Below are 230,686 nucleotides of genomic sequence, written 5' to 3'. Positions count from 1 at the left end.
AATTTCCAACTATTACTGGGTTTGCAGGCAAAAATCATGAAGGTAGCCGTATTCAGCACCAAATCCTACGATCGCACATTCCTGGAAGCAGCGAATGTCGGTGGCAAACACGATTTAGTTTTTTTTGAACCGCGTCTGAACCTGGAAACCAGCGTTTTGGCTGCGGGATTTCCGGCAGTCTGCGCGTTCGTGAACGACTCCTTGGACGCGAAAACGCTGCTTAGCATTGCCGAAAAAGGCGTCCGCTTGCTGGCCCTGAGATCCGCCGGATTCAATCACGTCGATTTAGCAGCAGCGAAGGATTTAAATCTAACTCTCCTCCGAGTTCCGGCTTATTCTCCCTACGCCGTCGCCGAACACGCAGTCGCTCTGATTTTGTCCCTCAACCGCAGAATCCATCGGGCCTACAACCGCGTCCGCGAAGGCAATTTCGCCCTAGACGGCCTCTTAGGTTTTGATCTCCACGGCAAAACGGTGGGAATCGTCGGAACAGGCAGAATTGGCGCAATTACTGCCCAAATTCTGCATGGATTCGGGTGTCGCCTGCTGGCATACGATGTTTACCAAAACCCAGATTGCCTCGCCCTAGGCATGGAATACGTCGCACTCCCGGAACTATTCGCCACCTCTGATATTGTCAGCCTCCACTGTCCGCTGATACCGGAAACTTACCATTTAATCGGTGCAGAGGCGATCGATCAAATGAAACGGGGAATGATGCTGATCAATACCAGCCGCGGTCAGTTGATTGACACTAAAGCTGTCACCAAAGCACTGAAGTCTGGTATAATTGGCTACCTCGGCTTAGATGTTTACGAACAAGAGACTGATCTGTTTTTTGAGGATTTGTCAAATCACGTTATTCAAGACGACGTTTTTCAGCGTTTGCTGACTTTTCCAAACGTCCTGATTACCGGACACCAAGCTTTTTTCACCGAGGAAGCTTTGAAAAATATCGCCGAAACCACGATCGGCAACATCACCGACTTTGAACAAGGACGCCCTTGCCCGAATCAAATCGACCTCGATCAAGTGAAAAAATGAGTCAAAAGACCGATTTGGCAGCGAAGGCAATTGTTTAAAATCAAGTCATATCGTTATTTTTGCTTGCAATTTGTGAAACTCTGCCTTAGGCTCATCAATTAGTCCCTGCAGCGCGGATGCTGTGCTAATTGCCGGAGAATTATACTGGCAGCAATTCACAGCCTGCAATTTTACCTGACAACGGAGGAAGTATTCAATGACACAAGCTAACTTTTCGGACGAGACACAAACAATCACTGAAGTCGTGACAGTAGATCTGGTTGAGGACAAACCGGGGGTCATGACTACAGTGACCACCACAGAAACAACGGCCAGCCAGTTCCAAGATATTAAAGACCAAGTTATTACAATTTTGTCGGAACTTCCAGCCTATCTCTCTAATTTTTTTGCTGACTACCAAAAGCCCCTCATAACAGTTGGTTTAATCCTGGCAGGCGGTATTAGTATTAAGGTAATGCTGGGAGTTTTAGGTGCTCTTAATGATGTCCCTTTGGTAGCTCCAATTTTTGAGTTGATTGGCATGGGATATACGGGTTGGTTTGTTTACCGCTATCTGCTCAAGGCTTCTAACCGCCAAGAGTTGTTAACGGAAATTGATGCTTTAAAAGAACAAGTTGTAGGTAAAGATTCTTAAAGAGATGTTGAAGGAAGAGGGAAGAAGGAAGTTCGGCAACAGATTCGCTTTCTTCGGATGTAAAGGATGTCAGGAAGAATGAAGAAAGAGGATTTTTCCCGCTCTCCCTTCTCCAAATCTCGGACTCCTCCCTCTTCCCCTCTCCCTCTCTGCCACTATCCCGCTCTCAATTTGGATGGCAAACTTGTTGCAAAGTGGCGGTAAAGTCGGGGTAGGAAATGGCAGCGGCTTCGGCCCGGTGAATGTTAGTAATACCTGTGGCGTTGAGCGCTGCGATCGCCAAACTCATCGCTATTCTGTGGTCGGTGTAGCTGTCAACATCAGCACCGATCAAAGGAGTTCCCCCGGTAATTTCTAAACCGTCGGGTAGCTCGGAAATTTGGGCTCCCATGCGGTTGAGTTCCGCAGCAGTCACGGCCAGTCGATCGCTCTCTTTGACCCGCAACTCGGCCGCATCTCGAATTATTGTAGTACCCGACGCAAAGATCGCCGCTACTGCCAAAATTGGGATTTCGTCAATCAGTCGGGGTATTAAGTCGCCAGCAATGGTGCATCCCCGCAATTGGCCGGAACTGCGAACCAAAATATCCGCTACCGGTTCCCCAGCCGCCTCTCGCTGATTTTGCAGTTCAATATCGGCGCCCATCATTTCCAAAGCTTCCAAAATGCCTGTACGAGTTGGGTTGACGCCGACATTTTCGACTACGAGCTCGGAACCCGGAACGATCGCCCCAGCAACTAGCCAAAATGCCGCTGAACTAATATCCCCCGGTACAATCACACTCTGCCCTTGCAGTTGTGTCGGCCCAGTAACTGTCACGCTACAAGTTTCTGGATCGACGCTCAATTGGGCTCCAAACGCTCGCAGCATCCGCTCGCTGTGATCCCGCGACAGAGCGGGTTCTGTGACTGTAGTTTCTCCGCTTGCCATCAAACCGGCGAGCAAAATGCAAGATTTAACTTGAGCCGAGGCGATCGGAGAATGGTAGTGAATCGGTTTTAACTGCTGTCCGAGTATCCCTAAAGGAGCTAAAGAATTGCTTTTTCGGCCCCAAATTTGCGCCCCCATTTGTTGCAGCGGTTTAATGACGCGCGACATGGGGCGCGATCGCAAAGAACTGTCACCCGTTACTGCATAAAAACGCCCCGGATGAGAAGCTAAAATTCCCAACATCAGCCGCATCGTCGTGCCGGAATTACCCGCATCCAAGACTTCCACAGGCTCCTCTAACTCGCCAATTCCGACGCCCGTGACTGTCACCCGTTCCGCGTTGAGTTCCGAAACTTTGGCTCCCAGGAGCGAGAAACATTTAGCCGTGCTGCGGGGGTCTTCCCCTAGGAGTAGTCCTTCAATAGTAGTTTCACCTTGGGCGATCGCACCCAACATCAAAGCTCGGTGAGAAATCGACTTATCGCCCGGAACTCGAATCCTCCCCACCAGCGACAAGCCCGAGGCCGGTTTTTGAATGCTTAAAGTTTGGCTTTTGTCAAGAAGCGTAGTAGTTATAATGTCAGCTTGCATTGAGATAAACTAGGATTGGATGGCGTTAGCTATCCTACCTTTTTCCCAGTCCTAAGTTAGTCGTCTTTTGGATGCCTGCGGGTTTTTTCCCAATGTGTCCGGTTAACTTAAAGGCTGATAAAACTCGCCCGGAGACTCCGCTGTCAGTTCTCGATGACACGGGAGTACGGACACAACGGCACGGATTTTACATTAATTTCACCAATATTATCCGTGTATCTGCTTAGATTTAATCTCCAGCTCTGAGTTATCGACCAGATGATTGAATTGTGACTAAACAATTTTAGATTTTCGATTGCGAGTTGTAGATTTTTCATTTTGTTAAGCAAAAGCTCCGGAATTTGGAACCCAGCCAATCTAAAGTCTAAAGTCTAAAATCTCAAATCTCAAACTGCCCGATCCACAACAACTCCTAAACTTTTATTTATGCTGACCCATCACCGCAAGCCTGTAAGTTTATCCCTGGTATCCACAGATTTACCTTTGTGGTCAGTTGTTGAAACCGCTGCTACGCTTTATCAAAAAGACCGGGAGCGTTTTCACTTGTTGTTGCACGAACCAGCAATAATCGATCGCGAATTTTCCGACGGTTCCGACAAATCTGCCGAGCAAGTTACAATCTTACCCCCAACTACAAAACCCCGGTTGCTCTGGCTAGAAGTTTCGCCCTATCGAGTGATTATGACGATGCAAGGAAACGGCAAATACAGTTACCGCCACTGCTGGGAACGAGGAATGTACGGGCTGAGCCGTTATTGGCTTCAGGGCGAATCGCTGGCGACTCCCGAACAGTTGCGACTCCGTAACTTCACTCGCAACTTGACGCTGACAGGAAAGCCGGAACCGGATCACCTGCGGTTAGAATACGAGTTGTGGTCGGAGAAAGTACAACTCGGGCGCTATATTTTGAATCTAGAAATTCATCACTAAATTAGGTAATTGCAAAGGGGTAGATAGTAGGTGAATGCGACGCATTCCTCCAATTCATTCACCCCCCGTGGGTTGTTGGAGTTCGCGTGGCCGTCTCATAACTCAAAATTATTAGCCTTTAGCGATCGCCCTTACAATAATTAATCAGTTTGCTAGTCAAAGCGTCTTGATTTGCGGCTGCTTGATTCGCCTGTTGGCCGGCTCTAATAATATCTGCTTGAGCTGTTTGGATTTGCTCTCGACCTTCTATACTTGTAGAAGCGAGATTGCCAGCCTGAAGACTTTTGCTTATGTCGCCGAGTGCTTGACTAATTTCCTGGAAGGATTTAACCGATGGCTCCTGAATTTCTTTGAGGGTTGGATCTGTGATTCGCAGATCTTCAAGTTCATTCGCTATCAGGTTCAAATTTTTAGCTAAGTTGTCGGTCGTTCCAGCATCGTTGCTGTCTTTATCAACATCAATGAGAGCGTTGCCTTTGTTGACAATTTCAGTAAATTTAGTACACTGGACAGCTCGGCTATCGCTGCAACTAATCGTCAGCGTACAGCAAGCAACAACTATCAGCAGGATGGCAATCTGTTTGCGAAAAAAGTACATGAACCCTCGGTTGCAAAAAAAAGTAGATTCTGGGATTGTGTAGTAGAGTTCGTCAGCGATTAGCCGATATATCGACTGTCGAAAAACTTTCGCGGCATTCGGACACGCTCTACTAAGCTAAACTACGTACCTGTTTAGGAACTATGGTCAAAAACAGCAATAACCTAAAGAAGGGAAGCATTTGGGGATATCTTACCCTGCTTTTGCCTATTTCCTTGACGGCGGTTGCCAGTTTCGAGTCGGGAACGATGTTTTGGGCGATCGCCACCACAGCGGGCATTGCTTGGGCTTGGAGGCTCTACCAGCAGCAACAAAAACACAAACTCGCTCATTTAGACTCGGTTTTCTACAAGTTAATCAAGGAAAATCAAGGGCGAGTTACGGCTTTGGATTTGGCGATGAATGCAAAACTCCCGGGAGAAAAGGTTCAAGAGTATCTCGACGAACGAGCCTCTGAGTTTGCAGCGGATTTTGAAGTGACAGAACAAGGCGGAATTTTGTATTATTTTCAAATAGCTCCACCTGTCACCCCAAGCGAAACAGTTAATGCGGTAATAGCTGTTCAAGAGCCTCCCATACATCTGGAAAAAGCACAAGATAAAAAACCAAATTTATTCCCCATTACTCAAACCAAGACTCCTCAAAAGCCCAAAATCTCTTTTACCCAAACGGAACTCTCCCGCAGATTCAAAGTTCACGCAACTACGATCGGCAAGTGGAAACTTAAGCCGGAGTTTGCTCAGTGGAGCCGCGAAAAAGACCCCGAGGATCTCGCCTGGGAATATTCTACAGAAAACAAGCGATTTTATCCCAAAGATTGAGATCCTCCGGTATTTGCCAAAATATCTCAAGAAACCCGGTTTCTACGACGCTCTGCGCTTAGTAACGAAGAATTTGGCAAGAAACCGGGTTTCTGAGATTTGCTCGCGTCCTGGACTGATTTTACTGCGGTTGACCGATCGACATACGTAGGTTATTTTAAGTAAAATACTCTATTGTTGAGTTTGCCAAATAAAAATCGGTAAATTCGATCGTCCTCTCTGTGACTTTTTTCTCCTATGTCCAAAACAACCTTGCGAGTAGTCGCCCGCCTCGCTGCCTTTCCCGACAAAGTAGCAGAACTTAAATCTCTGCTGCTGAGCATTATGGAGCCCACTCGCAAAGAAAAAGGCTGCATCAAATACGAACTCCTGCAAAATCAAGCCGATCCCACAGATTTTACCTTCGTTGAAGAGTGGGAAAGTGCAGATTTGCTCGAACTACATCTCGGTTCAACTCACATTCAAGACGCCGTGCAGAAATTAGACGGTTTGGCCGTTGGACCTCCCGATATTCGCCGCTATGAATTGCTAGCTTAATCCGGTTTGTAGAGCAATTTTATTAATGTTGATAAAATAGCTTCGCCCCCCCCTAGCCCCCCTTAGTAAGGGGGGGACAAGAGTTCAGTTTAAATTGAAGCACAGCTAAAAAATTTATGACAGTAGCAACAATAAAACAGTTATTTATTTATCCAATTAAAGGGCTGACACCCCAAGCAATGTCGGAGTTTGCTTTAACAGCAGGACACGGAATTAAGGGCGATCGAGCTTTTGCCTTAATGTTTGCAGATAATCTTGAAGCTGCAAAAATGCCGGCAGACAATGTGCCTTGGATGAGCAAAAAAAATTTTGCTGTCCAAAACGATTGGCCTCTGTTAGCAGCTTTGGAATGTCATTATCAACCGGAAACGGCCGTTTTAACAGTCAAGCGTCAAGGAGTTGCAGTGTTATCGGCAGAAACGAACACAGCAGCGGGGCGCGATCGCATCGGCAGTTTTTTCACAGAATATTTGGCAGGAATTGAACCCACAAAAGAAGCGAGACACCCGCAGTTTGCACCTTTGCAATTAGTCGGCGACACCAGCGGCGAAACTCGTTATCCCGATCGAGAACCCGTACACATCTCTTTACTCAGTCAAGCCACATTAGACCAATTAACAGAAATCGCTCTTCAAAACATTGACGTGGGCCGATTTCGCCCGAACATTGTGCTAGAAGGTATGGCCGCTTGGTCAGAATTTGAGTTGATCGGAAAACAGTTTCAATTAGGCACGGCGCGCATAGAAGTTACAGCACGAATCGGTCGCTGTGTCAATATAGAAGTGAATCCCGAAACAGGCGATCGGGATATTTCCCTACTCAGTTTACTGCAACAGGAATTCGGTCACGCACAAACTGGAGTTTTAGCCAAAATTATCAACAGCGGCACAGTTAAAATCGGCGATGTTTTGACTTCTTATTAATAAAAACCAACATTAAGATTGTGAATGCTGCCTAACTTCCTCTACTGATAAACCGAGTGCTTCTGCCACTTGCTCTGCATTCAATCCCATTGCCAACAACCGAGGGATGGCATCCCGCCGTGCTTGGGCTTCTGCACTCAAAGCCTGCTCTGCTAAGGAAGCTCGTTCTGTACCTGTCAGCAGCAAATTACCCTCGCTGTCCCACCATCTCAGCCACAGCATTGTCTGGTTTTGATAACTGCCTTGCCACAGTCCTAATTCTACGCCCATTGGGGCGATCGGATAATGACCGCGATCGTTCGGAAGCAACTGCTGGTAAAACCCATTGTTCAGGTTGTAAACCTCCAGCCTGCCAGTATTGATCTCATAGATGCCATAAAACGGAATCCGCATGATCCGCTCATATACCCAAAACTTCCCAGGTCTTTGCGCCGCTCCAACTTCCGAGTACGATAGTGGGGTTGTGTCCCGCTCTTCTGAACCATCTCCTGATGCGAACTCCAAAGCAATCATCGGAGCCATGAATTCCCGCCACAGCACGTAAGAGCGACGGATCGGATTTCCTAGTGTTGAGGGCACATTCGGCACGTAGAACCAGTCAGGAGCTTCTGCTCCCTTTTCAAGCGGGTCAGTTTCTCGCCAGTAGATGCCAGAGTCTTGCCCTATAGCATATTGCCCATCGGGATGAAGCCGTTGCAATACCGACCCGATAGAATCAGTCAAAATAATGCTCTGGGGATGCTCCTGAAAATTCTTGACGAAAGTGCCATATTCCTCTGGCAGTTGAGTGTGGTCGGGGAAAGGAGAGGGAAGGACAATCTTTTCGGTTGCCTGGGTCATGCTACCTCTCAAGTATTGCAGCTTACCTGAATATCTTAACTCATCCTGCTTCCGGCACCCTCACCTTATTACCAATCAAGTTCAGAAAACTCGTGCCAAAATGTTGAATCTCCAAAAAATTAGCATAAGCAGGAGTTGACTTGTAAACTCTAAAAGTCCGCATAATTCCTAAAGTCGCGGCACTTTCCAGCGGACCGATAAAGCTAGTATCCCTGTCCAAAAAATGAGACTGCTTAGCCCAGTGTGCCATCTGTTCCGCATTCAAAAAATAGCAGCCGGAATGAGGATTCAACGCTCGCTCAAAAGCGACTGTTTGTTCCATGATTTTTCCCATTAACTGCCGCTGCTCCTCTACCTTTTGAAACGGAGAAGTCGCTGAATCGGCTAAATCACCATCAACATATGCTTTAAAAACCGCGCCTTTAGGCGCTATTTCATAGCGATTAGGTTGCAGCAAATTTCCATTTCCCCCGTGATGCGTAAACCACTTTAATTTACTAAAAAACCACGGATCGTGCATAACTAAATCATCTTCCAAATAACAGAAATAATCGTATTTGTTAAGACACGCTCGCAAAACTGCTTGACACTCAAACCCCAAAAGCAGCGGTTCGCATTTGGTAGCGTGGTGCATAAAACATCTGGGCTGCACGGGCAGTTGAGGCAACAGATGATAACCTTGAGTAGTGCAAATAACAATATCAATTTCGTGCTGTTGAGATTGATTTGCTGGGATAGTTGCACATTCGCTAATGTCAATCATGGACTGAGATTTGCCGTACAAAGCTTGCAGCGCTGTCACGCAAGCAGTTAAAGCATTCAGTCGCGGTTGCGGATCATTTCGCTGGGAAGCGTGTTTCCCCTCGCCGCTGGGATTGTAAAAGTGAGCAATAGTGAATAGAATTCGCATTGGTGTGGAGTAACAATTAGAAATTAAACAATAAAACAGAACGATCGCACAATAGCCTATAAATTTTACCGCATTTAGTCACCAAATAACTCCGGCAGGCGATCGCGCAACTCAGCATTTAAACGTGGCAACTCGTTTCGCATCTGTAAGTACCAATCTCGCCGCTGCCGATAGTGCCCGCACAGCAAGCGGTTGTCGCGCACCCATTCGTAAGCATTCGCGGCTATTTCCCGGCGCCGAGAAGTGTCAGATATCAGCGAATTTAGTTTGGTTTCAAACTCTTTTTCATATCTATAAATCAATCCGGTTTCACCTTCGACAATCGAATGTTCGTACACAGTGGGACTTGCTAGCACCGCTACTCCCCGCGCTGCACATTCAATAAATTTTAAATCAGATTTTGTTTCGTTAACCGGGTTGGAAACAAGCGGTAGCAAAGCTATATCGCAACTATACATGATTTCTTGATACCGTTCGTAACTGCAAAACGGTTCAAATTCTTTTTGCTGTATTTTCAAGGATTCAAAAAATTTTCGGTCGTGGATTACTTTAACTCGAATCCGGTGCTTGTGGGCGATTAAAACTCTATTGAGTGCTGCCATAATCGGCTGCCAATCTTTTTCGCGGTTGAGTGCACCAAAAAAAATTGTGACTGTATCTTCTGCCGGATAAATTCGCGGCGGAGGTAAATAAGCTAAGTGATTGGGAAATACAGCCACATTTGGATTGTATTGGCGCAAAATTTTTGCGAGGGGTTCTGTAGAAGTTTGCACGCAGTGACAGCCGCGATAGCTGAGGTAATTATTATCTGCATATTCGCGGCGACGGATGGGATTGTCGTCTAGTTCAGCTACTATTAAATAGCCTTGTTGCAACAGTTCTTTGAGTTGGGGAATGTAGGCGGGATATTGCATAATTGTCCGCTGCCAGATGAAGACTTTTTCTTCTTCGGGCAGGGGGGGAATTAATCCTGCTGTTTTCACCCCGGATACGGTGCGGACACCGGGAATTGTGGCGCTAAATTTGTCCGGTTCCAAAACTCGCACACGATCGCACCCTGTAGGAGCCATAATGATAGTCTGAATCAGCAGTCTGCGCGCAGGTACGGTCGATTTTGTCGATCGCACGATATAATGTTCAGCACCTGTTTCCGTAGCAAAGCTGCTCGATGTGAGCTCTAAAGCCTTTACCATTGGATGCAGTAATTCCTGAAAGTGGACAAAATTTTCGGTTTTGTGTCCCTTCCCTTGAAATTCATAAACCTGCAATCCGGCTTGAGCAAATAGTGATTTAATACTTTCTAGGGTAAACCAGTGCTGCATCTTGCTGTCGGGATTCTCCCACTGTCCCCGCAGCAGATTGACAATTCGCCGCCAGTATTGAACATTGGGGATTCTGGCAAGAATTTGCCCCTCTGGATTCAGCAAAGCACTGTACTGCTTGAGGACTTCCCAGGGATTTTTTAGATAGGGTAGCAAGTCGCCAAAAACCAAACAATCGACGGTTCCTGGAGCGATGTCGAGACTTTCGATGGGAATTTCTTCAATATTGGCTACAGTCACCCAGTTTAGCCGCTCGACTGCAATTTTAGCTTTTTCTCGATCGCATTCAATGCCAATATACTGACAATGGGGATTGATCAGTTTGTACTGTTCGCCCGTCGAACCCGTACCGCAGCCAATTTCAACAATGACTTTAGCATCCGGCGGTAGCAGCTTCAAGAAGTCGTGGTTGGCGCGATCGATCACTTTCTCTAAAATTCCTGATTAGTTTATCGTAAAATAAAACAGAGCAACCCATGCCGACAGACAACCAGCCGAAGGTTAGCATTGCGATGCCAGTATACAATGGCGATCGCTATCTTTGTCAAGCACTAAATTCTCAGTTGCGAACTTTTTTTCTTTTCTCTTCTCTTGGTATACCTTAAGAGCGTTTCCTTTAAATTTTATTCACCAATCCTCCAGGATTGCTGTATGTTAGCAAATATTCGGCAAAATTATAATTTGTTCTCTAGCCTACCCTTTTTTAGCCCAATTGACCTGCTCAATTAATTCGGCTTTTTCTCAAAAAATCCACACTATACTGTGCTAAATACATTAGAAACTATGAACCCTAATCTAGGAATGAACATCGCCGGCTACATCAACGGCGAATTTGGTATAGGAGAAGGTGTCCGAGCAAACATCAGAGCCGCAGAAGCCGCCGGTATTCCGTTCGCCCTAAACAATTTTACCCGCAGCCCCCACCGCAAGAAAGACACCACCTATCAAAAATTTAGCCAAGATAATCCCTATCCTGTAAACTTAATTCAAGTCAACGCCGATGAAGTTGCAACCTTTATCAAACACACAGGTTCCACCTATTTTGAAAACAAATACAATATCGGCTTTTGGGCTTGGGAACTTCCCGCATTTCCCCCAGAATGGCAGCCAGCATTTAATCACTTTCACGAAATATGGACTTACAGCAACTATTGCGCCGAAGCAATTGCCGCAGTAGCGCCAATTCCAGTTATCAAAATCCTGCCTAGTATTGCTCTCCCCGCACCTTCCCTGAACAGAGAAGCACTGAATTTACCGACAAATAAATTTATTTTCTTGTTTGCCTTCGACTTTTCTAGCCGCATCGAGCGCAAAAATACTTTAGCGACAATTCAAGCATTTAAACAAGCTTTTGGGGAAGATAACAGCGTATTATTGGTCATCAAATCTTCTAATTCCAACAAATTTTCAGCGGCGCAAGCATCCTTAAACTCAGCCATAGCAAATAATTCAAATATCAAACATCTAGACGGGTATTTGTCCAAAAATAAACTTAACGGCTTGCTCTACAGTTGCGACTGTTATGTATCCTTGCACCGCTGCGAAGGATTTGGCTTAACAATGGCTGAAGCCATGTTTTACGGGAAACCCGTAATTGCAACCGGCTATTCATCAAATACAGAATTTATGAATGTCGGCAACAGCTATTTAGTCAAGTATAAGTTAATCCAAATTGAGAAAGATTTCGGGCCTTACAAAAAAGGTAATGTTTGGGCCCAAGCGGATGTCGAACACGCTGCTGATTTAATGCGTCACGTCTTCAATCATTACCGGGAAGCTCAGCAAATGGGAGCGATAGCTGCTGCGGAAATTAAGACTTTACTCCACCCGCAAGTTATAGGTAATAAAATTAGAAAACGTCTCGAATATATTGCCGAGATTACCGATAACTTTCAAAGCATACCTCTGTTAGGAACAGCCCAAGCGCCGTCTGCGAAAATTAGGGCAGACTTGCCACCATCACAGCAAAAAAATCAATCCACAGCAGAACTACACAACGGGCAGCCAAAGGTTAGCATTTGCATTCCGACATACAACGGAGAAGCATTTATTGGAGAAGCCATCAAAAGTGCTCTGGCTCAAACTTACCCTAACATAGAACTGATTATATCCGACGACGGTTCCACAGACCGCACAATTGCGATCGCCCAATCATTCCAATCTGAAACCTCAGTCGATTTCCGCATTATCCTCCACCGCAACTACGGCTTATCACAAAACTGGAACTTTTGCATATCCCAAGCAAAAGGTCAATACATTAAGTTTTTGTTTCAAGACGACTTGCTTGCACCAGAATGTATTGAAAAAATGGTCGCCGTCGCCCAACAAAACCCAGAAATAGGTATGGTTTTCTCCCCGCGAGGCATCACCATAGCTGAAAATGAATCTAACCCAATTTTGCGGAAAGCTTCCCAATCAATTAAAGATTTGCATAAAAGTTGGTCGAATTTAAAATCTATTCAGCCCGGAAAAGAATTACTGGCAGATACTAAGTGCTTGAGCAACCCCATAAACAAAATTGGCGAACCGAGTACCGTCTTAATTGCCGCCAGAGTCTTTGAAGAAATAGGATTATTTGATTCGGGATTATCTCAGTATGTAGACTTAGATATGTGGTGGCGAATTATGGGGAACTATCATATCGGATTTGTAGACGAAAAACTGTCGTCACTGCGGATTCATCCCGAACAACAAACTTGGAAAAACTTCGCGGCTGGGGAAAATCATAAAGATGTAGTCAGATTTTACAAAAAACTACTAAATAGTCCTGATTACAGTTTCCTAGCTCAACAAATCAAACAGACAATTCGCCAAAAGTTGGCATTGAGAACCCAGCCGAGTTTATCTGAATTGTCCGCACTGCTTGAGCAATACAATAAATTGCCATCAAAACAGCCTATTCTCGTGCAACTGCGCCAATACCGCCAACAGCTAGCGGAATATTGGTTGAATTTGCCAGCGCAGAAATTAGAAACGGCTTACTCGCAAGACGCGGGAAAAACTCATAAATTGCTACTAGATAGCACGCTCAAAAATGAAAGTTTAACGGAGTCAGAACAAAGTTTGATCCAGCAGTTATCCTCGAAACTTGCTGAAGGAGGGGAAATTGCCGAGAAGATTCAATATCTCCTCGCAGCGATGCTGTACCGCGACGCTTATCAGTTGCCACTTGAGTATAAAAATGCAGCAATTCCCCAGTGGTTTTTTGACGACTTTTTGAAATTTATCTTTCAGTCTCCCGGTTATTTTAAACAAAACTGGGAAATAGAAAGGTACTCTGAATATTTCCAGCAGTTAATCAAGTACGTCGCTGGAAATATTGCCCGTTTTTCCGATTCAGAAGTGTGGCGTTATTTGGCGGCATTTATGGCGAAAAATGTTAGCTTCCAAGCTTTGTATTTGAGCGAGGAAAATCTGCTCAATATATTGAGTCAACGAAATGATATTCTGGAATTTTATTTGAAAAATATCGGCTGTCAAATAGAATGGAATTTTCCTCAAAGAGAACCAGAAATAACTAAAATTCGAGTTGGCTTTTTGCTTGATAAATTTAGTGATGAATCCGAGACTCGTGCTGCAATTTCGAGTTTTGAATATTTAGACAGAACCAAATTTGAAATTATCGTGTACTATTTTCAGGTACAAGACGAACGACTGGGGAAATATTGCGAAAGTTGCGCCGACAAACTGGTGCAACTGTCAGAAGATTTGCCCCAGCAAGTCCGAGAAATGCGATCGCACGATTTAGATATTCTGCTAATCTGCACCAATATTACCAACACTTCTCAGCCAAGCGCCCTCCTGTGCCTGCACCGACTAGCACGGGTGCAAATAGCTAGCGGTGCATCAACCCCCGCCACCACGGGCGCCCGAAATATTGATTATTTCATTGCCGGAGATTTGACATTGCCCGCAGGTGCAGCAGCAGATTATCGCGAAAAATTAATTACTTTAAAAGGATCGGGAGTTTGTTTAAGCTATAGTGTAGGATCGGCACCTGCCATAGTTGAACCGACTCGTAGCAGTTGGGGAGCCACTGAGGAATCTGTAGTGTTCATGTCCGGCGCTCAAGCTTTTACAATTATCCCAGAATTGAGAGAAAATTGGGCAAAAATTATTGCGGCGGTACCAAATTCTATTTTAGTTTTGTATCCCTTTAGTTCCGGCAATGAAAACTATCCGACGGTGCCTTTTTACAACCAAATTCGATCGCTCTTTGCCGAATTTGGGGTTGACAAAAAGCGCTTAGTTGTGATTAAAGCGCTGCCATCTCGCGCAGATTACATAAAATGTCTGGAATTGGCTGATATATATTTAGACTCCTATCCATACAGCAGTGCCTGCTATGTGGCAGAAGCGCTGTTGGTGGGGTTGCCTGTAGTGGTAAGAAAAGGCCAAACAGGGCGATCGCGACAATCAGCCGCAGTGCTCGAAGAACTGCTAATTCCGGAACTGGTAGCAAACAGCGAGAACTCTTATTTAGATCTGAGTACAGCACTGGGAACCAACCCAGAACTGCGGCGGCACTACCGCGATCAAATCCAGCAAAAAATGGCGGCAAACCCGAAATCTCTCGACAGTCGCGCTTGCTCGACTCAACTGGGAACACTCTTTGAAAGACTATTCCGAGGGTGAAGGAAGAAGGAAGTTCAGCAACTAAGCAGTGTACGGGATTTAACGGATGGATGTTGAGGGAAAAAGGAAGATGGCAGAAGTAAAGATTTTCCCACTCTCCCACTCTCGCATCCCGTTACCATTATGAGACCCGCGGGGAACCCCTCGCTAGGCAGAGCGTCAAGAAATAGACAGCAATAGCGCTAGCCCACTGACGGTCTGCTATCATCGGGGAATCGAGGGGTTAGTGGTTGTCGCTCTTTTCCTGCCACAGCTAAATTAAAAGGGGAAGCGCAAGTCAGTTGGAGATAAAAAAATGACAGGACTTTTTCAAATAGGCGATAAATTACTGCAAGCTCAGGATATGCCATCGCTCCTGAAGCGGTATCAGTTAATGCCGCAATTCTTGCGCGGTGTAATAGTAGACCAAGCGATCGCATCCTTTAGTTGCAGCGACGAAGAACGCCAATCCGCCGTCGAGAACTTTCTGGCACAACACCAACTGACAACCCCGGAAGCCAAAGAAGCTTGGCTGCGCGGCCAAAATATGACGGAAGAAGAACTTCAAGAGATGGCCGTTAGGCCCTTGCTGATCGAAAAATTTAAGCAAGCCACTTGGAGACCTAAAGTAGATAATTATTTTTTAACCCGCAAAGCCAGCCTAGACCACGTAGTCTATTCCCTGGTACGCACCAAAAATCCAGCACTGGCAAACGAACTTTACTTTCGCATCCTGGAAGGGGAACAAACCTTTGCTGAAGTGGCCCGCGACTATTCCGAAGGGCCCGAGTCCAAGTCAGGCGGCTTGTTGGGCCCAGTACCCCTCAGCCAGCCCCACCCGGCAATCAGCAAACTTTTGTCGGTCAGCCAGCCAAATCAACTCTGGACGCCGCGTCCTCTGGCAGAATGGATGGTAATTATTCGACTAGAAAAGTTCATGCCGGCCCAGCTCGATGAATCGATGCGGCTGCACTTGATTAACGAACTCTTTGAAAGCTGGCTCGCCGAACAGATATCGCAAATAGGCCCGCTACAGCCCCTCTCCTCCGTGTCTTCAATATCATGACAGTCAAGCATTTTGGTCAGGGGCCCCCGGATTTATCCGTGGAGACTTTAAAAAGCGTAGCATCCTGACAAAAACCCCCTGGATTCATCTGTGGATTCAATCTAAAATCTAAAATCTAAAATCTAAAATTGGATGACTTCTTCCGCTGTTTCCCTCTCCCAAATTCAGGATTTCCTAGCTCAAACACCTCCCTTTGACCGACTGTCAGAGACGGCTCTGACAGCCTTGGTGGCTAAATGCCAACTCCTTGGCTACCGGACGGGGCAACCCCTGTTTGAACGGGAAAAAATGCCGACTCAGGTGGCAATTATCTATCAAGGCCAGGCCCGGCTGCTGGGCTTTGACCAGCGCTCGCAGCGCCACGTAAGTTTACGCTTGGTGCAGTCGAAGGAAATCCTGGGCTGGGCTGGGTTGCTCAGGGGGGTTCCCTGCGAAACAGCGATCGCTTCTACAGATGTGATCGCGATCGTCCTACCTGCCGAAGATTTCCTGAGCGTACTGGAAAAACAGCCGACCTTTGGAGAAGCCTTTCGCGAACACTGTTCCTTGAGCGAAGTATTTGAACTGTTGAGCCTGGAATTGCAGCGCCAAGCCGACGGCACTTCCAATCTCAAGGAACTCACCCTGCAAGCTTGGCAAGATGCGACAGTTGTCAACGTACCAAACGGCAACAAAAAAACTCAAGACATCGCCAAAGAGCTAGATGCCGATCGAGTTTGGCTCGTCAGCAGCGGCGTCTTGGGCGACTTTCCCACCGGCAGCCGCTTCTCTGTGGAAAACGCAGCCAAATCCTTAAAAGTAGAAGGCCGCCTCGGCGCCCGATTGGTCGGCTTCCGGGAACCCCCAGAACCCCAACCAGAAACAGACTCATTAAATGGCACGACAGATATAGTAGGCCCTGGGCCCACGCCGATCGGCGGAAAATTGCTCGAGGTTCTACCCGGTCCAGACCGTCCCCCAGAACCCAAAACCGACCAACCAAAGGATGCGGCGAGATACCCAGTTTTCCGCGCCAAAGGGCAGATTGACAGCCCGCTAGCTTGCTTCCAAATGTTGAGCAAGTATTTCGGTCTGAAATTTCGTAGAGATATTATCCGCAAAGTTCTAGAAAATCAGTTAAAAACTGCTGGTTCTATCAGTATGCAAGCCTGCGGGGCGATCGCCCAAAGCATCGGCCTCACGCCTCAATTGGCGCAAGTGCCAGCAGATGCCATCAACCGCATCAAAGCCCCGGTAATGATTAAATGGCAAGATAGCTTTGCCATTATTTACAGCATCACCGAGCAAGAATTGGTGCTCGCCACGCCCGAACAAGGGCTGATGCGGAAGCGAGTACCTCAGTTTAAAGAAATCTGGGGCGAATCAGGAGAAGTCCTGCTGCTGCAAGCTCCGCAAGTCGAACAAAAAGAGCAGTTCAGCTTCTGGTGGTTTGTGCCGGCACTGATGGAACACAAGACAGTGTTTTTTGAGGTATTGCTCGCTTCGTTTTTTGTACAGTTATTTGGTCTTGCCAACCCATTAATCAGCCAAGTAATTATTGATAAAGTCTTAGGTCAGCGCAGCATCGACACCTTGGATATTTTGGGGGCATTTCTGTTAGGTGTTGCCCTGTTTGAAGGACTGCTCAACGGTTTGCGTACCTTTTTGTTTATAGACACCTCAAACCGCATCGATGTCAAATTGAGTGCAGAAGTCATCGACCATTTACTCCGGCTGCCCCAAAATTACTTTGACAATCGGCGTGTGGGAGATCTGGTTTACAAATTCAGCATGATGGGCCAGATTCGGGAATTCATGACGAGTACAGCTCTGACAGTGGTTCTTGATGCGGTATTTTCGGTGGTCTACGTCGCCGTGATGCTCTCCTACAGCGTGAAGCTAACGTTTGTATCTTTGGCAGTGGTACCGATACTGGGGCTGATGATTGTTCTAATCAATCCGCTGGTGCTGCGCCTGATCAAACAAAGAAACAACCGTTTTGCTGACTCTCAATCTTATTTAGTGGAAGTAGTCAGCGGGATTCAAACTGTTAAGGCTCAAAATATAGAATTGAAATCCCGCTGGGAATGGTCCAGCCGCTACGCAAAATACATTACAGCCAGTTTTAAAACAATTATCACCGGGACTGCGGCCGGTACGATTAGCGGCTTTTTAAACCAGGTGGGTAACTTAGCTCAGTTGTGGGTGGGAGCTTATTTGGTACTGGGAAATGAGATTACTTTGGGTCAGTTGATTGCTTTCCGAATTATTTCCGGGAACGTGACTGGTTCGCTGCTGCGTTTTGTGAGCGTGTGGCAGAGTTTCCAAGAAGTCTCGATGTCGATCGATATGCTTAAGGATGTGGTCGATACGCCGACGGAAACCAGCGACGAAGACCGCAGCAATATCCCGCTGCCGGCAATTCAAGGGCAGGTTACGTATGAGGAGGTTTCCTTCCGATTCCTCGAAAGCGGGCCACTGCAATTGGCTAATGTGAATTTGGAATTTCCCGCTGGCAGTTTTGTGGGAATTGTGGGGGGAAGCGGTTCCGGTAAAAGTACGGCGATGAAGCTGTTGCAGCGTCTTTATCCGCCGCTGTCGGGCCGGATTTTTGTTGACGGCTATGACATTTCTAAGGTGGAACTGTACTCGCTTCGCAGCCAACTTGGGGTGGTATTGCAAGATACTTTGCTGTTTAACTGTACTGTTCAGGAAAATATTGCTCTGAGTAATCCCGATGCCAGTACGGATGAGATTGTGCGAGCTGCAAAATTAGCGGTAGCTCACGATTTTATTATGGGCTTGCCTGCTGGGTACAATACGGTGGTGGGAGAGCGGGGTGCGTCGCTTTCTGGGGGTCAAAGGCAGCGTTTGGCGATCGCCCGCACGATTTTGCAAAACCCGAAACTGCTGATTTTGGACGAAGCTACAAGCGCCCTCGACTACCATTCCGAACGCCAAGTTTGCAATAACTTAGCAGAAGCTTTCGCCGGGCGCACGGTGTTTTTCATTACTCACCGCCTGACTACAATCCAAAACGCTGATGTAATTATTATGATGGATCAAGGTTCTGTAGTCGAGCGGGGAACTCATAAAGAATTAATGGCTCTTAAAGGGCGTTACTACTGCCTCTTCCAACAACAAGAGTCATCGAATACCTGATATCTAACAACTCACAACTGATCACTAACGCTTAACAACTGAGAACTAACAAATGGCAATGAAATCGTTAATACTTTCTGAGCAACCAGTCATTCTCGAAAAACCAGCGATTTGGTCGCACTTGTTTTTGTGGATGATCATGCTGATGACCACTTCTGCTGTAGTTTGGGCTTATTTTGCTAGCGTAGAGCAAGCTGTCCCCGCTGTCGGCCAATTGGAGCTCAAAGATGGTGCTAGAGACATCCAAGCACCTGCTACGGGAGCTGTGGTGAGACTTCACGTTGAAAATGGCGATCGTGTGGAAAAGAACCAGCCTCTGCTCACTTTCAACCCCCTTGCACCCAGTGCCGATTTAACATCGATTCAGAAAACTAAAGAAGCTCTGGAAAAGGAAAATAAATTTTACGAAGATGTTGTCAACGGCAAAATTCAAGGCGCTGTTCCTTCTAACCTTGAATCAACAATCAAGGACAGACAGAGCCTCACGGCACAAAATCAAGTGCTGCAAGCTTTGATTGACGAACTGTACCTCAATCGGGGAGCTAGCGGAAATTTTGATGCAGCCCAGCAAGGACTTTATGTTAATTATCGATCGGAATTTCTGTCTCGCGTCGCTGCTGCTCAAGGCCAAGTTCAGGAGTTAGAAAAACAACTGAAGCAAGCTCAGGATGCTGAGAAAGCCGCCGGTGATCAAATGACAGTGGCACAGCAACAATTGGGTTTTGCCCAGAACCAATTAAATTATGCTCAGCAGCAGTTAAGTTCTTCGCAAGAGCAAGTAAAATCAGCCTTGGCTCAAAGAGATTTGGCCCAAGAACAGTTAGCGAAATCCCAACAAGTATTGAAGTCGAACCAAAACATTCTAGGCAGACTCGCCCCTCTTGTGGAGGAAGGAGCCATCGCTGAACTGCAAAAAGAACGTCAAGAACAAGATGTTTTCAGGGGCCAAAGCGACGTTCTCAAACAGCAAGATCAAATCAAGCAGCGCGAAGGTGAAATCAACTCTCGCAAAGGCGAAATTAACACACGCCTCGGTGAAATCAATACGCGCCGAGGCGAAATTAACGCGCGTCAAGGTGACATCCAAAAAATTAGTGCTGACATACAGCGCCAGCAAGGAGAGCAAGCACGCATTCAGGAGTCTATCGCCCGCGCCCAAGAACAGTTAAAAAACACCAAGGATTCCTGGGCAAAAGAACTTTACAGCAAAATTGCTGAAAACGAGAAACAAATTGCCAGCAGCGATTCTCAGCTAAGTCGCTTCAAAGTGGAAAACCTGAAAAAGCTGTCTGAGGTGAACGCTCAGCTAGAAAAGGCTCAACAAAACCGCGACACTCAAGTCATGAAAGCTCCCGTATCGGGCGTAATCTTTGATTTGAAGCCTTCTACCAAGGAGAAAGCTAAGTTGGATATGGCGAAAGATCCGATATGCCAATCCATTATTAATTCGGTGGTGAAACCGGGCGAACCGCGGCCAGCACGCTGCGAAGAAGCTTATTACGAAGCGCAGCAAACTGAAAAGCTGCTCAAAGTTTTGGATGACGAAAACGGTCTGGAAGCAGTGGTTTACCTCGAAAACAGCAATGTGGCTCTGGTATTGGATGCTTTGAGACAGAAGCGGGCAAAATTGGAGGCGTATCACGGCAAGCAATTAGATGGAGAAAAGATTGACTGCGAAACAGGTAAAAGTTGCGTTTGTCCAGAGAAGGAAGTTAACAGAGAGAAACTGGGTTTGACGAAATACCAATGCGTGCCTGTGGAAGTGAATGTAGAAGCTTTCCCGGCGATGGAGTTTGGTACTGCGGAGGGTGAAGTGATAGAGATTAGCAGCGATGCTGAGCCTCCTACTGAACTGCGGAAATACTACGCTTTCAAAACCAAAATAAAGCTCAAAAATCAAAAGTTTGTTTTGAACAAGGGCAAGGCAAATGAAGTGGAGGTTAACTTGCAGTCGGGAATGTCCGTGAGCTCTAATATCAATATCGGCAAGCGGACTGTTTTGCAGATGTTTATCAACCGATTTACTGGGAAAATGGATACGTTCAAGACTATTAAGTAGCGAACAGTTGACGGTTGACTCTTGACTGTTGACAGCGGGTGACTGTTGAGAGTTGAGAGTTGATTGTCAGTCGAAAAGCTGATGATATCATGTCCGGTCGAGCGGCCGGGATTTTTGTAGTGGCGGGTTCACCAACAGTACCTGCGAATAATTGACCATCTCAAAAACCCGCCCCGACCGGGATATTATGGTTAATCGATCGGACATGATATGACTAGATTTTACAATTCCGATGCTACCGGATTGGATATTAATGAAAAAAATCATATTATTTACTTTATATCTAATTCCTGTCCTCTTATTAATCGGATTTGTAGCGAATTTTAGTGTTAACGTTCCCGTTGATGACGAGTGGAGGTTAGCTAGCCTTTTTCAAAAAATAGCTGCGGGAAATGTAACTTTTAACGATTTTTGGGGTTTGCACAGCAACCACCGCATACTTTTCCCTAAGATAATTATTGCGGTGCTGGCTTTTGCTTCCCGATGGAATATTAATTATCAGTTGTGTGTCAGCATAGGTTTGGCTGCGATAACTTTTATCGCTATGTACAAGTTATCCTCGATGCAAGTTAAGAAGCTCGCGGATGATTTGTGGCATTTAGCTAATATTTTAACTTGTATTTTGCTTTTCTCTCTAGTTCAGCACGAAAACTGGCTTTGGGGATTTCAATTAGCGTGGTTTTTCGTGAATTTGTGTTTGGTCGCTGCGGTTTATGTGCTGGTTTCAAATCACAAATTATTGCCTAATATTAGAATCTCTATTGCTGCTGTATTCTGCTTTATTGCTAGTTTTTCGCTGGCTCAAGGCTTGCTGTCTTGGTTGGCTTCGATTCCGGCTGTGGCGGCTTTGGAGGGAAATGCAGCGCAGAAACGAAAAAGAGCGATCGCATGGATGCTGCTGTTTGTGGCAACTTGTGCTGTTTACTCAATAGATTATCATCCTAGTCGGAAAGCAAGTATTATTTCATTGTTGAATAAGCCGCTTGTGGTTATTGATTACTTTTTAAGCTTGCTGGGTTCGCCAATTGTGCGATCGCCGGGAATTTCGGCATTTGTAGGATTGGTAATTTTGGGAAATTTTATATTTTTTGTAGTTTATTTTGGAAAAAAGATTGTATCAAGTTCGATAGCTTCATCTGTGATCGATCACTCTGAAAAGCTACCTCAAGTCCCGGCGATTGCTTCCTCCCTCGCAATGACAGATAGAAATGATATTGCTGAGAATTATGAGGCTTTACCTTGGCTGTCAATAGGTTTATTTTCGGTTTTATCCGCTCTGTTTATTACGGCTGGTAGGGCGGAATTTGGGGCAATTCAGGCGCTTGGATCGTCGAGATATACGACTAATTCGATTTTGCTATTAATTGCTTTGGTTCAGCTAGGGCAATTGTTTGTCAGAGGTAATTATCAACAAACACACGCCAGGTTAAAAGGTAAGTATAAATTTATTTATCGGGTAGTTGCAGGGCTGTTAATTGTGACAATTATTGTTAACTCTCAACAAGCGCTAGCCCAAACTAGATCGGCACTTCTTTACAAACAAGGCGCTCAAGATTGTTTGCAGTTAATTAACTATCTGGAACCCTCGTATTTTTTCAATAATTCGCCGGAAAGCTGTTTGAGAGTGCTGAGCAAAAAAACTTGGCTGGTGAGAGAAGGCGCTGCAATAATCGACAAAATAGGTTGGATCAAGCTCGCGAAAAATGTAGAGTTTATTTCTAATACCGAGAAAGTTTACGGTTATTTAGACAAACCTAAAACTAACGATAAATCCTTGACTGTTAAGCAAAATGATGCTGTCAAGGCTGCTGGTTGGGCGGTTTGGCCAGAAAAATTGCTACAGCCGAATATTGTACTGCTATCTGTCGGCGATACACAATCTTTTTTTGCTAACGCTTATGTAAATTTGGACAGTCCCGACATTGCTGAGAGTTTAAAATCTGAGTTATACAATAATGCAAGGTGGGCGGTTGATTTGTCTGGTAATGATTTGCCGATCGCCCAAACTGAAATTAAGGCTTGGGTGTATAATCCTGTTGACAACCAGTTTGTCCAGTTGCGCGGAGGATGAGGAGTGAAAATTTCTGTGATAATACCAGCTCACAATGAGGAGGGCTGTTTGTACGGTACTGTGCGGGCGATCGCCCAGACGCTCGATTTAGAAGGCATTCCGCACGAAATTTTGATTGTGAATGACAACAGTTTCGATCGAACTCTTGATATTTGCCAGGAGTTGTCAGAGACTTTTCCCACAGTTAGATACATCAACAATCAACCTCCCAACGGTTTCGGATTTGCGGTGCGCCGTGGTTTGGCAGAATTTGACGGAGATGCTGCGGCAATTGTGATGGCGGATGCTTCCGACGATCCCATAGATTTGGTAGCAGGATACCGCAAGTTGCAAGAAGGATATGATTGCGTTTTTGGTTCCCGCTTTATCAAAGGTGGCTTTATAGTTGATTATCCAATTCACAAGTTAGCAATTAACCGCTTAGCAAACTGGTTTGTCAAAAGTATTTTCGGCTTGCGGTACAGCGATGTCACCAATGCTTTTAAACTTTACCGCAGAGAAGTAATTGAAGGCGTACAACCGATTTTGAGCCATCATTTTAATTTGACAGTCGAACTGCCTTTAAAAGCAATTGTTCGGGGTTTTTCCTATACGGTAATTCCTCTGAGGTGGTACAATCGGACGGCTGGTATTTCTAAGCTGAAAATCAAAGAGATGGGCAGTCGATATTTGTTTATTGTATTATATGTCTGGCTGGAAAAACATCTGTCTCGCGGCGACTACCACCGGACTAGAAAGATAGCAAAGTTGAAAGTGAATGCCTGAGAGAATTTTAATTGTTGGTGGTGCCGGTTTCATCGGCAGTTGTTTGGCAATTGGCCTGAAGAAACTGCACCCAGAATGGCAAATAATTTGTTTAGATAACCTGCGTCGCCGGGGTTCGGAATTGAATCTTCCTCGGCTTAAAACTTGCGGGATTCAGTTTGTTTACGGGGATATTCGCACAGCGGCAGATTTAGATCCAGTTGCACTCAATGCTGACTGCATTATAGATTGTGCTGCGGAGCCTTCTGTGCTGGCTGGTTTTAGTTCGCCACAGTACGTTTTGCAGACGAATTTACTGGGCACTGTAAATGTTTTGGAGTTGGCGAGACAAACGGGTGCGAGTTTGCTGTTTTTGTCTACGAGCCGGGTTTATCCGATCGCCAGTGTCAAATCTGTTAAGCTGTTAGAGTTGCCGAATAGGTTTGCGATCGCCCCCGAGCAAACTTTACCCGGTATATCCGAGTTGGGCATATCAGAAGACTTCCCTTTAAAAGGACATCGTTCGCTTTATGGAGCAACTAAATTAGCTTCAGAATTGCTGATTGAGGAGTACAGGGAAGCATACAATGTGCCGGCAATTATTAACCGCTGCGGGTTGATTACCGGGGCTTGGCAAATGGGTAAAGTCGATCAGGGAGTTTGCGGTTTGTGGGTGGCGGCTCACTATTTTCAAAAGTCGCTGAGTTATATCGGTTTTGGTGGCAGCGGCAAGCAGGTTAGGGATTTACTGCACGTTGAAGATTTGTTGAGGTTAGTTAATTATCAGTTAGAAAACTTTTCCAAATTAGATGGTGAAGTTTTTAATGTTGGCGGCGGTTTGAGCAACAGTCTTTCTTTGGTTGAGACAACTGATTTGTGCCAAAAGATTACGGGTAAATCGATTCCGATTCATCCTGTTTTGGAGGAACGCGCGGGGGATATTCCGATTTTTATTACTGATTCTTCTAGGGTGATGGAGAAAACTGGATGGCAGCCTGTGATTGGGTCGGAAGCGGCTTTGCAGGATATTTATGATTGGATTGCTGCTAATGAGGCGGTTTTAAGTTCGATTTTGTAGGGATTTTTTAACGGCAGATGCAGTCGGATAAACGCAGATGTATCGCTCTGCTTGGATCTGACTGCATCTGCGAGTCATGAGTCTCTACCTCTCGGGTTTTGTTTCGATGCTTTAACAAACATTTGACCTCCCAAAAATCGCCACAAAAAAGGCAATTTTAAGTAAACTTTTAAAAGCCAGGGCGAGGCAGGTCTGCCTTTTGTCGAAAATGGTAAAAATCTGGGTATAATTAGGTCTATTTGAAAGCCGACTGTTTGTAAAAGTTCTTGCAGCGATAAGTGGGTAATGGGTAATTGATGATCGATAAAATCGTAGTATTCTTTAAAAGAATATTTAAAATTTGGTTGGACAACCAAGAGAGAACCCCCAGGCTTAAGCGCCTCAAAGCAAAAGGAAATAATTTGTATGAGTTCTTCCTTATTGCGGAGATGTTCAAAAAAATTAGAGATAAATATCCGGTCAACTTGTTCACTAATAGCTGGTTTCTCGTCAAAAGTTAAAACATCTATGTTCAGCACTTTAACATCAGGATGAGCCAATAACTTGGAATCTGGATTGAGATCAATTAAATATTTTTTTTTAGCTTGAATTTGATTTATAAACTCGCAGTAACCGCCACCAATATCTAAAACAGTTGATTCGGGAGGAACATACTCTTGTAAAAACTCGTCAATTAAAACTTTCCATAGTGCCACCTTGGCTTGCAGTTGTCGGGAATCAAATCGATTGGCGTACAATTTTTTGAGATATGCGTCGGCTTTCATAGTAAAATAGCAGAGACTGAGTATGAGTTTATCACTTTCACAGCTAACTATGAATGTTATATCTACCGAAATACCGGAAGTTCTGATCATTGAGCCGAAAATTTTCGGAGACGATCGCGGTTTCTTTTTTGAGAGTTTCAATCACAAAGCTTTTCTCGATAAAACAGGCGTGACGGTCGAATTTGTTCAAGACAATCATTCCAAATCTTCTAAAAATGTGTTGCGCGGTTTGCACTACCAACTGCAGCAGCCTCAAGGCAAATTGCTGCGGGTAGTTGCTGGCGAAATCTTTGATGTAGCGGTGGATATTAGAAAAAGTTCGCCGACTTTTGGGCAGTGGGTTGGGTGTTTGCTGAGTTCAGAAAATAAACGGCAATTTTGGGTTCCGGCGGGATTTGCTCACGGTTTTTTAGTGGTTTCCCAAACGGCTGAAGTTTTGTACAAAACTACAGATTATTACGCACCGGCACACGAGCGGTGTATCCTGTGGAATGACCCCGATTTGGCGATCGACTGGCCGCTAGATGGTGCCCAACCAATCTTATCAGCTAAAGACCAAGCTGGACAAACGTTGAAAACAGCTCAAGTTTTTTGATTATGAAAATTTTACTCGCAGGTAGCAGCGGACAGCTAGCTCAAGAATTGCAGCCGATTTTATTATCTTCGGGAGAGGTAATTGCGGTCGATCGCACTCGCCTCGACTTATCCCAACCGGAAAGCATCCGTCAGGCAATGGCTGAAATTCAACCGGATTTAGTCGTCAATGGGGGTGCTTACACTGCGGTAGACAAAGCAGAAAGCGAACCGGAATTAGCAAACGCTGTCAACGGTATTGCACCCGGAATTCTCGCAGAAGAATGCGAAAAACTGGGAGCAAGTTTGATTCACTTTTCTACTGATTATGTCTTTGACGGCAGCCACGGTTCTGCTTATCAGGAAACAGATTCTACCAACCCGCTGGGAACTTACGGGAAGTCGAAATTAGCAGGCGAGGAAGCAATTCGGAAAGCGGGAAACCGACATATTATTATTAGAACCGCGTGGGTTTACGGCAACGGTGGCAAAGGTAATTTTGTCAAAACCATGTTGAGGTTGGGAAAGGAAAGGGAAGAAATTAGAGTAGTAGTAGATCAGATAGGAAGTCCTACTTGGACGGGCGATTTAAGTGCGGCGACTTCGCAAATTATTCCTCTCCTTGGTCCAGAAAGTTTTGGGACTTACCACTACACTAACAGCGGTGTCTGTAGTTGGTACGATTTTGCGATCGCCATTTTTGAGGAAGCAGCTAAACTCGGCTTTCCCCTAAAAGTTCAGCGCGTAATTCCCATCACCACCTCCGAATATCCGACACCCGCAAAACGTCCCGCTTTTTCTGTCCTCTCTACGGTAAAAATATCATCACTTCTAGGCACGTATCCTCCCCACTGGCGGCAAGGACTCAGACAAATGCTGGCAAGAGAAGCGAAATAAAAATTTGAGGAAAACTCAAAACGCGAGGGCGGGTTTTGTTCATGAGTTACCTGTTCTATGCAAAGTTTCTCACCTAAACTCGCCCCTACCCATTAAAAATCTCCCCATGTCTGAATCCATGAAAGTCAAGCAACAATATATTTTAATTGCCGCATCAGTTCTCGGCATTCTAATACCAGCTTCATATATTTTGTACTTGATATCCCAAGCGGGAGACTTGTCTAATTTTGATTATTGGTGGATGACCTGGAATTTTTATTCAGTAGACGGTTTCTCTACAAACCCTTTTGATTGGATATTTCGGGCGAACGAGCATTTTGTCTTGATTCCGGCAATTATCTATGGCTTGAATATAGTTGTCACCCAAGGTTCAAATATTGGTTTGTGTTTAGTTGCCTGGTTCTTGGCTTGGATTCAGTGCCACGTATTAATTGCTCTGCTTCCCTTAAAATTGAGGCGTTTTCCGCTGCAATTTATTTCGCTACTGCTTTGCATTTCTATTTTTAATTTTACTCCGGCGGCGGCTCACAATTGGATGCGGGGATTCAGCGGTGTTCACTGGATAATTGCTAATTTATTTGTGATTTGTTCGATATTTTGTTTGCAATCCTATGTGACGCTTTTGTCAAGTAAGAGGGAGGCGGAGCCTCTGGATATTCATTCCCAGGCAGAGCCTGGTAACGAAGGATGGAAACAAAATAAGTGGGTAATTGGCAGCATTGTTTTTGGCATTTTAGGCTGTATTAGTTACAGCACTCCTTTAGCTGTGTGGCCGATATTGTGTGCTGCTGCTGTTGTGCTGCGGTTTCCTCGGCGAATAACTTATTTGTATTTCATTGCTTCGATTGCAGTGATTGGCATTTATTTTTTAACTTATAAAACTCCATCTCATCACCCTTCTTTAACTAAAATTAACCCCCTAAAAACTCTCGAATATATTCCCACTTATCTCGGCGGAATTTTTAGCGAAAATATTATTGTTGCTTCAATTATTGGTATAATTGGTTTGATTGCAGCGACGGGTTTTGTGGCTTATTGGCTATTTATAAAAAAGGTGGATCACCCGGATTGGCTGCCTTGGCTATCAATCCAACTTTACACCCTGCAAACGGCGTTAATGGCCGCTGTCAGTCGATCGGGATTTGGCGTCGAACAGGCCACCGCTTCCCGCTACGCCACACTCCCAGCCTTGTTTTGGATGAGCACAATTGTGCTGACAGTATTGTGGGTGCGCGAGTTGCAGCCAACACCAAGAATTCAAGGGCGTTGGCTGACACCGCTGTTTGCAGTCGTCACAGTCGCCATTATTTTAATGTACGGGGTGGGAGGCGAAACTGCAATGGCGATCGCCCGCAGAGCAACCTATCAACCGTTAGTAGCATTATCACTGCAATTAGGCATCACCGACGTAACCCTAATTAAAGACCGCGTAGGCAACAAACCAGCCGCTTTTGTCGGGTTAATCGACGCCTTAAAAACTAACAACTTAGTGCCATTTAACCGAGATATCAAAAAACACAATTTCTGTGCAGCATTAGACACAAAAATAGACCCAAATTTACTGTCAGCGCCCAAAGACGGAGTACCCGGATTTTTTGATAGAGTAACTAAACTCGCACCCGCCGCCTCCAGAGTAATTGGCTGGGTAGGAGACCCCGAAAACAATGTAAAATGTATTGCCATTCTCAACCAAGAAAATGTCGTCCGAGGTTTCGCCATGTCAGGATTTCCGCGCCCAGATTTAGTTAACTTGTTTGGCCCTTCCTACGAATTCGCAGCTTGGAGAGGATACATTCAAACATCACCAACAGATAAATTATTGACAGCTTATGCCTCATTTAAAAACCGCAAAGGTTGGGTAGCTCTGCGAAATTCCCAAGTTATCGATAAAAACTAAGAAACCTCTCTTTCTCCTGCTCTGCGCTCTCTGCGCCCTCTGCGGTTAATAAAAAAAAATCTCATTTACAACACAAATGAAATAGAATAGCCCTATGCCAAAACATCTCAGCTTCGTAATCCCCGTTCACAATGAAGAAGCCACCCTCAAATTACTGTTTGAAAAAATCCAACTTGTCATGTTCCAAACAGGAATTGACAGTTACGAAGTCATTTTTATAGATGACGGTAGCCGCGATTATTCGTGGCAAGAAATCACAGATTTAGCCACCCAACATCCCAAACTAATTAAAGCGATTAAAATGCGCCGCAACTTTGGCAAATCCGCCGCACTTTCAGCAGGCTTTCGCAATGCAGCAGGGATAATTATCTTTACTCTCGATGCTGATCTTCAGGATGACCCCGCTGAAATTCCCAAGTTTTTACATCATTTAGAATCGGGATTTGATTTAGTTTCTGGTTGGCGAAAACAACGGAACGACCCGCTTTCTAAAACTTTACCTTCCAAGCTGTTTAATGCCGTTGCGTGTTTGCTGACTGGGGTGCAAATGCACGATATGAATTGCGGTTTTAAAGCTTATCGCAGGGAAGTTTTGCAGTCGATTAAATTGTACGGAGAATTACACCGGTACATTCCGGCTTTAGCAAACAATTTAGGGTTTAAAATTGGCGAAGTAGTTGTGGAACATCATCCGCGAAAGCACGGAAAATCAAATTACGGCTGGGAACGTTATGCGCGGGGATTTATTGATTTGTTGACGGTGTTAGCCACGACGCAGTATTTGCACAAACCGGGTCATTTGTTTGGGGGTTTGGGATTGTGTTTTGGCTTAGTTGGAACTGTTTCCCTGAGTTATTTGATAGTTATTTGGTTTCTGAATTTGGCGGGGATGAATTTTGGGCCGATCGGGAATCGACCTTTGTTATTTTTTGGGATTTTGTGTACAATTCTGTCGGTGCAGTTGATTTCTTTGGGGATTTTAGCTGAGTTGATGGCGCGGAATGTGGATGCTGATTATGTGGACAAGCAAATTAGCGAAATTATTGATGATTCCGGTTTTGATATTTAACCGCAGATTAAGGCGGATTAACGCTGATTAACGCAGATAAATCGGATCTAGAAGTTGCTTAGAGACAAGCAAAGTTTGTCTCTGCAGACTAAGATAAAAGTCATATTTGGATTTAACAAGTTTTACCAATTACTTATTATCTAATTTTAAACAGTATCCATTTGCCTTCTTGCTCTACTATTTCTCCGTCAATATTTGGATGCCAATCGCTGCGAGTCAGGATATAATCGGCATGATAGTTTCTGGCTACTTTGACTAAATCTGCACTGCTGCGGCGGATAAAAAAGTCATTTCCTCCCCAAATCATTTGCGGGTTTAAGGGAACCCCTAACACAGCTTCCATGCGAGTTTGCCATTCTTTTATGCCATTTTCGGTAAAGGGAAAGTTCTTGAAGTTGAGGACAATTGCTCTTTGGGAGAAAAACTGAAAGCTGGTAACTGAAGGTGGAATTAATACGAGTGAATCGCGGCTGCTAATTTGCGAAAATCGCACAGCTAATTTGCTTAAGTCGTCCCTGGGGAAGGCATTGATATTAACCCTTGTTTGAAATACATTTAATATAGGTTTGGGCAGAATTCCTGCTATTCCCAAAACTAAGGTGGCAGTAGTTATTAAGGCTAATGTGTGAGTTAAAGTCTGTTTTATAGATGTAGCTAAGGATGTTTCTTTTAAAAGGAATGGGAAGGCGAGGATTGAGAAAAAAACTGGGCTGCTAATTATTCGATCGCCCATTATTTGCCATGAATCAGTCACCGGATATATCAGACTCAAAATTACCGTTCCCGCTGCTAAAATCCACAACAATATATTATATCGTTGGGAAAATATGTATTTTTTTGTTTGCCAAACTGATAATCCTAAGAAAATGATACCCCGAAAAGGCAAAGTTAGAATAGCTAACAGCAACAAGCTAATAGCTATTTTTTTGTCTCTGTAAAGTCTATCGACCATCAAAGCAACAGCAATAAATATAATTAGTTGAGCAAAAGGTACGGTTCTAGCTAACTGTAGTTTTGCGATAAAAGCCAGCGGGTAAATTTCTACAAATATGTAATTTATAAACAGTCCCAAAATGGATGTACCAACAATTATGTAAAAATTAACCTTGTCTTCTTTTGGCAATAAATCGGAATCTTTGATGCACAGCAACCCACCAACTATAAAACATATAAAGTTGAACCAATTCCCGACATCCCAATTTGAGGGGAGGATGTGGTGGGGGTTGCGGACTTTGGCGTGAATGTAGACAAACTCGGCGTTGTCGATAGTGTGAGTGCTGGTAGTACCTGTTAATAACATCGGTACGTAAACGATACTTGCCATTGCTGCCAAAAGTGCGATCGCCAAAATCAGTGTTTTAAACTTCCGCTGTCTTACAGATTCAATAAATAAAACGGGAACCATCATCAATCCAGGCAACAAACCCACTAAAAATTGCAGCAAACAACCCAGTCCAAAAAATAAATATCCTGTCAGCCATTTCTGGCGCAAACTAAAGTAAATTCCCCAGATTGCGAAACCCATTGCGAAGGTACTGGGTACTGATTTGGTGGAAAATATGAGGGTGTTACCAACATCTGTAAATGAAGCGGCTATACATAAAAAAGCCATCGCTGCGGCCGGCAGTTTGGAATTAGTATAGATATTGATAATTGCGTAGCAAGCTAGGATAAATGAACCAAAGGCTAGGAATTGATAAATAAAGTGGGCTAGGGGAATGCTGGTTCCTAATTTTGCGAGTAAATAAATGATATAATAATAGTAGTATCTGGGATTAAATTTCACCATTTCCTGAACGTAATAGTCATTTTTGTAGAGAGCATGATTTAACATAAATTGAATGGGCGGCACTTCGGGAAAGTTGCCTCCAAGGGGAAAAATATAGCCAGTTGCCATCAGGGAACCGATGATGACAAAAGTATAGAGAGATAGATTAAAATACCAGTTGGATTTGTAATTTTTTTGCATTGACGGTTCAATTTACCTACTGACAGCCAAATTGTTAATCTTCAGTTGGCATTGGTTTTTTAAATCCTGTTTGGTGCTACTCAATACCTCAAGCAGCAGATAAATGGGATTTTTGCCCTCAACTAATAGATTTAAGCCGATCGCACTTTTTTTACTATAAGCCATCTCTGCTGAGTCTATTAATTTACCTTGCTTGTCCCACAAAGTCAAGCGCAGGGCAAATCCCGGACATTGTTGGTTAGGTAAATTGAGTTGGCCGGTAACTTTCGCTTTGTCTGAGATGGAACCTAAATACAGGAAAGATGTATCGAGTTTCTGGCTATTTTTAATTGGATGAGTTACAATATTATATAGGTTATCCGATTCTTGACTGACTGAATAATTGGCACTTGTGTAAAGTGATTGATGCAAACTAATCCAATCTAACTGCGTGCCAGGTCGATCGACTATTTGCCGCTGCATCGCATCCAGAGTCCTAACTGCCGTTGCTGTATCAGTCTGCCGCACCCTCCGGTAAACGCTGACAGTCACGCCGTTTTCTAGCTTAAACTGTTCCGGTAGCAATTGGAAATCGCGGGCAATTTCCCAGTTTTGAGTAAAGGCATCGTACACAACTTTAACAACATCTTGTTCGTGCGATCGCAAAACTTGTTCGTCACTCGGTAACACCTGCTGAAAAGGTACAGCAACCACCGCATATTGTGACTGCAACAACTCCGGTAGCGGGTAAGTATCGCGCGAGTCAATTTGCGGCCTCCCGATTGTATTTAATTTCCACCAACCCTCCGGCGGGTTTAATTTTCGGTTGGCTTGTCGCAGGATATTAGCATTAAAACTGTTAGAAGCACCGGCAATATAAATCGGTTCTTCGTTGGGTGCTAATTTTCGCAGAAAGTCTACTAATTTTACAACTTCGTCGTAGTCCGATCGCACTAACGGCGGAAAATTACCCACAAACAGTCTTGACAAATCAATTTTGAGAGGAATTAACCCGACTGCGGCATTCACAACCAGGTACAAACCCGCCGCGCCCAGCATGAAATACCGGACTTTTCCCTTGAGTGTAAGCCAAGTTGTCCAAAAAAATGTGGATATTCCTAAAAGTGCGATCGGTGTAATATGAATTGTATAGTGCAAGTAGCCGTAACGCAAAACTAACAGCCATTCAACCAGCGACAAAACCCCAAACAACGAAACAAAAATAGCCGCCGCCGGAACCAGCATTCGGGTGAGAATTACCGCCGAAAAACCAATCAGTACCAGCAGCCAAGTTCCCAAACCGTAAAAATCCGCATAACGAGTTAAAATATCATTTACAGGCAAACTCCAAGCGACATACAAATTGCGGTAGTCAACCGTCAGAGCACTGCGAGTAAAATCTCCCGCTACAAACATTAAAATAGTCAAGCTAGTTACAGCTATTAAACCCAATTTAACACCGGATTCAAACAAGCATCTGTAGGGAAATTGCACTGCCGCGTCCTTGTCTTTGGGATACGACCGTGCCGATTTCCTACGGTATATTAGTACAATAAACTCGATGAAAGCCTGTAAAGTCGCTGCCCCCAAAAATGCGATCGCACTATAAGCAAAATGGCGCCGCAACAGAATAGCCGCCGCCAGCAAAAACCCAATCAAGGGGATTTTCCACCAAGATTTTAGCTTAACATCCTGCAAATAAACCCAAATTGCCAAGGCTACAAACACACAGCCGCCCGTATCCAGATATCCCCGCAGAGTCGGTATCCAACTCATCGGAATTAATAAACTCAGCAGCACAGTTGACCAAAACACCCGGCGGGAATAAACTGGAATTAGCTGTGCAGAAATCGCCCCCAACAACAGGCGAAACGGCAGCACATAAATCAGGGATACGCTGAGAATGTAACTCAGCCGAGACTCGCCAAATAAGAGAATAAACGGCACTAATGGCAAAGAGATTAATAGGTTTTTTTCCTTAGATAGCGATTCTATAACTCCGCGCCATGCTTTATCTGGCGAGTCTCGAAATAAATTGGCCGTGTTGACTGTAGCGGTATTGTAGCCCGCGTAATCCCACCAATAAAAAGTATGTTCGCTGGATACATAGATTGATGTTACTGCAACTGTTACGAGAACAAGTAAAAACAGGAAAAACCCATCAATTATAAATTTACGAGGCAATTTAAAAGAAACAACATCAAATAATCCCATCCGTCTAGCAACCCTAAGTAACTCCTAAACTTCCTCTTTATATCTTGCTTCGCGCCTTCGCGCTTCGTTAACTTACTTTAAAACACTACCTTGCAAAAAATCATCCAACTTTTCTGCATAGTGCCGATTCGCGAGCGCACTTGGATGAAGGTCATGAGGTAAATTATTATTGGCAGGTATTTTCAAATCCACCGAAATATCCGCCGTAGCAATTCCCTCCTGACTTAACTCCTGCAACATCTTAGCAGAACCGGCATTAATTCCCGCCACAACTAACTTAACACCATTAGCCTCAGCCACACGGTTAAACTCTTCAATAATTGCCTTAGAAACCTCGTGACTTTTGTACAATCCCTCTTCAAATTGATTGTAATTAACCTCCAAAAAATGGCTTAAGGCAGAAACCCGCATTAGGGGGAACTCGTGATATTCAAGTTTGGCCATGCTGTAGGTAAAATTATTTTCTCCATTCAGCCTAGCATCAGGCTGCAACAGAATACCCAGTTTATTCCAAGCAGCCATTTGCTTTCTTCTCGCCCTTAACAAAGTATTGCGGCGGTCGTGAAATCCCGCATAAGCAATCACCGCAACTTTGGGTTTATTTCCTTGTTTGAGTGCTTCTTTGAATTGAATCAACGAGTGCAGAGTGCCGTAGCCGTTAACCCCCAAATTTACTATTTCATACTTGGGTAATTTCTCTTGCAGCAACCAAGAATAAGTTTCGCTATCATTCAATGACCAACCGTAGGTAAAAGAACAGCCAAATATCCAAATCTCAGGTTTTTTTGAGGATAAATTGTAAGTATTGAGAGGGTGAGTTATTCTTAAACTATTATTGAGATGAGTTGCATTAAATGAGTAATTGCCGTTAAGTATCACCTTGAATTTTCCCGGCAAATGTTTGTAGCCGAGTTCCGAGTCTTTGGTAAAAAAGTTACCTTTTGGTTCGACCGCAACATCAACATTTTCTATTTGCCAGGGTTTGTATCCCGCAACTCGCAAGACAATTTCAGCCGTGGTGGTGGATAAAAAAATTGGAAAAATTAGATAGGTTATTAATCTGAAAGCAACATTTTTAGCAATTTTTTTTTCGCTCATTAACATAATATGAAACGTCAGCAAAAGTATAGTAAACTGCCATGCCAGTATTATCTACTTCATGGATATAATTTAATTAGATTGAGCGCCTTCACTGCATCCCCCAACCTACCCCACTAGATTGTTTGCCCGAATTAAATATTATTCGTAAAACCCGTGCCTACAAAATATTAGTTTAAACTCACATCTTGCACCAATATCAGCAACGGGCTAGAAGCCCGTTCCACAAAAAATAAACTTGATTGTGGAACGGGCATCTTGCCCGTTCTTAAGAAGAGTGCAAAATATTGGTTTGAGCTAATGGATTAATTTCTAATAACCAGGCTCTTCCTCGTACTCAGGAGTCTTAGTTTTCTCAGGGATATTCACGCGAGGAGCCTGGTAAGGCTTCGGTGCCTCATCGTCAGCCCAAGCATCAGCCTCCACATCATCCTCGTACTCCACCACCGGCTGCTTCGGGCGAGAAATCTCAGCGCGAGTGTACTGCGGTTTCTCCTCGTACTCCTCCTCGTAATCGTCCTCCTCACCGCCCCAATTATCCTCTTCGTAATCCTCGTAATCGTCGATTATTGGCTCAGGCTGCTGTACCTGCACCGCGCGCATGGGCGGCTGGCGAACCGCAGGCCGATTCCACTCTAAATCCTCATCCCAAGGAACTTCCTCCACCGCAGGCGCAGCTACGCGGCTCCGCATTTCCGGTGCAGGTATCCGCACGCCCGGGCCCAATTGATTTCCCGTAGCCACGGGTTTCGGATAATAACCTGCCTCGTCCTCTTCTCGTTCCCAAGGTGCTTGGCCCAAACCAACGCGCTCCAGCAAACCCACACTAAGCTGCCTGAGCCTTTCCTCGGAACCTTCAAACACAATCAAGCGATTCGGGCCGCTGCTGACAATTTCTTCAATCCCCAACTCGTAAGTGCTGAGAACTTGGTCGGGGATTTGGGGGATTCCCAAGGAAGCGATAATTATAGAAACTAACTTACCGTCTTCCGGGTCGAACCTAAAGCCCCGCACCCTACCCAAAAGTTCGCCGGTTTCGGTAATAACTTCGCTGTTAATCAAAATGCTGTAGACTTCAACATCAACATCATCTTCGATCGCGCTCTCATCTTCCACCAACAGCACGTCGCCGATTTCACTGACATTGCTGAGGAACATAAACTTCGGCATTCCAGCGACCGCGAATATATTATCTCGCAGACCGATCGCCACAACTTCCCGCCGATCGATGTCCACCCACAATTGACTAACCACCCCCAAGCGTTTACCTCTGTCGCGGGTGATGACCTGAGTGCCTAGAATGTCGGAGCGTTGGCAGATTTGTTCGGATGTCATTCTAACTTTAATCCTGATTTATTAAGTACATATATCACTCAACACGAGCGTTAACATAAACTCCGGGACTACAACTTCAGTCCTATGACTTGAGTATAAGCTCCCCGTGCTTGAGTAACACCAATTGTACGCTCAGCCGATTGAATCATAGGTCGCCGCAAACTCACAACAATAAACTGGGCTTGTTCCGACTGTCGTTTTATCATTCTAGCCAATCGCTCCACATTTGCCCCATCCAGAAACATATCCACTTCATCAAAAGCGTAAAACGTAGACGGGCGGTAGCGTTGCAGCGCAAAAATAAAACTCAGCGCCGTCAAGGACTTTTCGCCTCCAGACATGGAAGCCAGCCGCTGTACGGGTTTGCCCTTCGGGTGAGCAACCAAATTCAAGCCGCTGCTGAAGGGGTCTTCCTGGTCATCTAGCTGGAGATAGCCGTCGCCTTCGGAAAGTTCCGCAAAAATAGTCTGGAAGTTCTCGTTAACCGCGTCGAAAGCTTCTTTAAAAGCGCGCCGCCTGAGCGTGGTAAAGTTTTCGATTCTCAACAGCAGTTCAGTGCGTTCTCCTTCCAATGTCGTCAATTTTTGACTCAATTCTTGAAGGCGTTCTTGAGTGCGGTTGTATTCTTCCAAGGCTAGCATATTGACCGGTTCTAAAGCTTGAATACGTTTGGCGATCGCCTTTACTTCCTGCTGCAATTCCGTCAAATTGGCTTTCTCGACATTTTCAGGAATCGACGGCACGGGGTCGGGCATTTCCGCCCGCTGCGCTTCCAATAGAGTGCGGACTGCGCTCAATTGTTCCCGGCGTTCTTGCTGGGTTTCGTGGAGTTTTTGCAACTGCCATTGTAACTGCTGTTTGGCTAAATGCTGTTCTCGCAGTTGAGATTCCGCCCGATCGCGCTCTCCCTTCTGCACGCCCAATTTTTCCTCAATTTCCCCCAAAGCCGCCTTAGCTTCCGCAATTTGCCGATCGAGTTCTAACTGCTGGGAAACAATGCGATCGAGTGCATCCGCCCCCGCGTTTTGCTGCACTTGCCATTCCTGCAATTTCTCGCTGCCTTCCTTAATTTTGTCTTCCAAACGCCCGAATTGATTTTCCAAGTCTCCTTGGCGCTGCTGGACGTTTCTCAGAGCCAATTCTCGCTCTTGGAGCTGCGCTTCTAGAGTACGCAAACTCGATTGCATTTGCTGCCATTCGCTGTGACTGTTCGACTCTTCCAACTGCGCCAAAGTTTGGCGGTATTGCTGCAATTGAGTTTCCTGTGCGGGCAATTCTCGTTCCAGCAACTGCAATCTCGCTCGCGAATTAGTTAATTCCTGTGTATTTTTCGCAATTTGCGATCGCACTTGTTCCTGTTGCGCTTGCAAATTCTTAATTTCTGAATCCAACTGTTCCAAGCGCAACTGATGTTCGCGCAAATTTTGTTTCGCTTCCATCAATTCTTGGCTGCGAGTTTTAACTGCAACAGAAGCGCGATCGATCGCAATTTTGCACCGTTCCAAAATCCGCTCAATTTCCTCCAACCTTTCTTGCAGAGATGCGATCGTCCGCGCTTCACTAGCAGCCTCACTAGCCTCAACCGTGCCAAAATGCAAGGTAGATCTGTTAGTAGAACTTCCCCCAGTCATCGCCCCGCTAGTTTCCAAAATTTCCCCGTCCAAAGTGACAATCCGGTACTGTCCCAAATAGCGGCGGGCGTCGCTGAGGTTGCTAAACACAACCGTACTGCCAAAAACGTAAGCAAAAATTTCCTGATACCGCGAATCGCAATCAATCAAATTAACAGCCGCATCCACAAACCCAGCCGCGCGCCGCAAATTTTCATTCACCGAATACCTGCCACCTCTAATCTTATTCAAAGGCAAAAACGTCATCCTTCCCGCCCGTTTTTGTTTCAACAATTCGATCGCCGCAGCAGCCACGCTGTCATCTTCCACCACCATATTTCCCATGCGTCCGCCCGCCGCAATTTCCAGCGCCAACTGATAGCGCGGTTCCACCCGGCCGAGTTGAGCCACCAAGCCACAAACTCCGCCAATTCCGCTTTGCGCGACAATTTTTGCAGTAAACGTTCCCGTCGCTTCTTGCAGTGCTTGAAACTGCACTTCTAGTTTGTCTAATTTGCGCTGTCTTTCCCGCTGTTCTTCCAACAAACGAGTTTGAGTTTCCTGTTGCAGTTGCAATTCTTGTTCGGCTTCGACTAAAATCTGATTCAGCGATTCTACTTGCAAAGATGCAACGCCTTTGGTTTCCACAAGGCGAGATTGCTGCTCTTTTTTCGCGGCAATTTCCTGTTCCAATACTTGCAGCGATTGGTTTTGTTCTTGAATTTGACTTTGCAGGCGATCGGCTCTTTCGCCAATGGTAGCTTGTTCTGTACGCTGCGGTTCCAAAGTTTGTTGAATTGTTTCGATTTGGCGGTGCAATTCCGTTTGCTGCTGTACCCAAACTTCGGCCGTCGAGGCGATCGCATTTGCAACTTCCCGACTTTCATCTAAACTTTGCTGGGCTGCGTCCCGCTGTTCCTGCAAAATTCCTATTTGAGATTTAACATAAGATATTTCAATCTCAATTTGCTCCAAACTTTGCCGGAATTGCCGAACTTCTTCCTCGGTTTGTGCTATATTAGCAGCCATTTGTCCAGCAGTTTTTTCCAAATCTTGTTTGCGGTTTTGCAGTTGCCGCCGTTCCGCTTCCTGAGTCGCAATCGTCGCTTGCAAAGCCAACAGTTCCGACTCTCCCAAAGCTTTAACGCGGGCATTCAGCGCATCAAGTTCGGCGGTTGCTTCTTGAATTTGGGTACTAATTGCTTGTAGTTGTTCCGTGAGAGATGCAGAAGTGCGATCGCCCGTTTCGATTTGTTCTCGCAGTTTCCATTCTTGCTGCTGCAGTTGGCGGAATTTTAGCACAATTTCCCATTGCGACTTTTCTTGAAATTCCGCCCGCAGCTTTTGATATTTTTCCGCTTTTGTGCGATCGGAAGCCAGTCTATCGCGCTGAGAAATCAGCTCTTTTTCTACAATGCGGCTGCGTTCTTCCACATCCTTAACTTCATCCAACTTCTGCCTAGCTAAGGAGATTTTGCGATCGAACTGAGCCACGCCAGCTAATTCGTCAATAATTTCTCTGCGTTCCTTAGAATTCATCGAAATAATGCTGGTAACGTCTCCTTGCAGCACGACGTTATAGCCTTCGGGATAAATTCGCAAGCGGTTGAGTTGTTCGTGAAGTTGAGTCAGCGTGCAAGGTTGGCCGTTAATGTAATAAGTTGAAGTGTAAGTACCTTGGCGAGTTACCCGAAGTTTGCGGGTCACACTCCACTCATCCGATTTTGGATTTGGGATTTTGGATTTTCGATTGGTAGCGAGTAGTTGCCCGTTGTTGTCTTGAGTTGCTGCGATTTCAATCTCTTCTACGTCTTCAACAGATAACTCTTCGGATTTTGGATTTTGGATTTTGGATTTTCGATTGGCAGATGATTGGCCGTTGTTGTCTTGAGTTTCGACAGTTTCTATCCCTTCGGCTTCTTCAACAGATAGAGGCGATTTTCGATTGGCAGGAGATGATTGGCCGTTGTTGTCTTGAGTTTCGGCAAGTTCTCTCCCTTCGACTTCCTCTGCTTCAACAGATAACTCATCTGCTGCATTTTCATCCTCATCTTCATCCCGGGCGAACCATTCCTCCCCCACATCTTCCAGCGCAAAAGTCGCAGTCACGCTAGCTTCGATCGTACCGCGTTTGTTTTGGGCGCTGTTCACCAAATCCGGCAAACGTTCAGCCCGCATTCCCTTAGAACTCGAAAGTCCGAGACAAAACAGCAAAGCGTCGAGGATGTTGGACTTCCCAGAACCGTTGGGCCCGGAAACCACAGTAAAACCGGGCAGCACGGGAATGGCCGTCGTGCCGCCAAAAGATTTAAAGTTCGTCAGTTCGATCCGTTTAATGTGAACCATATGCTAGGAGTAGCTTTGGCTCTAGGTTGTTGTCACAGGGTAGCACAGGCAATGGGCCGATCGACAATGTGTTAACTTTCTGGCATTGTCGATCGAACCGATATCTTACACCTTTGTCAACAACCGAGCCTGCTTTTACTTAAAAAGTGCGTTGACAAAGGTACAATATCTGTGATCGAAGCGACCGCTACAAATGAACGTAAATTTTGATACAGATAACTTCATTAGACTCGATCGACATTATTTATGCCATTAAACATGAAAGCCTTGTCCCTATTGAATTCCAGCAAATATAATTCCCGGAATTCCTCATGTTACCCCTAGACATATAAAAACTTTCCGGTAAAATCGAACCAAAATTAATAATGTATAAAGTAACGAAGCGAATTATGGAGGGCAAACCCATTACACCAGCTCAGAACTCATCTAACGTGCCAGCTTCACCTGAAAGCGACCAACAAGTATTGCAAATTTGGGGTCGCCAGCCCCTTAAAGGACACGTCAAAATCAGCGGCGCCAAAAACTCGGCCTTAGTCGTCATGGCAGGAGCCCTGCTATGCCCAGAGGATTGCCGTCTCCGCAACGTTCCTGGTCTAGTCGATGTCGCCCGCATGGGACAAATTCTCTCGGCTGTAGGAGTCAAATTACAACAGCACGGCGACGTTTTAGACATCAACGCCAGCAACCTCATAGACGCTCAAGCCCCCTACGAATTAGTCAGCCAACTGCGGGCGAGCTTCTTCATCATCGGCCCACTGCTAGCGCGTTTGGGATTTGCCAAAGTACCCTTGCCCGGTGGGTGCGCCATCGGTGCCCGACCGGTTGAACTTCACGTTCGCGGTCTGCAAGCCCTCGGTGCCGAAGTCCACATCGACCACGGCACGGTTCACGCTTACGTCAAAGGGCCGAACCGCCGCCTGAAAGGAGCCAAAATTTATTTGGACTACCCCAGCGTCGGCGCAACTGAAACTTTGATGATGGCGGCGACTCTGGCGGAAGGAGAAACCGTGATTGAAAATGCGGCTCAAGAGCCGGAAGTCGCTGATTTGGCGAATTTCTGCCGCGCAATGGGAGCAAAAATTCAAGGCGCTGGCACGAATACGATCGTCATTTCGGGAGTTCCCAAGCTGCACGCGGTAGACTATTCAATTATTCCCGATCGCATTGAAGCCGGAACATTTTTAGTAGCAGGAGCCATCACTCACTCCGAAATCAGTTTGTCGCCGGTAATTCCCGACCACCTGACGGCAGTCATTGCCAAATTGAAGACTATTGGGGCGAAAATTATTGCAGAATCCCCCGACATTTTGCGGATAGTTCCCGGCAAAACTCACTCGGCCACAGACATAGAAACTCTGCCTTACCCCGGTTTCCCCACAGATATGCAAGCTCAGTTTATGGCTTTGCTGACGCTGAGCGAAGGCGACAGCTTGATCAAAGAAACCGTGTTTGAGAATCGCTTGCGCCACGTAGCAGAACTCAACCGCATGGGCGCCGACATTCGCCTGAAAGGCAATGTAGCGATTGTGCGCGGAGTGTCGCGGCTGTCGGGTGCGCCGGTAGTGGCAACAGATTTGCGGGCTTCGGCGGCGTTAGTGTTAGCGGGACTTGCAGCCGATGGTGTCACAACCATCAGCAGCTTGCAGCACTTAGACCGCGGCTATGAGCAGTTAGAGGTGAAACTGCAAAAATTGGGAGCTAAGTTGCGGCGCGTCAAAGAGGGTACAGACCCGGCGACTGCTGAGGCTCCTGTCAATCCCGTGCGATCGGGTTTAAACTGTTAATTAGTCATTAGTCAGCAGTCATTAGTCATTAGGAAGAAGGAAGAAGGAAGAAGGAAGAAGGAAGAAGGAAGAAGAAAGAAAAATAATTCAACCTTTTTCAATTGCCAATTCATAATTCCCATTTCCCAATGACCAATGACTAACGACCAGTGACTATTGACTAATGACTCAGGATTAAAATGTCGAACATACCGCTCATCGGTTTGAAAGCAGACCAGTTTCGCCACCCGCTAGACTTGGAAGCTACCAGCACTCTCAAACAACTGCCCGGGCTTGATTTGATCGTGCGGCAGTTGCTGGGACAACTTGGCGAACAGTTTTTTATGCTGGAAAATCTGGCTTCCAGCGTCCAAGTCGGCGAAAATCAATTGCCCCACCTGCATCAATTGCTAGTGGATGCCTGCAAAACTCTGGATTTGGAGGTGCCGCAGCTTTATGTCCGCCAGCATCCGATGCCGAATGCTTACACCTTTGCGATGCGGGGAAAACAGCCTTTTGTGGTGATGCACACTTCTCTGATTGATTTGCTCACAGACGAGGAAGTTAAGGCAGTAATTGCTCACGAGTTGGGGCATTTGAAGTGCGAGCACGGAGTTTACCTGACTCTGGCTAATTTAATTGTGTTGGCTGCAGGGCAAATTTCGCCTGTGGGAGCCGTGCTGGCTCAGGGTTTGCAGGCGCAAATGTTGGAATGGTTGCGGTGTGCGGAATTTACGTGCGATCGCGCCGCCTTGCTCGCGACTCAAGACCCAAGGGTGGTAGCATCACTGTTGATGAAACTGGCCGGAGGTTCGCCGACTTTAGCTCCCAAACTGAATGTCGATGCGTTTTTGGCGCAGGCCCGGGCCTACGACGACCTCAGCACCACTCAACTGGGAGAAATGCTCAAACAAGCTCAGACGGCTCAGTTGTCCCATCCTGTACCAGTCTTGCGCGCCAGAGAGATCGATCGCTGGGCAAGTTCAAAAGATTATGAATCTTTGCTTGCAGGAAATCGATCGGTGTGTTATGATGGTGAAACGAAAAAGGGCGGGTGGCGAAATTGGTAGACGCATCAGACTCAAAATCTGACACCGAAAGGTATGAGAGTTCGATTCTCTCCCCGCCCACTGCTAGAACAGCTTAATAAATCTAGGGTTCCAGATGATAAGTCTGGAACCCTAATTTATATGGCATGGGGAATTAGTAATTGGGAATTGGGAATTGGGCATCGCGCTTGCAGTCAACACTCAACAGTCAACACTCAACAGTCAACAAATTTTATGGGTGAAATCGCCGCTTTAGGCGCTGCCTTGGTCTGGGCTCTATCTTCCACCATCTGGCAGCGAGTGGGACAGCAAATCCCCGCAGTGGTGCTCAACTTGCTCAAAGGCGCGATCGCCCTTTTCATGCTCCTTGCCACTGTACTAATTTTAGGCAAACCTTTACCCGCAATCCACCCTAATATTTTAGCCATGCTGCTCATTAGCGGCGGCCTAGGAATTGGCATCGGAGACACCGCTTTCTTTATAGTATTAAAATATTTAGGCGCGAGGCGAACGCTGCTTTTAGAAACCCTATCTCCCCCTTTAACAGCTTTATTGGGCTTAATATTTTTGCAAGAAAAGTTATCGCCCATTGCTTGTACTGGCATTCTTTTAACAATCTGCGGGGTAGCGTGGGTAATTGCCGAACGAACAGCCGAAACAACCTTATCATCAAAACATATTTGGCAGGGATTAGGTATTAGTTTATTAGGACAAACAAGCCACGCCGCTGGAGCAATTTTATCCCGCGCCGCCTTCACTCAAATAGATATTGATCCCCTGTGGACAGCCGCCTTGCGTTTGAGCGGCGGCATGGCAGTCATGCTGTGCTTTTTTAAGCCAACAAACCTTGACAGTTTAAAACAATTAAAATCCTCAAAAACATTAGGTGCCATAATTGTGGCAGCTTTTTTAGGAACTTATCTCGGGATTTTCCTACAACAGACTTCGCTGAAATATGCACCCGCAGCAATCGCTCAAACACTCAGTTCTACAAGTCCCCTATTTATACTGCCTTTAGCGGTGCTGGCGGGCGAAAAAGTGAGCATTCGGGCTGTTTTGGGGGTAGTTGGTGCGATCGGCGGAATCGCCTTATTATTGGGTTTGAAGTGATTAGATTTGATATCAATTCCGGTGACACCGAAATGATTGTTTACTGTTGACTGTTGACTGTTGACTGTTGACGGGCGGGTCGAAAAACTGAATGGTTGAGTGTTAACTGTTGACTCGATTAGGCACGGCGCCGTGTCCTGGCAGTGGGTAATATTAATTCCGATGCTACCGGATTTGATCTCACAACTCCCACGAGTGGAAACAAAACTCTACGGAGAGATTGAGAAGCAAATTGCAACCGCTCGCCAGAAGGAAGAGGAAGTGATTTATGCTTCTCATACTTGGGTAAAATAATTGGCAGAAGTACATTGCCGAATGTCTAGAAGTCCCCACAGTTGACCAAGGCGAAACCATAGAAGAAGCGATCGCCAATCTTAAACAAGCTACAAAACTCTATCTCGAAGAATGTCCATTATTAGAACCCCAACTTCTTGAAGAAGTCGGGGCTCTAGCTACTCTTACAAATTGCAACTCATATCCCCAGATAATTGACTGAAACGCGCATTTTCCCGATAGTCTACCGGACAATCAATCACGCAAGGGACATCTTGAGCCAGGGCTTCTTTGAGGATGGGAATAAAATCGGTTGCAGATTCCACACGATAGCCTTTTAAACCCATACTTTCCGCAAATTTCACAAAATCTGGATTGCCAAATTTGACGAAATCGGAATGACCAAAATAATCTTGCTGCTTCCATTCAATTAACCCGTAACCGCCATCATTAAAGATCAGCGTCACAAAATTAGTACCGACTCGCAAAGCAGTTTCTAACTCTTGACAGTTCATCATAAAACCGCCGTCGCCGGTTGCTGCTACTACTTTGCGATCGGGATAAACGAGTTTTGCAGCTACCGCACCCGGAATCGCAATTCCCATCGCCGCAAATCCGTTGGAAATCAAACAGGTATTCGGGCGATCGCAATGATAGTGCCGCGCGATCCACATTTTGTGAGCTCCCACATCAGATATAAGAATATCTTCCGGGCCCAGGACTTGCCGCAAATCGTAAATGAGTTTTTGTGGCTTGATCGGGAAACCGTCGTCGGCTGCATATTGTTCGTACCCAGCGCGAATATCCGCCCGCAATTGCTTAGCAAAAGGGTCTACTTTCTCCATGCGATCGGCCCGCTGCAAAATTTCATTGAGGGAATCAGAAATATCTCCCACAACTTCTATAATAGGAATATAACTGCTGTCAATTTCTGCTGGCAAAGATCCAATGTGAATAATCGGAATTTTTCCTTCGGGATTCCACTTCTTCGGCGAATATTCAATTAAATCGTAGCCAACAGCAATCACTAAATCCGTTTCTTCAAAAGCACAGCTAATATAATCCCGTTTTTGCAATCCCGTCGTCCAAAGCGCCAAAGGATGAGTGTAAGGAATTACACCTTTGCCCATGAAAGTATTAGCTACAGGAATATTCAATCGAGTAGCAAATTGTGTCAAAGCATCGCTGGCGTTAGCACGGATCGCGCCGTTTCCTACTAAAAGCAGAGGACTTTTTGCCTTGGAAATTGCCACAGCGGCTTTATTCAAGCTTTGGTAAGCGCCAAAAGTTTTTTCGCGGTTGTCTTTGGTGAGCGGAGTTCCTTCAGCAGGCATTGCTGCGATGTTTTCAGGTAAATCAATATGAACTGCTCCCGGCTTTTCACTTTGAGCTACTTTAAAGGCTTTGCGGACAATTTCTGCCGTCGTACTGGGGCGAACAATTTGAGCATTCCACTTAGTAACTGGCTCAAACATGGCAACCAAATCTAAATATTGGTGCGATTCTATGTGCATCCTGTCTGTGCCCACTTGTCCGGTAATTGCTATTAAAGGAGCGCCGTCTAAGTTAGCGTCAGCAACTCCTGTCATTAAGTTAGTTGCGCCGGGGCCCAAGGTGGACAAGCAAACGCCGGCTTTGCCGGTGAGACGACCGTAAACGTCGGCCATGAAAGCCGCGCCTTGTTCGTGGCGAGTAGTAATAAATTTAATTGAAGAGTTTCTCAGGGCTTCTAGAATTTCTAAATTTTCTTCTCCAGGAAGTCCGAAGACGTATTCGACGCCTTCATTTTCTAAACATTTTACCAATAGTTGAGCTGTGTTCATTTCCGTTTCTCTCCTCGGTTAATGGGGGTTTGTGGTCTTTTTAAACCGATCGCAAAAATACTAAATTGGAATTTTTAACCGCCGGTAAACGCAGATAAACGCAGACTTATGTAGATTTGTGCGATCGGTTGATAGAGTGGGAGCTTATTTCACCCACACTGTTTTTATGTTAACAAATTCGTGCATTCCTTGGATGCTCAATTCGCGTCCGTAACCGGAGCGTTTGATGCCGCCGAAGGGCAATCTAGGGTCAGATTTTACTAAACCGTTAATGAATACCGCGCCGGCATCGAGTTCGGAAATAAATCGATCGCTCTCTGAGTTTACTGTAGTCCAAGCTGACGCACCCAAGCCAAAAGATGTGCTATTTGCGAGTTCGATTGCCTCATCGATGCCTGCAACTCGGAATACTAAAGCTACAGGCCCGAAAAATTCTTCTTGACGGGCAGAGGCATTCGGCGGAATGTCTGCGAGAATAGTTGGCAAGTAGAAATTGCCGGCCTTCTCTGACAATGGGCGCCCACCTGTCAGAAGTTTTGCTCCCGATTGGATGCAAGTTTGCACTTGATTGTCCAAGTCTTTGAGGATTGCGGGAGTAGCTAAAGGGCCGATATCGGTTTCGGGCAACATCGGATCGCCTACTTTTAATTGCTCGAATTTTTCGACAAATCCTGTGATGAATTCGTCGGCAATCTCTTCTGCTAAAATAAAGCGTTTGGCGGCGATGCAAGATTGACCGTTATTGAGCATCCGGGATGTCACCGCAGTTGATAAAGCTGCTGTTAAATCGGCACTGGACATCACAATAAAGGGGTCGCTTCCTCCCAATTCCAGCACTACTTTTTTCAAATTTTTGCCCGCATTTGCTGCCAAACTTTCACCCGCTGGTTCGCTACCGGTGAGAGTTGCTGCTTTTATACGATCGTCCGCAACGATATCGGCTACTTTGTCCGCGCCGACTAACAAAGTTTGAAAAACTCCTTCGGGAAAGCCAGCAAGCGTAAAAATTTCTTCGATTTTCAAAGCGCACTGAGGCACGTTGGAAGCGTGTTTGAGCAAGCCGACATTGCCCGCCATCAGTGCTGGCGCCGCAAACCGAAAAACTTGCCAAAATGGGAAATTCCACGGCATAACGGCTAAAATAGGGCCCAGCGGTTGGTAGCGGACAAAGCTGCTGCTAGCGTCAGTGGTTGCCGGTACGTCTGCCATAAATTGAGCGGCATTTTTGGCGTAATACCGACAAACTAAGGCGCATTTTTCCACTTCGCCGATCGCAGATTTGAGCGTTTTGCCCATTTCCATGGTCATCATTTCAGCGTAAATTTCGCGATCGCGCTCCAAGATGTCTGCTGCTTTCTGCATCCACAGAGATCTCTGCTCAAACGGCAGTTGGCGGTATTTTTTAAAAGCTTGCTGTGCTAATTCCAGCTTAGCTTCTATTACCTCATCCGCCATCGGCTCGAAAGTTTTCAGCGTTTCTCCCGTTGCAGGGTTGATAGTAGCAATAGCCATTGTTTCATCTCCTGTGTGAAAAACACAAAACTCCCTGCTAGTTTTCAGCCTAGGCAGGGAGTTGTATTAAGGTATTACAAAATAGGAATTTACCAGCCACGTTTTCTTTCAGGTCTTGCCAATTTGCAAGTGCCGCGATTTGTTTAAATTTCTCTACTTTTAATTATAGTTCAGAGTCTCGATCGCAAATCTTAAGAAAATTTGTCTTTCTGAAATCAAGCACAAATCTCAAGAACAGGCTTTCCGGCCTGTTCCATAAAAGTTAAATGTTTTTGTAGTGCGGGACGCCCGCCCCTGACAGCTTTATTCACAATTAATGGTGCAAGATGGATGAAATATCGGGTCGGGTGTCCCTCCGCCTTGCATTCTCAAGAACAGGCCCGACGGCCTGTTCCACTACACATTTCTCAATTCCTCTCCCTCAAACAGACTGTTCCTGGACGTAATCCTGCACGTAAGACTGATAGTAATACCTGCTACCTTTATCGTTATTTGCCACCATTCCCAACAGCGGAATTCCCGCCATTTTCAAATCTTCAAAAGCCAACAACAGGGCCTCCCGCTCAGTTTGATGCAGCCCCACTACCAGCATCAATCCGTTAGTGTGAGCCGCCAACAAATTCGCATCCGCCAAACCCAAAAGCGGTGGAGTATCGTAAATAACTAAGTCAAAATGACTTGACAAAGCTGCCATTAAATGTGTCATTTTTCGGGAAGAAAGCACCTTTGTGGGATCGTGAGGAACAGGGCCGGAAGTTAACACAAACAAATTTTCATCACGGGGCGATCGCACAATCACCTGTTGCACATCCACATCATCAGCAATCACATTGTGCAAGCCTTGCCAATTCGGTAAACCCAGCATTTCGTGTACCTGCGGCCGCCGTAAATCGGCATCAACTAACAGCACTTGCTGGCCCATTGCAGCAGCCGCCCGCGCCAGATTGACTGCTACAGTAGACTTGCCGTCAGCTACTTGACAAGAAGTAATTACACAAGAATTGATGGGAGTATCAAGGTTTAGTAAGCGAATATTCGCATTGAGCGAGCGAAAAGCTTCTTGAAAAGCATCCGTCGGCATCGGCGAAATTGCCACATCCACCGGGCTTGTCTCAGCAGGAGGAAGTCTCAAAATTTTATCGCTAGCAGGAATTACCCCCAACAAAGGCAGGCGAATCGACTGTTTGACATCCTCTGGAGTTTGGAACACCGTTTTATTTTTAAACCGTTCCGCCAACTGCGCCGCCAGCATACCGAACAGCAAACCAGCCAATCCCCCCAAAGCCAAATTCAAAGGCATAATCGGAGCAACAGCCCTCAACTCGCCATTTTTGTAACGTGGAATTTCCGGCTTAGCAATAACTTCCCAAGCCACCTCTTTTTTGCCCACAGCTTCAAGCTGCAAAGCTTGCTGTTTTGCCAGCAAACTATTGAGCGTATTGTTAGTCAAATCCAACTCGCGCTGCAAATCGGAATAGCGCCGCAAAATCACCGGGAATTTTTGAGAGTATTGATTCAACTGCTTAGCAGCTTGTTCCAAAACTTGATTCCGCACGCCCAGCACCTGAATTAAATTAGCAGTACCGATAAACTGCTCGATTAACTTAATCCGCACCGGATCTTGAAAAGTCAGCACTTGCGAATTTACCTTAGCCAAATCAGTTCCCAGAACCTGTTGGGCTTCTTTCTTCAACAAAGGAATCAGGTTCTTGCGCTGTTCTCGCAACAATTGCATTTGTGGAGTTTGGTCTGTAAACGTAGCCGAGTTAATCGCAATTTGCCCTTCTAATTGCTGCAATTGAGTCAGCATCGCTTGATAGCGGGGAGCTTGACTCAGAGCCGAGGCCATCAGCGCTTGCTGCTGGTTCAGTCCGAGCTGATTTTGCAGATTGGAATAGAGCAATCTCTGCTGATTGAGCTGCGTTTGCGCGTCCAATCTTTGCGCTTGAAGTTGGGTGATTTGCTGCGAAAGCTGTTGGGTTTGAATTTGCGGGTCGATGAAATTGTACTGCTGCCGCAATTTTTGAATTTCTGTTTGCAGAGCTTGTTGGCGCTTTTGCTGGTTGGGAATTTGCGATTTCACAAAATCCAGAGTCTGACTAATTTGAGTTGTGGTATCTTGCACGCTGTAGTTGCGGTAGCCTAGCGCAACTTTTTCCAAAACAAACTGAATTTTTTTCGGATCATAATCCCGATATCTAACTTCGATAATCTTGGTATTTTTGAATCGATTAATTGACAACCTAGTTTCCTGAGAAAAAGGCAAATTATCTGCTTTTTGGTTCAAGAGGTAGTTGTAATTTATTTCAGGATACTTAGCCTGCAACTGTTTAATAATCGGCGACATTACTTGCGGGCTTTGCAAAACTTGAATTTGGGATTCGTAGTCAAAACCGGCATTTTCCGTCGTCGCGGGGCCCGCTGGTTGCAGTTTCAGCTCACCGGAGTATATTTTTGCTAAAGTATTTTGCGTAACTGCTGGTTCTACTAATAATTGAAAGCGCCCTTCGTACTCGCTTTTTTGATTCAGTGTCCCGGCGAAAACTCCGGTAGTCACTGCCGCTGCTACGCCGATGACTAAGATGGAGCGACTGCGACAAACTTCCCAAAAACTTAACTCTTCTGCCTCGGTTTTGTTTCTGCCTAAAAACTGATTTTCTTCATAAAGCCCAGAAGACATTTTTTGCAGATCAGCGTTTTTTTTATGATTAAACAGTGCTACGTGAGATTGTTTCTCTGGTTTCATTTGAGTTCTACAACTTATTAGTTTAAACGTCTGTATTGGTGGCTGAGTTTCAGGAAATCGGTTGATTCCTAGATATTTCATTGCCAAACCGCAATTTTTTTATAAAGCGGGTTTCTGAGGTCTTAATGCCAGTCTATTCAACTCACCGAAAAATATCGAACAACCGGAATATTCCTAACAGCGGGCTGAGAGGAGCGAGAGTCCCGCCTACATTATCCGAGAACGTCGCGCGACCCGATCGCCTTACCATAATTACATCATTATTTTGCAGTTTGGGATTAGTTTCTTCATTGGCAGTTGCAGAAAAATTAACCTTAACAGTTAGCTGCGAAACGGTGCCGTTAGGATTGAGGCGAATTAAATTCACCGAATCCATTTCTGCCCGCGCTTTATTAAAACCTCCCGCTGCTACCAGCGCTTGATTTAAAGTAGTGTTGGGCAGCACCGCAATCGCTCCGGGTTTCACGACTTCTCCCACAATGTTCACCTTAATCGTATCAGGTGAAAAATTAGAATTAGCAACTTGTTCGTCTTGGGCTGCATCGAGGTTTTCGGCTTTGGGAACGATTACCGTATCTCCCTGTTGCAGCGCTAAATCTTGGGATACATCTCCCCCTTCCAAAAGTTGCCACAAATTCACATTAATAATTTGTTCTGTACCCGCCCGTGTCAGGCGGCGAACTTGTATTTGTCTGATATCAGCTACAGGCGTAATACCGCCCGCCATTTTAATTGCCCTCGTTACAGTTTGCTGCAAAACAGTTTCCCCGCCGTTGGTTTCCCTAGCAGCAAACAAACCAGAATTTTCACCCATTTCATTCTCTTGTACCCTACTTTGAGCCTCTTTTGCCAAAGTATAAGTACCGGGGCGAGTTACTTCGCCCACCACAGCAATATTAATTGGTTGAGTGCTTTGTCCGGTAATGTTAGCTACTGCTAAAGTCGGTGCTTCTTGGCGGTTGAGGCTAGTTACAGTGGGAATAAATATAGTATCGCCGTCGCGCAAAGTCATATCTGCCCGCAAATCGCCGTTTTGCAATAATTCCCACAAATCCACACTAATAATTTGTTCCGGTGCGTTGCGCTGGGGGCGGCGGATTTTGATTTGCCGCACGTCTGCTGACTGCGTAATTCCGCCGGCCATTCGCAGAGCCCGCGATATTGTCGGCATTTGAGTTCCCATTTGCTCTGATGTGCCTCCGGGGCCTGCTGCTGAGGATATTGTATAGGCTCCGGGGCGGTTGATTTCGCCCGCGATCGCAATTTGCAAAGGACGGGGCGCTAGCAGTTTGAGGGTAATCCAAGGACGTTTGAGGTATTTGCCGTATTTGTCTTTAACAGCATTAGAAGCTTGTTCTAAGGTCATCCCGTACACTGAAACGCTGCCAACTAACGGCAAATTCAGGGAACCGTCTGCCTGTACTTGGTGTTGACCGTTAGGGCCGCTGTATTCCGGGACGTTGAAGATGTCCATTTGAATACGATCGCCCGCTCCCAAAGTGTAAACTTCCGATCGTACACTTGAAGGTGCACTTGCCGGAATCGCCGGAAATCCCTGAACAGGAGGCACGGGTACGGGAACAGCAGAACCAGGAGGAGGAGGAGGAGGAGAGAAAGCAGGAGGAGGAGGCAAAAACTGGGCCATCCCCGGAGATGAACCCGCAGCCAGCGCTGACACTGTTAAAAATTTGACCGTGAAACCTTTGACAGTATTGAATTTTGAATAGTTTTTGCTCACCATCGCCTTTTGCCCCTATCCGCTTCCTAGCCCGCCACCATCAAATGTAACCCAACTGTTCTAACTTGCTTAGAACTTTTTTAACACTCTCTTCCACACTTTCTCGCTCTGTGTAACAAATAATCTCAGGATTGAGCGGTTCTTCATAAGGATCGTCAATTCCCGTAAAACCCTTAATTTCTCCTGCTCTGGCCTTAGCATACAGGCCCTTGACATCGCGACCTTCGCACACTTCTAACGGCGCTGTGACATATACTTCAACAAAATTGGGCTCCATTGCTCTAATTTCGTCACGAATTGCTCTGTAGGGGCTAATAGCTGCGGTCATTACCGCTACTCCATTGCGGCTCAGCAGGTGAGCTACAAATCCAATCCGCCGAATATTAGTATCTCGGTCTTCTTGGCTAAATCCCAAACCTTTTGACAAGTTGGTGCGAACGACATCTCCATCCAATATTTCAACTTTGCAACCTCTTGCCTTCAATTCGGGTTCGAGAGCTTTGGTGATAGTTGTCTTGCCGGAACCGCTCAGCCCGGTGAACCACAAAATAAAACCTTTTTCCATTTTCAGCCGTTAATTACTAAGTGGGAAATTATCAAGACGTAAAACTTTATAGATGCTGTTCCCTTTTTTCTATTATCGTTATTCGCGCTGTCAAATTGCCAATATTTGCGCGCCAAAAGTTAGAAATCAAAATTTGCGATCGCTCATGCCGTCATTTAGTAAAAAAAGTGTGCGCTCGTTGTATAATTACCGATTTATTATTTGTCAAGTCTTTACACAGTGAACTACCTACACCAACCAACTTCACGGAGCAGTATGGTGTAGGCTTCTTTCTTCACGGGGGATTGCCTCGACGATGGTAGATTTTTTACGTCCAGATCGTTTTGGGCTTACACCCCCTCCGAAAGCAGAAGCGCTAGTTCCTAACGCCAAAATCCGCAAGCCTTCATTTCTGATATTGATCGCGGCGTTGATATCACGATCGTGTTGTTTTCCGCAGTTTGGGCAGTCTACATAACGTATCTTCAGACTATCCCAACCTTTCTGAAGTTGAGGAATCGGTAGCAGCGTTTCTGAACAAAGCTGTGATGATGGAAAAAATCGATTGATTTCGACATAATTTCGCTCCAACTGTTCAGCTTTGTATTTGAGCATGGTGCAAAACGTTCCCCATCCTCGATCTGAAATAGCTCTGGCTAAGTTGGGATTCTTGACCATGTTCTTGACAGAGAGATTTTCTGTCACAATTACTTGGTTTTCGTTCACTATCTTGCGGGATAGCTTGTGAAGAAAGTCTTCGCGGATTCTGGCAATCTTGCTACACACTTTTGCCACCAGCAATTTCGCTTTTCTACGGTTCGTATAGCCCTTTTTCCTGGCTAATTTACGTTGTTTGCGTTTTTTGTTGCGTTCTAGTTTTTGTAGCTTTTTCTGAGCTTTTTTAGGCTGATTATGCTTCACTCCGTTAGAGGTGATCGCAAAATCTTTCAATCCCAGATCTACACCGATTGCATCGTTGACTGGTTCTAATGTTTGTTTGGACACTTCAAACAGTATTGATGCAAAGTACGTGCCATCTGTGTTTTGTGAGATGGTGACGCAACCTTGCTTACCATCAGGTAAACTCCGATGAAACTTAGTTTTGACATATCCCAATGTACCAGGAAATTTAATCGATTTCTCTGAAACCATCAGCTTGACATTCTGAGGATATGAAACCGATTGTTTCGATCCTTTCTTTTTGAATGTCGGATATTTAGTACGACCTTCAAAGAAATTCACGAAGGCTGCACTGAGATTGAATGTCACCCGTTGCAATGATTGAGAATAAGCAATTCCCAACCAGTCAAATTCCGTTTTCAAGCGGGGTAGCAATTTATCCATTGCAGCTTTACTCATACCTTTCCCAGTTTCCTTGTAAGTCGTTGTGGTTAGGTTCAACATTCGGTTGTATAACCAACGACAATTACCAAAACATTGAGCTAGGTATTGCTCTTGTTCGGGAGTGGGGTAGATTCTGACTTTAACTGCGTGATACACTGTTGCAACTTCTACCGTGTTTATAGATTCATGGTAACACACGTTTGGATGGTGTGTATAAAATTGTCGTGAAGTTATGTAGGAGATTGTTTATTTGGTCAGTCTCTCTTCCCTGGCTTTCAGCATTGGTCAGATATCTGACAAAATAAACCGGGCTTTCATCCCGCCGCCAAATCAAAGATTATAGCGGGGGCATTCCCGCCGTTCGAGGTAAAATTCACTTCGCGATCGCCAACGCCGAACATCTATCCGTAGCGCACCGATCGCCTTAATCTAAAATGGTATTGCCCATGTCTTCGGTCTTAAAAGCAGATATTTTGGTAGTCGGTGGCGGTACCGGCGGCACTGCAGCAGCCGTGCAAGCAGCCCGCCGAGGTGCCAAAACTATTTTAGTAAGCGAATTCCCCTGGCTGGGAGGAATGCTGACAGCAGCAGGCGTTTCTGCCCCCGATGGCAATGAATTAGCAGCTTTTCAAACCGGTTTGTGGGGCGCATTTTTGCGGGAACTCCAGCAGCGACAGCCGGGAGGTTTGGATTGGGGCTGGGTCAGTTTTTTTACTTACGATCCCCGCACCGGTGCTGAAATTTTCGCTGATTGGGTTAAATGTTTGCCGAACTTGCGCTGGATTTCTGGAAAAAAAGCTCACGATGTGCTGTATGAAGGAGATCGCATTTCTGGCGTTCAGTTTGCAGATTTTACGGTTTCCGCCAAAATCACTTTAGATGCCACGGAATTGGGAGATTTGCTGGCTTTAGCGCAAGTTGGACACCGCTGGGGTTGGGAATTCCAAGCCGAGTGGGGAGAACCCAGCGCGCCGACTGCCTCTAATGCTCTCACACAGAGCTATTCGGTGCAAGCTCCGACTTGGGTGGCAATCATGCAGGATTTTGGTAAAGGTGCGGCCGGGCCAGAAATTCCCGCGCCGCCTGTTGAAAATCCCGATCGATTTCTCGGTGCTTGGGACGGTTACACCCCCGAACAATTTATCAATTACGGCAGGCTTCCGGGCGGATTGTTGATGATTAATTGGCCCATTCGAGGTAATGATTATGGTGAAGGGGTCGATCGACTCATTAAATCTGAAGCATCTCGACAAGAATTCCTGCAAGAAAGTCTCTGGCATACTCAAAGTTTCGCCCGCTTCATTCAAACGCAACTCGGCCGCCGCTACGGCCTAGCACAGCATATTTTCCCGATTTCAACGATCAAAAATCAACAAAATTCTTCCCTTCTTGGTGCTTTCGCCATACATCCTTACTACCGAGAAAGTCGCCGCTTGCGAGGAGTACAAACAATCCGAGAACAAGATATTTTGCCTATTGCCGGCGGAAGAGTCGCGAAGTTGCCGATAAATTCTGAGGGTATTTGTGAAACAATTGCGATCGGCAACTATGCCAATGACCACCACTACCCCAGTGGCGACATTCCCTTGCAGCCAAAATCCATCCGCTGGGGCGGCCGCTGGACGGGAACTCCGTTTACCATTCCTTACAGCGCCCTAATTCCTGCGAGTACAGACGGTTTGCTAGTCTGCGAAAAAAATATTTCCGTCTCTCACATCGCCAACGGTGCAACTCGCTTGCAACCGACGGTAATGAACATCGGACAGGCGGCGGGGATGGCGGCGGCTTTGTGCGCGGAATCTGGATGTCAGCCGCGGGATTTGCCGGTGAGAGTTTTGCAGGAAGCTTTGCTGCAAGATTCCGAGGCGAGTGCGGCAGTTATTCCTTTATTTAATTTGACACGGGGGCGATCGGACTGGCTGGAGTGGCAACGCTATTATCTCGATCGACCTGAAGCATATCCCGCCAGCGGCGAATGTCAGCAGTCAGTAGAGAAACCAAGCAGTCAAACAGCAAACACCCACAGGCAATTTTCTGGCATTTTCCGCAGCCTCGGCGAACAAGACTGGACACTAACGCTGACAAGCCCCGCATCCTTAGCCGCTCAAACTTGGCAACTCGTGACTTTGGACTCGGAAACCGACAGATTTTTACAGAATTGCGAAACCGAAAAGCCTCTGACAGTATGGGGTAGGCTGAATTCGGCAGGTGCTTGGCTGCTGGCGGAATCAGTAGAATTGAAGAGGTAAGGTTTTTTGCAGAGATCCGAAAATTTCACAGAAATTTATCCTGATCGATCGGGGAGAGTCCGTATCAGTTAATAGACAATGACACGGATACTAACCCCATGCAAACTTACACACCAATTGCTTTACACAGTCTTTTGGGCGTTACTTTGAGCGCCACTGTCGTTCGAGCCTTTGAATCCCTCGTCGGACTGCTCGAAGTTGCCACCGCTTCATACATTTTATCCACCCAAACCGAACAAAGGGGCGATCGTTCTCCAGAAAGAGGCAGCGGACGCCGAGAGTTCATTGAGCCTAATCTTTACACTCATCAACTACAAGCATTTTAATGACATTGGACGAAAGCGATTTCCGTTATTGAGTTAGTTTCTGCCGCCCGTGTCGAGCGCTCAATCTGATTTCCGGGGATGCTAGTTTTTCAGGTTTCCAAGGCAACTGCATTTCTTGTTTACAGTCATTAGGCTCTTCTTTTATGTGAGTGATGATAGCATATAAACCTTAAACCGCCATCTATCGAGAGATTGAATCTTGTATTTGGCGGTTTTGTATATTATTGCAACCGTCGGGGTAATGCAATTATGAATTTTTTTATTAGTGAAGCCAGAGATTTTATTTATTCCCTTTTACATCGACTTCTGACTGCTCTCATATATCAGATGCTACGCATCCAAAGTGTCTGTTGCTTCGGGATGGGGACAGGGTGAGAAAGGAAGAGGAAAAGATAATTATCCGCTTTTTGTACAAGGATTTTAGGATACAATTTAAATGCGCGATAGCTTAACTAAAGCCTGATTCCTTCTTCCTTTTTCCTTCTGATTCGTGATTCCTGATTGCTGATTCTAGAGTTTGATAATTTCAGGGAAATTCATCCTGATAAGCCTGGGTAATGTCGTATCTCTAAATAGATACTGACACTAATACTACCCATGAAAACCTACACTGCAATTGCTTTACTGAGCCTGTTGGGCATTACCTTGACTGCCAGCGCCGCTCAAGCTTTTGAATATTCACTCCCCATGCTCGAAACTGCCACCGCCCAATATATGTTGTCAGCCCAAACTCAACAAAAGGGCGAGCACCCTCCTAAGAGGGGCGGCGGACGCAGGCATTTTACTGAGCCTAATGTTTACACTCATCCGCTACAAGATTTCTAATCGCACTGGACGCAAGTGATGACCACAACTGAGTTGCTTCGGGCAGTTCATTCGATCGCTCGATCGGATTTTCTGGGATTCTAGTTTTTCAGGTTAAGCGACAACTGCACTTTTTGTGGACAGTTCTGAGGATATTCTTTTTTGGGTTAGTAATGTTAGCATATAAACGGGGAACCGCCATCTACCTAGAGATAGATTCTAGTATATGGCGGTTTTGTATTGAAAACGCTTCAATTAAACATGAATTACCCACAGGCCTCTGCTCATCTGGGTTTTTCAACCAATATCCCTCGCCTTCCACGCCTTATTTTGGCGTTGCACAATTTGACGAGGATTTTTGTGGGGTGTCCTGCCTGCTGTGAAAATACAGCCGACGAGCTACGATATCCCATCCCACAAAACCATCAAAATTTTCCCCCAATTATTATGCAACAGCCTTGTTTTAGTTGATCGAACCGGGTTTCGGCATCCATGACTCGTCAAGAATTAGGGGATCGGAGTCGCCTCAAATTCCTGGGATCGCAACAGTTATTTACCTTCTCCCCCCCACAGGTAGGGTTTAATTTTCAACCACTGCACTATAATTAACTTGCGATAACTAACTTATATATAGGTAAACTGTCAGCGCAGAGGGTGCAGCAATCTACTTAAATTGGCCACCAATAAGAACCACTTATGCGGTGTGGATAGCCTTTAAGCCCATGCCCCTGTTACCTCAGGGAAATTAACTAACCTGAATATTAGGGTAGCTGGCAAGCTTTCCGGCGACAGTCGGCTATGCTTGATTCGGCGCTCTCGCAATAATTTAATGGAGGATGACAAAATGCCTCCTAATTTGGCTATTTCGGGGATAGTGATGAAAAATGACTCTTTGGATCTGGTCAAAAGCCTCAGCCCTAGTGCAATGGATCAGATCATGCTATATCTGGCGTTTAGCGCCATGAGAACCAGTGGGCACAGGCACGGGGCGTTTCTAGACGCGGCCGCAACGGCGGCTAAGTGTGCCATTTATATGACTTATATGGAGCAGGACAACAACCTGCGGATGACCGGGCACTTGCATCACATTGAGCCTAAACGGGTGAAGGTGATTGTTGAGGAAGTCCGGGAAGCTCTGACTCAGGGAAAATTGCTGAAAATGTTGGGTTCCCAAGAACCTAGATATTTGATTCAGTTTCCTTATGTCTGGTTGGAACAGTATGGTTGGATGCCGGGACGCCCTCGCATTCCGGGAAACAATTTGACTGTAGATGAAAAAAAATATCTCGAAGGCAAGATTCCTCCGAATCCGCCAGACGCTCAACTGATCAATTCTTTTCAGTTTATGGAGTTGATCGAGTTTCTGCACAGGCGATCGCAAGAAGATATGTCTCCAGAAAGGCGAATGCCTTTGAGCGAAGCTCTAGCAGAACACATTAAGCGGCGCTTGATCTATTCTGGGACAGTTACTCGCATTGATTCTCCTTGGGGAATGCCGTTTTATGCCCTCACTCGCGCTACTTACTCTCCCGCAGAGCAGGAAGAGCGGACATTTACTATGGTTGAGGATACGGCTAGATATTTCCGGCTGATGAAGGATTGGGCGGAAAAACAACCGAAGGTGATGCGAATTATGGAGACTTTGGATATTCCGCCGGAACGCCTCGACCAAGCCCTTGAGGAATTAGATGAAATTATTCGCAATTGGGCCGATCGCTATCACAAGCGGGGCGAACCGACGATGATTTTACAAATGGTTTTTGGGCCGCAAGACGACGCTTAGTTTGATTAACTATTAATCATTAGTCCTGAGTTGATTGCTTGAGACTAATGACTAATGATTAATAGACCTCTTGCCAAAATAATTAGGACGGGCTCTCCGGCCCATCCCACAATAAAAAATAACTCTTGTGGGATGGGCCGGAGAGCCCGTCCCATGAATTGATGAAAAGGATTTTTGCAAGAGGTCTAATAGCTAATAGATCGCGAGGCCGAAACCGGGTTTCTCTCGTAAAATACTGCGTTAAGGCCTTGAATTGTCGTAATAAACCCGGTTGATTGGGTCGCGAATGCCTCCAGGATTAACTAAGGTAAAAAAGCTCTCCAGGTCGCCGCGAGAATAATCGCTGCGATCGCTCCTATGAATGTATTAAAAAAATTTACCACCTCGTTCGTGAGCCACTCAAACTTTGATTGCACCGTCGCCCCAATGACGCTCTCGATGTTCGTGGCAATAAAAGCTGCAATAATACAAAAAACAATTCCTGTCAAGTCAATTAAACCGACGGCCCAACTCAAAAGCGCGATCAGAATTGAGCCGACAATACCTGCGATCGTTCCTTCCAAACTTACGGCCCCTTCCGTACCCCTAGGTACAGCCTGCAAGCTGGTAATCAAAAAAGTCCGCTTGCCGTAAGCTTTGCCGATTTCGCTGGCGCAGGTATCGGAAAGTTTGGTGCAAAAACTCGCCGCGTAACCCAGCAATAACAGGGAAATAGCATCTTGTGACACAGCCATCTGGCCTGTATCTCCTAAAATAGATAATGCCAAAACTCCTAAAGCGCAAAGAGTCGCGGTTAAAGCCGAACCCCAGACATTTTCTGGGCCTCGGGCGCCTGAACGCTTTTCGGCTATGCCTTCTGCTTCTTTTTGGGCTTTGCCTATGCGGGTAACTCCCGATCCCACAAGAAAGTAAAACATCACCACAGCATAGCCTTGCCATCCCAAACAGCCCCAGATGAGGACACCCAATATCCAGCCGTGAAATTGACCAGCGGGAGTGAGCAATTTTTTTGGGGCAATGGTGGCGATCGCGAGTAAAACTGTATTTAGGGCGATCGCCAGCAACCAAGGATTAGACCAAGATAAAGAATTAAAGAACAATTCTGAATTCTGCATTTAGTACCTCCATGAACCAAGTCTTATTTCATCTTGCCTTCCCCGTGACCGATATTGCCCAAACAAAAGCGTTCTATGTAGACGGGCTCGGCTGCGAACTAGGTCGCGAATCGCCTAATTCTGCGATTATGGGTCTGTGTGGTCATCAAATAGTCGCCCACGTCAGCCGCGAACCTTTGACGCCTCAGCGAGGCATCTATCCCCGGCATTTTGGGTTAATTTTTACTTCCGAAGCTGACTGGGAAGCGTTGCTAGAAAAAGCCCACCAAAACAACTTAAATTTCTATCAAGAACCGAGACGGCGATTTGTCGGTTTGCCTACAGAACACCGTACTTTCTTCTTAGAAGACCCTTTCCACAATATACTTGAGTTCAAGTATTATTGTGAAGCTGAAGCAATTTTTGGTCGCAGCGAATACGCTGAAGTTGGAGATGCTGTTTGATATCTAGTCCCGTAGCGATTTTCGTCCTGTGGGGCGGGTTTACCAGATTGTTGGTTTTAGGCAATTATTGTAGGTCAACCCATCCAAAATTTGACATTATACAAGAATGAATCAAACAGTTACTCATGAATTTTCAATGGTTCTGAAAGTGCTTCAGCCACCGCTTTTAAACTGCTTGAATGCCTCGCCATCATGGCATGGGCGAAAACAGACAATTTTACTTCTTTGGCAGCAGATATTTGGGAACTAGAAGCCGGTACAATGATAAAATCCCAATCTGTCCAAATCGAAGTAAAATTGAGCTTTTCCAACAAGGCAGCATCTCGATTTAAATCTTCCAGAAAAGCACTGCCAGGACGCATTTGAACGCAGCCTTTTCCCCAGAGAGTGTAAGCCATCCAAGTACCACTGTGAGGAGAAGATATGGCAATAAAGCGCTGCACTCGGTTAATGCCACCTAACCTTTGCAGGTAGTAGCGAGTTACTAAACCGCCCATACTCAATCCTACTATATCTAAATGCTGTTCTGGCGCAAAGGTTTTGTCTATATAAGCTGCTATTTGTTGGGCTAATTCGTCTATGCTGGCGTTGCCCCAATGGGGCGAGAGATTGAGGGTATAGACCGACCATCCCAGTTGGGTGAGGTAGGCAGACATTTTGTGAAAAATTCCCGATTTTCTGAAGATTCCGTGAATTAGCAAGACTGGGTTGCGGCTGAAATTGCTATTCATTTTTAAGTGGAATTTTATTTTGATGAGGTGCTTTTAGTTCTTCAACTATTGCGTTAATACTTAGGGGTTCGGTCACCATTTGGCGGTGCAGCAAAACGTTGACTTTAACTTCTTTACCTACTGGCATTTGGGAGCTGTTCGCCGGTACAATCATTATGTCAAATGGCGTCCACATTGATGTAAAGTTTATGCGTTTGAGCATTGTCACATCTTGATTTAAATCGCGCAGCAAGCCACTATCGGGGCGCATATCCAGGTATCCTGGTAGGCGTAGGGAATAAGCGGTGAGGGTGCCGTGATGGGGGGAAGATAGGGTGATGAAACGCTGTACGCGGTTGATTCCTCCGAGTCGCTGGACGTAGTAGCGACTGACGATGCCGCCCATGCTGTAGCCTACTATGTCTAAAGGCTGTTCTGGATCGAAGGTTTCAGAGATGTAGTCTGCGAGTTGCTTGGCCAGTAAGTCAAGGCCGAGGCTGCCGTCGTTGGGGGTGAGGTTGAGGCTGTGGACTGACCATCCGAGTTCGGTGAGGCGGGCGGACATTTTGCTGAAAATCATCTTTGTGTCCCAGATGCCGTGTATGAGGATGACGGGATTGCGATCGAGCGAACTGTTCATTTGAAAAGAAAATTGCTTGGTGATTAAAGCATAAATCACTCCCCTAGGGAGTTTTACCCCTACTAGGACAGCTAGGGAATCGGATCGAGGTACGATCGGCAATTGGTGGGAATCGGTAAAAAATTCTGAGATACTTGTAAATAAGTGCAAAGCATCCTGGTATTTATACCTAAAAGTTGCTTTGATGAGCTAGCTTAGATACAGCAAAATGTAAATTTTGATTAAGAAATGTAGACTAAAGTTGCCTTACCTCGTAATCTAACTTTGTTGACAAGCTTGTACAAATTTCTCTAAAAGAACAAAAGGAGTAAGTGTAATGTTTGGTTTTATCAAAAATTTCTTCGGCGGTATTTTCGGCTTTTTCGGCAGAATGTTGGGCTTGAAAAAGTCTGAATATTTCCTAGATTTGGGCGAATCGGGAGCAAAGGAACCAGCAAAAGTTGCCCCTGCGAAGGCTGAGCCTGTTGCAATCGCACCGGCAAAAGTTGAGTCTGAAAAGTCTGTTAAGTCTGAGAAGTCTGAACCAGCTAAAAAGGCTAAGGTAGAGAAAAAGTCTCAGAAAGAAAAGGAACCAGTTGCTAGCGTTCCTGCTAATACTGCGGAACCCGCAAAAGTACCTGCTGTTGCACCAACTAACGGCAAAGTGCCGAGTCAAGCTGAACCGAATCGGACTTTTGCTCCTAATAATTTAATGCCGACATCAAATGCAACTCGTCGTGGCCCTGGCCCCAGCATGAACAATTTCCGGGAAATGGCTCGTCAGGTGAAAACGAAGTAGGAAATTGGGAATTGATAATAGGGAATTGGGCATTGGATAATTCCCAATGCTGACGTTAACAAATTAAAAATGGGATTCCTCATTTTTAATTTTAACTATTTGTTCTATTCCCTATTTTCTTGGTTTCTGAGGAAAGCTAATCCGCTGTATAGCTGAAAAGCTGAGTCCCAAGGAGTTTCGGATTTGCGCTCGACTTCTATATGAGATTCGATCTTGCTCAACATATTAGTGTAATCGAGCACTGTCTCGGCAAAGGGCGTAAATTCTGACCAAACTGTAACGTCAAGCTGGCGATCGAATATTTCCAGTAAGTGATTCCAGTTAATTCGGGTGGTACTTTGAGGAATTTGTTGAAAGTTTTTGACTCTCGATGTTTTGTTTTTCTGATTCGGTAAAGTGGGGAGCTCGGCTGAAGCTTTGGTGAAGTCAACTCCTTCTTGAAATTCGTAACTTTGGTCGCAAATTCGCAGAATGCAGTTTCTGCGGGGAATGTGTAAGTCACAGATTTGAGCGTAATCTTGCCTGATTTCTCTGTGGCGAAATTGCTCCTTTCTTCGGTTGGGGGAGTAGTCCATGACTTCGATGAACATCGGCAACAAGCCTTCTACTCTTTGGGTAACTTCTGACCAGTTAAATTCGATCGCACCGAGTCGATCGAGTTGATTTTTGCAAACAACGGCTGGGGAAGAGAGAGACTGGAAGTGTTGTACTCGGAAGATTTGGATTTTTTGAATATCGCTTAAGCTTGCCCAAAATACCGGAATGCCGGCGTTGAGGAGTTCTTGACCGTAAATTCGGAGTTCGGCGATGGGGCCAGTTTTGTAGAGTCTCCAGCCGCGGCTTTGGATTTGCATCCGGGTTGTGTAGGCGTCGATTTTAAAGATTCTGCTGATATTTTGAATGGCGGCGGGTTTGTTTTCGGGACTCACGGGTTCGAGGATGAGGAGTCCGGGTTCGAGGTTACTGGGGTCGTTTTTGGCGGTTTCTATGGCTTGTTGGCGGAGGTTTTGTTGTGCGGTTTCAATCCGTTGAATAGCTTGGCGGGTCTGGGAGACGATTTTGGGGTTGGTGATGTCGCGGAGTATTTGTTTATAGGTTGTTTGGGCTTTTTCGAGGTTGTTGGTGAGTTCGTAGTAGCGGGCGATATAGTATTGTACCCACGGATTTTCGGGAGATTCTTTTTGTAGTTGTTTGATGAGTTGGGCAGCTTGTTTGTAGTCTTTACCCTCTAGGGCGGCGGCTATTTGGTTGATGTCTGTCATGGCAGTTGCGGGAATGGCGTTGTTTCTATCTTGGCTGATGTTTGGTTGGTTTCGCCACTGGTTAACAATTTTCGCTGTTATGTTAGTTTGGGATTTTGGACTGTTGGGAAAAATTAAGATTTCGATTTTTAACCACAGATAAACGCGGATGAACGCGGATTTGTAGAGATGGATGTTGAGTGGATTTAAAAAAAATATAAGTTAAAGTTGATTGGAATTGATGCTTAAGCTGTAGGAACCTTTGCTTGTGCGATCGCCTCCTTTAACAACTATTTTATAACTGCCGTTACTAGGCAATTTTGCAGTGATTTGAGACTCTCGGCGATTCTGGGAGTTACCTGTTGTTTGGGCAATATTTTTGCCGCTGGTGTCGAATAGTGTTAGGTTGTGGTCGAATGCTCTGCTTTTTAGGTCGATCGTAATAGATTGACCTGCCCGTCCTTGAAATGTGTGTTCGCTGGGGTCGCCGTCTTTGAGGGTTCCCCGCTGCTGTAGGATGGAAAGAGAGGTGAGTTTTGGGCGATCGACATTGCTCAATTCTAAGCCGTAATTTGTCACGGGTGCTTCGGGGCCATTTCCTTCTCGGACTACGATGATAAAAGTTGTTTTGGTGTTGATATCTCGGACTATTTTGTCAATAAAATTGGCTTGTACTTTTTGTTCTTTTATAGGTTTTGGTTGATTAAAATTGGGTTGCGATATACAGAGAAGTACGCCTCCATCTTGATAGCGGGCGGCGTAGAACAAATAGTTTTGACCGTTAGTTGTAAATTCGTTTCTGCTAAAAATAGTAAATCTTTCAAGTTGCGGTAGTTGCTGATTGCGCTGGCAATTTTTATCGATGTATATTTCGTTGGCTGATGGCTGTCGCTGGGCGAAAACTGCTGGGACGATGGTGGTTACAATTGCTGAGATGATGGTGAGGGTGAGGGTGAAGGGCGATCGGCTTTTCATAAATACTTGTTTCTATTTATTGTTGTCAGGTGTTGTACGGTGTACTTCCTATTTTATCTTTGTTTTAAATACTTTTCTATTTCCGCAGTGCGCTGTTTAGTCATGCGATCCAAACATTCATTGAGGAAACCTCGATAACCGGTACCGCCACGACTTTTATAAACTTCAAATTCACAGGTTTTATCTCTTAACTGAATCCACCCTAATTGTGCTTCGGAAATTAGCGCCCGCTCTTCGACACTCAATTGGGAAATCAGTTGTTTGTAAACCTCGTTCAGTCGTTTATCCGAGGCTTCGTAATTCAACCGAATACAAGTTCTGACTTGTGCATCTCCTTGCGGGCGATCGCAATTAATCTGTTGAGCAATGGGAAAAATCGGAGATTGTGCCGAAACTGATGTTGTACCGAAAATTGCCAAAATGGCGCTCCACCAAAAGAGCGATCGACCTTTCCTCAACTCTATTTTCATTCCCCGTCAACCCACCTATCTGATGAATTCTTGGTTATTTGTGGATATTAGCACTTCTCAAATGCCGCGCCAACTAAAGATAAAGCCACAATCGGAGCTGTTACCGCTCTTAAAATTCTACTCCCCAAAGAAACAGCTTCAAAACCAAATTCGATCGCTCTTTTCACCTCACCCTCAGTCCATCCACCCTCCGGCCCAACAGCAATCACAATCGATTCTCCCCCAGCCGGGGGCGAGTACGGGGGCACCGCCCCTACACAGGAGGGAGCGAAACTACCAATCAAACAATCCCACAAATGCCCAGTTTCCCCGCGAGCCACACAAATAAATCGATATTTTTGACGGCAATCTTTTACAGCAAATTCAAACGAAATAGGAGCTAAAATTGTCGGCACAATTTGACGTTCCGACTGTTCCGCCGCCTCCCCAGCTATTCTTTTCCACCGCTCAACTTTTTGATCACTTGGTTTGAGCAAAGTTCGATCGCTCGTCACTGGCACAATACTTGCCACACCTAACTCCGTCGCTTGTCTCACAACCTCGTCAAAGCCGTTTCCTTTGGGCAATGCCGCCATCAAAGTAACTTCCACGGGTAGCTCCCTGTTCACAGCAATCTCCTCTTTTATGGAGGCAAATAACCCGGTTTCCCGTACTTCTAGGACTGCTAACCACCAATGTCCCCGTCCGTCCATCGCAATAAATCGATCGCCCGCTTGCAAACGTAGCACTCGATTTAAATAATGTTGCTGTTCTCTAGTTAAGTCGATTTGGCGCTCGCAAATTTGAGCTGCAGTAATTGCTAATCTTTGTAATTGAGACATTGAATTTGGGATTGTTCGTTTTCTATTAGAGATTTTTTTATTTAACCGCAGAGAACGCAGAGAACGCAGAGGAAGAGAGAATGAGAGGAGATAGGCAGGCGGGGTTTCAACAGTTCAAAAAACAATAAAGGCAAAGCATCTACAACCGGAATTATTTTACAAATTCAAGTTTTTTTCTGCAAATGCTCTGCCTTTATATTACTTTTGCCAGAAGTCTATTGAATACAATCGAAAATCACCAAGCGAAAATCGAAAATCGGCTTATCCTTCCTCCTTAATCTTCTTTAAATAAGTGGAAATCGCTTCTGTAGCTAGCTGCGTGATTGGCTTGCCCTGACGGGCTGCTTCTTCCTTGAGCTCGTTGTAAATTTCATCGCGGACGCTAATTCGACGGCGGACTTTACCACCGCCAGCAGTGGCAGTCTCATTTGCATCGTCGTTACTAGACGTAACTTCTAATTCATTAATCTCAGTTGTCATCGAGTCAGCAGATTGGTAGTTGGTTACAAATTGACGGATAGATTCTAACCCGACGCGATCGCAAAAATTGCCAAAACTCTCGTTCAGTTGCCGTTTTTGCTTGAAATAAACAAAAATCGGCTCCAGAAAAGCTTCAAAATCCTTGACGTGCAGCTTTTCCTCAATGGGTTTTGCCAGCCGCGTTTGGTCGGGAGAACCGCCCAGCCAAATCTGGTAGGATTCCGGGGAACTCCCGACAAACCCCAATTCTGCCATATAAGGACGGGCGCATCCATTTGGGCAACCCGTCATCCGCACCACCAAATGCTCGTCTGCCAAGCCAACTTTGGTCAAAAGTGCGCGAATCCGCTCTAAAATGCTCGGCATCACGCGCTCAGATTCGGTAATCGCTAACCCGCAAGTCGGCATTGCTGGACACGCCATCCCATAGCGCACCAATGGGTCGATCGCAGTTTCCCGCTGAATGCCGCATCGATCGAGTATTCCCTGAATTTCCTGTTTGATATCCGGCGAAACATCGTAAATCAGCACGTTTTGGTGCGGCGTCGCCAGTATCGGCAAGTTGTACTTCTGCACAATTTCCCGCAAAGCCGTTTTTAGCTGAAACGACCCTTCATCCTTGATCCGGCCATTATCCACAGAAATGCCGACAAACAGCTTGCCGTCTCCTTGTTCGTGCCAGCCCAAGAAATCAAAATACTTCCACTCAGGCAGCGGTTTAAAGGCTTCTAGTGGCTTGCCAAAATATTCGGCTACTTTTTCGCGGAACCACTGTACACCTTTGTCGTTAATCAGGTACTTCAGTCGCGCGTGCCGTCTGTCTGTGCGATCGCCGTAATCTCTTTGGGTTGCTACAATTGCCTTGACCAAATCGTAAACATCATCCTTGGCAACATAGCAAATCTCGTCAGCAACCCGCGCAAAAGTTTCTTCTTTATTGTGAGTACGGCCCAAACCGCCGCCAGCAAACACGTCAAAACCTTGCAACTCGCCAGCTTCATTGGTAATTACCACCAAGCTCAAATCCTGAGAGTACAAGTCAATTGAATTGTCTCCCGGCACGGTGACGGAACACTTGAACTTGCGCGGCATATAATGGCTGCCGTAAATCGGTTCTTCTTTGTCGTCGCTAAAGATTGTGCCGTTGCCGTTTTTCTGTCTCGCGGCCTTGACTGCTGGGTCTTCCTCAGCCGAAACGGCTTTTTCCCCATCCAACCAAATTTCGTAATAAGCACCGGTTTGCGGCGTTAGCAAATCGGCGACATTGCTGGCGTATTGCAGCGCATACTGGTATTCTGGGCGATTTTTGTATGGTGCTGGCGGTGCCATGATGTTGCGGTTCAAGTCGCCGCAAGCTCCCAAGGTTGACCCCATATTTTTAATAATTGAGGAAAACACTGCTTTAAGATTTTTTTTCAACACGCCGTGCAGTTGGAAACCTTGGCGCGTTGTGACGCGGATTGTCTGATTGCCGTATTCTTCAGATAGCTTGTCTAAGGCTAAGTATAATTGCGGCGGAGTGAACCCGCCGGGATTGCGGGTGCGGAGCATGAACTGATAATCTTTTTCTTGTCCTTTAACTCGATTGTCGCGGTTGTCTTGCTGGTACGAGCCGTGAAATTTGAGAATCTGAATCCCCTCTTCGGTGAAGTGGGTAGTTTCTTGTAACAGTTCAGTCGCAACGGGTTCTCGTAAATAGTTGCTGCGTTCTTTGAGACCTTCTGATTTAGAGGGTTTGCGCGCAACAGGCGTTGAAGTGGAAGATGTGATCATGGGAATGTATAGTGCCAGTTATAATTAGATACAGCCGATCGAATATTTCTTGACAATTTGACACTTGACAAATTTGCACTTGACAAATCTCCTCAGAAATGCTGTGTCGGATATGTTGACAACTCGGTTAACAAGTCAGTTAACAAGTAAGTTAATAACGGTAATCCGGTAGGAATTCTGATATTGTTCAATTGTAACACGATCGACCCGGGGCTGAAAAATTGTAATTAAGAGTTTATACTTTCGATCGCTTAAGTGTACGAAACTTTAGAAATAATTAACCTCAACCATTGAAACTATGTCACTGTATGACGAAGACACCTTTGTGGTGTTAGAAACAAACCAGTCAGAGCAGTTTTTGACTGCGGCGGAACTGTTAGAAAAGCTGAAAGCCGTGTTAACCGAGGAACACGAAGATTTGCCGCAGGACGTTGATAAAATATCGGGCGTGGAAGCTCAAGCCAAGTATTTGATTGATACTTATTGTGAATTAGATGTCGGGGCTGGAAAATTTTTACAGTGGTATGCTGTGCGCTTGGAAAAGTAATTTTGGGGATGGGGATTGGTAATACAGTTAGCCGTTAGCAGTTAACATTCAAAAATTTTTCAATCTAAAATCCAAAATCTAAAATCTAAAATCGGTTAATCTTCCAACTGTTGAACCGATGATACTTCAACTGCGGTAACATCGATCGTACCGGGCGGTGTCAAGCGACTAAAATGACCTTCCTCTATTTGCAGAGGTTCGCCGCAGTTGGCACACTGAAACTGAGTTTGATTTAAAGCTGTAAATTCGTATTGACAAACTGGACAATTGTCCTCAATTAAATTGCGTTTCAGCCACCACTGAAGCGCGAAAAATGCGACCACAGGCGTCAACAACAAAAAAGCTACTAAAATCAACACTGATTTAACTATCCACCCCAAACCAATAGACACCAACAAATACGCGATGCCCAGCAGTATCAACCAATTGCTAATACGGGGTAGCTTGAAAGATATTTTGGGGGTGCCTTGGTTCACTGTGGTCTCCTTTGGTGTCTTTGCAGGTAGGCATAACTCTATCCTACTCAGAAATTCAGGCGGTCGATCGAGTTAATTTTTCTATTGTACACCCAGAAACCGCTCTCTACGGCATAAGTTTATCTGAGTCAGAGGGTTGAAAAATTCCTTGTAAGGATTGACAAAGGGATTCAAAACTAAATATCGCGAGGGTTTCTTCTCTCAACCAGTCGCGATCGCACCTTTTATCCTCTCCTCGCAGCATTTCCACACAAGCAAGCGCTACTGCTGCTGAATCTCGGTGGGGAACTCGCCATCCCAGTTTACCATCTTGCAGCGGATCGGCCGACCCGTCCGCGTCTCCCGCGAGTACGGGTACTCCGCAAGCCAGCGCTTCCAAATAAACTATACCGAAGCCTTCCTGGGAGGGCATTACATAAGCATCGGCCAACTGGTAATGTGCTGCTAAATTTTCTGTCGGTACAAAACCCGCAAATATTACTCTTTCGGCAATTCCCAAATCTTCAGCGAGTTTGGCTAATCTAGGTCGATCGTCTCCTCTGCCAATAACTAAGTATTTCACATTCGGAAAAGTTTTGGCTATTTGTGGCAAAGCTTGAATAGTGACATCGACGCCTTTGTAAATATCCGTCGATCGCAATCTGGCTACAGTCATCAATATTTTAGCACCAACCAAATTGTACTGCTCTAATAAATCTTGTGGCTTCGGCCCCGTCGTAAATATATTTTCATCTACAGTACAAGGCACTATGTGGAAATTTTCAGGATTTAATTGGTTAATTTTGCAAGTGCGATCGCGCGTGTACCTGCTAATAGTCCAAATACTGTCAGCTTGTCTCATTGCTGTTTGATATTTGGGCGGAAGCGGTTCCCACACTTCCTTGCCATAAGTTAAAATTGTGTAGGGAATTCCCAGTGGCAGGCATAAAGTTTGAATCAGCGGTGCGAGTTTGATATGACCGCAAAAAACCCGTTTCGGTCGTTTTTGCAGCAATCGAGTTAGTAATATTGTAGCAAACGTAAGACGGTCAAACCCGCGATTCTCGGTTTTGAGGTAATAAAATTTCAGATTTTTTGACTCGTAAGGATTGTTGCAGTCTTCGGAATCTCGCAACAGCAAAACTTCAGCTTGGGGCGGTGAGTTGGTCCCTGCGGTTATTGACTGGTAAGCTTTGAGAATGTCTTGAACGTAGGATTGAATGCCGCCTTCGCTGGCAAATATTTCTAGGAAACAGAACACGTAATTTGTCGATCGCATCTCAGATTTAGGCATTGACAGCGCAGACAATTATTGCAGTATAGTGATTTTGCCAAAAAGGGCGATCGCCATTATCCAGAGCTTTTCCACCATATCAAGATGACTGTACTTGCAGGTTTTACATAAAAATATTTGACTCGCCTACTCTCACCGTTAGTTTTGAGCGAAGCTCTGCTTTTTAACTAGGGCTTTTTAACTAGCTGCATGGGTGAGCGCGAGGCTTTGGTTGCAGTTTACTACGATCTACCGTTATTAACAGTAAACTTAATGATTTTTTACAATATCCTACCTCAAGTAAAATTTAAGATTTATTGAGTTGGTGCGGTGCATCCGACCAGACTGCGGATCAGCAGATCGGTGTCGATATAGGAACTCGCATCTTTAGTTTTTGCTAAAAGTTTTGTCTATCCAAAGATAGATATCGAGCCAGTATTGAACTGTTATCATCAGCAAACATAGAGAGTTAAATTCAATATGACTCTGCCAGGTTTTAAAAACAATTTCTGAAAAATTTTGTCGAAAATATTCTCCTAAAATTTTCTAAAACGCTGCTAAAATTAAGGCTCATAAAGCATTGAAAAAAAATCAAGCCGAGTTGATTTTTTCTGCAGGGAAAACCGAGCCTAGATATTCGTATCTAGTCTGTTCGTAAAAGTAGTCTAACGAGCCGAGCAAGAAAGTTTTAAGAGTAGAAAATAAACAAGGTTTTGTACAATCATGTACGAGGAATAGCCTGTCACCTAAAATATTAGGTATTCGAGCTTAAACCTGACAAAAGCTAATCTTAGGTTGGCAACGCCATATTTATGAGCGACTCTCTCCAAACGAGCCTTCATTGGAGTTTGAGGTGAAACGAGTAACGATCGCACTCAGTCTTTTTAGTCTACTCAGCAGCACTCTGGCAAGTTGCACCGCCGCTTCCCAGAACGCTCAAAACAGCACGCAAAAAAGCAACTCCGAACTTTCATCAGTTGCTGTAGCAGTCCGTGACCTCGGCAATCCATTCTTCGTACAAGTTGGCAAGGGCGCTGAGGCCGCAGCCAAGAAAATCGGCGGTGCAAACGTGAGGACAACTCTCGTTTCCAGCGGCGACGATTTAAATCAGCAATTTAATCAAATCGAAAACTTTATTGCCTCTAATGTCAGCATGATTGTACTCAATGCTGCTGACACCAAAGGCATTGCCCCGGCTGTCGAAAAAGCCAAGCAAGCCGGAATTCCGATAATTGCAGTTGATACCGCCGCCGAGGGAGGCGTTGATGCCACAGTTACTTCAAATAACGTGCAAGCTGGCGAAGTAAGTTGTCAATATATAGCCGATCGCTTGAAAGGAAAAGGCAGCGTTGTGATTATCAACGGGCCTCCCGTCGCTTCAGTGGTCGAGCGAGTTCAGGGTTGCCAGAGTGTGTTCTCCAAATATCCCGATCTCAAAGTTCTTTCCAAAGATCAGAACGCAGAAGGTAGTCGCGATGGCGGGTTAAGAGTGATGAGCGATTTGCTTACTTCCTTCCCGAAAATTGATGCTGTTTTTGCAATTAATGACCCCTGTGCCATTGGTGCAGAATTAGCAGCCAAGCAAGCACAAAGGAGCGAGTTCTTTATTGTGGGAGTCGATGGTGCACCTGAAGCTTTAGATGCGCTCAAGCAGAACAACAGTTTATTTGTGGCTACAGCAGCTCAAGATCCATTTCGCATGGCAGCCAAAGCCGTTGAAGTCGGCAACGACATTCTGAAAGGAAAAAAGCCAGCCAATCCAAACATTCTGATTCCAGTCGCGCTGATTACTCGCGAAAACGTCAATCAACATAAAGGCTGGACAAGTGAATAAACCAGGACTTACTGGCAACCGACTGGTTTGTGAAATTACTTCTTTTTGGTAGTCATTCTGCTATTGACAGGAGTAAAGTGGGCAATGCGTACCCTACAGATATACCTGCAATTAATTCCCCAAATTGATTTAGCAAACGTCGAATTGTAATTCGCCTAAAATTACGGTATTTGCGATGGTAAATAGCACTCAAAATTCAATTAAAACTCAGCCCGTCCTCGAAATGCAAGGTATTACAAAAACCTTTCATGGTTTTACAGCCTTGCACGATGTAAATATCACCGTTTACCCAGGCGAAGTCCACGCCCTCATGGGGGAAAACGGTGCGGGCAAAAGTACGCTGATGAAAATTCTGGCGGGAGCCTACATAGCTGATGCAGGCGAAATCAAAATTGACGGTCAAGCTGTTAAGATGACAGACCCCGGTCAAGCCAGAAATTTAGGGATAGCGATTATTTATCAAGAACTCAATCTCGCCCCCAATCTGACAGTTGCTGAAAACATTTTTATGGGCAGCGAGCTGAAGAAAGGAGGTACATTTTTAGACCAAGATGAAATGCGGCGTAGGGCCGCTGAGGTATTAACAAACCTCGACGCCAGTTTTGATGCTGGAGACCTGGTTTCCACACTTTCAATTGCCGAACAGCAGCAAGTGGAAATAGCTAGGGCACTCAAAGATAAAAGCCGAATTTTAGTGATGGACGAGCCGACAGCGGCACTTTCAGACCGCGAAACAGATAAGCTTTTTGAAGTGGTTCGCCGTTTGCGGAATGAGGGCATTGCTATTATTTATATCAGCCACCGGATGGAAGAGATTTATGCCCTTGCCGATCGCGTGAGCGTGATCCGAGATGGCGGATATATTGGCTCTCTTGAAAAGCACGAAATTTCTGCCAATCGCCTGGTGGAAATGATGGTGGGTCGTTCTTTACAGGATTTGTACGAAAACAAGCATCAAATAACACCAGGTGCTGTTGTTCTTGAGGTAACAAATTTAAGCGACGGCCGCAAAGTAAAGCCGGCCACTTTTCAACTTCATGCGGGCGAAATTCTGGGTTTAGCTGGTTTAGTTGGCGCCGGCCGAACAGAACTTGCCCGCCTGATTTTTGGTGCAGATCGAAAGACAAGCGGTGAAATAAAACTCGAAAATCATCCTCTCAATGTCTCAACACCCAATGAAGCAATGGCCGCCGGAATTGCTTACGTGCCCGAAGATCGCAAGGCTCTCGGACTATTTTTGGAGGCAACTTCGGGTGAAAATATCACCATGAATGTCCTCGAGCGAGAAGCAAAAGCTGGCATTATTAACTCAAATTTTCTGTTAAAAATTGTCAATGATGCTATTAATAATTTGCAGATTCGCCTTGCAAGTCCAAGCATCAGGGCAATGGATCTTTCTGGGGGGAATCAGCAGAAGTTGCTGCTAGCGCGTTGGTTGGCTATCAACCCAAAGGTACTTTTGCTAGATGAACCGACGCGGGGTGTGGACATTGGCGCCAAAAGCGAAATTTATCGAATTATTAGCGATTTGGCAGCCAAGGGTGTAGGTATTTTAATGATTTCCAGCGAGTTGCCGGAAATTGTGGGAATGAGCGATCGCGTCTTAGTGATGCGAGCAGGAAGCCTCGTCGGTGAAGTAGGCGGATCGACTGGGGAAAAAATTACGCAAGAGAACATTATGGCTTATGCCACTGGTGCAAAAGAGGTAGTAAAATCATGAGTCAAACGCAAACAAAAACGAACAGAAATTCTGGGGGCGATCGCCAAAAAGCCAGTAAAGCTCAAGCTTGGAAAAATTTCATCCAAGTTGCCGGTATCCTGCCGATTTTGGTTGGCATCTGTATAATTTTTTCCCTGGTAACGCCCAACTTTCTTTCAGTAGGAAATTTGATCAATGTCATCCGGCAAGCCTCGATCAATATTGTCCTAGCTACCGGCATGACTTTTGTGATTTTGACTGGCGGAATTGATCTTTCTGTCGGGTCTATTTTGGGCGTGACTGCCGTAGTCGGGGTACTGGTATCCTTAGTTCCCGGTCTGGGTTGGTTTGCCGTACCGGCTGCGTTAATAGCCGGAGTATTTTTAGGATTACTTAACGGCTCCCTAATTGCCTATTTAGGTTTGCCTCCGTTCATCGTCACCCTGGGTTCTTACACTGCTTTACGGGGAGTTGCTTATTTAGTAGCTAACGGCACTACAGTTATCAATAGAAATTTGAATTTCGCGTGGGTAGGTAACAGCTATGTTGGCCCTATTCCCTGGTTAGTTATTATCGCTTTTCTCGCAGTTTTAGCGAGTTGGTTTGTCTTGCGGCGGACTGTTCTGGGGAGGCATATTTATGCTGTGGGAGGTAACATTCGGGCAGCACGATTGACAGGTATTAAGGTGAGTCGCGTGCTGTTATTTGTCTATGGCGTGAGTGGGTTGCTTTCTGGTTTAGGTGGAATTATGAGCGCGTCGCGCCTCTACAGTGCGACGGGAATGTTGGGGCAAGGCTACGAATTAGACGCGATCGCTGCTGTAATTTTGGGAGGAACGAGTTTTACAGGTGGAATTGGCACTATTTGGGGTACTTTGCTGGGGGCTTTAATTATTGCCCTGCTAAACAATGGACTAACTCTCATGAACGTGTCTTTCTTCTGGCAGTTAGTTGTCAAAGGTCTGGTGATAATTATCGCAGTAACGATTGACAAAGTTCGCACCGGTTCAAGCGCAGCGTAAAGGTATTGCTAATTCGGTGTATCGGTTCCTTATTCGGAGCTTTATCTTATGCACATCCAGCATTTTTATCACCTGATTACTGCTTTTATCCTGGGTTCACCTGCTGTGTTTCTACTAACATCATTACCAAGTTTTGCAGCACCAATTGAGAGATTAGTTGCTTCTGAACCGTTAAATACCTTGGCAGAAAACCCCTTCGGGCAGGTAAATTCTGTCTCTCAACTCTCGGATGTAAAACCGACTGACTGGGCGTTTCAGGCGCTGCAATCTCTAGTAGAACGCTACGGCTGTATTGCCGGTTATCCCGACGGCACCTACAGAGGAAACCGCGCGCTGACGCGGTACGAATTTGCAGCAGGATTGAATAGCTGTCTCGATCGAGTTAGCGAACTAATTGCCGCAGGAACAACCAACCAGATTACTGGGGAAGATTTAGCTATCGTCCAAAAGCTGCAAGCAGAATTTGCAACTGAATTATCGGTGTTGCGGGGTCGAGTCGATGCTCTCGATGCACGCACAGCCGAACTAGAAGCGAATCAGTTCTCCACCACGACTAAGCTGAATGCGGAAATTATCGTGGTGGTAACAGATACCTCGGGCAACAGTGTTGGGGATTCGCGCGATCGCACCAACACTATGGTTGCCAACCGGGGGCGATTAAATTTGGAAACCAGCTTCACCGGTCGCGATATGCTGAGAACCCGTTTGGAATTCGGCAATTTGGGCAGGAGGATTGCCGATGAGACGGGTACAAATATGACGGCCTTGAACTTTGATGGCAATGTCGATAACACAATCACCGTTCCTCACGTATTGTATGTAACGCCGCTGACCTCTAATCTGGCGCTGACCGTCGGCCCCACAGGTGTTGGGTATCCCGATATTACGGATTTACTGACTCCTCCAACGATCGCCAGCGATAGTGAGGGAATTCCCTCGAAGTTCGGACAATACAATCCCCTCTACCGCCGGGGAGGTGGCGGTGCTGCTGTCAACTGGACGATCGTCAAAAACCTCACCCTGACTGTGGGCTATGTAGGCGGAAATCCCAATCTCTCGCAGCAAAGTAACGGTTTATTCAACGGTTCGTACAACGCTCTGGTTCAGCTTGCCTACCGGGGCGATCGCGGAGCAATTGGCGTAGCCTATTCTCGTACCTTTGCGCCAAGCGGTAAAGCCGACCTCACAGGCGGTACGGGCAGTTTTCTGGCTGCGCGACCGTTTGGGGACAATATTGCTACATCCAGCGATTCTGTAGGCGTACAAGGATTCTACCGCCTTGCTCCCCGGTTGCAAGTTCACGGTTGGGGCGTTTATACTCGCGCCAATGCAGAAAATTCCGGTGTTAGCAGCGTTTCTGATGGTAGAGGTGGCGTGGTTTTGCTAAATGTTGACGGCGACGATCGCGCCGATATTGTGTATGCAGCGATCGGGGTAAGTTTCCCAGATGTGGGAGGTGAAGGCAACCTACCGGGGATTTTAGTGGGTTTACCAGGTCGCGTGACGAGCAGTAATGTGCGCCGCGAGCGAGATACTTCCTATCACATTGAAGCTTTCTATCGCTTTCAGGTCAACGACAACATTTCTATCACCCCTGCTGCTTGGGTCGTTGTTAATCCTGAGAATGACAGCCGCAACGACACTCAATGGGTTTGGTTGCTTCGCACTGGCTTTAACTTTTAAGCGGAAAGATATTTTAGTAACCTAGTCCAGGACGCAAAAACCCAGTTTCTTGACGTAATTGCCTCATTTGAGACGATAATCGCGAGAAACCGGGTTTTTTAGACTGATAGTGCATCCAGGGCTTCAATTCCATGCCACACAACAAAAAACCCCTACCATCGCTGGCTGGGGTAGAAAATTATCAGGGTGCATCTACTAATATTTGCAACTATAACATACATTTGTGGGGTGTCACCCTTCATGGGTGACACCCAACGAGGAATTTCGGTCAGAATAAATTATGATTTAATATGCCAATGATTAACAAAGCTTTTATATCATCTCGTTCTGTCCCAGCCGATCTAAAATTTAAGATTTAGAATAAATCTGTGCTAGACCTCAAATTAATCCGAGAAAACCCGCAAGCCGTGCAAGAAAGCCTCAACCTGCGCGGAGGTAACTATGAAATCGAGCCGATTTTGCAATTAGACAAACAGCAGCGAGAGTTGGAAGGCAAGCGATCGCAACTGCAAGCCCGCAGCAACGAAATTGCCAAACTCATCGGTCAAAAAAGAAAATTGGGTTTACCCCTCGAATCACCCGAAATTCAGGAACTGCAAGCAGAAGGCAACGCAGTCGGCACCGAGTCGAACGAACTGCAAGCACAGGAAAAAGACCTAAAAGCTCAAATAGAAGCTTTATTGCTACCGTTGCCCAACTTGCCGGGTTCCTCAACGCCGATCGGCAAAAATGAAGAGGAAAACGTCGAAATCCGGCGCTGGGGAGACGAATACATACCCCAAAATTCTGGTATTTTACCGCACTGGGAAATCGGCGAAAAATTAGGAATCATCAACTTTGAACGGGCAGTAAAAATCGCTCAGCCCCGCTTTGTCAGCTTAATGGGAGCTGGTGCAGCCCTGGAAAGAGCGATTATTCAATTCATGCTCGATCGCCACACAAAAGCCGGTTATGTAGAAGTAATTCCCCCATTTTTAGTTAACACTGAATCCCTCACGGCTACGGGTCAATTACCTAAATTTGCTGAAGAAAGTTTCAAGTGCGATCAAGACGATTTGTGGCTGATTCCTACTTCCGAAGTTCCGGTTGTCAATTTGTACAGAGGCGAAATACTGACAGCAGAACAGTTGCCTATTTATCACTGTTCTTACACTCCTTGCTTTCGCCGCGAAGCTGGCAGTTACGGCAAAGATACGCGGGGATTAATTCGACTGCACCAATTTAATAAAGTTGAATTGGTAAAACTCGTGCATCCGAGTACCTCCGAGGCAGAGCACGAAAAGTTAGTGCAGGATGCTGAGGGAGTTTTGCAGGCGCTGAAATTGCCTTATCGGGCGATCGCACTGTGTACGGGCGACTTAGGTTTCGCGGCGGCAAAAACCTACGATTTAGAGGTGTGGCTGCCATCTGCGGGCAAATACCGCGAGATTTCCAGTTGTTCCAACGTCGCAGATTTTCAGGCGCGGCGGGCAAATATTCGCTTTAAAGAAGCGGGTAAAAAAGGCACTCAATTCGTTCACGCGCTCAACGGTTCCGGTTTAGCTGTGGGCCGCACAATGGCGGCAATTTTGGAGAATTACCAGCAGCCAGACGGAACTGTAAAAGTGCCGGAAGCCTTACAAACCTATTTGGGACGGGAAGTTTTATAGACAAGTTTGTAGTTATATCAAATCTGTTGGCATCGGAATTATGCCTCTCTCTCTTCTCTTCATCGGCGTGAATCTGCGTGAATCCATTGTCATCTGCGGTTGAGAAATTATATTTTTTTTCACCGCAGATACAGGCAGATTAACACAGATTAACGCAGATGAATTAGAGAAATTCCGGTTGCACGGTTCGTGGTTGAATGTTGACTAGATTTTACGCCCGACGATGCTACCGGATTGGATATGACTCGGCTATTGAAATCCCTCCTAGACAAACTTTCGTCCCCGCAGAAGGGGACTAAAAAATAACGTAAAACGCGAAGGCTGTTAGATCCCCGACAACTTCGGCTAAGTCGGGGTTCTGGGTGTTGTATGTTTTATCGACTTCTTCCTTCTTCCGACTTCCATCGGACTGACATCCATTACATCCGTTACATCCGTTACCGAATCCGTTGCCGAACTTCCTTCTACTTAAAGTTTGAGCAACGCTTCTTTGATATTTAATGCTAAAAATCTATCCAATGCTAGATACATCCAATAAACAGATAATTGACTATCGCTGCTAGTCTTCTGAAATCCCAAAGCCAGGGACTGTTTTTCGTACATGGGGTGAATCATCAGGGTGTACAAGTCGCAAAGATTGGGAAAATCTGTTTGCATTTGGCCTAAAACTTTTTGTGAGTCTTCGAGAAAAGCAATGCGGTATTCTGACAAATACTGCGGATCGATCATCCAACTGCGGACAAATACTGACTGGCAATTTATATCTCCTGGTAGCGCCATTTTGAAAGGATCGATATCGGAAATAGAACTTAAATGAAGCCCTTTACTAGGAGCATTAAAAAAATTTACTTCAGATTCGCTAGCTGTGGGATAAAGTAAGTAAAAGCCGACTGGATTGAGATTATCTGAGCGGCGCAAAACTCGCATTCCCTTTGAGTATTGACTGGCAAAAAGCCGGAGTATTTTAGCAATTTTGTGGGGAACGGTGTTAGTGTTTCGGTTCATCCAGTTGTAATTGGTGGCTAATAAATTGGCAACCGGAATCGCGTCGCACCGGGGGTCAAAATTATCTAATTGGAGTTGTACAGGCTTTTGAGGTTCGGCGGCCTCTAAAATTTCTGAAACTGGTTGAATCTGAATTGCCGTAGCGTTACCATCAAAGTGTTTTGCGATTAATCCGAGTGCTGCTAATTTATCTAACATCATTCCGGCGGCGCGATCGCTCCCGCGATCGGAATCACAGTAAAATAGTTCGGCGGCTTCCCGGTGAGTACACTGCACTTCTGTTGCTGGCACTTCCAGTTTGGCCAGCGGTGGTTTGAGACGGGGCTGGCTTTCCTGAAGCTGTTTCACCGATAAGTAAACCCAAAGCCTGATAAAGCATTCAGCCCTAGTGCGAGTTACGCCTACTCGTTTCATCAGCAGCGAAACAGCCGTGCGGCGTTGAGAAGGAGAATACCAAGTATCTAGTTTTGCAATATCCATTTCAGTCGAGAAGCTGCGAAGGAACTCTAGTTACATATTGGCTCAATTACCATAAACTTCACCCCGCTTCAGGTTACTTGTTGCCCCTGTTGCTAAACTTGCCTGATTTCCGGCGACTCTACAAGATAGCTGCTTGCTCCTTTCAAGTTCACTCCTTCTCAAAGCATTATCAATTTTAGATATTTCCTGGCTTGATTTAACAAACGAACGAACCCGAGTAAATTAGCAACTTTAGAGGTTTACGCCATGTACAGTGCTTATATCAATCGGATCGGAAAATTTTTGCCGGGAGAACCGATTAATAACGATGAGATGGAAGAGTATCTCGGCAAAATTGCCTCGCGCCCTTCGAGAGTCAGGCAGCGAATTCTCAACAGCAACGGCATTCAACAGCGCTACTACGCGATCGACAAACAGCAGCAAACACTATATTCTAACAGCCAAATGGCAGCGTTTGCCGTCCGTGACGCGATTTCTCAGTCAAATCTGGAAGCAGGGGCGATCGACTTATTGGTCTGCGCTACCACTTTACCAGACTTATTAGTACCGGGATTTGCCAGCACAGTACACGGCGAACTTTCCGAATTATACCCCCTAGAAATACTGTCAACTCAAGGAGTTTGCTGTGCCGGAGTTAGTGCTTTAAATTACGCCGCCTCTCAAATCGAACTCGGCAAAAAACAAACCGCCATTGCCGTCGCTTCCGAATTTCCCTCGCGCCTGTTCAAGAACACCAAATTTGAAGCAAAGACTTCAGTGCAAGCGGGAAAACCCCTGCCTTTCGATACAGAATTTCTGCGCTGGATGTTCTCCGACGATGCGGGAGCATTGTTGCTCCAAAACCATCCTAACGCGACAGGAATCAGCTTAAAAATAGAATAGATTGAACTCGTTTCTTACGCCAATGCTTATCCTGTTTGTATGTATTCAGGATTAGCCAACGAAAAATCCCCTAAAAGCTGGTTGGATTATTCCTCCTATCTCGATGCAGCCACAGCGGGAGCTTTTGACTTGCGGCAAAATATTCCCTTGCTGGAAAATGTAATGAAATTAGGCGTTGAAGGTTGGCTGCGGCTGATTAAAGCCGGGAGAGTTTGTCCGCAGGAAATCGACTGGCTGCTGTGCCACTATTCGTCTCACTTTTTACGGGGGCAAATTGTAGAACTTCTGGAACAAGCAGGCTGCATGATTCCTGAAGAAAAATGGTTTACCAACTTATATACACGGGGAAATACAGGCTGCGCCTCGATTTATTTAATGTTAGAGGACTTGTTAAATTCGGGCAAGTTGCAGCCTGGACAGAAAATCTTTTGTTTTGTCCCGGAAAGCGGCCAGTTTACAACGGCATATATGATGTTAACTGCTGTGGAAAATACCCATAAGCCTATGAGTTCTCAAATTTCTAACTTTCATGAGGTTCCCGAAGCTTCGCCTCTCAAAAGCGTTAAACCCGAACACCCCAACTCTCCGCAAGCTTATTTGTTGCGGGAGTTAGCATGGATTTGGCTGAAGTTCGATCGCGAAATTCGTTCTGTTACCATTGTCCGCAAATTGTACCGAGGAGAGTTTACAATAGAAGATTATCAAGCTTTGCTGTGCAATCTCCGGCCGCAAGTTGTAGAGGGAGCTCGCTGGATTGCTCGCGCTGCTTCTAACATGAGTGACTTTCGCCTGCGATCGACTTTTATCGGTCATGCTCAAGACGAACACCGCGACTATCAAATGCTAGAACAAAATTATGTTTCTGTGGGCGGTGAATTGGCAAAAATTGTGGAATATGATAAGAATATTGGCAGCGAAGCACTATCAGCTTTTATCTTCCACCAAGCATCGCGGGAAAATCCGGTTGATTTAATTGGCAGTATGTTTATTATCGAAGGATTGGGCAATCGGTTGGCGGGAAAGTGGGCAAAACAAATTCAAGAAACTCTCGGTTTGCAATCCGAACAAGTATCGTTTTTAGCTTATCACGGATCTAATGACCAGTCGCATTTAGCCAAGCTGGAAAATTTGATTAATGCCGAATGGATGACAGAGGATATTGCCCGCCGCATTGTCAAAACCGCTCGCGTTACTGCTCGTTTATATTTGCTACACTTGGAGGAAATTCGATAATGCAAAAGCTGCAAAAACAAGATACCTAAAATCTCCCAGATGAGCGAAAAATCCCTTACGCTACCAAACCCTATAACCGCCGATATCCGAATGTTTAGGATGTGCTGTTTTGCGATCGAGCTATTCCCGTCGATTTAGTTGCAAAAGCATACATGATGCGGGATTTGAAAAACTGGACTCGCAATTATTTACTCATCCATATCAAAGTAATTGCTAACTTGTTGCTGGCGGTAATTATGACAACAAAGCGCCTGTTGCCATTTCAATTCTGCGCTTACACTTTAATGCACAAATCGGCTGCATTTTTTTTAAATAACTTTGTCTCGCCAGAAGCTTGTTATTTAATTGTCCGACACATCTGCATCGGCTCCAACATTATCAACTTTTTGATTGACAACGGCCCCGACACCCAGATAGAAAAGTCAAAGCTTTATCCGCGCACTGTTAACGATTTAGCTGACAATGCGTTTCTCTAACACGACTTAATTCTCTATAACTTTGTCTGGGATTACAACCAGGCAATGCTGACAAATCCTAACTGGTTGCAACCCGTCAAAAAACTGGGAATCAATTATGATAGCATTCAACCAGTAGAAGTTGCCATAGATTTTGAAAAACGCCGATGGCTAAAGATTCTGGATTTAGAATCGGCGATCGAATTCTTTAAAGTCTTTTATTCTCTGTGTTTGACTAGCGACGAATTTGCGCGAGCAGTGATGTCGCTTCAGTTAGATGAAAATTTTGGAGTGTACGTCAGCGAGATTACCGGAAATTGCGACTGGAATCATGTAATTGCAATCGCGATCCGCTACCGCTCAACAGTCCATTTAATGCGGCACGCAACTTGTTTTTCCACGGGATAGTTTCGGAATATCTCTATCGGTATTTGGAACTGCAAAAAGAGATAAACTTAACTCGGATTAAATAACCCTAAATACCGTAGGAGCGGGTTTTACCAATAATATTTAATAATAGCAAACAATCTCGTAAACCCGCCCCATACCACTAATAATCTACGTAAACCCTTTCTTGGATATAATAAAAAAAATTATCTTCCAATTGACCGTTGAGCGAGGTGGGTTTACGAGATTGTTGGTTTTAGGCATAGATGGTTTGTAAAACCAGCCCCTAGGCAATCTGAAATTATAATTAATTTTTCAGGTATAAAATTAATAGGAAAACTCAAGCTGCTGCTAGCTGTGATTGTTCTGCTGCTTGAGGCAAAGTCTGACTTACAACTATCCACTTGCCTGTAATTGGGTCGCGGTAAGTAATAAAGGGATTAGATTTTAAAGGTTGACTGCAAGGTTTAGCGCCCATCTCTACACACTCCCTATAAATGGCATTGAATAACTACTACAACACCATACCTTTAATAATCGGCTATTTTGCCTAAAATCCGCGTGATTTTTACCTCAACAATAGGTGATATTTTAGGTATATTTTGGTGACATAGAACACTGCCTAATGTGATTTAAAACTGCGTTGGCAGTGAGCAGTATCACCAAAAACCTTGCGAAAAAAAAATCTGCCTTCTGGTTTTTACCTTCTACCTTTAAGCAGACCACTATTTTCAGTATACATCTGATATTATTAAGTAAGGTAAAGACGTTTATCAGAGATCCCCTCACAAACTTATGGTGCTATTTGGATTTGGCAAAAAGTCGAGCCTGCCCTCTCCCCAAGAGGCATTACCGGGACGGGCCGAGTCGATGTCGGTACCGGCAAGTCACTTTGTTAACGGCAATCCGCTCAAACCTCCTTTTCCAAACGGCATGGAGACTGCCTTGTTTGGCCTGGGCTGTTTTTGGGGAGCAGAACGTAAATTTTGGCAACAAAATGGAGTTTTTTCGACCGCTGTTGGCTACGCGGCCGGGATTACTCCGAATCCTACTTACAATGAAGTTTGCAGCGGGATGACGGGACATAATGAAGTAGTTCTGGTTGTGTTCGATCCCAAAGTAATTAGTTACGAAACGCTGCTCAAAGTTTTTTGGGAAAGTCACAATCCTACTCAAGGAATGCGTCAGGGCAATGATTCGGGTACTCAGTATCGATCGGGCATTTACACGTATTCAGCCAGCCAAAAGCAGCTAGCTGAAGCTTCGCGCGATGCTTACCAGCAAGCTTTGACTCCAGCCGGTTACGGCAAGATTACCACTGAAATTATTGATGCTCCTGAGTTTTATTACGCAGAAAGCTATCATCAGCAGTATCTTGCTAAAAACCCGAACGGTTATTGCGGCTTGGGCGGTACTAAGGTTTGTTTGCCTGCTATGTCTCAGGCTTAAAAATTGACCCAGCTTAGGGATAGGGACACATAGTTCAGGACAAAACATTGTTGTGTCCCTAAAACATAGATCAGGAGACAACAATGTTGTCTCCCTACAATATATCTGGTAGGCCGTTACTCCTAGCCCGCCACAAAAAGCGGAATATGTTAGTAGTTGAAAATAGGTAATAAATGCTGAATGCTGTTGTAATTATCAATATACTAATATCTGTAGTCTGTTTTTATATCGCTGCGAGAGTGTGGAAAATCAGGCGGACGATCGCACGTTTGGAACTTCGGATCGCAGCAATCGAACGCTGTAGCCGCAATGTCCTCAGTACGACGCCGGATTTCCTTGGTAAAAGGCAGCAAGGTACCCGCCAACTACGACGGCGTTATCAACAACTAGAATTGCAACTGCAACAGGTTCAGCAACTTTTGGGATTGCTGGGTTTGGGACGGATGCTTTGGTCCAGGCGCGATCGACGTTTGAGGTAAGCTATCCTAAAATTGCCGCCTGTGCTGACTCCCTAGGGTTTTCAACAATATTTCTATCTTTGTAAAGGGCTGCGATCGGGCAAACGCCCCTAAAATTGGTGTATGGAGAGAAGTTATAAAAATGTCAACTAAACGTTCAGGATTATTTATTGGCGGTTTGCTTGTGGGTTCTGCGATCGGGGCGGTGACTGGCTTGCTGATGGCACCGCGACCGGGCAAGGAGACGCGCCAGATATTGAAAAAATCGGCCGATGCTTTGCCGGAGTTGGCGGAAGATTTATCGACTAGCGTGCAGTTGCAGGCCGATCGACTTTCTGAAACTGCAATTCGGAATTGGGACGAAACTTTGATTAGACTCAAAGAGGCGATCGCGGCAGGTTTGGAAGCGACTCAGCGGGAACGCCAAACCCTGTCGGAAGCTGAATCTGAAGTGAGTCCCCCGTCGCGCCCCCCCATCCGCTAAATGCCATGAAATTCTCAACCCCCAATCCCAGATTCAAGTGAGTGATCCCATATTTTGGCTAGGACTTTCAATTTTGCTAGTGGCAGTTAGCCTGACTGCTGTTTTAGTGACTTTAATACCTGCGGTGCAAGCGCTGGCACGGGCGGCCCGCAGCGTGGAAAAGCTCGCTGACACACTTTCTCGCGAATTTCCGCCCACTTTGGAGGCGATTCGGTTGACGGGGCTGGAAATTAGCGAGTTGACGGATGATGTCAGCGAGGGAGTACAAAGTGCGGGCGAGGTTGTCAAACAGGTCGATCGAAGTATTGGTAGCGCCAAAAAGCAGGCGCAAAACGTCCAGGTAACTACTCGCAGCGTGGTGACTGGGATTAAGGCTGCTTGGAAAACTTTAACTCGGAAGCCGCCGATTTCTGGGACAAATCGCCGGTCAACAGAGAGATTGTCGCCGAGTCAAAGAAGTGCGCTTTCGCTAAGGGATTCGGGTTTAGAGGACAGGTATTCTGGGGTTTACGGTGCGGGTGCGAGTAATGGGGAATCGCCCAGGTTGAGGAGTAGCGAGGGTTCGGCTTTACCGGGGGATGCTGAAGAGTTTGAGGAAGTGTCGAAGGATTCTTGATTGCCCCCAATTTCTCATCATCCCTCAACAGCACACCCATCCCACCAGCAAGGATTCTTATCAATAAAATCCATCAAAGCATCATACTTAGGCGAACCCTTTTGTTCCACATACTCCAAAGCCCCCCAACTTCCCCACTTACTAAATGAACTCACATCTACAAAGTGCATGAAAAGACTGCCTCCAGCCTGTTTCCAACTATTCAGTAATTGGGTGTACATATCATACATTTCTGGGCGCCTATTTAATTCCATAAAAAACTTGCTCAGTTTTTCGTTATTCTCAACTCCTTGAATACCTACAATATGTTGACCCCCCTCGTAAACAAATAACTTGAGTCCTTTTTTTTGAGCCACACCTAAGTAATACCTAAAGTCATTATCAACATCGGGCAAACTATCTTTGAAGCCCGGAAGTAACCCACCCTCTCTTAATTGCTTAAAAGCTTTGCCAAACCCGCCATCTGCGTCATTCAACCAAGACTCTACTGTGCTGACACTTTCTTTCCCGCCCAAGTTTCCGCTAAAATATCCACCTATGGCTACGGCATCAATACCGTGTTGATAACAAGGTTTATTGCCCTCAGCTACCCAATAGGGACAATCTAAAGCATAATTGCCTAACTCTTTCCAAGCTCTTTGAGTTCCTAACACGCAGACAACTCGATTCTTTTGATCCCCAAAGACGCCTTTCCAGATATCGCACATTTGAGCACTACGCATTCCGTGCCATTGCATAAAAGCATCGCCTTTATCTCCCCACCTCGCTTTACCTTGTTCCAAGGCATAATTCGATTGTCGAAATGACCAATTCCAAACCTCATTAGAATACTCTACATTAACTTTCAGCTTTGGATCTAAACTATCTTTGACCATTTTAGCAAAGTTAGTCATATATTCATCCGTAGCCTGATGCGGCATATTAAACCAGGGTTCTGCTTGGACTTTGTTAGTTAAATTCACCATAACTTCTATGGGAACATTTCCTCTGTAAGCATAGGATACACTCTCTGTTTTCGGTCGGTTTGACCATTCTTTTTGTTCAGAACCATTTGTATCCATCCAGTCCATAAAACGCAAGGTCCTAAATTTTTTAATTTTTTCTATAAACAGCGGATTAAATATTTCACCCCTTTGAAAAAGGTCTTCATCTTGGGAGCGAACCACTTTAATATTGCGGATATAGTTCCCTGTTTTCTTAGGATCGGTAGCAGTAATTGTAATCATTATGCCTCCCCCTTGTGTGGCATCCACATTAATGATATCCCTGCCTGGTTTCGACGCAGCCTCATCTTTTTTGCCATCAAATTGATATTCGATCGCACCTTCACCCTCATAAGTAACAATATATTGCCCTGAAGGATAGCGATTGGGGATTTCCCTAAGTAATAGCGTACTTACCCTAGTATATTTAGGAGCATCTTCGGGCGATGGGAGAGACTTCACCCACCCATTTTCATCAAGATTTAAAAGATTATACTCCTCTGTATCCCATTCACCTTTACAGTTTGGTTGTCCGCTAACGCATTGAGTTATCCATTGTCTAGAAGATTTGAAAGCATCTAAAAAGGGTAATTGTGTGGAGTAGTCAGCAATACCATTAAGCCCAACTCCTAAAGAAGAGCGAGAATTTGACGTATTTTGTACATTTGCACGCATCGCTACTGTGTTATCTACTTGCTGTACTGGTGTGGGAGCAATATTAGTTGTTAAAGCCCAACATCCGGGAATGAAAATGACAAAAATTAATAAACCCAGCACAAAGCCCAGAGCTTTTTTGTTCGATCGGATACTTAATCGAGACATAAATTTGACTAATTTGATTGTTTTAGGTAAAATCGAAGCGGGTGCGACCAGTTTTAATTTTGATATTTTATCAAAAAGTTCCTTCTCAAACTATCTGCTATAAGATTATTAACATTTTTGTCTCTCAATGGAGGGGCGATCGCCCTTACTGTGCCCAAGTGCGATCGTCCTTATCTAACTTCTATTCTCCTCACATTCCTAAGCAACTGCAAGTTCATATTGCAGAACTAAAATTTCATCAGCTTTCAACATAGCCATAGCATATTCACTCCCTTGACTATCAGCAAACTCCACTAAATACTGACATTCTTTTCCCGTCTCATACAGTTCAACAATAGTTCCCACAAGTCCAACTGGCAAACTAGAAATAGATGCGTATTCTGGTTCCACTAGCGCTAATCGCGTATTTGAAATCGGCTTGAGAATCGCAACAGAATCCAAAACTCTAAAGTGTTTAATCATAGTTTAAGAAAAGCTGAAATTCAAAAACGGTTAGAATTAGTTGAAGTAATTTCCCAGAAGTACCTTTTCAAGATTTTTAGGGGCAGGTTTAGTTAGGATATACGCAATCGCAGCGAGTTTACCCCTTTCACGCACCCGCCCTCCCTACGCTAGGATTTACACCTTACTTAGGCCTTAAGTTCGCGCTGCTAAACTCAGAAGCCACAATCATCGACCCAATCCCCGCATCCGTAAATATTTCTTGCAGCAAAGCATGAGGAATTCGACCGTCAATAATGTGAGCACCCTTCACACCCTGAGCCAAACTCCGCACACAACAATTAACTTTCGGAATCATCCCCCCAGACACAACTCCAGACTCAACCAACTCTCTTGCTTCTTGAATATCTAACTTAGCAATCAAACTATCCGGCTTGTGATAATCCTCTAAAATTCCCGCAGTATCGGTCATCAAAATCAACTTTTCTGCTCCCAAACCAGCCGCAATTTCCCCAGCTACCGTGTCAGCATTAATGTTGTAAGATTGACCGTTTTCATCGGCTGCCACACTCGACACCACCGGAATATAACCGCTGTTGACCAAAGACTCCAAAATCTGGATTTTCACGCCGCTGACTTCACCCACAAACCCAATTCCTTCCCGGCCATCTGGACGAGCTTGAATCAGATTGGCATCCTTGCCACACAATCCCACTGCTTTGCCACCAGCTTGGTTGATTAACGAAACAATTTCCTTATTTACTTTACCCACCAAAACCATTTCTACAACTTCCATTGTCGCCGCATCAGTCACGCGCAAACCATCCTTAAATTGCGGCTCAATTCCTAATTTTTCCAGCCAAATATTAATTTCCGGGCCACCGCCGTGAACCACAACCGGACGCATCCCCACGCAAGCTAGCAGCACAATATCCCGAACCACCTTGTCTTTGAGATTGCTATCTTTCATCGCCGCACCGCCATATTTGACTACAATGGTGCGACCGGCAAAGTGTTGAATGTAAGGCAGTGCTTCGGACAGCACCTCTACTCGATTAGTGTCCGAATTCCTAACAAAATCGCTTTGTTTGAGCATGGGTAAATTACAGAAGACTAAAAACTTAATTCTAAACTTTAATGGCTAAAGCACATATTAACAGCCACAAAAATCACTTTTTCCCTTAAAGTTATGGACGCACAGGCTCGATCGCCTTTCTTGAACCCCATCCTCAACAAATTCATAGGTTTTTTTAATAAAAGCATTAAAATTTATGTATTATAACTTATACATTTTTTGCTACAGTCAAGAAATGTATAACTCCCTAGATTTACTTAACGTTTTATGTTAACTGCTGTCGCCCAAGACTCCGAAAACCTTCAGTACAAGCTACCATCAGAGGCTGAGTCGTCCCCCCGGATGACGGTATTTTGCGATTTAGACGGGCCCATAGTCGATGTGTCCGATCGCTACTACGCCACCTATCAACAAGGATTAGCCGATACTCAAGCAGCTTATCTCGATCGGGGAATCAACCTCAACCTTCAAATACTCAGCAAACAGCAGTTTTGGCAAATGAAACAAAACCGAGTGCCCGATGCTGAAATAGCCAAAAGTTCCGGCTTGTCGGGAGAAGAAATTCACGTTTTTCTCGGATGCGTGAGTCGGATTGTCAATCAGCCAGACTTGTTGCACTTAGATCGCATCCAGCCTGGAGTACAATGGGCGATCGGACTTCTGCACTCCCGCGGCGTGCGGCTGATTTTAGTCACCCTGCGGCCGAGAAATCAAGCCGTTCAACTGTTACAAAATTACGGTTTAGCCAGACTGTTTACCAGCATTCGCGGAACTCAGATGGCCGATGCCGCCTATCACAACTATACAGCCTTAAAAACTGAATTGTTGGCTGAAGTTGCAGAAGAATTTGAGTCATCGCTGGGTTCGGCTTGGATGATCGGAGATACAGAAGCAGACATCCTCGCAGGAAAAGCATTGGGAATACCTACAATTGCCGTTACCTGCGGAATTCGCAGTCGCTATCAACTCCAAAAGCACCAGCCTAATTTCATTCTCAGCAACTTGATTATTGCCGTTCATCACTTATTAGGTTCCGGTCAACAAGTAATAGTAGAATGACTACAGTTAACAGTAATTAGTTAACACTTAACTGTTGACTAATGACGAATGGGTGATGACTAATGGCTGACTAAGGTTTTTCTACATTCCTGGTCATTTCCCACAAGCGATTGAGCGGAAAATAAATCACCGGAGCCCAAAGACTGCTAAGAATAGCAGAACACAAAGCCACTCGCTGGTGATAGCTCCAAATTTCCAGTAAAGCCCGATCGCCCATAGAAAAAAATTGTAGCCCCATCACCGTTTCCGCTACCACCGCCATCCCAAACACAATTAACGCGATCGGAATCGGATCTCTCTCAACAATATCTACCGGAATCGACCAGGTTTTTTGCAAAACAACTGTTAAGACTCCTACAACAACTAGACTTACAGCATGGGTGGGATGAGGAGCCGTCATCGCATCTTGAAGGAAACCCAAAACCAAGCCCATGCTAGCAGCTCCCCAAACTGTACGTTTCCGCTTAATACTCCAAGCTACCAACCAAATTAACAGCCAGTTCGGCCCAATTCCCAGCAATTCCATTCCCGGCATCCGAGTGGGCAATATCAGTATGCACAGCATCACAGATAGAAATGTAACTGCGAAGTTGAGAAATGGGCGCGATCGCGGCGAAGACATCCGAGATAAAGCTTTCATTGCTGCTGTGCTCCCTCAGATGGTGCAGAAGATTGACTCTGCGAATCCTTCGGTTCGGCTTGCTTAGAGTGGGGGTAAACCACTGCCCACTCCAGAGCATTCATTGGTGCAGAAAACTCAACCACAGCTTCTGGAGCCGGAGTTTTATTCATATCCACCGAAACCACTTTTCCCACAGGCAAACCAGCAGGGAACAACTGACTGTAAGAAGAAGTTGAAACCACATCCCCAGGCTTGACATTGGGAACATTCTCAAAAAACTCCATCACCGCCTGATTTCCGCCTTTCCCGCGCATAAAACCCATGTGGCGACTGCGGGTAATGCCCACACCCAATTGACTCGTAGCGTCGCTGATTAACAGCACCAAGCTAGTATTAGGAGTAACGCTGACAACCCTGCCTACTAAACCGCCGGGGCCCATCACAGTAAAATCTGTTTTGATGCCATCCTTACTGCCACGCCCCAAGGTTACTTGCTGCCACCAGTGGTCGGCGCTGCGACCGACAATAGGAGCTACAATTCCTGCTGGTTTCTTAGCCGAAACGTAACCTAAAAGCTCTTTTAGCTTCTGATTTTGATTTTCTAATTCTAATAGCTGCGCTTGCAATTCTTGAGTACGCGCCGAGATAAGTTCCTCTTGTCCAGAGCCGTTGGCGTGAAACGGACGAGTCACCCAATTGTAAACTTCAAATACTGCTGCACCTTGTGTTTGTCGAACTCCCCAAGCGGCAGTTACAGCTAGACCTAGAAGAGCAATTTGCAGCCGCAGATCCCACCACTTTCGGAATGTATTTTTTAGCATAATTTCACTAATCTAAAATTGTTAAGTCAGGATTTTAGATTTGAGATTGCAGCCGTATTTCTAAATCCACAATCCCAAATTTGTTAACTACATATTACGCGATGACTGCCCGCTGAAAACCCGTTCCAACTGTTTGTTTTCCAATACCCTACCTGTTCCCAAAACCACGCAGCACAGCGGATCTGCTGCTACGTGAGTGACAATTCCTGTTTCGTGACTGATCAGAGTATCTAAACCTTTCATCAGCGCGCCACCACCAGCCAGCATAATTCCCCTGTCAATAATATCTGCTGCTAATTCCGGGGGGGTGCGTTCCAAAGTACGCTTGACAGCTTCCACAATTACTGAAAGCGGTTCCGACATACTTTCGCGAATTTCTGGACCTTTGATAGTAACAGTTCGCGGCAAACCAGACAGTAAGTGCAAGCCCCGCACTTCCATCATTACATCGTCATCCTCTGGAGTTGGATATGCAGAACCAAGCTGAATCTTAATTTCTTCAGCAGTTCGTTCGCCGATCACCAAATTGTGAACTTTTTTCATGTATTGGACGATCGCCTCATTGAGTTCGTCGCCGGCTACCCGTACAGACTCACTGATCACCGTACCTTGCAAACTCAAAACCGCAACTTCCGTCGTACCTCCGCCTATATCTATAATCATATTGCCAGTCGCCTCAGCAACAGGCAGTCCAGCCCCGATCGCCGCAGCGATGGGTTCATCAATTAACCGTACTTCTCTAGCACCGGCCTGAGTCGCCGCCTCAATGACAGCACGCCTCTCGACTCCAGTGACACCGCTGGGGATGCCAATAATTATCCGCGGCGAAACTAAGCTTCGGCCTTCGTGAACTCTGCGGATAAAAGTCTTGAGCATCAGTTCCGCCGTATCGAAGTCTGCAATTACCCCGTCGCGAAGCGGGCGCAGTGCTATGACATTCCCTGGCGTGCGGCCGAGCATTTTTTTTGCTTCTTCTCCAACAGCCAGCGGTATTTTTAAATCTTGGTCGATCGCCACTACAGAAGGTTCCTGCAGAACAATACCTTTGCCCGATACATAAACGAGCGTGTTAGCAGTACCGAGGTCGATACCCATATCTCTAGATAACGAAAATCGATTGAGAAGACCCACTGATTCGTACCCCCCCCCAAAAACTAAAATACTATTGTGTGCAATAATGTTGTTACAAAAGTGTAACCGAGGTGGATTCTATTACGTTTTTCATCCTGAGTCTAGTCAGAAATGTACATTGTCGAGCTCAGGTTGAGCGCAGACTTGCCAATCATCCACTATCTATATGTTCTGCTAACTGGGTGTACAATCAGGATGAAGCCTCACAAGCGTTGTTCCAAGTTCAGTTTGGAGGCTAATGCGCGTGTGGACTGTTTAACTACATCACCGATCGACCACATTCCCAAAAAAGTTTATGAGTCTTAATGTTGTGACTTTAGTAGGCCGCGTCGGCGGCGACCCGGACGTTAAGTATTTTGAGTCCGGTACAGTTAAGTGTAGTTTGACGCTGGCAGTGAATCGCAGAACCAAGAACAGCGATCAACCAGACTGGTTCAATCTGGAAATCTGGGGCAAAACAGCGCAGATTGCTGCTGACTACGTTCGCAAAGGCTCTCTAATTGGCGTAACAGGCTCTTTGAAGTTCGATCGCTGGCAAGACCGCAATACGGGTTCAAATCGCTCGAAGCCGGTAATTAAGGTAGACCATTTAGACTTGCTGGGTTCCAAACGCGACAACGAGTCGGGTATGTCGCAACACAACAGCGAATTCTAGCGTTTGGGGAATTGGGGAAGTAATATTTGTGAATTGGGTGGGTGCTTGTGACTTCAGAAAAGTTAGAAATTGTTCAAACTGAGTACCAAGCTGGGCAAGTAGCTTTTGAGAGTGGCCGGTATGCTCAAGCTGTGCAGAGTTTAGAAACAGCTACCGGTTTAGTCGATCGAAATTCCCGGTTGGGCGGTGAGGTGCAGATGTGGCTAGTGACAGCCTACGAAGCCTCGGGCAATACAGAAAGGGCGATCGAGCTTTGCCGTGCGCTCACCCGCCATCCCCGCCAAGAAACCCGCCAGCAAGCAAAGCGCTTGCTGTTCATTCTCGAAGCTCCCAAACTCACTATCCCTCCTGAATGGATGGTGAAAATTCCAGATTTGGCAGCTTTAGATGAAAATCAATCAATCAGTTTTCAAGCTAATCCAAACGCTGATATCAAGTACGCTAAACCCAAGCCAGTCGTATCAGAGCCTGTAGATTTGAGTCAGGTTAATACGAAAGATAATAGGTTTATCTGGGTGGCGTTAATTGCGATCGGGCTAATTTTAGGCGGCTTATTTATTAGTTATTAATCATTTTTTCATTCGCACAAACTCTATCTATAGGGTGCGCCTCCGCCCACCTTACCCCTACTGAAAGAAGTTAAGCAATGCCTTTTAGCAATTACAAAAGCATCAGCGCGGTCGCGAAAGAATTCCAAATTAATTGCGTACGGGATAATTTCATTGTCGAAACAGAATTTGCAGTCAGCGACGTTTTTCGCAATGAATGAGAATTGATTTTCTATGAGGGAGTATTTGACAACTCGGAAATCGCCATTTGTGAAAATATCATTTATCCTGTATTAAAAGAAGTTTGGAAAAATTATCGCAGTAAATTTCTCCTCTGGAGTCACCAAACCTTAGTCTATAATGACAATCTGTCAGGAATTCCTGATTATATATTGGCGAAGCGCTCCCCCCTCGGCACAGTAGTTTTTGACAAGCCCTATTTCATATTAGTTGAAGCCAAGAAAGAGAGCGCATTTGATGAAGGATGGGGGCAGTGTTTGGCAGAAATGATCGCCGTGCAGGGACTTAACAATGAACCCGAACAAACTATCTTTGGTATTGTTTCTAATGGCGCAATGTGGCAGTTTGACAAGCTGAAATTAGAAATGTTTACTGAAAATAAATTTTTCTATACAATTCAGGACTTAGAGCGACTGTTTGCAGCCGTTAACTATGTTTTTAAACAGTGTGAATTACAATTAGAGGAGAAGGAACAAGTAGGGAACGACACTGATTTTGACACGGATACCCGGATTAATTATCGAGCATGAGGCAGCAGTCAGAAGTTGAATAGCGATAATTGCTAAAATAAAAAAAAGACCCAACCAGAAAGGCTATTATTGTGAGCGATTCAACCGTAGACCAGATTTTGAAATTGGCCTCTCAGCGCGCCGATGCGGCTGAAGTCTACTACCTGTCGAGTCAAGACACGCCCATCGAATTTGAAAACAATCGCCTCAAATCCCTCCAAACCAAAGCACTGCAAGGCGTAGCACTCCGGCTGATATACCAAGGCAAAATCGGTTTTGCTAGTTCCACAGATTTAACGCGGATAGACGATTTAGTAGATGCAGCGATTCAAACAGCCGAAATCGGCGACCCCGCAGAATTTGAACTCGCCTCCAACTTCCACCTAAAAAGCCCGGAAACCACCTATACTCCGCCCACAACTCAAGAATTAGTCGAAAACGGCAAAAACCTGATCGAGCAAGTTCACGCCTACAATCCCGATATTATGGTAGATGTCGGCTTTCACGTCCGCAGCGGCCGCGTGAAAATTGCCACGACGCAAGACCTGTATGCCGAAAGAAGCAGCCAAATAGTCAGCGGGACGATCGCTGGAAATTTGGTCAAGGGAGAAGACTTTATGCAAGCATACAGTTACGACGTTGCGCGCGATCGTCCCCTCGACACCAACAGCATCCTCGAATCACTCCTCGAAAAATACCGCCTCGCCGAACATTCAGCCACCATCACCAGCGGTTCCTACCCAGTATTATTTACCCCCAGAGGCGCTGCTAGCACCCTTGGTAGCCTCTTTGATACCATCCTTTCAGGTCAAGCAGTAGTTCAAAAAGCCTCTCCCCTAGCCGACCAAATCGGCGAAACCTTATTTGACGAACGCTTTACCTTTTTTGAAGACCCCACCTTAGGCCCTTCTGCTTGTCCCTTTGACGACGAAGGTACACCCACCACCCGCAAAGTCTTGATAGACAAAGGTACTGTCACCGGATTTTATTGGGATCGCAGGTGGGCCGCTCGCGCCGGTGTACACTCAACCGGCAACGGTTTTCGTGGCGGATTGTCTCGCCCAGGCCCTGATTTGACTAACTTTTGCATTTCCCCAGGAAATACCGCCACTCAAGACTTGATTGCTAGCATGGACGAAGGTCTAATAGTAGAGCAGGTTTTAGGTGCCGGTCAGTCCAATCAGTTAGCTGGCGAATTTTCTGTCAATTTGGACTTAGGCTATAAAGTAGAAAAAGGCAAAATTGTCGGCCGCGTCAAGAATACAATGGTGGCAGGCAGCATTTTTGAAGCCTTTAAAAACTTGGCAGATTTGAGCAGCGAAGCCGAATGGGTAGGCGGTGCAGCCTATTTGCCGAGTATGCTGTTTCACGAGTTGGGTGTAGCTTCGAGGCAATAAGTTCAGTGCGGTTAATTATACGTGACGCTGATACTGTTGCTAGAAAAATCTTAGCACTCACCTCAAAAAGACCCGGTTTCTGCCACAAAGCATCTGTGTAATTGCCCTTCGGTAGCCCATAAACCGGGTTTGTGGTACGCGGTTGGCAAGTCCAGACGTGGAAATAAAAACACAGAAACAGTGCCGGAAATTCAACGCTTTGCTAATTCATGCAAATAGGGAAAAACAGGGAAAAAGGTACAATGAAAGAGCAAAATGTCAAGGATGGAACTCGGGAGAAGAAAAAGCACTTTTTCTTTCTTTTACCTTTGGTTTTTTGCCTTTTAACTCTAGTGACGGGATGCGTTCAGTACGATGTCGGGGTCAACTTTGAGAGTCAAACTCGCGGCGAAATCGTGCAGCACATTAAACTGGGGGAAAGGTTGACGAGCTTCAGCGGCGAAACTGTTGCAGAATGGTTGAAAAGCGTAGAACGCCGGGTGAGGTTGCTCGACGGAAAAACTAAACAGCTTTCCCCCACAGAAGTTCTAGTGAGGATTCCTTTTAATAATGGAGCAGAGTTGCAAGACAAGTTCAACCAATTTTACAATCCGATCGCACCAACGACAAAATATCGGGCAGCAAGTCCACTAGAAACAGATTTGCCGAAGTTTGAATCTCACCTTAGTGTCAAGCAGAATAATTTGTTATTGGTGCTGCGAAATCGGTTGAGTTTGGAATTGGATTTGCGCTCTCTTTCTCTGCTTTCTTCTAACGGCAGTCTGCTGCTAAGTCCGGGGGGACTTTTGGAGCTAGACTTTAGCTTGAACACGCCTTGGGGCGCCGAAAGTATTGAAACGGTCGCCGGTGCGCTGGTTCCCGAAACCTATCAGCAAGGAAAACAGTTAGTTTGGAAGCTCAAACCCGGAGAAGTTAACTATTTGGAGGCGATATTCTGGATTCCCAGTCCCGTAGGAATTGGGGCGCTGATTATTGCCTTATTTGTGGCTGCAGGCGTTGCTTTGAAATATAAAATATTGCCAGCACTGGGAATCGGCAAGAAACCCCAAAACATCGGTCAAACCTAAAAAGGATATGCCCTAGAGGGGCGGGTTAACCAATATTTTCACTCAACTCTCAGAACTCCAATAAACCCGCCCCTCCCCGGATATTATGGTTAATTGACCGGATTTAATATTATCCAAAAAAATGATAACATCTGTCAAAAAAACAGTTGACAAATGGTAAATAATTTGCTTAACCTGAATTGAGAATTAGGAACAGAGAAAATGCGATCGCTAAATTTCTTCTTCATCTTTCTGATCTGCTTGGCTCTAGTATTATTCAGCATCGAAAATACACAGCCAGTCGCGATTCAAGTTATCCAAGGCGTCCAAGTTAAAGCTCCGCTGTGCGTAGAACTAATTGTAGCGACCGGATTAGGGGCCACACTAGCGTGGCTGTTCAGTCTGTGGTCGAGAATGCAGCGAACCCTCGCGTTGCGCCAAGAGATTCGCCAAGTTCGCGAAAAAGAGCAGCGGATTCAGGAATTAGAACAAAATCTTGAACGCTATAAAGCCGAAGTAGAAGGCAAACAACCTTTGTTAGAAAGTGCAGAACCGATAAGTTTAGAAATAGCAGCCATTGAGGGCACAACTGCTGAAATGACCGCCAATTAACTTGATATGCTCTCTCGTTTTCTCAGAGGGAAAATCTAAAATCTAAAATCTAAAATATAAAATCGAATGGCCGTTTCCCGAGACCAAGATGGCTTAGAAACGATTTCCGAGGGTATCGCAATTTTAATTGACCTAGCGGAACGGGGAGAAATTGATCCTTGGGACGTTAAGGTAGTTGAAGTGTTCGATCGATGTCTGAGCAAGCTTACGAACGCCTCCGATGCAGATCAGAGTAAGGATTTCTCCGATTTGTCCCACTCCGGCCAAGCGTTTTTGTACGCTTCAATGCTGGTTTTGCTCAAAGCAGAAAGTATCGTCCTCTCCGAACCCCCCGCGAATCCAGACTCGGCCGACGAGCCGGCACTAGAAGACGCAGAGCACTCAGCCGGGCGACACTTGCCGCAGCATTTAGAGCGGCAATTGCGCCGTCGCGGTGTAGCTCAACTACCGCAAAAACGCCCGGTGACTCTCCCAGAACTGATTGAGCAGTTGCAGCTAATGAAAGCAGCAATGGAGCAGACTGTTACCCCCCGGCGCCGCCCTACCTCAAAAATGCGATCGCAAGCGGCCCAAGCTATCTTTGAGCTAGCTCACCAAGAAAATCTCGTAGAAACTGCTAGTGAACTCGAACGGTTTTTGGCTCAGCGGGGCCCGGAAATTGACGAGGGTTGGCTGGACTTGGACACATTGCTAGAGCTCTGGCACCATAACGATTTGCACTCTCCTGTCAACCCAGAACTCCCGGTATCGACTGCGGAAGTTCACTTGCCAAATCATGACCGCGTGGGTATTTTTTGGGCGTTGTTGCTCCTATCGGCTCAGTCTAAAGTAGAGTTGCTTCAAGAGGAGTTTTACCAAGACCTGAAAATCCGCGCGCTTTGAGCTTGCACGGTATTAGGTTCTCGGGGGAAACTAATAACTATGCCACTGCGTCGGTTAAGATTCTAGGCAGAATCTCGCTCTATGGCATTCTGTTGCTGAGTCTGGGATGCGGAGAGCGGGAGCGTGAAGTTATTGCTGGTTCCCGATACCTGGTTTCTTAAATCCAGGTAAATTCGGAATAAATGATTGATAGCCTGGTACGATGTCGCCTATAAAGAGGTCAGGATTTTGCTGTGCTCGATCGATTCGACGATCGCAACCGCTAGCATCTAATTGTTCAGTTGATATCAGTTAACAGAGGGTTGAGGAAGTTAAGAATGAAAGCGATGATTCTGGCGGCCGGTAAAGGCACTCGCGTCCGTCCTATTACTCAGACAATACCCAAACCGATGATTCCCATCCTGCAAAAGCCAGTGATGGAGTTTTTGGTTGAATTGCTCCGCCAGCATGGATTTGACCAGATTATGGTCAATGTTTCCCACCTGGCAGACGTGATTGAAAACTACTTCCGCGACGGTCAAAAGTTTGGGGTACAAATTGCCTATTCTTTTGAAGGGCGAATTGAGGACGGAGAAATGATTGGAGAGGCTGTCGGTTCGGCTGGTGGCATGAAACGAATTCAGGACTTCTCGCCGTTTTTTGACGATACTTTTGTGGTGCTGTGCGGCGACGCTTTGATTGACTTGGACTTGACTGCTGCTGTGAAGTGGCACCGGGAAAAAGGGGCGATCGCTACTATTGTTATGAAATCGGTTCCCCGCGAGGAAGTTCCTAGTTATGGAGTGGTGGTAACAGACGAGTCTGGCAAAATTAAAGATTTCCAAGAAAAACCTTCTGTAGAGGAAGCTCTGAGTACCGATATCAACACTGGCATTTACATTTTTGAACCAGAAATATTCAATTATATTCCCTCTGATACAGAGTACGACATCGGTTCGCAATTATTTCCCCACCTTGTAAAAATAGGCGCGCCTTTTTACGGGATTAGCATGGACTTTGAGTGGGTGGATATCGGCAAAGTTCCTGACTATTGGCGGGCAATTCAGAGCGTACTCCTCGGACAAGTTAAAAATGTTTCGATTCCGGGAATTGAAGTGCGCCCCGGCATTTACGCTGGTTTGAATGTAGCTGTCAACTGGGATAAGGTTGATATTACTGGGCCTGTTTATATTGGGGGGATGACGATCATTGAGGATGGAGCAAAAATTGTCGGCCCGACAATGATTGGCCCAAATTGTTGGCTTTGCAGTGGCGCTACTGTGGAAAACAGCGTGATTTTTGAGTATTCTCGTTTGGGCCCGGAGGTGCGGTTGGTTGACAAACTGGTGTTTGGGCGCTACTGCGTTGATAAAACCGGGGCTGCGATCGATTTGCAAGCGGCTGCTCTCGATTGGCTGATTACTGACGCTCGCCAAGTTTTACCGACTCAGCACGGAGAAGAGCGGCGGGCGATATCTGAAATTCTCGGTCATGGTGCATAATTGTTAATTGCTCAGTGGCAATTGCTAATTGCTCAAGGTAAGGTGCGCTAGGCGCACCCTACTTTTACGTTTATGATCTCAGCTTTCAATTATGGTAATGTGCTTAAGTTGCACCCTACATTTTAAGACTGAAGATAAGTATATTGGCTGAGACTCCGCTCGTAATTTTGCAGCAAAAGTTGGGCTTCGGAAAGAGTAATTTTATTTTGCTGCAAAGCTGCTTCTGTCTGACGGCGGATGCTTTCAACCAAATTTTCTGAATCGTACTGTACGTAGCTAAGGACTTCTTTCATAGTGTCTCCTTTCACAACGTGTTCGATATGATAGCCAGAAGGTGTTAGCTGAATATGAACTGCATTAGCATCGCCGAATAAGTTGTGAAGGTTGCCCATAATTTCTTGATAAGCACCTCCCAAAAATAGCGCCAAATAGTAAGGTTCTCCAGGTTTGAGAGTATGCAGTTCCAAAACAGACTTCACATCTCGCAAATCGATAAATTGGTCGATTTTGCCGTCGCTGTCGCAGGTAATATCGGCTAAAATACCGCGTTGAGTTGGTTCTTCGTCGAGTCGGTTAATCGGCATAATTGGGAACAATTGGTTAATTGCCCAACTGTCCGGTACTGACTGGAAAACAGATAAGTTGATGTAATAAATGGACGCCATCACCTTTTCTAAGTCTTCCAAATCCTCCGATACATATTGTTTTTGCCGTGCCAGCGCCTGTATTTTATCGCAGCAGGCCCAGTACAACTGTTCGGTTTTCGCCCGTTCCGCAATTCCTAAATAGCCTAAGTTAAATAAACTGACTGCTTCTTCCTTGAATTGGATGGCATCGTGATAAACTTCTTGGTAATTTTCGGGACTGATAGATTGGTAAATTTCGTAGAGATTGCGCGGAATTTGGTGCGCGTTTTCGTCTACTGGTTCTGGTACTTCTCTGGGGACATCGCTAGTACCGAGTACGTCAAAAACTAACACTGATTGGTGAGAAGCGATCGCCCGCCCGCTTTCGCTAATGATAATTGGAACCGGGATTTTGCGCTCGTCGCAGGCATCTTTCACTCCCGCTACTACGTCGTTAGCGTAGTTTTGCATATTGTAGTTTTTGGAAGCGTGGAAGTTTGTTTTAGACCCGTCGTAGTCAACGCCGAGTCCACCGCCTACGTCCAAGTAGTTCATATTAGCTCCCAACTTAGCTAATTCTACATAAATGTGGCTGGCTTCTCGAATGGCGTCTTTGATGACACTAATTGAGGAAATTTGAGAGCCGATGTGGAAGTGCAGTAACTGCAAACAATCGAGCATTCCAGCTTTTTCTAGTTCGCCGACTGCACGCATAATTTCTGGAATTGTTAAGCCAAATTTTGCCCGATCGCCCGTGGAACCTCCCCAGCGGCCAACCCCTTTGGTAGTGAGTTTTGCTCGCACTCCCAAAATCGGTTTAATTCCTAATGCTTTGCTCGCGGCGATTGCGAGTTCTACTTCCTCTATTTGCTCCAGCACAATTACGGACGTTTGCCCTAGCCGCTGCGCCAAAATAGCAGTTTCGATGTATTCGCGGTCTTTGTAACCGTTACAAATTAATAAAGCGCTTGGGTTTTTTAAGGTCGCCAAAGCTATCATTAATTCCGGTTTAGAGCCGGCTTCGAGCCCGAAGTGATGCGGTTGACCGAAACGCACCAAATCTTCAATTAATTGTCGGTGCTGGTTGCATTTTACTGGAAAGACACCGCGATAAACATTTTTGTAATTGTACCGAGCTATCGCTCTGGCAAAACACGAATTTAAGCGCTCGATCCGGTCTTCCAAAATATCAGAAAAACGAATCAGCAGCGGCAAAGCCAAATTTCGCTGTTTCAGGGATTCTACCAGTTCGCATAAGTCCAGGGAACCGCCGCGATCGCCCTTGGGAGAGACTGTAACGTGACCGGCTGCATTGATCGAAAAATACGGTTCGCCCCAACCTTGAATTCGGTAGAGTTTCTCACTATCTTCTATTGTCCAAGATGCTTGTGGCAGTTGAGCTGCCGTTACCAAGGCACTGTCTGGTGTCGCCAAATTCGTGGCTGTTGGCGAGTGAGTCGATAGCGGATCGAGATCGGAGAAAGCAGCGGTGGCTGGGGAACTCATCTTATCGGAAACCTCTTTTAGGAGTGGTCAAATAGATAGTTTATCGCACATATCGGGTTTCCTGATGCAGTTGAAAAATCACTTTGGGTACACGGGCTGGCGATTTTAGATTTTAGATTTTAGATTTTAGATTTTAGATTTTAGATTTTAGAATTGACTCTACAGATGGATGAATGTGGGGGATTTAACTAAAATCTCAACCGTAATTGCTCTCCAGGACTCCTTTCTTCAAACAAATATCCGTATGGAGGTGAACTCGGAAACCCGGTTTCCGAGTTCACCTGCGCCAAGAGAGTTGTCGGACGATTGATCGCCCGACACACACTAACCAAAAATCACCTCCGGCGGCGCCATGTCAGCCCCCATAATCAATCCCCCGTTATTAGACTTCTTCAAGCCCGGTTGAGGTGCTTTTTCTGGGGTCTTCTGAGCCGGTGCAACTGAGGCTGGCGGTGTCACCTGCGTTGGAGGTACTGCCTGTGCTCCTGGCACCACGGGTTGCTGCGACAGCCAACCCAAGCCCCCTACAGCCCCAGCCATCAAAGCGGTGTAGCCGATGTACAAATGCACCGGACGCATTTGAAAGCCTTCACCTGAGTCGGAATCGGAAACAGACACATACATACTGGGAATTGGAGTCGGAGCGGGTTTGGGCAAAGCATTCGCCATAGCGCTGCCGTCTAGTCCCAAGGCGTCGCCGAGTCTGCGGATAAAACCTCTAACGTAAATATCTTGGGGCAGTTTGTCGATTTCCCCATTTTCGATCGATTCGATGTGGTGCAGCGGCACGAGAGTTTGACTGTGGAGTTGTTGGAGGGATAGAGACCGAATTTGCCGTCCCTTACGCAATTCTCTACCCAACTCCCGCAGGCACTCTTCTCGCTGTTGAACGGCTAAAGCTGCTTCTTCTTCCTTGGTGAGTTTTTTCGGCTTTTTGGGAAAACCGAACCCTGGGAAGGATTTTCCGGGGACGGTGACAGTTGCAGGTGGAGCCGACTCGACTTTAATTTCGTCTTGGGGCGCTTGTTTGCTGTCTTCAGAAGTGTCAGTGTCTTGATCGGAATTTTCAGTGTCGGACTCGGTTTGGGGGGGCGCTTCCACACTAGCGCTGCGCCAATAGAAGACAGGAGCAGCTACTGGTGGCTCCAATTCTTGAATTTCTGTCACCGTCTCAAGGGCGGGACTTAGAGCAGTAAAACTCTCTTGGGGTACTTGCGGTTCAATTTTGTTTTGTTTGGGAAATCGATCGAATGCGAGCTTGACGGCTTCTCTGCTAACTGCTCTAATTAAAATTTCGGCAGCGGAGGCTGCTTCGCCCAACATTGTTTGCAGGCTAGCTAGAGCGTGGCTATAGGTGTCGCTACAGAGGAGTTCAGTTTCTATTTGACCTAGGACAGAACGAAAACTTTCTTGAGAAATTTCAATAGTTGGGTGATCTGTCACCCCAAAATAAGCCTCGGGTTTCAGTGCCATGATATTCATGTTGTCTTAGTAGAAGGTATCTGAGTACGTTCTTCGACAGGTTGGCAGTGATTCCGGATGTCGGTTGGGGGAGAGTGGGAGAGTGAGAGAGTGAGAGTGTGGGAGAGTGGGAGAGGCGCAATTCCCACTTACCAATTTTCTATTGCTTGTGGATGCGATCGAGCAAAAAAAGAGCCCCGAAAATCCCGACAAAATGGGCAACAGTGGCGTGAGTATTGGCGAGTACCACAAATATATCTAGCGGCTGAATAAATCTGCCCAAATCAACTGCGGCACCGAACAAGGCTTGCGGCTGAGCTAGAGATTTGGCTAAAAGCGTGCCGCTGATGGCTTCGGCGCCGATCAGCGTCAGCACCATTCCCGATAAGTTGCTCCAAAGTGCCAGCCGCACTTCTTTGATGGTGTCTGCTTTTTTGGGGCGGACAGCGTTAGCGGGCGATCGCAGTTGTCTCGACAAGCGGGTGAAGCGGAAAGAGCGATATACGCTGTAAGCGAGTACGGCCAGCCCGCAAATGGCAAAAAATACGCCGCCGCCGGTGCCGGCACTGGTTGAACCCGCAGCGGCGGTAGTGCGGGGGATGGCGAAGGGGATGGCAAAGAGCAAAATGATCGCCGCTACCACCCCTAGCACTACCTGTACCCAGAAGCAAACCCAGCCTGTTGTACGAAGCGCAAAGGCAACTCGCTGTACGGCGACAGGAAGCTTATCGTTATCTAACTGATTAGTCATATTTTGAGCGGGTATAATTAATTGGCATTAGTTGGCAGCAGTTTTTTCTCTTCGGGGACGGTTGACGGCGGTTAACCCTCTTTATAATAGAAGTAGCAATGTTTAAGATTTGTAACTAACATTGGATTTCACATTTGAATAGCGTCGATCGCCAGGTACCCACAGCAATGACACAACTACAACCCACCGTCACTCCCAAACTGGAACAGCCAAAGTTTGGCTTCAACAGCTACGCGGAACGCCTTAACGGTCGAGCCGCGATGATCGGTTTTTCTCTAACTTTAATTATCGAGTATGTCACAGGCCAGGGCTTGCTGTCCTGGTTAGGTCTCAACTAATTTTAGCAATGGCGCGGTCAGCGTTACACTTTGTCTTGACTCGAACGGCAGCGGGTGTGACTTCTGCTGACCGCGACAAATTCGGGAATTGATTAAAATATTAATTAGAAACAAGCCCAGCGACTTCTCTGTCGAGAGAGATCTGTTCCCGAATGCAATAGCTGGCTTTTGGAGGTGTATATGGGGTGGAATTTTGATTTGACAAGCTTGGCAATTTTGCCTCGCTCCCGTACAATTCCCCACAGGCGAGAAGATTAATTGAGGTGAAGCTAGTCTTTGAGCTAGAAATCCCGATCGTTCCGCCAACTCTAAGTTTTAGAGATTGTAAATAAATATAGAACAGAGTAAAACCAAATGAATGCTTCGTGGACGCGACTTTTGAGGTCAGCTTACCGTAGAGAACCAATTACCAGCTTTGTTGTGACAGTGGGGGTTGTCGATGCAGCCATCGGCAGCATGGGTGCGAGTGGCTCTTTATTGGCTTTTGGGCTGGGCACCGCTGGGGTGGCGATGGCTCTCCGCTGGTGGCAATTTTACCGCTCTGCAGCCGAACAAACCGCACCTGCTCCCGAATACTATCTTCCTCCTCAGTCTTCTAGACCTCAGTTGCCTGTGCTTAACGTATCTAAAAAAAATCCTCCTTATTAAGATTACCGGGCAATGGTGACTGGGCGATGTGCCGATCGACTCCCTGAATCTGAGGCACTAAAAGAGAGGGCAAGAAAGTCTTTCGATCTTGGATGCTTGGTGTATGAATATTTCTGTTGCCGAGAAACTGTACAAAATTGGCTCTGTAGCTGCCTGTAGTGGTTTGTCGGTGAAAACTGTTCGTTACTATGAGGAGATGGGCTTGCTGTCTCCTGCAGTAAAGCGATCGCCCGCTGGTTATCGCTTGTTTGGCGAAACGGTATTTAACAGGTTGGCGTTTATTAAACGATCTCAGACTCTGGGTTTGAGCCTTCAGGAGATTAAGGATATTTTACAAGTTCGCGATCGGGGAGAGTTGCCTTGCTCTGAAGCGAAGCAGCATCTCACGGCTAAGGTAGAGGAAATTTCCGTGCAAATTGCAGCCTTAGAAACTTTGAAGAGGGAGTTGCAAGGCATTCTCAACTGCTGGCAAGAGCAACCTTCGCAGGCGAGCATTACTCGCACGATTTGTCCGAACATTCAGCGGGATTGAGCCGCGGAAAGATACAAAAAAAGGGAAGGAATTATCGGTTTCCTTCCCTTGATGGTTTTGTTGGTGGTTTTGTTGGTGGTTTTGTCGATCGTGTTGAGCTTTTAACTGTTTTCGCAGAGTTTGCTGTTGCTTTTTGAGTTGCCGAGCCCTGGCTGAGCCGCCTTTACCTTTGGAGTTTCTACCCTCGCTGCGAGGAGACTCCCAACTTTTTAGTCTCATGTTTTTTATTGTATGCACTACTTATATACTACACCGCTAGATTTTCACTGTCAAGTATTTTTTAGACTGATATTTCGTAGTGTCAACTTTTGACTGATGGGAATTTGCTACAGACATAGGGATGCTGTGCCCATTGACTGCGGATGGTTACACCTACGGGCTTTTTGACAAATTGGGATGTAAGGGCGATCGCCTTTACGTCATTATTATTCCGCACTGTTTGCTACAATTATTTAAGTCAGCTTTAAGGACTGCCATGACTCAAGCTAACTCAATAACAAATGAATATCAAATAACTGTAAGTTCTCTGGTATGGCAAAGAGTTGAGCAAATTGCCGGAGAATTTAACTTGTCAGTTTATGAACTATTGGAACAGATAGGCGAAGGCAAACTGAAAGTTGTTGCGGTTCCAACTAATCCAGCAAAACTGAGCTATCGAGATATTGCAAATGCTTTCCTTTGGTTAGCCGCGCAAACTAATGTAGCAATCAACGTCTACAAGCTACAAAAACTCATGTATTACGCTCAAGCTTGGTATTTAGGAGTTTACGGCAAGCCACTATTTGATGCAGATTTTCAAGCCGGGATTCACGGGCCAGTGATTCCTGATTTATTAGAGAAGTATCAATGCCAATTTAGTTGGGAACCAATTACAGAGAACATCGAACAACCAAAACTTCCCCAAAAAGTTGGGCAATTTATCGAAGAAGTTGCGGAGGCATATTTTGAGTATGATGATGAAACTTTGGAACGAATGATTTGCAGTGAAAAACCTTGGCTGGAAGCGAGAGGGGATTTGCCGAGAGACGAATCTTGTCATGGGATTATTTCTCAGGAATCGATGAAGAAATATTATTCGGGTCGTTTTTTCTCTAAATAATATAAGAGCGATTTCCTACGGGATAGCTGCGCTTCACGCGCTTTTTGACAAGTTGGGATGTAACGGCGATCGCGCTTTTGCAGAAAGTGCCAGAAGAGGCGCGATCGCTCTTTTTCAGATTCAAGTATTCGGGTTAGCTGCTGCCTTCGTGATGGACTGGATAATCAGGTCAAAATCCTTACGGATTTCTGCCAATTGTTTTACCCAAGTATTAGAAGCAAAAATCACTTCCTCTTCCTTCTGGCGAGCGGCTGCAATTTGCTTCTCAATCTCTCCGTAAACCTGTTGCTCAAATTCAAAAAGCTGTATTTCAATTTGATTTTCCAAGTCTTTTGCTATTGATTGAAACTGACTGCTAATATCACGACGGACATCAGACATTTGCCTTTCTCGCTCATGTTCTTGTCGCATTTGTAAAATATCTACTCCTACCGAAACAAGTGCTACAGCAGGCCCCAGGAATTTAGCAGCATTGCCGATGTTTTTTGCAAGACCAACCGCCTGCCAAGGTTTAAACTTAAAGCCAACCAATTTTCCCACCGCTAAAACACCTTGATGTAGACCGCTTCCTGCTACATCCATAGAACGTAGAAAGCCTTGTCGAGCGGTATTTGCAAAACCCCTAGTTGCCAAAGTCGTTAGGTTCGCTCCGGCTGTCTCACCGATCCTTCCAAGCCAATCAACTTGGCTTTTAATTCGCTCCACATCCATACCAGAACCAGGATTTTCGGCTGATATATTTGGATTTTTCTCTAGGCAAGCAACAAAACTCTTGACTAGATCACCTTCTAGCACTTTTTCAACCTCCTGCTGGATCTCCTCAACTGCTACATTAACAGCTTCTTGCAGTTTTCTTTCTGCTTTTTCAGAGTGTTTCTTCACATTCAATTCAGCTTGTTTATTAAGGCTTTCAAAATTCTGCTCGCTACCTACTGCTGCGGCAAGAGTGTTGCCTTCGCTAGCAACGCCTGAAGACATCTCCAGGGCTATATTTTTAACCTTAATTCGCAGACGATCTCGCTCCTTTCGCACTGTACGAGATAACCGTGTTAGCACTTCAAAAAAAGTAGAATCTTCGCTGGAATTGCGAGTAAAGCTCAACTGAGCATCATCAACACAGCTTAGGGCAATTCGGACTGGTGTATCAAAACGAGCAAGGGAGCCACGACGCTCTACAAACTGATTTAGAGCATCGATAAAAGTTGGAAATCGGCTGATTTCTGTCAGAAAATCATCGTTAGCATCAATGCCTTCACAGTAGTCTTTGGCATCGATAAAGCAGATAAGAAATTCATCAAGACTGTAAGGCTTCAGTGCATCGGCAAGACTTGTGCGGTAGTTGACAATTTTTTGCTCTTCTTCTCCTGCTTCATCAGACATTTTGTTGATGACTAACATCATTTTCCAGCGATAACCTTTTTCATAGGCTAACTTCTTGAAATTCTCTGCTGTCAGTGAGTCAAAGAGCATATAGGTGAGGCAGAAAACCAGCAAGTCTGATTTGTTGATCGCCTCATAAGTAATCTCATCGTGATCTTGGCGGTCTGTAAAAAGTCCAGGCGTATCAATTAGCTTGATGCCCTTCCAGTCATAATTGGTAGTTTTATCAGTAGCAATATCCGCATCAATACGGATATCGCGCCGTCCTGTCATGCCAGAGATAATAGTTGATTTGCCTGCACTGTACTGCCCCACAAAAGCTACACCGAGAATTCCCTGTTCTCGATACTCTTTTAACTCATCCCGCACTTTTTTGCGAATCGCTTTTAGTTCGGCTGTGTTTCCCTGAGCCAGCAAATTGTCAAATTTTACTAGCGTTTTCTTGAAATAAGCACCGACATCGGCAGCTTTAAAGTTAGGGTTGTTCTGAGTCATGGTAGTTTAGTCCTTTTTGGGAGATTTGAGGCTAAAGTAAATATCCTCTTGAAGGATGTGTTTTATATCCTCTAGTGATTTTAGTCGTTGAACTTTAGATTGTGTTACAATCTTCATGCTACGTCCGAAATCTCTTTTGACTTTAGCAATCGTTTTGTTGATACCTTGAACAGTTAAGGGTTCGTATTGTTCAATAGACCAATCAATAATTCGTTTAGCATAAGCACGATTAAGATATTTAGCGTTATGGGATAAATTGATTTTTGCTTTTTCAAGCTCAGTGGCGATCGCTTCTAGCCCTGCAATCAATTCTTCAAAATAAATGTTGATGTTCGTGGTTACGGAATCAGAATACTTACCAAAGTCCCCCTTAGCCTGCTGTAGAGTCTTTTGCCTCTGAGTGTTGAGTTGAGTTTCCAATGAAGTTGAAATATTTAGAACAGCTTCGCGTCGCTTTTCATTTTTGGATTTTAACATTCCGCTAAGCCCGCTAACCACAGCAGTTAAAATCCCGATAGCGATTGCAACAGGAGGGGCGAAAAACGCTATAATAGTTCCTGCTATCCCTAGAATGCCCGCACCGATTCGTACCAAGTCTCGAAAATTGTTTGAATCCTGCTCAGTAAAGCTAAAATCATTGCTGCCAATCTGAGACATTAGCTGTAATTCATTCCCTATTTCCTCAAGAACTTCCTGGACTTCCTTATTGAATTTTTTGCTGGCCTCTTGATAAGCTATGTTTAATCGGTCTTCACATCGAAGTGCTTTTAATTTTTTTTCCCATTCCAGCTTCATAGTAACTTCGTTACAGTTATAATGGTCTTCTGCAAAAGATGGAACGGCTTCTATAGCATCTTGAAAAATCCTATCGATTTGTTGCAGTAAAGAGTCTTGGGAATCCTTAGCTGCTTTTCGGATATCCTTTTGGATTCCCTCGCGCTTATTTTTCAGCGTCTCGGTCAATTTTTCATAGATTAAAGCTTGTTGATTCACCCATTTATTAGGATGATCAATTGCACCTACGGTAGAACCAAGCAGAGTTTGAGAGCGACGAATTGCCCCATGATTAACCAGAGATACACGGATTGACTCCAGAAAATTCTGCATCTGACTTGCCTTAAAAAGCTCCTGTTTCTTCTTGACGTGTTCTGGTTCGCGGGAAAGCTGCGCCGCCAGCAACATCACAGGAATAATATCGAAGTAGTCATTAGCATAATGCTGTTTAGCGTAACGGCGGATACGTTGAATGTGCCCACCAATACCGCTTTGACCATCCCTTTCAAACAGTTTATCAGGGTTCTGTAAGAAATGCTCCAACCGTCGAGGATCGCGCAGGTTGTTCTTGACATTCAGTAAAATAATTAATGGCTTGGCTTTTTCCTTTAATAGCCGCAAGAAACCAAACTCACTCTCTTGGATACTGTCATTTGTCACCACATAACAAATCACATCTGACTCGTCGATAATACTTTTAGCAATTTCTTCATCACTTTTGCCACCCGGAGCGCCAATCCCAGGAGTATCAATGATCCGAATATTCTTCCACTCATACACCCGATTCAACCGAGTTGTGCGCTGCTTGCCTACACCGATCGCATCCCATCCATCATCGGTAACGATGGCGTGAAGAGTGCTTTTTCCTGCCTTAGTTCTGCCCATAAAGGTGATGCTGAAATGATTGAGAGCGCGTTCCTTGGCACGAAGTGATTCCCGTACACTCTCAATTTCTTTGATAATTTCGGCACTTAGATCATTTCTAGTATCCTCAAGTTGCTTGGCGACTTCCTTAGCTGTCTGTGGTAGCTTGACCTTTACCACCTGTTTTATGTTTGATGTCTTCGATAGCAACTTGAATATTTTTGTCCAAATTGTTAAGTGCTGATACAGTGCTTTTAAGTGCCCTTTTTGCAAATTTGTAATCTTCATCCGCGATGACTGCACACTGACGAATCGCCTCATCATATTCTGGCCCAGTTAACAGGATTTCCCGTCGTATTTGCTCAACTTTTTGCTCACTCCCAGTGAGTTTGGCTACATTATCCACTAATGCGCGTGAAAGGAGAGAATCAGCCCCTTTAAGGAAACGCGCACCGATAGAGAGTTTCTCTTGCTGATTGGCTTCGCCTATAAATCGAGTATCACTAAAGGCTCCAACTTCTGCAAGCTGTCGCTGTACTTCTCCCGTTGGCCAGTTCCAAATCCGTGCTACTTGTTCCGCCATCTGGCGTTCTAATGCTGAACAGAAACCGTCAACATAGGCGATCGCCAACATTTGGGACATGGCCTCACTTTGCTCACCGGGCGACACTTTCCGAGCTAAATCTTCGACAGAAAGGTGGTTTTCATCTTGAGCCAGAATTTTTTCCATCTCAGCTAGAGTGCCTTGAGAAGCGCTGATCTGCATTGCTAGTTCGCGTAGTGCTTTCGACTCTTCACTATGAATCTGCTGATCCGCACAGACCATGTGTGTGACTAATAGGAATGGGTAGTCTAGGTGTTCGGTGGTTCTTGAAGTTATGTCAGCCATCTTAACTTATTCAATATAAAGTCATATTTAGTAGGTTTTTACATCCCAGCTCGACCATAAAAATTCACATTTAGCTGGTTGCTATCGAAAAAGTCATAGATTCAAGACTTATTCAGCGGTAGCGTTTCCTAATTCCTCTCGTATGATACCCTATTCTTAGGTGACTTAGAATCTCTGCTGCACCAGCAGTGCGATCGCCTAACCGCATCCGAACAACACGCGATCGCATGGCTAGCCACTACCCCCGAACCAGCCGACATCTCAAAAATACCAGAAAACCTGCAACTATCACCGCCAGAACTCTTGAAAGTCATGCAATCTTTAGGACGACGGTCATTAGTTGAAACAGTCAAACAAAACGGGCGATCGCACTTTACGATCGGGCCAGTAATCAGAGAGTATATAACAAACAAAAAATGAAAATCGCCACCTGGAACGTCAACTCAATCCGCACCCGCTTAGAACACGTTACTAGCTGGTTGCAAACAAACTCCCCAGACGTTCTCTGCCTCCAAGAAACCAAAGTCATAGACAAAGACTTCCCCCTAGAACCCTTCACCAACCTCGGCTACAACTGCTACATTTCCGGCCAAAAATCCTACAACGGCGTTGCCATTTTTAGCCGATCGCCCATGTCGGAAATCAGCAGCGGGTTTGCCCCCCTTCTCGGCGACGAAACCGCAGGTATTTTTGACGAACAAAAACGCCTAATAGCCGGGGTTATAGACGATATTTGCATTATTTGCGTATACGTTCCCAACGGTTCCGAAGTTGGCAGCGAGAAATATGAGTACAAGCTAAAGTGGCTCAAACTGCTGCAAGAATACCTCAAAATAGCACTAGATAAATCCCCCAACTTGTGCATTTGCGGCGACTTCAACATCGTCCCGGACGATCGAGATATCCACAATCCCAAAGCCAATGCTAACTCCGTCGGCCTATCAGTAGCCGAGCGCCTCGCACTCACAGAAATCATAGAATTAGGATTAAACGACCCCTTTCGCAAATTCACCTCAGAAGGCGGCCATTATAGCTGGTGGGACTACCGCGCTGCCGCATTTCCCCGCAACAACGGCTGGAGAATCGACCACCATTATCTCAGCCCTCCCCTGTACGAACAAGCAAAAAACTGTACAATAGATGTTGCTCCCAGAAAATTAATCAAACCCAGCGACCACGCCCCCGTAATTGTCGAAATTTGATTTATCAGTTATAAGGTTAATAACAACCAACAATTAAAAATCATGTTCTTAGTAACCGGAGCAACAGGCGCACTAGGCCGCCGAATTGTACGAGAAATCAGACAGCAAGAAAAGCCTGTCCGCGCATTCGTTCGCCTCGCATCTCGCTACTCAGAACTAGAAAACCGAGGCGCCGAGATTTTTATCGGCGACTTGAAACAAGACAAAGATATTAAAAAAGCCTGCCAAGGAGTGCAGTACATCATCAGCAGCCACGGCACCGGCGGCGACGTTCAAGCAGTACACTACCGCGCTAACATAGAATTGATCGACTGCGCCAAAGAAGCCGGAGTGCTGCACTTTGTCTTTGTTTCGGTACTGGGAGTCGATCGAGGATACGAAGATTCCGCAGTATTCAAAGCCAAGAGAGAAGTTGAAAAATACCTGCAAAACAGCGGATTGAATTATACAATCTTGCGGCCTGCCGGTTTTGCTTCCAGCTTGTTACCGCTAGCAGAAAGATTTCGAGAAACCGGACTTTACCTGCTGATTGGCGACGGCAAAAACCGCACATCTGTTGTCAGTACCGACGACTTAGCAAAGATTGCCGCAGACTCGCCAACAGTAGAAGGCGCCCGCAACCAAATTCTGCGAGTCGGTGGCCCGGATGTGCTGACAAGGGATGACATTCCCCGCATTTTTGCACGCTTATTCAATCGCGAACCGATGGTAATCAACCCGCCACTGCTTGTGTTTGACGGTTTGAGAAATGCGTTGGGGTTATTGAATCCTCAAGCTCAAAAAGACTTAGGAACTTTGCGCGTATTGCTGGGTAACGAGTATTTCTGCACTCCCCAAGAAGTGCAAAACTTGGAATCAATCTACGGCATCAGAATGGAATCCTTAGAAAGCTTTATGCGGCGCAATTTGAGCGTTTAAAATGCTAGTTATTCTCGTTAGCAGGCATAGCCTGGTAATGAATATCCGGAGGCTCTGCCTCCAAACTCTTGTCTCATTTTAAAGGAGGCAGAGCCTTCCTATATGCGTCCTCAGGCTCGGGCTGGGAACGAGCAAATGTAGCGCCAAATCGCAACTGAAAACCATTTAAGCAGAAATAGGTAGTGGTTCAGCACCAATATAGCTGGTAACTGCGATCGGCGGAGAAGTCGGCTTAGCAATCAAATAACCTTGAACCAAAGTTGCTCCCCGTTCCCGCACCCACTCAAACTCCTCCAAAGTTTCCACACCTTCAGCAACAGTTTTAATTTCTAATTGAGCAGCAATTTCTAACATCTTTTCCGTAATGAGTGCCTTATAATAATCTTGATGGACGTTGCGAATCAATTGCATATCCAACTTAATAAAATCTGGACGCAGTTGGTGCATCAAATTTAAATTAGAAGAACCGCTGCCAAAATCGTCCAGGGCAATTAAAAATCCCGCCTCTCGGTAAAACCTCAGAATATTAATCAAGTGATCGATATCAGGAGGGTGCTGAGATTCCGCTACTTCAAAAACAATATTGCTGTGAGGAATTCCCGCTTCATCAATAGCCTGTACTGTTCTTCGCAGGCACGTAGCGGGATCGTAAACTGAAGTGGCAGAAAAATTAATAAAAAGTAGTTCTTTAATATCGTAAATATGGGCTTCGCAGATAGCGCGAGTCCGGGCTAAAACATCTAGTTGAAAAATTAGGCCTGCTGATTCTGCTTGGGAAAAAATCCGACCCGGATAAATTAAGTTTCCTTGCTCGTCAATTCCTCGGAGCAGCGCTTCGTGGGCAAAAATTTTAGAAGTATCTGAGGTATAAACAATGGGCTGAAAATGTGTAGTAATGCGTTCTTCGGACAATAAATCTAACAGCCAATCAGAGTTACTCAAATTAATAAAAGAGTCTAAAGAAGTGCTGCGATAAAAATCGCTAAGTTTCGGCTGTTCAACTTCGCGCATCCACAAAACTTTTGTCTCTTTCAACTCTTGATTTGTCAGCGCCGATGATGCTAGGGCGTTAAACTTTTCTTTGGCTATTCCCTCAAGGATAACGTACAAACACTTGCTCTCTTCTAACAGCCGGAATTCAAGTTCAGCCTTGGTGAGTGCAGAAATAACCTTTGTCAGCGTGTGCGATACTGGGAACCACAGGTAGAGACCTCCGCTGCCCTCTATTTTTGCGGGTACTGTTTCACAGCGAGAGCAGGAGCCGAAGGCTTTGCCACTTCTTTGCATTGGAATATCCTCCGGTTTTTGGGTTAATTTTAGACACGCTAACAATTAAATTTTATTATAAGCTCATTCACCTTTTAATACATCTATCTGAAGATGTAAATTTTGATTAAATTCTATTTAAAAATTATAGCAGTATTTATACTTGCCTCCGGTTTCAAACCTTGGTAAAAGTTCTCAGCTTTGAGCAATTACGTGTGATTAAACACAGTCCCCAATCATCACAGAGGGAGAAGGCAAAGACTTGTTGGCTAATCTTTACTGCTGCTGTAATTCTTTACGCCTTATTGTCTAATTCCCTTTGCCAAAACAGTCGCTACAGTTAATTTTTTAGCAAATGCAAATTAACACCCCCGTGAAGCGCAGCTATCCCGTAGGGAATCGCCCCATCGACTAATTTATGCGTACCACAAATATACACACCCGGACGATCGTCCAAAACAAACTCAGTTGCTGCGGAATATCCAATTTAATTTTATAATCGGGATGACAGGATTTGAACCTGCGACCCCCTCGTCCCGAACGAGGTGCGCTACCAAGCTGCGCTACATCCCGAAATTAGTCACTATATTTTAAGCTTATCACATTAAAGTTAAAATTTAGCAACCTCCTATATAATGATTTGTAAAACACTACTCAGGCGGAGACAGGCGTGACAGTTAAGCCCCAGTGGTTGCGAGTTAAAGCCCCCCAGTGGGAGCGCGTCGGCAACGTCAAAGAAATTTTGCGGGATTTATCCCTGAATACGGTTTGCGAGGAGGCGTCGTGTCCGAACATCGGCGAATGCTTCAACGCAGGTACAGCGACATTTTTGATTATGGGCCCGGCTTGTACCCGCGCCTGTCCTTACTGCGACATCGATTTTGAGAAAAAGCCCCAACCATTAGATCCGACGGAACCCCAAAGATTGGCGCAAGCGGTGCAGCGGCTCAAACTCAACCACGTCGTGATTACCTCTGTCAACCGGGACGATTTGCCGGATGGGGGCGCGTCTCAGTTTGTCGAGTGCATTCAAGCAGTGCGATCGACGATGCCCGATACAACTATAGAAGTTTTGATTCCCGACTTGTGCGGCAACTGGGATGCTTTAGAAATCATTCTCGCAGCCCGGCCAGAGGTACTCAACCACAATACCGAAACTGTAAAGCGACTTTACCGCAAGGTGCGGCCGCAAGGAAAGTACGATCGCACCTTGGAACTATTGCAGCGAAGCCGCGAACTCGCACCTGGGGTTTACACCAAATCCGGCATCATGGTGGGACTGGGAGAAACAGACAGCGAAATTCGGGAGGCGATGCAGGACTTACGGGCTGTCGGCTGCGATATTTTAACAGTTGGACAGTACCTGCAACCGACTCAAAAGCACTTGAACGTAGAAAACTTTGTGCCTCCAGAACAGTTTGATGCTTGGAGAAAGTTTGGCGAATCTTTGGGATTCTTGCAAGTTGTCGCTTCTCCCTTAACTCGCAGTTCCTATCACGCCGAACAGGTGAGGGAACTGATGAAACTTTACCCACGCTAGCAATTTTAATTGGAGTTGACTCGCGCCCGATCGCACCATTCTCACTAAAACCCGATCAACCGGGTAACAGCGACGAAAAACTTGCGCTTGATATCAAAGCCCTGGGCAAAAAACCCGGTTTCAGATGCTGGTGTTCGGGGCGTGATTTTAAGCCGGAAGCAGCAGCCAACAGCAAAACAATTATCGGTCGATCGTCGCCTCCAAGTCGCGACTTACGCAAAAGACATCCAGAAACCGGGTTTCTTCCTCAAACTTCTAGGTTTTAATCCAGAAATTTGAGGAAGAAACCCGGTTTTTGCGTCAGCCAATAACTCGGTACTGGGGACTCTAGCCACTCTGAAACCCATATTCTATAATGGATTAAACTTCTGCGCTCACTGCCGCGTATTTAATCAACAGCGCCGAGTTATATAAAGTTTTATTAAAAAAATGGCTAATTTTCCGAAGTGATCGGGAACCAGGTTATTGGTGATGAAGATTAACTTAACTTCTGACTAACGTCACTTGTTTCTAGCCAGTCACTATCTATACTAGCTACATAAACAAAGAAGTACAACACACTTTTCTGGCCTTCAACCTGTTACATCAGAAAGTTCTTAGCGTTTTCCAGAATCTTGGTAAAACAAGTGGGGCAGCAAAAGTTCGATCGAACAACAGCAGAAAAGTCAGGAAAGTTACTAAAGAAACACAAAGCGGTGATGCTTCGTCTTAACCAAGTGGGCATCTTAATTATAAATAACCGCTAAGCGTAGCATCTTTTCACCGGAGCCACTGAGAAAATCACTATGCCAGCCACCTCTTTTTACGCTGAAGCTGAATTCGACGAACAACTGCGAGTCAATCCCTTGCAAGGTGATGTGTTGGATGAAGATGCTGAAGAAGCTGGAGACGAACTGCTTGACCAAGACCCAGCAGAGACAGAAGATGCAGACCCAGCAGCCAAATTGCAAAAAAATGCCAACCGTCGCACTACAGATTTAGTCCGTCTGTACCTCCAAGAAATAGGTCGGGTGCGTCTCTTGGGTAGAGACGAAGAAGTCTCGGAAGCTCAAAAAGTTCAGCGCTATATCAAATTGCTGGAATTACGCAACACCGTCGCCTCTCAAGAAGAAGGGCTAATTGGGCGCTTCGTGCATTTAATTGAAGTGCGCGATCGGTTAGCCGCACAGTTGGGACATAAACCTTCGCTGGAACGCTGGGCATTAACCGCCGGTGTCAGTGACGTGCCAGAACTCAAGCGAATTATGTCCGAAGGCAAGCGCCAGTGGGCCGAGTTAGCCGAGATGACGGTCGAGACGATCGAAAGAATTCAAGCTGAAGGCGTCGAAGCTAAAGACCACATGATTAAGGCGAACCTGCGCCTGGTGGTTTCGGTGGCGAAAAAATATCAAAATCGCGGTTTAGAATTGCTCGACTTAATACAAGAAGGTACTCTGGGACTGGAGCGAGCTGTAGAAAAGTTTGACCCGACGCGGGGCTATCGGTTTAGCACCTATGCGTACTGGTGGATTCGGCAGGGAATTACGCGGGCTATCGCCACTCAAAGCCGCACCATTCGCCTCCCCGTCCACATCACCGAAAAACTTAACAAAATCAAGAAAGCCCAGCGCAAAATTTCTCAAGAAAAAGGTCGGACAGCTACGATCGAAGACATCGCTGTCGAGTTGGAAATGACGGCGCCCCAAGTCCGAGAAGTTTTACTGCGAGTCCCCCGTTCTGTTTCTTTGGAAACTAAAGTGGGCAACGAAAAAGATACAGAGTTGGGCGACTTGCTTGAAACCGACAGCATCTCCCCAGAAGAAATGCTGATGCGAGAAGCTCTGCACCGCGACTTGCAGCAACTGCTGGCAGATTTGACCAGCCGCGAGCGAGATGTAATTCTGATGCGCTTTGGTTTGGGTGACGGACACCCCTATTCGCTGGCAGAAATCGGTCGTGCCCTCGACTTGTCCCGCGAGCGGGTTCGCCAAATTGAAGCCAAAGCTTTGCAAAAACTCCGCCAACCTAAGCGTCGCAACCGCGTCCGCGACTATCTGGAGTCTCTGACTTAAATTTGGGCCGTCAGTTAGCGCGATTATTAATCAGGGAGCAAGGCATTTGGCACTTGTGCAGAAGGCATGAGGCATTCGGCAGAAGTAACAATATTTACTTCTAAACAACTTCTCTGTCCTCTGCAGCAAGTCATAAAGCTTGTTAAAAGTCAAAAAATATCAAAAACCAAATTTTTTCCTCAATCTTTTTTCAATAAGCTGCGATATTTGCAAAATATCTCGATCGTTGTGTATTATTGTCAATAGGCAGACTTTCTTGAGAGGGTCACTATGGCACTTTACACCGCGTCCTCATTCAAATCCGAACTCAATGACAAAGGCTGGCGGATGACTCCCCAACGGGAAACCATCTTGCACGTGTTTCAGAACCTCCCCAAAGGCAATCACCTGAGTGCGGAGGATTTGTACACTTTGTTAAAAAATCGCGGAGAAAACATTAGCTTGTCCACCATTTACCGAACTTTAAAGTTAATGGCAAGGATGAGCCTCCTCCGCGAACTCGAACTAGCAGAAGGTCACAAACACTATGAAATAAACCAGCCTTACCCGCACCACCACCACCACCTAGTCTGCGTTCAGTGCAACAGAACGATCGAATTTAACAACGATTCGATTTTGAAAATTGGCCTGAAGCAAGCTGAAAAGTCTGGGTTGCACCTGCTAGACTGCCAGCTAACCATTCATACGGTGTGCCACGAAGCTTTGCGGATGGGATGGCCGTCTTTGGTTTCCAGCAATTGGTCTTGTCCGAGGTCGATCGCCCACCACGGCAGCAGCGCCCCGGATTCAATCGAGTGATAGTACACTATTTTCGCATTTTCAAGTACGGCTTGTTACAAGTTTTAACAAAAATTGGTAGCCCAAGTGCGATCGCAGTTACGCAGAAACCGGGTTTCTTAAGAAAAAATACATCATTTCAGGAATGAGTCGGAAACGAGAAACCCGATTTATTTGATGTAGCGTCCGCAAGCCTGGGGCTAAAAAGTTTGGCTCAACAAATCGTCGCTGCTGACCCCGTAACTGCGCTGAGCTCGATCGAGGGCGTCTCTCGTGGAACCATCGAAAACTCCGCTGATCGAGCCTGTGTAAAAGCCGAGGTCTTGCAGCCGCCTTTGTAATTGCTGAATGCTCGAGCGAGAGTTGAAACTGCTGCTAATTGGAACAGCAGGAACAGCTATCCGGCCAGCTAATCCGTTTTGGAGCGCAGCCAAAGTCGCCGGAGTGGCAATACCCGTCGCCGGTGACAAATTGCGTTCTTGCTGAAACGACAGCACCGCAAACTCGGTCTCGGCTCCAAATACTCCGTTCACCGGACCGGGGTTTTTGCCCAGACTTCTGAGCGAAGACTGAAGTTGTCGGACAGCAGGCCCAGTATCGCCCCGTCGCAGACCAGCAGCGATTTGTGGCACAGGCGCTGCTGCTTGCCTGTTACCTTGCCGCAAAGCCGATCGAGTGCTGCGATCGACCCTTCCAGTCCCGAACAGCCCGCTATCTCTCTGAAAGCGGATCAAAGCTGCCTGAGTTGGTCGATCGAACCAACCGTGAATCTGGCTCCTGTAATAACCCAATTCTTGCAGCCGCCGCTGTACAAATTCTACTTGTCGGCCTCTGTCCCCCAACTCTAGAAAATCTCCGCCATTAATCTGTTGGTCATCTTCCTCAGTCCATGAGGTAATTTCCGCTTGCCTCATCTGGGCATCGATAGCTGTCAAAGTAGCAGTGTCAGCACAGCCGTCAGAAACCAGATTGTAATCTTGCTGAAAACGAGTCACAGCGTAGAGAGTGCGTTCCCGAAACTTACCGTCAACGCCACCTTCAAAATAGCCCAAAGCTTTTAATTGTCGCTGGATCAAGTCTACCGTCGCCCCTCTGTCCCCGAACCGCAGCCCCTTGCAACCGCCATTTCCCGAAATATTCCCTGGAAGCGTAACGGGGGGAACCGGGCGGGTGGAACCAAACAGCAAAGCTAAAGTTTGCCTATCGGCAACTCCAGTCACCCGCAGTCGATTAATTCGCTGGAAGTATCTAACCGCATTGAGAGTAACTTCACGAAAACTCCCTGTGGGATGCGCGCTGAAGTAGCCTAGCTGCTTCAACCTGCGCTGGAGAGCAGAAACACCTGCACCCGCGTCTCCAAAACGCAGCTCCCGATAATTTGTATAAATAGTATTAAAAGGTCGATCGTCATCCCCGGCCAAACTGTTGAGTGCTATCACAGTAGCTCGATCCGGCCTACCAGTCAGCGACAGTTGATAGTCTCGCTGAAAGTTAGTCAGAGCTTGTTGAGTAACCGGGCCGAGTTGACCTGTCGAAGATCTGGGAAAATAGCCGAGTTCCCGCAACCTGTCTTGAACAGAGCGCAAATTTGGATATCCCGGATCTATTTGAGCAAAAGCCGAACCGGCTGCACTCAAAACCGACACCATCAAAGCCAGAGACAGCAAACGGACGTAAGTCTGACTCGATAGGTTTTGCCACTTGGGCTGATCAAAAATTTTCGACTCTGCGGGTGCTTCGCAAATAAGAGCAAGTTCGAGGTAAGCAAGAGATTCCATAATTTTTTAGTGTGAAATTGTGGGTGGGTTGTGTTAGCAAACTGCCAAAAATCATTTTTGGCACGCTTGGCTTGGATTCTACCAACGCTAAGTTCTACTTGAAAAGCGCGAAGCACCCGTTTTTCTCAAAAAAATACCGTCAAAAATAATTACAGGTAATAACCAAGATAGCATCGCTGCTTCTAGAGACGCGAGACTCAGCAAAAAAGTTTGCAGGTATAGTCTTAGCCTTTAAGACCAAAAGAGAATAAGTTGTCAGGTAGTGCTGGCTAATATTTTATCTGGCTGCCGCTGAAATTACCACAAGACTTGCGCGCCGGTTGTCATCACCTTAATTTCTTGTCGGGTAAAGAGTCTGAAATCGCAGGTTTTTTGTTAAGAAACGCGGCTTCTTCATGTGGCGAGTGCGTCTAGAAAAGTACCGCTGATTAACCAAAAAACTACCCACTAAAAATCCCCACTTTTGCTAGTTGCAAATAGGGCAGGGATTTTTTGATAAGTTGACTTTTTATTAAAAAATCGACGATCGCTTAAATTAAGTCGAACCGATCGCAAATTACAGCTACTCCCGCTGCAAAAATAGTAATTGCGATGGCTACCAGCGGGTTTTGCCCTCTGCTCACCGCAAAAGAGGTAACGACCCCAGCTCCCAAAGCCGCAGTAACAGCAGCAGTAGCCAAATCTCGATCGGGACGTTTGTTGTACATATTTTTTATTGTTGGTAGCTGTTAAGCTGAAAACTTACATCTTGTAATCCAAGCTACCACTCTTGCCTCTGCGGCGGTGACAACCGCCTGGGTTTTGCAACTAACCTTAAAATTTTGCTAATTTTCTTAACATACTCTCCTGAATAACATAAGTTGGGATTATGTATTTTCGAGTTTTTCTGTTGAGTTTTAACTTTTGAAACCTTTTGTCTGCTTGGCTTTTATGTCAAATTCAGGATTTTGCAGGGGCGATCGCACCCGCACTCTCAGCACATCAAACTGCAATCTCAAATATCGTAAATAAATTTAACTTGACTTTTTGGGATAAATGTGTATCTTGCTCTGGGTAACAATAGACAGGAAAAAACCCGGCGTTGGTGAACAATTTTCACACTGCGATTGCTTCGCTGCCCTGACAATGAGATGAGTATATTTGTTGTCTAATTACTATCTAAGTTTTATTCGCCCTCAATTCTTTCAGTATTGCCACCTTTGACCCAACCTTCGCGATTGCCATCCTCAATCCGAATTCGCTGCCACTCTTTGTCGGGCGACTCTTCCAAAACTACGACTCTTTCCTTGTAACCAACACCGCCAATGCGGTTCGAGTCTCGACTACCTGTATCCCGGAGAATTAAGCCGATCGGCTGAGTCACCATCGCGCGGTAAGCTCCCGGTTCCAGCGGTTTGGGAGAGGGGGCATCGCTAGATGTAGAAACAGGGCTAGCCTGGGCTGTTGACTTCGGCGCAGCGCCTGCAACCTGAACTGCTGTTTTGTCGTTGGGAAAAACAGGTTTTTCGGGCACAGTAGTTAGCTTAGCGGCAAAGTAAAGTGCAGCCGCCACGCTAGCACCTGCCATCAGGACGATCGCGAGCAGAAAACCTACTAAAAATTTGAAAACGCTATATACAGTGTTCATAAAACCGCAAATGAAGGAAGAAGGAAGAAGGAAGAAGGAAGAAGGAAAAGGGAAGAAGGGAGAGGGAAGAAGGTTGACTGTTGAGTGTTGACTGCTGAATGTTGAGTAAAATCTGGTAACTGCCAACTGACAACTGGCTACTAACTACTGACTACTGACTTCAAAAGCTTACCCCTGAATCCGGCGGCTCAAACTGCCGTATCTAGAAGCAAGGCGAGCTTTCCCCGCAGCGGCCCAATCTTGGAGAAACTGGATTTGTTCTTGAGCCGTTCTGGCTAAAGGCACCATCTGACTAGCTGATTCTAAAATATCATCTGTCGTAAAGTCTCGATTTTGGCTAAACCCAATGTGCATTGCTTCAATCAAAGTTTGCTCGATTTCGGCCCCTGAAAAATCGGGAGTTTCGTAAGCCAAGCGCTCTAAATCGTAATTTTTGATGCTGTGCGATCGCAACCGCAACAAATGTACCTCAAAAATCGCCCGCCGTTCCTCCTGGCTGGGCAAACCCACAAAAAATATTTCGTCAAACCTGCCTTTTCTCAGCATTTCTGGCGGCAAAGACTGGATGTTGTTGGCTGTTGCTACCACAAACACCGGGGAAGTTTTTTCGGCCAACCAAGTAATAAAAGTCCCGAACACGCGGCTGGTTGTCCCGGAATCCCCTTTACCGTCTAATCCCGCAAAAGCTTTGTCAATCTCGTCAATCCACAGCACGCAGGGGGCCAAAGCTTCGGCTAGCTGAATCATTTGCCTGGTGCGGGATTCTGATTCCCCGACTAATCCGGCAAACAAGCGCCCGACATCCAAGCGCAGTAAAGGCAAATGCCAGTGGTGGGCGATCGCCTTTGCTGTTAAGGATTTTCCGGTTCCTTGAATTCCAACTAACAACAAACCTCTGGGATGTGGCAAACCGTATTGGCGGGCTCGTTCGGTAAAAGCACCGCCGCGTCGCAGCAGCCATTCCTTGAGATTGTCCAAACCGCCGATATCGGAGATATTTTCGCGGGCTGGGTAAAAATCCAGAATTTGAGTTTGGCGAATTGTTTGGCGCTTTTCTTCTAAAATCAGTTCCGCGTCGTCGGGATGGAGTTCGCCTCTGGTGGCGATCGCCTTTGCCAAAACTCGGCGGATTCGTTCGAGCGAGAGCCCTTGACATGAGCGCACTGTTTCGTCCAGCAAACGCCCTTCAATAGCTTGTCCGGTAGCGCCTAACAGCCTTTCTACCTCAATTTTGATTTCCGCCGCCGCAGGCAGGGGAAACTCCAAAACAGTTATCACTTCGCTGAGGTCTTCCGGGATCGAAATTAGAGGAGATACGATGACAATATTTTTGGGTACTGATTTGAGGAGTCTCGCCAAATTCCGCAGCTTGCGGGAAATCGAGACATCTTCCAAAAACCGCTGAAAGTCGCGCAGAATAAAAATTGCCGGCGCGGTGGCGGGTAATTTTTCGATAAATTCCAAAGCTTGCAGCGGATTGCGCTTGCCAAAACCGGTATCGTTGGGATTGCCTTGGTAGCCATCTACAAAATCCCAGATGTAGACGGCGCGAGAACCTTGTTTTTTGGCGGATTGGGCGATCGCCGCTTCTACGCGCTCTTCCTCCCGTGTGGGAATGTAAATTAGGGGGTAGCGCGATCGCAGCAGTAGTTCAAACTCGTCGCTAAAAATAGTCATTAGTTATTAGTCAACTGACTAAGGCAATTGCCGTTTAAGTGCTTCCAGAGACGCCCACCGACTGTCTGAGACTGTTTCTGAGCTTTCTGTATTTGCATCATCAGTTAAAGAAATTCCCGGACATTCAGTATCGCATATCTGTTTGTGCGGCAGTTCTAAACACATTTGCTCGTACACCCAATCGCGCGGAGAGAAATAGCCACCTGGGGACAAATTTTCCACCAAATCTTCTAAAGCAACTTCTATTTCTGCTGAACTTGAATCTGTTTGATTTGCTGTTTCTTCTAGCCAGATTAGTTCCGATGAGTTTAGTGCCAAACGATGATTGTATTGTTTCAAGCATCTGTGGCAGGTGAGAGTAACTATTGTTTCTGCTTTCGCCTTCACCTCAAGATAATTTCCTTGGTGAGTAACTTGCAGTCGTCCTCGCACCGGAGTAAGAGTTTCTAAATCGGGGATAAATTCTTCAAAATCAATTACCTCTTTTCGCTCACTTTTTGTGAGTAGATGAGGGATATAAATTGTCTCCATAATCTTTTGCCTTCCTACTTCTTGAATTCAAAGGTCAAAAGGAATAGTTAATTTTTAACTTCTTCCTTCTTCCTTCTTCCTTCTTCCTTCTTTCGCGTCAGCGCAGCCGCACTACCAAACGGCGATCGGGTTCTTGCCCTTGACTGTAAGTTTCTATATCCTCACATTCGCTCAAAAAGCTGTGGACTTGACGGCGTTCTGCCGAAGACAGCGATTTTATTTCAACTTCAACTCCCGTCGATCGGGCTTGATCTGCTGCGTACTCTGCCATCGATCGCAATTCCTCTTGGCGGCGGATGCGATAGCCATTTAGTTCAACTGTATAAGGAATTGACTCCTCTACTTCCTGACCTATATTCTGAACCGTGTTGCAGAGGTACTGAATGGCATCTATTACATTACCGTTTGGTCCGACTAAGATTGCAACTTGTTCTGGAGTCAGATTGCTTTCATCTATTGTCATCCAATAGCAATCTTTTTGGTGTTCGCATACCACTTGTGAAGGAATTGCGGACAGTTGTAGCAATTCTTCTAACCATGCCTGTCCGCGCTGCATTTGAGAGTCTTTCATTGTTGTTAAAATCAAGCCTTTTTCTTAGAACGCTTGGGCTCAAAGGGAAGTGCATCTAATCCTTGTTCTTTTTGGGTTTTCGCCTCTGCTTCGTCCACTATTTTTTGGAGGTTTTCCGGCAGCGGTTCTCGCGACAAAATAAACGATTGAACTGTTTGAAAGATGTTAGCAATCAGCATATACATCAACACGCCGGCGGGCAGCGGGAAGAACAAAAACATCCCTGAAAATATGACTGGCGTCAGTTTGTTGACTGTAGCCTGTTGGGGGTTGTCGTTTGGCCCTTGTGCTTGTCCTGAAAGGGTTTGGTTGATGTACAAACTAATGCCGAAGCCCAGGATCATTACCAAAATATCCCAGTGGATTGTACCGTCTGAGTCAATCGCGCCAACGCGGCCTAGAGCCTCAATAAACAGGAATCCTTTGTTACTAGCCAATCCGGGGATTGTGCCTTGAACTGTGGCTTCACCGGGCGCTAATGCCGTGATGTTTCCCTGTTCATCTACCTTGATCAGATCTTCGCCTTTGATGACTTTCCAGCCTGGTTCAAAGTCGATTTCGCTCTTATTTTCTGCAGCTAAAACTTTGAGAGGTTTGCCCTCTGGGGTTTGAAAATTAATCTTGGTTGTGTCGCCGACTGCGAGTTTGTCGCCGCCTGGAATTACCCCCACAACAGGAGCATGAAAAGTACCTGTGACGTAAATATTTTGTGGCGGTGTAGCAAAAGCTTGCGGTTGAACATTTTCGATTTGTTCTTTGGGCAAAACTTGAACGTTAACGCTGTAATTTATGTCAGAAAACGGCGAACCCCGGAGCGTTGCAAACAGTGCAAACAGCACTGGCATTTGCAGCACCAACGGAAAGCATCCTGCTAGAGGATTGCCAAATTCTTTGTATACTTTGCTCATTTCCTCCTGCTGTTTGGCAGGATTGTCTTTATAGAGTTTTTGAATTTGATCTACTCGCTCTTTCATCAACGGCTGCGCTACTTTCATGCGCCGCATATTGCGAAGAGAGCCTGCGTTGAGAGGATAAAGAGCAAAGCGAATCACGAGCGTCAGTGCTACGATCGCTAAACCGTAGCTTGGCACGATCCCGTAGAAAAAATCTAGGATCGGGAGCATGAGGTTGTTGGAGAGAAACGAGATACCGAAATCCATTCGCTTTGAGTTAATTTAGGTGCTCTATGTTTGCTGTTGAGAACTATTTTTACCCGCTGAAGGCGAGCCGCCTCAATTTTTAGGGTTTTGTCTCTATCTTAGGACATTGCCCGTCGATCGACCGCCCGGTCTGCGGGTTTGTTGTAATGAGTTTGCCAATACTCGCACTCACTTTACCCTAATTTGAGGGCGAAGCGGTTCGGTTATTTAGCTTCGGCCGCGTTTGCTTTTTGAGCGGCTATGGGCAGTTTTTCGTTAATGTAGTCATACATTGATCGAAATTTCGGCATAGCTCTGAGTTCCAAGCGGCTGCCATTTTTCATGGTGAGCACCATGTCTCCGTAGGTCCCAAAACCGCGTGGTACTGTGACGATTTTGACTATATCTGAATAGATAACGTCTGTCTGCTCGCCCCCCATCCAACCGCTAGTTACGGAGACTCGGCGGCTCGTGATCCGATACCGCAGCCACAGAGCCCGGACAATTGCTCCTACTGCTAGGGGGATTCCGACGACTGTCAGCCCCAGGAGTAAATTGAGGATCAAGTCTCCCGGCGCGGGGCCGCCTTCATAATATACTTCCTCTCGAATTCCCATCTAGTACCTCGGCTTCTACCAACAACTGCTCTAATTCTTGCAGAATTTCTGCATAATTGCACTCTTGTGCGATCGGACGCACGACAATTACTAAATCCCACCCGAATTTTAATCGGGGCAATAGCTGTCGCAAAGCTGCCCGAATCTGACGCTTAATCCGGTTGCGGACTACAGCGCGTTTGCTGACTTTCAGGCTGATAGAAATGCCTGTGCGAGTCGGCTGCAAGGATTTCTCGGCTGTCGGTTTGCTTAATTCGACGCTTTTTGGTTTACGCAGAGCTCTTAAGCTGAAATGGGCCGAGTTACGGCGCATTCCCTTGCGGTATACGGCGCTGAAGTCTTTTCGGTGCTTAAGTCGGTTTGTATCGGGCAACATGGCGTAGGGCGATCGTTGAGGCCTCTCAACCTTGATGCAGTGCTAGACTGCGAGGCGGTGGCGACCTTTGCTGCGGCGAGCTTTGATTACCAATCGACCAGTTGCGGTACGCATTCTGGCGCGAAAACCGGATGTTCTTTTTCTTTTGCGGCTGGTTCCGTGCAGGGTTTGCTGTGTCATTTTGATTTCTCCCGGCTTGTTACTTTACTTTTGATTAATATTCACAATCTTCTAGTATACCATAGAGTTGTTTTGTTGGCAATATTTTTCCTATTTGAATCGATCGCCACTCATCACAAAGCAACAACCCCTGTTCGAGCTGGTGAACGAGATTTCGGTTTAGTTCTCACTACCATATCCCTAACTTTCTAAGATGATATTGCAAGAGCGATCGCCCTTAACCGAACCCAATCAAATCCCCGACTCCTAAATTCATCCGTGTATCCGTGTCGTGCCTTTCCTCATTTCAATTCAACATTTACTGTAGCCGAAATCCCCGGTGGAATCCGTGATTCATAGCCTTTAATGCTTTCGGCACCCAACACAAATTTTACCGCAACCCGTTGCACAACTTTGGTGAAGTTACCCCTAGCATTATCGGGAGGCAATAAGGAGAATTGATCGCTAGAAGCAGGGGAGAAACTATCGAGACGGTCTTCAAAATTGCGACTACCAAAAGAATCTAATTTGATTTCTAATTTTTAACCTGGTTTCATGTTTGCTAGTTGCGTTTCTTTGAAGTTAGCAACTACCCACAAATCGTTACTGACCATCGCCATTAACGGAGTTGCCGGCTGCACGCGCTGCCCGAATTCAAAGGATTTGCGGGCGATTTGTCCGGCGGGTGCGCTGATATTTGTGTAGTAAAGTTGTATTGCTTTTTTAAGAATGCCTAGTATTTTACGGTTATTTGTTATGTACTGGAGGTAGAGGCTGCTGCGCTTCACTCAAAAGATTGATTTGTCGGTTTAGGAAAGATTGACGATCGCCCAGTCAATCAGTGGGCAAAAGAGTTCTCGATCGCCCTCTGAAATCCCCTCGACAGCTCAATCTCGGATTTCAGCTACCAGCGGGGGCAATACGTCTTGCAGTTTCCTGCCGGAGTCAGCCAAATGCGCCAAATCCGGCCATAGCGCGTGTCTCTCTCCCGGCGGACTAGGCCTCTTTCTTCTATGCGATCGATCGCGCCTTTCAGCGTCCCGCCTACCTGTTGCAGTTTGTCGCCAATGCTGGAAGTCGGCAAACCGTCTTCTTGCTATAAGCAGCACAGTACCAGCCAGTGAAAAGCGGTAAGCCCAAAGGGTGCCAGCAGGTTTTTTGGCGATCGACTGCTACGCTAAAAGCGGGAATCCGCCTTCTGCCGGATATGTTAACAATTCTTATTGTTCTTAAACTAGAAAGAGTAAATCTAGTTCGCGATCAGAATTTATGTTGCTTCCAGCCGACCAACGCACTAAGTTAGACGACACCGACGACAATTTGTTCTATTCCGCTCCCCGGTTTGTGACTCACGTAGACGATGGATTCATTCAGCAACTCACCGATTTATATCGGGAACGGCTGAAACCGAATACTCGGATATTTGATATGATGAGCAGTTGGGTTTCTCACTTGCCCGACGAGATGCAATTTGCCCATGTTGAAGGGCACGGCATGAATGAAGACGAGTTGGCAAAGAATCGCAGACTAAATCATTATTTTGTGCAGAATTTGAACGCAAATCCCAAATTGCCACTGCCGGATGCAGAGTTTGACGCCGTTGTCAACTGCGTTTCGGTACAGTATTTGCAGCACCCAGATGCGATTTTTGCCGAGATTCACCGGATATTGAAGCCGGGTGGCGTAGCAATTATGAGCTTTTCCAACCGGATGTTTTATCAAAAGGCGATCGCGGCTTGGCGGGAAGGTTCCGAGGGCGATCGGGTAGAATTAGTCAAGGGTTACTTTGATTCTGTCAAAGGAGCGAACATACCCGGGTTTAGCAAGCCGGAAGTAATTGTTCGCAAGCCTAACTTGCCGAGTTTTATGCAAATGCTGCGAATACCAAGCGGCGATCCGTTTTATGCGGTAGTTGCTTACCGCCAAAGTTAGGATTTTTTGGCAGTAAGGACTTTAGGACTTTAGGTGGAGATTGAAATCACTAAAGTCCTTACTACAAATCGCTCGAAAGCTATGTTCTTTAGGTTAGGATATATTTAATATTTGTTCCTAAAATAGGGGAAAAAACTTGGGCAGCGCATCACACTTGATCCAAATATCTGTCAGGGAAAACCCTGTATTCGCCGTCTGTGATATCCACTAAAACTGATTTTTGACTTCTCAGTTCTGGTATGAATGCTAAAGAAATTATAGATGACTATGACGATTTAGAACATGAGGATATTCTAGCTGCTTTGCTATTTGCTGCGCGGCTGACTCCAGTGAAAAGCATATACTGAGTATTGTAGTTCATCAGTAATCATAAAGTAGGGTAAAACCTTGATATGAAACCATATCAGCAAATAGCTATCTACGAATGCGGCGAACCTTTAGTCCCTATTCCAGCACAACATTTTGTCTTTGAAAGGCCGCACCCTTATCAAAAGTTGGGTGCTCCCTATCACAATAGTAAAGCAGATTCGCCTTACTATTTGCGACAAGGAGTTGTAGATAGTTTAATCGCCGCTCAAACGGAGCTACAGCACAATTATCAAAATTGGAAAATTCTGATATTTGACGCTTATCGGCCAGTGGAAGTCCAGCAATTTATGGTAGATTATACTTTTAATCAAATTGCCCTAGCTCAAGGCTGCGAATTTCCTGTTGCCGAAGACAAACGCCAAGTGATTATAGAACACGTATATCAATTTTGGGCAGTACCGAGCCTCGATCGCGCAACGCCTCCCCCTCACAGTACAGGTGCAGCTTTAGATATAACTTTAGTAGATGAAAACAATCGGCAAATTGATATGGGTTCTCCGATTGATGAAATATCAGAACGTTCTTATCCCGATTATTTTTGTAATAGCAAGGAGCCGCAAAAACAGGAATATCACCGTCGCAGGCAAATATTAAAAAATGCGATGATAGCTGCGGGTTTTCAGCAACATCCTAACGAATGGTGGCATTTTTGTCTGGGCGATCAGATGTGGGCTTGGTTGACAAATCAAAACAATAGTGGTAGTCGATTGATTGCCCGATACGGCCGCTATTAAAACGGTACGGAATTAAATCGGAACTGGCGCACTTGCAACCTTAAGAAAGGGGTTTTTTGACAAAAAACTCAGCTTTTAACTGCTTCCTGTGGCAATAAACCTGGTTTCTGACACTCTATGCCTCCCGCACTATAAAAGTATGAGCAAAATAAATCATTTGTGTCAGGATACACTGCAACTATTGCCAGCGGGGTAGCGGTGGTTTAAAATCAACGAGAGCGAACAAGTGCAGGCAATATTTGCCAGCACCGCAAACCCTAAAGCATAACTCAGAGTTCACCCAATGAAAGCACTCATCCTCTCTGGCGGTAAAGGAACACGCTTGCGTCCCCTCACCTATACGGGTGCTAAGCAGTTGGTTCCTGTAGCAAATAAGCCGATACTGTGGTACGGAATTGAAGGAATTGTGGCGGCCGGGATTACGGATATTGGAATTATTATTAGTCCCGAAACCGGGGAAGAGGTGAAGACGAAAACAGGAGATGGATCTCGCTTCGGTGCGAAAATTACTTATATCTTACAAGCAGAGCCGGCAGGACTCGCTCACGCGGTAAAAGTTGCCAGACCGTTTTTGGGCGATTCTCCGTTTATTATGTATTTGGGAGATAACTTAATTCAGAATCAGTTAGATCCGTTTTTAGAGATTTTTAACACGCAGAAACTAGACGCTCTGATTATGCTGCGTCCCGTTTCCAATCCCTCGGCTTTCGGTGTGGCAAAAGTTGATGAGAAAGGACGAGTTTTGCAGTTAGTAGAAAAACCCAAAGTTCCGCCGTCAAATTTAGCACTGGTGGGGATTTACTTTTTTGCTCCTACTATCCACGAGGCGATCGATCAAATTCAACCTTCGCCCCGGGGCGAACTCGAAATTACAGACGCTATTCAACAGCTCATCAATCAGGAAAAACACGTAGAAGCCTGCAATTTAGAGGGCTGGTGGCTGGATACGGGGAAAAAAGACGATTTGCTGAGTGCAAACCAAATCATTTTAGATAGCCGTATCGTAGCTTCAACTGAATTAAAAGTAGACGCCAAAAGTCAAATTATCGGGCGAGTGCAAATAGGCGAAGGAACGGAAATCATTAATTCTACAGTTCGCGGGCCGGTGGTAATTGGGGAAAATTGTCGCATTGAAAATTGCTTTATCGGGCCTTACAGCAGTATTGCCGATCGCGTGACGATGATTGATGCTGATATCGAACACAGTGTAATATTGCAAGGGGCGAAAATAGTTGGCATTCACCAGCGAATTGTTGACAGCGTGATCGGGCAGCGAGCTCAACTCACCAATGCGCCGGCTCGTCCAAAAGCTCTGCGGTTTATGATTGGTGATGACAGTCAAATTGAGTTATAGCAATCCTTGCAGGAGTCGTAAACTTTTTACCCCACCCCAACCCTCCCCGCAGGTTCGGGGAGGGAGTAAGAAATTCACAAATGATTTAGGATTGCTATAGCTTAAATTGAGATATTGCCAATATCGGAAGCAATAATCCTGATTTAGCAAGAAATAAATTGTTTTGTGGGGAATAGGGGTTGGGCATCCTGCCTGCCCTTGAACAGTCTTTCCGGCCTGTGGCACAAGTAATTACAATTATTCACACAGCAAAGCTGCCTGTTCACAATTAGTTACAATGATTGCAACAGCAAAGATGCCTGTTCCATAATTAAGTCCTAGTAAGTTATCTCAAGGAGAGGAAAGTTTGGAGTACGAAGAAATACCAACTCAACAGATAATACATAAGTTGCGGCAAACTTTGGAGCCGCGAATTGGTATAGCTGAGCTGTCGCTGTTGGGAATAGAAAATAGTACGATCGCCCAAAATGAAGATGATGAAGATATCGCCCTTTTAAAGGCAGGTTTCGACATTTATAACATCCCCATTACCTCTTACCAAAGGCGACTCGGTTCCGCAGTCATCGTCGTTAGGAAAATAGTCCGAAAATTGCTCAGACCTGTACTCGAACGACAAGTAATTTACAATTTTGCTAATACGCGGGTCGTGCATACATTAAGCACACAATTGCAAAAATTGCAAGAAAATCAACAAACTCTCTTTGAAAAAATTGAATCGGAATTCAGCAGCGAATATCCCGAAGTTACAGCACAGCTTGAGACTCAACAAAGAGCGATCGCAAATTTTCAGTCTGAAATAGAGCAAATTAAAGCAGTGCAGCAGCAACATACTGCTATTTTAGAGAAGATTACCGCTCAATTGCTCGATAGACAAAAATAAAGCATCAAAGATGACCACACTGCCCATATGTTCGTTAATTATAGTCAACTATAACGGTCTGCGCCACACGAAAGATTGCTTAAAATCTCTACAAAAACTTGCGTATCCCGAATCGCAACTCGATTTAATTGTAATTGATAATTGTTCTCAAGACGATTCCGTTACTTCGCTGCGCGAACTATTTCCAAAAGTTCGGATTTTTGTCAACTCGGCTAACAACTTTGCTAAAGCCCTCAACCTCGGAATCAGCGAAGCAAAAGGGCAATACATAGCCTTTCTAAATAACGATGCTACCCTTGACAGTCGCTGGTTAGAGATTCTTGTAAAACGGCTAGAAACTAATAAAGAAGTAGGTGCGACTAGCGGTAAATTGCTGTTTAAAGACGGGCGAATTAACAGCGCTGGTATTCAGCAATTACCTAACTTTTATTGGCAAGATGTCGGCTTTGGTGAAAAAGATTCGGGACAGTACGATACAGAAGGGGAAGTCGAAGGCCTTTGTTGGGCGGCGGTGCTTTTTCGTAGGGAATGTCTCGAAGATGTGGGGCCGATAGATGAAGATTTTGTGATGTATTTTGAGGATGTAGAGTTTGCCAAACGCTGCCACAAACGCGGTTGGAAAATGCTTTATACTCCCGCCGCCATTGCCCATCACGAATATCGGGGTTCTAGTAAAGGAAGCAAACTTACCGAGTATTTCTGCAACCGCAATCGGTTTTTGTATTTGGCAAAACATGAACCGTTGCAATTAGTCAAAGGAATTCATACTTCGGATTTTTTTAGTAACAAGCAGTACGATTTGCTGTTCGAGAGTTTATTTGTAGCGATTAAAAAACTGCTAGATTATCAGAAACCAGAAATCATCGAAACTGTATTACCACAGTTGTCGGAAAAGTTGGCGGTGATTTACAGTCGGATGAAGATCGATCGCATTTTATCTCGCTTACAGGTGGTTCGGGGCGATCGCAAAATGTCGATCGCCATTTACGATCACGGACTGCATTTTATTGGTGGCGGTCAAAAATACGTCGCTACCCTCGCCTCGCTGCTACAAAATGAATTTGACATTACTTTTATCGCCAACAAACCAGTTGCTGTTTCCGAATTAGAATCGTGGTACGGACTCAACCTTTCAGGATGCAAAATTAAAATTATGCCCTTGGCGTTTTACGAGAAACGCGGAATGCAGTGCATCGATTCCAGCATCATCGTGGAAGATATGGAAAATCCCTTTGATGAAATTGCCAGAGAAAGCAAAAACTACGATATTTTTATCAATGCGAACCAACTGGAAAAAGTAAAACCACTGTCGCCGATCTCAGTATTTTTCTGCCACTTTCCCAATACCTTCCGCAACCGTCACTTTGCTGTCGATGATTACACTTTCATTATTGTCAACAGTCAATTTACCGTCAAGTGGTTGGAAAAACGCTGGAACCTACAGCCAACTTTTCTGCTTTATCCGCCCGTGGAAATGGCAACAGTTAAAGTGCCGAAAGAAAACATCATTTTAGCTGTGGGACAGTTTGAAGCTGGGGGAACAAAAAAGCAAATTGAACTAATTAAAGCTTTTCGCAGTTTGCTAGCAGATTATCCCGAAGATTTTCAAGGATGGCGACTAATTTTGGTTGGCAGCAGCATTCCGAAAAATCCTTATTTAAAGACTGTTCAGAATTTATTGAAGCAAGATTCAAGGGCGATCGAGATCAAAGTCAATGTTGACTTTGATGAGGTAAAATCACTTTATGCTAGAGCAAGTATATTTTGGCATGGCTGCGGTTTGGGTGAAGTCAATCCTCAAAGATTTGAGCATTTCGGGATGGCGACTGTAGAAGCAATGCAAAATAGTTGTGCTCCGATTGTTTTCAACGGTGGCGGCCAACCGGAAATTGTCGAACATGGGCGATCGGGCTTTGTGTTCAATACCGTTGAGGAACTGTGCCAGCATTCACATCAACTAATTGTTAATCCTGATTTGCTAGAAGAACTTCAAGCTGGTGCACAGCAACGCAGTCAGAACTTTAGAATTGCACATTTTGAGAAAAAAGTCAATAGTTTTTTTGATATTCTTCACCAAGAGTATGCTACAATTCGGCTGCCAAATCCTGCTGATATAGCTCAAATGCTCGATCGAACTTAAAGGCTAATTAAATAGTCCACGAGGGCTTACAACCCCTAGCCAAAAGCTAAAGTCTTCTTGCATAGGACTAATATCAAAATCGATTTTATTACCGTTTTCTTCAGTCCGCCCAGGCGGACTTTGTATGTGTAGTTGCGACTTCCAGTCGCCGGATATCTAAAATCATGTCTAATTCACTGTTAATCAATTTGTCCTTCTTAACACCCGAACCAACGGGAATCGGGACTTACGCCGCTAATCTTTTCCCGGAACTGCAACAGCTAGAACCCACATTACTTGCTTCCCAGCAAATTGACAATTATAGATGCTATCCAATTCCCGAAACTCTGACACCGGATCGAGGATCACAAGGACAAATTAACAGGCTGCTGTGGACTCAATTCAACTTGCCAAAAATTTACAAAAAATTGCATTCAAGCCTGATATTTTCCCCAATTCCCGAAGCACCCTTGTATTCCCGCTGCCGCTACATCGTCACAGTTCACGATTTAATTCCTTTGCGATTTCCCCAACGGTTTTCTCGATTAACAGCTTATTTTCGTTACTACATACCGCAGGTTTTGCGGCAAGCAGAACACATTATTTGCGATTCTCAAGCAACTGCTGCTGATGTTGCTAACTTTTTCCAGATTCCTCGTCAGAAAATGACCGCCATTCCCCTAGCTTGCGATAATATTAATTTTAGATATCTCGACTTGCCCGCAAAAAATTATTTTCTTTATACCGGCAGACACGATCCTTACAAAAACTTGGAAAGATTAATTGCTGCATTTGCGAGTTTGCCCGATCGCGCAAATTACGAATTGTGGCTAGCAGGGCCTCCCAATGCCTACACGCCGCAGTTGACAGCACAAGTTGAAGAATTAGGTTTACAATCTTTGGTAAAGTTTCTCGGTTACGTTCCCTATTCTCAATTGGCCGTACTGATGAATCAGGCGATCGCCCTAGTTTTCCCTACACTTTGGGAAGGATTCGGCTTACCAATTTTAGAAGCAATGGCTTGCGGCACACCCGTCATCACATCCAACCTGTCATCGATGCCAGAAGTAGCCGGAGATGCCGCATTATTAGTCAATCCTTACAGCGTCGGAGAAATAGCCGAAGCCATGCAAACACTAGCCACAGATTCAAAAGTGCGATCGAACTTAAAAACTGCTAGTTTAGCCAGATCATCTCAATTTAGTTGGCACAAAACCGGAACAGCAACCGCCAACATCTTACAGAAATATCTTTAAATTTTCCCTCTCTTCCTTTCTCCTGTCTGCGTCCTCTGCGGTTAATAAAAAAAATCCCACCAAAAAACCGCAATCTACATATTATCCCATGCCCAATACCCAATCTAACTTACTAATCAACCTCTCTTTCCTAATTTCAAAACCAACTGGCTTAGCCATCTACGCCAAAAACCTATTTCCTCACCTAAAATCCCTCAACCCAACATTACTAACAGCCGATAAATTCCCCCATAACAACTGCTACCAAATCCCCGCCAACCTCACACCAGAACATGGAACCACAGGACACATCAACCGATTGGTGTGGACACAAACCCAACTCCCAAAAATTTACAAACAGCTAAAATCTAACCTGTTATTTTCCCCAATTCCCGAAGCTCCTTTATTTGCAGGTTGCCGCTATATAATTACAGTACATGACTTAATAGCGCTGCGATTTCCCCGTCGCTTCGATCCTCTGACACCTTACCACCGCTACTACATTCCCCAAGTGCTGCGGCAGGCTCAACACGTCATCTGCGACTCTGAATCAACTGCCAAAGATATCGCTAATTTTTGCAAGATTCCTACTAATTTAATTACGCCAATTTTCCCTGGATATGATACCAGTTTTTTCCGTTTTCTAGACTTACCAACAAGCAATTATTTTCTTTATATCGGCCGCCACAATCCTTATAAAAACGTGCAGCGAGTTGTAGCAGCCTTTGCTGCTTTGTATCATAATTCCGAATACGAATTGTGGATAGCAGGTTCGGAAGACAAACGCTATACGCCGCTGCTGAAGGCGCAGGTTCAAGAATTAGGATTGGTCGAGCGAGTAAAATTCTTAGATTATCTCCCCGCGGCCGACTTGCCCAAAGTCATCAACCAAGCGATCGCGCTGGTTTTTCCCAGTCTTTGGGAAGGATTCGGCCTCCCCGTGCTGGAAGCAATGGCCTGCGGCACTCCTGTCATCACCTCTAACCTGTCTTCAATGCCCGAAGTGGCGGGGGACAGCGCCTTATTAGTCAACCCCTACAGCGTCGAGGAAATTGCCTCTGCTATGCAAGAGCTTGCAGTCGATGCCAAAGTTCGATCGCACTTGCGGGAGCTCGGTTTAGCCAGAGCAAAACAATTTAGCTGGGAAAAAACAGGCTTGGAAACTGCTGCTATTCTCGATCGATATCTTTAACGGAGGAAGTTCGGCAACGGATGTAACGGATGTCGAGAAGAAGGAAGAGGGAAGTTCGGCAACGGATTCGCTCCACGGATGTAACGGATGGAAGAAGGAAGAGGGAAGAGGGAAGAAGTTAGTAGGCCAATTTAATAACCAATGCCCCATTCCCCATTCCCACTCCCCCTGACAGCCTGAGTTAGGGACTGTAGACCCCTTTTACTTATTGATACCCAACTGATCGCCGCGCTTGTACTGCTGATAAGCAGCAAAAAACAGCCCCGACAGAGTAACAAAGATTAGGCCCAGAACAATACCTGAAAGCAGCGGTTCTACCATGAGATCTCCTTAACGTTAAGATTTAACAACCTATTTTTAATATTACCAGCACTTACACAGATGAATTTTCCAAAAAGCGCCCTTCCGGGAGTATCAGACCTTGCTCTCCCCGCTGCGAACGATTAAGCTATGTTATGAGAAATAAATTTTCTTGTAGATACTATTTTTAATTGAACTCCTTTGAATAACCAACTTGCCAGGAATGAAATTAAAAACCCGATCGAGCGACTTGCCATATTTGCGCTAGCGGTGTTGCTTGCCATCATGTTGACGATTCTCACAATACGTCAATTTCAAGTCGCCGATCCTTACGTCAAAAGCGTACTATCCCTAACGGGCAACCCGTTTCAGGGTTCCGCCATCTTTCAAATGAACTGTGCGGGTTGTCACATCTCCGTTTCAGACAGTCAAGTCGGGCCCAACTTGCACGGAGTGTCCGAGCGCAAATCCGAATTCGATCTGATCCGGCAAGTCACCAGCGGGCAAACCCCACCAATGCCGCAGTTTCAACCGAGTCCGCAAGAAATGGCTGACTTGCTGAAGTATCTCGAACAAATTTGACCAAAGAAGGGGAACGGAATTCGTTCCCCTTCTTTGGCAGAGCCTCGAAACCCATGCTTAGAGGTTCTGCTTCCCGCTAGTCCCTCTCTGCTGGGACGGCAGGCAAGTGTATGCTCGGTTTTAACTGCCGAGTTTGATCTGCGGACTAAACCAGCAAGCTAAAACTCTGAGCCGATAACTGGCTCGGCTGTACGCCCGTTAGTATAGCCAAAATCTGGTCGCTGTTGGCGATCGCGATCGCCGTCGAGCCATTAGTTTCGGTAAATGACAGTTGATTGAAGTCCAAGCCTCGCCCCAACTCGATCGAATCAACTCCTGCGGTGAAGTTGATAATGGTGTCAATTCCTCCGCCTGCTGACAAGACAAAGCTATTGCTGCCAATGCCGCCGACGAGGGTATCGCTGCCAATGCCGCCAAAGAGCAAGTCATCGCCGGTGTCAGCAAAGAGCAAATCATCGCCACTGCCGCCAATTAAGGTATTGTTACCCTCGCCGCCGCAGAGAGTGTCATTGCCTTGATCGCCAATTAGCACGTCGTCGCCAGCGCCTCCCAAAATTACGTCATCGGCTTTGCCCCCGTACAATAAGTCATTGCCTTCGTCACCAGAAAGAGAGTCGTTGCCGCGATTGCCATAAATCGTATCGTTACCGCGATCGCCAAAAATCAGGTCAAAGCCTTTGCCACCGAAGAGAGTATCGCTATCAATGCCTCCGTAGACAGTATCGTTGGCAATATTGCCATTGATGTAGTCGCCGCCCCCTCGACCAAAGATCAAATCGTTGCCGCCCAACCCAAAGATAGAGTCATTGGCGACACTACCCACGATCGTATCGTCGCCGTTAGGGCCGTTGATCACATTACCCGCTGAAGAAGTGCCGGACTCATTGGGAGTAGCGATCCTGGGGAAGTTCTCAGGGCAAACCAAATCTGTCGGTACAGGTGCAGGCGTCGGCGTCGGTACAGGTGCAGGTGTCGGCGTCGGTACAGGTGCAGGTGTCGGCGTCGGTACAGGTGCAGGCGTCGGCGTCGGTGCAGGTGCAGGCGTCGGCGTCGGTGCAGGTGCAGGCGTCGGTGCAGGTGCAGGCGTGGGCGTCGGTACAGGTGGCGGTGGTGGCGGCGTCGGCGTCGGCGGCGGCGTCGGCGTCGGCGTCGGCGCTGGGAAGTTGCCGAAGTTGATGCCGGTGACAATAGCGCCTGAAGTTAGGTCGATGTCGGCGGGTTCGGGTGTGCTTTGGGTGAACCCAGGTTGGTTGACTTCCCTGATGCGGTAGGTTCCCGGCGTTAGGTTCGCGAACAGGTAGTTGCCACTGTTGTCTGTGGTAGTAGTAACAGGATCAGGAGCAGTTCCAGCTACGACATTGGTTAACTGAATTTGGAAATTGGGTAAACCCGCTTCTCCAGCATCCTGAGTGCCATTGTTGTTGGTGTCTTGGAACTTCAGACCTTGGATCGCCCCGGGTTGCGGCAGGAAGTTGCCGAAGTCAATGCCTGTGATGTTATCAGAGGGATTTACCGTAACGGGGGCGGGGTTGGGGGTCGTCTGCGTCCAGCCATTTTGCTGGACTTCCCTTACCTGGTAAGTACCTGCGGGTATATCTCGGAGAGTGTAGTTGCCCGCTGCATCAGTGATGGTAGTCGGTTCGCCCTGCTGAAACAATCCATCCGGAGTGATACTGTCGAGGAATATTTGCCAGTTACCTAGCCCCAATTCTCCGGCATCCTTAACGCCGTTGTTGTTGAGGTCATTGAATTTTTGACCGCTAATAGTGCTCGACTGGAAGTTGCCGAAGTTGATATTAGCGATGTCTTGACCGCTGGTGACAGTGATGTCATCCGGGTCGGCGGTAGTTTGCGTCCAAGTAGGCTGCAAGACTTCCCGCACCTTGTAGGTTCCTGCTGACAAATCAAGGAATTGGTAGTTACCGGCGGCATCGGTGAGGGTGTTCGGTTCCCCGGTGTCGAGAGTGCCGTTATCGTTGGTATCGAGGAAGAATTGCCAGTTGGCAAGCCCTAGTTCCCCGGTATCTTGTACCCGGTTGTTGTTGAGGTCATTGAACTTCAGACCACTAATCGAGTTGGGCTTGAAGTTGCCGAAATTGTTGTTTTGGGAGTCGGTGCCACTGGTGACGGCGATCGTAAACGCGCCGGGAAGAGTAGGCGTAGCTGCATTGACAGGGGGTAAAGTTTGCGTCCACCCTGTTTGTGGCACTTCCCGCACTGTATAAGTGCCGGCTGGCAAGTTGGTGAACTGGTACTTACCGGCGATATCGGTGACAGCGGCGTTGGTGCCTGTTTCGGCGGGTACTGCGTCTTGCACGCCGTTGTTGTTGGCATCCAGGTAGATTGTCCAGCCTCCTATGGGTTGTTCTGCTGGCGCATCTTGAGTGCCATTTTTGTTGAGGTCATTAAATTTGATCCCGCCGATTTTGCCTAGTTGGAGGTTGCCGAAGTCTTGAGCCGTAATGGGGGTGCCACTGACCGGGTTAATTGTATAAAAAGCCGGGCCTGCGGTTTGTGAGAATCCCGTCGGCACGTCCTCTCTCACAAAGTGCCGACCCGAGCCGACGTTGGCAAAGCTATACGTCCCAGGAGCCGCTGGCGCTGTCCCCGTAACTTGAAAGGCGATTTCCGCGTCACCGCTATCTAAAGTGCTGTTATCGTTAGTATCTTTAAACAAGCGAACGATAGTTTCGTTGCGGGGGGTGTCGTCAGCAGAGAAGCCGTTGCCTGTGAGGTCGGTGAATTTGGTGCCACTAACGGTGATGTTTTGGAAAATGCCGAAGTTTTGACCGATGACGGGAGTACCGCTTTGGGCACTAACTAGAATTGGGGTAGCGGGGAAAGAGATGCTGGAGTTGGCTGGAGCAGTGGCTTGTATCAGGTAATTGCCGGGGCCGATATCCGAGAAGAGGTAATCTCCGGCTCCTGCAGTCGTTACCGGCGCGCCCACAACCGTATCTGTGCCGACTTCTAGCGTGTTGTTGTTGTTGGTGTCTTTGTATAAAGTGACCGTGACGCCGTTGAATGTGGTGTCGGTGGCAATGTCTAGGACTTTGTTGCCGGCGACATCGGTGTAGGTTTTGCCCGCGATCGATGTTCTCTGGAAATTACCGAAGTTAGCACCGGTAACATCAGCAGTACCAGTCGTCACCGTTGGTGCCAAAGTCTGCACCCAATCGGTTTGTAACGTTTCTGCGATCGCTGTATTGGCCTTAGTATCCGTGAGAGTGTATTGGCCGAGAGTGGCAGCAACGGCAGATGTTACATTAGTCTTCGTACCTGCGGTAATAGTCCAGCCGCCTAGACCTGGTTCAGTTGCCGCGGCACCTTGCAGGCTATCCCCGTTAAGGTCGTTGAATTTCTGACCCACGACCACGGGCCCGTACTCGTAAGCACCGATGTCAATATTCGGTTTGCTGACAAGAGTATTGTCAATTTTTCGAGGAAAGCCAGTACCGCGTTGGTCAAAAGCTGTAGCGCCCACTGCCGTTATTGTCGGGTCGCCCCCACCAATTGCAGGGTTGCTGCTGGTAGTAACGGGGCTGTTGTCAACTAGGGCAATGGTGAACGGGCCGGTAGTTGCACCGTTGAGTCCGGCAGAGGCGGCTGGAGCTAATACATTTGCCAAAGGAACCGCTAATGCCTGACCTGCGAAACCAGTGCTAGTGCCGAGAACCCCAATCAGGTTGTTATTTCCTGTGAATGTCCCTGTAACATCAGTGTCGGTAGTAGCAACGTTGCCAGCAACGATCGTGTTTTTGACTGTAACTGTACCGCCGTTGTTGTAAATTCCTCCGGCATTAGCAATCAGACTAGCCGGTGTGCCAACTGTGGCGGCTGTTGCAGAGTTATAAGCGATCGTGTTGTTAGTGAGGGTAGCTGTAGCACCTAAGTTGACGAAAATTGCACCACCTGCGGCTGTACCCGCACCTGCGGCAACATCACCAGCATTGCCACCCGTAACTGTGTTGCTATATAAGGTGCTGTTGGTCATGGTCAAAGTGCCACCGCCAACAAAAATCGCGCCGCCTAAACCTGCACCGCCGCCACCAAAGCCAATAGCACCTGCACCGCCAAAAGTGCCCCCGGCGCTTGCACCATTGCCACTACCGCCACCGCCGCCGAAGCCGCCAATGCCGCCAGCCCCGATAGCACCAGCCGCAGTACCTGTACCAAAAGTACCGCCAGCACCGCCACCACCACCAAAGGTGCCAGCACCGCCAGCACCGCCATTGCCACCATTACCTTGAGTACCACCACCGCCAGCACCGCCAAGGCCACCGGCACCACCACCACCGCCGCCACTACCGACAACGCTACCAGCGCCACCAATGCCGCCAGTACCGCCAGTACCGCCAGAGAAAGTTGCAATACCTGTACCACCATTACCACCTGTACCACCATTACCGGCAGGACTGCCAGCTCCACCGGCAGTACCCGGTTCGCCATTTTCTCCATTTCCGCCAAAGCTAGGCCGACCGTCGCGGCCATTTGCTCCATTTCCACCTGGTGTGCCTTGAAAGACAGTAGCCAAATCCGCGCTACCACCCTTGCCACCATTCCCCGCCGCACCTGCACCGCCAACGGCAGAGTTATTAGAAAAAGTAACTCTGTCAACTGTGACTGTACCGTTGTTGATAAAAAGTGCGCCACCTAAGCCCGCAGCGCCACCACCACCGATGGTTCCTACGTTGCCTACTGCTTTTGCGGAATCAATGGTGAGGTTTGAGATGTTAAATGTTGTGTTATCAACTACGAAGGCACGGTTGTTATTGCCGCTGATCTTGAAACCACCGCCAACAATAGTGGTGGTGTCGGTAATTCTCGGCAATTGCCCTGCGAGGGTAATATCGGCAGTGAGAGTGATCGTGTCAATGCCACTGTTGATGTTGGCAACATTGATGGCATTTACCAGTCCGTTAAAGTCGCCAGTCGTTTGGTTCAAGTCAGCCAGTACACCACTGTAAGCTTCCCTCGCCTCTGCCGAAAATGCTAAAGCTGTCTCTATTTTGCCCGTAGTTACTTCGAGTTCCCAGTCTCCACCCAGTGCCGCACTGCCGGTCAAGTTATCGGAAGCGGCAATATTTGCTCCCGTGAGCTGGCTCAGCCTTTCCACGAAAGCCACACCTGCTTCTGTGGCCGCGACGTTGCAACCGTAAAGCAGAATTTCGGGTTTAGCTGTAATTGGAGAGTTAGAGTTTGCCTCAGTTGTTGGCAAAGCAAACCATGTTTCTAAATAATTGCGGTAGGTTTCAATGTTGCTGAGATTTAGTTCTGTTGCTCCCAGTTGCAAGCTGGCTGCTGCGCCGTGAGACAAAATGTGGACGGCTGCAATGTTTTTCCGCTGTTTAAGTGTTTCGGCGATTTGCTCGATGCCGTCGCGACTGGCTTTGAGAATAACAATTTCTGTATCGGGAGTGACCGTTTTTGTTAAACCTTCACAATCTTTAACTTGTGAATCTGCAAAAACTATTTGGTGTTTCCGTTCTTTATAGAGTTCCACGTTCAAATTCTCCTGGTACACGCACACATCAAATTCATATCACAAACCAACCGCAGCAGCGATCGATCTTTTTCCAGCGCGGATGAGAGTCGATCGCCCCTAATTTCACCTAACCTAACTTTGACCTAAATTTAATATTGACAAAAACCTTTTTTTATGCTCCCCTGCCCTAACTGAGTTAGTTTGATTGTTTAGAAGTTTTAAAGGGGGATATTGTTCCGGCTGTTACAACAATGTTGGAGAAGACTTGCCCGCTGTTTATTGATATGCCAGAGATGGATAAAATACCAGATTTTATAAAAATTGTCAATCGAATAATGAACCGATGGCGATCGATATTTGTTAGTCAAGAGTCATCAGTCACAGTTATTAGCTGTAAGCTGCTGTTATTTGGTAGTGGTTAGCTGCTGAATTATGGGTATGTGCGATCAAACAACCCCAATCTAATTGTTTGGTAGGGAGGAATGCAAGTCCTCTGAGTTTTATGAAGGCTTGCATTCCTCACTAGAAGCTTGATAACGGTTATTTTACCGGAATAGATATGCTGGCTCATGACTAACATTCCTGGAGACTATTAGACTCAATAAACCGGCTCGAAGAAAGAAATTTTGGCGTGGCAGTCCCGAATATTAACTCCTATTTTAGTTGGGGGTTTCCAATACTCACTAATCACCAAGTTTCTTCAGATGGATTAGTAGAATTGCTCCAGATTTCTACATCTAAATCATTGAGATAAATTAGAGCACTTTCAATCTGTTGACTTGTACCGTTAAGTTCCAAATCAAACCAACCGTCATCTAAAGTTTTGACCCCCAACAAAGCTGCATTAAAATTTACCGTCAAACCGTATTCAGAAATCAGGTTAGAAATCACAGGTTCCTGATGGTATTCTTTAGGAACACGAATGCGAATGCGGGTTTGAGTTGGTCTGCTGTCACCACTATCAGATTTGGGAATATCTGATTCTTGGGTTTTGTGAAAATTGTCGATCGCCTCAAATTCAGATTCGCTAGTATTGTGAGCTAACATTTGGGCCTCCTAATGTTTGTTTCAGTTTACATTTTGCACCAAGATATTGTAGGGTGCGGATCGGCGATATTTTCCAGCTTCCCAGCAGATTGTCGATATATCCGCACCCTACTAAGGACTGACACCTGGGAACCCTACAGCCTAATGACTGATGATTATTCTTCAACCTCCTTAATGCTAGTTTTTCGTTCTAAAATCTCCTTAAGCACGAGGGTAACAACTGCTAAAAGACCGAGAACTACCGCAGCCGAAAATGCAGCTTGCGTCGCGTACTGCTTGTAAGCATCCTCTACAAACAAAGGCAAAGTTTGCGTTTTTTTAGCAATATTTCCCGACACCACAGAGACGGCTCCAAATTCTCCCATTGCTCTAGCATTGGTCAAAATTACTCCGTAAAGCAATCCCCAGCGAATACTGGGAAGCGTGACATTCCAGAAAATTTGCCAGTCATTTGCTCCCAAAGTTTTCGCCGCCTCTTCTTGATCTGTCCCCACTTCTTCTAAAACAGGAATCACTTCGCGGGCCACAAAAGGCAAGGTAACAAAAGCAGTAGCTAGCACCATCCCAGGAAAGGCAAAAATAACCTTAATATTGGCCGCCTCCAGCCACGACCCGAACCATCCCAGCCGACCGTAAAGCAGTACAATCATTAAACCTGCAACTACGGGAGAGATGGCAAAAGGCACGTCTAAAAGGCTGATTAATAGCGTGCGACCAGGAAATTTGTTGCGACCAATTACCCAGGCTGCACACAAACCGAATACTGTATTTATTGGCACGACAATCAGAGAAATTATCAGGGTTAGTTGCGCTGCGTGCAGAAAATCGGGCGAGGTTAAGTTAGAAAAAAATGGCTCAATTCCCTTTCTGAAAGCTTGATAAAAAACGTTAAGAGTAGGGATAAATAAGACAAGAGCTAGATAGACGATCGCAATTCCGATTAAAGTTGGTTTTACCCAAGCTTTTTCCTGACTCCGGCTAGAACCACTGGGCGAAAATTTGTAATCAGCGGGTGAATTGATATTAGCCGTCATAGCGTCTTCTCCATGCTTGTAAGAGATTAATTGCGAACAGCATTGCCAGGGAAATAGCTAACATGACAGTGCCGATAACTGTTGCTCCTGCATAGTCGTACTGTTCCAACCTTTGAAAAATTAATACTGGCGCGATTAAATCTTTGAAGGGTATGTTAGAAGCTACAATTACAGTAGAGCCGTACTCGCCAACCGCTCGCGAAAATCCGAGTGCTACTCCAGTTAAAATAGACGGAAATAGCGGCGGCAAAACTACTCGCCAGAAGGTTTCAAATTGAGAAGCACCTAAACACCAAGCTGCTTCTTCGATATCTTTTTCCATCTCATTTAAAACTGGCTGTACGGTTCTAACTATAAATGGCAAGGAAATAAATATCATCGCTATACCTACGCCCAATCGAGTAAACGATATCTTGATTCCCAAAGGTGCAAAAAGCGAACCAATCCAGCCGTTATCGCTGTAAACTGTGGCGAGAGTTAAACCGGCGACAGAGGTAGGTAGTGCAAAAGGCAAATCGACGACTGCATCTACAATCCGTTTTAAGGGAAAGTCGTAGCGGACTAAAACCCAGGCAATTAATGTACCGAAGACTCCATTAATTAAGGCCGCAATTAATGCCGTAAAGAAGGTGACATCATAGGCAGAAAGGGCGATGGGAGTGGTGGCAATTGCCCAAAATTCGGCGGGGTTTGCTGTGCTGGCTTTTAGCAGCATTGCTGCAACTGGCAGCAATAACATTAAGCTTAGGTAGCCTAGGGTTATGCCCCAAGGTAATGTGATTTTGCCGATCGCCTTTTTGATATTTTCGATCGGAGATTGAGGGTTACTGATTGCAGATGATCCAGCCATAAGTCAATAGTTTTGAGTTGGAAAGAATAATTGCTGTAGGGGCGGGTTTTACCAAAAATAATTGCCTAAAACCAATCATCTCGTAAACCCGCCCCGGCTCATTAGATAGATGTAGGGTGCGGATCCATCCTACAATCTGCAAGGCGCGATCGAATATATAGCAGTGACGAACCCTACCAGATACGGGTTTTACCAATAATTGCCTAAAACCAATCATCTCGTAAACCCGCTTTGGCCACTACTGTCTAATTGAACCTTGGATTTTGTCAAAAACAGCTCCGTCATCGAAGAATTTCTTCTGAATATCCCCCCAACCTCCTAAGTCTTGAGCTGTAAATAAGGTTTTGATGGGGGCATATTTTTGGACAAATTCTGGTTCCGCCACTACTGTTGCATCTACTGGGCGGAAGCCTGCTTTGGCAAATTCTCGCTGAGCTTCTGGGGTGTACAGAAACTTGACAAATGCTTCGGCGACTTCGCGAGTACCGTGTTTATCAACGTTTTTATCGACAATGGCAATCGGATTGTCGATCGAAACATTGACTTCGGGAATACTATAAGTCGGTTTTTCGCCTTTTTGACCAGCGAGAAGAATCTCGTTTTCGTAGTTAATTAAGGCGTCGCCTTGCCCTTGTTTGAAAAATACATCGGTGGCTTCGCGGGCATCTTTAGTCAGGATGGGGACGTTTTTGTAGACTTTAGTAGTCAAGTCTAATGCTTTGGTTTCGTCTCCTCCGGTTTTAACAACCGAACCCCAGAGTGCGAGGAAATTCCAGCGGGCAACGCCTGATGTTTTAGGATCGGCAGTAATCACTTTTACTCCGTCTTTACTTAAATCTTCCCAGGTTTTGATGCCTTTGGGATTGCCTTCGCGGGTGACTATTGCTCCTACGGATTTGCTGACTATGCCTTCGTTGGGGACTTCTTTTTCCCATCCAGGCTCAATGAGTCCGGCTTTTTCGATTTTTGCGGTGTCGAGGGCGAGGGCTAGGTGTACGATGTCTGCTTCTAAACCGTCAATTACGGCGCGAGTTTGGGAACCGGAACCGCCGTAGCTTTGGTTGAAAGTGACGGTTTGACCCTTTTCTTTTTGCCATTGTTCTACGAATTTGGGAATTATCGCTTCGTGGGCGGCTTTGGTGACGGCGAAGGATACTAGGGTTAATTCTACGTTGCCTTTGTTAGCTGCTGGGTTAGCACCGCCTGGAGTGGCTGCGGGGTTGTTGGTGGTTCCCTGACCGCAGGATGCAACGGCGAGACTTAAAGTTATTCCCACTAAAAATAGCGACACAAATCTTTTGAGCGCAGTCAATGATTGATTTGTGCTGGTGGGTGGCTGTTGTGGCCAGTGAAGGTGTTGAGTTAGGCGTTGCCACGGGCTCATTATATTTGTTCCTCTAGAGAAAGTACGGTTATTAGGTCGGAATACCGTAATTATGGTTGTGAAGTACGATTATAGACAAGAGCGAGTCAAAAGGCAACAAAAAAAATAAACTGGGGGAACTCAGGGTCGATCGCATATCCTGAAGTCTTTTCCGTCCGTGTTTTCGATTCAGATTCGGGGTAAAATGTAAAGTGTATAAATAAATATTATTATTGAGTTAATGTGCTAAGCTGGCGCGGCTGCACGATACGCCTGCAGGAGACGCCTTACATATACCATCGGCCGATCGCCCAAATCTAATAGCCCTGCCAAGAGTCCCCGCCCCAGCGAGATATGCCTGACTCGCGCGATCGTCCTTAACTAAGAAAAAGTTTTAACTGGTATGTCCTTACCCCGCCCAGTCTCAGACACCCTAATTGAATTGTTGAAGCCTGTAGCCTCTGAATTGGGAGAAAGATTGGGAGCAAGCGCTGTCAACGAACGCTATGCAGAAATTGAGCCGTCTGGTTCTTCAGCTTTGAAGCAGCAAATCAAAAAAGACCCCCGCTGGATTAAAGCACAAATGAGATATTTGCAGCGGCAGCAAGCCAGAGAACAAGAATTAATCGCACTCGCCGATGCAGAAGAAAGGGTAAAGGAAGAACGCGCTAATCGAATTAAGGCACAAGAATTGAGAGATAAGCGGGCAATTAGTCGGCTTTGCCGCGACTTAATGCGAGAGTTTCAATCAGAAGCAATTCGAGTTAAGCTGAGTGAAATTCAAACTATTTGGGACAGGGACAACTGGTTTTCTAATTTGAGCAGGCAGGAAACTGAACAGATTTTGCAGCAGCAGCAGCACCGATTGCTGCTGTTAGTTGCTCCCGCAAAAATTAGCGAAGATTGCCCTGATTCGTTTCGCCACAATCTGAATATCGAGCTGCCGGCTAAGTTAAGAGCTTTTTTGAACCAGCACTACCCGCAGCACGGAGAGGTGTGTCCGGTTCAGTTTTACGGAGACTATTTCAAAAAAGCCATTTCTGATATTGATGTGGAGCGGTTGCAGAGTGTTTTGTCTCCCGTACCTACAGCTATACTGTACAGCGATATCAGCGATTATGAAGTTAATTTTCATGTCGGTTTTTGGGGAATTATAAATCAGAGCGTTTCTCTAGTGGCGATGCAGCCTTGGAATTGGGAAGAGGTTTATCACCAGTTGGAGGCGCAGGGTAAAGATGAAAAACTGAGCCTGCGGATTATTCGGCAAATAATTGTGACTATTCACAAGTTATTGGCGGCTTTTTTAGCTGATTTGTATTATTTAAATATCGACTTTACTCACGAGCCTCAGTTATTTAAATTAGAGGCGGAATTTGCTCAGGAATGGTTTTCTAAAGATTGGGCAAAACCGTATATTGAAACTCTTAAAGAAATTCAGGAGCAGCAGCGAATAGTCTATAAGGGAGAGATGCGGCGGCTGGCGCTGCGAGAGGCGAAAGCTAGGGCGGAACGCCAGCGTTTGGAGGAGGCTGAACTCAAACGCAGACAGGAAGTGGAGGCGGCATCTAAACGGGCAAAGGAATTAGCTCACAAATTAACACATCAGAAATGGCGGTGTGTGTGTACGCTGCCGGGACATTCATCGTTTGTGAATTCTCTGGCGATTAGCCCTGATGGCAAAATTCTGGCTAGCGGTAGTTGGGATAAAACTATTAAGATTTGGAATTTAGAAACAGCGGAATTAATTGGCACTCTGACGGGACATTCCGATCGCGTAAATTCGGTTGCTATTAGCTATGACGGAAAAATGTTGGTCAGTGGCAGTTCGGACGAAACCATTAAGTTTTGGAATTTGCACACCGGTGATTTGCTGTGTACTTTTCCGGGACATTCTATGGAGGTGAATTCGGTGGCGATTAACCCGAAGCGCCTGGTAATTGCTAGCTGCGGCGGGGCTGATAATACAATTAAGCTGTGGAATTTGCGGAGTGGTGAGTTGCTGCGGACTTTGAGGGGTCATTCTGACAATGTGAATTCGGTGGTTTTTAGCCCGGACGGTAAAATATTGGCGAGTGGCAGTTCGGATGCAACGAGCAAGGTTTGGGATGTGGGAAGCGGTAAGTTGCTGCGGACTCTTTCGGGGTTGAATGTTGGGGTGAATTCTGTGGCGATCGCGCCGGACGGTCAGATTCTTGCTAGCGTCAGCAATGATTATACGATTAAGCTGCGGAATTTGCATACGGGCAGTTTGTTGCGGATTTTAAATACTAATTCTGGAAGGGGAAAGGGTGTAACGAATTTAGGAACGAATGAGGCGGTGCATATTTTGCAGAATTATGTGAGTCGGGGCGAGTCGGTTGCTATCAGTCGGGACGGTTTGACTTTGGCTAGCGGGTGGGATGATAATACGATTAATATTTGGAATTTGCAGACGGGGGAGTTGTTGACAAGTCTTAAGGGACATTCGGGTACGGTGTACTCGGTGGCGATCGCGCCTTCGGGCAATTTGCTTGCCAGCGGCAGTGCGGATCAGACGATTAAGATTTGGCGGTGCGATTAGTTAATTGGCAGTGGGCAGACAATTTCGGTTTTGCCCTTACGGGGACGGGTTTTGGGCGAATTTGAAAAAAAAATGGCTGGGGGGGTTGCGCTAATGACTATAAGTTTGCTATATTAAGTTTCACTGCTGGTGTAACTCAGTTGGTAGAGTAGCTGATTTGTAATCAGCCTGTCGCAGGTTCAAATCCTGTCACCAGCTTTATAGCAGTTTTCAATCGGATTAAATACAGTAGGGACATGGCACTGCCGTGTCCCTATCTGATATGTGCTATTTTGTACCTTTGGGGCGGGTTCGCGTGCCCACCCCACAAAAGTTTTAATAAAAATAGCTGCACAAGTTAAATGTGCGACAAATTACAAGGCTTAACCTAACGCAGCGCAGGCTGTTTTCAACCATTCAATTGTTGCTGCATCAAGTACGGGTTCCAGTTTCTCGACTACCGAAGCGTGATAATTATTCAACCATGCGAGTTGAGTCTTTGACAGTCGATAGACATTTATCAATTTGCGCTCAAAGGGAATATACGTCAGCGATTCAAATCCGTACCAAACTGTACCGTTTTTTGAGGGCATTTCCCTGACAACATAGAGATTTTCGATGCGAATTCCGCCCCACCCCGGTTCGTAATATCCCGGTTCAATACTCGTTACCATTCCGGCTTCCAGGGGATACTGCACAGATTTGCTGATGCCGTTTGGCCCTTCGTGACCGGCTAAAAACGCGCCGACTCCGTGCCCGGTGCCATGTCCGTAGTCTAGCTGTTCTTGCCATAATACCGCACGGGCGATCGCATCTAATTGCGCTCCCGTTGTTCCTTTGGGAAATTGCTGCATTGCACAGTTGATGTGCGCGATTAAAACTGTTGTGTAGTGTTCTATTTGTAGCGCCGTCGGTTCTCCGATACTTATGGTTCTCGTATCGTCGGTTGTACCTGCTAAATATTGCGCGCCTGAGTCAAGCAGCAGCAATTCTCCGGGTTTTAAGGTGACTTCTGGGCTGGGGGTTCCGTAATGTACGATCGAGCTATTGGCTCCCGCACCGGCGATCGTTCTAAAAGTTAAAGTCTGAAAATCTGTTTCTTCCTGGTAAAATCTTTCGATGCTTTCTTTGACATCAAACTCTGTCAAAACCTTACCATTTTCTAGCTGTTCTGTCAACCACTGCAAAGTCAAAGTTTTCGCTCGACTTGCTTTGAAGTTGGCTGATTTCATCTGCTCAATTTCTACGGAATTTTTGCGAGCTTTCATCCCTTCTACCGGATGCGCCTCAAAAACTATTTCGATGTTGTAAAACTGCGCTTCTTGATGGTTTAATATTAACTGGTACGTACCTGCTGTGCTGTGTTTTGGGTCTAAAAGTACCCGAACTTTATGTGGCAAATTTACGCAAGTTTCTAATGTATGCGGATAGTCTGCGTAGGGAAGCAAAGTTACATCCGCCCGCAATTCTTGCTTTATTTCTAGCGAAATTCGTTCGGTATTTGTAAACAAAAACGCTGAATCTGTGGTGACAATGGCATAGGATATGAAAATGGGAATGTGGGGAATATCAGATCCTCGGAGATTGAACAGCCACGCTATTTGATTCAGGTTGGTAATCGGAAGCACATCAATGTTGGCTTTGTGCATCGCTTCCCTGACTCTGGCTAATTTTTCGGCGGCGGTTTCTCCGGTCAGGAATGCAGGTAAGCTAAATATAGGTGCTGCATCAATCGCGGGTAAAGTCTCTGCTGTTTGCCAAGGAGTTTGCGATCGCACTTTGTCTGTCAAATTCTCCCGGATTGGTATGAGATCAATCTCCGCAGTTGCGAATTTTTTCACCCAATTTTGATATTGCTCTGTCGCTACTGTAAACGGGTCAAAACCCAGGCGAATTTTAGTTGATTTTTCGACCGATTCTACCGCGAGTTTTTCTAAAGTTTCAATTAAGGTTAAATTTCCTTCTAAGCCGAGTTTCGATATTTGAATAATTCCAGTATCGACTTGCAATTCGGCTTGTTCGTAATAGCGGGAATCCACAAACAACCAAGCGGCATCTTTACCAACCAACAAATCGCCAGCGGAACCCGTAAAACCGCACATCCAAGCTCGCCGCTGCTTGGCTGCTGGAACTGATAAATTTAAGTGTTCGTCAACCGCTGGGATGTAATAGCAATCTAATTCATAATCTGCCATCAAATCGCGCAAGTCTGCCAGTCTTGCAGCGGAGGTATCTTGGATATTTGTATTTGCTTTTAAATTAGTGGCAACCATGTTGAATCTTCCTATTTTACTTGTTTAAAATTGTCTTCAAACCTTTAACCAATCTCCTAATACCTGCGGTGGCGGTTGCTTTTTCCAAAGCACCGTAAGCAACGCGCAAATAGCAGCCGTTATCCATGCCGAAGGTTGTACCGGGAAGCACTGCTACGTGATATTCGCGAATTAATTTTTCTACTAATTCCATTGTATCGATTTCAGTATCAACTTTCAAGAAAAAGTAAAATGCTCCGCAGGCTGGGGAAATTGTACACAAATTTTGGATGGTATTGAGTTCGTCTAATACGAGTTGTCGCACAGATGCGATCGCCCTTACATAATTATCGCAGTAACTTCTACCAACTTGCAAAGCTCCTAGGGCTGCATACTGAGAAATTACCGGCGGACAAATTAAGATTGTATCTTGAATTTTTCTCACTGAAACGAGCAAGTGTTCTGGGATTACCATATACCCGATCCGCCAACTCGCAAAACCGTAGGCTTTGGAGAGGCTAAACAGAGAAATTGTATGTTCGCTGCTGTTGGGAAAAGCGGCGGGCGAACAGTGTTTGACACCGTTATAAGTAAAATATTCGTAAGCTTCATCACTGATGTGATAGATGTTGTGCTGGCGACAAATTTCGTTCACTTCCCGGAGGGATTCGGAAGGATACACAACACCAGTGGGATTATTTGGGGAAATGGTAACTATGGCTCGCGTTTTGTCCGTAATTGCTTTTTTTATAGCATCAATATTAAGTTGATAATTGGCGTCAGTTTCTACTATCACAGGTCGGCAATTGGCCATAATTGCCGCCATTTCGTGGTTGAAGTAATAAGGGGATTGGATAATAACTTCGTCTCCCGCCGAAGTGATAGCGAGAATGGCGTTGGTAAATCCCATATTGCTGCCGGCGGTAACGACAATACAGTTTTTGCTGTTAATTTCTATGTCATTATCTGTTTTAAGTTTGGCTGCGATAGCATCTTGTAATTGTGGAATTCCTTCCACGGCTTTGTATTTGTGATTGTCGGTATTTGCGAAGAATTCGGGAATTCGGTCAAATGATTCTTGTGGCGGATTGTAGTAAACTACGCCTTGTCCTAAAGATATGGTTCCCGGATTTTGGCGGATTAGTTCGCCAACTACTGGAATTATTGGCGACTGTACCGATTGCATTCGATTCGGGTAATTTTTCATCATATATTATAGGGAATTGTAGGGGCAGGTTTAGTGATGATTTACGTCCTTAAGCAAGTTTACTATTTCACGCACGCGCCTCTTACTTCACGATCTATGTACTTCTATTTTAGAACCTTGGGGGGATTTAGAAACTTTAACTTGTGCGGGCAATCTTTCGCCCAATTCTCGAACGTGGGTAATCACTCCAATCAGCCTTTCTCGCTGCCGCAAAGATTCTAAAATTTGAGTAACGCTTTCGAGAGTTTCGGTATCTAAAGTACCAAATCCTTCATCTAGAAATAAGCTGCCCAAGTGAGCTCCTTGAGACAGCTTTTCGGACAAAGCTAAAGCCATTGATAAGGAAGTGGCAAAGGTTTCGCCGCCGGAAAGAGTGCGCACTCGTCTAGCTTCGCCACCGTTCCAATTATCTGCTACCCAGTATTCGCCGTCTTGGTTTCTTAGTTTGTAGCGATTTTCGGTTAATTCTTGCAAAATTAAGGTGGCGCTGCCGACTAATTCTGCTTCTAAATGTTCTAAAATGTAGGATTGAAATTCGTTGGATTTGAGGTTCTGCGCTAAGGTGTGATAAGTTTGCTCTTGTTCAGTAAAATTTGTGATTTGCTGTGAAAGTCTTTCGGCTTGTTCGAGATTTTGAGCTGCTACTTGAATCCAAGCTAAAAGTTCGGCGCGGTTGTTGTTGGCTTGTTTGAGGTTTTCTTGGGCGGTATGTTTTGCCGATCGCACTTGTGCTAAAGTATCCTCATCGGTAGTTCTGCCTGCGATCGCCTCGCTCAAATCTTTCGCCCGCGTCTCTAACTGAATTTTTGATTCGCGGTGAGAGCGAATAGCATTTTCCCATTCTGATTGTTCCTTAACTGTCGCAACCGCTGCTAAAAATGTCTCTTCTGTGAAATCAGCCGCCATTAATTTGGCTGACCATTCCAGGTTGATATGCTGTTTATGAGCCTGGGCTTGTCCAAAAGCTTCTCCAGCTTGTTGCTCTCTCTCTGCGGCTTGAATAACCTTATTTTGAGCAGTTTGATATGATTTTTCGGCAACTTTCAGCAGATTTGCCAAGTCTTGCTTGTCTTGTTCTAAGACTTTTGCTAAATTAGCATAAGGTTGATATTCGGTAATTTGATAAAGCGCATTGACACAACTTTGCAACTGCTGCTGGCGGCGGTCTGATTCGGCGATCGCATCTTGATATTCCTGCTGTTTAGCTGCTTGAGTTGCCAGAGCAAAATTAAATTTTTGTTGAAAATTATCATATTCCAATGATGCGAGTTGGAACTGCTGTTCGGCTTGGCGGTATTGGCGATCGCTCTCTTTAAGGAGTGCCAACTCCTGCTGCAACCCCAAGCTTTCCCAGTGAGGATTTTCCAGCACTTGAGTGATTTGCTGCTGCAATTGAGCAACTTTATTCGCAGTTAATTCCAACATTTGAGCAATTTCAGACTCTTTTTGCAGGCTGGCTGAAACTGCACTTTTTGCCTCAGCCTCCAACCTTTGAGCAGCTTGAAAAACCTGATTTGCTGCCGCCAATTTCTGCCGCAAACCAGCGACATCGACAATATTAGAATTCGGCAAAGGAGGGAGCCGATCACTCTCAGGATGCACCCCCCCACACACCGGGCAAGTATCGCCAGAATTCAGCGACATTCTGACAGCAGCAACACTCTCTAAACGTGCCGCTTCCGCATTAGCGGTTTGGGCCGCTTCTAACTCGCGATCGCACTCTTTTACTCGGATTTCGGCTGCTTCTAAATTAGTGGCAACCTCCACATAATTTTTTTGAGCGCTTTCCTTCTCTGCCAGAGATTTATCCAACTGTTCTTGCTGAGTCTTTTGCTGCTTGGTAATTAGCTGCAATTCCATCAATAAAGGTGAAATTTGCTGCAATTGCTCTAAACGCTTTCCTCCCGGCGCATACTGTTCGAGCTGTGCCGCTGCTTGAGTAACTCGAAAACCCGCGCCTTGAATTTTAGTGTTAGCAGCTTGCAGGTCTTTATCTGCTGCCATAAAAAAGCGGAGTTTTTCCTGTTGAATTTTTTGGGCAAGCGCCACTTCTTTTTCTAATTGAGCGCGCTGTTCTTCATATACTTTCGCAGCAGCGAGAGCATCTTCCCGAGCCTTAATTTGTGGCGCTAGTACCTCTTCTTTCGCTTTTGCCGCGTCAAGTTGCTGCTGCTCTACTGCCAGCTCAGAGCGAGCTTTAATTAACTGCTTTCGCGCTGCCACCGAGGCACTTTCGGCAGTTTCATACTGACTGCGAGCCGATCGCACTAAAGCCCAATCTCCCTGTAAATGATTGGCAGCTTGCGCTCTCTCTAAACGCTGTGCTAAAATTGCAACCTCAGCAGAATTAGCATTTAATTGGGTCAGTTCTTGTTGTAACTCTTGCCAGCGAGCGATTTGCGAAAATAGCTGTTCCTCTTCATCTAGAGCCTTCTGAGCTTTCATCACAGCGCGATCGAACTGGGGCAACTGCTGCTCTAAAATCAAAAGTTGCGATCGTCTTTGCTCCACCTCATCCGCCGTCGGCGCACTCAGCTCAGCTAGCTGCCTTTCCACCATTTCCCGTTCCTGTTTCAGCAACTTTGCAAGCTCATTTGTTTCCTTCCGCATCTGCTCAAAAATCTCAAATCCCGCTAGCTGCCGCAAAATTTCCCGGCGTTTTGAAGTATCCCCTTTAATAAACTCATCAAACTTGCCTTGAGGCAGAACAATTGCTCGCGTAAAAGTATCAAAATCCATTCCTAAAATCTGTTCAATGGTATTTTGAACAGCAACGATACTCGTCCCCAAAGTTTCCCATTGACCATTTTGCCAGTTGTCCAAAATTACCTTATTTTCGGGAGATTTCGGACGGAAACGCCACCTTCGCGTCACCCGATACTGTGCCGAACCCACAGCAAAACGCAACTGCACTTTTAAATTTTCGCTGCCTTGACTCGCCAAATCACTGACTTGTTTGCCGCTGCGAGTAGTAGTGCCAAAAAGAGCGTAAGTCATGGCATCTAGGAGTGAAGATTTGCCCGCACCTGTAGCACCAGTAATGGCAAACAAATCGAGTTGAGAAAAATCTAAACGCTGTTCCCGGTGGAAGCTGGTAAATCCTTCGAGAATAAGTTCTAGTGGACGCATACTGATTTTAGATTTTAGATGGTGGATTTCTATTAATCTTTACCAAGCTCTGCCTGGTAAGGCATATTGAGAGGCTCTGGCTCCAATTTTCCTATTTAAGGGCGAGGCAGAGCCTCTGGATATTGGTTCCCAGACGGAGCCTGGAAGTTAAAATAAGGGGGAAGGACAAGAGTATTTAATTGTTAACTGTTTCCTTAAACTTCTTGTACAAGTTGTGAAATTCCTCCAATACTGCCGGTTTCGGTGTCGTTCCCAATCGGTTTTGATAATAGTTGCAAAACTCGGCTGCCGGATCGAAATTATTGGGATCGATATTAGTTATTTCGGTTGCTTCTACCGCTGCCTCTGGATAGCGCGGTTCAATTAACAGCGCTTGAGAACAAATTTGGCGCACTCGATCGGCAAGCCCGATTTGCGGACTGTCCAGTTCGACAATTACTTTCAAGAAACCAGGATGATACTGATGAGCTTCTAAAGTTTCATCGAGATTGTCGTTATGACATTTAAGCACTTTTAACGGCTTGTGGCAAGCCACAGGCTTAAATTCCACCTTTGCCTCACCTCCCGGCTCAACTTCTATCAAGCAAAATCCTTTTTCCTGTTCCGCTTCTCCAAAATCTAACTGAATCAAAGAACCGGAATAATAAGCGAGAGAAGTCTCAGAAATCCGCTGGTGAATGTGGATATGTCCGAGGGCAACATACTGAGCTTCCGGCGGCAGAGTTTGCGATGACAGGAGGTATTTTTCTCGCGTGTAATAAGCGGCTTCAGATTTTGCCAAGCGAGCGCCGTCAATACTCATGTGTCCCATGAGAATATTGACAGTATTGTCTCTAAAATCCCTGGTTAAATCTTCGAGTAAATATGCTACAATTTCGCGGTAATCTTTTCGGCGTTGGGCATCGCCAGACTGCCAGAGAGAATTAGCATCTAATAGTCTTTGTTCGGAAGCAAAAGGCATCGCTCCCACACAAAGTTTACCGCTTTTTGTATTAAGAGTAATTGTGCCGCCGTCGGCGGAAAGCCTGGGTTTGCCTAAAGCGCGAACACCGGCGAGGGAAAGCAATTGCGCGATGCTGTCGATGCGGGATGCCGAATCGTGATTACCGGCGATCGCAATTGCGGGAATTCCTGCTGCTTGGAGTTCGCAGAAAAAGTTATAAGCAATGCGTTCGGCGTAAGCGGGAGGGTTGGGCACGTCGAAAATGTCGCCAGCGACGAGCACAGCATCGACATCCAAGGCTTTTGCTTGCTTCAAAATCTGTTCCAGGGCGATCGCAATTTCAAAAGTGCGATCGATTCCTCGAAAACGTCGCCCTAAATGCCAGTCAGCAGTATGAATTATTCGCATAGTACGAGGAGTTTTTTGTTTATTTTAATACTTTGTGCGATAGCTGCTATACGAATTGATTCCTTCTGCGGCTGTTATACTCACTCCGACGGCCGATTAACTCGAATCAGTAGACTTCTCAGTGTTTCTAGATTAGAAATAGCTTCATTAATGCTTACAGCCAGCCGTTCCCAGTTTGGGTCGTTTGTGCAGACAATTATGCCCGTATGGTCAGAGTTAAACCTATGCAGTCGAATAAAATCAGGTCTATTTAATGTCAATACTGCACGATTATTGCTAATAGCAAAATCTAGAACTTCTTCATCCGGAATCTTTTGGTTAGCCTTCCCCGCTTCTTGAACGGTCAGGACATCATGGCCCAAATTACGCAGTAATTTTACAACAGGAAACGGGTATTGTTCATCTGCATAAAGACGCGCCACAGTTTATGCCTCTTCCTGTTCTCGAATTGCTCTTTCAATCTCATCAGGATATGCCTCAGCATAACTAAAAGCATTCACCAAATCTGCGGCACTCAGATCGGGATGACCTTCTAAAATATGAGCATCGGTGGCACTTTGACGGCGATAACTTACCAAAAGCCAAACAGGAATCCGAGTTGTTCGGATACAGGCTTCTCCGCCCATGACACCGGGAGTCTTTTGAATTCCCGGCCAAAAGTTGCTTAAACTTTGGGCTAGGAATTGTATAGCTTGAGCCTTTTCTTCGGGAGTTAAAGCCAAGAGTTGCGGTTGCAATTCTTTGAGTGTCATCTTCGTAGTAACTGAAGTCATAAATGTCACTTTTTGTCGTCCTAGAGGTATTCTAGCACTATTATACTCACAACTTCTCTTCCACAGGCTTCACATCGTGAAACCGAGTATAATCAACCACCCGCCCTCCCGTCGCCGATTTCAAAAGAATATCTACAAACCGCATATTCCACATAATTTCAGATGCTACAAAAGAATGTCGCGCATGAATAGTTTGCGAAACTGTTTCGTCAATTCCTGTTAAAGTAATTACAATTTCCGCTTGCTGTTCCATCAAGTCTTCGGCAGTAAGTTGGTACAAAGGACTGCTCTCCTCAATTGCGTGCATAACCGTCCAAGTTAAGGCAAAAACCGGAGAGTGACTTCGCATTAATTGCAAATCGTAAAAACGCCGCATAAATTCTCCTTCCGCTGTTACCTCGTTGCGGATCAAAGTAGCTCGCTGCTGCGCTTCTAAAATTTGGTTAAAACGCTGATTTGCAGTGCGGTACATCAGAGTCGGAACGCCGTTGAAAGGAGCGATCACAGCTACCCGGCTGAAGATAACTCTAGCTGTTGGTCTGGAAAATCTCGAAAAAGCCAGTCCCGTCACCATCGCCACTCCCCACAAACCGAAAAGCGCTTGGATCGCGACTATAGTATTAGCGTAATCCGTGCGCGGATACATAGAGCCGTAGCCGATCGTCGCCATTGTTTGCACGCTGAAATAAAAGGCATCTGGGAAAGAACCCGGCCGCGCGTTAGCAATGCAATCTCCTCCAGCCAAGTAAGCTAAGGCAAATAAAGAATTCGTGACTGTATAGGAGAGACAAATCAGGATGAAAAATCGCGGCCAAGAAAGAGTCAGCAGCCTGTGGTAGAGGTCGGCAAAATGCAGGCGAGGTACTCCCAACTTGACAATATTTAAGGGGAATTGTCCTTTGCGACTGACTAAACGAGCCTGTGGCTGGTGGTTGCGGTTGATTTTCATTGCGATTTGTAACTGCGGCTGTTTCAATTTGTAACTATTGCTTTGACCGGGAAAACTTATCCTTTAGACTGATGTCTGATTCCAAAAATTCGGATAAAAGCGGAGTTTAGAAATGGTTGAGCTTAACTGGCATGACTATCTCGTTATGGTTTCTTTTGTGGCTTCTATTGCGGGTCTAGTCCTGCTGTGTGATAATCGCAACTCGCAGCCAACGGACGATCGCACTTTGAGCGAAGAAATCCTAATCAAGATGAGCTTTACTTACTGGATAGTGTACTGCATCTCTTTTTTCGGGCTGAAACTTCACCTACCAGAGGATAGCTGGTTATTGCTCAGTTTGAAGCTGACTACGGTTCTTTCTTACTTGTTGACTGCTTCTAGCATACTCAGCCTGCCGCTGCAACGCATGGCTGTCCGACGAGTTGAAGATTAAAAAAAAGTGTTTGTAGTGGGGACTTCAGTTCTTTCGATCGCGGTGAAGAAAAACTAAAGTCCTGACTGCAAAGCTATTTGAGTTATATTACCGGGCCATAAGCTCACAGCTAGCTGTGAGCTTGTTTAATGGTTTATTATCTGAGGGATGCAGACTAACGCGCCCAAAATGGCTAGGGTCGATCGCACTCATACTTGAAATTGCCACTCTGTTTCTGCTGTCCCTGGGCTGCGGCCATCTCATCGAGTATCCGTTGGCGAAGCCGGCGCATTAGGGCATAGCAGTATGCCACGAACTTAGCTAGTTAGGATTTAAAGCCTTTAGAGCTTTTCTTTTTCTCCTGCGGTTTAGACTTTGACTTATTAACTTCGCCTAAAGCTTCCTGAAATAAGTTGTGCAGGTGCAGGGGAACGCTTGCAATTTCGGGGAGTTCGGGTTCTAAGGGTTTTTTAAACTCTTGCAGCAAGGCATCTAAATCGCGATCGAGCTGAAAGTCTGTACGTTCCAATACAGTTCGCAAAATTTGTTCTAATTTCGCTGGATTAACTTTAGCTAAGTGTTGCCAAATCCAGACATTAATTGCAGGATCTTCTAGATAGTTACGCACCAGCTTTTCGTAACCAGGAACGGTTGAAAAGTCTTCGGCTGCTAGCAGTACAGTAAATTGAGCGTAAGTAGACAAAAAGGTTTGTCCCCAGCGAGGATGAGAAAGTGCTGTCACCTGTTCGGCTTTTTTGAAGCGATCGGGCAATTCGACTTTCGGCATTACCATTTTTGAACTAGCATTGCTGTCGAGCATTACCTCAACTGCGTTAGTATCGGCACCTGCAGCCGCGATTGCTGCTGCTTTGACTTCTTCTCGATCGACTCCGGCATCTTCAACGATCTCCGCCAGAGATTTATGTTCATCAATGCCGATATCCGCTAGGCGTTTTTTAGTGATGAATTCCTGAAATTCAGCCAACTGTTTATTCAGGTGATACCCCGATAGCGTTAATTCATCACTACCAAAAAATTCGGTAAAATCTTCATGGTACTTTTCTACCGACTGCCAAGCTTGCTCTAACAATTCCGGGGCATCGCTGTACAGGTTCTTGTTGTGATTTTGCTTGAAATTGCCGATCGCCACCGCCAACTTCGGCTTACCCAATTTCCCCTTCAGGATGGGAGAGCTCGAAAGTATCCACCAGTCATCGGTGAGGGGAGCAATCCGAGCCAGCAAGATTTCTCCTAACTTAAAGCGAGACATTTCTGCAAGAAAATTAGGACTGTTGGGCTTGACAACGTAGTGCTTAGCTGTCAGCCAGTTCATCAGTTCAAACCTGTCGGGAGAAAGTTGAGTGATTTCAAATAAGCCAGTGAAGCTTCTGTTCTCCCAACTTTCGAGCAAGCTACGATCGCTCTCGGTTAAATCCGGCTGACTTTCGACAAATAGGTCGATCGGCGTTTTCTCTCCGACTTTACCTTCGATGGTAAAACTGTCAATCACTTGATTTTGCTGAGCAATATCGTAGCGCTCGCCGGTCGATCGAGCTGCAGCATAAGCTTCCAAAGCTACCGCCAACTCTCCCTCAGCATCCAGCACAAAGTCAATTAAATTTTGCTTGAGTGTCCAAGCTCTTTCCAAGATTTCATCCACAAGTAATACCAATTTTGAATGAGAGGATTTAGATTAACAATTATCGGACTTGAAGCTACCGACCCTTTACGATCCGGCTGCGATTGAAGAAAGCGCATCGCGAACAATGACAAAAATATGCGATCGATGGCTCAGTCCTGAATTAGTTTAATTTTAAGGCTAATAGTTAAAAAAAAATGTTAATCTCAAACGGAAGCATCCCGATTTTGTAAAAAGCATTTTTTAGGAGTGCGATCGTCCCGCACAGCCAAGCCTCTACGTCTCTAGCGAGTTATCACAGCGAACAGTCCTGTGAAATAAAAATCGTGCTGAAAAATGCGATTTCAAGGGATCATAAAAATACCCTCTCCGATGTAGAGAGGGGCTGAAAATCCCCAAAAACTTCGCTAAACTCGCGTTAAAAACTGTGCCATCTATCAACAACAGTCGAGAACGCAGCAGCCGGGGTTTTTTTGATCAAACACTTCTCTCCATTCCGGTACCCGGCTAAAAATAACCGGAACGCTTGAGTTTGTGTGTCTCCAAGACTGAGAAATACTTGGCGTAAGCCCTTAGCGACCGTCTTTGTCAATGTCACCAGGAACAGCGCGTTCCACCCGATCCCAAGCGTCCCGCGTGGCGTGCTTAGCTTTTTCCCAACTCACATTAGACTTACCGCGATTTGTTTCGTAGTCGCGCTGCAAATCGGGTTCAATCTCGTGGTATTTCTTACCAGTAGCGCCATAGCGGCTGTATCCCTCATAACCGGTGCGGTATGCAGGCTGATAGTCTTCGTAAGTCGCGCTCGTGTCCACGTAAGGACGCGAACTGTAGTTGCTTTGCCAGTAAGCATCTTCTACCGTGGGGTCGATCGCCTCGGCCACACCTTTGCCCACCAAACCGCCGCTAAACGAACCCACAACAGCGCCTACCACTGCTCCTACAGGCCCGCCGATGGCACCCCCGATCGCAGCACCCGCAGCACCGGCACTCGCCGCACCAAGACCCGTTCCTACTGGATGAGCCCCTTTTTCCCCGGAAATCGGGTCTAGGTTAGCATCAGGTTCATGTACCGTTTTTTTGTCATCGCTCATGATATTTTTTTCCTTTTATCTAAATGTAACTATTATTAAATTTACCTTTTAAATTCATATCTATTCATCTGCCTTAAGGCTGAAGCTGCTAGCTTTAAAAGGAGGGAAAAGATAAAATACTTCTCACCTCACAAACGAGTTTTACACGCTACTTTCAAGCGATAAGGTGCGCCGAGGCGCACCCTAGATAATTATCTTCAAGTAAGTTCTGACAGTAGCTTCATTGTCTACTCACTGAAGCTGTGTATTTACCAGCCACTTGAGTTAGATATAAATCTCTTGATTTATTAGTTGCCCGTGACTTTTTCGATCAAATCTTCAGCTTTTTGAACTATTCCTTCTTGCGGGTGTTCTCCCTTGTACTCCTTTAAGCTTTCGTCATAAGCTTTCTCGACCTTTGCAGGATTTTGAGAGGTTTTGACTATATCTTCGTAAGCTGCTTGGGGATTGAGATCCTCGAATCTTTCTGCGGGGTCAGTAATTTTAGCTTCCGGCGGCGCCTCAGTCCTGTCTTGACCTGCGTAAGCACCCTGAGTGGGTACTACCGCTAGACCTACCAGACTAATCAAAGCCAGCGTACAGACCAGCAAAATGCTTTGAATCAATGTTTGTCCGAGAGCTTTTAAAACCCGCTTCATATCAACTTCTCCTCGTATTTTTCCGCAAAAATTATGGTGTTTGTCGCCCCTTCACTGCGATCGCACATTGACTACCTTGGTTCAAGCGCAATCTTTGTCGCAGCTACCGCATCTAGAGCGAGCCAAAAGGGATGTTTCCCGTGATGTCCCATATCTTAAGCGCCTGCTTGTTACTATTACTTCTACCAAAAGATAGATTAGTTAGACAAGCGGAACTCGTCTCCTATGAGAGGCGATCGCAATTTCTGCGAGGAACCCTATCTAGGGGTTTTCCCATCAATTACGAAGCCGCTGACTCTTCTCTTTCGGCGTGTGTTTCGCGTTTTAGCAGTTCGGGCAAAAATCCCATTTTCCAACATTTTAAAGTCCTATAAATAACCTAAGTAACTACAAAACCACCTGCTCTATGTCTAGTTTTCTGTTCTGCATAGCTCGTTCAAATAGCTCAGTAGAAAGAGCTTGTTCTACCGACCAAACGCCGGGTTTTTCCAGTTTTCCTTCTAACATTAATTGAGCGATGCTGCCAGTACCGATGCCAGTAGCGACGGCAGCATTGGGGTGTATCGCTGTCGAGCAAACTTTAGCGGGTTGACCGTTTTTGAGACCAGTCACTTGCGATCGCACTGCCACGCCAACCCCACTAAAAGTATTAGTAACACTGGTCATCCCATAACTGACATAGGAGAGAAATTCAATCACGGAGTTATTTTTGAGCCAGCTAGCAGGCCAATACTTGGCAACAAACCAGGTAAGGTGATTGTAAAGGTCGGGAGACGTGCCGAATTTAGTCACAACTGATTTGACGGCGAATGTTTCGGGCAAAGTGATTGCCTCCGGCATATCGAACCAGTAAACCCCTGTTTTACCGTAGGGCGCGGGAAATTCAATTGTTTCGCGATCGCTGTAGGGTTTTACTTGTTGCCACTTGCGATCTTCCCAAACCTCAAAAGGAGTTTGCAAGCCTAAAAAAGTGGTTCTCATGACGGTAACACCAGCACCGCCAGAACCTCCGACTACATAACTCAAATGGATGTGTTCTGCTTCATCTAATTGTTCCACATCTCGCCGTACCATGCTATTAGACACACCGGGGAAAATGCCCGTATTAATAATAGCAGTAACCCCAGAATTTTTAGCAGTTTCGCGCAATTCTAAAGCTCTGCGAGTAAAACTGCGGCTGTCGCTGACATCCGTATAATTAACACCTGCTTCTATGCAAGTTTTCAATACACTGGCGTCTCGGTAGTGAAAAGGCCCGGCACAGTGAACGACAAGATTAGAGGATGAAACCGCTTGGTGCAGGGCTGCACTGTCTGCTAAATCTAAAGTTTGATACTGCACCCTATCCGGCGGCAATCCCGGCCCAATAGAGGCTTCAGAGTTGCGTCCGGTAACAGTAATTTCCGCGTCGGTATGGGTAACAAGGTCTTGGGCAACGCTGCTGCCAATTCGTCCCCGCCCACCGACAATCAAAACTCGGTTTGCCATCGCTAAAAAAAGGGTAACGCCACTTCTCAGTTTCTCAACTTGGGGCCAGCGTTTTCATCCGCATAAAGTATGAATTAAGAAGAATGCGAGATGCTGGGGGATCGGCGGCGATCGCCCTGATCCGCAGATGGGGAGCGAGTTCTACCAGCGACTTGCCTGTTTTGCTAAATTAGAGGTTTGGCTGCAATACTAAGTTCAAAAATGCTTGCAGTGTTAACTTGTTCTTCTAATATTGAGAATTTTCTCGATGGAATATGCTCTATGATGACAAAATATTTTAACAGATTTGATGAAACGCCAACCGTCGCCACCAAGCGCGAAAGATGCACAGGATTTACAAAGGGTATTGAGGGCGATCGCAAATCGTTTTCCCTTCACAGGGCATCAACCAGAAATATCGCACTCGCCCACTGATTAAATCAATACAAACAAACGCAGATGGGAGTCATCTGCGTTAATCTGCGTTAATCTGCCTGCCGTTCAAAAAATCTTACTTCTCATTACTCCGAAATACCGACTTACCCTTCGCTTTCAGAGAATTAGCCGCATCTGCCAAAGTCTGCGCGAAAGGCTGCTGCGAGTGCATGAAAACGCGAGCGGTATTGCGTCCTGGCATACCCGAAATCGAGCCACCCGGATGCGTTCCCGCCCCCGTCAGAAACAAACCGTCGATCGGGGTTTTGTAATTCGCCAACTCCGGCAAAGGACGGAAAAATATCATCTGATCTAGCGTCATATCAACGTGATAATAATTTCCCTTCAAAGCGCCCAAACGCTCTCCCAATTCCGCCGGACTTTCCACGTGGCGGCCGATAATTGCATTTTTGATATTTGGCGCGTATTCGGCTAATTTATCAATGCAGCGATCGGCAACTTTGTTTTTGAGCTCATCCGTCCAACCCGTACCGTGCTGGCCGGTTCCTTCAGCATTTTCGATCATGTAAGGAGCAAAAAATTCAATCCAAGCCGTATGATGTCCGGGGGGAGCCATTGAGGGGTCTAGTACCGTCGGAAACACCACATACATTGATGGGTCTGAGTCGGGAATTCTGCCGATCGAAGGGTCGCTGTGAGCGATTTCAACGTGTCTCACCGAGTCTGCAATTAAAACCGAACCGATTAAATATTCGTCCCGATGATTCCAGCGCTCAAACTTGGGCATTTCATTGAGAGCTAAGTCTATTTTGAGAATAGTCTCGTTGTTGTTAACAATTTTGCGCTCCAATCTTTCCCGCAAATCCGGGTCAGCAGCATCGACATCGCTATCATCCATTAAATGCAAAAACAAGCGCTTAGCATCAATATTAGAAATGACACCTTTTGTAGCGCGGTATTCCGTGCCGTTGGCAACTCGAACTCCCACAGCGCGACCATCATCAACTAATATTTTCTCTACGTGCTGGTCGGTAAGTACCACACCCGAGTATTTTTTCACTACATTAAGCAGCGCTTGCACTAATGCACCCGTCCCTCCGCGCGGTCTTGCCATGCCGGGATTGTGTCTCATTGCCAGCATAATTGCGCCTACAGCAAGGGTTTTTTGCGAAGGAGGCGCGCCGAGTTCTGAGGCGAATCTTGCTAGGGGTGCTTTGATAAATTCCTCGTCAAACCACTCGTTGACAATGTCTTCAGCGCTGGTGAGCATCGTGCGAATAAAGTCCAGCGTTTTGTCGGGGGAACCGATGACTGACAATAAGTCTTTGATCTTGGAAATATCGTAGTTGCCCAGAATATCTATGATGGATTTTGGTGGCGCATTAAACATCGGAACCATTGCACCTAAAGCCCGCTGCCAAAAGTTTGTATATTCGGCATATTTTTTAGCATCGCGCTCGTTGTAGCGGGCAATTTCAGCACAAGTTTTTTCTACAGATTTGTGCGCTAAGAAATATTTGCCGTCAGGATGCGGACAAAAGGCAACTGGATCGCAGAAAAGATATTCTAAACCGTGTTTTTCCAGTTCTAATTCTTCTACAACTGGTCCTAAATGGATAAATTCGTGGTCGATCGCGCACATATTGAATTTAAAATCCGGCAATTCGGGAATCGCTGCTTCAGTAGTTGCCGCGCCCCCAGGAACCGAACGTTTTTCTAACAACAGGACAGTATATCCAGCTTTCAGTAGATAAGACGCACAGACCAGTCCGTTGTGACCGGCGCCTATGATAATGACATCATACGTTTGCATAGATGAAGCTCTAGGGATAGGATATTTTGCTTATTTTACAAATGTTAACAAGTTTGCCGTCTCTACCAATGGAAATAGATTAATTGTCAGTAAGCCGTTTTAACATCTTACAAAAGATGGAGCTTTGACAAAACGCTGTTGTGCGATCGCTTTTATTTCTTCTTAAACTTACAGAGCGAGGGCATTTCTAAAATCGCGCCAATATTGTACTATGTTTAGCCACATTTATCTGCCTACAATTAAAAAATCAAGCAAACAAGTAACAAGAAAAAAGAAAGAGGAAAGGGGGTATAGGGAATAGGTAATAGAAACAGTTTTGAGATGGCTTTTTTCCTTGCAACACTACGAGTGGAAGGAGTTAAACCCTAGGAAAATTACTTACTCCACACTCAAAACTGCTACTCAATTACCTATTAGTACATTGAGACATATTACTTGAGTTGCTGGAGCGCCGCCTCAGCTTTTTGTACACCATCATTGTTGCCTTGCTGGCGGTAAGTGTCGAGGGCTTGTTTAAAAGCTTCAATTGCTTCGGAGTTGCGATCGCGTGCTTGGAGTGCCGTACCCATATTGTAATAAGCTTCCGCCCGGTTTGGGTCAAGCTTAATCACTCGCCGAAAAGTGGTAATAGCTCCTGAAAAATCTTGTTTTTCCAGTTGAATTTTCCCAATTCCTGCGTGTGCTTCCACTAAATTTGGTCGCACCGCAATAGCCCGCTGATAAGCTATAAGCGCTCCGTCAAAATCCTTTTGTGTCTGGAGAAGTTCGCCAATTTCTAGCTGCACTTCTGGATTCCGGGGCTCCAATTTGGCAGCTTCTTCAAAAGCAGCTAGCCCTTCGGAAGTATAGCCGGCACGCAGCAAAGCAGTTCCTAATTTTAACTGGACACCGGCTTGTTTGGGAGCGAGTTCGGCTGCTTGTTGGAGCACGGTGACAGCACTGGCAAAATTTCCCTGTTGGATCAATACTAAACCCATTGAAGAATAAGCTTGCCAATTTTTCGGATCGAGGGCGATCGCCTCTTGATATGCTTTAAAAGAACCGCTGTAATCTTTTTGCTGAAAGAGTACCACTCCGAGACCGATCCGGGCATTGACATTTTTGCGATCGAGCACAGCGGCGCGGCGGTAAGCTGTGGCTGCTGCGGGATAGTTTTGCAAATTCGCCATAGCATATCCTAAGGCGTATTGGAAGTCCGCATTGTTCGGTTCGAGACCGATCGCTTGTTGGTAAAATTCTACTGAGGCTTGATAGTTGCCCTGACGCGCTTCTAAATAGCCAATACCAGAAAAAATGCGCGGATTTTCTGTATCTAAACGCGCCGCTTCCTGATAAATGGCGATCGCCTTACTGTAGTCTCCTAAATCTACAAACTCGCGCCCTTGTCGCAGCAGATCATCTAAATTTGAATCATTTTGAGGGTTGACTTGAACGAATGTTTCTGCTGAGAGCGCTATCTGCGGCGCTGCGACAGCGAATCCTGCTACTAGCAACGTACTGAATACCAAGAGACTTTGTTTGTACACGGCCATTTGTTTCAAAGAGTGTGTGGAGTGAAAGAGCGAGGGGCTGTCACCTTGTTAAGCTGACAGCTTAGGGTTTACCAGGAATTTTTGAGCGGCGAGATGTAGTAAATCTACAGAACAAGACCCACTCAAAATTTTCGCGACTGAGGCCAACTGATGATTGTAACAACAACTGATATCATCCAAGGAGCAGAAATTCAATCTTACCTGGGAATAGTAACTGCTGAGGTTGTCTACGGCACTAACGCCCTGCGAGATTTCTTCGCGGGCATTCGCGACATCATCGGCGGGCGCACCGGCAGTTACGAGGAAGTGTTTCTCAAAGGACAGCGAGATGCCCTCGCGGAACTGGAAAAACGGGCGCAGCGCCTGGGCGCCAATGCCGTAATCGGGGTGGAAGTGGACACCGGCACGATTAATGTAGACTCTAGCGGGGCTTTGCTGCTGATTACTGCCGTTGGAACGGCTGTAAGATTGCGTTAAGCTGTATTTTCTGTATACGTCCGCATTTCCTGTATACATCCGGGAACTTTTCTAACGGGATAAAATAGTCATAAGTCATCAGTCATCAGTCATTAGCTAATAGCGGGTGGCTGGGGGCGGATGACTTTTTCGTTTATTTCTTCAGACATAGATACTGGTTATTTCCCCAGGCAGATATAGTTTTTATCAATCTCAGCCACAATCAATGCTTAGGTGAAAGATTGTTAAAAATTAAAGCAACTCTAAGAGGAAAGAAAAACCTATGTCATACGTAAATAGACCTGTAGATAACGTTGGTACCGAACCCGTAGTTGTGAATTCCATGATGGAATACCACGATCGAGTACGTTGGGGTCCGATTTTTTCGGGTTTGGTAATTGCGATCGGCACACAACTGGTGTTAAGTGCATTGGGCGCTGCGATCGGGTTGAGCAGCATTGCTGGTTCAGGAGCTCCGCGCACTATTTCAGGAGACGTGGGTGCCGGCGTCGGAATTTGGTCAATTATCAGTTTGTTAATTAGCTTGGCCGTTGGCGGTTGGGTAACTGCTCGCGCTTGCGGCCCGATGAACCGCAACACAGCGCTTTTGAACGGAGCAATTTTGTGGGCAACTACCTTAACAATTGGCTCTTGGCTGTTAGCAAATGGCGTGGCCGGTACTTTTGGTGTCATCGCTGCGAATGCGGGAGAAGCTATTAATCAAGCGCAGCAAGGCGGGGTCGATTTGCCGAACCGAGCACCTAACGTATCTGCTCAGGATGCTCGCAATATTGCTGGTAATGCCGCGAAAGCTGGTTGGTCGTTTTTGTTCGGCTCACTATTGGGTTTAGTTGCTTCGATGGTAGGAGCATCTGCCGGCGCCCGCACTCCCCGGAATTACTCATAAAAGTTTCGTCAGACAAGGAAATTTCATATTCATGAAAGCACTTTTTTTAAGGTGCTTTTTTGTGGGTTTTTCCTTCTCAGGTTCTAACCGGAAATAAATTTCTGGAGGCTATGCCTCCAGGTTTTTAAGTTGAGGCATAGACTCTGGAACTGCGTTACCAGGCTCTGCCTGGTAACGAGTATAAGAACGATAAAAACGACAGAAAAAAGTGTGAGGCGCACCCTCTAAATTAAGCGCTGAAGTATTTGGCGGCTGGGTGATAGGTGATAATTGCGGTTGTTGATTGTTCGGGATAAAGTTGTTCGCTTTCATCCATGTAGAGGTTGATACGATCGCACTTTAACAATTCCAGTTGCTTGTACTGATCCGCCATATTCGGACAAGCAGGATAGCCAAAACTGTACCGCGAACCGCGATATCTTTGCGCTAGCATATCGCGAATGTTGTCCGGTTCCTCGCTACCAAATCCCAATTCCCGGCGAATTCGCGCGTGAGTCCATTCTGCTATTGCTTCCGCTGTCTGAACCGCTAACCCGTGAAAGTAGAGATAGTCGGTATATTGATGGTTAGCAAACAGCTTTTGCGCGTACTCTGTAGCAATTTCTCCCACTGTCGCTACTTGCATCGGAAATACATCGATTTTACCCGATTCTTTGGGGGCGAAGAAGTCGGCAATGCACAGCCGGCGCGCCGATTTTTGCCGGGGAAATGTGAATGTTGCAGCGGGTGTCGATACATTTTGCCCCCCATTCATAATTTCCGGGTCGTACAAATGCAGAGAATTTTCCTCAGCTTGACAGGGAAAATACCCGTAAATTGCTTGCGGCAGCAGTAAATTTTCGGTGATAATTTTGTGTTTCCACTCTTCCAATTTCGGATAAACTGTCTCAGCTAAGAAAGCGTCGTATTCTTCCCGCGATTGGTCTTTGGGCTTGCGGAACTGCCACTGACCGGCAACTAAGGCTTGCAAATCTAAGTGCCAGAAAATCTCCTCAAAGGGGATGTCTTCTCCCTGCAACAGTTTCGTTCCCCAGAAAGGAGGAGTCGGGCGATCGATATCTGCTGCAACTGCTTCTGACCGCCTGGTATCTATCACCACAGGAGTGTCTGCTTTCTTCGCATCTTCGACAGAAGTTTCGGGCGAAGTTTTAGCTTCTTTAACCGCCCCATTATCATCCTCTATTTCATCTAAAAATCCTTGCAAGTCTTCCCATTTACCAGCAGACTTTGCTGGCATGAGTTTGTCCATAAAGTGTAAGTCAGAAAACGCATCTTTGCCATAAACGACTTTACCTTTGTAGGTATTTTGACAGTCTTCATGTACAAACTTGGGAGTCAAAGCGGCGCCGCCCAAAATTACCGGAACGGTGATTCCTTTCTGGTTGAATACTTCCAGATTTTCTTTCATGAATGCGGTGGATTTTACCAGCAAGCCACTCATGGCGATACAGTCGGCTTTGTGCTTTTCGTAGGCTTCGATGATATTGTCAACCGACTGTTTAATTCCCAAGTTTATCACTCGGTAGCCGTTGTTTGATAAAATAATATCAACTAAGTTTTTGCCGATATCGTGAACGTCGCCTTTGACAGTAGCGATGATAAATGTTCCTTTGGCGTTGTCCCCAGATTCGGACTTTTCCATGTGCGGTTCTAAATAGGCAACTGCCGCTTTCATTGTTTCTGCTGACTGCAAAACAAAGGGCAGTTGCATTTGTCCAGAACCGAACAATTCTCCGACTACTTTCATCCCGTCTAACAGGAAAGTATTGATAATGTGGAGAGGCGGATAGGTTTCTAATGCTTTGGCGAGTTGGATATCGAGTCCAATGCGTTCGCCGTCGATGATGTGCTGCTTCAGGCGTTCTTCTACCGGCAGGCTTGCGTCTTCTGTACGATCGCGCTTTGTAGTTTTGCCCGCAAACACCGTTGTCAGGTCGCCCAGGGGGTCGTAAACACAAATTTCGCCGTCAAACTCCCGTTCGTCGTAAATCAGTTTACGGCAGATTTCTTGGTGTTTGGGGTCGATTTTGGCGAGGGGCAAAATCTTATTAGCGCTGACAATTGCCGAGTCCATCCCGGCTTGCATCGCTTCGTGCAAAAACATGGAGTTCAAGACTTGCCGCGCCGCCGGATTCAAGCCGAAGGAAATGTTAGAAACTCCTAAGATGACGTGACAACCGGGCAATTCTTGGCGAATGCGGCGGATGGAATCGATGGTGGCTTTGCCGTTTTTTCTGTCTTCTTCAATCCCGGTGGAAATGGGCAAAGCTAGGGTGTCAAAAAAGATTTCCTCGGCGGGAATTCCGTAGGCGACGGCGGCGTTATATGCGCGCTGGGCGATCTCAAATTTTTTGTCTGCGGTTCTCGCCATTCCATCTTCGTCAATTGTACCGATAACTATGCCCGCGCCGTATTTTTTTGCCAACTCCAAAACTTGATAAAAACGCGGTTCTCCGTCTTCGTAGTTAGTTGAATTCAGCAAACATTTGCCGCCCGCAACTTTTAAGCCTGCTTCCATCTTTTCCCATTCGGTGGAATCCAGCATTAAAGGGAGAGTTGCATTAGTCACAACGCGGGAGACTAACTCTTTCATGTCTCGCACGCCGTCCCGGCCGACATAATCAACGTTGACATCGAGAATGTGCGCGCCTTCTCGCACTTGTTCCCTGGCCATTGCTACTAAACCGTCCCAGTCTTCGGCGTTTAGCAAATCGCGGCATTTTTTGGAACCGCTGGCGTTGAGTCTTTCGCCGACAATTAAGAAGGAATTCTCTTGTTCGTAGGGTTGGGCGGTGTAAATTGAAGCGGCGGATGGTTCCCAAGTAATTTCGCGGATTTTGGGTTTAAGAGTTTTGCCAATTTCTGATAGTTCGCGGATGTGATCGTAGCGGGTGCCGCAGCAGCCGCCGATGACTTGCACGCCTAAGTCTTCGACAAAGCGCATCAATGCCATTTTTAATTCTATTGGCGTGAGTTTGTAGTGCGCGTGGCCGCCGATGTTTTCTGGTAAACCAGCGTTGGGAACGCAGGAAACGACGAAGGGCGAATGTTCGGAAAGGTATTTGACGTGTTCGGCCATGCGATCGGGCCCGGTGGCGCAGTTCAGGCCTAAAATGTCGATCGGGTACGGCTGCAAAATGGCTAGGGCGGCGCTGATATCGGAACCGACTAACATTGTGCCGGTGGCTTCCATTGTGACTGATACCATTAACGGAATCCGCGCACCTTTTTTCTTAAATACTTCTTCAATGGCATTTAATGCTGATTTAATTTGCAGCACATCTTGACAAGTTTCGACAATAAATAAGTCAACGCCGCCGTCATAAAGTCCTTCTGCTTGTTCGGTAAAAGCGGCGGTGAGAGTGTCGAAATCGATGTGTCCTAATGTTGGCAATTTGGTGCCTGGCCCGATCGATCCTGCGACAAATCGAGGTTTTTCGGGCGTCGAAAATTCGGCGGCGATACCCTTGGCGAGTTCGGCGGCAGTTTTGTTGAGATAATATGCTTTGTCTGCTAAATCGTATTCGGCAAGAACGATGGAAGCGCAGCCAAAGGTGTCTGTTTCGATGACATCGGCCCCTGCTTCGAGGAATCCCCGGTGCACGTTGGCGACGGCTTCCGGTTTCGTGTGGACGAGATATTCGTTACAGCCTTCGTATTCTTTGCCGCCAAAGTCTTCTGCGGTGAGGTTTTGGACTTGCAGGTTAGTTCCCATCGCGCCGTCGAAGACGATGACGGGGCGTGAGGGGTGGTGGAGGCGATCGAGGAATCTGCTATTCATAAGCGGTCAAAAAAAACGCAGGTGCTATATATTTACAATTTTATCTATTGTGCAATATTGTCAACAATTATGTGACTGTTGGCAAATGGCTAATTACTGAAGGATTTAATGCTGCTGACAATAGTTCGATCGTACCTGTAATTTTACCGATCGCCCTGGATTCTTGTCAAAATTCTGTTGGGGGCGAGGCTGCGGCAGCAAAACGGGCGAGTTGTGAGGGATTTTTTCGCTTAACTGTTGAGGAATTTGGGGAAAATGCGATCGCCACAATTAAACGAGTCATATAGCAATCCTTGCAGGAGTCGTAAATTTTACCCTACTCCAACCCTCCCCGAACCCGCTTGCTCTGGAGTAAAAAATTCACAAATGATGCGAGGATTGCTATATAACTAAAGCATTAAGATTTCTTTCTCATCCTTTTGTTGGAAGCTCTTTTAGGCAGCCGCTTAATTTCACTTTCGCCTCCTTGAAATTCTACTTTTTCGATATTTTCTTCTACTTCTTCTCTAATTTCCAAATCCACAATGTCAACATCGCCACCGCTGATTTCTTTCTCTTCCTCAATATCCTCCGAATTCTGTTGATTTGCGATTAACTGCCCCCCTAAACCAGAAGCTTGAACAAACAATTCTTCGAGTTTTTCATTAATTTCAACTTCTCCAATCCGATGCTCAATTTCCGCCGCCACTAAATTTTCCTCAGTAGCAGGAAAGTTATCAATTTCTTGACTAATTTCAGTTTCTCTAATTTCCTTTTCTACTAGCTGCATTGATAACTGCTGCTTTTCCGTTGATAATTCCTCAACCTTAGTCACAAGCATTCTAATTTGTTCGTTGAGAACGCGAATTTCTCGGTTTTGCTGCTGAATCATTTCTTCGGCAGCAGCAAGAGTTCGATTTCTCTCTAATATCACCTCATTTTTAGTTTCTAATTCCAAAGCGCTCATTGCTGCTTTAATTACATTATAAAAATGCGGTTTAGATACATCAACTTGTTTAGCATTATGGCGGCTTTTCCCCAAAAGTCCAATTTTTTCTCCTTGCTTAACAGCCAAAACAAAACCTTGATGATTTTTTATTTTTAATTCTTTAACAAACTCTACTTGAACTAAACTGCAAATATATTTGTGACAGTCAAAATAAAATTCTGCTTTCATCAAAAAGCACCCCTTTCTGCTACAGTCCCGCAGAATTATAGCATGAACAACGTTAAAACTCGAAGAAAGTTTATAAAAATAGGGTGGGGGCGGAGGGCTGTACCCTATTTTATAAATGTATGCGATGTCAAGAGTTGTTCAGGACTTATGCGAAAAATCGTTTGACGCGCTACTTCTAGCAGTAATAGGCGCCTTGTTCCCCTAAAAAATTAGGTTTTGCGGGTAGGAATTTAAATATTTTGGGTTAGCCAAATTCGCCAACTGCGACATATTTGATAAATTAATTGTTTTTTTTGCTGACATAGGCGATTTCCGATCCGTGACGATAATAAGCTGTTTCTAAATCAACTATTTCCTGTTTAACTTGAGGCTCTAATTCAAACAAGCTTAGCTGAATTGGCTCATTATTTTTTTTGCCTTTGTTAAACTTGCTCAAAAGTCTTTCTTCTAAATGCTGGTGCGATTCTAAATTGCCATCTGACAGGATATGATTAATCTGCAAGTTAAAATTTTTCAAATTGTGGCAGACTAAAATAGTGCGATGACAAGTAATCGGGTCTTTTTCCGCACACATTAAACTGATTTTATAATTGGCTGCGTTTTTGAGCAAGCGCTGAATTCCTTGGGAGAATAGAGGAGTTGCTGCTATGCGATCGTATAAAGCTTTACCGCTAGTATCGTAACAGCTTAAATCTTCTGGTCTCGCGCCCAACTCTTTGCCTAAAAAAACATATTGAATGCCGACACTTGACAAAGAAGCTTTAATTTCAGATTTATTAAAATGAGGTAAATAGCGGCTAAAAGGATGCGATCGCACGTCCGCAACCGCCGTAATTCCGTGTTGTTCCAGCAGCAAAACAAACGCTTCAATACTCAGATTGGAGTGTCCGATCGTAAATAATTCCATTGCTTCGATCTTACTATTCAGTCCGCCTGCGCGAAAGAGAGTTTTTGCAGCCAGATGGTTTCAAACTGTAGACTTCAACCTGTAGGTTTTTTCACCAACTTTTGAATCACAAGTTGCAAAGCCAGCAGCATCAAACCCAAAGATGCAAAAGCAAAAACACCCGCACCCAAAGCCACAATCCCCATAACTAAAGTTCGCACAGCCGCGCCAATATTAATCGCAGTCACATTGTCAGAATGAATAGGCGAATTGGCAAAAGTTTGGACGATCGACAAAGTTAGCGCGTACAAAGCCGCCGCAAACCCGCCTGCGATCAGCGAACCCATCACGCACCGCAAAATCGTCGGCGGCGTGGAAGATGCAGAGGTTGCATCTTCAGCCGAACTCAGAGGTTTAGAAGTAGAATTTGGATTAGTTAAATCAGTCATGGCGATTTTAGATTTTAGATTTTAGATTTTAGATTTCTGGTTAATTCACCAAAACTAAAATCGGTCTTGCATGACATATTATCAGTTCTTCGATCTCAATAGAGTCTACGAAAAGTTAGATTAATCTTGACCCTCGCCTGTTAGACCGGTTTAACGGGCGATGGCGATCGCACTCTCTTCGAGTTAAACCCTCGAAATCGGCGGTTTCGTCTCGTTTCCCTCCGAAAAAATCTGAATCCCAGTATTGCTAAACTGTGCTACCCAAAAATCCAAATCTGGAGAAGCGATCGCACTTTTAACCCGTTCTAAAACTTGCTGAGCCTGCTCTGAAGACTCGGCCAGCGCAAACACAGTGGGCCCGGAACCCGACATCATCGTTCCCAAAGCCCCCGCCGACTCAAAAGCCTGCCGCAACTGCAACACCTGCGGGTACACGGGCAAAGCAACTTTTTCTAAATCGTTGTGTAGCAATTGACCAATTTTCGATCGATCTTTTTGGGCGATCGCCCCCACCATCGGGCCCGAATGCAACCGTTGCCGGCGGCACTCCAAATCTTCCGCTGCACAATAGGAACTACTGAACTGCTGGCGATAAGTTTGATACGCCCATGCGGTAGAAATACTGAGGTTACGGTACTTGGCTAACACCACATAAAAGCCCCCCAAATCAGGCAGCGGTGAGAGTTTATCTCCGCCACCAGTTGCCAAAGCCGTACCTCCAGCAATGCAAAAAGGCACATCCGAACCCAAAGTTCCCCCCAACTCTTGCAACTCCGACTGAGTAAGTCCCAATTGCCACAGCAAATCCATCCCGACTAAAACCGCAGCCGCATTGGCCGAACCGCCGGCAAGCCCCGCCGCCACTGGAATCTGCTTGTGAATGGCAATCTCGACTCCGCCGTATTTCGCCAAAGCATCGGGGAATTGCTTCGCCAACAAATCCGCCGCCCGATAGGCCAGGTTATTCTTATCAGGAGGGACTTGTGGGTGATCGCAGCGCACGCGAATCGTGTCCGTACCGATCGCGCGCAAGTCAATTCGATCGGCTAAATCTATGCTTTGAAGTACCATCGCCAGTTCGTGATATCCGTCGGGGCGATCGCCTATGATTTCCAAATACAGATTGATTTTTGCTGAAGCTAGCAGAGAATATGAACGCATAGGTGATTAAGCCGCAGGTGAAAGAAACCCCTGGTTGAAATTAATTGACACCAGTCAGAGTCCATTTTCTCACAACTCAAAGGAAATATTATGCAGGAAATGTGGAAAACTTTTTTTAGTTCCGGGTCATTTATTCCTCACGGTCACTGCTATCTCTGGCAGACCCCGTTAGTCTGGCTTCACCTGGCCTCAGATTCGCTCATTGCACTAGCGTATTTCTCTATCCCGATTACCCTGATTTATTTTATTTCCAAACGCGAAGATTTGCCCTTTGACTGGATTTTTACCATGTTTGGAGGCTTTATCGTCGCCTGTGGCATCACTCACATATTTGAAGTCTGGACGCTTTGGCATCCTACCTATTGGCTTTCAGGAACAATGAAAGCAATTACTGCCCTTATTTCCTTTGCTACAGCCATACTTTTGGTAGACTTAATGCCTCAAGCCATAGCACTTCCCAGTCCCGCACAGTTAGAATCCGCCAACCGACTCCTAGAAGCTGAAATTGCCGATCGCCAATTAGCCGAAGCTGCACTACAAAAAGTCAAAGAAGAATTAGAAATTCGAGTTGAGGAACGCACCGCAGAGTTAAAGTCTCAAACTCAACATTTAGAATTGGCAAACCGACTTTTAGGAGCGGAAATTGTCGAGCGCCAATTAGCAGAAGCTGCACTACAAAAAGCTAAAGAAGAATTAGAAATTCGAGTTGAGGAACGCACCGCAGAGTTAAAGTCCCAAACTCAACAGCTAGAAGAAGCCTTGTCTGAATTGAAGCAGGCTCAATCTAACCTAATTCACAGCGAAAAAATGTCCTCTTTAGGGCAATTGGTCGCTGGGGTTGCTCATGAAATCAACAATCCGATTAACTTTATTTATGGCAATATTACTCACACCCGCCAGTATGCCAATAGTTTGCTAGAACTGGTGAATCTATATCAAGAGCAGTATCCGAATCCCCTACCCATAGTTCAAGAAAAAATATATTCTGTAGATTTAGATTTTATCATTTCTGACCTGCCAAAAATATTAACTTCGATGAAAAACGGCGCCGAGCGAATTTTTGGTATTGTCAAGTCGCTGCGAATTTTTTCTCGCCATGACGAAGCAGAAATGAAAGTAGCCGACATTCATGAAGGAATGGACAGCACACTGATGATTTTGCAAAGCCGATTGAATGCTAAGCCCGGTTTGGCGAATATTCAAGTTATCAAAGAATATGGAAATTTACCCCGAATAGAGTGCTACCCCGGACAGCTAAATCAAGTGTTTATGAATATCTTGGCTAATGCTATTGATGCTTTAGAAGATGACAGCCACAGCGAGTCGATTGCAGTCAATGAAGCTAATTGCCACCTCATCAAAATTTCTACTAAACTTTTAGACAGTGAAGTGGTAGAAATCCGAATTAGCAACAACGGGCCAGAAATAACCGAATCGGTGAGAAACCAGTTATTTAATCCATTTTTTACCACTAAACCAGTAGGTAAAGGCACGGGATTGGGTTTATCAATTGGCTATCAAATTATCACAGTAAGACATAAAGGCGAATTGCAGTGTATTTCTGCACCGGGGAAAGGTGCGGAATTTATTATTAAAATTCCGATTAGCCTGCAATAAACCTTTAAGAATCGTCAGAAAACCTAAATTCAACTGTTAGTAGTCACTGCGAAAAGTCCTGATTTAAAAAAATACCCAGGTATCCGAATTATTTAAGAATTCTGGTATCTAACACAATCCTGAACCTCAAACATCGCCCATAATATTATTACTCAAACTGACCCATTGAGCCACGCTTAAATCTTCAGCGCGAGATTGAGGATTTATCTGTAACTTTTCTAACACTTGAACGAGTTTATCTAAATCCACAGCCCCTTTCAAATTATTTCGCAGCATCTTGCGCTTGCTACCAAATCCCAACTTCACTAAATTCTCCAAATAGCGCGGATTAACCGCCGCAGTTTCTATCTGTCTGGGAAGCAGCCGCACCACAGCGGAATCGACTTTTGGCGGCGGAAAAAAGTCTTTAGACGGCACATCACAAATTAACTCGCATTCTGCTAAATACTGCACCCGCACCGACAGCGCGCCAAAAGCTGTCGAACCCGGTTTAGCGTAAAGCCTTTGGGCCACTTCTTTCTGCACTAACAGCACGATGGAATCGAAGGGTTTAGCAGCAGGAACAGATATCGTTCCCAGCAGTTTTTGCAGGATCGGGCCGGTGATGTTATAAGGAATATTGGCAACAACTTTATTGGGATTTTGGAATTTGGGAAAAGCCGTTAATTCAGCCTCTAAGTCCATTTCCAAAAAGTCGCCTTGCAGCAGTAAAAAATTGTCGGTTTTGCCGAGTTGTTTGGCTAGCTTGAGACACAAATCTCGATCGATCTCCACAGCAACAACAGACTCAGCCGCAGGCAGCAAACGCCGAGTCAAAATCCCCGTGCCCGGCCCAATTTCCAGGACGCGATCGCGGTCCAAAGAAGCCGCTTTCACAATCTTATCTAAGGCTTTCTCGCTTTTGAGCCAATGTTGAGCAAACTGTTTTCGGGGTCTGGTCGATCGCATTTTTTGAATTTTTGGAGAAATCTTAGCCTGTCATTCTATCACAGCTCAATATATCTTCCCAACCTACGGTGATGTTTATTTTTGTTAACAGGGGTTGAATTAACCAAAAAACTTGGGCACTATAATAAGGACAAACAATAAAAAATAAATTTATTTCTTCCCAATTACCAACAGCACAACACGTAAGTCACGGAGACACGGATAGCTGTTTTTCCAAATAACCAATAACAAATAACCAATAACAAATAACCAACAACCAATTACCACTTCCCCAAAAATGAAATTCCAACGAGTATTTGGTACATTACCCAAAACCACAGCCAGCGCCCCCGGCAGAGTAAACCTGCTGGGCGAACACACAGACTACAACGATGGATTTGTACTTCCAACAGCGATTCCCCAGCGCACCACAGTACAAATCGGCTTCAGCAGTGACGAGCGACACCATTTTTATTCAGCAGAATATGACGAACTCATAAATTATTCAGACGACGATACCATACCCCAAAAATTCGTCAGTTATATCTGTGGCTGCCTGAAACTTTTAGAAAAAGAAGGATACAAAATACCGCCAATAAATCTCTACATTACCTCGACTGTGCCGATCGGAGCCGGTTTGTCCAGTAGCGCCGCTTTAGAAATAGCAACCCTCAGAGGACTGCGCGCGCTGCTGAACCTCCCCCTAGACGACGTGCGGCTAGCTCAAATCGGACAGCAAGTCGAAATCCGATATGCTGGCTTGAACTGCGGCATCATGGATCAAATGGCGTCGAGTTTAGCAGACACCCACACCATGCTATTGATCGACACCCGCAGCCTCGAATGTCGCCCGATACCTTTTCCCACAAACACAGAAATTTTAATAATTGACAGCGGCGAAAGCCACCAACTAGCAGCAGGAAGCGGCTACAACCAGCGACGCGCCGAGTGTGAGGAATCCGCGCGGATATTGGGAGTTAAAGCTCTTAGGGATATCGCCGATCCCCAAGCAGTGGAAGTATTGCCGGAGCCCCTCAGAAGGCGAGCGCGCCACGTCGTTACCGAAAACAACCGCGTGCTCGAAGCGCTAAAATCAGTGCCAGCAAAACGTTTTGGCGAGTTAATGAATGCTTCTCATGCCAGTCAGCGCGACGACTACGAAGTTTCGGTGCCTGCAGTAGACACGCTGGCGGCAATCTTGCAGTCAATTCCCGGAGTCTTCGGCGCAAGGCTGACGGGCGGAGGTTTTGGCGGTGCTTGCGTAGCCTTGGTGGAGAGTGGGAAAGCGGATGTTATCGCATCAGAAGCGATCGATCGCTACCAGCGCGCAGGTTATAGCGGCCGCGTTTTGGTTCCCGAAGTTAAAGTTAATTCTTAACTCCAGAACTATCTCCCGACAGGGAAGGCCAGCGCACAGTCACGATCACCGAATCCTCCTCGGCAGACCAATAATGAGGCACTCCCGGTAGCCAGAGAGCATAATCTCCTTCGCGAGAAAGCAAGATTTCTTGCTCTGGAAATTGCAGGCGAAACCGCCCTTTTACCAGGATAGAAAGCGTCGTGGCTGCCGCATTTACCGCCCACTGAGTCCTACAATCTCCGGCGGGGTGAGTGCCCCATTTTACTTCTAAAACAGAAGTCGATCGCGGGTCCTCTTCAGGCGTCATAAAATGACCCGCAAACCAACCGCCCCGACTTGCACCTTCAGCGCCCGCATTTCCGAAAATCACTTGAGATGACATCAGCTAATCAGGTAAACAACAAAGATGGTTAGATCTGACATCTTGCACCATTTTCAATAACCTTTTTAGGGGCGGGCAGGATGCCCACCCCACAAGAAATTCACTCTTTGTGGAACAGGCCGGAAAGCCTGTTCTTGAGAATAGTGCTCTGGGCGTGAGTTAAATCGGGGGAGTAATTTAACTTATTACTTGCGGCCCGAAGGTTGACCTTCCGTAGTCGCTATTTCGCCAGCTTCCATCAACTGCTTAAAGCGACGTAAATCATTGGCAATTTGCTGTTCGGGAGCTTCGCCAAATAGTTTAGCAGCGCCAGCACCAATTGCACCGCCCGGAGGGTTGTATTCGATGACAACTTTTACCTCTGTACCTCGTCCCGCTGCTGCCGGTTGAAAGCGCACAAAACCAGAATTGTCAACATCAGCTCCTTCCACAGACGCCCAAGCAATTAAGCGATTTTCTTCTTCGCGGACAATCTCTGCATCCCATTCCACACTATTGCCCATCGGCGCGCTGGCAATCCAGTGAGAACGTGTTTCATCTATTACCGTAACGTGTTTGAGATGCTTCATAAACCGAGGCAAATTTTCAAAATTGCGCCATAAACGGTACAATTCATCAGTCGGTTTGTTTATCGTCACCGTCTTTTCAACTTTAATGCTTTGATTCGGATCGGCAGCAGACTGCAAACCCTCCACAACCCCCAGACCGCGCGCCGCTAAACCGCCGCCCGCAACCGCCAGCAAAGCACCTCGCAAAGAACGCTGCGATAAACCAAAAAGCACCAGCGCGCCCCCACCAATTAAAGATGCCCAGCGTTCGGTATCGCCGCTGTTACTTTGGTTTTGTTTGTCGGAATTTGTCATTGAAGTAGATTCCATGGGTTTAAACCTGGTAAATTAATAGCGAAAAATAGCAGCTACAGGTGCCTCCTCCGGCACTTTTTCTGGCGGCACCGCGTAAACAGTTCCGCCGTTGAGAATAGTTTGAATTGCTGCGGCATTCAACAAATCTTCGTCGCCCAGTTCTGCCTCGGGGTGGATTTGCACCGAGTTCGTCTCGGGATTAAAACTACCCCACTGCTGAACGCCAAGAGCAACAAAAAGTCGATCGACTCGTCCAAAATAAGCAGCGGAAACAGCTTCTTTCAAATCAGCAGAAATTTTATCGCTTCCTGTCAGATCGTGGTATTGTGCGATCGCTTCCGACTGAGCCTGCAAAAACAAAGGTTCCACCAGCGGCAAAGCTTGGGCCCGCAACTCTTCCGGCTTGAGCAGTTTCGGATTGCCTGTAATTCCTTCTTCAACTAAATGCGCGTAGGTATTTGCTTCTCGGTAAAGCGGGAACAAATACTCAACTCCAGCTAACACTAAAGGAGCTTTTTTATTGTGCAAATATTCGTGCAGCGCCCCATCGATTATGTGGAAATACTGCAATATTTCGTGCTGGCGCTCATCTTGATCAGGACTTCCTTGACCGTGAAAACTTCCCGGCTGCTGAAAAGAATTATTAGTGCCTCCTTTTGAAGTAGCAATCCGAAACTGACCATCTTTAGCTGTCGGGTCATATTGCAGAGCCTCCTCAAGACTTTTCGGCAAGTTTTCAACTTCAACTTCCCGAGCACTGTAAGCCGTACACTCAATCAGCCTCACTTCCTTTTGACTGAGAGCTAAAACATAAAATAAATTATCTCCTGTCAGCAAAGGCATCAGCGGTTTGACGTGAAAATTGTCGCTCACAACCACTAATTCATCAAAATTCACCGGACAGGTATAGTAGCGGAAAAATCCCGAACCGACAAAAATCGCTAGCAGGTTGCTTTGATTTTCCCAAAATTTTTCCTGGTCAATTTCTGCTCGGACTGGCTCTAGCAATTGGGCAGCTTCTTTTTTGTCAAATCCGTACTCTACAATTTTGTCTTCAGCCTCTCTGATTAAATTTTTGAACCGAATCGGATTTTGTTGAATTTCTGTTCCTTGAGCGACGGGCATATAAATAGAGACGCACAATCCAGGAGATTGTTGTACCAGCGCTTTGAGTTCCTCTACAGATATTAAGTTCACCGCTGAAACTCCTTTTCTAATAAAGGGTGGTGTAATGAAAACAACCGATTTTTTAAAATGTATCTCCCCTAGCGCGGCTCCTGCGTCTGCCTAAAGTAATGATCGCCTGCTGTAGAGCCTTTCATCCCCGAACTAAAACGGGGTTTGCAGCCGCTGTTCCTATCGAACTGCTTATCACCTAAGATAGACGGCGCTAACTCGGCCGCTACTTTACCATAATTTAGTTTAGTCGGGTTCCGCTACTCGTTAGATCTGATGAAAACAAAAATGTTTCTGGGGTTGCTGTGGGCAACATTTATTGCCTACACCTTGCTGCTAGCTCCTCTCGATCGGCCCGGAACGCTAACAGTTATGGAAAAAATGCTCACATTCCAGCTAGAAGGAATTAACCCCTACCTTGTAACGGTATTCGCTCTCATGGGAGTGTGGCCGATGGTCTACGCTTGCCTCCTATTCATTGATGAGAAAACCCAAAATATATCCGCTTGGCCTGCTTTCATTGCTTCCAACGGCGCCGGCATCATCGGCTTAATTCCCTACTTACTCCTCCGCCAGCCCCAGCCACAATTTTCCGGCCGCAAAGATATGTTGATCAAAATATCAGACTCCCGCTGGACAGGGATTGTACTTTTACTCACTACGATCTGGCTGTTAGCTTGGGCTTGGTTAAATGGAGATTGGGGAGATTATGTCAGGCAGTGGCAATCAATTCCTTTTGTACATTTAATAACTTGGGATTGTTGCTTCATGGCTGTAATATTTCCCTCACTTTTGGGAGACGACATGGCACGCCGCGGACTCGCGGACGATCGCATTTTTTGGGCAGTGTCTCTAGTTCCGCTGTTAGGGCCGCTAACTTATCTTTGTCTGCGCCCCCCTCTGCCAGAATCTGCAACTGAAATCTGCACTTTCCCACTGACAGCCCGAAATTCAAACATTGAAAAATTTGGTAGTGTTCAAGATGTAATGAATATTCAAGCCGCAACGGGATTAACAAACGCTCAAAAAGCGACATTGAGAGGGTTAGCGGCGATCGCGTAGTCTGGGTGTACCGTGGAGAAAGATTTTAATTGTCGTGAAAATCTCGATCGACACTTATGAGGTGACTCTATGGAGCCAAATGATACATCGGCCCGCTACGACCGAATTGCCCAATGGTGGCAAACTGAGCATCAAGATTCAACCTACGGGATTGCCCAATTAGAACGGGCGATCGAATTTACTTCTAAGCAGCACGCAGCACTTGATGTCGGGTGTGGAAGCAGCGGACGTTTTATTAACACTTTATCCAAGCATGGATTCCAACCTGAAGGACTTGATATTTCTAGGGAAATGATCGATTTAGCCCAGCAGCTACATCCAGAAATCACGTTTTACCGGGAAGACATTTGTGATTGGCTGCCGCCGAAACTGTATAGTCTGATTGCAGCGTGGGATAGCACGTTTCATCTGCCAATCAACAAGCAAGCGCCTGTGATACAAAAGCTATGCGATGCGCTGGAACCCAATGGAGTGCTCGTGTTCACTTGTGGTGGCGGACATACAATCCGCGAGGTTTCGGGAGCATTTCAAGGTCAAGACTTTGATTACAGCACTTTGGGTGTAGATACTTTCCTGCAAATTCTGGTTGAGCATCATTGCACCTGCCGCCATCTCGAATATGACCAGTATCCTGAAAATCATGTTTATATCATTGCCCAAAAGATCTAATCTATCATTCGCACCATTAAAGTGTGGGATGTCGCAACTGGTGGCTGTAACCGGACGCTGATGGGCGCTCGGCTGTATGAAGGTATGAATATTCAAGGGGCAACGGGATTGAGGAATGCTCAGAAATCGACCTTGAAAGCGTTAGGGGCGTTGGTGTAACGTGTGCCGAGATTAGGGCGATCGCGTTAAGCTGTTCTATATTTAAACTGTGTGTCAAAAATCAATAAAACTCTTGTGGGACGGGCTTCTAGCCTGTCCCGAATTTCTAATTTAAATGCGTAACAGCTTAACTCACCGCTTAACTTGCGGATCTTGAGTGGTGAAATTTGGTAAGATTTTGCAAACTGAGTTCATGTCGCAACAGCTTACGCCATAATAAGCCATTTAGAGGAAATAGACGTTTCGCTTTTAATAAGGAAGCACATTTAATTGGTAAAACTCAAGGCTTTCTGATTCTTGACTCCCTTCTGCAATGCCTCATTCACCCATAATCCAAATACGAGAAATACCTGATGTCTACATTCAAATACAACCGTCTAGACCAGAATAATGCTGCGGTTTTGCTGGTTGATCACCAAACTGGACTGTTCTCACTTGTGCGTGATATTGGTGCCGCCGACTTCAAAAATAATGTGCTGGCGCTGGCAAGTGCAGCCAAATTTTTCAACCTGCCTACAATTTTGACAACTAGCTTTGAGCAAGGCCCCAATGGAGTCATCATCCCTGAACTGAAGGAGAAGTTTCCAGATGCTCCCTTTATTCCGCGTCCCGGACAAATCAACGCTTGGGACAACGAGGACTTTGTTAAAGCAGTAGAAGCAACAGGCAAGAAGCAATTGATCATTGCCGGAATTGTTACTGATGTATGTGTTACTTTTTGTGCGCTTTCGGCATTAGAGGCAGGTTATGAGGTTTTTGTTGTCACCGATGCCTCTGGAACCTTCGATGAAGCCTGTCGCTATGCAGCTTGGGATCGAATGTCTCGTGCTGGAGTTCAGTTGGTCAATTGGTTTAGCGTGGTGTGTGAATTGCACCGTGACTGGCGCAACGATATTGAAGGACTGGGTAGTCTCTTAGCACAGTTTATTCCTGACTACAAAAACCTGATGACCAGCTATGCAGCAAACGCAAATGCTGGATATGCCAATAAGTAGTGAGAAAGCGCCTACTTTATTTAGCTCCTGTGTAACTGAGTTAATATTGTCATCGTTAGGTTATGAATTTTAGGTGGAACGTAGCGGTGACAACTACTTGGTTGTAAGTCACGTAGAGGGTGTTTTTAATAGCTCTTGTCAAGAATTGTAAGTCTTTTTCTAGTCATTTCATTTCAAGCCAAACCCTCTCGCTCGCATTCGTTAATCTCCCTTGTGTTTCAAGACGTGCTGCCCAAAATTGCCGAGCAATTTGGTGTCTATAGGGTGGTTGTTCTCAATAAAACTTTTCTCTCAGTTAATACTCTAAATTCTATGTTGGAAGAACCGTTGGCGAGCAATAGCAGTGAAGACAACTATCTAGTCACCACTGTGATCTCTCATGTAGTGAAACCGGGGCGCGACCAAGGTTACGAAGCATGGTTTCATGGCATCGCGGCAGATGCACGAAAATTCAAGGGACATCTGGGTGTCAGCACTATTCGACCCCAGAATCACGCTCATCCTGAGTACGTGGTCATTCTCAAGTTCGATTGCTACGACAATCTCAAGGCCTGGCTTGAATCTGATGTTCGGCGAGAGTGGATTGAGCGATTGCAGCCATTGATTGAAAGGCCAGAAAATCTTCAAACCCTGACCGGATTGGAAACCTGGTTTACGCTGCCCAATAAATCGATGAAGGCTCCACCCCCTCGCTACAAAATGGCCTTAGTTACATGGTTGGGAGTGTTTGTTACCATTTCTATTCTCAATCGTTTGCTGGTACCGCTACTATCAGGGCTTCCTGCCTTGCTCACATCTCTGATGATCACAGGTCTGACTGTTATCCTGCTCACCTATTTGATCATGCCGCGTTTAACACAATTATTTCGCAAATGGCTATATCCCATTCCGTAAAGTAAACAAACAAAACCCGCTAGATGCGGGCTGAATTTTAAGAATGGCAATTTAACTCACTACTAGGGCTTAGGCAGAAACCGGGTTATTTAGCGAAATAGTGGATTTGAGACTTTAATAGTGGTGAAAAACCCGGTTTCTTTGGTATTTATGCGTAAGTCTTAACTAAATCACAACTGCACTAATCAAAGTTTGCACATTTTGTACAACAGCAGCAGTCAAATTATGAGTCACAGGCAAACTGTCAACCACTATTCCGGCGCACAATAGCATCAGGTACAGAATAGAGTATTTAAAGAGCGATCGCGCCACAATCTTATCCTCTGGAGTCTGCAACAGCAACCAAGCTTTTTGGGCAAAAATACCACCGAGGAAAATAGCTGTTCCCGCATACACCGCGCCCGCTAAATGCAGGGGATAAACTAGCAGCAAAGTTGCAGGAATCATCAATAGCGTGTAAATCCAAATTTGGCGGGCTGTCTCTGCGTCGCCCTCAATTACGGGTAACATCGGCACGCCTACTTCCTTGTATTCGTCGCGAATCATCATTGCTAACGCCCAAAAATGCGGCGGTGTCCACAGGAATATAATCCCAAACAGCAGCCACGCACCCCAACTCAAATCTCCCGTAACCGCAGCCCACCCAACTAGCGGGGGAATCGCGCCTGCTGCACCGCCGATGACGATGTTTTGCACGCTGTGGCGCTTCAGCCAGTGGGTGTAAATTAGGACGTAAAAAACGATGCCTGACATTGCTAGCAATGCCGCTAATAAGTTGGCAACAACTGTGAGCAGTGTAAAGGATATTGTAGCTAGGGCGATCGCAAATATCAAAGCATCCCGCTTCTTGACACGCCCGGAAGGAATCGGCCGCCACCGGGTGCGCTCCATAATATAATCGATGTCACTGTCGTAGACACAATTAATCGTATTCGCCGACGCAGAAGCTAAAGCGCCTCCGGTAATAGTTGATACCAGCAATAGTGGATCTACTTCTCCTTTGGCCGCCATCCACATTCCTGCTGAGGTAGTGATTAGCAGCAGTAAAATAATTCTGGGTTTGGTTAGTTGATAGTAACTTTTCACGACTTGCGAAAAGTTTTCGTGGAGGCGGGGCCTGTCGTTGGTAAGGATTTCTTGCATCGGTTGTAAGCTGTTAGTAATTATTTGCGAATTCGTCATTAGTCATTAGGTTGGAGTGGCGGGTTTTAGGATAAATATCTGCTGTAGGTACAAGGATTAATAAACCCGCCGCCTCTTACTTTAGTCTTATCTCTCAAGCTGATAAAACTCGATCGCGCCAAGCTAAAACACTAAAAGCTATCAGGGTTCCCAGCAAAGCAGCACCGACTGCTTGGTGGGCGACTGTCAGCGGTTCTACCTGAAGGTGCAGCCGGAAAGTTGCTAATCCCAGAACTAATTGAGCAATGAGGCAAACACTTGCCCAATTAGCCAGTTTTCGCAAATTTGGACTCAGTGCAGGCTGCCGCCAAGCCATGACTGCTACGGCTAAAGTCGCTGCTGTAGCTGGTACGATACCCGCGATGTGGCTGTTCATTACCGAACACAATTCTGAGGAGTCCAAACATTGGTGCAGAGCCCATCTAGAGCCTACTAATGCTCCTAGCAAACTTTGCAGGTAAACTAACAATGCTGCGATCGAACTTACCCAAGCCAATTTGCCGACATTTCCTGTAGCTTCGTAGGGAGTCAGCATGAAACCGATGACTAGCAGGGCGCCAAAAAATAGTAAAGCTGTTCCCAAGTGAGCAGTAACGATGTCAAATCTCAGCAGTTGTGTTACTGTCAAGCCGCCCAATACGCCTTGAAAAACGATTAAAAATAGTGCTCCGGCGCTCGCCCAAGGCAGCCATTTTGGCAGGCGGCTGCGGTAAAACAAAGATAGTCCTAAAAGTGCGATCGCGCTTAAGCCAATTGCCGCGGCGTCCAACCTGTGAAACCATTCCAGAAATACTTGCAAATTCATTTGCGCTGCGGGTATTAATTGACCGTAGCACAGCGGCCAGTCGGGGCAAGCGAGCCCCGCATTCATGACTCGCGTGGCGCTGCCTACAGCCATTAACAGCCAGGTTGCGATCGCAATTTTCCACACTAGGCCGCGGATAATATCTTTTGGCTGCCACTGCACTCCTGCTGCTGCGTTTGGCTGATTTAAAACTGAGTTTGCCATGGAATTTACCTTAGCCTTTGTTATCGATCGAACTTAATTAAATATCGAGGTTTTGCTTTGGCTGAGCTTAGCCTAGCTTAACACTCTTTTTCTCTGACCAACCGTCATTTTTACTACCTTAGCGACACTTTTATCCAATTAGTTTGTCTTTATAATTTTTTCAACTTTCTTCTTTATATTACAAAAGATGTCCTTTATTTTGTCAAACTTAAAAAAACTTTAATCTTTCCCTGCTCCGGGATCATTTAAAACTCCCCCACTGTCTAGGGTGGGCGAAAAAATAAAGATATAATTAAGAAAAATAATTTATTAAATACTTGTGATATGAACCGCTCAAAAAGGTTTACAAAAAGCTAAACAACATAAAAACACCTATAAAGTAGGATTGGCAACAAACTATATTTAGCTGATTGTTCTAGCTTAGTAGGAAGTATGACCGCAAATAAAACGGCAGTCAACAAGTTAAGCAAGCTATAAGCCAGCGACTCTTTAGTCCAGGCTTTCTAGCCGCGAGCAAGCTGTTCAAGGATGGAAAAAGAAACAGGAAAAATACCGGGTTCGCTGGTGACCCTAGATGACGGCATAGCTCGCAGCAATCAGCTTCAAGAATCATCCTCAAATTGTACAACACACCGATCGCATCCCCACCGATCGCAGGCTCAGGAGACGCGCTGCGTGAAACAGCACCAGAAAGCACATCAGAAATGCCTCCCACCCCCAGCAGCGCCAAATACGACGAATAATCCCAACTCTCAGAGACGGGACAATCCGCAGGAATCACAGTCAACCTCACTGGCATCTAAGCTGCTACGCAGCTAGATTTTAGAATATCAAGTAGAAATAAATTACCAAGCGCTAAAATATATGTATATGTCAGCCAAAAATCATCTATCTCCCGTCGCACAATTAGAATAATGGCTACATAAATTGTTCAAAGAAGGAAAACTTGTTATTAAATGCGCGACCTCCCATACATTGCTCGTTGCCGAACTTCGTTCCTTCTTTGAATCTAAAACATAAAATCTAAAATTCTGCAGCCATGTCCCAAAAAAATGAAACCGCTGTTCTGGTATTATCGCTCCTAATTACGATCGGGCTAGCCGGTGCAGGTATTTGGTGGCTGACAAGCCGAGGCGGCATCAATTTCGGAGGTTTATCACCCCAAAATCAGACATTTCCCAAGTCTCCGACGGGGAATTCGCCGCAATCAGAGCAGGTAATTGGGCAGCGTCTGAGTGCCGGACAAAAACTGTTAATTCCAGCTCAAGCAACAACAACCAAACAAGCAGCAGTACAGGCGATCGCATCTGGCAACTATAACGCAGCTATTTCCGACTTACAAGCTTCGCTGAACACCAATCGCAACGATCCAGAAGCACTAATTTACCTCAACAACGCCCGCATCGGCGATCGAAAATCCTACACAATTGCCGCCGCGGTTCCCATTGGTGGCGATATCAATGCTGCTCTAGAAATTATGCGGGGCGTAGCTCAGGCTCAAAATGAAATCAACCAAAGCGGCGGCATTAGCGGTACTCCCTTAAAAGTTGTAATTGCTAACGATGACAACAACCCAGAAATGGCCACACAAATTGCCAGTGCTTTAGCAAATAACTCGGAAATTTTAGGAGTAATCGGGCATTTTGGTTCAGATACAACGCTAGCAGCCAGCAAGATTTACCAGCAAAAACAATTAGTAGCAATTTCTCCCACAAGTACGTCTGTGCAGCTCTCAGGACTTGCCAGCAATATATTTCGGACAGTGCCGAGCGATCGGTTTGCGGCTAATGCTCTTTCCCGCTATATGCTGGGAAAATTGCAAAAGCAAAAAGCTGCTGTTTTTTTCAATTCTGCCAGCAGTTACAGCAAATCTTTAAAAGATGAATTCACTACGGCTCTTTACGGAGATGGCGGACAAATAGTAGGCGAATTTGACTTTGCTAATGGCAATTTTAATGCTGCCGAGAGCGTTAAAAGTGCGATCGCCCAAGGAGCAGAAGTGATTATGTTAGCATCCAATTCAGCGACTATCGACCAAGCTTTGCAAGTAGTGCAAGTAAACGCCAAACGGCTGCCATTACTAGCAGGAGACGGTGCTTATACTGCTAAAACACTGCAAATCGGTGGCGCAGGAGCAACAGATATGGTGCTAGCTGTTCCTTGGCACATTCTCGCAGATCCGCAGTCAAACTTTCCCCAAACATCCAAACAGCTTTGGAATGCTGAAGTAAGTTGGCGCACAGCTTTAGCCTACGACGCGGCGATCGCGTTAATTGCCTGTTTAGAGCGCAATCCGACTCGTACAGGCATTCAACAAGCTTTATCGGCGTCAGGTTTTTCGGCAAAGGGAGCATCCGGCCCGATTCGGTTTTTACCTTCGGGCGATCGCAATCGAGCAGTTCAATTAGTAACTGTTAAACCCGGAAATCGCACCAGTTACGGTTACGAGTTTGTGCCGATTAATTAAAAAAAAAGTGCTGGTCATTTGTCTATGTATAGCCGAAGAGAGAAGGAAGAAGCAATAAAATCAATCGTGTCAGCCATTAACAACGTCCTAACCGTCTTGGCGGTTGCTATAAAATCTACCATTGTTCCTTGCCGGGGGCTGCTTGATGGGATTGTTTGTTGGCGCGATAAAGGTTTGGTGAAACCCGCCCGGGATGGAAACTCGATCTAAAGTTGCGAAACTGCGATCGGTCTAACTGACCTATTCCTCTCAAAAACAGCCCTCGGTTTCAAAGCAATTCTCAACAACAGCCACAGCGATCGCCATTCTCCGGGAGTTTCCTGCCGCTGCCACTGGCCCGGCCGACAGTACAGCATTTCGATCAAACAGCGGTGCTGGCTAATGTTCAGGCGATCGAACGCAATTCGCACAGTGGGAAATTCCACAAAACTGCACTTTTTTCCATCCCCAAAACTAGACCCCAACTGAGATTGATCGCTCACCAACTCAATCTTAGCCACAGGAATAAAACAATTCTCTTCCATAATTTTCAGAGTCGCCGAATCGCAATCAATCAAACCTTTGACCAAACGACGCTCAGTGCCCAACTCAACAACAGACGGCGCTAGCGATCTCCTTGCCTTGACTGTCGCACTGCGAGGGAGCGCTTTTATTTTACCCTGGGATAAAGTTGTCTCAAAGGCATATTTTGGCAAAATCTCTGCTGCTGTCAAACTTTCTTTACTGCCTTTATTTTTAACCGCAAAACTTGGCCACTGCGTCATAGCAACTTCAGCGCCACTTTCCGAAATTACAGTGGTTACACCCCAAAAACTTTGACCGCCAATATTTAATTGTACAACCCTACGTAAATTGAACCATTCGTAAATGTCCGGCTTAGGAATATCCACCAAAATCAGCAATGCAATCCCGATCATCAGCAGGTTGTACGCGCTCCAAATCCATCCCAAACTCATTCCTTTTGACAAATGTGCACTTTCTGATATTGACTGTACAGTGTCCAAATTTTTAACTAAATTAATGTTTAAATTGTGCCACAAACTGAATGCTGTAGCTACGAACAAGACAATCAAAGGCCATCCCAAATTCCAGTTAAAATGAAAGCGATCGCTCGCCATTCCTTTTGGCGTTACCTGAAACCCTTTCCCAAAGGGATTCAGCATGGAACTCACTACCGTCACCGCTAAAGGAATACACTGAACGAACGAATAAATATCCGAAAGCAAAGCCGATCCCGATCTGCGGTTCAGCCAAGAAAACACAGTAAGTTGCACCAAATAGTAAGGCAGGAAAAAGTACAGCAATTGCCGCGCACTTGCCCGCAAAGGAATTATGTCGAAAAACGAATAACCTAAAGGTATCAACAGATATAAAACCTTAGTTAAACTGGTAAACCAGTGCAGCAATCCTTCCAAATGAGACAGCCTTTGTACGAATGTGAGACCGCGAATTGTTAAAGGATTGGAATCAATAAAAAATGCCTGAAGCGTGCCTCGCGCCCAGCGTAGCCTTTGATTGAGATGAGCCTCTATATTTTCAGCCGCCAGACCAGCACTCAATTTTTCATCTAAATAAACTAAGCGATATCCGGTTGCTGAGAGCCGAATTCCGGTAAAATAATCTTCGCAGATTGAATCTGTGACCAAGCCTCCCGCTGTTTCTAAAGCACTTCGCCTAACTACAAAAGATGTACCGCAACAAACCACGCTGTCGGCGCTGTCTTTGATAATTTCAATTTGTCGGTAAAAGATTTCTTCTTCCGGCGCGAGCACATTTTCTAAACCTAAATTACGGGAGATGGGATCGTGGTTGTAAAAGCTTTGTGGTGTTTGAACGAGGGCGATTTCGGGATTTTGAAAAAATCCAACTGTTCGAGTTAAAAAGTTTTTAGTGGGAATAAAATCTGCATCGAAAACTACAATTAGTTCTCCATTAGTTATGCCTGTGGCATGGTTAATGTTTCCAGCTTTGGCGTGAATATTATCGGGTCTGGTTATATACTCGCATCCCAGTTCTTTTGCCAGCAACTTGATTTCATGCCGCTTGGTATCGTCGAGCAAATATACTTTTTTGTTGGGATAATCTAAAGCTTGACAGCCGATTACAGTGCGCCGTAAAATAAAAGCCGGTTCGTTGTAAGTTGGGATAAAAATATCTACGGACGGGGTGAAGTTTCCAGCTTCAACTGCAACTGCCATGCGATCGGCTTCTCGACGCCGGTCTTTCATTCTCAGCATTAAATACAGTTGAATACTGGTGTTGAAAACCAGTAGCATTTCTAGGAAAAACAGCCCCAAACTAAAGATACCGTTGAGGGGATCGGTTAAATTTAGAGTAGCGAGCGATCGCCATAAAACGTAACGAATGGTTAAAGCCAGAACAATTGCAACTACCACAGCGCGCGACCATTTGTGCGGTTGAGGCGAAATTTTAATGGCAGCTAAAGCCACGGAGACAAGTGCCACAGTGGGCACTAACAAATACATCTTGCTCGTAGCAGGCACTTGTAGCCACACAGGCGGGTTTTGCTGCCAAGTGTTGATTGTTGCAAAAATACCGCTGACTGTACCTTCACTGCCAAACCAGGCTCCGGCGATCGCACCTGTGAAAGCAACCGCCCCCAACACGACTAGCGTTGCCATCGGCATCCGCGAAATCCGCCAAAAGTGGCGTTTCAAGTCTTGAAAATCAAATCTTGAAGTTGTCATAAAATAATTTTAAAGTCCCGCTCGTGCATGCAAAAGTAAGGGTTTCTGGCTGTCCAGTTTTTAATTCAGTTGAAAATTCCGACACACCTCAATTACTCTATTTACATTTTTTAACATTTGGACCCTTGTATGATAATTCATCTTGCTTGCGGTTGCCAAACTGCTTAGCGAGTCCAAACCTGGCAAAATATAGCAGAAGGAAGAAGGAATAAGGCTTTAGTTACCCAGGAGAGAAGTCCTATCAATTTCGGTAACACTGCAATGATGGGGAGTGGGAAGTGGGGAGTGGGGAGTGGGGGAATGTGGAATTGTGCGACCTTGACTTTATCATTCCCACCCAACCGGAAAAGATATCAGAAGTAATCTTCAGCAATGTCAGCAACAGGCTTTCCGGCTTGTTCCATAATAAAAAATAATTCTTGTGGGCCGTTTCTGCGACGCCGCCCATAAAAAGCTGATTGAAAATGCTCCGACATCTGGGTCCTAACCGTCGGGCGCACTTGCTATAGTTCAAAAAAAATTATCTTGTCTACAAATCAAATAGGATTGCTATATCAAACTATAGCAATCCCTAGGATTTAACAATTAGACGAATTTGACATCTAACTAAAGGTAGATTAATTTTATATTAATTTAAAAAAATTACCGCTATCGCAGCACAAACACCCAGCCATCACCGAACTAATCAGCAATTTCTAATTGCGAGATTGCATAGCGGGCGACAGCCAAACTAACTCTGGCTTGTTCTATTTCCGACAATTGGGCCCAAGGTCTTTTAGTAGCCATGACCAATTCCCCCCCTTCCGAATCAACATCTCGCATGGCATAAGCTAAAGGACGCGCCAACACCTGCAAATCTTCCTCAGCCCACTGAGGCAAAATATCTAACACGCACTCTACCATTTGGTCAGCTAAAGATTGATACTTAACAGTTGCGTTTTGCACGCTTTGAGCTATGCTGGCGAGAAAATCTTGAGGAACGCGAGCAAATTTCTCGCGCAAAGACTTTTGCAGAGCAGTCGTCAGCCAAACTTGTTCTAATTGCGAGAATAAAACTTGGGACTTCAGGGCAATATCGCTGTCGCTGAAGGAATCAGATAGCGCAAATTCCTGCTCTAGGGCAGCCAAATAAGATTCTGATTCAAGCTGTGCAGGATTCCAGGGATAAGCAACATCAGTCTGAACTATTGTGGCGAGAAGTTCCATCTGGGCTTGAGTTTGTGAGTCGCGAAAATATTCAGAATCAGGAGATTGGGTAGCCATGATGTAATACCTAAGTGGGAAAAGGAAAAGACAGAAGGGGGACTGTGCCAAGAGCTAGTTGCGAGCTATCAGTGGTAAGTAACTCTTTTAAATTCAGACTGGAGACTCAACAGAACTTTGCTGTGCCGATCGCCCATTGCCTTCATTAGCTACACCCGCACCTTAATTCGTTCCGCAATCAGTCTCACTGTACCCCGAAGTTTTAGGAACCTCAATAGTGAACTCAAAAATCTGACCTTGAGAACTGCCAAATTTTAGCTGAGTCCCGCTGCGTAGCAGCAATTCTTGGTGGTGAACTCTCTGCCATCCCTCAGATCCCAAAACTAGAGTTCCGTAGCGAGAAAAATCGCGCAGGAAGTAGCTAGGTTCTTCCCGGCTATCTCCGATCGTGTTGCGGCAGAAAATCTCGGCGTGTTTTTGAGAAACCCACTGTTCTCGAATCACTACGTCGTTTTCTTCCCAACGTCCGACTCTAACCATACCCGCGCGAATCGGCCAAACCTGATTGATCGAGTCGGGGGATTTGGCATTTGGTCGATCGCGCCCCCGCAAATAAGCACAAGACGGCAACCGTCCCAGCCAAGTAGAAGAATTTAAAGGCAACTCAGTTTTGAGGTCATCTACCGGCTCAGTTAGCTGACCGTCAAACTCAGGGTGCATATACAGCACAGGCAGCGTCCAAGCCGGTTGATTGAACTTGTAAAGCGTTAGTAACTGCTGTCTGGCGACGGCGACGGCCCGATCAATCGACATCCGCCCGGCCAAAGCTTGGGCAAAAGTTTGGATAAAACTCAGGGCCTCGCGATCGGCGATCGAGTCCCGCATCCCCAACACCGCCGGCACCCCGTGATGGATCAGTACCTCAGCCAAACTGCTGCGGGCGATAGCCTGTTGCTGGCCGTTAGTTGAGTGCCACCTCTCCACCGCCGGCTGAGCTCCCCAGCAGGCATTAAACACGGCCAGAGTCACGCGGCACCGAACTAATACCTGAGCTAGTTCAGTGCCATTAATCGCCGTTTCCGGCCCCAAAAACAGCAAACCGCCGTCGGGGCCCGGTATCCCGTGGCCGGCATAGAACATAATGTTGTAAGCTTGCGTTTCCAGCCGAGAAATTAGTTCCGCCGCAGTAGGTTCGATCAGAGTATCGACGCGAGTCGGAACGCTGATGTCAAAATATTTGCCGCTGTCGTCGGTTTGAAAAGCACTTTCCAGAACTCCAGCTAGGGCGAGTGCTTCTTCTCCCAATTGCAAATGACCGTTATTGCTGTTGGAAAATTGGGAATTAGCACCGTCCCCTGGTTCTGCTTGTCCCAAAACTAGCAAAATGTTGAGCGACTCTGCAGGCTGCAGGGGTGGCAAAGGTTCAACATTGCTGGTAGTGCGGCTGAACAGCAGTTGCTGCGACAGAGAAATTGCCGGTTGACCGGCTTGAGGCTGCATAATTTCCCAAGGCAAAGCAATTAAATACGGTTCGCGCAAATCTATGCGTACTCGCAGGGGTAGATTTTGCCCGATCGCAATACCTTTACTTTCCTGGAGACTACCCTGAATCGGTCCTTCAAACAGCCACTGCCAAAGATTAATCCCCAAATGCTGCATCAGGCGGCTGCTGTAGCTTGCCGGTGGCCGAGGCGGATGCTGATCCCCCTTCTCCCCCCACCCCCGTTGACCGAGGTGGAGTGGCACAGAGGGCGTCGCTGGAGCGAGGTCTAGCGACTGAGGACTTCGTTGTTCAGTTTCTGCCAATATATTCTGGTTGTTTTCGGGCGAGACGAAACTGCCATCGGGATTTAGGGGCAATTCGTGAATTGTCCCGGAGGGCGAAAACATTTCCTGCCAAGCTTTCCAAGATTGGGAGAGGGTATCGGGCCACATACAGTCGTGGTGAACGTACCCGCTGGGATAGGGAGCTTGTAGAACCCAAGTGGCAAAATGGTTTGCCCCAGCGGTTCTCAGGCGAGCGATCGCTATACTGAGGCAAGGACTTTCAGGGCGCGCCATTCACAACTACCGACTCTGGATATAGGGTTGGATTGAGTTTCTCTATTTGTAGTTTATCGGGTTTAGGGTGCGATCGAGTGCGAGAGATTGCTGTGGGAGTTTGTACTTTTACTTAGTGCCCAAAAATTTATCTAAATTCGGTAAATCTACCCAAGTTCCCGTAGCATTCGACTCCTGGGTCAAATCCATCAACAACTGAGAGTAAACCCCTTCTCTGAGCGACGGTATCAAAGATTTACCGGCATCTATTGCTTCTACCCACCTATCTACTACTCGAATAAACGGTGCAATCCTCCCGTCTGGATAAACTTGAGGAAACTCCAATCTTTGAGGAATTTTGATTTCAGCTAAAGGTTCTCCACCTTGGGAACCCCACAAGCGAAATCCGTGGACGTAATCTTGCTGGTTATCGCTTCCCAACACCAACGTACCCTTACTCCCGTATATTTCCACCCAGTGTCCTCGCCCTTGATAAGTAACAGAACTCAAACAAACTTGACAAGGAGTTCCCCCGGCTAATTCCACCATCAACGTGCAAGAATCATCGGCATCAACTAATTTTAAATTTCCCCAATCATTCGGATCTGGCCGCCGCGAAATTCCTGTAATCAATTGCCCCGAAAGCCTCTGGGGCGGGCCGAACAGCCAGCTAATATAATCAAAAACGTGAGAACCTGTCGCGCCCAAAACTCCGCCCCCTCGCTCTTTTTGCGCGTACCAATTCCAAGGGCGATTAGCATCAGCGCGGCTCGACACCAGCCAATCAATTTTAATTAAGCGCTTTTCTCCCACATATTCTGCTGCCAATAATTCTGCTAGCATTTGCCATGCGGGGATGAACCGAAACTCAAAGTCCATTGTGGCAATTGCTCTGGAACCACCCTTGTTAAAATCGGTTTGAGATTCGTTGTTTGCCAATCGGTAAAGTTCCCTGGCTTCATTTGCTGTCAGGGCTGTGGGTTTTTCTAATAATAAATGTTTGCCTGCTTCCAAGACGGTTTTTGCCATTTCATAATGCAAAAATGGCGGTGTGGAAATGCTGACGCCCGCTACTTCTGGGATCGCTACTATATCGGCGATCGAGTCGCAAGCGTAGGGGATATTGTGGCTAGAGGCGAGATCCTTTGCTTTGTCTAAATTCCGGTGGTAAACAGCCACAACCTCTGTCCGGTGATGGGCCTGGAATCCGGGAAGGTGTACTTTTTGACCGAAACCTGTACCGACTACTGCAACGCCAATTTTTGACATAGTTTAATAATTAGTAATTGGGAATGGGGAATTGGGAATTGGGAATTGGGAATTGGGAATTGGGAATTGGGAATTTGGTATCGGCCAAACAGGGCATCGGCCAAACAGGGAATTGGGAATCGGTAGCAACTAACCAATAACTAATGACTGCAACATCTGCCTGAAGGTCGATAATTAATCCGTGTATCCGTATCCTCATCTGTGTCGTGCTTTCCTTCTTCCCTCATCCTTCTTCCTTCTTCCTTCTTCCTTCTTCCTTCTCCACCCATTCAATCACTTGTTTACCCAAATTAACGCCGTCAAACAAGTCAATTTCTCTGATCCCTGTAGGGCTGGTGACATTAACTTCTGTGAGATAACCGCCAATAATATCAATGCCGACAAAGTACAGTCCGTCCCGTTGCAGCACTGGTTCTAACTGAGCACAAATTTGCAGTTCGCGATCGGTAATTTCTGTTTTTGCGACTCGGCCGCCGACGGCCATGTTGCCGCGAAATTCATTGCCAGTGGGAATGCGGTTGATAGCACCGATCGGCTTGCCGTTCAACAGCACTATCCGCTTGTCTCCCTCTTTAGCTTCCGGCAGATAAGTCTGAACCATCACTGGAATTTGCCCTTGTTGAGTGCTAATTTCGACCAGGGAGTTGAGATTGCGATCGTCCGCTTCCAAGAACAAAATCCCCTCGCCTGCTTTGCCACCCAAAGGTTTAAGAACTGCTGCTCCTTTTTTCTCAACAAATTGCCGAATTACCTGCTTGTTTTGAGAAACAATTGTCTCGGGGATCGCTCCCTCAAATTGCAAAGCATACATCTTTTCATTCGCCGCCCGCAATCCTTTGGGACTGTTAACTACCAAAGTTTTAGTGGGATCGATGCCATCTAAAAGGTAAGTAGCATAGAGGTAAGGAATGTTGACTGGGGGGTCTGTCCGCATAAATACTGCGTCCATTGCTTCCAGAGGCTGCAAAGTAGGCTGTCCCACCTCATACCAAGCCTCAGCAGCCTCCCAGCGTCCATCTACCACTTTTACTGGGGTGAGGGCTACCCGACTCAGCATTGCCCAGGTTTTGCCACCGATGACGCTTAGTTCGTTGGCTTGAGTTGCCCACACTTCGTGACCCAACTCTTGAGCGGCTTCCATCAGCGCTACGCTGGTATCGTGTCCTGGAATTAGTCGCGCGAGGGGATCGATGATGAATGCAAATTTCATTGTCAATTAAAATTAAGAATTGGTCGCCGAAAAATTTGGGCTAACGGAAAATTCGACAGGGAATGCCTCATTTTGCTGCTAGCAGGGGGTCTAGCTGGCCTAGAGCATCGAGTCTGTGGATGTCGTCGCAGCCGCCTATGTGTTGGTCGTTAATGAATATCTGGGGCAGGGTGCGCCCTCCGTTGGCTCGATCGCTCATTTGAGCCCGTGCCGCTTCATCTCCGTCGATCGCGTACTCTGTAAAATCAATCCCTTTTCGCTTCAGCAGTGCTTTGGCACGAACGCAAAACGGGCAGGTTCTCCAAGTGTAAATTTCTACTTTAGGGGTCATGGGACGCTCAAACAATAACAATATTTTTTAATTGTAATCTTAACCATAGTGCGGACTGTTTTTACTTCCTAGGCTGAAACCCTCGATTTTTCGTTGGTAGCCAACTTGCCTAGGAGCCTTGAAACCCTTATTCTACGGTTGGCTATCAACAACTGTCCGAAGCATTGATCTTAACCAATCTTATTTTAATTTTTATATTTAAATTTTTATTATATATAGCAACATATAGCAACCTTATCTGTTGCACCGGAGGTGATTCATTGCTGAAACCCTTGCCGGGAAGTGCATTTGCCTTCTTCTTTGTTTTTACCCAGACTGCAGACCCTATCGCTTTCTTCCTTCAACATCCGGCTTTATTTGCAGCGCACAAGCGGGGTGTCAAGTTATTTTTTATACAGTTTTTTATATAAATTTAAGTAAACCAATACCCACGCTAAAAAAAACGGAGACATTGTAAAGGCAAACAGGTTGGTCATCAGCCTCCCTAGCGCTGCGGACCAACCTGATTGTTTCGCTTTCTGCACGAACAGATCATTCCTGCACCTGTCAGTAGGACTGCGATCGCAGTACCCGGTTCAGGAATAGAAGTTGTGTCTCTCGAAGGTGGGGTTCTGTATATTTCGGACAAACCCCCCGGGCTCGCCAATTGCAGGTCGGATGCCGTTGGGCTTGATGCCGGCGTGGGGGCACAGGCAGTAGAATAATTTCCCGGACCGCAGACATCTACTGCTGCTGCCGGAGGGGCGGCAGCTAGATAGTAAAACGCTGTTGCCATTGTGGCAGAGAGTCCAATTGCTAGTTTTGCCAGTGGCGTACACATAACTATTTAGTTAAACAGTGGTAAAATCGAAAAATAGAAATAGTCCTAGAGATTAGCGCTGTACGACGGGCAAGGATTTTAGAGTTCTTACAATAAATGGATGTATTCTCTGGCGGACGTCTGTAAAAGATAGTATAGCGCTTGAGGTGAGTGCCCAAACACTTTAATAAAATTATTCTCTTTTACCTTGACATCCCGTACCGTGGCTTGCACAAGTAGTTTGCACCGAGTGTAGTTTGCAGTGTAGTTTGCAGAGAGTGAAGCAACATCTTTTTGCTACCTCTGAACCAACAGCCCTTACAGCCATTAACAAAGAGTCTTTTTACCTTGACCGCGGCCTCCGGAAATTAATTATTTTACCTATCGCAAAATAGAGCTGCTGTATTGTACTTTGCAATGCACAATCTGACTACTCTTTTATCCTCTCATAGTTCGACTATATCTGTCCTCAGTATATGTACGTATATTCCCCCATGTCAACTACTCAAAAGAAATATTTAAGTATTTACCGAGGGTAGAGGGCGTATTGAATGAGCTGAGCTAGTCGGTCGCGGAGAGTTTCCATCCCAAGACCTTTGGCGGCCGAAATAAATACTGCTTGAGGAAATTCTTCTCGGGCGAGGGCGAGACTCTCTCCATCTACGGCATCAATTTTGTTAAAGACTACAAGGGCTGGGCCGGGAGTTACGGGCATATCTGTCAAAATATTCATGACCGATCGAATTTGGCTCTGCCACGCGGGATGGGAGAGATCGACGAGATGCAGCAAAGCATCGGCGTCAGTGACTTCTTCGAGGGTAGCCCGAAAAGCGTCGATCAAGGCGGGAGGCAGTTCACGAATAAAGCCCACTGTATCTGTGAGGACGAGCGACAGGGGTTCCCTGGTGACAGTGCCGGGAATGGTCAACCGTCGAGTTGTGGGGTCGAGGGTGGCAAATAACTGGTCGGCTGCATAGACCTCGGAATTCGTGAGCAGGTTGAGCAGAGTCGATTTACCGGCGTTGGTGTAGCCAACGATCGCCACTGAGGGTACATCGTGATGATGGCGGTTCTGCCGCAGCCGGAAGCGGTGCGCCAGTAGTTGATTTACTTCTTGCTGCAATCGAGAAATGCGTTTGGCGATCGTCCGCCGTTCGGTTTCTAGCTTGGTTTCCCCAGGGCCTCTGGTACCGATGCCGCCACCCTGTCTCGACATTGCCTGACCGCGACCTGTGAGCCTGGGCAGCGCGTACTCTAGCTGAGCGAGTTCGACTTGCAATTTACCCTCGCTCGTTCGAGCTCTTTGGGCAAAGATGTCGAGAATTACTTCTGTTCGATCGACTACGCGGATACCTATCTGAGTTTCCAAGTTCCGTATTTGTGCGGGGGCCAGGTCGCGATCGAATACCACGAGGTTAGCGCTAATCGTCTGAGCCGTGAGTGAAATTTCCTGAACTTTGCCTTCGCCGACCACTGTTTGCGGATGAGGGCGCGATCGTTTTTGGCGCACTGTTTGTAGCACCTGACCCCCAGCGCTTTCAACCAGCCGCGTGATTTCTGCGAGTCCGTCCTCAAACTCCAACTGAGTCATGTGCTGAGTCATTACACCTACCAACAGCACTTTGTCTTGGTCTGCATCGACCTGCTTAGCGACAAACTCTGCTTGAAACTCTGCTTCGAGTCCTTCCACCAGATCCAGAAAGTCTTGGTCGGCGAGCTCGTCCAAATTCAGCGGTTCTGATATTTTCCAGGGAAAGTGTGGAGTTTGAATTAGTGACTTTGGAATTGAAGGCTCTTCTATTTCATCAGTTGCATCTGGTTCTAACTGAGCGCTCAAAACAGAGAACTCAAAATTTGGCTGATCTCCCTGGGGTATCAGGTGAGCGAGATAAGTTTCTTGGATGTAACCAGTCGCACCGCCACCGCGACGCTGAAATCCTCCGCCGCTCAGTGTCAGCCAAACCAGGGCATCCAGGCGCTGAATTGCCATTGCTGTGAGGGCTGCTTCGCTTGGGGTTTCTGGCTTTAGGTGGGTGGCGATACAGCGAATGCCGCTGAGGCGACCTCCCCCGTAGCGGGGCAATTCTAGGGGCGCAATCTGCGTTTGCCGGGGTGAACCCACCCCGACGCGAATTACTTGTCCGCGACGATTGATGTAGGTGCAGATTGGTTTGTCTATTTCCGTGCTGATGGCCGCGACGCGCTGGGCGAATTCTGCAGTGGTGATGCGATCGCCCGGTAGTCGCTGGTGGTAAAGCTTTTCGAGTTGCTTGAGCTGGCTGGACTTTAAACCTTGAAGATTGCCGTAGATGGTTTCGATAACTGTTTCTCCCGATCGCTCTGTTTATCTCCTATTTTAATTAACTCGCGCGCTATGTGTTCGGCTTTTGAGTTGAAATTTACTAAATTTTCTTGCGTCTAGGATCTCGCGGATTCAGTATTGTCGAGTCACCAGCGCCCTTGTCTGTCGCTACGGGGCGATGGAGCCTTTCACAGCGGGCATATCAACGTGCAGTTGTATTTAGTATCTACAGATACAGGCGATCGCTTAAAAAATCTCCCTCAACAAAACTTAACACTTTATTTTCGGTTTCAAAATCCTCCTTTAGACTTGTGTTTATCTTGAGCCTACAGGCAGATAGCAAAGCAGAAATTAGGCCGCTACCATGAGAAGCGAAACATTGTTAAGGAATGTAAAAACATGGAAACTCGTCCTACTAACTTGCCTCCTACAGCTAATGCTTACAACGGCAAAGATCGGAATGCCTTTTTGTTTGGCTTCAACCCGCAAGCAGAACTTTGGAACGGTCGCTTAGCGATGATCGGTTTCTTAGCTTATTTGCTTTGGGATGCCGCTGGATATAGCGTTCTCCGTGACATACTTCACTTTCTGCCTACCTACATTGCTCAGTAATGAGTAGCGGTATTTCCTGTCTGGCAGCGTGAGTAAATGCCACCACTGCCAGACAGGCTAAAAGTTACAAATGGCAGCGAGTATGGTTTTGTCCCTTTGTATCTTTCGTTACTTTTGAATGGCATTAAAAGACTTCTTGCTGTAATTCGATGATTAGGGGTGGGGGCGCTGTCGCTGGCGCGGTGAATATTAATAGCAACAGATATTTATTGCGTAAAGGCGATCGCCCCTGCTGTATTTTTGGCAAGAAATCTCATCGAGCATTTCTGATAATTTATGAAAAATAGGAGCATCAACGATGATTAACTCAAATTTACTGGCAGTAGTAGAATCGACTCTAGCTGACACAGCATCAGGAAATTGGCAAAAACCAATAGTGATGTTTGTTTGCAATATCTTAGCATTGCTAGTTCTCAGCCGCCGAATTTGGTATCCCCACGTCGGGCCGAAAATGCCTTTACCCTTCCCCTCTTTGTTCAACAATGTAAGCGTACCGGCATTTCTGGCTTGCATGAGCGCAGGTCATTTGCTGGGAGTATTGGCGATTTTGACCCTCCACATCGACAGGTATTTTTAGGATAAATAGCATCGTTTTTGTGCCGATTTAGTGCTACAATTTGTATTAAGTAGGTTCAAAAGCGCCCAAAAAGTGAATGGCCGGGGTAAGTGAAAAGCACTCACCCCTAATTTTATTTTTATGTATGGAGGGGCGCAGAAATCGTTTTTTTTTACCATCCACATTAGATCAGCTTATATATGCTTAAACCCTTCAAATTCGACTGCAAAGCCTTCACCTTGGGGAGCCGCACACATTAACCCAACTTGAACGATTGGTGACTCAGTTAGATATGCCAGTCGCATCATTGAATAGTCTAACCCATCCAAAGAGTATTGCACTTCCACCGTTTCAGCTCGGCGCTTTACCCGCAGCCACATGGAAACTGGTGGCACTTCAAGTGGAATAACAGACCAATCGGAATAGTTTCGTGTCACAACCGCACTCACGTTTTGCACTCCCTCAACAAACTCAATGCCGCACTTGAGCCAGATATTTTCGCTCTCTCGAATCATCAATCCTGCTTGATCGTAGAGCGATTGATAGCAACCAGTAATTTTGACTTCGGCTGTAAAGTCGCCTGAAACTTGACGGTAGTAAAAGTTGCCGTTATCGCGAATGAATCCGTAATGAGTTTGCCGCCAAAAGTCAGTCTTTGCGCCGGCGGTAATATGGATAACATCGTTATCCTCATGCCATTGTAAAGGTTCGTTGTACCATTGCATTGTTTGCATATCCTGCTAACTTCCTCCAATTCCATGCAGTACCAAATCTGCCACAAAATGAGATAACATAGCGTATTCTAATCCCCAACGCCAGTAAAGAAAACCAAAGGGAATCCCTAAGAGGGCATTGAGCAAAATCGTTCGGAAAATGACGATCGGGGTTAGTCCCCAGAGATTGGCAGCGGCCGGCAAATGACCCACACCAAACAGAATCGCCGCCGCCACAATTGCCAGCCAAAAAATCAATGTAGAGGGTTGCGGTTTGTCTCGCTCAAAAATCTTCCAAAGTAGCCACGCCATCAATGTCATACCGAACAGTCGCAGCAAGAGTTCTTCGGTGATGCCTCCGTAGAAAGAAGCTAAGAGGCGTTTCCAGAGGTCAATTTCGAGGGTTGTTGGAGTTACCGTGGGCGGCATCCAAGCTTGAAAAGCTAAACTCAATCCAATCAGGACGATTCCACCTACGCAGCCTACAATTAGCGCCGTGTTAAGGGCAGATTTAGATATTGGCCCGAAAGGCTGTCGATATACCAGCGCACGAATGAGGGGGGTATCGAGTCCGATCGACTTACCGAGGCGGAGCCCAATCCAACAAAAGAGAATTAGAAAAATTCCGGTTTGCAGGGCGGAGGCGATCGCCAAAACAGGTAGTGGTGTAGGCAATTGACTTAGTGCCGGATTCAGAGACAGCGCATAAGGGAACACCGCCAAGCTTCCCAAACTACCCAGAAACGCCCAGAACAATGCCAATCGGAAGTAATGATTTTTTGCAGTGTTAGCAGACATAATTTTTGAGAAAAAAAACGAATCAATTACACTAAATCAGTCTTGAATATTTGAAACATTAAAGCTCGATCGCATTTATGCAACTTGTCTCAGGCGGAATATAGCCTCGGCTAAGGTGCTACAAAAGCTGGGAATGATGCAGGAAGGTAGCCACAAACAGCGTGTTTTTCACCGAGGGCAGTTTCAAGAGCTCGAACTTTACGGTTTACTCAAGAAACACAAGTGTGGAATTTTGTTATAAAACTTTACTTCATTGCCGCGATTCCTCCTACACCCCCTAAATTTATCCGGTAAAAATCAGTTTCTCTTTCCCAGTTTGAGGATAGTCCTTATCTAGAAGATTTTTCTCTGGGCGGCGTATTATTTATTATCTTAGCATTTCAGATTTACCAAAGTTGCTGTGCAAAGCTTCAAGACGCTTGGCTTGTGCTGCTTGATGAAGCAAATAAGTTTCAAGTTCTTGGGTGTTGGCATGATAGTAGGTGAGTGCGGCGTAAACTTCGGCGAGGGTGAGATGTCGGATGCGATCGCAAATCTCTTCAGCATTCAATCCTTGCTTGTACCAGGTTACAATCCGGCGAACGGTAACGCCTTTACCGACGATGTGAGGACATCCACCAGGCAGTCCGGGAGTGCGTGTAATGAGCGTACCAATGTCAATAGATACTGCTGCGGTCATAAACTCTCGAAGTTTGAATGGACTGATCTCTATTACAGCAGAGCGATCGCAGAATTAGATCGCGGCGTGAGTTTCGGGCGATAAATGAAGTAAGCTAAAGACAAAGATTTTAAACAATTTTAAGCAATGCCAGCATCCGTTGCTTATCTGTTTGACAGAATCACAGTGAACCCAAGACAATGTGGCGGTCGTCCCTGCATCCGGGGAATGCGGATTCGAGTCATCGATATCCTAGAGTTCCTGGCTGCGGGTGAGCAAATTTTTAAGTTTATCGAAGAATTTCCAGACTTGGAAATTGACTATATTAAAGCTACGCTTCTGTATGCAGTCCGCAAGCTCGATCGTCCTGTTTTAGCCGCATGACAATGTGGTTGAATTTTCATCGATCGCCAGCAATTGATGTGTGGATTACTGGCTACCTTTGGTGAAATACATCAGCGATCTGCGGTATTTTTCTCTTCTATTGGGTATTGTACCGCAACTGCGATACAATTATAAGTTCGACTGCTAGATTTTCGTAAACTCGTAATCAGTTGATATATTTTGGGAATGTCTGAAAAAACTCTGCTAAGTGAAATTGTTCATTGTCCCCATGCACGAGAGTGTCAAGAAGATCTTTCTGTTGAAAATCCATGTCGTACAATTGTTGACTCTCAAAATGCAATTGGGTTAGAAAAATTTCAAGTGCCTGAACCTTGGAGTGGACAGATAGAGCAAGCACCCATCCTCTTCCTGAGTTCAAATCCATCAATTGGCTCTGATGAAGATTACCCAACTTGGGATTGGTCATGTAGCGAAGTACACGATTATTTCAATTACCGTTTTGGAGGAGGACGTAAGCACTGGATCGTTGATGGTACAAAATCCTTGCTAAAAGACGGGAAATATAGTCGCTCTACTCAATTTTGGGCAGCGGTTAGACAACGTGCGATTGAGCTACTTCAACGGAACGTTAGTCCAGGCATTGATTATGCGCTTACCGAGATAGTGCATTGTAAGTCTCGTGCCGAAACTGGTGTAGAAGAAGCACAGGAGCAATGTGTGGAAGCCTACTTGTTGAGAGTTTTAGAACTAGCAAGAGCAAAAGTGATAGTGGTACTGGGGGCACGCGCAAAGCAAGTGATTCAAAGCCAATTCAATATCTCTACAGCAAATTCAATATCCGAGTTCGTTGAGATAGGGAATCGTGAAAGATTTTTTGCTTTTCTCCCCCATCCAAATGCTCGGACCCACCGTTCTTTTGCTAAGTGTTTACAGGGTGATGAACTTGAAAAGTTACGCGCTTTTTTGCGGTAGCATCAAAATACGGCAAGAGATGCGCGCACTCGAACAACGCCAATGCACCCGACCGTCGAGATCCTGTCGGTGGCAGTCTGAGGTAATTTGCGGCGGGTGATTGGCAACGTTAGACCGCTAAATCTGAGTTGGGTAGTGGCTTGAATGTATCTATCAAATTCCAACCCAAAGGTGAATGTCATGCAAGCTAAACTTCAAGAACAACTTTCTCCTGATGCCGAAGTTATTTTGGGACGTTTGCCATAACGAATTAAAGCTGCTCTAATTGCGCGTGCTGCGAAAATTGAAGATCCGATCGAAATGGCGATCGCCAGTTTTCTCGACACAGAAGCATTAGGTTTCGTAGATTGCAAACCAGGAGGCGGGCAGTAAAATCGAGAAGTCCCAGGCGATGAAGTTGGAGATAAGGTGAAAGCCCGATCGCTAAAATGATGAATAGATGTTGCTGCCAAGATAACCATGACCACCATCACCCTCAACCTCTCTCCCGAACTCGAACACCAGATCCGCACTGAAGCATCTCGACAGGGCGTTGAACCCGATCGCTACATCCTCAACACCCTGCAAGAACGCCTCCAGCCTAGACTTCCAACCACCCAACCTACTGAAGCCGACTTGCTGCAACAAATTAACATCGGCTTTAGTGCACAAACCTGGGAAGAATACCATGCCCTCATCGCCAAGCGTCATGCCGAAACCCTGACTCCGGAAGAACACAAGCAACTGATCCAAATGAGCGATCGCCTTGAACAACTCAATGTTGCCCGCATTCAAGCCTTAATTCAACTCGCAACCTTCCGCAACCAACCTCTGACGGAGCTCATGCAAACCCTCGGCATCAATCCTCATCCCGAGATCGTTGATTATGCCTGAATCCCGCCTCACACAGCAGCAACGACAATTCATTAAACAACGCGCCAATGGTTGCTGCGAGTATTGTCTCTGTCAAGCTAAATTCTCTCCAGACCCTTCTCCATTGAACCCATTATCCCTCGCTCCAAAGGTGGCACCAGTGATTTGGATAATCTGGCGATCGCTTGTCAAGGGTGCAAAAATTTCAAATACAGTCATAGTGAGGCGATCGACCCCGTTACAGGTGGCTCCGTCCCACTTTATCATCCTCGACGGGATAACTGGAGCGAACACTTTACTTGGAGCAGCGATTCGACTCAAATGTTGGGCTTAACACCAACTGGACGCGCTACCATCGATCGGCTGCAACTCAACCGAGAAGGAGTAGTCAATCTTCGAGGAGTCCTGCATTCTATTGCTCTACATCCACCTCACAATGATTCGTAACTTAATTATTTTAAGTTGACTCAGATTCTAAGAAACCGGGTTTTTTACCAAATCTGCGGGCGGCAACGAAATATCTTCCTCAAAAACCCGGTTTCTGAACCCCCAAATTAATTCGACTGAATCTGCGAATTCAAAACCTTAGAAATTCGATCGCGCGTTTCCTCCAAATGAGCCCGCGTATAAGCATCCGCATTCCGATCCAAATTCCGAATACTCTTGCTCAAACCCTCCCGCAACTGCCGCAACTCATACCAAGCCAAACTCCGCGCATCCTCTGGAACACTGGTTTTGCGCAGCACCATTCCGATCAAAATCGCCAAATGTTCCCGCTGCAAAGAACGCCGAAAAGTTGAAATTTGCATCTTCTTTTCCGGCTGCAAAACCTCTTGCCAGATATCCTTTTGCACAGTATCCAACACTTCCGGCAGCCTCAAAGCAGTTTCCGGTGCGGATTTTAACTCCGCATCCCGCAGCCTCGCCAAGCGTGGCGGAGATAGCAAAACTCGCAACACAAACCGCTGCAAAAAAGTAATTCGATCGCCGATCGGGTAATCTAGAGGAAACACCAAAGCCGGACTCCCCCAGTGTTCCCAGCGCGAAGGCGCCAATTTGTTGAGCAACTCCGGCGCAAAACTAAACGCATCCGGCGCAAAAATGTACTTTTCTAATGTTGCTAAAGCTTCTCGCTGCTGAGAAAGTTCGATCGGCACAAACGGCAACTTCGCATTAGTATCTCCAGGGCGAATCCGATTAAACGACTGTCCCCCTACATACAAAGTAGCATTCATCACCTGGTTGACATAATACCCGAACACCGAATCAAACATCACCCGCAGTTCGTTATAACCGTTTTCCCCAACCGGAATTCGCTTTTCTAAACGCTTCCACATCGCCCTCGCATTATCCAATTGCCATTGCGAGTACCTCAGCATATTGGCGCTGAGATCAAAGGTGTTTGCCGCGGGATCGAGAATATCAACAGAATCCTCATCCGGCGCGTAAGCTAATTGCGCTTGGGCCCCGCGGCTGGCAATTTGTTGCAGCGCTGGTAAGTCGCTGTTCGGGTTTGGGCCGCCAATCACCTTGTAACCGTACTCGATCGCCCAATCGTCATAAGCCCCTACAATCGTTGGAAAATAGTCGCCCTGCACAGTTCCCTGCGGTGCCAAATTAATCGGCACATAATCCATCACCGACGCTACCAAACCTTGCGTGCGAGTTACTTGAGTATTGTTCAAATCCTCCGGTTGCAGCATCGTACTCCCGTGAAAATTGTGCCTCAAACCAAGAGTGTGACCGACTTCGTGCGCCGTCAAATATCTGATATATTCATTCACATAATTGTCAATTGTCCCACTGCTAGGCGCTGCATTTTCCAACAGATCCATCGACATTGCCCCCATCGCAAACTGGCGGCTCGATTCCAACCCAAAACACATATCCGAACTCGAAATCAACCGCGATAAAGGCGAGCGCTTTTGCTCTTGGTATCTTTCTACCAAAGTCGGCAAATCATCAGCTATTCCACCTTGAGTATTTTCCCCGCTGCTTTTTCCTAAATCCCCATTTTCTAGAACCTTTAAATAGCGAGAATACATCCCGAACTGACAGGGATTAGTATTAGAACCGTTTCGCCCTTGAAAACTCTTAGATAGCGATCTATTTTGTTCCACCAAAGACCGATAACCCTGTTTGATTTCCCGAACAACATTAGCATCCAACAGAATGTCAGCATCCAAAATTTCCCCCGTCAGTGGGTTAGTACGAGACGGCCCGATGCCGGCAAACTGAGGCTCAAAAGAACTCGACCAGCGGATAGTATTGTAGCGAACGTCAGCCGGGTCCCATTTAGCATTTTCCGGCATTTGTTTGACCTGAATTGCCTCAGTAAAACCTGCCTTTTCAAAAGCTTTATTCCACTCCAAAACGCCCTCACGAATTGCGTTTCGGTATTCGGTAGGCACATTATTTTCAATCCAAAAGACGATCGGCTGCACCGGAGGCGAAATCGGGGCTGTCGGGATTTGCTTTTGCAAGTGCCAGCGATTGATATAGCGCACAAAAGGCTCCCGGCTGCTCTTGTCAGAAAAGTCCTTATATGCTGTAAGAAAATAGCCCACTCGCTCGTCCGCAAGTCTGGGCCGATAGCCGTTATTTAGCGGCACTTCCGAGAAACTGTAGTGAATGCGGAGGTTAAAAGCCCGACTGTCAGGAACCGAAGGTAAATAGTTAAGCTCACTGTCATTATCGCTAGAAAAACCATAGACAGAAGCAATTTCCACATTCAGCGGAAACGCTTTAACATCTTTAAAAGAAGACTTGTCTGCATCTATCGAGTAAGAAGCGCCCAAAAGCATCGGCAAAATCGCTTTTACCCCAGGTAAATCGCGTTTTTCGCTCATCAGCAAATCTCCTAAATCGATTAGCAGAGTTTGTCTTTGCGGATGAATGCTTTTGAGAGGCAAAGAATAGAGAATCGACTCACTAAATCCCCGTGCTACCGAACCTGCTTGCGGGTCGCCCTGACTTGTGCGAAAATTTATATTTGGTATCACAAACTGCACGTTATTTTGGACGCGCCGCAGTTGAAACAAGAAATCGCCGATCGGCATTCCGCTCAAAATGCCCGCTTCCCCCAAACCCGATGCCAATGTCACAAAGCACAGGAACTTTTTGTTGAATTGTTGCGGTGTAATTTCCAGATATACTTTATCAGTTGCTTGATTGCGGTAAAGAGTAAATAATCCCTCTAACTTTTGCGCGTCTTTGACAACCTCTTCAAAGGGTGCCAGAGTTGGCTGTTCGCTACTTTGTTCGTTACTGGGCGGCCCCGATGATAAAGCTAAAGGTAAAAAGAAACCTTTATACAAACTGAAACAGAAAAATGCTAAAGATAATATAAAAAATATCACAGGCAGATTTTTTCTATGATTTTTTATCTGTGTATTTTTGCTATTTTCAGGAAATATCAATCTTTTCATTTTCAGTATTTAGCCGCCGGAAAGAATAGTTTTGAAAGAGCAGCGGCCCACTCGGCACGCTAGGTTCCTTTAACTTCTAAAATAACTCAAAACTCAAAAGTCAAAACTACTGTTTCGCGGGCCAGGGAATCATGGGATCTTGAGCCAACCGCTTAGAAACGGCAACAGCCCCGTAACGGTTGAGGTGGCTGGGGTCGGAAAAAGATTCCCGCGCCTGGGGCCACAATAAACTCTTATCTAGGAAAATTAGTCCGCTTTGGGCTGCTAATTCTTGCATATATTGCCGGAATTCTTGTTCGTAACCAGTCCGCACCGGGTCTAAATAATCTTCCGTCAGAGGCATATTCACAAACACAAAATTGATGTTGCGAACCTTGGTAAATTCGATCAAATTTTTGAGTGCTAGAGCTTGTTCGCCTACCAATTTAAAATTTTGATAGTCGGAGTCATAATAACCAGATACTTTCGGGTGCTTCTGAAAGTAAGTCTCGGGATTGAAGCGTATATCGATCGGCAAAAAGCCATTTGGTTGAAACTCGCTGACGGGTTTACTCGCAGCAGTTGGCTGGGCATTTTCCGTTGTTTGTTCACCCAGGGCTGGCGTTTGGGCGATCTCGGTTGCAGCAGGGGCTGATGGATTGGCGAGCGAGCGTAAAAACCCTTTAAGTTGATCGCGCTTTTTGTAAGTTGCAGAACCCTCCACCAACTTTTGACTCACCAATTGCTGAACATTAGCTTGAGCTTGTCCCAAATTGTTTACCAATTCAGTCGCAGTCGCCACCGGATTGTTGGCGCTTTCGTTCGATGTTTCGGATTCTAATTGATTGGTGCGGATCAGAAAACTACCCCGGCTCAATTGCCTGTAACCTTCCGAAGAAGCGATCGCACTAAAAGTCAAATCCGGCCGCCCGCTGTTGAGAGCCCGCGCCCCGTCCGCCAACACCAGCAATTTCGGCAGTTGTTGTGGTGGCAAAATCCGACGGATGATCGAATCTACAACCTGGAGAGTAGCTCCATTTACCCCAAAATTATAAGCCCTCAGCCCCGGGTAGCCCGAAGCTGCCAAAGCGGTTTCCAAAACCGCCGGGTCGATTCCCCGCAGCGCCCTGGAACTACCGACAATTAAAATATCCGGCGGTTTTTTGTGCAGGTGGATGTACTCTTGATAGCGCGCTATCTGATCGTCAAGCTGCTCGCTCCTCAAAGTTGGGAACACCGGAGGAGCAGAAACATCAGCTACAGGAACGCTAGTATTTCCCGGTTTCGTAAACCCAGAGCCATTAAAAACCTCTTGCTGGTTCGCTTCCGGCGACGGCTGCAAGGGAATTTGAGGCAAATTCACCTCCCCAGAAGGGGGAACGGGGTTAGCGGTTTCGTTCGGAAGTCGGGCTGTAACGTCGCCCAAAGCCTTGGGAGCTGAATTTTGACAATTTGGGCCGCTGCAAACTTCGGAGCTGCTAGGAGCTTGACTGACCGTCGCAGATTGCAGAAATAGACCGAGCAGCCAATCGGTATTGAAAGTCAGCAGACAGCCAGCGATCGCCCAAATCAAAGCCATACCCGCCGCGCGATCGGCTCTCACGCCCCCCGGCGCAGCAGTATTCGTTGATAAACCATCGTTGGGAACAAACAAACCCGAAGCGACAAGGGGTTGCACCGCAGCTTGAACTAATTGCTCGCCCAGATTGTATCCGGGGAGTCTGATTTTGAAGCGGGGCCGCCAGGAGTTGGGCATTGGAGCATCGAACACCAAATTGTCGCCCAAACCCGAAAAACTCCCATCCTCCACCGGCGCAAAGTCCGGCACCGGTTCCTTTTCCAACACAGCCACTTGGGAGGGAGCCGATGCGGGTGCCGCTGCTGATTCCTCGTCAACAGCCGTTCTGAGGTCGATTGCGTAGCGCCACAGGGGCAGTTTCTGACCGGCGCGCCGTCCGTAGACTCGCACCCCTGCCACTCCCGGAATTTGTAAGTGCCGCAAAAATTTCGCCACCGGTGGGCCTACCTTCGACTGAGAAGGGCAAGTCAGAGCTTCTGTCATGACGTGCAGCACGTTGGCTTTTTGCAGCACGACAGCCCGAATCCCTCCTGTTTCCAGCTTGCGTCTGAGATTGGGGTTGAGCAACCTGTTCAATAAAAAAGTCAAAGCCAATTGGTCGCCCTCGATCGCCAGCGTTCTAGCGTTTGCCGCCAAGTCGGGGTGATGGGCGGCAGGCAAGTCTACCCAGTCTATCCACACCGGGGACTCCGGCGCCGCTTGAGAGTCCTTGGCTGGTTCTACGCCGTAGATAGTAGCTGCGCGGATGCCTTGGGGCGCGAAGGAGGCTAACAAAGGGGCGATCGCGTCGGTGGTTTGCTGCTTGTCGGGGTATTCTTGGCGTTTAGGCTTTTGTCCTTTTTTGGCAGTTTTGCTGCAAAAAAGGTGGAGGGTTGCTTCTTTGAGGGTAGCCCGCACTTCGACTCTTGATGCAGCCAAGTGTTGATTTAGCAGTTTGGCGATCGACTGTACGTCTCCCCACCTGGCCCATTCCTTGAGAATTTTGTCCGGCGAAGTCAAATCCACCCGCAACAGCCAGTCAGGCTTCGCTTCGCCGCTGACTTGGCTGGCGATCACGGCTTCGCGGAAATCCTCTAGTTGCAGTTTCCGTAGCCTGCCGGCGATGGGTTCGGCCAGCAATGAGGGGTCTGGGCTGTAAGCTGACTCGCACAGCACTAGCAGTCGGCGTTCCTTGGGTTTGATATTTTCCGGTGAATTCACCGGCAGGGTTTCCCGGCTGGTTTTGAGTTCTTTTTCGCGAATGCTGACTTTCACCGAAACTCCCATTGGCCCGAGGATTTCGCTGAGATAGCTGGCGATCGCATCTGGATACCCGCGGCGCGCCAACGTTTCCGGCGAAACCGTCAATGTTCCATCGCGATCGCCCTCGCCTGAGTCGGCTTCGGGGGATTGAATCAAAGCCACCGCGCCACGGTTCGCTTTCTGCTGCGGGGGAACGGCGGAACTAAAAGCTTCCCGCGTCGCAGCAGCCGAAGTGTCGATCGTCACGGGGGAAGTTTCAAAAGCTTCTGGGTATTGAATGCGGGAGGCGATGGGCAGACTTTCGGCGTCAAAATCCAGTTCTTCCCGTACTTGCGGCGGGTGGGCTGCTGTTTCTATCGGTTTTGGTGTCTGTTTGAGTTTCTGGTTGTCATTCTTAAATTTGCCGAAAAATCCGCCTCTTTTAGAGCTTGTTGGCGCTTCCTCGGGGGAACTCGCTGGCGGCGGCACTTCGGCAACTTTTGGTTCCGGTTGCTGTGGCTGTTGCTGTCGCTTGGGACTGCTGCAATCGAGCCGGACTGTCCAGTCATTTTGTCGGGAACCGATTTTGCGGCCGCACAGAAACAACTGGTAAATTTTAGCTCGATCGGGCAGCAGTCGCGTTAAATCAGTGTGTTCGAGCGCGTTGGTAAATCTCGCCGTCACCAATTCTTGAGACGGGCACTGCGCTGCTTCGCACAAAATGTGCAGGTGATTTCCCCGCAAGCGCGCTTGTACTTGAACTTCGGGAAGCCCTAAAGCTTCTTGCGCCCACTGCGACGCGCTCGATCGATTGTCTGCCAATATGCTCCCGTTCGCATTCAACATGAAACTCTAAATTTTGCCAAAGCTGGTTTTGTTTTCTAGAAATAGCACAGTTACAGATTTTACAGACAATTATTTGATTTGCCGAGCCTAACCGTTTTGTCTGGTTTAAGCCATGCTGGACTTAGTGTCTTGCCTTGTATCCCCTCGGCTTTGAGCCATTGGGGAATATTTTTTTGATAATACCTCGACATTTTGGCACAGATAGGCCCAAATTAAGCCAAGCAACAAGTTATTCGTCATTAGTCATATCGTTTCCGTTTGCATCCGAATAATAATTAGACCTCTCTCATAATTCTTGTGGAACAGGCATCCTGCCTGTTCAAGACTGGCTTTTCTGGAAATGTCTATTATTTTTCGACTGTAGTGCTGTGGTTTCCTTGGGCTACGCGGAGAGAGTCGCACGAGCGATAGCATTCGGGGAGTATCCCGATTTTATACAAAGTGTTTTTTCCGAGTGCGAGCTTAATATCTCGCGAGAAGATATTTATAGACTTGGCTGCGCGGGGACGATCGCTTGCAGGATATCATTCCGATGTCACCCGATTTGAGCTTAGAAGTCATTAGTCAGAAAGCAGCGGTCAAGATGATTATTTGCCTTGTAAACTGAGGATTACGGATTGACACAGGAGAAATTTATGCCGTCGGAAAACCAAGACTTGCTCAAAACTCAAACACCTAACAGTCCAAAGTTGCCAGTTCCCTCAGACATTTTATTGAGCTTGGTCGCCTTACCCATGCTAGGCGGGTTGGTGGTGGCTAAAGCTGCTGCTGAGTTTGTTGCGTCGATCGGCGTTGAAAGCGAAGAAGTTTTTCGGGGCTCGCGCCTCCCCGTGCTCAACTTTCCTCAATCACACGACTAGAAAGCCCAAGGAGGGATGCTGCTGCTAGAAGTTTAATTTTTTGACCCCGCCTAAAAACGGATACCAGCCCCCGACTCCTGTCGTGGAGAGATAAAAATTTTCCACCCTAGTTCAACTTCCCAGATTCCTCTTTGGAGTAAATCTAAAATTGTTCGACTGAGCGCGACTCAACTGACCGCTCGCCGGACCTCTCAGGCTGAGCGTCTAAAATCTAAAATCGCAAGTCAACTGATATGAAAGCTTGACAATAGGTACAATCTGTGGCCTAAGAATTAATCTTTCCTTATACTTTGTACATAAGTGCCTTCTACTTTCTACGTTGCAATAAGTTGTCTCAAATTTGACTGCAAACAAAAGTGTTTTAGGCGAAACTAAACCATACAATTTTCTTGACACCCGCAGCTATTGAGGAACAGCCCGATGAGTTCAGTCCTCCAGTCTTCAGAACAGGCTATTGATGCAACATCTATTTCCCATTCTCCCGCTTACTCAAAATCAGACCTGTTTCTGCGCAATCGCCTCAAAGTAGTAGAGGACTTGTGGGAATCGGTGCTGCGACAGGAGTGCGGGCAGGAATTGGTGGATTTGCTCCAACAGATGCGATCGGTCAATTCCGCTGAGGGACAAGCCACTCACTTTCGCGAGTCGAATGTCGTACAGCTAATCGAAAAGCTCGACCTCAACGCCGCCATCCGCGCCGCTCGGGCTTTTGCACTGTATTTTCAGTTGATCAACATTGTCGAACAGCACTACGAACAGCGAGACCAACAGCTAGCTTACTCTAGCAGCAACGATGCTGGTGGGCGGATGTTTTCTAAGCTGCCAGGACAAGCAACGGATGCCCCCGATCGCCCCCGGCACAGGGAAGGCCCAAGCCCCACCCAAACAGCTTTGAGCAATGCAGACAGCAGCGAGACGATCGCCCGAGATGCCGGCACTTTTCACCAACTGTTCCCGATGCTGCTGCGCTTGAACGTGCCGAGCCAGCAAATTCAGCGCTTGATCGATCAGTTGGACATCCGCTTGGTATTTACCGCTCACCCGACGGAAATTGTCCGCCACACGATCCGCACCAAGCAGCGGCGAATGGCGAAGATTCTCCAACAGCTAGACCAAGTTGACGAGAAATTTCAGGTGCTCGGAGCCGACCCTCAAAGCCCCTACCCGGTGTCTTGTTGGGCAGCGGCGGCTCTCCAAGAGCAACTGATGGAAGAAATTCGCCTCTGGTGGCGCACTGACGAACTGCACCAGTTCAAGCCGACTGTGCTTGACGAGGTGGAGTACACTCTGCACTACTTTGAGGAAGTGCTGTTTGATGCTATTCCCGAACTCTACCAGCGCTTAAAGCAAGCTCTGCACGCTTCTTATCCTTATTTGAAACCGCCAAGTTACAATTTTTGCAAGTTCGGTTCTTGGGTGGGATCGGACAGGGACGGCAACCCTTCTGTGACTCCGAAAGTTACTTGGCAAACTGCTTGCTATCAGCGCCACTTGGTGCTAGAAAAGTACATCGCCGCGGTGAAGCGGCTGAACGAACTTTTGAGTTTGTCGCTGCACTGGAGCGACGTGCTGCCGGAATTGCTGGAATCTCTCGATCGCGACCGATCGGAATTTCCGGAGGTTTACGAGCAGTGGGCAATCCGCTATCGGCAAGAACCTTATCGGTTGAAGCTGGCCTACGTGCAGCAGCGACTGGAAAATACGCGCGATCGCAATTGGCGGCTCTACAAAGGAGACGAGTTGCAGCGGGAACGCGAAGCTTTGTCAGAACCTCCGGGAATGTCGGGGCTTTATCGATCGGGTACTGAGTTTTTAGCCGAGTTGCAGCTCATCGAGCACAATTTAGTGGAAACAGGTTTGAGCTGTCGGGACTTGGAAAATCTGCTCTGCCAAGTAGAAATTTACGGATTTAATTTGGCTTACCTAGATATCCGCCAAGAGTCAACAGTACACTCCGACGCTTTGAGCGAAATTGCTGAATACTTGCAAATTTTGCCCAAGCCTTACAATCAAATGTCGGAAGGCGATCGAATTATTTGGCTGGCAACGGAACTGCAAACTCGCCGCCCTTTAATTCCAGCAGAATTGCCCTTTTCTCCCAAAACTTGCGAGACGATCAATACCTTCCGAATATTGCGGCAAATGCAGCAGGAGTTTGGCCAGGAAATTTGCGAAACTTACGTCATTAGCATGAGCCACGATGTCAGCGATTTGCTGGCGGTTTTGCTGTTAGCAAAAGAAGCAGGACTTTACGATCCGGCGACAGGAATTAGCAGCATTCAAGTAGTTCCCCTGTTTGAAACTGTGGAAGATTTGAAAAAAGCGCCGGAAGTAATGCAGCAGTTATTTGATTTGCCGCTTTATCGAGCTTTGCTAACAGGAGGCTACGCGCAGGAAATCGCTGAAAAAAGCGAAGAAAATATCCAATGTCCAATCGAAACTCTCAAATTGCAAGAGGTGATGCTGGGCTATTCGGACAGCAATAAAGATTCGGGTTTCCTTAGCAGCAATTGGGAAATCCACAAAGCTCAAAAGGCTTTGCAAATGGTTGCGGAAAAATACAATGTAGAGTTGCGGATTTTTCACGGCAGAGGCGGTTCTGTAGGGCGCGGCGGCGGGCCTGCTTACAAGGCAATTTTGGCTCAGCCTGGAAAGAGTATTAGCGGGCGAATTAAGATTACCGAACAAGGCGAGGTTTTGGCTTCTAAATATTCTTTGCCGGAGTTGGCGCTTTACAATTTGGAAACTGTGGCGGCCGCGGTAATTCAAGCTAGTTTGCTGCACACTGGTTTTGATGGCATTGACCCTTGGAATGAGATCATGGAGGAGTTATCGGCGAGATCGCGATCGCACTACCGCCATTTAATCTACGAACAAGCGGATTTAGTCGATTTCTTCCACCAAGTTACCCCGATTCAAGAAATCAGCCAGTTGCAAATTAGTTCTCGCCCGGCCCGGCGCGGTGGCAAAAAAGACATCAGCGGTTTGCGAGCCATTCCGTGGGTGTTTAGCTGGACTCAAAGCCGCTTTTTGCTGCCTTCTTGGTACGGTGTCGGCACAGCTTTGCAAGAGTTTTTGCTGGAGGAACCGGAAGAACACATGAAACTTTTGCAGTATTTCTACTTGAAATGGCCATTTTTTAGAATGGTAATTTCTAAGGTGGAAATGACTTTATCTAAGGTAGATTTGCAGATTGCAGAACACTACGTGCAGGAGTTAGCTTTGCCGGCTGACAAGGAGCGTTTTCAGACTTTATTCGAGCAAATTGCTGCCGAATTTCACTTGATTCGGGGTTTGGTTTTAACTATTACCGGACATCAACGTTTGTTAGACGAAGATCCGTCGCTGCAGCGATCGGTGCAGTTGCGAAATGCGACGATTGTGCCTTTGGGTTTGTTGCAGGTTTCGCTGCTGAAACGTTTGCGGCAGCACGGTAGTGGCGGGGTTCCGGGGGTGATTCACTCGCGTTACAGCAAGGGTGAATTGTTGCGGGGAGCTCTGCTGACGATTAATGGTATTGCTGCGGGGATGCGGAATACCGGCTAGGGAAATAGTTGGAGTTTTGAATTAGTGGTAAGGTGCGGTAGGCGCACCTTGCTACTGGTAGTTTCAGAATTCAGGCGATCGCCTATTGTAGTCACAGCCAGAGGAAAGTGTTCGCTATCCTAGCTGAGATTTTTTTATGTCTAAACGCAAACAGTCTGAAGGTTGTCGCCCGATGCTGCGGCGCACTTTTTTATTTTTAACGGGCATAGCTTTGGCGCGGGTTGCGGCTGACTATTTTGCGAGCGCCCAAAACCGAGATAGTTTCTTGAGTCTAATGGGTCAACTGTGGCAAAAGTCACTCGCTTTTTTATCAAGTATACAATCCAATCAAACTGCTCAACCTCTCCCTAACAATCCGGTTGTAAAATCGGCAAAAACCAATCAACCTCTGCCGAGTAATCCCATTGTAAAATCGCCAGAAAGTTCTCCTGCTGCACAGCCGTCTCAACCTCAATTTATCAAACGTTCTGCTAAGCAAGCAAAACCTGTACAGGTCAGCAGTCAAAATGTAGATGGCGCAAGTTTTTATCTCACAACTATTGACCTCGCAGACCCAGAAATTTATATCACAATTGGGTTAGCTAATAATGCAGATTTTGCAAATACTTCTAAAGTCACGCGGGGCGATGAACCTTTTGAAAATATGGTGGCGCGTTACCGGGCTGCTGTTCTTGCTAACGGGACTTTTTTTGGTAAAGATGAGCAGAAATCTGTGCTGGGAAATATGGTGGCGGCGGGTAAGTTTCTGAAATACAGCCGATGGGAAAATTACGGCACGACTTTGGGGATTAAAGCGGGAAATCAATTGGAAATGGTGACGGCTAGAACTGAAGGTAAGCCGGATTGGAGTCAACATTGGTTTTCTCTGACTTGCGGGCCGAGATTGGTTAAAGGGGGGAAAGTTTGGCTGTCTCCTTTATCGGAAGGTTTTAAAGATTCTCATGTTTTGGGCGTGGGTTCGAGAACGGCGATCGGCTTTCCGGCTTCGAGAGATAAGTTATTTTTGGTGACTTTTCTTGATAGTTTGTCTTTGGAAGCAGAAGCTAAGGTTATGCAGAGGATCGGCTGTTTTGAAGCGATGAATTTGGACGGGGGCGCTTCGGTGGGTTTGGCTCATCAAGGGGAGATTTTATTGCCGCCGGGACGGAATTTGACGAATGTCCTGGTAGTTTACGATCGCGAATATCCAGCCCCGGCTCAGTTAAAGGAGTCCTGGGAACGCTTTCAAAAGGGCTCTCGACCTTCCCCCGATCCGTCCGTTTTTTTTGATTGATCTAGCAGAAGGAAGTTCGGAAACCAAGCACGCGATCGGGATGTAACGGATGGAAGAAAGAAGTCCGATGGAAGTCAGAATCGAGGGAACACCCCGATTTTGGGTAGTGCTCCCGAGGGAAGGATGAGAGAATTAGAGATAATGCTATAACCAGTGCTGGGGATACGTCCTTTCTGCGGCTAAATTATTAAAGATGACGGCGCACAAGACCAAAATTATTGAGCCCTCAAAAGCAGGTGTTAGCAAAAATTTCCAGTCTGGTTTGGTCATCATGACGACTAAGGCAACTGCTCCCGAAGGCGGATGTAGAGTTCGCGTAATCTGCATAATTCCGATCGCAGTAGAAACAGCCATTCCCATCGCCCAGGGAGAAGAACCGAGAAAATGCAGAATCATTAAACTGGTGAGAGCAGCTAAGAAATTGCCCCCAATGACATTCCGGGGTTGAGCCAAAGGGCTGTCAGGGACACCAAAGATCAGAACGCTTGTAGCACCAAACGGAGCCATTAGTAAAGGAGAATTAGTTTTTACAGCAAGATAGGACGTTGCAGTAATTGCCAAAAAACTGCCAATCCAACTCCAAAAAATATGCCGAGGATGAGGTCTGTCTACTGGGCAGGTCAATGCACACGAGCGCCATCTCCCAAAGGTTTTAAACCAATAACTTTCCCATTTCAGTCGAATTTTTTTACTGTCAATCATAAATTAGGTTACTTGATAACCAGGCTTCTTAAATTGTCTGAACTAGCCTCCGGTAAAGTTAAGATATCATAACAATTGCTCAAAAAGTAGCTAAAGGCACAGATTTTTTACTTGTATGCCACTCAAGCAGCAGCTAACCACTCGCTGGGAACCCACTCGCAAGTTTGGTGGGTTTTGCAACAGACGTTATCGGCAGTCGCACAACTTCACCGTTAGCCGTCAGAGTTATTGATGAGCTTCAGTTGACAGTTGACAGTTGACAGTTGACAGTTGACAGTTGACAGTTGACAGCAAGATAGCGACCTCTACCTGGAAGGAAGAGGATTGGTGTAATGAATAGTCTTCTTTTAATTTCTCCCGCTTATGGTTCCGGGTTTAAACCAATTCTTTCTGGTAAAGCCAGAGGTTATTTGTAAGGTGCGATGCCCAGTCAGCATAAATTGAAAGATCGCACCCAGACTTTGGATAAGTCTCTAGTTCAGAATGCCATCGCCCTTTTCTGGTTAGTGCGATCTTCTCGCTCGCACTCGGATATAATTACGAACTTAATTTTCGTTATGGAGAGTTTTCCCACTCGGCGGTAAGCTTGCGGAAATTGTATTGAGACACGCCAGGGTGACAAGTAACGCAACTGCTGATATTTGCGGGTTGTGGCAGTTTTACTTTGGGGTGCAGTGCTTTGAAATAGCGAGAACTGGCGACTCGGTAGGCAAGTTCTTCGTCTTTTGCTTGGGGACGGGAAAAAGTTTGCAGGTAGTTCCAGACTAGCAGGCGGGGCGGGTCTACTAGCAGTTTGATAGTTTGTCCGTAGTGTTGGGGATCTTGCAGCAAGCGGCGCCAAGTTTCTGTAGGTAATACTTGCGGCGGTAAAGCGATGTGACAGGTGCCGCAGTTTTCTAGGTACAGTTGCTGTCCGAGTTGATAGCGTTCGGGAATGCGATCGACAGTTCCAATATCCTCGATCGAAGACACCTGAGCAAGTCGCGCGGAAGTGCGAGAGTAGGCAGTCTGAGCTGCAACCCATCCGCCACAGGTACAGCAGATAATTATCAACACTAGCAAGGTTGAGTAAAGCCCCCGCAAGCCTACTCTGCGACGTTTGCGGGGTTTTTCCTGTTTCATAATTCTGAATTTATTTTTGGTTAAATCACTGGTATGCTCATGCCTTCGCGGGCTAAGCAGCTATTGGCGAAAACTTCCTGCACCTCTGCTTCGACTCGATCGAGAAAATTGTCGTCGTGGCCCGGATCGTGGTGAAACATCACGATTTTTTTGACTCCAGCAGCTTTCGCTACTTCTACTCCTGCTTGCCAAGTCGAGTGTCCCCAGCCGACTTTCGGGGTTTTGAAGTTGTAATACTCTTCGTTGGTATAGTTGGCGTCGTAAATCAGCACGTCGGCGTTGCGAGCTAGGTGTAACACGTTGTCGTCCAGGCGATCGGGAAAATGTTCTGTATCGGTGCAGTAGACGGCCGTGTGTCCCTCCCAGGTGACTCGATATCCGATCGCCGTATTAGGATGGTTGAGCAGTGCGGTTTCTATTTTCACATCGTCGAGTTCGAGAATATCCCCAGGCGTCAAATCGTTGAATTTGAGGTCTGACTGCATCACTTGGATGGGGACGGGAAAATTGGGGTGCAGCATTTGGTCGGCAAGACGGTGTTTGATGGTAGTGCCGTTGGGGGCGATCGCACCGTAAATGTGAAAGCAGTTCCCAGGGATAAAGGCGGGAGTAAAAAACGGAAACCCTTGAATGTGATCCCAGTGAGTATGACTAAAAAACATATGGGCTTCAACCGGCATTTGCCGCAGCAGGTTGAGGCCGAGAACTCGCAGGCCCGTACCGCCGTCAAAGATCAGGCGTTTTTTGCCCAAGCGCATTTCTACACAGGAGGTGTTACCTCCGTAGCGAAGTGTTTTGGTGCCAGGGGTGGCTATGCTGCCCCGCACGCCCCAAAACTGAACGACAAACTCGGTCAAAGGACTATTTTCCATTGTGGCTTTGTGATCGGAAGGCTGTGGATTGGGTAGAGAGGGTGGGGAATCAGGCATTTTTTTTAGCTTTGGGGGCAGGAATTTGGGAGTTGAAATCTTAGATTTTAGATTTTAGTTTTTAGTTTTTAGCAATCTGTACTATAATCAAGCGCTTTATCGGGAAACCATCCGACTGCCCAACACTTGGGCTGTTAGAATCCTAAACCGTACCTGTTGGTGTAGGAGATGTAACCCTTGAGAGATTATTTTTTGCATCCTGTGGGCTGCCCGGCGTGTTCGGTGTTCTGAGATTAAGATAGCGCCGAACCAGAGTGTTCGGGTAAAATTTCCTCAAACGTAGAACACCTTCCCCAGGGGGAGAATTTGCGCTTCATCTTAACTCTAGGAGTAGTATTTTTTTCAAGATTGGGGCCGGGGCGGGGTTTTGAGGAATGCCGTTCCGGTGACTCGACATTCACGACTGATTTGACATTCTACCCACCACCCGTTCCTCGACTGCATCCTTAGACCTGCACCGATCGCCTTAAGTTGGGCCTCCTGAGTTTTTAGTGGGGGTGCAGTCGAGGAGTGGGGGTTAGGGGCTTATTTGCGATCGGCTGCGATGCACTTTTCCACTAAGGGCATGACTTGATCGACATCTTGCCAACCCAGAATTTCCGTGACTTTTTTCTCCAAATTTTTGTAGGTTCTAAAAAATTCGGCTATTTCGTCCAAGCGGTGGGGGGCTACGTCTTTGAGGGACTTATAGTGAGCATAGCGGGGGTCTTTGTCGGGAACGCACAGGAGTTTTTCGTCCCTGTCGCCTCCGTCGATCATTTCCAGCATTCCGATGGGACGGGCTGCGATTATGCACCCTGGAAATGTGGGCTCATCCATCATTACCATGCCGTCGAGGGGGTCGCCATCATCGGCTAAGGTATTGGGTATGAAGCCGTAGTCGCACGGATATTGGACTGAGGAAGAAAGCACCCGATCGAGAGCAAAGGCTTGTAAGTCTTTATCAAATTCGTACTTGTTTTTGCTACCGGCGGTAATTTCGATGAGGACGTTGAGCAGTCCTGGTTTCGGCTGTGCCGGAATTAGCGATAAGTCCACAACAATATCTCCAAGTTAACAGATGATTGGGATGAGTGCTACTTGCCAAATCCCTTTGATAGCATTTTACGGGCGATCGGGGCCGACGGTTGCATGAGATTGACACAAAGCGAGGGAGTGTGTCGCCGGCTGGGAGAATACACGCTTTCGGGCGAGACGCCCATCCCACACAAGAGAGAGGGGACGGGCGGGACGCCCATCCCACAGCTTGAGAGGGGAATGCTTGGTTTGGGCGAGGGAGATATTTTCACATCGATCTCTTCTTTTGACCGTCTGTCAAAGTTCTTTGAATTTTCAATCTCAACCACTGGCTTAGTTCTGTTGCTAACCACTCGATTTCTGATTCACTTAGTTCTTGCTTCACTCCTAACTGATATTTGTGCTTGCCGGCTTGAACTATCATCTGATAGACTTTCCCTAATTTCACTTCCGAGTGGCCCTCCTGCATAAGTAATGATGCCGTTTGATATAACTCTCTAGGGATTGAAAAAGCCAAAATCATAACTTTTATAACTTTTACACCAATACCGCTGTTTCTATATTCACGTTGTTGAATTTCCAACTGGTAAATCTCCTTCCTTGGAGCTGGCTTGGAATGATTCCATCTCAACCCCAGCAGATTGCTTGTATGGGAGATTTGCTGCCGATCGATTCTGAAGCGCCTTTCCCGAAATAGTGCAAATATAAACTTTACTCCTACCATACATAACAAAATTCCTGATATTTTTATAAAAATTTCCCGATCTATTTTGAAAGTATCACTCAACAAATCCCTTGCTATCAATGAGACAAAACTCGCTGATACCAGAGCCGAAAGCGTGGCAATTAAACCAAAACCGATGCCTTGTGGCGGAATTACAATTTCTATAAACTCCGAATTTTTGGTAAGTTTAATATCGCTGCCTTGTGGCTGCAGCACCACCATAGGACTTTTTTTGATAAGGCGGGGATTTTGGAGCGATACTAATGCTTTCCCAGCCGAAGATAACCGTTTCGACAAACTCGGTTCAGTCATCCATTCCAGCCAATCTATTAAATTAGGATTGAGCTGTGGTACCCGATCTGCAAATTGAATTTTCAAATCCTGTTGCGACAGTTCAGTGGGATGCAAACCTGTTACCAAATAAATTAAAGTTGCACCTAAACCGTAGAGGTCAGAAGACGGAACCGAGCGCCCGCCAAATTGTTCCGGTGCCATATATCCGTAAGTTCCTACTACTGTAATTGTGCCGCCAAATTTTACAGCTTGGTTTTGTACCGAACCGAAATCAACTAAATAAACTTGTCCGACCGAGTTACCCGATCTGCTGTGCAGTAAAATATTACTGGGTTTAATGTCACGGTGAATAACAGGCGGATCTTGCTGATGCAAATAATTCAAAATTGCTAACAGCGATTTAGCTAATTCTTTCACCTCGCTTTCGCTAAAAGTACGCCCCGATCGCAAATGCTCTTGCAAAGTTTTTCCCTCTACATAAGTCTGTACCAGGGCAAAGCTTTTACTGTGGGGTTCGTCAATTTCCAGGTAGTCGAGGTAGCGCGGAATTGCTGAGTGAGAAAGTGCTTTTAAAGTTTCCGCTTCCCGTTCAAATAGCTTAAGGTCTTGCCATTCAAAATCGCTGCCGAGGAATAGCTGTTTGATGACAACTAATTCTTGAGTTTGTGAGTCGCTAGCCAGCAGCGTTTGGCGACCAGTTTGTTTTCCTAGTTGTCGCTGCACTTCGTAGCGTTCTGCTAATATTTTGGCGGTCATATTTTTTTACGTTAATTTGAATTTGAGGGGAACGTCGGGGTTCAGAAACCGAGTTTTTTACCGATTCTGGCGCTTGTAATGCGTCTTTTCGTAAAAACCCGGTTTCTACGAGTCGGAGTGCGTCCATAACTGTAAATTTTAGATTACAGTCCACTTTCTTTTTGATACCACCGGGCAATAGATTTGCTACTTGCCCCCATTGACAGTCCTGCAATTAGCGACGGTGCAAGCACGAAAATAATCTCCACACTCCAATCGTTTAGCTTATTCCAATCCATTGTCCGAAAATAGACGATGCTTGTCGAGGTACAGAGTACGATACTAACTGCAGTTAAAACCTGTCGGTGAAGTTTGGGATTAGTTAGGGGAAAAAACCACAAGCGAGTCACAATTCCTACGATTATTCCGTTCCCCAACCCCAGCAGCAAGCCGAGAAAAAGACCGATAAATCCTCCGAAAATTGTCGCCACTACCGGAAAAAGAAAGGTGCCGTAAATTGCTGCACAAGATCCTACAGATAGAAGTCCTGTCCAAGTGCTGCGCCAGATCACATTCTTGAACAAGCTAAAGGTGTTCAGGGTTTTTACCTGGCTCAATGGCAGAGAATATTTATTTATTTGCTGTTTATTTATTTGCTGCGGTTTTTCTAGAACTTCTTTTGCTATTTGAACTGAGGCGGGACGGCATTCTAAACTCGGATGCGTCATCCACTTGAGCCAATTGGTAAAACCAGGACTTAATTTGGTGATTTGCTCGAATTCGATCTGCAAATCTTTCTGCGGCAAGTCGGCAGGATGCTGCTTGGTAATTAAGGCGATTAATGTTGCTCCCAAGCCGTACAAGTCGGAAGCGGGAACCGCCCTCCCGCCAAATTGTTCTGGCGGCATATAGCCGTAAGTTCCGACAACGGTGACTGTTTTTCCTTGTTGGGTTGCTAGGGTTTGAACTGCACCGAAATCCACTAGGTAGACTTCGCCGACGCTGTTGCCCGATCGATTTTTGAGTAAAATATTGCTGGGTTTAATGTCGCGGTGAATCACCGGGGGCTGTCGCTGGTGCAGGTAGGCGAGAATGTCTAATAATGCTGCTGCTAATTGTCTGGGGGGGTGACGACCCGCCCCAAACCCATAGTTAGTAAGGATTGAGCCAACTTGTGGTAAAAAAAGATAGGCAGC

The 230,686-nt window shown here is 46.1% G+C and carries 196 protein-coding genes, 3 tRNA genes and 2 pseudogenes; 94 read left to right on the top strand and 107 right to left on the bottom strand.

Annotation, left to right across the window (positions count from 1 at the left end):
- Window positions 1-36 precede the first annotated feature (36 nt).
- Window positions 37-1,044, top strand: coding sequence for a 2-hydroxyacid dehydrogenase (locus QUA42_RS01000; protein ID WP_333134321.1), 1,008 nt, complete (start codon window positions 37-39; stop codon window positions 1,042-1,044).
- Between the two features lie 196 nt (window positions 1,045-1,240).
- A complete protein-coding gene (locus QUA42_RS00995; protein ID WP_333134319.1) occupies window positions 1,241-1,678 on the top strand; it encodes a CAAD domain-containing protein in 438 nt (145 codons plus the stop codon).
- Between the two features lie 166 nt (window positions 1,679-1,844).
- Here the strand turns inward: QUA42_RS00995 and aroA are convergent, their stop codons facing one another.
- Window positions 1,845-3,200 carry a 3-phosphoshikimate 1-carboxyvinyltransferase gene (aroA, locus tag QUA42_RS00990; RefSeq protein WP_333134317.1) on the bottom strand — a complete coding sequence of 452 codons (1,356 nt, stop codon included), beginning with the start codon at window positions 3,198-3,200 and terminating at the stop codon, window positions 1,845-1,847.
- Between the two features lie 426 nt (window positions 3,201-3,626).
- Between aroA and QUA42_RS00985 the strand changes: the two genes are divergently transcribed.
- Window positions 3,627-4,130: a hypothetical protein gene (locus QUA42_RS00985; protein ID WP_333034823.1), complete on the top strand. Its 504-nt coding sequence runs from the start codon at window positions 3,627-3,629 to the stop codon at window positions 4,128-4,130.
- 118 nt (window positions 4,131-4,248) lie between these two features.
- Here QUA42_RS00985 and QUA42_RS00980 read toward each other — a convergent pair whose 3' ends face one another.
- Window positions 4,249-4,728, bottom strand: coding sequence for a hypothetical protein (locus QUA42_RS00980; RefSeq protein WP_333134315.1), 480 nt, complete (start codon window positions 4,726-4,728; stop codon window positions 4,249-4,251).
- Window positions 4,729-4,871: 143 nt separating this feature from the next.
- On the opposite strand from QUA42_RS00980, the gene QUA42_RS00975 reads away from it, so the two are divergent.
- The 3 genes from QUA42_RS00975 (at window position 4,872) to QUA42_RS00965 (ending at window position 7,009) form a co-directional block, all read left to right on the top strand.
- Window positions 4,872-5,549: a hypothetical protein gene (locus QUA42_RS00975; RefSeq protein WP_333134314.1), complete on the top strand. Its 678-nt coding sequence runs from the start codon at window positions 4,872-4,874 to the stop codon at window positions 5,547-5,549.
- 237 nt (window positions 5,550-5,786) lie between these two features.
- Window positions 5,787-6,086 carry a putative quinol monooxygenase gene (locus QUA42_RS00970; protein WP_190656699.1) on the top strand — a complete coding sequence of 100 codons (300 nt, stop codon included), beginning with the start codon at window positions 5,787-5,789 and terminating at the stop codon, window positions 6,084-6,086.
- A gap of 116 nt (window positions 6,087-6,202) precedes the next feature.
- Window positions 6,203-7,009, top strand: a complete 807-nt coding sequence (locus QUA42_RS00965; protein WP_333134312.1) for an MOSC domain-containing protein — start codon at window positions 6,203-6,205, stop codon at window positions 7,007-7,009.
- A 12-nt stretch (window positions 7,010-7,021) separates the two neighbouring features.
- Here the strand turns inward: QUA42_RS00965 and QUA42_RS00960 are convergent, their stop codons facing one another.
- The 3 genes from QUA42_RS00960 to QUA42_RS00950 form a co-directional block, all read right to left on the bottom strand.
- Window positions 7,022-7,849, bottom strand: coding sequence for a Uma2 family endonuclease (locus tag QUA42_RS00960; RefSeq protein ID WP_333134310.1), 828 nt, complete (start codon window positions 7,847-7,849; stop codon window positions 7,022-7,024).
- Between the two features lie 40 nt (window positions 7,850-7,889).
- Entirely contained in the window at window positions 7,890-8,759 is an 870-nt protein-coding gene (locus QUA42_RS00955; RefSeq protein WP_333134308.1) for a calcium-binding protein, read from the bottom strand.
- A 74-nt stretch (window positions 8,760-8,833) separates the two neighbouring features.
- A complete protein-coding gene (locus QUA42_RS00950; RefSeq protein ID WP_333134306.1) occupies window positions 8,834-10,507 on the bottom strand; it encodes a methyltransferase domain-containing protein in 1,674 nt (557 codons plus the stop codon).
- Window positions 10,508-10,557: 50 nt separating this feature from the next.
- Here QUA42_RS00950 and QUA42_RS00945 point away from each other — a divergent pair, with 50 nt between their 5' ends.
- From QUA42_RS00945 to QUA42_RS00910, 8 genes are all read left to right on the top strand, one after another.
- Window positions 10,558-10,686 carry a hypothetical protein gene (locus tag QUA42_RS00945; protein WP_333134304.1) on the top strand — a complete coding sequence of 43 codons (129 nt, stop codon included), beginning with the start codon at window positions 10,558-10,560 and terminating at the stop codon, window positions 10,684-10,686.
- Window positions 10,687-10,864: 178 nt separating this feature from the next.
- A complete protein-coding gene (locus QUA42_RS00940) occupies window positions 10,865-14,716 on the top strand; it encodes a glycosyltransferase (protein ID WP_333134302.1) in 3,852 nt (1,283 codons plus the stop codon).
- 295 nt (window positions 14,717-15,011) lie between these two features.
- Entirely contained in the window at window positions 15,012-15,761 is a 750-nt protein-coding gene (locus tag QUA42_RS00935) for a peptidylprolyl isomerase (protein WP_333134300.1), read from the top strand.
- Between the two features lie 132 nt (window positions 15,762-15,893).
- Window positions 15,894-18,902, top strand: a complete 3,009-nt coding sequence (locus QUA42_RS00930; protein ID WP_333134298.1) for a peptidase domain-containing ABC transporter — start codon at window positions 15,894-15,896, stop codon at window positions 18,900-18,902.
- A 52-nt stretch (window positions 18,903-18,954) separates the two neighbouring features.
- On the top strand, window positions 18,955-20,961 hold the full coding sequence (locus QUA42_RS00925; protein ID WP_333134297.1) for a chromosome partitioning protein ParA: 2,007 nt from the start codon (window positions 18,955-18,957) through the stop codon (window positions 20,959-20,961).
- A gap of 253 nt (window positions 20,962-21,214) precedes the next feature.
- On the top strand, window positions 21,215-23,032 hold the full coding sequence (locus QUA42_RS00920; protein ID WP_333134295.1) for a hypothetical protein: 1,818 nt from the start codon (window positions 21,215-21,217) through the stop codon (window positions 23,030-23,032).
- Window positions 23,033-23,047: 15 nt separating this feature from the next.
- Window positions 23,048-23,797 (top strand): glycosyltransferase family 2 protein, encoded by a 750-nt coding sequence (locus QUA42_RS00915; RefSeq protein WP_333134293.1) that lies wholly within the window; start codon window positions 23,048-23,050, stop codon window positions 23,795-23,797.
- Window positions 23,790-24,854, top strand: coding sequence for an NAD-dependent epimerase/dehydratase family protein (locus tag QUA42_RS00910; protein ID WP_333134291.1), 1,065 nt, complete (start codon window positions 23,790-23,792; stop codon window positions 24,852-24,854). Before QUA42_RS00915 ends, QUA42_RS00910 begins: the two co-directional genes overlap by 8 nt.
- Window positions 24,855-24,928: 74 nt before the next feature.
- On the opposite strand, the gene QUA42_RS00905 is transcribed toward QUA42_RS00910, so the two are convergent.
- Complete coding sequence (locus tag QUA42_RS00905) at window positions 24,929-25,618, bottom strand: methyltransferase domain-containing protein (protein ID WP_333134289.1); 690 nt, start codon at window positions 25,616-25,618, stop codon at window positions 24,929-24,931.
- Window positions 25,619-25,667: 49 nt separating this feature from the next.
- On the opposite strand from QUA42_RS00905, the gene rfbC reads away from it, so the two are divergent.
- The 4 genes from rfbC to QUA42_RS00885 all read left to right on the top strand — a co-directional run bounded on the left by rfbC (window position 25,668) and on the right by QUA42_RS00885 (window position 30,054).
- Entirely contained in the window at window positions 25,668-26,213 is a 546-nt protein-coding gene (rfbC, locus tag QUA42_RS00900) for a dTDP-4-dehydrorhamnose 3,5-epimerase (protein ID WP_333134287.1), read from the top strand.
- 2 nt (window positions 26,214-26,215) lie between these two features.
- Window positions 26,216-27,088 carry a dTDP-4-dehydrorhamnose reductase gene (gene rfbD, locus QUA42_RS00895; protein WP_333134285.1) on the top strand — a complete coding sequence of 291 codons (873 nt, stop codon included), beginning with the start codon at window positions 26,216-26,218 and terminating at the stop codon, window positions 27,086-27,088.
- A gap of 106 nt (window positions 27,089-27,194) precedes the next feature.
- The gene (locus QUA42_RS00890; protein WP_333134283.1) at window positions 27,195-28,985 is read left to right on the top strand and encodes a hypothetical protein; all 1,791 of its coding nucleotides are present in this window, start codon (window positions 27,195-27,197) and stop codon (window positions 28,983-28,985) included.
- Window positions 28,986-29,079: 94 nt separating this feature from the next.
- Window positions 29,080-30,054: a glycosyltransferase family 2 protein gene (locus QUA42_RS00885; protein WP_333134281.1), complete on the top strand. Its 975-nt coding sequence runs from the start codon at window positions 29,080-29,082 to the stop codon at window positions 30,052-30,054.
- Window positions 30,055-30,190: 136 nt separating this feature from the next.
- On the opposite strand, the gene QUA42_RS00880 is transcribed toward QUA42_RS00885, so the two are convergent.
- From QUA42_RS00880 to smc, 5 genes are all read right to left on the bottom strand, one after another.
- On the bottom strand, window positions 30,191-32,023 hold the full coding sequence (locus QUA42_RS00880) for a DUF6798 domain-containing protein (RefSeq protein ID WP_333134279.1): 1,833 nt from the start codon (window positions 32,021-32,023) through the stop codon (window positions 30,191-30,193).
- Between the two features lie 12 nt (window positions 32,024-32,035).
- Window positions 32,036-34,216, bottom strand: coding sequence for a hypothetical protein (locus tag QUA42_RS00875; RefSeq protein WP_333134277.1), 2,181 nt, complete (start codon window positions 34,214-34,216; stop codon window positions 32,036-32,038).
- 72 nt (window positions 34,217-34,288) lie between these two features.
- On the bottom strand, window positions 34,289-35,314 hold the full coding sequence (locus QUA42_RS00870; RefSeq protein WP_333134275.1) for an SGNH/GDSL hydrolase family protein: 1,026 nt from the start codon (window positions 35,312-35,314) through the stop codon (window positions 34,289-34,291).
- 312 nt (window positions 35,315-35,626) lie between these two features.
- Window positions 35,627-36,649 carry a PRC-barrel domain-containing protein gene (locus tag QUA42_RS00865; protein ID WP_333134273.1) on the bottom strand — a complete coding sequence of 341 codons (1,023 nt, stop codon included), beginning with the start codon at window positions 36,647-36,649 and terminating at the stop codon, window positions 35,627-35,629.
- A 68-nt stretch (window positions 36,650-36,717) separates the two neighbouring features.
- Window positions 36,718-40,605, bottom strand: coding sequence for a chromosome segregation protein SMC (gene smc, locus QUA42_RS00860; protein ID WP_333134271.1), 3,888 nt, complete (start codon window positions 40,603-40,605; stop codon window positions 36,718-36,720).
- A 365-nt stretch (window positions 40,606-40,970) separates the two neighbouring features.
- Here smc and murA point away from each other — a divergent pair, with 365 nt between their 5' ends.
- The 5 genes from murA to QUA42_RS00835 all read left to right on the top strand — a co-directional run bounded on the left by murA (window position 40,971) and on the right by QUA42_RS00835 (window position 44,821).
- Window positions 40,971-42,389: a UDP-N-acetylglucosamine 1-carboxyvinyltransferase gene (gene murA / locus QUA42_RS00855; protein WP_333134269.1), complete on the top strand. Its 1,419-nt coding sequence runs from the start codon at window positions 40,971-40,973 to the stop codon at window positions 42,387-42,389.
- Between the two features lie 179 nt (window positions 42,390-42,568).
- Window positions 42,569-43,438: a M48 family metallopeptidase gene (locus QUA42_RS00850; RefSeq protein WP_333134267.1), complete on the top strand. Its 870-nt coding sequence runs from the start codon at window positions 42,569-42,571 to the stop codon at window positions 43,436-43,438.
- Window positions 43,417-43,498: transfer RNA gene (locus tag QUA42_RS00845), tRNA-Leu, on the top strand. The genes QUA42_RS00850 and QUA42_RS00845 overlap by 22 nt, the downstream gene beginning before the upstream one ends.
- 153 nt (window positions 43,499-43,651) lie before the next feature.
- The gene (locus QUA42_RS00840; RefSeq protein ID WP_333134484.1) at window positions 43,652-44,527 is read left to right on the top strand and encodes a DMT family transporter; all 876 of its coding nucleotides are present in this window, start codon (window positions 43,652-43,654) and stop codon (window positions 44,525-44,527) included.
- Window positions 44,528-44,626: 99 nt separating this feature from the next.
- Entirely contained in the window at window positions 44,627-44,821 is a 195-nt protein-coding gene (locus QUA42_RS00835; protein WP_333134265.1) for a hypothetical protein, read from the top strand.
- A 164-nt stretch (window positions 44,822-44,985) separates the two neighbouring features.
- Here the strand turns inward: QUA42_RS00835 and QUA42_RS00830 are convergent, their stop codons facing one another.
- From QUA42_RS00830 to QUA42_RS00805, 6 genes are all read right to left on the bottom strand, one after another.
- A complete protein-coding gene (locus QUA42_RS00830) occupies window positions 44,986-46,623 on the bottom strand; it encodes an acetolactate synthase large subunit (RefSeq protein ID WP_333134263.1) in 1,638 nt (545 codons plus the stop codon).
- A gap of 144 nt (window positions 46,624-46,767) precedes the next feature.
- Window positions 46,768-48,135: an NAD-dependent succinate-semialdehyde dehydrogenase gene (locus QUA42_RS00825; protein ID WP_333134261.1), complete on the bottom strand. Its 1,368-nt coding sequence runs from the start codon at window positions 48,133-48,135 to the stop codon at window positions 46,768-46,770.
- Between the two features lie 421 nt (window positions 48,136-48,556).
- Window positions 48,557-50,881 carry a polysaccharide biosynthesis tyrosine autokinase gene (locus QUA42_RS00820; protein ID WP_333134258.1) on the bottom strand — a complete coding sequence of 775 codons (2,325 nt, stop codon included), beginning with the start codon at window positions 50,879-50,881 and terminating at the stop codon, window positions 48,557-48,559.
- A 142-nt stretch (window positions 50,882-51,023) separates the two neighbouring features.
- Window positions 51,024-52,622 carry an SLBB domain-containing protein gene (locus QUA42_RS00815; protein WP_333134256.1) on the bottom strand — a complete coding sequence of 533 codons (1,599 nt, stop codon included), beginning with the start codon at window positions 52,620-52,622 and terminating at the stop codon, window positions 51,024-51,026.
- Between the two features lie 37 nt (window positions 52,623-52,659).
- Window positions 52,660-53,184 carry an adenylyl-sulfate kinase gene (gene cysC, locus QUA42_RS00810; RefSeq protein ID WP_333134254.1) on the bottom strand — a complete coding sequence of 175 codons (525 nt, stop codon included), beginning with the start codon at window positions 53,182-53,184 and terminating at the stop codon, window positions 52,660-52,662.
- 243 nt (window positions 53,185-53,427) lie between these two features.
- Window positions 53,428-54,663: a transposase gene (locus tag QUA42_RS00805; RefSeq protein ID WP_333134252.1), complete on the bottom strand. Its 1,236-nt coding sequence runs from the start codon at window positions 54,661-54,663 to the stop codon at window positions 53,428-53,430.
- 290 nt (window positions 54,664-54,953) lie between these two features.
- Between QUA42_RS00805 and QUA42_RS00800 the strand changes: the two genes are divergently transcribed.
- The 4 genes from QUA42_RS00800 to hetR all read left to right on the top strand — a co-directional run bounded on the left by QUA42_RS00800 (window position 54,954) and on the right by hetR (window position 59,669).
- Window positions 54,954-56,756, top strand: a complete 1,803-nt coding sequence (locus tag QUA42_RS00800) for an FAD-dependent oxidoreductase (protein ID WP_333134250.1) — start codon at window positions 54,954-54,956, stop codon at window positions 56,754-56,756.
- A gap of 98 nt (window positions 56,757-56,854) precedes the next feature.
- The gene (gene patX, locus QUA42_RS00795) at window positions 56,855-57,082 is read left to right on the top strand and encodes a heterocyst-inhibiting protein PatX (protein ID WP_333134248.1); all 228 of its coding nucleotides are present in this window, start codon (window positions 56,855-56,857) and stop codon (window positions 57,080-57,082) included.
- A 597-nt stretch (window positions 57,083-57,679) separates the two neighbouring features.
- The gene (patX, locus tag QUA42_RS00790) at window positions 57,680-57,907 is read left to right on the top strand and encodes a heterocyst-inhibiting protein PatX (RefSeq protein WP_333134245.1); all 228 of its coding nucleotides are present in this window, start codon (window positions 57,680-57,682) and stop codon (window positions 57,905-57,907) included.
- Between the two features lie 856 nt (window positions 57,908-58,763).
- A complete protein-coding gene (gene hetR, locus QUA42_RS00785; protein ID WP_333034952.1) occupies window positions 58,764-59,669 on the top strand; it encodes a heterocyst differentiation master regulator HetR in 906 nt (301 codons plus the stop codon).
- Window positions 59,670-59,971: 302 nt separating this feature from the next.
- Here the strand turns inward: hetR and QUA42_RS00780 are convergent, their stop codons facing one another.
- Window positions 59,972-60,784, bottom strand: coding sequence for a TIGR00297 family protein (locus QUA42_RS00780; RefSeq protein ID WP_333134243.1), 813 nt, complete (start codon window positions 60,782-60,784; stop codon window positions 59,972-59,974).
- 11 nt (window positions 60,785-60,795) lie between these two features.
- On the opposite strand from QUA42_RS00780, the gene QUA42_RS00775 reads away from it, so the two are divergent.
- Entirely contained in the window at window positions 60,796-61,227 is a 432-nt protein-coding gene (locus QUA42_RS00775; protein ID WP_333134241.1) for a VOC family protein, read from the top strand.
- A gap of 119 nt (window positions 61,228-61,346) precedes the next feature.
- Here the strand turns inward: QUA42_RS00775 and QUA42_RS00770 are convergent, their stop codons facing one another.
- Together QUA42_RS00770 and QUA42_RS00765 are read right to left on the bottom strand one after the other, a co-directional pair.
- The gene (locus tag QUA42_RS00770; protein WP_333134239.1) at window positions 61,347-61,958 is read right to left on the bottom strand and encodes an alpha/beta fold hydrolase; all 612 of its coding nucleotides are present in this window, start codon (window positions 61,956-61,958) and stop codon (window positions 61,347-61,349) included.
- Window positions 61,951-62,577: an alpha/beta fold hydrolase gene (locus QUA42_RS00765; protein WP_333134482.1), complete on the bottom strand. Its 627-nt coding sequence runs from the start codon at window positions 62,575-62,577 to the stop codon at window positions 61,951-61,953. The genes QUA42_RS00770 and QUA42_RS00765 overlap by 8 nt, the downstream gene beginning before the upstream one ends.
- Window positions 62,578-62,893: 316 nt before the next feature.
- On the opposite strand from QUA42_RS00765, the gene QUA42_RS00760 reads away from it, so the two are divergent.
- On the top strand, window positions 62,894-63,355 hold the full coding sequence (locus QUA42_RS00760; protein WP_333134237.1) for a hypothetical protein: 462 nt from the start codon (window positions 62,894-62,896) through the stop codon (window positions 63,353-63,355).
- 104 nt (window positions 63,356-63,459) lie between these two features.
- Here the strand turns inward: QUA42_RS00760 and QUA42_RS00755 are convergent, their stop codons facing one another.
- The 5 genes from QUA42_RS00755 to sir all read right to left on the bottom strand — a co-directional run bounded on the left by QUA42_RS00755 (window position 63,460) and on the right by sir (window position 69,115).
- Window positions 63,460-64,617 carry a tetratricopeptide repeat protein gene (locus QUA42_RS00755; protein WP_333134235.1) on the bottom strand — a complete coding sequence of 386 codons (1,158 nt, stop codon included), beginning with the start codon at window positions 64,615-64,617 and terminating at the stop codon, window positions 63,460-63,462.
- A 201-nt stretch (window positions 64,618-64,818) separates the two neighbouring features.
- Window positions 64,819-65,571, bottom strand: a complete 753-nt coding sequence (locus QUA42_RS00750) for a PPC domain-containing protein (RefSeq protein WP_333134233.1) — start codon at window positions 65,569-65,571, stop codon at window positions 64,819-64,821.
- Window positions 65,572-65,624: 53 nt separating this feature from the next.
- Window positions 65,625-66,041, bottom strand: a complete 417-nt coding sequence (locus QUA42_RS00745) for a lysozyme inhibitor LprI family protein (RefSeq protein ID WP_333134231.1) — start codon at window positions 66,039-66,041, stop codon at window positions 65,625-65,627.
- Between the two features lie 47 nt (window positions 66,042-66,088).
- Window positions 66,089-66,862, bottom strand: coding sequence for a 16S rRNA (uracil(1498)-N(3))-methyltransferase (locus QUA42_RS00740; RefSeq protein WP_333134229.1), 774 nt, complete (start codon window positions 66,860-66,862; stop codon window positions 66,089-66,091).
- A 261-nt stretch (window positions 66,863-67,123) separates the two neighbouring features.
- Complete coding sequence (gene sir / locus QUA42_RS00735) at window positions 67,124-69,115, bottom strand: sulfite reductase, ferredoxin dependent (RefSeq protein ID WP_333134227.1); 1,992 nt, start codon at window positions 69,113-69,115, stop codon at window positions 67,124-67,126.
- A gap of 298 nt (window positions 69,116-69,413) precedes the next feature.
- Between sir and QUA42_RS00730 the strand changes: the two genes are divergently transcribed.
- Complete coding sequence (locus QUA42_RS00730) at window positions 69,414-69,662, top strand: chlororespiratory reduction protein 7 (RefSeq protein ID WP_333034902.1); 249 nt, start codon at window positions 69,414-69,416, stop codon at window positions 69,660-69,662.
- A 95-nt stretch (window positions 69,663-69,757) separates the two neighbouring features.
- Here QUA42_RS00730 and QUA42_RS00725 read toward each other — a convergent pair whose 3' ends face one another.
- Both QUA42_RS00725 and QUA42_RS00720 read right to left on the bottom strand, forming a co-directional pair.
- On the bottom strand, window positions 69,758-70,138 hold the full coding sequence (locus QUA42_RS00725; RefSeq protein WP_333134225.1) for a hypothetical protein: 381 nt from the start codon (window positions 70,136-70,138) through the stop codon (window positions 69,758-69,760).
- Between the two features lie 106 nt (window positions 70,139-70,244).
- Window positions 70,245-71,411 (bottom strand): glycosyltransferase family 4 protein, encoded by a 1,167-nt coding sequence (locus tag QUA42_RS00720; RefSeq protein WP_333134223.1) that lies wholly within the window; start codon window positions 71,409-71,411, stop codon window positions 70,245-70,247.
- A gap of 832 nt (window positions 71,412-72,243) precedes the next feature.
- Here QUA42_RS00720 and QUA42_RS00715 point away from each other — a divergent pair.
- From QUA42_RS00715 to serS, 5 genes are all read left to right on the top strand, one after another.
- On the top strand, window positions 72,244-73,224 hold the full coding sequence (locus QUA42_RS00715; RefSeq protein ID WP_333134221.1) for an ABC transporter substrate-binding protein: 981 nt from the start codon (window positions 72,244-72,246) through the stop codon (window positions 73,222-73,224).
- A gap of 175 nt (window positions 73,225-73,399) precedes the next feature.
- A complete protein-coding gene (locus QUA42_RS00710) occupies window positions 73,400-74,944 on the top strand; it encodes a sugar ABC transporter ATP-binding protein (RefSeq protein WP_333134219.1) in 1,545 nt (514 codons plus the stop codon).
- A complete protein-coding gene (locus QUA42_RS00705) occupies window positions 74,941-75,945 on the top strand; it encodes an ABC transporter permease subunit (protein WP_333134217.1) in 1,005 nt (334 codons plus the stop codon). The genes QUA42_RS00710 and QUA42_RS00705 overlap by 4 nt, the downstream gene beginning before the upstream one ends.
- A 48-nt stretch (window positions 75,946-75,993) precedes the next feature.
- Window positions 75,994-77,628: an iron uptake porin gene (locus tag QUA42_RS00700; RefSeq protein WP_333134215.1), complete on the top strand. Its 1,635-nt coding sequence runs from the start codon at window positions 75,994-75,996 to the stop codon at window positions 77,626-77,628.
- A gap of 368 nt (window positions 77,629-77,996) precedes the next feature.
- Window positions 77,997-79,277: a serine--tRNA ligase gene (gene serS / locus QUA42_RS00695; protein WP_333134213.1), complete on the top strand. Its 1,281-nt coding sequence runs from the start codon at window positions 77,997-77,999 to the stop codon at window positions 79,275-79,277.
- A gap of 468 nt (window positions 79,278-79,745) precedes the next feature.
- On the opposite strand, the gene QUA42_RS00690 is transcribed toward serS, so the two are convergent.
- Window positions 79,746-80,762, bottom strand: coding sequence for a hypothetical protein (locus tag QUA42_RS00690; RefSeq protein ID WP_333134211.1), 1,017 nt, complete (start codon window positions 80,760-80,762; stop codon window positions 79,746-79,748).
- A 246-nt stretch (window positions 80,763-81,008) separates the two neighbouring features.
- On the opposite strand from QUA42_RS00690, the gene QUA42_RS00685 reads away from it, so the two are divergent.
- The 3 genes and pseudogenes from QUA42_RS00685 (at window position 81,009) to QUA42_RS27630 (ending at window position 83,740) form a co-directional block, all read left to right on the top strand.
- Window positions 81,009-81,644 (top strand): hypothetical protein, encoded by a 636-nt coding sequence (locus QUA42_RS00685; protein WP_333134209.1) that lies wholly within the window; start codon window positions 81,009-81,011, stop codon window positions 81,642-81,644.
- Between the two features lie 39 nt (window positions 81,645-81,683).
- On the top strand, window positions 81,684-82,877 hold the full coding sequence (locus tag QUA42_RS00680; protein ID WP_333134207.1) for a 3-oxoacyl-[acyl-carrier-protein] synthase III C-terminal domain-containing protein: 1,194 nt from the start codon (window positions 81,684-81,686) through the stop codon (window positions 82,875-82,877).
- Between the two features lie 152 nt (window positions 82,878-83,029).
- Window positions 83,030-83,740, top strand: a pseudogene (locus QUA42_RS27630) (DUF6999 family protein).
- Between the two features lie 319 nt (window positions 83,741-84,059).
- On the opposite strand, the gene QUA42_RS00665 reads toward QUA42_RS27630, so the two are convergent.
- A complete protein-coding gene (locus tag QUA42_RS00665) occupies window positions 84,060-84,197 on the bottom strand; it encodes a hypothetical protein (protein ID WP_333134199.1) in 138 nt (45 codons plus the stop codon).
- 317 nt (window positions 84,198-84,514) lie between these two features.
- On the opposite strand from QUA42_RS00665, the gene msrA reads away from it, so the two are divergent.
- The 4 genes from msrA to QUA42_RS00645 all read left to right on the top strand — a co-directional run bounded on the left by msrA (window position 84,515) and on the right by QUA42_RS00645 (window position 86,726).
- Window positions 84,515-85,168 (top strand): peptide-methionine (S)-S-oxide reductase MsrA, encoded by a 654-nt coding sequence (gene msrA, locus QUA42_RS00660; protein ID WP_333134197.1) that lies wholly within the window; start codon window positions 84,515-84,517, stop codon window positions 85,166-85,168.
- A 173-nt stretch (window positions 85,169-85,341) separates the two neighbouring features.
- Window positions 85,342-85,647, top strand: coding sequence for a hypothetical protein (locus tag QUA42_RS00655; RefSeq protein WP_333134195.1), 306 nt, complete (start codon window positions 85,342-85,344; stop codon window positions 85,645-85,647).
- 121 nt (window positions 85,648-85,768) lie between these two features.
- Complete coding sequence (locus QUA42_RS00650) at window positions 85,769-86,110, top strand: YtxH domain-containing protein (protein WP_333059922.1); 342 nt, start codon at window positions 85,769-85,771, stop codon at window positions 86,108-86,110.
- A gap of 37 nt (window positions 86,111-86,147) precedes the next feature.
- On the top strand, window positions 86,148-86,726 hold the full coding sequence (locus tag QUA42_RS00645; RefSeq protein WP_333134193.1) for a DUF948 domain-containing protein: 579 nt from the start codon (window positions 86,148-86,150) through the stop codon (window positions 86,724-86,726).
- A gap of 17 nt (window positions 86,727-86,743) precedes the next feature.
- Here the strand turns inward: QUA42_RS00645 and QUA42_RS00640 are convergent, their stop codons facing one another.
- From QUA42_RS00640 to argB, 3 genes are all read right to left on the bottom strand, one after another.
- A complete protein-coding gene (locus QUA42_RS00640; protein WP_333134191.1) occupies window positions 86,744-88,531 on the bottom strand; it encodes a cellulose-binding protein in 1,788 nt (595 codons plus the stop codon).
- A 198-nt stretch (window positions 88,532-88,729) separates the two neighbouring features.
- A complete protein-coding gene (locus tag QUA42_RS00635) occupies window positions 88,730-88,993 on the bottom strand; it encodes a DUF4926 domain-containing protein (protein WP_333034923.1) in 264 nt (87 codons plus the stop codon).
- A gap of 163 nt (window positions 88,994-89,156) precedes the next feature.
- Window positions 89,157-90,068 (bottom strand): acetylglutamate kinase, encoded by a 912-nt coding sequence (gene argB / locus QUA42_RS00630; protein ID WP_333034924.1) that lies wholly within the window; start codon window positions 90,066-90,068, stop codon window positions 89,157-89,159.
- A 246-nt stretch (window positions 90,069-90,314) separates the two neighbouring features.
- Between argB and QUA42_RS00625 the strand changes: the two genes are divergently transcribed.
- Complete coding sequence (locus QUA42_RS00625) at window positions 90,315-91,106, top strand: HAD family hydrolase (RefSeq protein WP_333134189.1); 792 nt, start codon at window positions 90,315-90,317, stop codon at window positions 91,104-91,106.
- 70 nt (window positions 91,107-91,176) lie between these two features.
- On the opposite strand, the gene mreD is transcribed toward QUA42_RS00625, so the two are convergent.
- From mreD to QUA42_RS00610, 3 genes are all read right to left on the bottom strand, one after another.
- Window positions 91,177-91,746, bottom strand: a complete 570-nt coding sequence (mreD, locus tag QUA42_RS00620; protein WP_333134187.1) for a rod shape-determining protein MreD — start codon at window positions 91,744-91,746, stop codon at window positions 91,177-91,179.
- Window positions 91,743-92,549: a rod shape-determining protein MreC gene (mreC, locus tag QUA42_RS00615; RefSeq protein ID WP_333134185.1), complete on the bottom strand. Its 807-nt coding sequence runs from the start codon at window positions 92,547-92,549 to the stop codon at window positions 91,743-91,745. The genes mreD and mreC overlap by 4 nt, the downstream gene beginning before the upstream one ends.
- Window positions 92,550-92,636: 87 nt before the next feature.
- On the bottom strand, window positions 92,637-93,644 hold the full coding sequence (locus tag QUA42_RS00610) for a rod shape-determining protein (RefSeq protein WP_333134183.1): 1,008 nt from the start codon (window positions 93,642-93,644) through the stop codon (window positions 92,637-92,639).
- Between the two features lie 331 nt (window positions 93,645-93,975).
- Here QUA42_RS00610 and QUA42_RS00605 point away from each other — a divergent pair, with 331 nt between their 5' ends.
- The 8 genes from QUA42_RS00605 (at window position 93,976) to QUA42_RS00570 (ending at window position 101,050) form a co-directional block, all read left to right on the top strand.
- Window positions 93,976-94,335, top strand: a complete 360-nt coding sequence (locus QUA42_RS00605; protein ID WP_190663675.1) for a single-stranded DNA-binding protein — start codon at window positions 93,976-93,978, stop codon at window positions 94,333-94,335.
- Window positions 94,336-94,382: 47 nt separating this feature from the next.
- Entirely contained in the window at window positions 94,383-94,904 is a 522-nt protein-coding gene (locus tag QUA42_RS00600) for a tetratricopeptide repeat protein (RefSeq protein ID WP_333134181.1), read from the top strand.
- A 203-nt stretch (window positions 94,905-95,107) separates the two neighbouring features.
- Complete coding sequence (locus QUA42_RS00595) at window positions 95,108-95,653, top strand: hypothetical protein (protein ID WP_333134179.1); 546 nt, start codon at window positions 95,108-95,110, stop codon at window positions 95,651-95,653.
- Between the two features lie 71 nt (window positions 95,654-95,724).
- Window positions 95,725-97,029 (top strand): TldD/PmbA family protein, encoded by a 1,305-nt coding sequence (locus tag QUA42_RS00590; protein ID WP_333134178.1) that lies wholly within the window; start codon window positions 95,725-95,727, stop codon window positions 97,027-97,029.
- A 242-nt stretch (window positions 97,030-97,271) separates the two neighbouring features.
- Window positions 97,272-98,096 carry a DUF3153 domain-containing protein gene (locus QUA42_RS00585; RefSeq protein ID WP_333134176.1) on the top strand — a complete coding sequence of 275 codons (825 nt, stop codon included), beginning with the start codon at window positions 97,272-97,274 and terminating at the stop codon, window positions 98,094-98,096.
- Window positions 98,097-98,297: 201 nt separating this feature from the next.
- The gene (locus QUA42_RS00580) at window positions 98,298-98,687 is read left to right on the top strand and encodes a lipopolysaccharide assembly protein LapA domain-containing protein (RefSeq protein ID WP_333134174.1); all 390 of its coding nucleotides are present in this window, start codon (window positions 98,298-98,300) and stop codon (window positions 98,685-98,687) included.
- Window positions 98,688-98,753: 66 nt separating this feature from the next.
- A complete protein-coding gene (locus QUA42_RS00575; RefSeq protein ID WP_333134172.1) occupies window positions 98,754-99,569 on the top strand; it encodes a segregation/condensation protein A in 816 nt (271 codons plus the stop codon).
- 317 nt (window positions 99,570-99,886) lie between these two features.
- Window positions 99,887-101,050 (top strand): NDP-sugar synthase, encoded by a 1,164-nt coding sequence (locus tag QUA42_RS00570; protein ID WP_333034939.1) that lies wholly within the window; start codon window positions 99,887-99,889, stop codon window positions 101,048-101,050.
- 122 nt (window positions 101,051-101,172) lie between these two features.
- On the opposite strand, the gene speA is transcribed toward QUA42_RS00570, so the two are convergent.
- From speA to QUA42_RS00555, 3 genes are all read right to left on the bottom strand, one after another.
- Window positions 101,173-103,182 (bottom strand): biosynthetic arginine decarboxylase, encoded by a 2,010-nt coding sequence (gene speA, locus QUA42_RS00565; protein ID WP_333134170.1) that lies wholly within the window; start codon window positions 103,180-103,182, stop codon window positions 101,173-101,175.
- Between the two features lie 324 nt (window positions 103,183-103,506).
- On the bottom strand, window positions 103,507-104,664 hold the full coding sequence (locus tag QUA42_RS00560) for a helix-turn-helix domain-containing protein (protein WP_445301271.1): 1,158 nt from the start codon (window positions 104,662-104,664) through the stop codon (window positions 103,507-103,509).
- A gap of 139 nt (window positions 104,665-104,803) precedes the next feature.
- Window positions 104,804-105,394, bottom strand: a complete 591-nt coding sequence (locus tag QUA42_RS00555; RefSeq protein WP_333134166.1) for a DUF3611 family protein — start codon at window positions 105,392-105,394, stop codon at window positions 104,804-104,806.
- A gap of 167 nt (window positions 105,395-105,561) precedes the next feature.
- On the opposite strand from QUA42_RS00555, the gene QUA42_RS00550 reads away from it, so the two are divergent.
- The 4 genes from QUA42_RS00550 (at window position 105,562) to QUA42_RS00535 (ending at window position 108,011) form a co-directional block, all read left to right on the top strand.
- Entirely contained in the window at window positions 105,562-105,732 is a 171-nt protein-coding gene (locus tag QUA42_RS00550; protein ID WP_172186391.1) for a hypothetical protein, read from the top strand.
- 354 nt (window positions 105,733-106,086) lie between these two features.
- Window positions 106,087-106,380, top strand: coding sequence for a hypothetical protein (locus QUA42_RS00545; protein WP_333134164.1), 294 nt, complete (start codon window positions 106,087-106,089; stop codon window positions 106,378-106,380).
- A 103-nt stretch (window positions 106,381-106,483) separates the two neighbouring features.
- Entirely contained in the window at window positions 106,484-106,912 is a 429-nt protein-coding gene (locus tag QUA42_RS00540; RefSeq protein ID WP_006632299.1) for a heavy metal-responsive transcriptional regulator, read from the top strand.
- 340 nt (window positions 106,913-107,252) lie between these two features.
- Window positions 107,253-108,011, top strand: coding sequence for a type II toxin-antitoxin system antitoxin SocA domain-containing protein (locus QUA42_RS00535; RefSeq protein WP_333134162.1), 759 nt, complete (start codon window positions 107,253-107,255; stop codon window positions 108,009-108,011).
- Here the strand turns inward: QUA42_RS00535 and QUA42_RS00530 are convergent.
- Genes QUA42_RS00530 through QUA42_RS00515 form a run of 4 tightly spaced genes read right to left on the bottom strand, consistent with a single transcriptional unit; the run spans window position 108,004 to window position 112,413 of the window.
- Window positions 108,004-108,135, bottom strand: a complete 132-nt coding sequence (locus QUA42_RS00530) for a hypothetical protein (protein ID WP_333134160.1) — start codon at window positions 108,133-108,135, stop codon at window positions 108,004-108,006. The two genes, QUA42_RS00535 and QUA42_RS00530, sit on opposite strands and share 8 nt — an antisense overlap.
- Window positions 108,132-109,886: a GTPase gene (locus QUA42_RS00525; RefSeq protein WP_333134159.1), complete on the bottom strand. Its 1,755-nt coding sequence runs from the start codon at window positions 109,884-109,886 to the stop codon at window positions 108,132-108,134. The genes QUA42_RS00530 and QUA42_RS00525 overlap by 4 nt, the downstream gene beginning before the upstream one ends.
- Before the next feature lie 6 nt (window positions 109,887-109,892).
- Window positions 109,893-111,704 carry a GTPase gene (locus tag QUA42_RS00520; protein WP_333134156.1) on the bottom strand — a complete coding sequence of 604 codons (1,812 nt, stop codon included), beginning with the start codon at window positions 111,702-111,704 and terminating at the stop codon, window positions 109,893-109,895.
- Entirely contained in the window at window positions 111,673-112,413 is a 741-nt protein-coding gene (locus QUA42_RS00515) for a TerB family tellurite resistance protein (protein WP_333134154.1), read from the bottom strand. The genes QUA42_RS00520 and QUA42_RS00515 overlap by 32 nt, the downstream gene beginning before the upstream one ends.
- Window positions 112,414-112,829: 416 nt before the next feature.
- Between QUA42_RS00515 and xth the strand changes: the two genes are divergently transcribed.
- Window positions 112,830-113,615 (top strand): exodeoxyribonuclease III, encoded by a 786-nt coding sequence (gene xth, locus QUA42_RS00510; protein ID WP_333134152.1) that lies wholly within the window; start codon window positions 112,830-112,832, stop codon window positions 113,613-113,615.
- Between the two features lie 42 nt (window positions 113,616-113,657).
- On the top strand, window positions 113,658-114,533 hold the full coding sequence (locus QUA42_RS00505; protein ID WP_333134150.1) for an SDR family oxidoreductase: 876 nt from the start codon (window positions 113,658-113,660) through the stop codon (window positions 114,531-114,533).
- 165 nt (window positions 114,534-114,698) lie between these two features.
- On the opposite strand, the gene QUA42_RS00500 is transcribed toward QUA42_RS00505, so the two are convergent.
- Window positions 114,699-115,820 (bottom strand): EAL domain-containing protein, encoded by a 1,122-nt coding sequence (locus QUA42_RS00500; RefSeq protein ID WP_333134147.1) that lies wholly within the window; start codon window positions 115,818-115,820, stop codon window positions 114,699-114,701.
- A 478-nt stretch (window positions 115,821-116,298) separates the two neighbouring features.
- Window positions 116,299-116,372 (bottom strand) — tRNA-Pro (locus tag QUA42_RS00495).
- A gap of 94 nt (window positions 116,373-116,466) precedes the next feature.
- Between QUA42_RS00495 and lipA the strand changes: the two are divergent.
- From lipA to QUA42_RS00475, 4 genes and pseudogenes are all read left to right on the top strand, one after another.
- Window positions 116,467-117,339, top strand: a pseudogene (gene lipA, locus QUA42_RS00490) (lipoyl synthase); the annotation flags it as partial.
- A gap of 87 nt (window positions 117,340-117,426) precedes the next feature.
- Complete coding sequence (locus tag QUA42_RS00485; RefSeq protein WP_333134146.1) at window positions 117,427-117,618, top strand: hypothetical protein; 192 nt, start codon at window positions 117,427-117,429, stop codon at window positions 117,616-117,618.
- Window positions 117,619-118,124: 506 nt separating this feature from the next.
- Window positions 118,125-119,390, top strand: coding sequence for an RNA polymerase sigma factor SigC (gene sigC, locus QUA42_RS00480; protein WP_333039158.1), 1,266 nt, complete (start codon window positions 118,125-118,127; stop codon window positions 119,388-119,390).
- A 270-nt stretch (window positions 119,391-119,660) separates the two neighbouring features.
- Window positions 119,661-120,188 (top strand): transcriptional repressor, encoded by a 528-nt coding sequence (locus QUA42_RS00475; RefSeq protein WP_333134144.1) that lies wholly within the window; start codon window positions 119,661-119,663, stop codon window positions 120,186-120,188.
- 179 nt (window positions 120,189-120,367) lie between these two features.
- On the opposite strand, the gene QUA42_RS00470 is transcribed toward QUA42_RS00475, so the two are convergent.
- The 13 genes from QUA42_RS00470 to QUA42_RS00415 form a co-directional block, all read right to left on the bottom strand.
- The gene (locus tag QUA42_RS00470) at window positions 120,368-121,945 is read right to left on the bottom strand and encodes a peptidoglycan-binding protein (protein WP_333134142.1); all 1,578 of its coding nucleotides are present in this window, start codon (window positions 121,943-121,945) and stop codon (window positions 120,368-120,370) included.
- 530 nt (window positions 121,946-122,475) lie between these two features.
- Window positions 122,476-122,652 carry a hypothetical protein gene (locus QUA42_RS00465; protein ID WP_333134140.1) on the bottom strand — a complete coding sequence of 59 codons (177 nt, stop codon included), beginning with the start codon at window positions 122,650-122,652 and terminating at the stop codon, window positions 122,476-122,478.
- A 458-nt stretch (window positions 122,653-123,110) separates the two neighbouring features.
- Window positions 123,111-123,572 (bottom strand): SH3 domain-containing protein, encoded by a 462-nt coding sequence (locus tag QUA42_RS00460; RefSeq protein ID WP_333134138.1) that lies wholly within the window; start codon window positions 123,570-123,572, stop codon window positions 123,111-123,113.
- A gap of 168 nt (window positions 123,573-123,740) precedes the next feature.
- Entirely contained in the window at window positions 123,741-125,249 is a 1,509-nt protein-coding gene (locus tag QUA42_RS00455; RefSeq protein ID WP_333134136.1) for an AAA family ATPase, read from the bottom strand.
- Between the two features lie 18 nt (window positions 125,250-125,267).
- Window positions 125,268-125,780 (bottom strand): YceD family protein, encoded by a 513-nt coding sequence (locus QUA42_RS00450; protein ID WP_333073517.1) that lies wholly within the window; start codon window positions 125,778-125,780, stop codon window positions 125,268-125,270.
- Between the two features lie 97 nt (window positions 125,781-125,877).
- On the bottom strand, window positions 125,878-126,351 hold the full coding sequence (locus tag QUA42_RS00445; RefSeq protein ID WP_333134134.1) for a R3H domain-containing nucleic acid-binding protein: 474 nt from the start codon (window positions 126,349-126,351) through the stop codon (window positions 125,878-125,880).
- Window positions 126,352-126,362: 11 nt separating this feature from the next.
- The gene (gene yidC / locus QUA42_RS00440) at window positions 126,363-127,511 is read right to left on the bottom strand and encodes a membrane protein insertase YidC (RefSeq protein WP_333134132.1); all 1,149 of its coding nucleotides are present in this window, start codon (window positions 127,509-127,511) and stop codon (window positions 126,363-126,365) included.
- A 203-nt stretch (window positions 127,512-127,714) separates the two neighbouring features.
- Window positions 127,715-128,107, bottom strand: coding sequence for a PH domain-containing protein (locus QUA42_RS00435; protein WP_333134130.1), 393 nt, complete (start codon window positions 128,105-128,107; stop codon window positions 127,715-127,717).
- Complete coding sequence (rnpA, locus tag QUA42_RS00430; RefSeq protein WP_333039176.1) at window positions 128,079-128,483, bottom strand: ribonuclease P protein component; 405 nt, start codon at window positions 128,481-128,483, stop codon at window positions 128,079-128,081. The genes QUA42_RS00435 and rnpA overlap by 29 nt, the downstream gene beginning before the upstream one ends.
- 42 nt (window positions 128,484-128,525) lie before the next feature.
- On the bottom strand, window positions 128,526-128,663 hold the full coding sequence (gene rpmH, locus QUA42_RS00425) for a 50S ribosomal protein L34 (protein ID WP_006632320.1): 138 nt from the start codon (window positions 128,661-128,663) through the stop codon (window positions 128,526-128,528).
- 281 nt (window positions 128,664-128,944) lie between these two features.
- Entirely contained in the window at window positions 128,945-129,175 is a 231-nt protein-coding gene (locus tag QUA42_RS27625; RefSeq protein WP_445301275.1) for a hypothetical protein, read from the bottom strand.
- 9 nt (window positions 129,176-129,184) lie between these two features.
- The gene (locus QUA42_RS00420) at window positions 129,185-129,430 is read right to left on the bottom strand and encodes a hypothetical protein (protein WP_333134128.1); all 246 of its coding nucleotides are present in this window, start codon (window positions 129,428-129,430) and stop codon (window positions 129,185-129,187) included.
- A gap of 116 nt (window positions 129,431-129,546) precedes the next feature.
- Window positions 129,547-129,726, bottom strand: a complete 180-nt coding sequence (locus QUA42_RS00415; RefSeq protein ID WP_333134127.1) for a hypothetical protein — start codon at window positions 129,724-129,726, stop codon at window positions 129,547-129,549.
- Window positions 129,727-129,911: 185 nt separating this feature from the next.
- On the opposite strand from QUA42_RS00415, the gene QUA42_RS00410 reads away from it, so the two are divergent.
- The 8 genes from QUA42_RS00410 (at window position 129,912) to QUA42_RS00375 (ending at window position 138,457) form a co-directional block, all read left to right on the top strand.
- Window positions 129,912-130,574, top strand: a complete 663-nt coding sequence (locus tag QUA42_RS00410) for a class I SAM-dependent methyltransferase (RefSeq protein ID WP_333039185.1) — start codon at window positions 129,912-129,914, stop codon at window positions 130,572-130,574.
- Window positions 130,575-130,813: 239 nt separating this feature from the next.
- On the top strand, window positions 130,814-130,921 hold the full coding sequence (locus QUA42_RS00405; RefSeq protein WP_333134125.1) for a DUF433 domain-containing protein: 108 nt from the start codon (window positions 130,814-130,816) through the stop codon (window positions 130,919-130,921).
- Between the two features lie 45 nt (window positions 130,922-130,966).
- Window positions 130,967-131,677: a M15 family metallopeptidase gene (locus tag QUA42_RS00400; protein WP_333134123.1), complete on the top strand. Its 711-nt coding sequence runs from the start codon at window positions 130,967-130,969 to the stop codon at window positions 131,675-131,677.
- Between the two features lie 283 nt (window positions 131,678-131,960).
- Window positions 131,961-133,031, top strand: coding sequence for a glucose-1-phosphate thymidylyltransferase (locus tag QUA42_RS00395; RefSeq protein ID WP_333134121.1), 1,071 nt, complete (start codon window positions 131,961-131,963; stop codon window positions 133,029-133,031).
- A 346-nt stretch (window positions 133,032-133,377) separates the two neighbouring features.
- Window positions 133,378-133,911: a hypothetical protein gene (locus tag QUA42_RS00390; RefSeq protein ID WP_333134119.1), complete on the top strand. Its 534-nt coding sequence runs from the start codon at window positions 133,378-133,380 to the stop codon at window positions 133,909-133,911.
- A 10-nt stretch (window positions 133,912-133,921) separates the two neighbouring features.
- On the top strand, window positions 133,922-136,051 hold the full coding sequence (locus tag QUA42_RS00385) for a glycosyltransferase (protein WP_333134117.1): 2,130 nt from the start codon (window positions 133,922-133,924) through the stop codon (window positions 136,049-136,051).
- A 164-nt stretch (window positions 136,052-136,215) separates the two neighbouring features.
- Window positions 136,216-137,286, top strand: a complete 1,071-nt coding sequence (locus QUA42_RS00380) for a glycosyltransferase family 1 protein (RefSeq protein WP_333134116.1) — start codon at window positions 136,216-136,218, stop codon at window positions 137,284-137,286.
- A gap of 88 nt (window positions 137,287-137,374) precedes the next feature.
- The gene (locus tag QUA42_RS00375) at window positions 137,375-138,457 is read left to right on the top strand and encodes a glycosyltransferase family 1 protein (protein WP_333134114.1); all 1,083 of its coding nucleotides are present in this window, start codon (window positions 137,375-137,377) and stop codon (window positions 138,455-138,457) included.
- Window positions 138,458-138,658: 201 nt separating this feature from the next.
- Here the strand turns inward: QUA42_RS00375 and petG are convergent, their stop codons facing one another.
- Complete coding sequence (gene petG / locus QUA42_RS00370; protein ID WP_015174208.1) at window positions 138,659-138,778, bottom strand: cytochrome b6-f complex subunit V; 120 nt, start codon at window positions 138,776-138,778, stop codon at window positions 138,659-138,661.
- A 180-nt stretch (window positions 138,779-138,958) separates the two neighbouring features.
- Here petG and QUA42_RS00365 point away from each other — a divergent pair, with 180 nt between their 5' ends.
- Window positions 138,959-139,339, top strand: coding sequence for a cytochrome c (locus QUA42_RS00365; protein WP_333039203.1), 381 nt, complete (start codon window positions 138,959-138,961; stop codon window positions 139,337-139,339).
- 145 nt (window positions 139,340-139,484) lie between these two features.
- On the opposite strand, the gene QUA42_RS00360 is transcribed toward QUA42_RS00365, so the two are convergent.
- The 5 genes from QUA42_RS00360 to QUA42_RS00340 form a co-directional block, all read right to left on the bottom strand.
- On the bottom strand, window positions 139,485-144,842 hold the full coding sequence (locus tag QUA42_RS00360; protein ID WP_333134112.1) for a DUF4347 domain-containing protein: 5,358 nt from the start codon (window positions 144,840-144,842) through the stop codon (window positions 139,485-139,487).
- A gap of 669 nt (window positions 144,843-145,511) precedes the next feature.
- Window positions 145,512-145,871, bottom strand: a complete 360-nt coding sequence (locus QUA42_RS00355; protein ID WP_333134110.1) for an NIL domain-containing protein — start codon at window positions 145,869-145,871, stop codon at window positions 145,512-145,514.
- Window positions 145,872-146,026: 155 nt separating this feature from the next.
- Entirely contained in the window at window positions 146,027-146,905 is an 879-nt protein-coding gene (gene cysW, locus QUA42_RS00350) for a sulfate ABC transporter permease subunit CysW (RefSeq protein ID WP_333134108.1), read from the bottom strand.
- The gene (gene cysT / locus QUA42_RS00345; protein ID WP_333134105.1) at window positions 146,895-147,755 is read right to left on the bottom strand and encodes a sulfate ABC transporter permease subunit CysT; all 861 of its coding nucleotides are present in this window, start codon (window positions 147,753-147,755) and stop codon (window positions 146,895-146,897) included. Before cysT ends, cysW begins: the two co-directional genes overlap by 11 nt.
- Before the next feature lie 238 nt (window positions 147,756-147,993).
- Window positions 147,994-149,139: a sulfate ABC transporter substrate-binding protein gene (locus QUA42_RS00340; protein ID WP_333134103.1), complete on the bottom strand. Its 1,146-nt coding sequence runs from the start codon at window positions 149,137-149,139 to the stop codon at window positions 147,994-147,996.
- A 382-nt stretch (window positions 149,140-149,521) separates the two neighbouring features.
- On the opposite strand from QUA42_RS00340, the gene QUA42_RS00335 reads away from it, so the two are divergent.
- Both QUA42_RS00335 and QUA42_RS00330 read left to right on the top strand, forming a co-directional pair.
- On the top strand, window positions 149,522-151,678 hold the full coding sequence (locus QUA42_RS00335; protein ID WP_333134101.1) for a WD40 domain-containing protein: 2,157 nt from the start codon (window positions 149,522-149,524) through the stop codon (window positions 151,676-151,678).
- A gap of 125 nt (window positions 151,679-151,803) precedes the next feature.
- Window positions 151,804-151,876, top strand: a tRNA-Thr gene (locus QUA42_RS00330).
- 164 nt (window positions 151,877-152,040) lie between these two features.
- Here the strand turns inward: QUA42_RS00330 and QUA42_RS00325 are convergent.
- The 7 genes from QUA42_RS00325 to QUA42_RS00295 form a co-directional block, all read right to left on the bottom strand.
- Window positions 152,041-153,930 carry an aminopeptidase P family protein gene (locus QUA42_RS00325; protein WP_333134099.1) on the bottom strand — a complete coding sequence of 630 codons (1,890 nt, stop codon included), beginning with the start codon at window positions 153,928-153,930 and terminating at the stop codon, window positions 152,041-152,043.
- Window positions 153,931-153,946: 16 nt separating this feature from the next.
- Window positions 153,947-155,119: a pyridoxal phosphate-dependent aminotransferase gene (locus QUA42_RS00320; protein ID WP_333134097.1), complete on the bottom strand. Its 1,173-nt coding sequence runs from the start codon at window positions 155,117-155,119 to the stop codon at window positions 153,947-153,949.
- An 84-nt stretch (window positions 155,120-155,203) separates the two neighbouring features.
- Window positions 155,204-158,245, bottom strand: coding sequence for an SMC family ATPase (locus QUA42_RS00315; RefSeq protein ID WP_333134095.1), 3,042 nt, complete (start codon window positions 158,243-158,245; stop codon window positions 155,204-155,206).
- A 175-nt stretch (window positions 158,246-158,420) separates the two neighbouring features.
- Window positions 158,421-159,596: an exonuclease SbcCD subunit D gene (locus tag QUA42_RS00310; protein ID WP_333134094.1), complete on the bottom strand. Its 1,176-nt coding sequence runs from the start codon at window positions 159,594-159,596 to the stop codon at window positions 158,421-158,423.
- Window positions 159,597-159,676: 80 nt separating this feature from the next.
- Complete coding sequence (locus QUA42_RS00305) at window positions 159,677-160,018, bottom strand: DUF5615 family PIN-like protein (protein ID WP_333134092.1); 342 nt, start codon at window positions 160,016-160,018, stop codon at window positions 159,677-159,679.
- Between the two features lie 3 nt (window positions 160,019-160,021).
- Window positions 160,022-160,348: a DUF433 domain-containing protein gene (locus QUA42_RS00300; RefSeq protein ID WP_333134480.1), complete on the bottom strand. Its 327-nt coding sequence runs from the start codon at window positions 160,346-160,348 to the stop codon at window positions 160,022-160,024.
- Between the two features lie 67 nt (window positions 160,349-160,415).
- Window positions 160,416-161,318 (bottom strand): ion channel, encoded by a 903-nt coding sequence (locus tag QUA42_RS00295; protein WP_333134090.1) that lies wholly within the window; start codon window positions 161,316-161,318, stop codon window positions 160,416-160,418.
- 112 nt (window positions 161,319-161,430) lie between these two features.
- Here QUA42_RS00295 and QUA42_RS00290 point away from each other — a divergent pair, with 112 nt between their 5' ends.
- Window positions 161,431-161,751 carry a hypothetical protein gene (locus tag QUA42_RS00290; protein ID WP_333134088.1) on the top strand — a complete coding sequence of 107 codons (321 nt, stop codon included), beginning with the start codon at window positions 161,431-161,433 and terminating at the stop codon, window positions 161,749-161,751.
- A gap of 304 nt (window positions 161,752-162,055) precedes the next feature.
- Here the strand turns inward: QUA42_RS00290 and QUA42_RS00285 are convergent, their stop codons facing one another.
- From QUA42_RS00285 to QUA42_RS00260, 6 genes are all read right to left on the bottom strand, one after another.
- Window positions 162,056-163,390 carry a hypothetical protein gene (locus QUA42_RS00285; protein ID WP_333134086.1) on the bottom strand — a complete coding sequence of 445 codons (1,335 nt, stop codon included), beginning with the start codon at window positions 163,388-163,390 and terminating at the stop codon, window positions 162,056-162,058.
- 551 nt (window positions 163,391-163,941) lie between these two features.
- Entirely contained in the window at window positions 163,942-164,463 is a 522-nt protein-coding gene (locus QUA42_RS00280; protein ID WP_333134084.1) for a hypothetical protein, read from the bottom strand.
- Window positions 164,464-164,750: 287 nt separating this feature from the next.
- Entirely contained in the window at window positions 164,751-165,101 is a 351-nt protein-coding gene (locus QUA42_RS00275) for a hypothetical protein (protein ID WP_333134082.1), read from the bottom strand.
- Window positions 165,102-165,488: 387 nt separating this feature from the next.
- Window positions 165,489-166,589 (bottom strand): saccharopine dehydrogenase NADP-binding domain-containing protein, encoded by a 1,101-nt coding sequence (locus tag QUA42_RS00270; protein WP_333134080.1) that lies wholly within the window; start codon window positions 166,587-166,589, stop codon window positions 165,489-165,491.
- A gap of 490 nt (window positions 166,590-167,079) precedes the next feature.
- Window positions 167,080-168,777: a beta-carotene ketolase CrtO gene (crtO, locus tag QUA42_RS00265; RefSeq protein WP_333134078.1), complete on the bottom strand. Its 1,698-nt coding sequence runs from the start codon at window positions 168,775-168,777 to the stop codon at window positions 167,080-167,082.
- Window positions 168,778-169,208: 431 nt separating this feature from the next.
- Entirely contained in the window at window positions 169,209-170,309 is a 1,101-nt protein-coding gene (locus QUA42_RS00260) for a tetratricopeptide repeat protein (RefSeq protein WP_333134076.1), read from the bottom strand.
- Between the two features lie 150 nt (window positions 170,310-170,459).
- Between QUA42_RS00260 and QUA42_RS00255 the strand changes: the two genes are divergently transcribed.
- Together QUA42_RS00255 and QUA42_RS00250 are read left to right on the top strand one after the other, a co-directional pair.
- On the top strand, window positions 170,460-170,786 hold the full coding sequence (locus QUA42_RS00255; protein WP_172184303.1) for a YbjQ family protein: 327 nt from the start codon (window positions 170,460-170,462) through the stop codon (window positions 170,784-170,786).
- A 262-nt stretch (window positions 170,787-171,048) separates the two neighbouring features.
- Window positions 171,049-171,672 carry a hypothetical protein gene (locus QUA42_RS00250; RefSeq protein WP_333134074.1) on the top strand — a complete coding sequence of 208 codons (624 nt, stop codon included), beginning with the start codon at window positions 171,049-171,051 and terminating at the stop codon, window positions 171,670-171,672.
- 229 nt (window positions 171,673-171,901) lie between these two features.
- Here the strand turns inward: QUA42_RS00250 and metH are convergent, their stop codons facing one another.
- Window positions 171,902-175,453: a methionine synthase gene (gene metH / locus QUA42_RS00245; RefSeq protein ID WP_333134072.1), complete on the bottom strand. Its 3,552-nt coding sequence runs from the start codon at window positions 175,451-175,453 to the stop codon at window positions 171,902-171,904.
- 47 nt (window positions 175,454-175,500) lie between these two features.
- Between metH and QUA42_RS00240 the strand changes: the two genes are divergently transcribed.
- The gene (locus QUA42_RS00240) at window positions 175,501-175,740 is read left to right on the top strand and encodes a hypothetical protein (RefSeq protein WP_333134070.1); all 240 of its coding nucleotides are present in this window, start codon (window positions 175,501-175,503) and stop codon (window positions 175,738-175,740) included.
- A 110-nt stretch (window positions 175,741-175,850) separates the two neighbouring features.
- On the opposite strand, the gene QUA42_RS00235 is transcribed toward QUA42_RS00240, so the two are convergent.
- The 4 genes from QUA42_RS00235 to ispE form a co-directional block, all read right to left on the bottom strand.
- Window positions 175,851-176,609: a hypothetical protein gene (locus tag QUA42_RS00235; RefSeq protein WP_333134068.1), complete on the bottom strand. Its 759-nt coding sequence runs from the start codon at window positions 176,607-176,609 to the stop codon at window positions 175,851-175,853.
- 280 nt (window positions 176,610-176,889) lie between these two features.
- The gene (locus QUA42_RS00230; protein ID WP_333134067.1) at window positions 176,890-177,516 is read right to left on the bottom strand and encodes a DUF488 domain-containing protein; all 627 of its coding nucleotides are present in this window, start codon (window positions 177,514-177,516) and stop codon (window positions 176,890-176,892) included.
- Window positions 177,517-177,590: 74 nt separating this feature from the next.
- Complete coding sequence (locus QUA42_RS00225; protein ID WP_333134065.1) at window positions 177,591-177,944, bottom strand: DUF3082 domain-containing protein; 354 nt, start codon at window positions 177,942-177,944, stop codon at window positions 177,591-177,593.
- Between the two features lie 183 nt (window positions 177,945-178,127).
- The gene (gene ispE, locus QUA42_RS00220) at window positions 178,128-179,105 is read right to left on the bottom strand and encodes a 4-(cytidine 5'-diphospho)-2-C-methyl-D-erythritol kinase (RefSeq protein WP_333134063.1); all 978 of its coding nucleotides are present in this window, start codon (window positions 179,103-179,105) and stop codon (window positions 178,128-178,130) included.
- Between the two features lie 90 nt (window positions 179,106-179,195).
- Between ispE and QUA42_RS00215 the strand changes: the two genes are divergently transcribed.
- Window positions 179,196-180,722, top strand: coding sequence for an ATP-binding protein (locus QUA42_RS00215; protein ID WP_333134061.1), 1,527 nt, complete (start codon window positions 179,196-179,198; stop codon window positions 180,720-180,722).
- A gap of 126 nt (window positions 180,723-180,848) precedes the next feature.
- Here QUA42_RS00215 and rsmA read toward each other — a convergent pair whose 3' ends face one another.
- Window positions 180,849-181,670, bottom strand: coding sequence for a 16S rRNA (adenine(1518)-N(6)/adenine(1519)-N(6))-dimethyltransferase RsmA (gene rsmA / locus QUA42_RS00210; RefSeq protein WP_333134059.1), 822 nt, complete (start codon window positions 181,668-181,670; stop codon window positions 180,849-180,851).
- A 277-nt stretch (window positions 181,671-181,947) separates the two neighbouring features.
- On the opposite strand from rsmA, the gene galK reads away from it, so the two are divergent.
- Entirely contained in the window at window positions 181,948-183,027 is a 1,080-nt protein-coding gene (galK, locus tag QUA42_RS00205) for a galactokinase (RefSeq protein ID WP_333134057.1), read from the top strand.
- Here the strand turns inward: galK and QUA42_RS00200 are convergent.
- The 3 genes from QUA42_RS00200 to QUA42_RS00190 form a co-directional block, all read right to left on the bottom strand.
- On the bottom strand, window positions 183,017-183,391 hold the full coding sequence (locus QUA42_RS00200) for a signal peptidase I (RefSeq protein ID WP_333134055.1): 375 nt from the start codon (window positions 183,389-183,391) through the stop codon (window positions 183,017-183,019). The two genes, galK and QUA42_RS00200, sit on opposite strands and share 11 nt — an antisense overlap.
- Window positions 183,392-183,576: 185 nt before the next feature.
- Window positions 183,577-184,269, bottom strand: a complete 693-nt coding sequence (locus QUA42_RS00195; protein ID WP_333134053.1) for an SRPBCC family protein — start codon at window positions 184,267-184,269, stop codon at window positions 183,577-183,579.
- Between the two features lie 18 nt (window positions 184,270-184,287).
- The gene (locus QUA42_RS00190; protein WP_333134051.1) at window positions 184,288-185,451 is read right to left on the bottom strand and encodes a baeRF3 domain-containing protein; all 1,164 of its coding nucleotides are present in this window, start codon (window positions 185,449-185,451) and stop codon (window positions 184,288-184,290) included.
- 255 nt (window positions 185,452-185,706) lie between these two features.
- Between QUA42_RS00190 and QUA42_RS00185 the strand changes: the two genes are divergently transcribed.
- The 4 genes from QUA42_RS00185 (at window position 185,707) to QUA42_RS00170 (ending at window position 189,209) form a co-directional block, all read left to right on the top strand.
- The gene (locus QUA42_RS00185; RefSeq protein WP_333134049.1) at window positions 185,707-186,492 is read left to right on the top strand and encodes a DUF2834 domain-containing protein; all 786 of its coding nucleotides are present in this window, start codon (window positions 185,707-185,709) and stop codon (window positions 186,490-186,492) included.
- A 69-nt stretch (window positions 186,493-186,561) separates the two neighbouring features.
- On the top strand, window positions 186,562-187,161 hold the full coding sequence (locus tag QUA42_RS00180; protein ID WP_333134047.1) for a class I SAM-dependent methyltransferase: 600 nt from the start codon (window positions 186,562-186,564) through the stop codon (window positions 187,159-187,161).
- 512 nt (window positions 187,162-187,673) lie between these two features.
- The gene (ycaC, locus tag QUA42_RS00175; protein ID WP_333134045.1) at window positions 187,674-188,315 is read left to right on the top strand and encodes an isochorismate family cysteine hydrolase YcaC; all 642 of its coding nucleotides are present in this window, start codon (window positions 187,674-187,676) and stop codon (window positions 188,313-188,315) included.
- A 312-nt stretch (window positions 188,316-188,627) separates the two neighbouring features.
- Window positions 188,628-189,209, top strand: coding sequence for an antibiotic biosynthesis monooxygenase (locus tag QUA42_RS00170; protein WP_333134043.1), 582 nt, complete (start codon window positions 188,628-188,630; stop codon window positions 189,207-189,209).
- A 165-nt stretch (window positions 189,210-189,374) separates the two neighbouring features.
- On the opposite strand, the gene QUA42_RS00165 is transcribed toward QUA42_RS00170, so the two are convergent.
- Both QUA42_RS00165 and QUA42_RS00160 read right to left on the bottom strand, forming a co-directional pair.
- Window positions 189,375-190,352, bottom strand: a complete 978-nt coding sequence (locus QUA42_RS00165) for a heme o synthase (RefSeq protein WP_333134478.1) — start codon at window positions 190,350-190,352, stop codon at window positions 189,375-189,377.
- Between the two features lie 133 nt (window positions 190,353-190,485).
- Window positions 190,486-191,400, bottom strand: a complete 915-nt coding sequence (locus QUA42_RS00160; RefSeq protein ID WP_333134041.1) for a heme A synthase — start codon at window positions 191,398-191,400, stop codon at window positions 190,486-190,488.
- Window positions 191,401-191,928: 528 nt separating this feature from the next.
- Between QUA42_RS00160 and QUA42_RS00155 the strand changes: the two genes are divergently transcribed.
- Together QUA42_RS00155 and QUA42_RS00150 are read left to right on the top strand one after the other, a co-directional pair.
- Complete coding sequence (locus QUA42_RS00155) at window positions 191,929-192,219, top strand: hypothetical protein (protein ID WP_333134039.1); 291 nt, start codon at window positions 191,929-191,931, stop codon at window positions 192,217-192,219.
- Between the two features lie 220 nt (window positions 192,220-192,439).
- On the top strand, window positions 192,440-193,867 hold the full coding sequence (locus QUA42_RS00150; RefSeq protein WP_333134037.1) for an ABC transporter substrate-binding protein: 1,428 nt from the start codon (window positions 192,440-192,442) through the stop codon (window positions 193,865-193,867).
- A gap of 206 nt (window positions 193,868-194,073) precedes the next feature.
- On the opposite strand, the gene QUA42_RS00145 is transcribed toward QUA42_RS00150, so the two are convergent.
- From QUA42_RS00145 to hflX, 8 genes are all read right to left on the bottom strand, one after another.
- The gene (locus QUA42_RS00145; protein ID WP_333134035.1) at window positions 194,074-196,575 is read right to left on the bottom strand and encodes a glycosyltransferase family 2 protein; all 2,502 of its coding nucleotides are present in this window, start codon (window positions 196,573-196,575) and stop codon (window positions 194,074-194,076) included.
- A 681-nt stretch (window positions 196,576-197,256) separates the two neighbouring features.
- Entirely contained in the window at window positions 197,257-197,838 is a 582-nt protein-coding gene (locus QUA42_RS00140) for a hypothetical protein (protein ID WP_190733456.1), read from the bottom strand.
- 162 nt (window positions 197,839-198,000) lie between these two features.
- A complete protein-coding gene (locus tag QUA42_RS00135; RefSeq protein WP_333134033.1) occupies window positions 198,001-199,839 on the bottom strand; it encodes a CHAT domain-containing protein in 1,839 nt (612 codons plus the stop codon).
- 108 nt (window positions 199,840-199,947) lie between these two features.
- Window positions 199,948-201,087, bottom strand: coding sequence for a Gfo/Idh/MocA family oxidoreductase (locus QUA42_RS00130; protein WP_333134031.1), 1,140 nt, complete (start codon window positions 201,085-201,087; stop codon window positions 199,948-199,950).
- 223 nt (window positions 201,088-201,310) lie between these two features.
- Window positions 201,311-202,297 (bottom strand): glutathione synthase, encoded by a 987-nt coding sequence (gene gshB, locus QUA42_RS00125; protein ID WP_333134029.1) that lies wholly within the window; start codon window positions 202,295-202,297, stop codon window positions 201,311-201,313.
- Between the two features lie 67 nt (window positions 202,298-202,364).
- Window positions 202,365-202,628 carry a glutaredoxin 3 gene (gene grxC, locus QUA42_RS00120; RefSeq protein WP_333134026.1) on the bottom strand — a complete coding sequence of 88 codons (264 nt, stop codon included), beginning with the start codon at window positions 202,626-202,628 and terminating at the stop codon, window positions 202,365-202,367.
- A 484-nt stretch (window positions 202,629-203,112) separates the two neighbouring features.
- Window positions 203,113-203,448, bottom strand: coding sequence for a PEP-CTERM sorting domain-containing protein (locus tag QUA42_RS00115; RefSeq protein WP_333134024.1), 336 nt, complete (start codon window positions 203,446-203,448; stop codon window positions 203,113-203,115).
- A 505-nt stretch (window positions 203,449-203,953) separates the two neighbouring features.
- A complete protein-coding gene (hflX, locus tag QUA42_RS00110) occupies window positions 203,954-205,549 on the bottom strand; it encodes a GTPase HflX (RefSeq protein ID WP_445301270.1) in 1,596 nt (531 codons plus the stop codon).
- A gap of 579 nt (window positions 205,550-206,128) precedes the next feature.
- Here hflX and QUA42_RS00105 point away from each other — a divergent pair.
- Both QUA42_RS00105 and QUA42_RS00100 read left to right on the top strand, forming a co-directional pair.
- Entirely contained in the window at window positions 206,129-206,341 is a 213-nt protein-coding gene (locus tag QUA42_RS00105) for a chlorophyll a/b-binding protein (RefSeq protein WP_333041855.1), read from the top strand.
- Between the two features lie 298 nt (window positions 206,342-206,639).
- Window positions 206,640-206,918, top strand: coding sequence for a Photosystem I reaction center subunit PsaK (locus tag QUA42_RS00100; RefSeq protein ID WP_333134022.1), 279 nt, complete (start codon window positions 206,640-206,642; stop codon window positions 206,916-206,918).
- Window positions 206,919-207,091: 173 nt separating this feature from the next.
- Here the strand turns inward: QUA42_RS00100 and QUA42_RS00095 are convergent, their stop codons facing one another.
- Both QUA42_RS00095 and QUA42_RS00090 read right to left on the bottom strand, forming a co-directional pair.
- Window positions 207,092-207,631 carry a DUF1349 domain-containing protein gene (locus QUA42_RS00095; protein WP_333134020.1) on the bottom strand — a complete coding sequence of 180 codons (540 nt, stop codon included), beginning with the start codon at window positions 207,629-207,631 and terminating at the stop codon, window positions 207,092-207,094.
- A 6-nt stretch (window positions 207,632-207,637) separates the two neighbouring features.
- The gene (locus QUA42_RS00090) at window positions 207,638-208,408 is read right to left on the bottom strand and encodes a CPBP family intramembrane glutamic endopeptidase (protein WP_333134018.1); all 771 of its coding nucleotides are present in this window, start codon (window positions 208,406-208,408) and stop codon (window positions 207,638-207,640) included.
- A 46-nt stretch (window positions 208,409-208,454) separates the two neighbouring features.
- On the opposite strand from QUA42_RS00090, the gene QUA42_RS27620 reads away from it, so the two are divergent.
- On the top strand, window positions 208,455-208,649 hold the full coding sequence (locus QUA42_RS27620; RefSeq protein ID WP_445301274.1) for a GNAT family N-acetyltransferase: 195 nt from the start codon (window positions 208,455-208,457) through the stop codon (window positions 208,647-208,649).
- A gap of 126 nt (window positions 208,650-208,775) precedes the next feature.
- Here QUA42_RS27620 and QUA42_RS00085 read toward each other — a convergent pair whose 3' ends face one another.
- Window positions 208,776-209,087 carry a DUF433 domain-containing protein gene (locus tag QUA42_RS00085; RefSeq protein WP_333134016.1) on the bottom strand — a complete coding sequence of 104 codons (312 nt, stop codon included), beginning with the start codon at window positions 209,085-209,087 and terminating at the stop codon, window positions 208,776-208,778.
- A gap of 126 nt (window positions 209,088-209,213) precedes the next feature.
- Here QUA42_RS00085 and QUA42_RS00080 point away from each other — a divergent pair, with 126 nt between their 5' ends.
- The 4 genes from QUA42_RS00080 (at window position 209,214) to QUA42_RS00065 (ending at window position 211,682) form a co-directional block, all read left to right on the top strand.
- Window positions 209,214-209,450 carry a DUF433 domain-containing protein gene (locus QUA42_RS00080; protein ID WP_333134014.1) on the top strand — a complete coding sequence of 79 codons (237 nt, stop codon included), beginning with the start codon at window positions 209,214-209,216 and terminating at the stop codon, window positions 209,448-209,450.
- Window positions 209,451-209,636: 186 nt separating this feature from the next.
- Window positions 209,637-210,383, top strand: coding sequence for a uracil-DNA glycosylase family protein (locus QUA42_RS00075; protein WP_333134012.1), 747 nt, complete (start codon window positions 209,637-209,639; stop codon window positions 210,381-210,383).
- Window positions 210,384-210,842: 459 nt separating this feature from the next.
- Complete coding sequence (locus QUA42_RS00070) at window positions 210,843-211,256, top strand: hypothetical protein (RefSeq protein WP_333134010.1); 414 nt, start codon at window positions 210,843-210,845, stop codon at window positions 211,254-211,256.
- 81 nt (window positions 211,257-211,337) lie between these two features.
- Window positions 211,338-211,682, top strand: a complete 345-nt coding sequence (locus QUA42_RS00065; protein ID WP_445301273.1) for an HNH endonuclease — start codon at window positions 211,338-211,340, stop codon at window positions 211,680-211,682.
- Window positions 211,683-211,789: 107 nt separating this feature from the next.
- Here QUA42_RS00065 and QUA42_RS00060 read toward each other — a convergent pair whose 3' ends face one another.
- Both QUA42_RS00060 and QUA42_RS00055 read right to left on the bottom strand, forming a co-directional pair.
- Window positions 211,790-214,663, bottom strand: a complete 2,874-nt coding sequence (locus QUA42_RS00060) for a zinc-dependent metalloprotease (protein WP_445301269.1) — start codon at window positions 214,661-214,663, stop codon at window positions 211,790-211,792.
- A 106-nt stretch (window positions 214,664-214,769) separates the two neighbouring features.
- Entirely contained in the window at window positions 214,770-218,288 is a 3,519-nt protein-coding gene (locus QUA42_RS00055; protein WP_333134004.1) for a hypothetical protein, read from the bottom strand.
- A 635-nt stretch (window positions 218,289-218,923) separates the two neighbouring features.
- On the opposite strand from QUA42_RS00055, the gene QUA42_RS00050 reads away from it, so the two are divergent.
- The 3 genes from QUA42_RS00050 (at window position 218,924) to QUA42_RS00040 (ending at window position 223,967) form a co-directional block, all read left to right on the top strand.
- Window positions 218,924-219,148 carry a hypothetical protein gene (locus QUA42_RS00050; RefSeq protein WP_333134002.1) on the top strand — a complete coding sequence of 75 codons (225 nt, stop codon included), beginning with the start codon at window positions 218,924-218,926 and terminating at the stop codon, window positions 219,146-219,148.
- A 420-nt stretch (window positions 219,149-219,568) separates the two neighbouring features.
- Window positions 219,569-222,694 carry a phosphoenolpyruvate carboxylase gene (gene ppc / locus QUA42_RS00045; RefSeq protein ID WP_333134000.1) on the top strand — a complete coding sequence of 1,042 codons (3,126 nt, stop codon included), beginning with the start codon at window positions 219,569-219,571 and terminating at the stop codon, window positions 222,692-222,694.
- 136 nt (window positions 222,695-222,830) lie between these two features.
- On the top strand, window positions 222,831-223,967 hold the full coding sequence (locus QUA42_RS00040) for a phosphodiester glycosidase family protein (protein WP_333133998.1): 1,137 nt from the start codon (window positions 222,831-222,833) through the stop codon (window positions 223,965-223,967).
- A gap of 144 nt (window positions 223,968-224,111) precedes the next feature.
- Here the strand turns inward: QUA42_RS00040 and QUA42_RS00035 are convergent, their stop codons facing one another.
- From QUA42_RS00035 to QUA42_RS00005, 7 genes are all read right to left on the bottom strand, one after another.
- Window positions 224,112-224,669 carry an HPP family protein gene (locus QUA42_RS00035; protein ID WP_445301268.1) on the bottom strand — a complete coding sequence of 186 codons (558 nt, stop codon included), beginning with the start codon at window positions 224,667-224,669 and terminating at the stop codon, window positions 224,112-224,114.
- 555 nt (window positions 224,670-225,224) lie between these two features.
- A complete protein-coding gene (locus tag QUA42_RS00030; protein WP_333133994.1) occupies window positions 225,225-225,791 on the bottom strand; it encodes a diheme cytochrome C in 567 nt (188 codons plus the stop codon).
- Window positions 225,792-225,811: 20 nt separating this feature from the next.
- Window positions 225,812-226,720 carry an MBL fold metallo-hydrolase gene (locus tag QUA42_RS00025; RefSeq protein WP_333133992.1) on the bottom strand — a complete coding sequence of 303 codons (909 nt, stop codon included), beginning with the start codon at window positions 226,718-226,720 and terminating at the stop codon, window positions 225,812-225,814.
- Window positions 226,721-227,245: 525 nt separating this feature from the next.
- A complete protein-coding gene (locus QUA42_RS00020) occupies window positions 227,246-227,758 on the bottom strand; it encodes an inorganic diphosphatase (RefSeq protein ID WP_006634582.1) in 513 nt (170 codons plus the stop codon).
- A gap of 38 nt (window positions 227,759-227,796) precedes the next feature.
- Entirely contained in the window at window positions 227,797-228,009 is a 213-nt protein-coding gene (locus tag QUA42_RS00015; protein WP_333133990.1) for a hypothetical protein, read from the bottom strand.
- Window positions 228,006-229,511, bottom strand: a complete 1,506-nt coding sequence (locus QUA42_RS00010; RefSeq protein WP_333133988.1) for a serine/threonine-protein kinase — start codon at window positions 229,509-229,511, stop codon at window positions 228,006-228,008. Before QUA42_RS00010 ends, QUA42_RS00015 begins: the two co-directional genes overlap by 4 nt.
- A gap of 143 nt (window positions 229,512-229,654) precedes the next feature.
- On the bottom strand, window positions 229,655-230,686 hold a 1,032-nt coding region (locus QUA42_RS00005; RefSeq protein WP_333133986.1), incomplete at its 5' end, for a protein kinase domain-containing protein.

The sequence above is a fragment of the Microcoleus sp. Pol11C2 genome (assembly GCF_036701505.1).
Taxonomy (GTDB): domain Bacteria; phylum Cyanobacteriota; class Cyanobacteriia; order Cyanobacteriales; family Microcoleaceae; genus Microcoleus.
The sequence above is the reverse complement of the archived record's forward strand: the minus strand, read 5'-3'. Positions and strand labels throughout refer to the sequence as shown.

Bases quoted from the DNA above. Each gene is read 5' to 3' on its own strand.
- QUA42_RS00655 (WP_333134195.1), top strand. From the start codon at position 85,342: ATGCTGAATGCTGTTGTAATTATCAATATACTAATATCTGTAGTCTGT.
- QUA42_RS00740 (WP_333134229.1), bottom strand. From the start codon at position 66,862: ATGTCTCAATTACAAAGATTAGCAATTACTGCAGCTCAAATTTGCGAG.
- QUA42_RS00965 (WP_333134312.1), top strand. From the start codon at position 6,203: ATGACAGTAGCAACAATAAAACAGTTATTTATTTATCCAATTAAAGGG.
- QUA42_RS00375 (WP_333134114.1), top strand. From the start codon at position 137,375: ATGCCCAATACCCAATCTAACTTACTAATCAACCTCTCTTTCCTAATT.
- QUA42_RS00315 (WP_333134095.1), bottom strand. From the start codon at position 158,245: ATGCGTCCACTAGAACTTATTCTCGAAGGATTTACCAGCTTCCACCGG.
- QUA42_RS00400 (WP_333134123.1), top strand. From the start codon at position 130,967: ATGAAACCATATCAGCAAATAGCTATCTACGAATGCGGCGAACCTTTA.
- QUA42_RS00650 (WP_333059922.1), top strand. From the start codon at position 85,769: ATGTCAACTAAACGTTCAGGATTATTTATTGGCGGTTTGCTTGTGGGT.
- QUA42_RS00570 (WP_333034939.1), top strand. From the start codon at position 99,887: ATGAAAGCGATGATTCTGGCGGCCGGTAAAGGCACTCGCGTCCGTCCT.
- QUA42_RS00500 (WP_333134147.1), bottom strand. From the start codon at position 115,820: ATGCAAAGAAGTGGCAAAGCCTTCGGCTCCTGCTCTCGCTGTGAAACA.
- QUA42_RS00560 (WP_445301271.1), bottom strand. From the start codon at position 104,664: ATGAATATCATGGCACTGAAACCCGAGGCTTATTTTGGGGTGACAGAT.
- QUA42_RS00625 (WP_333134189.1), top strand. From the start codon at position 90,315: ATGTTAACTGCTGTCGCCCAAGACTCCGAAAACCTTCAGTACAAGCTA.
- QUA42_RS00135 (WP_333134033.1), bottom strand. From the start codon at position 199,839: ATGGCGCGCCCTGAAAGTCCTTGCCTCAGTATAGCGATCGCTCGCCTG.
- QUA42_RS00105 (WP_333041855.1), top strand. From the start codon at position 206,129: ATGGAAACTCGTCCTACTAACTTGCCTCCTACAGCTAATGCTTACAAC.
- QUA42_RS00705 (WP_333134217.1), top strand. From the start codon at position 74,941: ATGAGTCAAACGCAAACAAAAACGAACAGAAATTCTGGGGGCGATCGC.
- QUA42_RS00100 (WP_333134022.1), top strand. From the start codon at position 206,640: ATGATTAACTCAAATTTACTGGCAGTAGTAGAATCGACTCTAGCTGAC.
- QUA42_RS00585 (WP_333134176.1), top strand. From the start codon at position 97,272: ATGAAAGAGCAAAATGTCAAGGATGGAACTCGGGAGAAGAAAAAGCAC.
- QUA42_RS00095 (WP_333134020.1), bottom strand. From the start codon at position 207,631: ATGCAAACAATGCAATGGTACAACGAACCTTTACAATGGCATGAGGAT.
- QUA42_RS00340 (WP_333134103.1), bottom strand. From the start codon at position 149,139: ATGAGCCCGTGGCAACGCCTAACTCAACACCTTCACTGGCCACAACAG.
- QUA42_RS00165 (WP_333134478.1), bottom strand. From the start codon at position 190,352: ATGCAAGAAATCCTTACCAACGACAGGCCCCGCCTCCACGAAAACTTT.
- QUA42_RS00040 (WP_333133998.1), top strand. From the start codon at position 222,831: ATGTCTAAACGCAAACAGTCTGAAGGTTGTCGCCCGATGCTGCGGCGC.
- QUA42_RS00460 (WP_333134138.1), bottom strand. From the start codon at position 123,572: ATGAACACTGTATATAGCGTTTTCAAATTTTTAGTAGGTTTTCTGCTC.
- QUA42_RS00930 (WP_333134298.1), top strand. From the start codon at position 15,894: ATGACTTCTTCCGCTGTTTCCCTCTCCCAAATTCAGGATTTCCTAGCT.
- QUA42_RS00450 (WP_333073517.1), bottom strand. From the start codon at position 125,780: ATGGAGACAATTTATATCCCTCATCTACTCACAAAAAGTGAGCGAAAA.
- cysT (WP_333134105.1), bottom strand. From the start codon at position 147,755: ATGGCTGGATCATCTGCAATCAGTAACCCTCAATCTCCGATCGAAAAT.
- rnpA (WP_333039176.1), bottom strand. From the start codon at position 128,483: ATGTTGCCCGATACAAACCGACTTAAGCACCGAAAAGACTTCAGCGCC.
- QUA42_RS00750 (WP_333134233.1), bottom strand. From the start codon at position 65,571: ATGAAAAGCCGATCGCCCTTCACCCTCACCCTCACCATCATCTCAGCA.
- QUA42_RS00980 (WP_333134315.1), bottom strand. From the start codon at position 4,728: ATGTACTTTTTTCGCAAACAGATTGCCATCCTGCTGATAGTTGTTGCT.
- QUA42_RS00080 (WP_333134014.1), top strand. From the start codon at position 209,214: ATGCCAGCATCCGTTGCTTATCTGTTTGACAGAATCACAGTGAACCCA.
- grxC (WP_333134026.1), bottom strand. From the start codon at position 202,628: ATGACCCCTAAAGTAGAAATTTACACTTGGAGAACCTGCCCGTTTTGC.
- cysC (WP_333134254.1), bottom strand. From the start codon at position 53,184: ATGGAAAAAGGTTTTATTTTGTGGTTCACCGGGCTGAGCGGTTCCGGC.
- smc (WP_333134271.1), bottom strand. From the start codon at position 40,605: ATGGTTCACATTAAACGGATCGAACTGACGAACTTTAAATCTTTTGGC.
- QUA42_RS00745 (WP_333134231.1), bottom strand. From the start codon at position 66,041: ATGAAAATAGAGTTGAGGAAAGGTCGATCGCTCTTTTGGTGGAGCGCC.
- QUA42_RS00920 (WP_333134295.1), top strand. From the start codon at position 21,215: ATGAAAAAAATCATATTATTTACTTTATATCTAATTCCTGTCCTCTTA.
- QUA42_RS00635 (WP_333034923.1), bottom strand. From the start codon at position 88,993: ATGATTAAACACTTTAGAGTTTTGGATTCTGTTGCGATTCTCAAGCCG.
- QUA42_RS00465 (WP_333134140.1), bottom strand. From the start codon at position 122,652: ATGTACAACAAACGTCCCGATCGAGATTTGGCTACTGCTGCTGTTACT.
- QUA42_RS00335 (WP_333134101.1), top strand. From the start codon at position 149,522: ATGTCCTTACCCCGCCCAGTCTCAGACACCCTAATTGAATTGTTGAAG.
- QUA42_RS00295 (WP_333134090.1), bottom strand. From the start codon at position 161,318: ATGAAAATCAACCGCAACCACCAGCCACAGGCTCGTTTAGTCAGTCGC.
- QUA42_RS00200 (WP_333134055.1), bottom strand. From the start codon at position 183,391: ATGTCATCTCAAGTGATTTTCGGAAATGCGGGCGCTGAAGGTGCAAGT.
- QUA42_RS00775 (WP_333134241.1), top strand. From the start codon at position 60,796: ATGAACCAAGTCTTATTTCATCTTGCCTTCCCCGTGACCGATATTGCC.
- QUA42_RS00800 (WP_333134250.1), top strand. From the start codon at position 54,954: ATGTCTTCGGTCTTAAAAGCAGATATTTTGGTAGTCGGTGGCGGTACC.
- speA (WP_333134170.1), bottom strand. From the start codon at position 103,182: ATGAGTTCCCCAGCCACCGCTGCTTTCTCCGATCTCGATCCGCTATCG.
- QUA42_RS00925 (WP_333134297.1), top strand. From the start codon at position 18,955: ATGGCAATGAAATCGTTAATACTTTCTGAGCAACCAGTCATTCTCGAA.
- cysW (WP_333134108.1), bottom strand. From the start codon at position 146,905: ATGACGGCTAATATCAATTCACCCGCTGATTACAAATTTTCGCCCAGT.
- rfbD (WP_333134285.1), top strand. From the start codon at position 26,216: ATGAAAATTTTACTCGCAGGTAGCAGCGGACAGCTAGCTCAAGAATTG.
- QUA42_RS00515 (WP_333134154.1), bottom strand. From the start codon at position 112,413: ATGGCTGACATAACTTCAAGAACCACCGAACACCTAGACTACCCATTC.
- QUA42_RS00270 (WP_333134080.1), bottom strand. From the start codon at position 166,589: ATGGCAAACCGAGTTTTGATTGTCGGTGGGCGGGGACGAATTGGCAGC.
- QUA42_RS00910 (WP_333134291.1), top strand. From the start codon at position 23,790: ATGCCTGAGAGAATTTTAATTGTTGGTGGTGCCGGTTTCATCGGCAGT.
- QUA42_RS00760 (WP_333134237.1), top strand. From the start codon at position 62,894: ATGTTTGGTTTTATCAAAAATTTCTTCGGCGGTATTTTCGGCTTTTTC.
- QUA42_RS00320 (WP_333134097.1), bottom strand. From the start codon at position 155,119: ATGATGAAAAATTACCCGAATCGAATGCAATCGGTACAGTCGCCAATA.
- xth (WP_333134152.1), top strand. From the start codon at position 112,830: ATGAAAATCGCCACCTGGAACGTCAACTCAATCCGCACCCGCTTAGAA.
- yidC (WP_333134132.1), bottom strand. From the start codon at position 127,511: ATGGATTTCGGTATCTCGTTTCTCTCCAACAACCTCATGCTCCCGATC.
- QUA42_RS00255 (WP_172184303.1), top strand. From the start codon at position 170,460: ATGATTGTAACAACAACTGATATCATCCAAGGAGCAGAAATTCAATCT.
- QUA42_RS00290 (WP_333134088.1), top strand. From the start codon at position 161,431: ATGGTTGAGCTTAACTGGCATGACTATCTCGTTATGGTTTCTTTTGTG.
- QUA42_RS00940 (WP_333134302.1), top strand. From the start codon at position 10,865: ATGAACCCTAATCTAGGAATGAACATCGCCGGCTACATCAACGGCGAA.
- QUA42_RS00225 (WP_333134065.1), bottom strand. From the start codon at position 177,944: ATGACTGATTTAACTAATCCAAATTCTACTTCTAAACCTCTGAGTTCG.
- QUA42_RS00870 (WP_333134275.1), bottom strand. From the start codon at position 35,314: ATGAGCGAAAAAAAAATTGCTAAAAATGTTGCTTTCAGATTAATAACC.
- crtO (WP_333134078.1), bottom strand. From the start codon at position 168,777: ATGCAAACGTATGATGTCATTATCATAGGCGCCGGTCACAACGGACTG.
- QUA42_RS00310 (WP_333134094.1), bottom strand. From the start codon at position 159,596: ATGCGAATAATTCATACTGCTGACTGGCATTTAGGGCGACGTTTTCGA.
- QUA42_RS00730 (WP_333034902.1), top strand. From the start codon at position 69,414: ATGTCACTGTATGACGAAGACACCTTTGTGGTGTTAGAAACAAACCAG.
- QUA42_RS00970 (WP_190656699.1), top strand. From the start codon at position 5,787: ATGTCCAAAACAACCTTGCGAGTAGTCGCCCGCCTCGCTGCCTTTCCC.
- QUA42_RS00155 (WP_333134039.1), top strand. From the start codon at position 191,929: ATGGAAAAAGAAACAGGAAAAATACCGGGTTCGCTGGTGACCCTAGAT.
- QUA42_RS00825 (WP_333134261.1), bottom strand. From the start codon at position 48,135: ATGGCTATTGCTACTATCAACCCTGCAACGGGAGAAACGCTGAAAACT.
- mreD (WP_333134187.1), bottom strand. From the start codon at position 91,746: ATGAAAGCTTTATCTCGGATGTCTTCGCCGCGATCGCGCCCATTTCTC.
- QUA42_RS00880 (WP_333134279.1), bottom strand. From the start codon at position 32,023: ATGCAAAAAAATTACAAATCCAACTGGTATTTTAATCTATCTCTCTAT.
- galK (WP_333134057.1), top strand. From the start codon at position 181,948: ATGAAATTCCAACGAGTATTTGGTACATTACCCAAAACCACAGCCAGC.
- hetR (WP_333034952.1), top strand. From the start codon at position 58,764: ATGAAAAATGACTCTTTGGATCTGGTCAAAAGCCTCAGCCCTAGTGCA.
- QUA42_RS00605 (WP_190663675.1), top strand. From the start codon at position 93,976: ATGAGTCTTAATGTTGTGACTTTAGTAGGCCGCGTCGGCGGCGACCCG.
- QUA42_RS00890 (WP_333134283.1), top strand. From the start codon at position 27,195: ATGTCTGAATCCATGAAAGTCAAGCAACAATATATTTTAATTGCCGCA.
- QUA42_RS00850 (WP_333134267.1), top strand. From the start codon at position 42,569: ATGTCGAACATACCGCTCATCGGTTTGAAAGCAGACCAGTTTCGCCAC.
- QUA42_RS00755 (WP_333134235.1), bottom strand. From the start codon at position 64,617: ATGACAGACATCAACCAAATAGCCGCCGCCCTAGAGGGTAAAGACTAC.
- sir (WP_333134227.1), bottom strand. From the start codon at position 69,115: ATGATCACATCTTCCACTTCAACGCCTGTTGCGCGCAAACCCTCTAAA.
- aroA (WP_333134317.1), bottom strand. From the start codon at position 3,200: ATGCAAGCTGACATTATAACTACTACGCTTCTTGACAAAAGCCAAACT.
- QUA42_RS00090 (WP_333134018.1), bottom strand. From the start codon at position 208,408: ATGTCTGCTAACACTGCAAAAAATCATTACTTCCGATTGGCATTGTTC.
- QUA42_RS00250 (WP_333134074.1), top strand. From the start codon at position 171,049: ATGTCATACGTAAATAGACCTGTAGATAACGTTGGTACCGAACCCGTA.
- QUA42_RS00680 (WP_333134207.1), top strand. From the start codon at position 81,684: ATGTATTCAGGATTAGCCAACGAAAAATCCCCTAAAAGCTGGTTGGAT.
- QUA42_RS00770 (WP_333134239.1), bottom strand. From the start codon at position 61,958: ATGAATAGCAATTTCAGCCGCAACCCAGTCTTGCTAATTCACGGAATC.
- QUA42_RS00780 (WP_333134243.1), bottom strand. From the start codon at position 60,784: ATGCAGAATTCAGAATTGTTCTTTAATTCTTTATCTTGGTCTAATCCT.
- QUA42_RS00815 (WP_333134256.1), bottom strand. From the start codon at position 52,622: ATGGTGAGCAAAAACTATTCAAAATTCAATACTGTCAAAGGTTTCACG.
- QUA42_RS00355 (WP_333134110.1), bottom strand. From the start codon at position 145,871: ATGTTAGCTCACAATACTAGCGAATCTGAATTTGAGGCGATCGACAAT.
- QUA42_RS00640 (WP_333134191.1), bottom strand. From the start codon at position 88,531: ATGTCTCGATTAAGTATCCGATCGAACAAAAAAGCTCTGGGCTTTGTG.
- QUA42_RS00540 (WP_006632299.1), top strand. From the start codon at position 106,484: ATGAATATTTCTGTTGCCGAGAAACTGTACAAAATTGGCTCTGTAGCT.
- QUA42_RS00935 (WP_333134300.1), top strand. From the start codon at position 15,012: ATGACAGGACTTTTTCAAATAGGCGATAAATTACTGCAAGCTCAGGAT.
- QUA42_RS00945 (WP_333134304.1), top strand. From the start codon at position 10,558: ATGCCGACAGACAACCAGCCGAAGGTTAGCATTGCGATGCCAGTATAC.
- QUA42_RS00085 (WP_333134016.1), bottom strand. From the start codon at position 209,087: ATGACCGCAGCAGTATCTATTGACATTGGTACGCTCATTACACGCACT.
- QUA42_RS00470 (WP_333134142.1), bottom strand. From the start codon at position 121,945: ATGGAATCTCTTGCTTACCTCGAACTTGCTCTTATTTGCGAAGCACCC.
- murA (WP_333134269.1), top strand. From the start codon at position 40,971: ATGTATAAAGTAACGAAGCGAATTATGGAGGGCAAACCCATTACACCA.
- QUA42_RS00960 (WP_333134310.1), bottom strand. From the start codon at position 7,849: ATGACCCAGGCAACCGAAAAGATTGTCCTTCCCTCTCCTTTCCCCGAC.
- QUA42_RS00380 (WP_333134116.1), top strand. From the start codon at position 136,216: ATGTCTAATTCACTGTTAATCAATTTGTCCTTCTTAACACCCGAACCA.
- metH (WP_333134072.1), bottom strand. From the start codon at position 175,453: ATGAATAGCAGATTCCTCGATCGCCTCCACCACCCCTCACGCCCCGTC.
- QUA42_RS00395 (WP_333134121.1), top strand. From the start codon at position 131,961: ATGAAAGCACTCATCCTCTCTGGCGGTAAAGGAACACGCTTGCGTCCC.
- QUA42_RS00325 (WP_333134099.1), bottom strand. From the start codon at position 153,930: ATGGTTGCCACTAATTTAAAAGCAAATACAAATATCCAAGATACCTCC.
- QUA42_RS00185 (WP_333134049.1), top strand. From the start codon at position 185,707: ATGAAAACAAAAATGTTTCTGGGGTTGCTGTGGGCAACATTTATTGCC.
- gshB (WP_333134029.1), bottom strand. From the start codon at position 202,297: ATGAAATTTGCATTCATCATCGATCCCCTCGCGCGACTAATTCCAGGA.
- QUA42_RS00610 (WP_333134183.1), bottom strand. From the start codon at position 93,644: ATGGGTATCGACCTCGGTACTGCTAACACGCTCGTTTATGTATCGGGC.
- QUA42_RS00875 (WP_333134277.1), bottom strand. From the start codon at position 34,216: ATGGGATTATTTGATGTTGTTTCTTTTAAATTGCCTCGTAAATTTATA.
- ispE (WP_333134063.1), bottom strand. From the start codon at position 179,105: ATGCGTTCATATTCTCTGCTAGCTTCAGCAAAAATCAATCTGTATTTG.
- rfbC (WP_333134287.1), top strand. From the start codon at position 25,668: ATGAATGTTATATCTACCGAAATACCGGAAGTTCTGATCATTGAGCCG.
- QUA42_RS00150 (WP_333134037.1), top strand. From the start codon at position 192,440: ATGTCCCAAAAAAATGAAACCGCTGTTCTGGTATTATCGCTCCTAATT.
- QUA42_RS00160 (WP_333134041.1), bottom strand. From the start codon at position 191,400: ATGGCAAACTCAGTTTTAAATCAGCCAAACGCAGCAGCAGGAGTGCAG.
- QUA42_RS00070 (WP_333134010.1), top strand. From the start codon at position 210,843: ATGACCACCATCACCCTCAACCTCTCTCCCGAACTCGAACACCAGATC.
- QUA42_RS00905 (WP_333134289.1), bottom strand. From the start codon at position 25,618: ATGAAAGCCGACGCATATCTCAAAAAATTGTACGCCAATCGATTTGAT.
- QUA42_RS00300 (WP_333134480.1), bottom strand. From the start codon at position 160,348: ATGACACTCAAAGAATTGCAACCGCAACTCTTGGCTTTAACTCCCGAA.
- QUA42_RS00865 (WP_333134273.1), bottom strand. From the start codon at position 36,649: ATGACATCCGAACAAATCTGCCAACGCTCCGACATTCTAGGCACTCAG.
- QUA42_RS00130 (WP_333134031.1), bottom strand. From the start codon at position 201,087: ATGTCAAAAATTGGCGTTGCAGTAGTCGGTACAGGTTTCGGTCAAAAA.
- QUA42_RS00525 (WP_333134159.1), bottom strand. From the start codon at position 109,886: ATGACTCAGAACAACCCTAACTTTAAAGCTGCCGATGTCGGTGCTTAT.
- QUA42_RS00035 (WP_445301268.1), bottom strand. From the start codon at position 224,669: ATGATTGACAGTAAAAAAATTCGACTGAAATGGGAAAGTTATTGGTTT.
- QUA42_RS00145 (WP_333134035.1), bottom strand. From the start codon at position 196,575: ATGACAACTTCAAGATTTGATTTTCAAGACTTGAAACGCCACTTTTGG.
- QUA42_RS00435 (WP_333134130.1), bottom strand. From the start codon at position 128,107: ATGGGAATTCGAGAGGAAGTATATTATGAAGGCGGCCCCGCGCCGGGA.
- QUA42_RS00830 (WP_333134263.1), bottom strand. From the start codon at position 46,623: ATGAACACAGCTCAACTATTGGTAAAATGTTTAGAAAATGAAGGCGTC.
- QUA42_RS00280 (WP_333134084.1), bottom strand. From the start codon at position 164,463: ATGAGCGATGACAAAAAAACGGTACATGAACCTGATGCTAACCTAGAC.
- QUA42_RS00025 (WP_333133992.1), bottom strand. From the start codon at position 226,720: ATGCCTGATTCCCCACCCTCTCTACCCAATCCACAGCCTTCCGATCAC.
- QUA42_RS00685 (WP_333134209.1), top strand. From the start codon at position 81,009: ATGTACAGTGCTTATATCAATCGGATCGGAAAATTTTTGCCGGGAGAA.
- QUA42_RS00030 (WP_333133994.1), bottom strand. From the start codon at position 225,791: ATGAAACAGGAAAAACCCCGCAAACGTCGCAGAGTAGGCTTGCGGGGG.
- QUA42_RS00215 (WP_333134061.1), top strand. From the start codon at position 179,196: ATGCAGGAAATGTGGAAAACTTTTTTTAGTTCCGGGTCATTTATTCCT.
- rsmA (WP_333134059.1), bottom strand. From the start codon at position 181,670: ATGCGATCGACCAGACCCCGAAAACAGTTTGCTCAACATTGGCTCAAA.
- QUA42_RS00170 (WP_333134043.1), top strand. From the start codon at position 188,628: ATGTTGGAAGAACCGTTGGCGAGCAATAGCAGTGAAGACAACTATCTA.
- QUA42_RS00985 (WP_333034823.1), top strand. From the start codon at position 3,627: ATGCTGACCCATCACCGCAAGCCTGTAAGTTTATCCCTGGTATCCACA.
- QUA42_RS00445 (WP_333134134.1), bottom strand. From the start codon at position 126,351: ATGAAAGACTCTCAAATGCAGCGCGGACAGGCATGGTTAGAAGAATTG.
- sigC (WP_333039158.1), top strand. From the start codon at position 118,125: ATGCCAGCCACCTCTTTTTACGCTGAAGCTGAATTCGACGAACAACTG.
- QUA42_RS00550 (WP_172186391.1), top strand. From the start codon at position 105,562: ATGACACAACTACAACCCACCGTCACTCCCAAACTGGAACAGCCAAAG.
- ppc (WP_333134000.1), top strand. From the start codon at position 219,569: ATGAGTTCAGTCCTCCAGTCTTCAGAACAGGCTATTGATGCAACATCT.
- QUA42_RS00475 (WP_333134144.1), top strand. From the start codon at position 119,661: ATGGCACTTTACACCGCGTCCTCATTCAAATCCGAACTCAATGACAAA.
- QUA42_RS00690 (WP_333134211.1), bottom strand. From the start codon at position 80,762: ATGGATATTGCAAAACTAGATACTTGGTATTCTCCTTCTCAACGCCGC.
- QUA42_RS00275 (WP_333134082.1), bottom strand. From the start codon at position 165,101: ATGAAGCGGGTTTTAAAAGCTCTCGGACAAACATTGATTCAAAGCATT.
- QUA42_RS00235 (WP_333134068.1), bottom strand. From the start codon at position 176,609: ATGAAAGCAGAATTTTATTTTGACTGTCACAAATATATTTGCAGTTTA.
- QUA42_RS00765 (WP_333134482.1), bottom strand. From the start codon at position 62,577: ATGAACAGTTCGCTCGATCGCAATCCCGTCATCCTCATACACGGCATC.
- petG (WP_015174208.1), bottom strand. From the start codon at position 138,778: ATGGTAGAACCGCTGCTTTCAGGTATTGTTCTGGGCCTAATCTTTGTT.
- QUA42_RS00885 (WP_333134281.1), top strand. From the start codon at position 29,080: ATGCCAAAACATCTCAGCTTCGTAATCCCCGTTCACAATGAAGAAGCC.
- QUA42_RS00535 (WP_333134162.1), top strand. From the start codon at position 107,253: ATGCTGTGCCCATTGACTGCGGATGGTTACACCTACGGGCTTTTTGAC.
- QUA42_RS00975 (WP_333134314.1), top strand. From the start codon at position 4,872: ATGGTCAAAAACAGCAATAACCTAAAGAAGGGAAGCATTTGGGGATAT.
- QUA42_RS00140 (WP_190733456.1), bottom strand. From the start codon at position 197,838: ATGGCTACCCAATCTCCTGATTCTGAATATTTTCGCGACTCACAAACT.
- QUA42_RS00385 (WP_333134117.1), top strand. From the start codon at position 133,922: ATGACCACACTGCCCATATGTTCGTTAATTATAGTCAACTATAACGGT.
- QUA42_RS00260 (WP_333134076.1), bottom strand. From the start codon at position 170,309: ATGGCCGTGTACAAACAAAGTCTCTTGGTATTCAGTACGTTGCTAGTA.
- mreC (WP_333134185.1), bottom strand. From the start codon at position 92,549: ATGCTAAAAAATACATTCCGAAAGTGGTGGGATCTGCGGCTGCAAATT.
- QUA42_RS01000 (WP_333134321.1), top strand. From the start codon at position 37: ATGAAGGTAGCCGTATTCAGCACCAAATCCTACGATCGCACATTCCTG.
- QUA42_RS00820 (WP_333134258.1), bottom strand. From the start codon at position 50,881: ATGAAACCAGAGAAACAATCTCACGTAGCACTGTTTAATCATAAAAAA.
- QUA42_RS00555 (WP_333134166.1), bottom strand. From the start codon at position 105,394: ATGACTAATCAGTTAGATAACGATAAGCTTCCTGTCGCCGTACAGCGA.
- rpmH (WP_006632320.1), bottom strand. From the start codon at position 128,663: ATGACACAGCAAACCCTGCACGGAACCAGCCGCAAAAGAAAAAGAACA.
- QUA42_RS00075 (WP_333134012.1), top strand. From the start codon at position 209,637: ATGTCTGAAAAAACTCTGCTAAGTGAAATTGTTCATTGTCCCCATGCA.
- QUA42_RS00010 (WP_333133988.1), bottom strand. From the start codon at position 229,511: ATGACCGCCAAAATATTAGCAGAACGCTACGAAGTGCAGCGACAACTA.
- QUA42_RS00050 (WP_333134002.1), top strand. From the start codon at position 218,924: ATGCCGTCGGAAAACCAAGACTTGCTCAAAACTCAAACACCTAACAGT.
- QUA42_RS00405 (WP_333134125.1), top strand. From the start codon at position 130,814: ATGAATGCTAAAGAAATTATAGATGACTATGACGATTTAGAACATGAG.
- QUA42_RS00955 (WP_333134308.1), bottom strand. From the start codon at position 8,759: ATGCGAATTCTATTCACTATTGCTCACTTTTACAATCCCAGCGGCGAG.
- argB (WP_333034924.1), bottom strand. From the start codon at position 90,068: ATGCTCAAACAAAGCGATTTTGTTAGGAATTCGGACACTAATCGAGTA.
- QUA42_RS00840 (WP_333134484.1), top strand. From the start codon at position 43,652: ATGGGTGAAATCGCCGCTTTAGGCGCTGCCTTGGTCTGGGCTCTATCT.
- QUA42_RS00195 (WP_333134053.1), bottom strand. From the start codon at position 184,269: ATGGAATCTACTTCAATGACAAATTCCGACAAACAAAACCAAAGTAAC.
- QUA42_RS00580 (WP_333134174.1), top strand. From the start codon at position 98,298: ATGCGATCGCTAAATTTCTTCTTCATCTTTCTGATCTGCTTGGCTCTA.
- QUA42_RS00700 (WP_333134215.1), top strand. From the start codon at position 75,994: ATGCACATCCAGCATTTTTATCACCTGATTACTGCTTTTATCCTGGGT.
- QUA42_RS00665 (WP_333134199.1), bottom strand. From the start codon at position 84,197: ATGGGCGCTAAACCTTGCAGTCAACCTTTAAAATCTAATCCCTTTATT.
- patX (WP_333134245.1), top strand. From the start codon at position 57,680: ATGAAAACCTACACTGCAATTGCTTTACTGAGCCTGTTGGGCATTACC.
- QUA42_RS00720 (WP_333134223.1), bottom strand. From the start codon at position 71,411: ATGCCTAAATCTGAGATGCGATCGACAAATTACGTGTTCTGTTTCCTA.
- QUA42_RS00995 (WP_333134319.1), top strand. From the start codon at position 1,241: ATGACACAAGCTAACTTTTCGGACGAGACACAAACAATCACTGAAGTC.
- QUA42_RS00545 (WP_333134164.1), top strand. From the start codon at position 106,087: ATGAATGCTTCGTGGACGCGACTTTTGAGGTCAGCTTACCGTAGAGAA.
- QUA42_RS00180 (WP_333134047.1), top strand. From the start codon at position 186,562: ATGGAGCCAAATGATACATCGGCCCGCTACGACCGAATTGCCCAATGG.
- QUA42_RS00710 (WP_333134219.1), top strand. From the start codon at position 73,400: ATGGTAAATAGCACTCAAAATTCAATTAAAACTCAGCCCGTCCTCGAA.
- QUA42_RS00455 (WP_333134136.1), bottom strand. From the start codon at position 125,249: ATGACTATTTTTAGCGACGAGTTTGAACTACTGCTGCGATCGCGCTAC.
- QUA42_RS00115 (WP_333134024.1), bottom strand. From the start codon at position 203,448: ATGTGTACGCCACTGGCAAAACTAGCAATTGGACTCTCTGCCACAATG.
- QUA42_RS00060 (WP_445301269.1), bottom strand. From the start codon at position 214,663: ATGAAAAGATTGATATTTCCTGAAAATAGCAAAAATACACAGATAAAA.
- patX (WP_333134248.1), top strand. From the start codon at position 56,855: ATGCAAACTTACACACCAATTGCTTTACACAGTCTTTTGGGCGTTACT.
- QUA42_RS00410 (WP_333039185.1), top strand. From the start codon at position 129,912: ATGTTGCTTCCAGCCGACCAACGCACTAAGTTAGACGACACCGACGAC.
- QUA42_RS00055 (WP_333134004.1), bottom strand. From the start codon at position 218,288: ATGTTGAATGCGAACGGGAGCATATTGGCAGACAATCGATCGAGCGCG.
- QUA42_RS00230 (WP_333134067.1), bottom strand. From the start codon at position 177,516: ATGGAATTATTTACGATCGGACACTCCAATCTGAGTATTGAAGCGTTT.
- QUA42_RS00575 (WP_333134172.1), top strand. From the start codon at position 98,754: ATGGCCGTTTCCCGAGACCAAGATGGCTTAGAAACGATTTCCGAGGGT.
- QUA42_RS00505 (WP_333134150.1), top strand. From the start codon at position 113,658: ATGTTCTTAGTAACCGGAGCAACAGGCGCACTAGGCCGCCGAATTGTA.
- msrA (WP_333134197.1), top strand. From the start codon at position 84,515: ATGGTGCTATTTGGATTTGGCAAAAAGTCGAGCCTGCCCTCTCCCCAA.
- ycaC (WP_333134045.1), top strand. From the start codon at position 187,674: ATGTCTACATTCAAATACAACCGTCTAGACCAGAATAATGCTGCGGTT.